General features: G+C 72.7%; 178 protein-coding genes and 15 pseudogenes (2 of these 193 only partly in view). 105 read left to right on the top strand and 88 right to left on the bottom strand.

All coding sequences use genetic code 11. From position 1 onward, the window contains the following. From OG702_RS08980 to OG702_RS08950, 7 genes are all read left to right on the top strand, one after another. Positions 1-435, top strand: the 3' portion of a protein-coding gene (locus OG702_RS08980; RefSeq protein WP_327288314.1) for an IclR family transcriptional regulator. 348 nt of this gene lie to the left of the window's left edge; only the last 435 of its 783 coding nucleotides appear in the window; its start codon lies beyond the left edge, outside the window; the stop codon is at positions 433-435. Positions 436-554: 119 nt separating this feature from the next. Further along, positions 555-1,841 (top strand): enolase C-terminal domain-like protein, encoded by a 1,287-nt coding sequence (locus OG702_RS08975; protein ID WP_327288313.1) that lies wholly within the window; start codon positions 555-557, stop codon positions 1,839-1,841. Further along, positions 1,838-2,491, top strand: a complete 654-nt coding sequence (locus OG702_RS08970; protein WP_327288312.1) for a ThuA domain-containing protein — start codon at positions 1,838-1,840, stop codon at positions 2,489-2,491. Before OG702_RS08975 ends, OG702_RS08970 begins: the two co-directional genes overlap by 4 nt. Next, positions 2,476-3,555, top strand: coding sequence for a Gfo/Idh/MocA family protein (locus OG702_RS08965; RefSeq protein ID WP_327288311.1), 1,080 nt, complete (start codon positions 2,476-2,478; stop codon positions 3,553-3,555). Before OG702_RS08970 ends, OG702_RS08965 begins: the two co-directional genes overlap by 16 nt. A gap of 281 nt (positions 3,556-3,836) precedes the next feature. After that, entirely contained in the window at positions 3,837-6,965 is a 3,129-nt protein-coding gene (locus OG702_RS08960) for an alpha-mannosidase (protein WP_327288310.1), read from the top strand. Next, complete coding sequence (locus OG702_RS08955) at positions 6,958-9,168, top strand: ROK family protein (RefSeq protein ID WP_327288309.1); 2,211 nt, start codon at positions 6,958-6,960, stop codon at positions 9,166-9,168. The genes OG702_RS08960 and OG702_RS08955 overlap by 8 nt, the downstream gene beginning before the upstream one ends. Positions 9,169-9,406: 238 nt before the next feature. Beyond that, positions 9,407-12,985, top strand: a complete 3,579-nt coding sequence (locus OG702_RS08950; RefSeq protein ID WP_327288308.1) for a glycoside hydrolase family 3 C-terminal domain-containing protein — start codon at positions 9,407-9,409, stop codon at positions 12,983-12,985. A gap of 62 nt (positions 12,986-13,047) precedes the next feature. Here the strand turns inward: OG702_RS08950 and OG702_RS08945 are convergent, their stop codons facing one another. Together OG702_RS08945 and OG702_RS08940 are read right to left on the bottom strand one after the other, a co-directional pair. Continuing rightward, entirely contained in the window at positions 13,048-14,055 is a 1,008-nt protein-coding gene (locus tag OG702_RS08945; RefSeq protein WP_327288307.1) for a sugar phosphate isomerase/epimerase family protein, read from the bottom strand. A gap of 58 nt (positions 14,056-14,113) precedes the next feature. Then, a complete protein-coding gene (locus OG702_RS08940; RefSeq protein WP_327293154.1) occupies positions 14,114-15,274 on the bottom strand; it encodes a Gfo/Idh/MocA family protein in 1,161 nt (386 codons plus the stop codon). Between the two features lie 239 nt (positions 15,275-15,513). Here OG702_RS08940 and OG702_RS35445 point away from each other — a divergent pair. Together OG702_RS35445 and OG702_RS08935 are read left to right on the top strand one after the other, a co-directional pair. Continuing rightward, a pseudogene (locus OG702_RS35445) lies at positions 15,514-15,687 on the top strand (MarR family transcriptional regulator); the annotation flags it as partial. Positions 15,688-15,747: 60 nt separating this feature from the next. After that, a complete protein-coding gene (locus OG702_RS08935) occupies positions 15,748-16,710 on the top strand; it encodes an ROK family protein (protein WP_327288306.1) in 963 nt (320 codons plus the stop codon). A 59-nt stretch (positions 16,711-16,769) separates the two neighbouring features. Here OG702_RS08935 and OG702_RS08930 read toward each other — a convergent pair whose 3' ends face one another. Next, positions 16,770-17,549 (bottom strand): VOC family protein, encoded by a 780-nt coding sequence (locus OG702_RS08930; protein WP_327288305.1) that lies wholly within the window; start codon positions 17,547-17,549, stop codon positions 16,770-16,772. 135 nt (positions 17,550-17,684) lie between these two features. Between OG702_RS08930 and OG702_RS08925 the strand changes: the two genes are divergently transcribed. Beyond that, positions 17,685-18,512 carry a sulfurtransferase gene (locus tag OG702_RS08925; protein ID WP_327288304.1) on the top strand — a complete coding sequence of 276 codons (828 nt, stop codon included), beginning with the start codon at positions 17,685-17,687 and terminating at the stop codon, positions 18,510-18,512. Positions 18,513-19,037: 525 nt separating this feature from the next. Here OG702_RS08925 and sepH read toward each other — a convergent pair. The 3 genes from sepH to OG702_RS08910 form a co-directional block, all read right to left on the bottom strand. Further along, positions 19,038-20,132, bottom strand: coding sequence for a septation protein SepH (gene sepH, locus OG702_RS08920; RefSeq protein ID WP_327288303.1), 1,095 nt, complete (start codon positions 20,130-20,132; stop codon positions 19,038-19,040). Positions 20,133-20,516: 384 nt separating this feature from the next. Next, the gene (locus OG702_RS08915) at positions 20,517-21,857 is read right to left on the bottom strand and encodes a D-arabinono-1,4-lactone oxidase (protein WP_327288302.1); all 1,341 of its coding nucleotides are present in this window, start codon (positions 21,855-21,857) and stop codon (positions 20,517-20,519) included. Then, positions 21,796-23,058, bottom strand: a complete 1,263-nt coding sequence (locus tag OG702_RS08910; protein WP_327288301.1) for an MFS transporter — start codon at positions 23,056-23,058, stop codon at positions 21,796-21,798. Before OG702_RS08910 ends, OG702_RS08915 begins: the two co-directional genes overlap by 62 nt. A 161-nt stretch (positions 23,059-23,219) precedes the next feature. On the opposite strand from OG702_RS08910, the gene OG702_RS08905 reads away from it, so the two are divergent. Both OG702_RS08905 and OG702_RS08900 read left to right on the top strand, forming a co-directional pair. Then, entirely contained in the window at positions 23,220-24,347 is a 1,128-nt protein-coding gene (locus OG702_RS08905; protein ID WP_327293153.1) for a ferrochelatase, read from the top strand. An 8-nt stretch (positions 24,348-24,355) separates the two neighbouring features. Further along, positions 24,356-25,180, top strand: coding sequence for an inositol monophosphatase family protein (locus OG702_RS08900; protein WP_327288300.1), 825 nt, complete (start codon positions 24,356-24,358; stop codon positions 25,178-25,180). A gap of 81 nt (positions 25,181-25,261) precedes the next feature. Here the strand turns inward: OG702_RS08900 and OG702_RS08895 are convergent, their stop codons facing one another. Beyond that, a complete protein-coding gene (locus OG702_RS08895; protein ID WP_327288299.1) occupies positions 25,262-25,435 on the bottom strand; it encodes a hypothetical protein in 174 nt (57 codons plus the stop codon). 232 nt (positions 25,436-25,667) lie between these two features. Here OG702_RS08895 and OG702_RS08890 point away from each other — a divergent pair, with 232 nt between their 5' ends. The 4 genes from OG702_RS08890 (at position 25,668) to OG702_RS08875 (ending at position 29,173) form a co-directional block, all read left to right on the top strand. Then, a complete protein-coding gene (locus OG702_RS08890) occupies positions 25,668-26,321 on the top strand; it encodes a response regulator transcription factor (protein ID WP_327293152.1) in 654 nt (217 codons plus the stop codon). A 4-nt stretch (positions 26,322-26,325) separates the two neighbouring features. Next, positions 26,326-27,582 (top strand): sensor histidine kinase, encoded by a 1,257-nt coding sequence (locus OG702_RS08885; RefSeq protein ID WP_327288298.1) that lies wholly within the window; start codon positions 26,326-26,328, stop codon positions 27,580-27,582. Positions 27,583-28,043: 461 nt separating this feature from the next. Next, complete coding sequence (locus tag OG702_RS08880; RefSeq protein WP_033173914.1) at positions 28,044-28,343, top strand: DUF4193 domain-containing protein; 300 nt, start codon at positions 28,044-28,046, stop codon at positions 28,341-28,343. 68 nt (positions 28,344-28,411) lie between these two features. Beyond that, positions 28,412-29,173: a hypothetical protein gene (locus tag OG702_RS08875; RefSeq protein ID WP_327293151.1), complete on the top strand. Its 762-nt coding sequence runs from the start codon at positions 28,412-28,414 to the stop codon at positions 29,171-29,173. A gap of 7 nt (positions 29,174-29,180) precedes the next feature. Here the strand turns inward: OG702_RS08875 and OG702_RS08870 are convergent, their stop codons facing one another. Then, complete coding sequence (locus OG702_RS08870; RefSeq protein WP_327288297.1) at positions 29,181-29,636, bottom strand: DUF3093 domain-containing protein; 456 nt, start codon at positions 29,634-29,636, stop codon at positions 29,181-29,183. Between the two features lie 79 nt (positions 29,637-29,715). Between OG702_RS08870 and OG702_RS08865 the strand changes: the two genes are divergently transcribed. The 11 genes from OG702_RS08865 (at position 29,716) to OG702_RS08815 (ending at position 44,575) form a co-directional block, all read left to right on the top strand. Next, positions 29,716-30,321: a PaaI family thioesterase gene (locus OG702_RS08865; RefSeq protein ID WP_327288296.1), complete on the top strand. Its 606-nt coding sequence runs from the start codon at positions 29,716-29,718 to the stop codon at positions 30,319-30,321. Beyond that, positions 30,318-30,842, top strand: a complete 525-nt coding sequence (gene dut / locus OG702_RS08860; protein WP_327288295.1) for a dUTP diphosphatase — start codon at positions 30,318-30,320, stop codon at positions 30,840-30,842. Before OG702_RS08865 ends, dut begins: the two co-directional genes overlap by 4 nt. Before the next feature lie 2 nt (positions 30,843-30,844). Then, on the top strand, positions 30,845-31,618 hold the full coding sequence (locus OG702_RS08855) for a DUF3710 domain-containing protein (protein WP_327288294.1): 774 nt from the start codon (positions 30,845-30,847) through the stop codon (positions 31,616-31,618). A 245-nt stretch (positions 31,619-31,863) separates the two neighbouring features. Then, positions 31,864-35,196, top strand: a complete 3,333-nt coding sequence (locus tag OG702_RS08850; protein ID WP_327288293.1) for an ABC transporter permease — start codon at positions 31,864-31,866, stop codon at positions 35,194-35,196. Further along, positions 35,193-38,078 carry an FtsX-like permease family protein gene (locus OG702_RS08845; protein WP_327288292.1) on the top strand — a complete coding sequence of 962 codons (2,886 nt, stop codon included), beginning with the start codon at positions 35,193-35,195 and terminating at the stop codon, positions 38,076-38,078. The genes OG702_RS08850 and OG702_RS08845 overlap by 4 nt, the downstream gene beginning before the upstream one ends. Positions 38,079-38,166: 88 nt before the next feature. Beyond that, complete coding sequence (locus OG702_RS08840) at positions 38,167-39,177, top strand: ABC transporter ATP-binding protein (protein ID WP_327288291.1); 1,011 nt, start codon at positions 38,167-38,169, stop codon at positions 39,175-39,177. 23 nt (positions 39,178-39,200) lie between these two features. Continuing rightward, on the top strand, positions 39,201-39,923 hold the full coding sequence (locus OG702_RS08835) for an ABC transporter ATP-binding protein (RefSeq protein ID WP_442814347.1): 723 nt from the start codon (positions 39,201-39,203) through the stop codon (positions 39,921-39,923). A gap of 168 nt (positions 39,924-40,091) precedes the next feature. Beyond that, entirely contained in the window at positions 40,092-42,632 is a 2,541-nt protein-coding gene (locus OG702_RS08830; protein WP_327288290.1) for a sensor histidine kinase KdpD, read from the top strand. A 59-nt stretch (positions 42,633-42,691) separates the two neighbouring features. Then, a complete protein-coding gene (locus tag OG702_RS08825) occupies positions 42,692-43,375 on the top strand; it encodes a response regulator (RefSeq protein WP_327293149.1) in 684 nt (227 codons plus the stop codon). 24 nt (positions 43,376-43,399) lie between these two features. Further along, positions 43,400-43,798 carry an OB-fold nucleic acid binding domain-containing protein gene (locus OG702_RS08820; RefSeq protein ID WP_327288289.1) on the top strand — a complete coding sequence of 133 codons (399 nt, stop codon included), beginning with the start codon at positions 43,400-43,402 and terminating at the stop codon, positions 43,796-43,798. 3 nt (positions 43,799-43,801) lie between these two features. After that, positions 43,802-44,575 (top strand): DUF3159 domain-containing protein, encoded by a 774-nt coding sequence (locus tag OG702_RS08815; protein ID WP_442814346.1) that lies wholly within the window; start codon positions 43,802-43,804, stop codon positions 44,573-44,575. Between the two features lie 30 nt (positions 44,576-44,605). Here OG702_RS08815 and OG702_RS08810 read toward each other — a convergent pair whose 3' ends face one another. Next, complete coding sequence (locus OG702_RS08810) at positions 44,606-45,292, bottom strand: potassium channel family protein (protein WP_327288288.1); 687 nt, start codon at positions 45,290-45,292, stop codon at positions 44,606-44,608. After that, the gene (locus OG702_RS08805) at positions 45,289-45,957 is read right to left on the bottom strand and encodes a potassium channel family protein (RefSeq protein ID WP_327288287.1); all 669 of its coding nucleotides are present in this window, start codon (positions 45,955-45,957) and stop codon (positions 45,289-45,291) included. The genes OG702_RS08810 and OG702_RS08805 overlap by 4 nt, the downstream gene beginning before the upstream one ends. 200 nt (positions 45,958-46,157) lie before the next feature. Here OG702_RS08805 and OG702_RS08800 point away from each other — a divergent pair, with 200 nt between their 5' ends. From OG702_RS08800 to OG702_RS08790, 3 genes are all read left to right on the top strand, one after another. Further along, entirely contained in the window at positions 46,158-48,257 is a 2,100-nt protein-coding gene (locus tag OG702_RS08800) for an APC family permease (RefSeq protein WP_327288286.1), read from the top strand. A 78-nt stretch (positions 48,258-48,335) separates the two neighbouring features. After that, a complete protein-coding gene (locus OG702_RS08795; protein WP_327288285.1) occupies positions 48,336-49,655 on the top strand; it encodes a class I SAM-dependent RNA methyltransferase in 1,320 nt (439 codons plus the stop codon). Between the two features lie 444 nt (positions 49,656-50,099). Beyond that, complete coding sequence (locus tag OG702_RS08790; protein ID WP_327288284.1) at positions 50,100-50,747, top strand: class I SAM-dependent methyltransferase; 648 nt, start codon at positions 50,100-50,102, stop codon at positions 50,745-50,747. A gap of 48 nt (positions 50,748-50,795) precedes the next feature. Here OG702_RS08790 and OG702_RS08785 read toward each other — a convergent pair whose 3' ends face one another. Further along, complete coding sequence (locus OG702_RS08785) at positions 50,796-51,347, bottom strand: DUF1697 domain-containing protein (protein WP_327288283.1); 552 nt, start codon at positions 51,345-51,347, stop codon at positions 50,796-50,798. Positions 51,348-51,524: 177 nt separating this feature from the next. On the opposite strand from OG702_RS08785, the pseudogene OG702_RS08780 reads away from it, so the two are divergent. The 9 genes and pseudogenes from OG702_RS08780 to argF form a co-directional block, all read left to right on the top strand. Beyond that, positions 51,525-52,700, top strand: a pseudogene (locus OG702_RS08780) (AAA family ATPase); the annotation flags it as partial. Between the two features lie 311 nt (positions 52,701-53,011). Next, complete coding sequence (locus tag OG702_RS08775; protein WP_327288282.1) at positions 53,012-53,383, top strand: nucleotide pyrophosphohydrolase; 372 nt, start codon at positions 53,012-53,014, stop codon at positions 53,381-53,383. Between the two features lie 136 nt (positions 53,384-53,519). Next, positions 53,520-53,978, top strand: coding sequence for a DUF6099 family protein (locus OG702_RS08770; RefSeq protein WP_327288281.1), 459 nt, complete (start codon positions 53,520-53,522; stop codon positions 53,976-53,978). Positions 53,979-54,023: 45 nt separating this feature from the next. Next, positions 54,024-54,944 (top strand): LLM class F420-dependent oxidoreductase, encoded by a 921-nt coding sequence (locus OG702_RS08765; RefSeq protein WP_327288280.1) that lies wholly within the window; start codon positions 54,024-54,026, stop codon positions 54,942-54,944. A gap of 9 nt (positions 54,945-54,953) precedes the next feature. After that, positions 54,954-55,913 (top strand): homocysteine S-methyltransferase, encoded by a 960-nt coding sequence (mmuM, locus tag OG702_RS08760; protein ID WP_442814345.1) that lies wholly within the window; start codon positions 54,954-54,956, stop codon positions 55,911-55,913. A gap of 140 nt (positions 55,914-56,053) precedes the next feature. After that, positions 56,054-57,547, top strand: coding sequence for a 3' terminal RNA ribose 2'-O-methyltransferase Hen1 (locus OG702_RS08755; protein ID WP_327288279.1), 1,494 nt, complete (start codon positions 56,054-56,056; stop codon positions 57,545-57,547). Further along, positions 57,544-60,117 (top strand): polynucleotide kinase-phosphatase, encoded by a 2,574-nt coding sequence (locus OG702_RS08750; protein WP_327288278.1) that lies wholly within the window; start codon positions 57,544-57,546, stop codon positions 60,115-60,117. The genes OG702_RS08755 and OG702_RS08750 overlap by 4 nt, the downstream gene beginning before the upstream one ends. Before the next feature lie 88 nt (positions 60,118-60,205). Then, on the top strand, positions 60,206-61,429 hold the full coding sequence (locus OG702_RS08745; RefSeq protein WP_327288277.1) for an arginine deiminase: 1,224 nt from the start codon (positions 60,206-60,208) through the stop codon (positions 61,427-61,429). 151 nt (positions 61,430-61,580) lie between these two features. Continuing rightward, entirely contained in the window at positions 61,581-62,594 is a 1,014-nt protein-coding gene (gene argF, locus OG702_RS08740; protein ID WP_327288276.1) for an ornithine carbamoyltransferase, read from the top strand. Positions 62,595-62,679: 85 nt separating this feature from the next. Here the strand turns inward: argF and OG702_RS08735 are convergent, their stop codons facing one another. Continuing rightward, complete coding sequence (locus OG702_RS08735; protein WP_327288275.1) at positions 62,680-63,552, bottom strand: geranyl diphosphate 2-C-methyltransferase; 873 nt, start codon at positions 63,550-63,552, stop codon at positions 62,680-62,682. 82 nt (positions 63,553-63,634) lie between these two features. Then, positions 63,635-64,681, bottom strand: coding sequence for a family 2 encapsulin nanocompartment cargo protein terpene cyclase (locus tag OG702_RS08730; protein WP_327288274.1), 1,047 nt, complete (start codon positions 64,679-64,681; stop codon positions 63,635-63,637). A gap of 288 nt (positions 64,682-64,969) precedes the next feature. Between OG702_RS08730 and OG702_RS08725 the strand changes: the two genes are divergently transcribed. Together OG702_RS08725 and OG702_RS08720 are read left to right on the top strand one after the other, a co-directional pair. After that, a complete protein-coding gene (locus OG702_RS08725; RefSeq protein ID WP_327288273.1) occupies positions 64,970-65,848 on the top strand; it encodes an ATP-grasp domain-containing protein in 879 nt (292 codons plus the stop codon). A gap of 465 nt (positions 65,849-66,313) precedes the next feature. Then, positions 66,314-67,074 (top strand): annotated as a pseudogene (locus OG702_RS08720) (transposase family protein). A gap of 58 nt (positions 67,075-67,132) precedes the next feature. On the opposite strand, the gene OG702_RS08715 reads toward OG702_RS08720, so the two are convergent. From OG702_RS08715 to OG702_RS08695, 6 genes and pseudogenes are all read right to left on the bottom strand, one after another. Further along, positions 67,133-68,545 carry a hypothetical protein gene (locus OG702_RS08715; protein WP_327288272.1) on the bottom strand — a complete coding sequence of 471 codons (1,413 nt, stop codon included), beginning with the start codon at positions 68,543-68,545 and terminating at the stop codon, positions 67,133-67,135. Between the two features lie 155 nt (positions 68,546-68,700). Then, positions 68,701-68,952 (bottom strand): annotated as a pseudogene (locus OG702_RS08710) (transposase); the annotation flags it as partial. A gap of 41 nt (positions 68,953-68,993) precedes the next feature. Beyond that, positions 68,994-69,404: pseudogene (locus OG702_RS08705) on the bottom strand (IS30 family transposase); the annotation flags it as partial. Between the two features lie 58 nt (positions 69,405-69,462). Then, complete coding sequence (ltrA, locus tag OG702_RS08700; RefSeq protein WP_442814700.1) at positions 69,463-71,271, bottom strand: group II intron reverse transcriptase/maturase; 1,809 nt, start codon at positions 71,269-71,271, stop codon at positions 69,463-69,465. Between the two features lie 688 nt (positions 71,272-71,959). Further along, positions 71,960-72,148 (bottom strand): annotated as a pseudogene (locus OG702_RS35440) (IS30 family transposase); the annotation flags it as partial. Then, a pseudogene (locus tag OG702_RS08695) lies at positions 72,138-72,696 on the bottom strand (transposase); the annotation flags it as partial. The pseudogenes OG702_RS08695 and OG702_RS35440, both read right to left, overlap by 11 nt. Between OG702_RS08695 and OG702_RS08690 the strand changes: the two are divergent. The 3 genes and pseudogenes from OG702_RS08690 to OG702_RS08680 all read left to right on the top strand — a co-directional run. Then, entirely contained in the window at positions 72,644-72,889 is a 246-nt protein-coding gene (locus OG702_RS08690; RefSeq protein WP_327293488.1) for a hypothetical protein, read from the top strand. The pseudogene OG702_RS08695 and the gene OG702_RS08690 overlap by 53 nt on opposite strands. Positions 72,890-73,426: 537 nt before the next feature. Then, positions 73,427-74,191 carry an SDR family NAD(P)-dependent oxidoreductase gene (locus tag OG702_RS08685; RefSeq protein WP_327288270.1) on the top strand — a complete coding sequence of 255 codons (765 nt, stop codon included), beginning with the start codon at positions 73,427-73,429 and terminating at the stop codon, positions 74,189-74,191. An 83-nt stretch (positions 74,192-74,274) separates the two neighbouring features. Beyond that, a pseudogene (locus tag OG702_RS08680) lies at positions 74,275-74,553 on the top strand (transposase); the annotation flags it as partial. Here the strand turns inward: OG702_RS08680 and OG702_RS08675 are convergent. From OG702_RS08675 to OG702_RS08660, 4 genes and pseudogenes are all read right to left on the bottom strand, one after another. Next, positions 74,542-75,122: pseudogene (locus tag OG702_RS08675) on the bottom strand (NAD(P)/FAD-dependent oxidoreductase); the annotation flags it as partial. The pseudogenes OG702_RS08680 and OG702_RS08675 overlap by 12 nt on opposite strands. After that, a complete protein-coding gene (locus tag OG702_RS08670; protein WP_327288269.1) occupies positions 75,119-75,532 on the bottom strand; it encodes an arsenate reductase ArsC in 414 nt (137 codons plus the stop codon). The gene OG702_RS08670 and the pseudogene OG702_RS08675, both read right to left, overlap by 4 nt. A gap of 48 nt (positions 75,533-75,580) precedes the next feature. Further along, a complete protein-coding gene (locus OG702_RS08665; RefSeq protein ID WP_327288268.1) occupies positions 75,581-75,772 on the bottom strand; it encodes a hypothetical protein in 192 nt (63 codons plus the stop codon). A 122-nt stretch (positions 75,773-75,894) separates the two neighbouring features. Beyond that, the gene (locus tag OG702_RS08660; protein ID WP_327288267.1) at positions 75,895-76,089 is read right to left on the bottom strand and encodes a hypothetical protein; all 195 of its coding nucleotides are present in this window, start codon (positions 76,087-76,089) and stop codon (positions 75,895-75,897) included. Positions 76,090-76,163: 74 nt separating this feature from the next. Between OG702_RS08660 and OG702_RS08655 the strand changes: the two genes are divergently transcribed. The 3 genes and pseudogenes from OG702_RS08655 to OG702_RS08645 all read left to right on the top strand — a co-directional run. After that, entirely contained in the window at positions 76,164-76,472 is a 309-nt protein-coding gene (locus OG702_RS08655) for an ArsR/SmtB family transcription factor (protein ID WP_327288266.1), read from the top strand. Beyond that, positions 76,469-77,590, top strand: a complete 1,122-nt coding sequence (arsB, locus tag OG702_RS08650) for an ACR3 family arsenite efflux transporter (RefSeq protein ID WP_327288265.1) — start codon at positions 76,469-76,471, stop codon at positions 77,588-77,590. Before OG702_RS08655 ends, arsB begins: the two co-directional genes overlap by 4 nt. Continuing rightward, a pseudogene (locus OG702_RS08645) lies at positions 77,587-78,035 on the top strand (pyridine nucleotide-disulfide oxidoreductase); the annotation flags it as partial. The gene arsB and the pseudogene OG702_RS08645, both read left to right, overlap by 4 nt. Positions 78,036-78,058: 23 nt before the next feature. Here OG702_RS08645 and OG702_RS08640 read toward each other — a convergent pair. Then, entirely contained in the window at positions 78,059-78,484 is a 426-nt protein-coding gene (locus OG702_RS08640) for a GNAT family N-acetyltransferase (RefSeq protein ID WP_327293146.1), read from the bottom strand. A gap of 328 nt (positions 78,485-78,812) precedes the next feature. Between OG702_RS08640 and OG702_RS08635 the strand changes: the two are divergent. The 3 genes and pseudogenes from OG702_RS08635 to OG702_RS08625 form a co-directional block, all read left to right on the top strand. Continuing rightward, positions 78,813-79,205, top strand: a pseudogene (locus OG702_RS08635) (flavoprotein); the annotation flags it as partial. Beyond that, positions 79,202-80,455: an MFS transporter gene (locus OG702_RS08630; protein ID WP_327288264.1), complete on the top strand. Its 1,254-nt coding sequence runs from the start codon at positions 79,202-79,204 to the stop codon at positions 80,453-80,455. The pseudogene OG702_RS08635 and the gene OG702_RS08630, both read left to right, overlap by 4 nt. 905 nt (positions 80,456-81,360) lie before the next feature. Then, positions 81,361-81,498 (top strand): hypothetical protein, encoded by a 138-nt coding sequence (locus OG702_RS08625; protein WP_327288263.1) that lies wholly within the window; start codon positions 81,361-81,363, stop codon positions 81,496-81,498. A gap of 472 nt (positions 81,499-81,970) precedes the next feature. Here OG702_RS08625 and OG702_RS08620 read toward each other — a convergent pair whose 3' ends face one another. Beyond that, positions 81,971-82,276: a hypothetical protein gene (locus tag OG702_RS08620; RefSeq protein WP_327288262.1), complete on the bottom strand. Its 306-nt coding sequence runs from the start codon at positions 82,274-82,276 to the stop codon at positions 81,971-81,973. A 159-nt stretch (positions 82,277-82,435) separates the two neighbouring features. Between OG702_RS08620 and OG702_RS08615 the strand changes: the two genes are divergently transcribed. Then, the gene (locus OG702_RS08615; protein ID WP_327288261.1) at positions 82,436-83,734 is read left to right on the top strand and encodes a COG4705 family protein; all 1,299 of its coding nucleotides are present in this window, start codon (positions 82,436-82,438) and stop codon (positions 83,732-83,734) included. 259 nt (positions 83,735-83,993) lie between these two features. Here OG702_RS08615 and OG702_RS08610 read toward each other — a convergent pair whose 3' ends face one another. Continuing rightward, a complete protein-coding gene (locus OG702_RS08610) occupies positions 83,994-85,523 on the bottom strand; it encodes a helix-turn-helix domain-containing protein (protein ID WP_327288260.1) in 1,530 nt (509 codons plus the stop codon). A 424-nt stretch (positions 85,524-85,947) separates the two neighbouring features. Between OG702_RS08610 and acnA the strand changes: the two genes are divergently transcribed. The 12 genes from acnA (at position 85,948) to OG702_RS08550 (ending at position 103,144) form a co-directional block, all read left to right on the top strand. Then, positions 85,948-88,662: an aconitate hydratase AcnA gene (gene acnA, locus OG702_RS08605; protein ID WP_327293145.1), complete on the top strand. Its 2,715-nt coding sequence runs from the start codon at positions 85,948-85,950 to the stop codon at positions 88,660-88,662. 414 nt (positions 88,663-89,076) lie between these two features. After that, positions 89,077-90,501, top strand: coding sequence for an N-acetylglucosamine/diacetylchitobiose ABC transporter substrate-binding protein (ngcE, locus tag OG702_RS08600; RefSeq protein ID WP_327288259.1), 1,425 nt, complete (start codon positions 89,077-89,079; stop codon positions 90,499-90,501). A gap of 42 nt (positions 90,502-90,543) precedes the next feature. Further along, positions 90,544-91,470 (top strand): carbohydrate ABC transporter permease, encoded by a 927-nt coding sequence (locus OG702_RS08595; RefSeq protein ID WP_327288258.1) that lies wholly within the window; start codon positions 90,544-90,546, stop codon positions 91,468-91,470. A 10-nt stretch (positions 91,471-91,480) separates the two neighbouring features. Then, a complete protein-coding gene (locus OG702_RS08590) occupies positions 91,481-92,404 on the top strand; it encodes a carbohydrate ABC transporter permease (protein ID WP_327288257.1) in 924 nt (307 codons plus the stop codon). Between the two features lie 281 nt (positions 92,405-92,685). Continuing rightward, a complete protein-coding gene (locus OG702_RS08585; protein WP_327288256.1) occupies positions 92,686-93,888 on the top strand; it encodes an ROK family transcriptional regulator in 1,203 nt (400 codons plus the stop codon). Between the two features lie 139 nt (positions 93,889-94,027). Next, on the top strand, positions 94,028-95,122 hold the full coding sequence (locus OG702_RS08580; RefSeq protein WP_327288255.1) for a sugar ABC transporter substrate-binding protein: 1,095 nt from the start codon (positions 94,028-94,030) through the stop codon (positions 95,120-95,122). A gap of 244 nt (positions 95,123-95,366) precedes the next feature. Next, on the top strand, positions 95,367-96,155 hold the full coding sequence (locus OG702_RS08575) for an ATP-binding cassette domain-containing protein (protein ID WP_327288254.1): 789 nt from the start codon (positions 95,367-95,369) through the stop codon (positions 96,153-96,155). Between the two features lie 14 nt (positions 96,156-96,169). Next, positions 96,170-97,435: a sugar ABC transporter permease gene (locus tag OG702_RS08570; protein WP_327293144.1), complete on the top strand. Its 1,266-nt coding sequence runs from the start codon at positions 96,170-96,172 to the stop codon at positions 97,433-97,435. 247 nt (positions 97,436-97,682) lie between these two features. Beyond that, positions 97,683-99,635, top strand: coding sequence for a 1-deoxy-D-xylulose-5-phosphate synthase (dxs, locus tag OG702_RS08565; RefSeq protein WP_327288253.1), 1,953 nt, complete (start codon positions 97,683-97,685; stop codon positions 99,633-99,635). A 110-nt stretch (positions 99,636-99,745) separates the two neighbouring features. After that, the gene (locus tag OG702_RS08560; RefSeq protein ID WP_327288252.1) at positions 99,746-100,609 is read left to right on the top strand and encodes a DsbA family protein; all 864 of its coding nucleotides are present in this window, start codon (positions 99,746-99,748) and stop codon (positions 100,607-100,609) included. 136 nt (positions 100,610-100,745) lie between these two features. Further along, complete coding sequence (locus OG702_RS08555; protein WP_327288251.1) at positions 100,746-101,987, top strand: peptidoglycan-binding protein; 1,242 nt, start codon at positions 100,746-100,748, stop codon at positions 101,985-101,987. After that, positions 101,984-103,144: an SPFH domain-containing protein gene (locus OG702_RS08550; RefSeq protein ID WP_327288250.1), complete on the top strand. Its 1,161-nt coding sequence runs from the start codon at positions 101,984-101,986 to the stop codon at positions 103,142-103,144. Before OG702_RS08555 ends, OG702_RS08550 begins: the two co-directional genes overlap by 4 nt. Before the next feature lie 58 nt (positions 103,145-103,202). Here the strand turns inward: OG702_RS08550 and OG702_RS08545 are convergent, their stop codons facing one another. The 5 genes from OG702_RS08545 to OG702_RS08525 form a co-directional block, all read right to left on the bottom strand. Beyond that, positions 103,203-105,329, bottom strand: a complete 2,127-nt coding sequence (locus OG702_RS08545) for a 3-hydroxyacyl-CoA dehydrogenase NAD-binding domain-containing protein (RefSeq protein WP_327288249.1) — start codon at positions 105,327-105,329, stop codon at positions 103,203-103,205. Further along, positions 105,326-106,570: a thiolase family protein gene (locus tag OG702_RS08540; protein ID WP_327288248.1), complete on the bottom strand. Its 1,245-nt coding sequence runs from the start codon at positions 106,568-106,570 to the stop codon at positions 105,326-105,328. Before OG702_RS08540 ends, OG702_RS08545 begins: the two co-directional genes overlap by 4 nt. Positions 106,571-106,782: 212 nt before the next feature. After that, on the bottom strand, positions 106,783-108,033 hold the full coding sequence (locus OG702_RS08535) for a ribonuclease D (protein ID WP_327288247.1): 1,251 nt from the start codon (positions 108,031-108,033) through the stop codon (positions 106,783-106,785). Positions 108,034-108,464: 431 nt separating this feature from the next. Next, positions 108,465-109,133, bottom strand: a complete 669-nt coding sequence (locus OG702_RS08530; protein WP_033177087.1) for a response regulator transcription factor — start codon at positions 109,131-109,133, stop codon at positions 108,465-108,467. A gap of 190 nt (positions 109,134-109,323) precedes the next feature. Beyond that, the gene (locus tag OG702_RS08525) at positions 109,324-109,953 is read right to left on the bottom strand and encodes a DUF3000 domain-containing protein (RefSeq protein ID WP_327288246.1); all 630 of its coding nucleotides are present in this window, start codon (positions 109,951-109,953) and stop codon (positions 109,324-109,326) included. 86 nt (positions 109,954-110,039) lie between these two features. On the opposite strand from OG702_RS08525, the gene hemE reads away from it, so the two are divergent. Then, complete coding sequence (gene hemE / locus OG702_RS08520) at positions 110,040-111,098, top strand: uroporphyrinogen decarboxylase (protein ID WP_442814343.1); 1,059 nt, start codon at positions 110,040-110,042, stop codon at positions 111,096-111,098. A gap of 18 nt (positions 111,099-111,116) precedes the next feature. On the opposite strand, the gene OG702_RS08515 is transcribed toward hemE, so the two are convergent. Further along, complete coding sequence (locus OG702_RS08515; protein ID WP_327288244.1) at positions 111,117-112,268, bottom strand: DUF4349 domain-containing protein; 1,152 nt, start codon at positions 112,266-112,268, stop codon at positions 111,117-111,119. Positions 112,269-112,402: 134 nt separating this feature from the next. On the opposite strand from OG702_RS08515, the gene hemG reads away from it, so the two are divergent. Both hemG and hemQ read left to right on the top strand, forming a co-directional pair. Beyond that, a complete protein-coding gene (gene hemG, locus OG702_RS08510) occupies positions 112,403-113,893 on the top strand; it encodes a protoporphyrinogen oxidase (RefSeq protein ID WP_327288243.1) in 1,491 nt (496 codons plus the stop codon). A 4-nt stretch (positions 113,894-113,897) separates the two neighbouring features. Further along, positions 113,898-114,659 carry a hydrogen peroxide-dependent heme synthase gene (hemQ, locus tag OG702_RS08505; protein WP_327288242.1) on the top strand — a complete coding sequence of 254 codons (762 nt, stop codon included), beginning with the start codon at positions 113,898-113,900 and terminating at the stop codon, positions 114,657-114,659. A 22-nt stretch (positions 114,660-114,681) separates the two neighbouring features. On the opposite strand, the gene OG702_RS08500 is transcribed toward hemQ, so the two are convergent. Next, entirely contained in the window at positions 114,682-115,386 is a 705-nt protein-coding gene (locus tag OG702_RS08500) for a peptidyl-tRNA hydrolase (RefSeq protein ID WP_327288241.1), read from the bottom strand. Positions 115,387-115,445: 59 nt separating this feature from the next. Between OG702_RS08500 and OG702_RS08495 the strand changes: the two genes are divergently transcribed. Both OG702_RS08495 and OG702_RS08490 read left to right on the top strand, forming a co-directional pair. Continuing rightward, on the top strand, positions 115,446-117,017 hold the full coding sequence (locus tag OG702_RS08495) for an ATP-binding cassette domain-containing protein (RefSeq protein ID WP_327288240.1): 1,572 nt from the start codon (positions 115,446-115,448) through the stop codon (positions 117,015-117,017). Between the two features lie 116 nt (positions 117,018-117,133). Continuing rightward, the gene (locus OG702_RS08490; protein WP_327288239.1) at positions 117,134-117,430 is read left to right on the top strand and encodes a YkvA family protein; all 297 of its coding nucleotides are present in this window, start codon (positions 117,134-117,136) and stop codon (positions 117,428-117,430) included. A 115-nt stretch (positions 117,431-117,545) separates the two neighbouring features. On the opposite strand, the gene msrB is transcribed toward OG702_RS08490, so the two are convergent. The 4 genes from msrB to OG702_RS08470 all read right to left on the bottom strand — a co-directional run bounded on the left by msrB (position 117,546) and on the right by OG702_RS08470 (position 121,138). Continuing rightward, positions 117,546-117,950, bottom strand: a complete 405-nt coding sequence (gene msrB, locus OG702_RS08485) for a peptide-methionine (R)-S-oxide reductase MsrB (RefSeq protein ID WP_327288238.1) — start codon at positions 117,948-117,950, stop codon at positions 117,546-117,548. Positions 117,951-117,960: 10 nt separating this feature from the next. Continuing rightward, complete coding sequence (murC, locus tag OG702_RS08480; RefSeq protein WP_327288236.1) at positions 117,961-119,355, bottom strand: UDP-N-acetylmuramate--L-alanine ligase; 1,395 nt, start codon at positions 119,353-119,355, stop codon at positions 117,961-117,963. An 84-nt stretch (positions 119,356-119,439) separates the two neighbouring features. Next, positions 119,440-119,931: an indole-3-glycerol phosphate synthase gene (locus OG702_RS08475; RefSeq protein WP_327288235.1), complete on the bottom strand. Its 492-nt coding sequence runs from the start codon at positions 119,929-119,931 to the stop codon at positions 119,440-119,442. 364 nt (positions 119,932-120,295) lie between these two features. Next, a complete protein-coding gene (locus OG702_RS08470) occupies positions 120,296-121,138 on the bottom strand; it encodes a pyrimidine reductase family protein (protein WP_327288234.1) in 843 nt (280 codons plus the stop codon). A gap of 614 nt (positions 121,139-121,752) precedes the next feature. Between OG702_RS08470 and zapE the strand changes: the two genes are divergently transcribed. Together zapE and OG702_RS08460 are read left to right on the top strand one after the other, a co-directional pair. Beyond that, positions 121,753-122,781 (top strand): cell division protein ZapE, encoded by a 1,029-nt coding sequence (zapE, locus tag OG702_RS08465; RefSeq protein ID WP_327293143.1) that lies wholly within the window; start codon positions 121,753-121,755, stop codon positions 122,779-122,781. Between the two features lie 19 nt (positions 122,782-122,800). Then, entirely contained in the window at positions 122,801-123,664 is an 864-nt protein-coding gene (locus tag OG702_RS08460; protein ID WP_327288233.1) for a PPK2 family polyphosphate kinase, read from the top strand. On the opposite strand, the gene OG702_RS08455 is transcribed toward OG702_RS08460, so the two are convergent. The 4 genes from OG702_RS08455 to glgX form a co-directional block, all read right to left on the bottom strand. Next, entirely contained in the window at positions 123,661-123,813 is a 153-nt protein-coding gene (locus OG702_RS08455; protein WP_327288232.1) for a hypothetical protein, read from the bottom strand. The genes OG702_RS08460 and OG702_RS08455 overlap by 4 nt on opposite strands. Continuing rightward, entirely contained in the window at positions 123,810-125,549 is a 1,740-nt protein-coding gene (treZ, locus tag OG702_RS08450) for a malto-oligosyltrehalose trehalohydrolase (protein WP_327288231.1), read from the bottom strand. Before treZ ends, OG702_RS08455 begins: the two co-directional genes overlap by 4 nt. Before the next feature lie 279 nt (positions 125,550-125,828). Then, entirely contained in the window at positions 125,829-128,273 is a 2,445-nt protein-coding gene (gene treY, locus OG702_RS08445) for a malto-oligosyltrehalose synthase (RefSeq protein WP_327288230.1), read from the bottom strand. Between the two features lie 106 nt (positions 128,274-128,379). After that, the gene (gene glgX, locus OG702_RS08440; RefSeq protein WP_327288229.1) at positions 128,380-130,518 is read right to left on the bottom strand and encodes a glycogen debranching protein GlgX; all 2,139 of its coding nucleotides are present in this window, start codon (positions 130,516-130,518) and stop codon (positions 128,380-128,382) included. A 259-nt stretch (positions 130,519-130,777) separates the two neighbouring features. On the opposite strand from glgX, the gene OG702_RS08435 reads away from it, so the two are divergent. Both OG702_RS08435 and OG702_RS08430 read left to right on the top strand, forming a co-directional pair. Next, on the top strand, positions 130,778-132,016 hold the full coding sequence (locus tag OG702_RS08435) for an SAV2148 family HEPN domain-containing protein (protein WP_327288228.1): 1,239 nt from the start codon (positions 130,778-130,780) through the stop codon (positions 132,014-132,016). A gap of 130 nt (positions 132,017-132,146) precedes the next feature. Further along, positions 132,147-132,851, top strand: a complete 705-nt coding sequence (locus OG702_RS08430; protein ID WP_327288227.1) for an exonuclease domain-containing protein — start codon at positions 132,147-132,149, stop codon at positions 132,849-132,851. A gap of 34 nt (positions 132,852-132,885) precedes the next feature. Here the strand turns inward: OG702_RS08430 and OG702_RS08425 are convergent, their stop codons facing one another. The 3 genes from OG702_RS08425 to OG702_RS08415 all read right to left on the bottom strand — a co-directional run bounded on the left by OG702_RS08425 (position 132,886) and on the right by OG702_RS08415 (position 136,803). After that, on the bottom strand, positions 132,886-134,058 hold the full coding sequence (locus tag OG702_RS08425) for an FAD-dependent oxidoreductase (RefSeq protein ID WP_327288226.1): 1,173 nt from the start codon (positions 134,056-134,058) through the stop codon (positions 132,886-132,888). Between the two features lie 181 nt (positions 134,059-134,239). Beyond that, positions 134,240-135,715, bottom strand: a complete 1,476-nt coding sequence (locus tag OG702_RS08420; protein WP_327288225.1) for an MFS transporter — start codon at positions 135,713-135,715, stop codon at positions 134,240-134,242. 224 nt (positions 135,716-135,939) lie between these two features. Next, positions 135,940-136,803, bottom strand: a complete 864-nt coding sequence (locus OG702_RS08415) for an aminoglycoside phosphotransferase family protein (RefSeq protein ID WP_327288224.1) — start codon at positions 136,801-136,803, stop codon at positions 135,940-135,942. A 244-nt stretch (positions 136,804-137,047) separates the two neighbouring features. On the opposite strand from OG702_RS08415, the gene OG702_RS08410 reads away from it, so the two are divergent. Next, the gene (locus tag OG702_RS08410) at positions 137,048-137,314 is read left to right on the top strand and encodes a hypothetical protein (protein ID WP_327288223.1); all 267 of its coding nucleotides are present in this window, start codon (positions 137,048-137,050) and stop codon (positions 137,312-137,314) included. Here OG702_RS08410 and OG702_RS08405 read toward each other — a convergent pair. The 16 genes from OG702_RS08405 to OG702_RS08335 all read right to left on the bottom strand — a co-directional run bounded on the left by OG702_RS08405 (position 137,216) and on the right by OG702_RS08335 (position 154,612). Next, positions 137,216-138,262, bottom strand: a complete 1,047-nt coding sequence (locus tag OG702_RS08405; protein WP_327288222.1) for a sigma-70 family RNA polymerase sigma factor — start codon at positions 138,260-138,262, stop codon at positions 137,216-137,218. The two genes, OG702_RS08410 and OG702_RS08405, sit on opposite strands and share 99 nt — an antisense overlap. 80 nt (positions 138,263-138,342) lie before the next feature. After that, a complete protein-coding gene (locus OG702_RS08400) occupies positions 138,343-140,586 on the bottom strand; it encodes an MMPL family transporter (RefSeq protein ID WP_327293142.1) in 2,244 nt (747 codons plus the stop codon). A 278-nt stretch (positions 140,587-140,864) separates the two neighbouring features. After that, positions 140,865-141,617 carry a sirohydrochlorin chelatase gene (locus OG702_RS08395; protein ID WP_327293141.1) on the bottom strand — a complete coding sequence of 251 codons (753 nt, stop codon included), beginning with the start codon at positions 141,615-141,617 and terminating at the stop codon, positions 140,865-140,867. A 14-nt stretch (positions 141,618-141,631) separates the two neighbouring features. Next, positions 141,632-142,594, bottom strand: coding sequence for an ABC transporter permease (locus OG702_RS08390; protein WP_327288221.1), 963 nt, complete (start codon positions 142,592-142,594; stop codon positions 141,632-141,634). Then, positions 142,581-143,375, bottom strand: coding sequence for an ABC transporter ATP-binding protein (locus OG702_RS08385; RefSeq protein ID WP_327288220.1), 795 nt, complete (start codon positions 143,373-143,375; stop codon positions 142,581-142,583). Before OG702_RS08385 ends, OG702_RS08390 begins: the two co-directional genes overlap by 14 nt. An 86-nt stretch (positions 143,376-143,461) precedes the next feature. Continuing rightward, the gene (locus OG702_RS08380) at positions 143,462-144,556 is read right to left on the bottom strand and encodes an aliphatic sulfonate ABC transporter substrate-binding protein (protein WP_442814699.1); all 1,095 of its coding nucleotides are present in this window, start codon (positions 144,554-144,556) and stop codon (positions 143,462-143,464) included. A gap of 310 nt (positions 144,557-144,866) precedes the next feature. Continuing rightward, on the bottom strand, positions 144,867-146,216 hold the full coding sequence (locus OG702_RS08375; protein WP_327288218.1) for a sulfate adenylyltransferase subunit 1: 1,350 nt from the start codon (positions 146,214-146,216) through the stop codon (positions 144,867-144,869). Between the two features lie 2 nt (positions 146,217-146,218). After that, positions 146,219-147,154, bottom strand: coding sequence for a sulfate adenylyltransferase subunit CysD (cysD, locus tag OG702_RS08370; protein WP_327288217.1), 936 nt, complete (start codon positions 147,152-147,154; stop codon positions 146,219-146,221). Continuing rightward, positions 147,151-147,690 (bottom strand): adenylyl-sulfate kinase, encoded by a 540-nt coding sequence (cysC, locus tag OG702_RS08365; RefSeq protein WP_327288216.1) that lies wholly within the window; start codon positions 147,688-147,690, stop codon positions 147,151-147,153. Before cysC ends, cysD begins: the two co-directional genes overlap by 4 nt. A 26-nt stretch (positions 147,691-147,716) precedes the next feature. After that, the gene (locus OG702_RS08360) at positions 147,717-148,421 is read right to left on the bottom strand and encodes a phosphoadenylyl-sulfate reductase (RefSeq protein WP_327288215.1); all 705 of its coding nucleotides are present in this window, start codon (positions 148,419-148,421) and stop codon (positions 147,717-147,719) included. Continuing rightward, positions 148,418-148,597 carry a hypothetical protein gene (locus tag OG702_RS08355; protein WP_327288214.1) on the bottom strand — a complete coding sequence of 60 codons (180 nt, stop codon included), beginning with the start codon at positions 148,595-148,597 and terminating at the stop codon, positions 148,418-148,420. Before OG702_RS08355 ends, OG702_RS08360 begins: the two co-directional genes overlap by 4 nt. Continuing rightward, positions 148,594-150,318 (bottom strand): nitrite/sulfite reductase, encoded by a 1,725-nt coding sequence (locus tag OG702_RS08350; protein WP_327288213.1) that lies wholly within the window; start codon positions 150,316-150,318, stop codon positions 148,594-148,596. The genes OG702_RS08355 and OG702_RS08350 overlap by 4 nt, the downstream gene beginning before the upstream one ends. A 163-nt stretch (positions 150,319-150,481) precedes the next feature. Further along, positions 150,482-150,565 carry a putative leader peptide gene (locus OG702_RS35435; protein ID WP_442814698.1) on the bottom strand — a complete coding sequence of 28 codons (84 nt, stop codon included), beginning with the start codon at positions 150,563-150,565 and terminating at the stop codon, positions 150,482-150,484. 85 nt (positions 150,566-150,650) lie between these two features. After that, positions 150,651-151,223 carry a GNAT family N-acetyltransferase gene (locus tag OG702_RS08345; RefSeq protein WP_327288212.1) on the bottom strand — a complete coding sequence of 191 codons (573 nt, stop codon included), beginning with the start codon at positions 151,221-151,223 and terminating at the stop codon, positions 150,651-150,653. Between the two features lie 98 nt (positions 151,224-151,321). Continuing rightward, positions 151,322-152,551 (bottom strand): GAF domain-containing protein, encoded by a 1,230-nt coding sequence (locus tag OG702_RS08340; protein ID WP_327293140.1) that lies wholly within the window; start codon positions 152,549-152,551, stop codon positions 151,322-151,324. Between the two features lie 423 nt (positions 152,552-152,974). Beyond that, on the bottom strand, positions 152,975-154,612 hold the full coding sequence (locus tag OG702_RS08335; RefSeq protein ID WP_327288211.1) for an acyl-CoA dehydrogenase family protein: 1,638 nt from the start codon (positions 154,610-154,612) through the stop codon (positions 152,975-152,977). A gap of 18 nt (positions 154,613-154,630) precedes the next feature. Between OG702_RS08335 and OG702_RS08330 the strand changes: the two genes are divergently transcribed. Beyond that, the gene (locus tag OG702_RS08330; RefSeq protein WP_442814342.1) at positions 154,631-155,851 is read left to right on the top strand and encodes a YihY/virulence factor BrkB family protein; all 1,221 of its coding nucleotides are present in this window, start codon (positions 154,631-154,633) and stop codon (positions 155,849-155,851) included. Continuing rightward, positions 155,848-156,528 (top strand): helix-turn-helix domain-containing protein, encoded by a 681-nt coding sequence (locus OG702_RS08325; RefSeq protein ID WP_327288210.1) that lies wholly within the window; start codon positions 155,848-155,850, stop codon positions 156,526-156,528. Before OG702_RS08330 ends, OG702_RS08325 begins: the two co-directional genes overlap by 4 nt. 96 nt (positions 156,529-156,624) lie before the next feature. Here the strand turns inward: OG702_RS08325 and OG702_RS08320 are convergent, their stop codons facing one another. Together OG702_RS08320 and OG702_RS08315 are read right to left on the bottom strand one after the other, a co-directional pair. Then, entirely contained in the window at positions 156,625-157,059 is a 435-nt protein-coding gene (locus OG702_RS08320; RefSeq protein ID WP_327293138.1) for a ricin-type beta-trefoil lectin domain protein, read from the bottom strand. Next, positions 157,060-158,271: pseudogene (locus tag OG702_RS08315) on the bottom strand (alginate lyase family protein); the annotation flags it as partial. Positions 158,272-158,477: 206 nt separating this feature from the next. Between OG702_RS08315 and OG702_RS08310 the strand changes: the two are divergent. Beyond that, on the top strand, positions 158,478-159,728 hold the full coding sequence (locus tag OG702_RS08310) for a ThuA domain-containing protein (protein WP_327288209.1): 1,251 nt from the start codon (positions 158,478-158,480) through the stop codon (positions 159,726-159,728). 181 nt (positions 159,729-159,909) lie between these two features. Here OG702_RS08310 and OG702_RS08305 read toward each other — a convergent pair whose 3' ends face one another. The 6 genes from OG702_RS08305 to OG702_RS08280 form a co-directional block, all read right to left on the bottom strand. Continuing rightward, a complete protein-coding gene (locus OG702_RS08305) occupies positions 159,910-161,013 on the bottom strand; it encodes an ABC transporter ATP-binding protein (protein ID WP_327288208.1) in 1,104 nt (367 codons plus the stop codon). Beyond that, on the bottom strand, positions 161,010-161,873 hold the full coding sequence (locus OG702_RS08300) for an ABC transporter permease (protein WP_442814340.1): 864 nt from the start codon (positions 161,871-161,873) through the stop codon (positions 161,010-161,012). The genes OG702_RS08305 and OG702_RS08300 overlap by 4 nt, the downstream gene beginning before the upstream one ends. After that, on the bottom strand, positions 161,870-162,655 hold the full coding sequence (gene modA / locus OG702_RS08295) for a molybdate ABC transporter substrate-binding protein (RefSeq protein WP_327293136.1): 786 nt from the start codon (positions 162,653-162,655) through the stop codon (positions 161,870-161,872). Before modA ends, OG702_RS08300 begins: the two co-directional genes overlap by 4 nt. A gap of 289 nt (positions 162,656-162,944) precedes the next feature. Then, a complete protein-coding gene (locus tag OG702_RS08290; RefSeq protein WP_327288207.1) occupies positions 162,945-166,496 on the bottom strand; it encodes a discoidin domain-containing protein in 3,552 nt (1,183 codons plus the stop codon). A 168-nt stretch (positions 166,497-166,664) separates the two neighbouring features. Next, the gene (locus OG702_RS08285) at positions 166,665-166,805 is read right to left on the bottom strand and encodes a hypothetical protein (RefSeq protein WP_327288206.1); all 141 of its coding nucleotides are present in this window, start codon (positions 166,803-166,805) and stop codon (positions 166,665-166,667) included. Positions 166,806-166,878: 73 nt separating this feature from the next. After that, positions 166,879-167,184, bottom strand: coding sequence for a ricin-type beta-trefoil lectin domain protein (locus tag OG702_RS08280; RefSeq protein WP_327293135.1), 306 nt, complete (start codon positions 167,182-167,184; stop codon positions 166,879-166,881). A 589-nt stretch (positions 167,185-167,773) separates the two neighbouring features. Here OG702_RS08280 and rsgA point away from each other — a divergent pair. Then, entirely contained in the window at positions 167,774-168,844 is a 1,071-nt protein-coding gene (gene rsgA, locus OG702_RS08275) for a ribosome small subunit-dependent GTPase A (protein WP_327288205.1), read from the top strand. Positions 168,845-168,854: 10 nt separating this feature from the next. Here rsgA and OG702_RS08270 read toward each other — a convergent pair whose 3' ends face one another. From OG702_RS08270 to OG702_RS08250, 5 genes are all read right to left on the bottom strand, one after another. Next, positions 168,855-168,986: a hypothetical protein gene (locus OG702_RS08270; protein ID WP_327288204.1), complete on the bottom strand. Its 132-nt coding sequence runs from the start codon at positions 168,984-168,986 to the stop codon at positions 168,855-168,857. A 173-nt stretch (positions 168,987-169,159) separates the two neighbouring features. Next, entirely contained in the window at positions 169,160-170,206 is a 1,047-nt protein-coding gene (locus OG702_RS08265) for a LacI family DNA-binding transcriptional regulator (RefSeq protein WP_327288203.1), read from the bottom strand. Positions 170,207-170,359: 153 nt separating this feature from the next. Beyond that, positions 170,360-170,746, bottom strand: coding sequence for a PPOX class F420-dependent oxidoreductase (locus OG702_RS08260; protein ID WP_327288202.1), 387 nt, complete (start codon positions 170,744-170,746; stop codon positions 170,360-170,362). A gap of 87 nt (positions 170,747-170,833) precedes the next feature. Next, on the bottom strand, positions 170,834-171,676 hold the full coding sequence (locus tag OG702_RS08255; protein ID WP_327293134.1) for a GH25 family lysozyme: 843 nt from the start codon (positions 171,674-171,676) through the stop codon (positions 170,834-170,836). Between the two features lie 582 nt (positions 171,677-172,258). Continuing rightward, positions 172,259-172,744 carry a DUF456 domain-containing protein gene (locus OG702_RS08250; RefSeq protein WP_327288201.1) on the bottom strand — a complete coding sequence of 162 codons (486 nt, stop codon included), beginning with the start codon at positions 172,742-172,744 and terminating at the stop codon, positions 172,259-172,261. Positions 172,745-174,463: 1,719 nt separating this feature from the next. Between OG702_RS08250 and OG702_RS08245 the strand changes: the two genes are divergently transcribed. Continuing rightward, positions 174,464-175,363, top strand: coding sequence for a protein phosphatase 2C domain-containing protein (locus OG702_RS08245; RefSeq protein WP_327288200.1), 900 nt, complete (start codon positions 174,464-174,466; stop codon positions 175,361-175,363). 58 nt (positions 175,364-175,421) lie between these two features. Then, positions 175,422-177,164, top strand: coding sequence for a pyruvate dehydrogenase (locus tag OG702_RS08240; RefSeq protein ID WP_327288199.1), 1,743 nt, complete (start codon positions 175,422-175,424; stop codon positions 177,162-177,164). Positions 177,165-177,229: 65 nt separating this feature from the next. Here OG702_RS08240 and OG702_RS08235 read toward each other — a convergent pair whose 3' ends face one another. After that, a complete protein-coding gene (locus tag OG702_RS08235) occupies positions 177,230-180,058 on the bottom strand; it encodes a hypothetical protein (protein ID WP_327288198.1) in 2,829 nt (942 codons plus the stop codon). Positions 180,059-180,407: 349 nt separating this feature from the next. Between OG702_RS08235 and OG702_RS08230 the strand changes: the two genes are divergently transcribed. Next, positions 180,408-180,791, top strand: coding sequence for an ATP-binding protein (locus tag OG702_RS08230; protein WP_327288197.1), 384 nt, complete (start codon positions 180,408-180,410; stop codon positions 180,789-180,791). A gap of 125 nt (positions 180,792-180,916) precedes the next feature. Here the strand turns inward: OG702_RS08230 and OG702_RS08225 are convergent, their stop codons facing one another. Then, positions 180,917-181,993 carry a DUF2637 domain-containing protein gene (locus OG702_RS08225; protein ID WP_327288196.1) on the bottom strand — a complete coding sequence of 359 codons (1,077 nt, stop codon included), beginning with the start codon at positions 181,991-181,993 and terminating at the stop codon, positions 180,917-180,919. Positions 181,994-182,170: 177 nt separating this feature from the next. Then, complete coding sequence (locus tag OG702_RS08220) at positions 182,171-182,989, bottom strand: (2Fe-2S)-binding protein (RefSeq protein ID WP_327288195.1); 819 nt, start codon at positions 182,987-182,989, stop codon at positions 182,171-182,173. Between the two features lie 156 nt (positions 182,990-183,145). Here OG702_RS08220 and OG702_RS08215 point away from each other — a divergent pair, with 156 nt between their 5' ends. Beyond that, a complete protein-coding gene (locus tag OG702_RS08215; RefSeq protein WP_327288194.1) occupies positions 183,146-183,817 on the top strand; it encodes a GntR family transcriptional regulator in 672 nt (223 codons plus the stop codon). 221 nt (positions 183,818-184,038) lie between these two features. On the opposite strand, the gene OG702_RS08210 is transcribed toward OG702_RS08215, so the two are convergent. Further along, complete coding sequence (locus OG702_RS08210) at positions 184,039-184,791, bottom strand: hypothetical protein (protein WP_442814339.1); 753 nt, start codon at positions 184,789-184,791, stop codon at positions 184,039-184,041. A gap of 237 nt (positions 184,792-185,028) precedes the next feature. Then, positions 185,029-186,690 (bottom strand): PucR family transcriptional regulator, encoded by a 1,662-nt coding sequence (locus OG702_RS08205; RefSeq protein ID WP_327293132.1) that lies wholly within the window; start codon positions 186,688-186,690, stop codon positions 185,029-185,031. A 263-nt stretch (positions 186,691-186,953) separates the two neighbouring features. On the opposite strand from OG702_RS08205, the gene OG702_RS08200 reads away from it, so the two are divergent. The 5 genes from OG702_RS08200 (at position 186,954) to OG702_RS08180 (ending at position 193,137) form a co-directional block, all read left to right on the top strand. Next, positions 186,954-187,841: an FAD binding domain-containing protein gene (locus OG702_RS08200; RefSeq protein WP_327288193.1), complete on the top strand. Its 888-nt coding sequence runs from the start codon at positions 186,954-186,956 to the stop codon at positions 187,839-187,841. Beyond that, on the top strand, positions 187,832-188,308 hold the full coding sequence (locus tag OG702_RS08195; RefSeq protein WP_327288192.1) for a (2Fe-2S)-binding protein: 477 nt from the start codon (positions 187,832-187,834) through the stop codon (positions 188,306-188,308). The genes OG702_RS08200 and OG702_RS08195 overlap by 10 nt, the downstream gene beginning before the upstream one ends. A gap of 1 nt (position 188,309) precedes the next feature. Further along, positions 188,310-190,691 carry a xanthine dehydrogenase subunit D gene (gene pucD, locus OG702_RS08190; protein ID WP_327288191.1) on the top strand — a complete coding sequence of 794 codons (2,382 nt, stop codon included), beginning with the start codon at positions 188,310-188,312 and terminating at the stop codon, positions 190,689-190,691. A gap of 113 nt (positions 190,692-190,804) precedes the next feature. Next, the gene (locus OG702_RS08185) at positions 190,805-191,965 is read left to right on the top strand and encodes an XdhC/CoxI family protein (RefSeq protein WP_327288190.1); all 1,161 of its coding nucleotides are present in this window, start codon (positions 190,805-190,807) and stop codon (positions 191,963-191,965) included. Between the two features lie 77 nt (positions 191,966-192,042). Continuing rightward, entirely contained in the window at positions 192,043-193,137 is a 1,095-nt protein-coding gene (locus OG702_RS08180; RefSeq protein WP_327288189.1) for a winged helix DNA-binding domain-containing protein, read from the top strand. A 39-nt stretch (positions 193,138-193,176) separates the two neighbouring features. Here the strand turns inward: OG702_RS08180 and OG702_RS08175 are convergent, their stop codons facing one another. The 4 genes and pseudogenes from OG702_RS08175 to OG702_RS08160 all read right to left on the bottom strand — a co-directional run bounded on the left by OG702_RS08175 (position 193,177) and on the right by OG702_RS08160 (position 198,463). After that, the gene (locus OG702_RS08175; protein ID WP_327288188.1) at positions 193,177-195,135 is read right to left on the bottom strand and encodes a sigma-70 family RNA polymerase sigma factor; all 1,959 of its coding nucleotides are present in this window, start codon (positions 195,133-195,135) and stop codon (positions 193,177-193,179) included. Positions 195,136-195,243: 108 nt separating this feature from the next. Beyond that, positions 195,244-196,266: pseudogene (locus OG702_RS08170) on the bottom strand (glycoside hydrolase family 16 protein); the annotation flags it as partial. Continuing rightward, positions 196,262-197,006 (bottom strand): annotated as a pseudogene (locus OG702_RS08165) (carbohydrate ABC transporter permease); the annotation flags it as partial. The pseudogenes OG702_RS08165 and OG702_RS08170, both read right to left, overlap by 5 nt. Positions 197,007-197,176: 170 nt before the next feature. Beyond that, positions 197,177-198,463: a sugar ABC transporter substrate-binding protein gene (locus tag OG702_RS08160; protein ID WP_327288187.1), complete on the bottom strand. Its 1,287-nt coding sequence runs from the start codon at positions 198,461-198,463 to the stop codon at positions 197,177-197,179. A 23-nt stretch (positions 198,464-198,486) separates the two neighbouring features. On the opposite strand from OG702_RS08160, the pseudogene OG702_RS08155 reads away from it, so the two are divergent. After that, a pseudogene (locus OG702_RS08155) lies at positions 198,487-199,242 on the top strand (GntR family transcriptional regulator); the annotation flags it as partial. A gap of 615 nt (positions 199,243-199,857) precedes the next feature. Here OG702_RS08155 and OG702_RS08150 read toward each other — a convergent pair. The 4 genes from OG702_RS08150 to OG702_RS08135 all read right to left on the bottom strand — a co-directional run bounded on the left by OG702_RS08150 (position 199,858) and on the right by OG702_RS08135 (position 203,809). After that, the gene (locus OG702_RS08150) at positions 199,858-200,121 is read right to left on the bottom strand and encodes an SAV_915 family protein (protein WP_327288186.1); all 264 of its coding nucleotides are present in this window, start codon (positions 200,119-200,121) and stop codon (positions 199,858-199,860) included. 349 nt (positions 200,122-200,470) lie between these two features. After that, positions 200,471-201,997: an MFS transporter gene (locus OG702_RS08145; protein ID WP_327288185.1), complete on the bottom strand. Its 1,527-nt coding sequence runs from the start codon at positions 201,995-201,997 to the stop codon at positions 200,471-200,473. 157 nt (positions 201,998-202,154) lie between these two features. Continuing rightward, the gene (locus OG702_RS08140; RefSeq protein WP_327293131.1) at positions 202,155-202,772 is read right to left on the bottom strand and encodes a LysE family translocator; all 618 of its coding nucleotides are present in this window, start codon (positions 202,770-202,772) and stop codon (positions 202,155-202,157) included. 212 nt (positions 202,773-202,984) lie between these two features. Then, complete coding sequence (locus OG702_RS08135) at positions 202,985-203,809, bottom strand: helix-turn-helix transcriptional regulator (RefSeq protein WP_327293130.1); 825 nt, start codon at positions 203,807-203,809, stop codon at positions 202,985-202,987. Between the two features lie 113 nt (positions 203,810-203,922). Here OG702_RS08135 and OG702_RS08130 point away from each other — a divergent pair, with 113 nt between their 5' ends. Both OG702_RS08130 and OG702_RS08125 read left to right on the top strand, forming a co-directional pair. After that, on the top strand, positions 203,923-205,599 hold the full coding sequence (locus OG702_RS08130; RefSeq protein WP_327288184.1) for an AMP-binding protein: 1,677 nt from the start codon (positions 203,923-203,925) through the stop codon (positions 205,597-205,599). Further along, entirely contained in the window at positions 205,596-207,242 is a 1,647-nt protein-coding gene (locus tag OG702_RS08125) for an AMP-binding protein (protein WP_327288183.1), read from the top strand. Before OG702_RS08130 ends, OG702_RS08125 begins: the two co-directional genes overlap by 4 nt. A 41-nt stretch (positions 207,243-207,283) precedes the next feature. On the opposite strand, the gene OG702_RS08120 is transcribed toward OG702_RS08125, so the two are convergent. Next, on the bottom strand, positions 207,284-208,027 hold the full coding sequence (locus tag OG702_RS08120; RefSeq protein ID WP_327288182.1) for a hypothetical protein: 744 nt from the start codon (positions 208,025-208,027) through the stop codon (positions 207,284-207,286). Between the two features lie 708 nt (positions 208,028-208,735). Here OG702_RS08120 and OG702_RS08115 point away from each other — a divergent pair. From OG702_RS08115 to OG702_RS08075, 9 genes are all read left to right on the top strand, one after another. Then, positions 208,736-209,785 (top strand): AfsR/SARP family transcriptional regulator, encoded by a 1,050-nt coding sequence (locus OG702_RS08115; protein WP_442814338.1) that lies wholly within the window; start codon positions 208,736-208,738, stop codon positions 209,783-209,785. A 5-nt stretch (positions 209,786-209,790) separates the two neighbouring features. Beyond that, positions 209,791-212,238, top strand: coding sequence for a TOMM precursor leader peptide-binding protein (locus OG702_RS08110; protein WP_327293129.1), 2,448 nt, complete (start codon positions 209,791-209,793; stop codon positions 212,236-212,238). Then, positions 212,235-214,202: a TOMM precursor leader peptide-binding protein gene (locus OG702_RS08105; protein ID WP_442814336.1), complete on the top strand. Its 1,968-nt coding sequence runs from the start codon at positions 212,235-212,237 to the stop codon at positions 214,200-214,202. Before OG702_RS08110 ends, OG702_RS08105 begins: the two co-directional genes overlap by 4 nt. A gap of 105 nt (positions 214,203-214,307) precedes the next feature. Then, positions 214,308-215,894, top strand: coding sequence for a nitroreductase family protein (locus tag OG702_RS08100; RefSeq protein WP_327288181.1), 1,587 nt, complete (start codon positions 214,308-214,310; stop codon positions 215,892-215,894). 68 nt (positions 215,895-215,962) lie between these two features. Further along, entirely contained in the window at positions 215,963-218,740 is a 2,778-nt protein-coding gene (locus tag OG702_RS08095; RefSeq protein WP_327288180.1) for a lantibiotic dehydratase, read from the top strand. Beyond that, positions 218,737-219,846 (top strand): lantibiotic dehydratase C-terminal domain-containing protein, encoded by a 1,110-nt coding sequence (locus tag OG702_RS08090; protein WP_327288179.1) that lies wholly within the window; start codon positions 218,737-218,739, stop codon positions 219,844-219,846. Before OG702_RS08095 ends, OG702_RS08090 begins: the two co-directional genes overlap by 4 nt. 1,352 nt (positions 219,847-221,198) lie before the next feature. Then, positions 221,199-222,170, top strand: a complete 972-nt coding sequence (locus tag OG702_RS08085) for an ABC transporter ATP-binding protein (protein ID WP_327293127.1) — start codon at positions 221,199-221,201, stop codon at positions 222,168-222,170. Then, positions 222,167-222,940, top strand: coding sequence for an ABC transporter permease (locus tag OG702_RS08080; protein WP_327288178.1), 774 nt, complete (start codon positions 222,167-222,169; stop codon positions 222,938-222,940). Before OG702_RS08085 ends, OG702_RS08080 begins: the two co-directional genes overlap by 4 nt. After that, the gene (locus OG702_RS08075) at positions 222,937-224,997 is read left to right on the top strand and encodes a TOMM precursor leader peptide-binding protein (RefSeq protein WP_327288177.1); all 2,061 of its coding nucleotides are present in this window, start codon (positions 222,937-222,939) and stop codon (positions 224,995-224,997) included. Before OG702_RS08080 ends, OG702_RS08075 begins: the two co-directional genes overlap by 4 nt. A 92-nt stretch (positions 224,998-225,089) precedes the next feature. Here OG702_RS08075 and OG702_RS08070 read toward each other — a convergent pair whose 3' ends face one another. Then, positions 225,090-225,275, bottom strand: a complete 186-nt coding sequence (locus OG702_RS08070) for a thiazolylpeptide-type bacteriocin (protein WP_327288176.1) — start codon at positions 225,273-225,275, stop codon at positions 225,090-225,092. A gap of 128 nt (positions 225,276-225,403) precedes the next feature. Between OG702_RS08070 and OG702_RS08065 the strand changes: the two genes are divergently transcribed. The 7 genes from OG702_RS08065 to OG702_RS08035 form a co-directional block, all read left to right on the top strand. After that, complete coding sequence (locus OG702_RS08065; protein ID WP_327288175.1) at positions 225,404-226,726, top strand: amidohydrolase; 1,323 nt, start codon at positions 225,404-225,406, stop codon at positions 226,724-226,726. Positions 226,727-226,800: 74 nt separating this feature from the next. Continuing rightward, a complete protein-coding gene (locus OG702_RS08060) occupies positions 226,801-227,052 on the top strand; it encodes a hypothetical protein (protein ID WP_327288174.1) in 252 nt (83 codons plus the stop codon). Continuing rightward, on the top strand, positions 227,049-227,462 hold the full coding sequence (locus OG702_RS08055) for a helix-turn-helix domain-containing protein (RefSeq protein WP_327288173.1): 414 nt from the start codon (positions 227,049-227,051) through the stop codon (positions 227,460-227,462). Before OG702_RS08060 ends, OG702_RS08055 begins: the two co-directional genes overlap by 4 nt. 82 nt (positions 227,463-227,544) lie before the next feature. Next, positions 227,545-228,057 (top strand): 2-oxo-4-hydroxy-4-carboxy-5-ureidoimidazoline decarboxylase, encoded by a 513-nt coding sequence (gene uraD, locus OG702_RS08050; protein WP_327288172.1) that lies wholly within the window; start codon positions 227,545-227,547, stop codon positions 228,055-228,057. Further along, positions 228,054-228,413 carry a hydroxyisourate hydrolase gene (gene uraH / locus OG702_RS08045; protein ID WP_327288171.1) on the top strand — a complete coding sequence of 120 codons (360 nt, stop codon included), beginning with the start codon at positions 228,054-228,056 and terminating at the stop codon, positions 228,411-228,413. Before uraD ends, uraH begins: the two co-directional genes overlap by 4 nt. 4 nt (positions 228,414-228,417) lie before the next feature. Beyond that, a complete protein-coding gene (gene pucL, locus OG702_RS08040; RefSeq protein WP_327288170.1) occupies positions 228,418-229,323 on the top strand; it encodes a factor-independent urate hydroxylase in 906 nt (301 codons plus the stop codon). A 13-nt stretch (positions 229,324-229,336) separates the two neighbouring features. Further along, on the top strand, positions 229,337-230,686 hold the 5' portion of the coding sequence (locus tag OG702_RS08035) for an 8-oxoguanine deaminase (protein ID WP_327288169.1). The gene runs 21 nt beyond the window's last position; only the first 1,350 of its 1,371 coding nucleotides appear in the window; it begins with the start codon at positions 229,337-229,339; its stop codon lies beyond the right edge, outside the window.

Here is a 230,686-nt window from a genome sequence, read left to right as displayed (position 1 = left end):
ACCCACGTCGTCTACCTGGCCAAACGCGAGTCGCGGCACGCCCTGCGGATGTATTCGGCGGTGGGCCGCAGGCTGCCGGCGCACGCCACGGGACTGGGCAAGGCGGTGCTCTCGCAGTTCGACCACGCGGAGGTCCAGCGCCGGCTGGACTGGCCGCTGGAGCGGCTGACCCCGAGCACCGTCACCGACCCGGACGCCTTCCTCGCCCAGCTGGCCGAGACCCGGCTGCGCGGCTGGGCGGTGGACGACGGTGAGAACTCGGTGGACATCCGCTGCGTGGCGGTGGCGCTCGGCGGCGGGCAGGGCATGGACGCGATCAGCTGCTCGGCGCCCGCGAGCCGGATGGACGACGCCCGGCTCGAAGAGGTCGCGCAGGCCGTCACCGAGGCCGCCCACAGCCTCAGCACCCTGCTCAAACGCCTCGGACAGCACTGACCTTGACGCCCCGTGCGCCGGCCGGTCCCGGTTTGTCATAGGCGTTGACAAACTCGGACCGGCCTCCTTACGTTCAGGAGTCAGTACGCCATTCTGCTATCTGTACGTGGGAGTCACGCATGGCTTTGCCTGATGCCGGCCTCGCGCCGCTCGCGCCCGCACCCTGGGTCGAGGAGCGTGGTGCCACCCTCCGCATCACGGCCGTCCGCACGTTCCTGACAGCCCCGCACGGCTGTCCCCACCTCATCGTCCGCGTCGAGACCAATGACCCAGGACTCTACGGCCTCGGCTGCGCGAGCGACCCCCAGCGTACGCTCGCCGTCCGCTCGGTCCTCGACGACTACGTCGCCCCGCTGCTGGCGGGACGGGACCCCGACGACATCGAGGACATCCACCGGCTGCTGCTCAACAGCGGCTACTGGCGCGGCGGATCGGTCACCGGCAACGCGCTCGGCGGCGTCGACGTCGCGCTGTGGGACCTCAAGGCCAAGCGCCTCGGGGTGCCGCTGCACTCGCTGTTCGGCGGCCAGGTGCGCGCCTTCGCCGAGGCCTACACCCACGTCGACGGGCGGGACGCCGCCGAGATCGCCGACAAGGTGCTTGCCGCTCGCCAACGCGGCTACCGGCACGTGCGGATCCAGGCCGCGGTCCCCGGCGCCGACACCTACGGCGCCGCGGGCGGCGGCACCGCCGACCCCGAGGCGGTACGCACCCGGCGCGCGCCCTGGGACAGCGCCGGCTACCTGCGGCACGTGCCCGCGGTGCTCACCCGGGTGCGGGAGATCGTCGGCGACGAGGTCGAGCTGCTGCACGACGTGCACGAACGGCTCGACCCACGGCAGGCAAGGGACTTCCTGCGGCGGATCGAGGACGCCGGGCTGTACTTCGTCGAGGACCTGCTCGCCCCCGAGGACGCCGGGCACTTCAAGCGGCTGCACGACGCCTCGCCCGTACCGCTGGCGGTCGGCGAACTCTTCCACGACCCGGCGCAGTTCACCGCCCTGCTGGCCGGGCCGGACATCGACTTCGCCCGGATCAGGGTGCCCACCCTGGGCGGGCTGACCCCGGCGCGGAAGATCGCGGCGCTGTGCGAGCTGCGCGGCGTGCGGCTGGCGCCGCACGGACCGGCCGACGTCAGCCCGGTCGCGCAGGCCGCGACACTGGCGATGGACATCTCCAGCCACGCCTTCGGGGTGCAGGAGGCCGCGGTCTTCAAGTCCCCGGTGCACGAGGTCTTCCCCGGCACGATCGTCGCCAGGGACGGTGGACTGCGTCCCCACAACACCCCCGGCCACGGTGTCGACTTCGACGAGGCCGCGGCGCGCAGACACCCCGTACCCGAACCGCTGGCCCACGACCGGTGGGCCCTGCTGCGCAACACCGATGGGAGCGTGCAACGCCCGTGACCGATCCGATTCGGAAGGCCCTCGTCGTCCGCGGCGGCTGGCCGGGACATGCGCCGGTGGAGATCACCGACCTGTTCCTGCCCTTCCTGAAGGACCAGGGTTTCACCGTCGAGGTCTCCGACACGCTCGACGTCTACGCCGACGCCGAGCGGCTGGCCGCGACCGATCTGATCGTCCAGTGCTGGACGATGGGCGAGATCACCGGGGAGCAGAGCCGCGGGCTGGCCGACGCGGTCCGGGCCGGCACCGGCTTCGCCGGCTGGCACGGCGGGATCATCGACTCCTTCCGCGGCGACGTGGACTACGTACGGCTGACCGGCGGCCAGTTCCTGATGCACCCGCCGGGATTCGTCGACTACACCGTCGGCCTCGGGCCCGTCGAGCACCCGATCACCGCGGGCCTGGCGGACTTCGCGGTGCACACCGAGCACTACTGGGTGGCCACCGACCCGGCGAACGAGGTGCTGGCCGCCTCGGTCTTCCCGGCCGGCGGCGATCGCCCGCAGGATGTGGTGATGCCGCAGGTGTGGACCAGGGCCTACGGGGCGGGGCGGGTCTTCGTCTCCGCGATCGGACACAAGGCCGACGACTTCGACGTGCCCGAGGTGCGGGCGATCACCGAGAGGGGACTGCTGTGGGCCAGCCGTTGAGGATCGGCATGGTGGGCGCGGGCAAGATCAGCGGCCAGTATCTGGACACCCTCGCCCGGCTCGACGGGGTGCGGCTGACCGCGGTCACCGACCTGGACCCGGCGCGCGCCAAGGAGGCGGCGCAGAGCTCAGGTGCCGAGGTGGTGGGCGGCGTCGAGGCACTGGTGGCCAGGGACGACGTGGACGCGGTGCTCAACCTGACGATCCCGGCCGTGCACGCCGAGGTCGCGCTGGCCGCGATCGGCGCGGGCAAGCACGTCTACGGCGAGAAGCCGCTCGCCACCACCCGCGCCGAGGCCGCCGCCGTCCTGGCCGCCGCGCGCACCGCGGGCGTACGCGTCGGCAGCGCGCCCGACACGGTGCTCGGCACCGGCACCCAGACCGCGCGCAAGGCGGTGGACGACGGGCTGATCGGCATCCCGGTGGCGGCGACCGCCTTCATGACCACCGCGGGGCACGAGGCCTGGCATCCGGACCCGGAGTTCTACTACCGGCCGGGCGGCGGTCCGTTGCTCGACATGGGGCCCTACTACCTGTCCGCGCTGGTGCAGTTGCTGGGCCCGGTCGTCCGGGTCACCGGCGCCGCCGCCACGCCGCGATCCGAGCGGGAGATCGGCAGCGGCCCGCGGGCCGGGCAGCGGTTCGCCGTGGAGGTCGACACCCATGTCACCGGCGTGCTCGAGCACGCGGGCGGCGCGCTGTCCACGCTGGTCATGAGCTTCGACATCCACGCCGCCCACCTGCCGCGGATCGAGGTGCACGGCACCTCCGGATCGCTGGGCGTGCCGGACCCGAACGGCTTCGAGGGGCCGGTCGAGCTGTTCACGGCCGGCTCGTGGCAGCCGCTGCCGGTCTCGGCCGGCTACCGGGGAGCCGGGCGCGGCACCGGACTTGCCGACCTGGCCGCGGCGGTGGCCGAGGACCGCCCGCACCTGGCGTCGGCCGAGGTGGCCGAGCACGTCCTCGACGTGATGCTCACGCTGCTCGACGCGGCACACGAGGGCAGGTCGCTGCCGGTGGCGAGCACCTGCGAGCGGCCCGCAGCGGTGCCGCTGCGCGGGTGACCGCGCGCTGCCGGGAGCGCTGACCCGGGCGCTCGCAGCCAGAGCGCACGCAGGCGGCAGAAAGGGCCGGTCATGGGGGCCGGACCTTTCTGCCGCCTTTTTCCGCCACTGATGTCACGTTAATTAACGGACGAAGAATGCCCGTTGCGGCGGGAAATTCGCCTGACAACAGCATTCTCGCAGGTCACGACCAGCGGGAAAGCGGGATCCGACGCAGGCGTTGACTTGATAACACACATGGTTTTACATGGCGGTTACTGGCTGGACAGGAAGGGCTGCCCATGCATGACCGGATCACGTCCGGGGAAGAGCGGACTGCCGCCTTCCTCGCCGAGCGGCTGCGCCCCGCGCTCTATCCGCAGCGGCTGCCCATGGACGTCGGCGCCTGGCACATCGCGGGCGAACCGGTGCCCGCCGAGGTGGCCCTGCGCGCCGACTACGCCCCCTTCACCGTGGGCGAGGCCTGGGGCCGTCCCTGGGCGACCAGCTGGTTCGACGTCCGCGCGACCGTGCCGGAACGGTGGGCGGGACGCCGGGTCGAGGCACTGATCGACCTCGGCTCGAAGGAGGGCCCCGGCGCGCTCGACGGCCGGGCCGAGGGGCTGGTCCACGACGAGCACGGCATCCCGCTGCAGGGCCTGCACCCGCGACTCGGCGCCGTCCTGCTGCACCGCTCCGCGGCCGGCGGCGAGAGCGTCAGGCTGCTGGTCGAGGCCGCGGCCAACCCCCGTATCGAGGGCGCCACCGGCGCCGGCACCCGCTACGGCGACCCCGCCACCGCCGGCGACACCCCGCTGTACCGGCTGCGCCGCGCGGACCTCGCGGTACGCGACGACACCGTCTGGCAGCTGATCCACGACTTCGAGACGCTCGGCGGCCTGATGCGGGCGCTGCCCGCCGACACGCCCCGCCGGCACGAGATACGCGTCGCGCTGGAGCGGGCCGTCGCCGCCGTCGACCCGCGGGCGGTCGCCAGGACCGCGGCCCGGGCCCGTACGGTGCTCGCGCCGCTGCTGGCCCGCCGCGCCCACGAATCCGCCCACCGCCTCGACGCGGTGGGGCACGCCCACATCGACTCGGCCTGGCTGTGGCCGGTCCGCGAGACGGTCCGCAAGTGCGCCCGCACCTTCAGTACCATGGCCGCGCTCGCCGAGGAGTACCCCGAACTGATCGTCGCCGCCTCCGCCGCGCAGCACTACGCCTGGATGAAGGACCACCAGCCGCATGTCTTCGAGCGGATCCGCAAGGCCGTCGCCCACGGCAACTGGGCGCCGGTCGGCGGCATGTGGGTCGAGGCGGACGCGGAGATGCCCGGCGGCGAGGCCCTGGTGCGGCAGTTCGTCTACGGACGGCGCTTCTTCCGCGACGAGCTGGGCGTGGACAGCGACGGCGTGTGGCTGCCCGACGCGTCCGGCGCGTCGGCGGCCTTCCCGCAACTGGCCGCCCTCGCCGGCGCCAAGTGGTTCCTCAGCCGGCGCCCCGACCCCGGCAGCGGTCCCGCGCACCACACCTTCCGCTGGGAGGGCATCGACGGCACCCGGCTGTTCACCCACCTCGCGCCCGGCGGCCCCGAGGGCAGCGGGCTGACCGGCGGCGATGTCACCGGCGCCGTCGCGGACTTCGCCGAGATGGGCGCCGCCACCCGCTCCCTGCTGCCCTTCGGCCGCAGCGACGGCGGCCCCGACCGGGACATGATGGAACGCGCCCGCCGGCTCGCCGACCTCGAAGGCGCCCCCCGGGTCGCGCTGCGGTCCCCCGCGCACTTCTTCCGCGACGCCGAGGCCGAATACGCCGCCGCCCCGGTCTGGCGCGGCGAGATCGACCTGACCCCGCACGGCGGCTCCTACACCAGCCAGGCCCGCACCAAACGCGGCAACCGGCGCAGCGAGGCGCTGCTGCACGAGGCGGAGCTGTGGTCGGCGACCGCCGCGGTCCGCCACGGCATCCCCTACCCCTACGAGGAGTTGGAGCGGCTGTGGAAGAAGGTGCTGCTCCAGCAGTGCCACGACATCCTGCCCGGCACCTCGATAGCCTGGGTGCACGGCGAGGCCGAGCTGACCCACCGCGACGTGCGGCGCCGCCTGGAGCGGCTGATCCAGCGGGCCGCCGGTGACCCGGAGGGCGCGAGCGTGCTCAACTCCGGCCCCCACGAGCGCCGCGAGGTCGTCGTGCTGGCCGCGCCCGAGGCCGGCGCCGGATCGCCCCCCGGCAACGGGCAGCCGCTGCCCGACGGCCGCTTCGCCGTCATGGCGCAGGCGCCCGCGCTCGGCCGCGGCCCCGCGGGACTGCCGCTCGACGGCACCGCGCCGGTCACCGTCACCGACACCGGCGACGGCGGGCACCTGCTGGACAACGGCCTGCTGCGGATTCGTATCGACGCCCAGGGTCTGGTGCGCGCCGCCGTCGACCTGGCCACCGGACGCGACGCGGTGGCCCCGGGCGAGGCGGGCAACCTGCTGCAGCTGCACCGCGACGAGCCCGCGGGCTGGAGCGCCCTGCACCTCGACCCCGGCTACCGCAGCACCTGCCGCGACCTGGACACCGCCGAGCGCGTCGAGGTGCGTGCCGCGGGCCCGCTGCTCGCCTCGGTCCGGGTCACCCGCGGCACCGGCCGTTCCACCGTCGTCCAGGATCTGACGGTGTGCGCCGGCGGCCGGGTGCTGACGGTGGACACCGAGGTCGACTGGCGCGAGCAGGACACCGTGCTCAAGGCGGCGTGGCCGCTGGACGTGCACGCCGAGAACAGCCGCGCCGAGGTGCAGTTCGGGCACATCGCCCGCCCCACCCACGAGAACACCGCGGCGGACGCCGCGCACCAGGAAGCCGTCGCCCACCGCTGGATCCACGTCGGCGAGCACGGCTTCGGCGTGGCGCTGGCCTGCGAGGCGACCTACGGCTACGACGTCACCCGGCACACCCGCGCCGACGGCGGCACCACCACCGTGGTCCGCAGCACCCTGCTGCGCGCCCCGCACAGCCCCGACCCGCACGCCGACCGCGGCGTCCAGCGCTTCCGGCACACCCTGCGGCCCGGCGCGGACGTCGGCGACGCCATCGCCGAGGGATACGCGCTCGGCCTGCCGCTGCGGCCCGGCCCCGGCGCCCCGGCGCAGCCGCCGCTGGTCACCGTCGACCACCAGGGCGTGCTGGTCGAGACGGTCAAGCTCGCCGACGACCGCAGCGGCGACGTCGTCGTCAGGCTCTACGAATCGCGCGGCGGCCGCGCCCGTACCACCCTGGCGGCCGGCTTCCCCGTCGCCGCCGTCCACGAGACCGACCTGCTGGAGTCCCCGCTGACCACCCATCCGCACGACGCCGGCCGGATACCGCTGACGCTGCGCCCCTTCCAGATCCTCACCCTGCGCCTGACCCCGGCCGCGGCCCAGGCCGGCGGGGTGAGCCGTGGCTGACCCGCGGCTCACGCCGGGCGCCGAGCCCGCGGCCGGCGGTGACGTGCTGCGCGGCTGGGCCACCGGCGGCGGGCCGATGGCCGTACGCGCCCAGGTCGTGCTGCTCGCGGAAGAGGGCGTGCGGGACGCCGAGATCGCCCGGCGGCTCGGCATCTCCCGGCAGACCGTGGGCACCTGGCGGCACCGCTGGCAGAGCGCCGGCCTGCCCGGGCTCGAACAGCGCCCGCGCACCGGCCGGCCCGCCACCGTGGACGAGGCCGAGGTCGTCACCCGCGCCCTGCTCGCCCCGGGCGGCAGCGGCGCGGGGCGCGCCATCGCCCGCGAACTGGGCCTGTCGCACGCCACGGTGGCCGGCATCCGGCGCCGCTGGCGTCTCACCGCCGACGCGGGACCCGGCCCCTTCGTGCCCACCGTGCCGCCGCTGCCGGGCACCGACGTGTGGGTGCTCGGCCTCTACGCCGACGCCCGGCGGGCGGTGCTGCTGGCCGGCACCCGGCAGAGCGCGGCCGCCGCGGCGGGACCGGCGGCGACGGTGATCGGCGAGGACGTCCTCGCGGGGCTCGGCCGCGCGCTCGACGCGCTGCGCCCGGCGGCAGGCAGGCCCGCCGCGCGGGACCCCGCGCCCGACGGCCTGGCCGGCTTCCTGTCGGCCGCCGCCGAGCACCACCCGGACATCGCGCTGCACGCGGTCACCCTGTGGAACGACAGCGGGCGGTCGCCGGCCCCGGGCCCGGCCGGCGGTCCCAGCGTCCATCTGCTGCCGGCCAAGTCGTCCTGGCGCGGCTTCCTGCGGGCGATGGTCGCGCTGGACAGCACCAGCCACCCGGAGTCGTCCCGCCGGGTCTATCTCGACCTGATCGCCGCGCTCCAGCAGGCGGACGGGGCGGTCGGCTGGCTGCGCGAGAGCGTCGCGGGCCATCTGTGGTCGGCGCGCCGCGCGGTGCCGGAGGGGGGCACCGCGGGCGCGGCACCGCGTCCGCCGTCGTCGAGCGGGGTGAACCAGATCGACCTGGGCTCGTTCAACGAGTGCGTGGTCATCGAGTCGGTGCGGCTGTCCGGCACCATCACCCGCGGCGAGATCGCCCACCGCACCGGCCTGACCCAGCAGTCGGTGTCCAGGATCGCCCGCTCGCTGCTCGACCGGGGCATCCTGGTGGAGGACGCCCAGCGCCGGGCGACGTCCGGCAAACCGCGTACGCCGGTCCGGTTGTGCGGCACCGCGGCCCACGCGCTGGGGCTGCACATCGACCCCGAGGTGCTCACCGCGGTCGTCATCGACCTGGACGGCGCGATCGTGTGCACCTGCACCCGCCCGGTCAGCGCCGACATCGACCCGGGCGAATTCGTCGCGCAGGTGGTCGCACTGGGCTGCGAGGCGTTGGAGAAGGCGCGCGGCGCGGTGCGCGAGGACGGCTTCCTCGGCATCGGCGTCGCGGTGCCGGGACCGGTGGACATCGCCTCGGGAACGGTGCTCGACCCGCCGCTGATGTCGGCGTGGAACGACCTGCCGCTGCTCTACCTGCTTCAGGACCACTTCCCCTGCCCGGTGATCATCGAGAAGGACTCGCTGGCCGCGGCGGCGGGGGAGCGGTGGATCGGCCGCGACCGCAGGGCACGCGACTTCGCCTACCTCTACCTCGGTACGGGAGTAGGCTCCGGCCTCTACCTCAACGGCGACCTCTACCGCGGAGTGAGCGCCAACGCCGGGGAGTTCGGGCAGCTCTGCGCCATCGCGCTGGGCCGGGTCGACGCGGACGGCAGGCCGGAACTGCTGCCCGAGTGCAACCCGCCGGTCTCCGTACCGGACTTCGCGGCCCGCCGCGGCCTGCGCACCCCGGGCGTGGCCGGCGGCAGCACCGCCGCCTACCGTGCGGTGGGCCGGGCGGCGGCGGCCGGCGACCCGGCGGCCGCCGGGGCGCTGCGGGAGGTGGCCGGCGCCATCGGGCGGGGCGCGCTCGGCCTGGTCGACCTGCTGGACATCGACCTGATCGTGCTGGGCGGCCCGTTCTTCACCGACGACGCGGCGCCCTTCTACCTGGAGGAGATCGGCCGGGTGGTGAACGACTTCCCGCTGGCCCGCCGGCTGCGCCAGGTCGAGGTGGAGCGCTCCGTGCTCAGCGCGGAGGCGGCGGCGGTCGGCGCCGCCTCGACGATCTTCCACGCCACCTTCACCCCGCGGCTGCGCGGCAGGGACCGGCCCTGAGTTGTGCCGTCATTGAGCCGAATCGTCCTGTGAGTCGGGACCGCACTCTTGACCTTCCGTCAAAGGTGGCCACACACTGCCCAGTTGTTACCGCAATCCCCGGATCTTTCTTCGGACTTGCACGGAAGTCCGCCGATCGTCCGGGTCCCTGCTCGATGACGACGGAGGCAGGATGGACCAGCGAAGGCGCCGACGAGCGGGACTGGCGGCAGCGTGCGCCTTGGCGTGCGCTGCCGCGATGACCGCGGGCTACGGGAGTACGGCCGCGGCCGACACCCCGCGCGCGACGGCCGCGGCCACCCCGATCTACCTGGACACCCACTACTCCTTCCAGGAGCGCGCCGCGGACCTGGTGTCCCGGATGACCCTGCAGGAGAAGGTCCAGCAGCTCAGTACGAACAGCGGCCCGGCCATCCCGCGGCTCGGCGTCCAGCAGTACACCTACTGGAGCGAGGGCCAGCACGGCGTCAACCAACTCGGCGCCGACCAGCACAACGGCGGCGTCCAGGGCGGCGTCCACGCCACCAGCTTTCCCACCAACTTCGCCTCGTCGATGTCCTGGGACCGCGACCTGCTCTACCAGGAGAGCACCGCGATCTCCGACGAGGTACGCGGCTTCCTCGACAAGTCGCTCTTCGACAAGGGGCAGAACAACCTCGGCCCGTCCGCCGACGACTACGGCTCGCTCACCTACTGGGCGCCGACCGTCAACCTCGACCGCGACCCGCGCTGGGGCCGCACCGACGAGGCCTTCGGCGAGGACCCGTACTTCGTCGGGCAGATGGCCGGGCAGTTCATCGACGGCTACCAGGGCAACAACCAGGACGGCAGCTCGAAGAACGGCTACCTCAAGGTCGCCGCGACCGCCAAGCACTACGCCCTGAACAACGTCGAGGACAACCGCACCGGCATCAGCTCGGACGTCAACGACACCGACCTGCGCGACTACTACACCGCGCAGTTCCGCGACCTGATCGAGCAGGCGCACGTCGCCGGCCTGATGACGTCGTACAACGCCATCAACGGCACCCCGTCGGTGTCCGACACCTACACCACCAACGAACTCGCCCAGCGCACCTACGGCTTCGACGGCTACATCACCTCGGACTGCGGTGCGGTGGGCACCAACTGGCGGCTCTTCCCCGGCGGGCACGACTGGGCTCCGCCCGGCTGGACCACCGACCACAAGGACAACCCGACCTGGACCGAGACGTCCACCGGCAAGACGATGTCCGGGCAGGCCGGCGGCCAGGCGTACGCGCTGCGGGCCGGCACCGACCTGAACTGCACCGGTGACGAGGCGACGACCGCGAACATCACCGAGGCCATCTCGGCCGGTGCCCTGAGCGAGGGGGTCATCGACACCGCGCTGGTCAAGGTCTTCACGGTGCGGATGGCCACCGGCGAGTTCGACCCGGCAGGCTCCGTGCCGTACACCTCCATCACCAAGGACCAGGTCGAGAGCCCGGCCCACCAGGCGCTGGCCGCAAAGGTCGCCGACAGCTCCCTGGTGCTGCTGAAGAACGCCAAGCCGGCCGCCGGCAAGGCGCCGCTGCTGCCGGTCGACCCGGCCAAGGCGAAGAAGATCGTGGTGCTCGGCGACCTCGCCGACACCACGTCGCTCGGCCTCTACTCGGGCGAGCCGACCCACACCACCAGCCCGCTGCAGGGCGTGCTCAACGAGGTGCACGCGGCTAACCCGACCGCCTCGGTCGTCTACGACGCGGCAGGCACGTCGTCCACCGCCACCGGCGCGGCGACCCTCGGCGACCGCACCAAGGCCGACATCCAGGCCGCGGACCTCGTGGTGGTCTTCGTCGGCACGACCAAGGCCAACGGCGACGAGGGCAACGACCGCGACAACCTCGCGATGCCCGGCAACTACGACTCGCTGATCGACCAGACCGCGGCGCTCGGCAACGACAAGCTGGCGCTGGTCATCCAGTCCGACGGCCCGGTGAAGATCGACGACGAGCAGGACAAGGTGTCCTCGATCGTCTTCAGCGGCTACAACGGCCAGGCCCAGGGCACCGCGCTGGCCGACGTGCTCTTCGGCGAGCAGAACCCGTCCGGCCACCTCAACTTCACCTGGTACAAGGACGACTCGCAGCTGCCCGACAAGCAGAACTACGGGCTGACCCCCGGGGAGACGGGCGGACTGGGCCGCACCTACCAGTACTTCACCGGCGCCCCGACCTACCCCTTCGGCTACGGCCTGAGCTACACGAACTTCTCCTTCACCGGCGTCAGCGCGAACAAGCAGCAGATCACCGCGGACGGCACCGTGAAGATCGGCGTCGACGTGACCAACACCGGCAAGGTCGCGGGCGCCACCGTCGCCCAGCTGTACGCGGCCACGCCCTTCACCGTGCCGGGCGTGGAACTGCCCAAGGAGCGGCTGGCGGGCTTCGCCAAGACCAAGGTGCTCAAGCCGGGCAAGAGCCAGCACCTCACCCTCACGGTGAAGGCCGCCGACCTGTCCTCGTGGGACGCCTCCGCGTCCCGGCAGACCGTGCCGGACGGCGGCTACCGCTTCCAGGTCGGCCCGGACTCCGCCCACACCGCGGGCAGCGTCACGGTGAAGATCACCGGCACCCTGACGCCCAAGGTGCAGACCGTCACCGTGCAGCCGCAGGACGTGGTCCACAACGCGGGCGACACCTTCAGCCTCGCCGCGAAGAACAAGTGGATCAAGGACGACACCGACCACGCCAAGGAGCAGCGCGACACCTCGATCACCGCGGACGGCGTCGTGGAGGCGGTCAACAACGACCAGTCCTTCGTGGACTTGAGCACTGCCAAGGTCACCTACCGCAGCAGCGACCCGGCCGTGGCCAGCGTCGACAAGGACGGCACCGTCCACGCGGTGGCCGACGGCGTCGCGACCGTCTCGGCGACCGTCGGCGGGGTCACCGGCTCCGCGCCCGTCGTGGTCCGCAACACCCTGACCCTCAAGGCGCTGCCCATCGCCAAGGCCGGCAGCACCCTGACCGCGACCACCACCTACACCAACGGCAGCGCCTCCGCCGTCCAGGGGATCACGGTCACGCTCGCCGCCCCCGACGGCTGGACCGCGACCGCGACCACCCCGGCGACCTTCGACCAGGTCGGGCCGGGCCAGTCGGTCAGCACCACCTGGTCGGTCACCGTGCCGGCCGGCGCCGACCCGGACAACTACACGCTGGACGCCACCGTCGCCACCCCGGCAGGCACCCACAGCGCCGAGGCACCGGTGAGCGTGCCGTACGCCTCGGTGAGCGCCGCCTACAACAACTCCGGCATCAGCGACGACGCCCACACCACCACCGGCAGCATCGACGCGGAGGGCGCCAGCTTCTCGCTGCAGGCGCTGGCCGCGCAGGGCTGGCACGCCGGGGAGAGCACCGACCACGACGGGGTGTCCTTCCCCTGGCCCGCCACCGCGGGCACCGGGCAGCCCGACAACATCGTGGCCGGCGGCCAGGCCGTCGAGATCACCGGCACCGGCGGCAAGCTGGGCTTCGTCGGCACCAGCACCTTCGGCAGCACCTCGGGCACCGGCACCATCGTCTACACCGACGGCACCGTGCAGACCTACGCGCTGGCGCTGTCGGACTGGTGGGCCGGATCACCCACCCAGGGCAGCGACTTCGCCGCCACCACGCCGTATCTGAACAACGGCGGCGGACAGCAGACCCAGGCCGTGCACATCTCGGCGGCGACCGTGGACCTGCTGCCCGGCAAGACCGTCCAGGCGATCACGCTGCCGGACGTCAGCAAGACCCAGGTCGACCACCAGGTGGGCATGCACCTGTTCTCGGTCGCGATCGGCGGCTGACCCGTACGGCACGACGGCCGCCCGCCCCGGAACCCCGGGGCGGGCGGCCGTCGCCGGCGCGGTCACGAGGAGGAGCTGAAGGCCGAGTCGAAGGACGCGGCGGGCGGCTCGATCGCGGCCAGTTCGCGGACGTGCGCGAGGGCGGCGGGCGCGCCCAGCAGCCGGTCCATGCCGGCGTCCTCCCACTCCACCGAGATCGGCCCCGCGTAGCCGATGCTGTTGAGCATCCGGAAGACCGGCTCCCACGGGACGTCGCCGTGCCCGGTCGAGACGAAGTCCCAGCCGCGCCGCGGGTCGCCCCACGGCAGATGCGAACCGAGCCGGCCGTTCCGCCCATTCAGCTGCTTGACCGACTCCTTGCAGTCGACGTGGTAGATGCGGTCCTTGAAGTCGTAGAGGAAACCGACCGGGTCCAGGTCCTGCCACACGAAGTGGCTGGGGTCGAAGTTCAGCCCGAAGGCCGGGCGGTGGCCGATCGCCTCCAGGGTGCGCACGGTCGTCCAGTAGTCGTACGCGATCTCGCTGGGGTGCACCTCGTGCGCGAAGCGCACCCCCACCTCGTCGAAGACGTCCAGGATCGGATTCCAGCGGTCGGCGAAGTCCTGGTAGCCGCGGTCGATCATCTCCGGCGGCACCGGCGGGAACATCGCCACCGTGTGCCAGATCGACGACCCGGTGAAGCCCACCACGGTGTCCACGCCGAAGGCGGCGGCCGCCCGTGCGGTGTTCTTGATCTCCTCCGCGGCCCGGGTGCGCACCCCCTCGGGCTCGCCGTCGCCCCAGATCCTGGACGGCAGGATGCCCTTGTGCCGCTCGTCGATCGGGTGGTCGCAGACCGCCTGCCCGGTCAGGTGGCAGGAGATCGTCCAGCAGCGCAGCCCGTGCTTGTCCAGGGTGTCGCGCAGCCGCGGCAGGTAGCCGTCGTCGCTCAGTGCCGCCTCGACGTCGAAGTGGTCGCCCCAGCAGGCGATCTCCAGGCCGTCGTAGCCCCACTGCGAGGCCAGCCGGCACACCTCGGTGAAGGGCAGATCGGCGAACTGGCCGGTGAAGAGGGTGACGGGTCGTGCCATGTGCGTCCTCCGGTGGCAGGGGGTGGGTGGCTGGTCGGTCGTACGGGGGAGGGGCGGCTCAGGAGAGCGGGGCGGCGCCCTGCACCGGGATGTGGACGCCGAGCGCCGCCGCGCTGGACTCGACGGCCGCGAGCACCTTCTGCACCTGCAGCCCGTCGCCGAACGACGGCCGCGGGTCCGTACCCTCCGCGACGGCCGTGACGAAGTCGCGCACCTGGTGGGTGAAGGTGTGCTCGTAGCCGATCAGGTGGCCCGGCGGCCACCAGGCGTCCAGATACGGGTGGGTCGGCTCGGTCACCAGGACGCGGCGGAAGCCGGCCGTCGAGGCGTCCTCGGAGCGGTCGTGGAAGGACAGTTCGTTCATCGACTCCGCGTCGAAGGCCAGGCTGCCTGCCGAGCCGCTGATCTCGATCCGCATCGCGTTCTTGTGCCCGGTGGCGAAGCGCGTCGCCTCGAACACGCCGATCGCGCCGCCGTCGAAGCGGGCGGTGAACAGCGCCGCGTCGTCCACCGTCACCGCGCCGCGCTCGCTGCTCGCCGTCCCCGACAGGCCGCTGGAGCTGGCCGGCAGCGGGCGCTCGGTCACGAACGTCTCCAGCACCGCGCCCACCGAGGAGATCCGCTGCCCGGTCAGATACTGGGCCACGTCGATGCTGTGCGCGCCGAGGTCGCCGAGCGCGCCCGAGCCCGCCCGGTCCTTGCGCAGCCGCCAGGCCAGCGGGAACTCCGGGTCCACCAGCCAGTCCTGCAGATACTGCGCCCGTACCTGGTGGATGGTGCCCAGCCTGCCCTGCTCGACCAGCTGCCTGGCCAGCGCGAGCGCGGGCACCCTGCGGTAGTTGAAGGCCACCATGGAACGGACGCCGTCCGCCGCGGCCTTCTGCGCCGCCGCGGCCATCTCCTCGGCCTCGCGCACCGAGTTGGCCAGCGGCTTCTCGCACAGCACGTGCTTGCCCGCGGCCAGCGCCGCCAGCGCGATCTCGGCGTGGCTGTCACCGGGCGTGCAGATGTCCACCACGTCGATGTCGGGGCGGGCGATCAGCTCCCGCCAGTCGGTCTCGGCGGACTGCCAGCCGTACTGCTCGGCCGCCTGCCGCACGCGCTCGGCCGACCGGCCGCAGACCGCGGTCATCTCGACCCGCAGCGGCAGCTCGAAGAAGCGCCCCGCGGTGCGCCACGCGTGCGAGTGCGCCGCCCCCATGAAGGCATGACCTACCATGCCGATCCGTAGGGCCTGCGGTGCTGTCGTCGTCACGTGCGTCCTCCTCGGGCGGCGCTGGGCCGTGAATCGTTATTCATCCGGCATCGACTGAAACTCTTGGAGTTGGATAGAACAGTTCGCGAGTTTCTGCCTGAACTTCGTCATAAGTCAAGGCTCTTGACCGGGCCGGACGCAAGAGGGCGCGGTACGCGGACCCGACAGCCGCACACCGGCATGCACACACCCCGGGGGTCACGATCGACACACCAGTCAACCTGCGCGAGGTCGGAAGGCTCCGGGTCCTCGAAGCCCTGCACACCACACAGCGCAGCAGCCGTCCCGAACTGGTACGGGTCACCGGCCTGTCCCGGGCCACCGTCTCCTCGCTGGTCGCCGACCTCATCGCGGTCGGCCTGGTCACCGAGGAGGAGCCGGACACCGACGACCCCGAACCGCGCCGCACCGGGCGCCCCGCGCAGTCGCTGTCCCTGGTGCCGACCGCGGGCTACGCCATCGGCGCGGACATCGGCCACCAGCACGTACGGGTGAACCTCTGCGACCTGTTCGGCACGGTGCTGTGGGAGCACTGGGTCGCCAAGGACGTCGACCGCGCCCCCGGGGAGACCCTCGACCTGGTCGCCGTCCTCGTCGGCCGCGCGCTCCAGGAGACCGGCGTCGCCCGCAGCCGGGTGCTCGGCATCGGCGCGGGCATCGCCTCCCCGGTCGAGAAGGGCAGCGGCGAACTCGGCGCCGAGGGCATCATGCCGGGCTGGGTCGGCCTGCACCTGACGGAGGAGCTGCGGCACCGCACCGCCCTCCCGGTCCGCGTCACCAACGACGCGAACGCCGGGGCGCTGGCCGAGCTGATGTACGGCGCCGGGCGGCAGGTCGAGGACATGGTCTACGTACGGCTGTCGGCCGGTATCGGCGCCGGCATCGTCAGCAACGGGCAGTTGCTGCTGGGGGCGCGCGGACTGGCCGGCGAGATCGGTCACCTGCCGCTCATCACCGACGGCCTCATCTGCCGCTGCGGCAACCGCGGCTGCCTGGAGACGGTGGCGAGCCCGGTGGCCATCGCCCGGCTGCTGACCCAGAGCTGGGGCCGGCAGATCGCCGCGCGCGACCTGCCCGCGCTGATCAAGCAGCGCAACACCGGGGCGCTGCGGGCCGTCCGCGACGCCGGCGACGCGGTGGGGCGGGCGCTGTCCACGCTGGTCACGCTGCTCAACCCGCGGCTCATCGTGGTCGGCGGCGACCTCGCGGGGGCCGGCGAGGACCTGCTCGAACCGCTGCGTGCCGGAGTCCGGCGGCACACCCTGCCCTCGGCCGCGCGCGGCGTCGAGATCGTCACCGGCGGGCTCGGCGACGGCGCCGAGGTCCGCGGCGCGGCGGGCCTGGTCCTCGCCGGCGCCCCCCACCTGCTCTCCGGCACCCCGCCGGTCGAGGTGGCGTAGGGCGGGCCGGACACCGCGGGCCAGGCGGGATCTGTCAGACACGGCCTGGGGCGGGCCCGTCAGGGCAGGGCGAGGACGGAGAAGGCGGCGCCCTCCGGATCGGCCAGCACGGCCGTCAGCCCCCGCGGTCCCGGGTGCGGTGCGGTGAGCACCCGGCCGCCGAGCCGGGCGGCCAGCGCGGCGGCGGCCTCGACGTCCTCGACGGCGAAGGCCGTCGTCCAATGCGCGCCGCGGTCCTGCGACAGGGCCTGGCCGACACCGTGGACGCCGGCCACCGCCTGGCCGTCCACGGTGAGGACGGCCAGGTCCTCGTCGTCCCCGGCCGCCCCCTGCCGCTCGAACGCGAGGCCGAAGACGGCCTCGTAGAACTTGCCGACCAGCGTCGAGTCGTTCGTGACCAGTTCGCTCCATGCCACCGACCCGGGCACGCCGGCAGCGTCCGGGCCGCCGAACGGGGCGCCCTGCCAGATGCCGAAGACGGCGCCCGACGGGTCGACGGCGAAGGCCAGCCGGCCGTCATCGCCGACGTTGAGCGGGCCGATGCCCACCGTGCCGCCGCACTCCCGCACCGACTCCGCGGCGCGGTCGGCGTCGTCGACGGCCAGCATCGTGGTCCACGACACCGGCTGCTGCGACTCCGGCTCGCCCGCGCCGATGCCGGCCACCCGCAGCCTGCCGGCCCCGGCGAGCGCGTACCAGCCGAGCTGCTCGGGGCCCGGGGTGAACTCCCAGCCGAGCAGCGCCCCGTAGAAGTCCCGGGCCGGGCCGGCCCGGTGCGCCATCAGACTGCCCCAGCAGGGTGTACCGGGCAGACGCCGGGACGGTACCTCGGTGGTCATGCGAACGCTCTCCTCATGGGCAGCCCGCTGCCTGCCCGGCTTCCCGCGGGAGTCGGCACGGCCGACGGCGGCACCGACGGAGGCGGTACGCGGCCGGCACACCCGGTACAACGCCCGGGCCTCCACAATAGGTGCATGGAATTTCTCATCAGCGCGGCCGAGTTGGCCGCCGCACCCGTACAGCCGGTCCTGATGGACGTGCGCTACCGGATGGGCGGTCCGTCCGGGCAGGGCGAATACGCCAAGGGCCACATCGCCGGGGCGCGTTACGTCGACCTGGACGCCGACCTGGCGGCGCCGCCGGGAGCGGCGGGACGGCATCCGCTGCCGGACGCCGAGGAGTTCGGCGCGGCCATGCGGCGCGCCGGGGTCGGCGCGGACACCGACGTGGTCGTCTACGACGACTGGAACGGCTGGGGCCCGGCCCGCGCCTGGTGGCTGCTGCGCTGGGCCGGCCACCGCCGGGTCCGGGTGCTGGACGGCGGGCTGGCCGCGTGGCGCGCGGCGGGCCAGGAGCTGAGCACGCAGGAGCCGCCGCCGGGCGAGGGGGACTTCGTGCCGCGGCCCGGCGGGATGCCGGTGGTGGACGCGGAGGGCGCCGCCGCGCTGGCCCGCCGCGGACTGCTGCTCGACGCCCGCGCGGGCGAGCGCTACCGCGGCGAGACCGAGCCCATCGACCCGGTGGCCGGCCACATCCCCGGCGCGGTCAACGCCCCCACCACGGACAACGCCGCCCCCGACGGTACGTTCCTGCCCGCCGCGCAGCTCGCCGCCCGCTTCACCGCGCTGGGCGCGACGCCCGGCACGGAGGTCGGCGTCTACTGCGGCTCCGGCGTCTCCGCCGCCCACCAGATCCTCGCCCTGGCCGAGGCGGGCATCCCGGCCACCCTCTACCCGGGCTCCTGGAGCGAATGGGTCTCCGACCCGAACCGCCCCGTTGCCACTGGCCCTTCCCCCTCCTGACCTCCCCCCTCCGGGACGAGCGGGCCTCTCAAGGGCGCGGCCCTTGAGGAGCCCGCCGCCAACGGCAGGGGCGCCCCTCAGGGGCGCGGGGAACGGCGCGAGCAACCGGCGGCCGCCGCGCGGGTCGCCACCGGCGCGAGGGGGCACCCCGGTGCGTACCGGACCACCGGCGGGTGGCTGGTCGCACGCGCAGCCCCTCGGGCCCCCCGCGAGGTGGTGTCGCCTTGAAGAGCCCGCCGCCAACGGCAGGGGGTACCCCTGAGGGGCGCGGGGAACGGCGCGAGCAAGCGGCGGCCGCCGCGCGGGTCGCCACCGGCGCGAGGGGGCACCCCGGTGCGTACCGGACCACCGGCGGGTGGCTGGTCGCACGCGCCCCTGAGGGCGCATCCCTACCGGCAAGTGCAGGCCGGAACCACCGCACCGGAGAGGCACCCCCCGCCCAGGGGTGCAGGCCCGAACCACCGCGCCCGCGGAGGGGCAGCCCCCGGCGAAGGGGGAGGTCGGAACCAGCGCGGCCGGCGGAGGCTACTCCTGCTTCTTGCGGCGGCTGCCGAAGACGATCTCGTCCCAGCTGGGGACCGTCGCCCGGCGGCCGGGGCGGACGCCGTCCGCCTCGGCCTGGCGGTCGGTGGTGCCGACCAGCCGGTCGCGGTGGCCCGCGACGGCCCGCGGCATCAGGACGTCGGCGTACGCCGACCCCGCGCTGGCGGCCGGCGCGGCCGTCTCCTGCTCGACCTCGGCCGCAGGCTCCTGCACCGCGGGCACCGGGTCCGGCGGGACCGTCGGCGGCGCGGGCACGACCATGTCGCCGCGGAAACTCGGCACCGCCTCCAGCAGGCTGGTCAGCGAGTCGCGCTCCTCCGGCTCGGCCGTGGCGGCGACGGCCCGCTCGTCGGCCCGCGCCTCCCTGGCCTCGCGCGGCTCCCGCGGATCGCGGTCCTGGCGGTCCAACTGCCGGTCGAGCGCCCGGTCCAGCGGGCGGTCCCTGGGCAGCCTGGCGATCCGCGGCACGAACGGGAAGCTCGGCTCCTGTGCCTGCGACTGCGCCTGGGTGGTCTCGCCGATCAGCGACCTGGCCTCGTCGTCGACGGCCTGCACCAGTCGGCGCGGCGGGTCGTAGGTCCAGCTCGCCGAGTGCGGCTCACCGGCGACCCGGTAGACCAGCAGCACCTCCCAGGTGCCGTCGTCGCGCCGCCAGGAGTCCCACAGCACGGTCTCCTTCTCCGCGCCGCGCAGCAGCAGGCGTTCGGCCACCGCCTCGCCCAGTTGCGGGCCTGTGCTCTCGCCCTGCCGCCTGACCGGGGTCTTCCTGGCCCGCTCGGCCATGAAGGCGCGCTCGGCCAGTACGGGACCCTCGAACCGGCGCACCCGTTCCACCGGGATGCCGGCCATCTGCGCGACCTCCTCCGCGGAGGCACCCGAGCGTATACGCGCCTGGATGTCGCGGGGCCGCAGATGGCTCTCGACCTCGATCTCGATCTGGCCCAGCCTGGCCCGGTCGTTGCGGACGGCGGCACGCAGCCGCTCGTCGATCGGGAGTGTGTATTCCGTGCTGTCGGCAGCCTTGAGCACCAGTCGTGTGCCGTCGTTGCTGACGGCCACGACGCGCAGTTCGGGCACGGTTACCTCCCGGGTGGTGCCTGCCGACGTCGGTTGCGTCGCTGCTCCCGTTGGACGAGTGTGGCCTGCCCGGGTGCAGCGTGCCACAACCTTGCAGAGTTACCCGGCGTGTCGGCACTGGCTGGTGACACGCCGTTATGGGACGGTGGTCGATTGGCCACTCAGTGTGACCGATCTCCGCACACCGGGACGAGCGCCGTGGAGGCTTCCTCCCGTTCGTCCGGGCGACCGGACGGGCAACCGGGAGCACGGATTCGTCACGGTACTCCATTTGGGCCAGCGGGGGGCGGCTGCCGCGCCGCCGAATGTGGTGCGCGGAGCGGGAGTTGGGTGACGCGGGTCACTCGTCCGTGGCGCGCGCCGGGCCTAAATGGGGACGAAGGGCTACGAACCAAGTACCCGCCGGAGGTAGTCGTTGCCGAACAGCCGTTCCGGGTCCAGCCGGTCGCGCAGCGCGGTGAACTCGCCGAACCGCGGATAGGCGGTGCGGAAGTATTCCGCGTCCCTGGTGTGCATCTTGCCCCAGTGCGGCCGCCCGCCCCGCTCGGTCATGATCTTCTCCACCGCGGTGAAGTACTCCTGGTATCTGCTGCCGCGGTACATATGCACCGCGATGTACGCGCTGTCCCGGCCGGAAGCGGTCGACAGCGCGATGTCGTCGGCCGGCGCGACCCGTACCTCCACCGGGAAGCTGATCCGCAGCGAGGACCGCTCGACCATCGCCTTGAGCTCCCGGATCGCCTCGACCGCCGCCTCCCTGGGCACCGCGTACTCCATCTCCACGAAGCGCACCCGGCGCGGGCTGGTGAAGACCTTGTAGGGGAGGTCGGTGTAGGTGCGGGCCGACAGCGCCCGGCTGGAGATCCTGGCGATGCCGGGGATGGCGGCGGGGGCGGCCCTGCCCAGCGCGCAGGCGGCCTTGAAGACGCCGTTGGAGAGCAGTTCGTCGTCGATCCAGCCGCGGACCGCGGGAAGCGGCGCCGCGGGCCCCTGGCTGCGGTTGTTGCGCTTGGTGTTGCAGCTGTCGGTGTGCGGGAACCAGTAGAACTCGAAGTGCTCGTTCTCCGTGGTCAGCGCGTCGAATTCGGACATCACCCGGTCGAAGGCCATCGGCTCCTCGCGGGCGGTCAGCAGGAAGACCGGCTCGACGGCGAAGGTGACCGCGCTGATCACGCCGAGCGCGCCCAGGCCGACCCGGGCCGCGGCGAAGACCTCGGGCCGCTCGTCGGCCGAACAGGTGAGCACCGAGCCGTCCGCGGTGACGATCTCCAGCGCGGTGATCTGCGCGGCGATCGCGCCCGAGTCGCGGCCGGTGCCGTGGGTGCCGGTGCTGGTGGCGCCGGCCACCGTCTGCTCCATGATGTCGCCCATGTTGGTCAGCGACAGGCCCTCGGCGGCCAGCGCCGCGTTGAGCTGCCTGAGCTGCACCCCGGCCTCGGCGGTCACGGTGCCCGCCGCCCGGTCGATGGAGCGGATCGCGGTCAGCCGCTCGGGACGGATCAGCACCCCGCCGGTCGCGGCGGCGGCGGTGAAGGAGTGGCCGGAGCCGACCGCTTTGGCCGTCAGGCCGTCCGCGGCGGCCACCCGCAGCACCGCGGCGAGCTCGTCGGCCGAGGCCGGTGCCACCGTGCGCGCCGGGCGCGCGGTGACGTTGCCCGCCCAGTTACGCCACACCTTCGTGTCCGTCGACCGCGTCGACCGTGCCGTGCCTGTCGTCGTACCCACCGCGCGGCTCCTCCCGCTCCGCCGCCGGCCGCAGCCGGCGGTACCCGAGTCCTGCCACCACCGCGGCGAGCAGCGCCGCGCCGGCGGGCACCGCGAAGGCCGCCGAGGCACCGTACGCGTCGGTCGCCCGGCCGGCGAGCCCGGCGCCCAGGGCCACCCCGACCGCGAGACCCGTGGAGGTCCACGTGATGCCCTCGGTCAGCTGCGCCCGCGGTACCAGCCGTTCGACCAGGTTGATCGACGTCACCATGGTCGGTGCGATCGTCAGACCGGAGAAGAACAGCGCCATGGCCAGGAACACCAGGTTTCCGACCAGTAGTGGCGGGATCATACTCACCGCCATCAGGCAGACGCCCAGCAGGAACCTCCCCTGCGCGGTGCCACGCGGTGTGATCAGGCCGAACGCCAGTCCGGCCAGGCAGGAGCCGAGGGCGTAGGTCGCCAGCACCAGGCTGGCCGCCGGCTTGTGGCCGCGCTCGTCGGCGAACGCCAGGGTGATCACGTCGACGGCGCCGAAGATCATCCCGGTGCCGACGAAGACCCCGAAGAGCACCGGCATGCCGGGCGCGCGCAGCGCCGAGCCTCCCGCCCGCAGGGCGCGCGGATGCGGCTGCGGCTCGGTGCGGCGCTGCGCGGTCAGCAGCAGCACGCCGAGGCCCAGGAAGACGGCGGCGAGCAGCGGCCCCGCCTCGGCGAACCAGACCGTGCACAGCCCGATCGACAGGATCGGGCCGAGGATGAAGACGATCTCGTCCACCACCGACTCGAACGAATAAGCGGTGTGCAGGAGTTCCGGCGCCCCCCGGTGGATGGCCGACCAGCGGGCCCGCACCATCGCGCCCAGGCTCGGGGTGGCGCCGACGCCCACCGCGCACACGAAGAACAGCCAGTGCGGCGCCCCGGCCTTCACCGCGGACAGCAGCGTCAGCACCGAGACCACCGTGATCGCCGCGGCCGGCCGCAGCACCCGCGCCTGGCCGTACCTGTCCACCAGCCGGGAGACCTGGGGTCCGACCGCCGCGCCGGACAGCGCGGCGGTCGCCGACAGCGCGCCGGCGAGCCCGTACTGCCCGGAGACCTGCGAGATCATCGTCACGATGCCGATCCCGAGCATCGACAGCGGCATCCGCCCGACCAGTCCCGCGGCGGAGAAGGCACGAGTGCCGGGCGCCGCGAATATCGCGCGGTAGGGACTGGTCACAAGGCGCGCTCCCGGTAAGGACTGTGCTGGGTCCGAACAGCTTACGAACCCTGGCAACCGGATAAACCCCTCCCCGCGCCGCCGGGGGCGGTCGGGGGCATCCGCCGCCTGGTGGCAGGATCGGAGGTATGCCAGAGCAGTCACCCAAGACCGACGCCCGTATGCCGGGAAACACGGCGCCGGGCACCGACCCCGCCCCCTACGACGCGCTGCTGCTGCTGTCCTTCGGCGGCCCCGAGGGCCCCGACGACGTGCTGCCCTTCCTGGAGAACGTGACCCGTGGCCGCGGCATCCCGCGCGAGCGGCTCAAGGAGGTCGGCCGGCACTACTTCCTCTTCGGCGGCGTCAGCCCGATCAACGCGCAGAACCGCGACCTGCTGGACGCGCTGCGCAAGGACTTCGCGGAGCACGGCCTCGACCTGCCGGTCTTCTGGGGCAACCGCAACTGGGCGCCCTACCTGACCGACACCCTGCGCGAGATGTCCGACGCGGGCCACCGCCGCGTCCTGGTGCTGGCCACCAGCGCCTACGCCTCCTACTCCGGCTGCCGGCAGTACCGGGAGAATCTGGCCGCGTCGCTGGCCGAGCTGGCCGCAGAGGGACGCATGGTGCCGCAGGTCGACAAGCTCCGGCACTACTTCAACCACCCCGGCTTCGTCGAGCCCATGGCCGAGGCGACGCTGGCCGCGCTGGCGGCCCTGCCGCCCGCGGTCAGGGACGGCGCCCGGCTGGCCTTCACCACCCACTCGATCCCGACCGCCGCGGCCGACACCTCCGGCCCGGTCGAGGGCCACGGCGACGGCGGCGCCTACGTCGCGCAGCACCTGGACACCGCCCGGCTGGTCGCCGGCGCGGTGCGGGCGGCCGACGGCGTCGAGCGCCCCTGGCAGCTGGTCTACCAGTCCCGCAGCGGCGCCCCGCAGATCCCGTGGCTCGAACCGGACATCTGCGACCACCTGGAGGAGGTGCGGGCCGAGGGCGCGGCCGCCGTGGTCATGGTGCCGATCGGCTTCGTCTCCGACCACATGGAGGTGAAGTACGACCTGGACACCGAGGCCGCCGCCAAGGCGCAGGAGCTGGACCTGCCGGTGAGCAGGGCCGCCACCGTCGGGGCCGACCCGCGGTTCGCCGCCGCCGTGCGCGACCTGGTGCTCGAACGGGCCGCCACCGAGCGCGGCGCGGCCCCGGTGCGCTGCGCGCTCGGCGCGCTCGGCCCGAGCCACGACATCTGCCCGGCGGGCTGCTGTCCCGCCAGGAACCCGCTGCCCGCAGCCGCGGGCATGGACTGAGGAGCCACGTGACCAGCCAAGCGTCACCGTCCGACCACGCCGCGCAGTACGCCGGGTTGCTGGAGGTCGCCCTCGACGCGGCCCGCAGGGCCGGCGCCCTGCTCAGGGACGGCCGCCCGGCCGACCTCGGTGTCGCCGCCACCAAGAGCAGCCAGGTCGACGTCGTCACCGAGATGGACATCGCCGCGGAGCAGCTGATCACCACCTGCATCGGCCGGGCGCGCCCGGACGACGGTTTCCTCGGCGAGGAGGGCGCGAGCCGGGAGGGCACCAGCGGGGTGCGCTGGGTCATCGACCCGCTGGACGGCACCGTGAACTACCTCTACGGCCTGCCTTCGTGGGCGGTCAGCATCGCCGCAGAGAAGGACGGCGAGGTGGTCGTGGGCGTGGTGGAGGCGCCGATGCGCGGCGAGACCTACCAGGCGGTGCTCGGCGGCGGCGCGCTGGTCAACGGCGTCGCAGCCCGGCGCCGGCCCGCGCCCGAGCTGTCGCACGCGCTGGTCGGCACCGGTTTCGGCTACCTCAGCGAGCGGCGCGCCGCGCAGGCCGAGGTGGTCCGTACGCTGCTGCCGCAGGTCCGGGACATCCGGCGCGGCGGGTCGGCCGCGATCGACCTGGTCGACGTGGGCTGCGGCCGGCTCGACGCCTACTACGAGCGCGGGCTCAACCCCTGGGATCTCGCCGCAGGCGACCTCTTCGCCCGCGAGGCCGGCGCGCTCACCGGCGGCCGGCCGGGCGAACGCGCCTCCGGCGACCTGACCCTGGCCGCTCCCACCGGCCTCTTCGAGCCGCTCCAGCAGCAACTGGAGGCGCTGGGCGCCTGGCACGACTGACGGTCCCGGCCGCTGAGGCACGGCCTGGAGAGCATGCGAACGCCCCGGCACCCTCGTGGGGCCGGGGCGTGCGGCTGGGGGTCAGGCGACCTTGGGCCGTACGTCCACGCCGTGCTCCGCTGCGAGCCTGCGCAGGTCGTCCAGCTCGCCCTGCTCGACCTCGGCGAGGAATTCGTCGCCCGTCTCCCGCGCTTTCCGCAGGTCGGACTCCGTGCTGTGTATGCGCTGCAGGATTCCGGTGGTGAACGCGTCCATATGGCGCCCCCTCGTCGTCTCCGTTGACACGGGGAAGTGTCAAGCCAGATGCCACGCGCGGAAACGCGCGACAGGCGTGGTGGGTGGGTGTGCAGTCGTCCTCCCCGCCATACCGGCGGGGGAAACCTCCGCGACCCGGAGGAAATTCCGCCGGTGACACACTTACCGCCGATTTACCGGTACCCGGTGCAGGATGGAGGAGCATTCCCACAGCTCACGGAAGGACAGCGCCTTGCGCGTACTGGTCGTCGAGGACGAGCAACTGCTCGCTGACGCCGTTGCCACCGGCCTTCGTCGCGAGGCGATGGCCGTCGATGTGGTCTACGACGGCGGCGCCGCCCTGGAGCGGGTCGGTGTCAACGACTACGACGTGGTCGTACTCGATCGTGACCTCCCGGTCGTGCACGGTGACGACGTCTGCCGGCAGATCGTCGAGCTGGGACTGCCCACCCGGGTGCTGATGCTCACCGCCGCCGGCGACGTCAGCGACCGGGTCGAGGGCCTGGAGCTCGGCGCCGACGACTATCTGCCCAAGCCCTTCGCCTTCACCGAGCTGACCGCCAGGGTCCGCGCGCTGGGCCGCCGCACGACCGCGGCCCTGCCGCCGGTGCTCGAGCGCTCCGGTATCCGCCTGGACCCGAACCGCCGCGAGGTCTCGAGGGACGGCGCCGAGGTGCATCTGGCGCCGAAGGAGTTCGCCGTGCTGGAGGTGCTGATGCGCAGCGAGGGCTCGGTGGTCTCGGCGGAGCAGCTGCTGGAGAAGGCCTGGGACGAGAACACCGACCCGTTCACCAACGTGGTGCGGGTCACGGTGATGACGCTGCGCCGCAAGCTCGGCGAGCCGCCGGTGATCGTCACCGTGCCCGGCTCGGGCTACCGGATCTGATCGCGTGGCCACCGCGTTCCCCTCCTCCCCGCCACCCGCCCCGCACGCCCCGCCGCGCCCGCCGTGGGACCCGCATCCCGCCGAGGGCCAGCCGCCCTGGCTGCGGCCGACCATCCGGATACGGCTGACGGTCCTCTACGGCGGCATGTTCCTGATCGCCGGGGTGCTGCTGCTGTGGATCATCTACCTGCTGGCCGCCCAGGCCATCCGGCAGGGCAGCGAGCTGCCGCTGACCTTCGTCGAGGCGAAGATCCAGTCCACCAACTGCTCCGCGCTTCCTGCCAACAGCAACATCACCACCGAGCAGTTCAACCAGGCACTGGGCGTCTGCATGCAGCACCAGCGCGACATGGCGCTCAACACCCTGCTCAAGCGCTCTTTGCTGGCGCTCATCGGCCTGGCGGTCGTCGCCTTCGCCTTCGGCTACGTGATGGCAGGGCGGGTGCTGGCTCCGCTCGGCCGCATCACCCGTACCGCCCGCAGCGTGGTCGGCTCCGACCTCAAGCGCCGGATCGAGCTGGACGGCCCCGACGACGAGCTGAAGGAGCTGGCCGACACCTTCGACGAGATGCTGGACCGGCTGGAGCGGTCCTTCGACGCCCAGCGCCGCTTCGTGGCGAACGCCTCGCACGAGCTGCGCACCCCGCTGGCGATCAACCGCACGCTGCTGGAGGTCCAGCTGTCCGATCCGGAGGCGTCGCAGGATCTGCAGCAGCTCGGCAAGACCTTGCTGGCCACCAACGAGCGCAGCGAGCAGCTGGTGGAGGGACTGCTGCTGCTGGCCCGCAGCGACAACGAGATCATCGACCGCAGGTCGGTGGATCTGGCCGAGGCCGCCTCCCAGGCACTGGAGCAGACCCGCGGCGAGGCCCAGGCCAAGGGCGTGGAGCTGCGCGCCGCCCTGGAGCCTGCGGTGGTGCAGGGCAACGGCGTGCTGCTGGAGCGCATCGCGCTGAATCTCGTGCAGAACGCGGTGCGGTACAACGTGCCGGACGACGGCTGGGTCGAGGTCGGCACCGAGGTGCGCAGCGGCCACGCGCTGATCGTGGTGGCCAACACCGGACCGGTCGTCCCGGCATATGAGATCGAGAATCTTTTCGAGCCATTCCGGCGGCTGCGCACCGACCGCACCGGGAGCGACAAGGGCGTCGGGCTCGGCCTGTCCATCGTCCGCTCGGTGGCCAGGGCGCACGGCGGCGTGATCACCGCGGAGCCCCGAGAGGGCGGTGGCCTGGTCATGAGGGTCGCCATCCCCGTCTGACCCGGTCCGCGCGCCGCTGCCAAGGGCGCCCTGGAGCGGTGTGAACCGCGTCACGTGGAAGATCGCCAAGGGGTCCGGCCCGCCCGGCCGGTGTTCGCTTTGCGAGTAATTTTGTGGTCTGTGCCGCGTCCGCTCGGGTTGTGATCGATCGCACACACGATTTCCCCATCGCCTACACTGAGTGATCAAGACATTGGGGAAAAGACCGGAAAATCCATGTTTCCGCAGGTCATGATCACGGGAAGTACACGTACCAGCGGCTGTGGCGGATCCGTTCCCGGCCATCGCAGACCATGATCGGCCACCCGTGCGATCACCCCTTCGGGGGCGACGCTGGGTGTCGATTGAGTAACAGGCCTTGATGTGAGGCAAAATCTCCGCCTCAGGTCGGGCACAAGTCCGGCCTCCCGCGCGTTACGTGCGCTGGAGACACCGCAGACACCCACAGGGGGAGAGCGAAAATGGCTACGGATTACGACACCCCACGCAAGACCGATGATGATGTCAACGAGGACAGCATCGAAGAACTGAAGGCCCGCAGGAACGAGAAGTCGACCTCAGCGGTCGACGTCGACGAGTTCGACCAGGCCGAGTCCCTTGAGCTGCCCGGCGCCGACCTCTCCAACGAGGAGCTGTCGGTCCGCGTGCTGCCCCGGCAGGCGGACGAGTTCACCTGCATGAGCTGCTTCCTGGTGCACCACAGGAGCCAGCTCGCCTCGGAGAAGAACGGCAATCCGATCTGCCGCGACTGCGCGGCCTGATCGAGGTGACCGGCACGCCGGAAGGCCGTGAGGACGCCGAGCGGGGCCGCGCGGCCTCGCTCGCGGCCATGACCGCCCGCGGCCTCGGCCGTGGCGTCAGACACGGAGTGAACGGGGTGAGCGGCGGCGCCCGCAAGGGCGGCAGCGCCGCACGGGCCGGGCTCCGCTCGGTCGCCGAGCGGCTGATCGAGGTGGCCCCCCGCATCCCGGTGCGGGATCTGGCCACCTTGCGCCGGCAGTTCCCCGGGCTCGGCCCGGAGGAGATCGCGGACCGGCTCGTCGCCACCGCGGCCAAGGGCACGATGACGGTCGGCGCCGGTATCGGCGCCGCCGCGATGCTGCCCACCCCGCCGGCCATGCCGGCCGAACTGGCGACCGAGACGCTCGGCGTCGCGGCCATCGAGTACAAGCTCATCGCCGAGCTGCACGAGGTCTACGGACTACGCGTCCCTGGCGGCGCCCGCGAGCGGGCGACCGCCTATCTGTGGTCGTGGACCGAGCAGCGCGGCATCGATGTGCTGAAGCTGTCCACCCTCAACGTCGCGCTGGGCAGCAGCATGAAGCGGGAGATGCGGCAGCGGCTGCTCCGCAAGACCCTGCGCAACGCACCGGTGCTGACCCCGTTCATGGTGGGCGCGGCGGTCGGTGCGGTGATGAACCGCCGGGACACCCGCAAGCTCGCCGGGCGGGTGCGCCACGACCTGCGGGCCGCGCAGTTCCCCTGGCCGGAACTGCCGGTGGACGAGACCGGCCCCGGACCGTATCCGGAAATCGAGGCGGACCGGCACGGCCGACGCCCTGACGCCGACGCCGCCGGAGCGGAGGGCTGACCGGCGCCTAGCCGGCGTCCACGGTCCTGACCGCGTCCAGTGCCGCCGCCAGGCGCTGCGGCGAGCGCGTCGACAGGTACACGTAGGGCGTGGGGTCCGCCGGGTCGGTCACCTCGACCTTGAGCGCCGTCGGCACGTACGAGCGCAGCAGCATGAAGGCCCGCGGGTCCGCCTTGTGCGACCGCCAGGCCACCGTCTCCGCCGGGTCGAGCACCGTCGCCGCCCCCAGCGCGGTCACCGGGATCCTCGCCTTGCCCGCGACCAGCGAGCCGGCCACCACCCTGATCCGGGCGGACCCGTAGGAGCTGACCGCCATCATGGACAGCGCGCCCCCGCCGACCAGCCCGGCCAGCAGCGGCAGCGGGCCGAAGGGGAGCAGGATCAGCGCCACCGCCACCCCCACGGCGATGGCGAGGAACCACCAGGAACGCGGGACGGTGAGCCGTTCGTCGTAAGGCTGCATGGCACCAGACTGCCATGTGCCGCCGGGAGAGCCGCGGGCACGGCGGGAAGGGACAGCGTTGGAGGGTAGGGTCTCGGGCGTGAGTGCAGCCACGACACCCCCGGGCGCAGGACGGCCGGGCCTGAAACCGCCGTCCGACGCGACCGCCCCGGTACGGCACCCCGACGCCCCGGCGCCCGGTGAACTGCTGGGCGCGCACTACGACCAGTGCTTCGGCTGCGGCGAGAGCCAGCCGCACGGACTGCATCTGGCGGCCAGGGCGGGCGAAGGCGTCAGCGTCACCGCCGAGTTCACCGTGCAGCCGGCCCACCAGGGCGCGCCCGGGCTCGCGCACGGCGGGGTGCTGGTCTCCGCGCTCGACGAGACACTCGGCTCGCTGAGCTGGCTGCTGCGGGTCATCGCGGTCACCGGCCGGCTGGAGTCGGACTTCGTCCGCCCGGTGCCGGTCGGCGCCACCCTGCACCTGTCCGCCCGCTGCACCGCGGTGGCCGGCCGGAAGATCTACAGCAGCGCCGAGGGCCGGATCGGCGGCCCCGACGGCCCGGTCGCGGTCCGCGCGGACGCCCTCTTCGTCGAGGTCAAGCTCGACCACTTCACGGCCAACGGCCGGCCCGCGGAGATCAGGGCCGCGATGGACGACCCGGACCAGGTCAAGGTCGCCCGCGCCTTCGAGGTGAACCCGTGACCCGGCCCCCGGTGGACGTGCTGCTGCGCCGGCTCGACGACTCCGTCCCGGTGCCCTCCTACGGGCACCCCGGGGACGCCGGCGCCGACCTGATCACCACCGAGGCCGCCGAGTTGGCACCCGGCGAGCGGGCCGTGCTGCCCACCGGGATCTCCATCGCGCTGCCCGACGGCTACGCGGCCTTCGTGCACCCGCGCTCGGGCCTTGCCGCGCGCTGCGGTGTGGCTCTGGTGAATGCCCCGGGAACGGTGGATGCCGGGTACCGTGGAGAGATCAAGGTGATCGTCGTCAATCTGGACCCGCGCGAGACCGTGCGGTTCGGCAAGGGCGACCGGATCGCCCAACTGGTCGTCCAGCAGGTCGAGCGGGTCCGCTTCCACGAGGTGGCGGAGCTGCCAGGCTCTGCCAGGGCCGCGGGGGGCTTCGGTTCCACGGGGGGGCATGCCGCGGCGGAGACGCCGTCGGCTGACACGTCCAGATACGGATACGCATCGGTCGTAGCAGACCGGGAAGGACAGTGACCGTGTTCCGTCGTCGCAAGGAGCGCGAAGACGCCCTCGACGAGCTCGATGAGGCCGTCGAGGCCGAAGAAGAGCTGGCCGAAGACGCCGAGGAGTCGGACGACTCCGGTGACTCCAACCGGTACAACCTTCCGCCCGCCCCGCGGCCCGACGGCCCCTGGGACGTGAGTGAGATCAGGGAGCCCGGCGACGGCCGGGTGGACCTCGGCGGACTGTTCGTGCCCGGAGTCGAGGGCATGGAGCTGCGGGTGGAGGTCGCGGGCGAGTCGATCGTCGCGGCCACCGTGGTGCTGCGGGACAGCGCCGTCCAGCTCCAGGCGTTCGCCGCCCCCAAGTCCGAGGGGATCTGGGGCGAGGTGCGCGAGGAGATCGCCTCCGGCATCACCCAGCAGGGCGGTGTCGTCGACGAGGTCGAGGGGCCGCTGGGCTGGGAGTTGCGTGCGCAGGTGCCCGTGCAACTGCCCGACGGCACCAACGGGGTGCAGTTGGTGCGCTTCGTCGGCTGCGACGGGCCGCGCTGGTTCCTGCGCGGGGTCATCTCCGGGCAGGGCGCGGTGCAGCCGGCCGCCGCGGGAGTGCTGGAGTCGGTCTTCCGCGACACCGTGGTGCTGCGCGGCGACTCCCCGATGGCGCCGCGCGACCCGATCGTGCTCAAGCTGCCCAACGACGCGCAGATGGTGCCGGACGGCGCCGCCGCCGAGCAGCCGGAGCCGTCGAAGTTCGGCGACGGCATCGACCCGATGCGCCGCGGCCCGGAGATCACCGAGCTGCACTGACCGCGGCGGTCACGCCACCGCCTCACCCGGCCCGGACCTGCTCGACAGGTCCGGGCCGCGCTGCGTCCCGCCGCCGGGTGGCCCGTGACCGACGCCACCGCGCAAGAATCCTTGCAAGAAATCTGCGACAAGCGGAAAACGGTCCACCGTTTCGTAGCAACTCTTGCACAGGTGTAGGCGCGCCACTACCGTCGGCGGCCGGGCGGTCGCACGGCCTCCGCGGGCTCACGGGGGTGGCACAGGGCATGGCGACGGACGTGACGCCGCGGTGGCGGGCGGACGGCGGTCCCACGGTGCCGGCGGCGGTCCGCAGCGGCACCCACCACCTGGTGGTGCTGATCGCGGCGGCGCTGGCGATCCTGCTGTCCGCGACGGTGCTCTCCGCCCTCGCCGCGCTCGCCGACCACTCCGTCGAGAGCGCCATCCAGCAGCGGCTCGCCGCCGACCCGGACATCGCGGTCGACGTGCTCGGCCACTACCGGCCGCAGGACATGGCGGGCGGCGACAAGGCCGTACGCGCCTCGCTGGACCGGGTGTTCGGCGGGGTGCCGCACCGGACCTTCACCGCGCTGCGGGCGCCGGCCTCGCTGTCCTCGGAATACTCCGTCGTCCGCGCCGACGGCGGCGTCACCGGCGCCTCCGCCGTGGTGGTCGCGCTGCCCGACCCGGCCAGGCACGCCCGGCTGGTGACCGGCGGCTGGCCGAAGGCCACCGGCGGCGGGCCCGTGCAGGTCGCCCTCACCCAGGTCGCCGCCGCCCGCCTCGGCCTCGGCGCCGGCGACACCTTCGGGCTCCAGGTCGGCCTGCGGCGGGTGACGATGCAGCTGTCCGGCAGCTACCGGCCGGCCGCCGCCGACCCCGGCGTGCTGGCCGGGCTGTCCAGCTCGTTCGGCACCGCGGACAGCCTGGCGTTGGTCGCCCCTGACGCCTTCACCGCGATGCCCGGCGTCACCGCCGACGCGCTCGCCGCCTGGTTCGGCGCCCCCGACACCACCCGGCTGCACCTGGACCAGATCGGCCCGCTGCGCGACCGGGTCGCCCGCTTCGCCAGCAGCGACACCGACGTCTCGGTCTTCCAGAACCGGCCGCCCGCCATGAGCAGGGTCTTCACCACCTCGGGCCTGCCCGACGTCCTCGACGCGCTGGCCGCGCCGATGGCCGTCGCCCGGGCCGGGATGTACATCCCCGCGGCCCTGCTCGCCGCCCTGGCCACCGCGGCCCTGGTGCTGACCGCCCGCCAGCTCGCGCAGGCCCGGGCGACCGAGACCGCCCTGATGGGCGCGCGCGGCGCCGGCACCGCGCGGCTGGTCGGCGCCGCGGCCGCGCAGTGGGCGCTGGTCGCCGTGCCCGCGGCGGTGGCCGCGCCCTTCCTCGCCGGGCCGCTGCTGCGCGGGCTGCATCGTGCCGGGCTGCTGGACGGCGACCTGCCGTCCTCCGGCGCCACCGCGATCGGCTGGACGGCGGCGCTGCTGGCCCTGGTGGTGCACGGATTGGCGGTGTTCGTCCCCACCGCCCGGCAGGCCGCCGACCGGCGGGCCGGCATGCGCCTGCGGCTGCGCGGCGCCAGGGCCGCCGCCTTCCAGCGGGCCGGCACCGATCTCGCGCTGGCCGTGGTCGCCGCGGCCGGCTGGCTCGAACTGCGCCACTACCGCACCCCGGTGGCCGGCGGGGGAGTCGGCGGCACCTCCGTGGACCCGGTGCTGATCCTCACCCCGGTCCTGATGACCGCCGCGGCGACGCTGCTCTCGCTGCGGCTGCTGCCGCTGGCCGCACCGCTGATCGACCGGGCGGCCAGGCGCGCCGCCGGCTTCGTCCTGCCGCTCGGCGGCTGGCAGATCGGCCGCAGGGCCGCCCGGCACACCGGCCCCGCGCTGCTGATGACGCTGGCCCTCGCGGTCGGCGCGCTCGGCGTGACCGCGCTGGCCGTCCTCGACCGCGGGGCGGCGGACCAGGCCGCCTTCGACGTCGGCGGCGACCTGCGGGTCGCCGCGCCCTTCCAGACCGTCGGCGCGGTACCGCCCGCGCCGCAGCGGTACGACGTCTACGCGGCGCTGCCCGGTGTCTCCGCGGTCACCCCCGTCACCGACCTGCCGCTCAACCGCGGCCAGCAGGCGCTGTCCGCCGAGGGCGTCAACACCTCCGCGATCGCCGGCACCCAGCGCCAGGACGGCAGCGGGCCCGTTCCGGCGATCCGCTCCGACCTGACCGGCGAACCGGCCGGCGACCTGCTGGCCGGCCTCGGCGCCGCGATCCCGGACCACGGTTACACCATTCCCGGCGAGCCCACCGAACTGCCGCTGACCGTACGGCTGTCCGCGAGCGGCAAGGCGCCGTTCGTCCCGGTGGTCCTCGCGGTGACCGTCGAGGACGCCGACGGCCTGCCCGACCGGCGCAGCGTGCGGCTGCCGGTCACCGACGGCACGCCGTACACCGTGCGGGTGCCGCTGACCTTCGGCGGGCACCCCGGCGCCGGCCGGCACTACCCGCTGCGCGTCGTCGGCCTGTCGCTGAGCATCCGCTTCCCGCAGGTCCGCCGCGACTACCGGCTGCAGATCGGCTCTGCGGCCGCGCCGGCGGGCGCGCTGTGGCGCGACCTGAGCAACCCCGTCTACTCGCGGGACGGCTGCGCGGGCTACCAGGTGGACCGGGAGGTCGCGCCCGGGCCGCACCTGTGCACGAACGAGAAGATGCCGGGGCAGCTGTTCTCCGGCACCCTGCGCGGCCCCAACTCCGCGCTGTGGCCGCCGCGCTGGGACATGGATCTCGGCCCGGTGCCCGCACCGCACCAGCCGCCGGTGCCGGCCCTGGCCGACGCCGCCCTCCAGGCCACCGGCGAGTTCGCCACCGGGGCGGTGGTCGCGCTCGACGGCGGTCCCGGCGTGGACATCGAGGTCAAGGTGATCGGCCGGATCACCGCGGTGCCCGGCTTCGACCACGCACACGGCCGGCTGCTCGTCGACTCGCGCGCCCTGGCCGCGGCGATGGTCGCGACCGGCAACGACCCGCCACCGGACGCCTTCTGGCTGCTGTCCGCCCGGCACGGCGACGCCACCGCGGCCGCCGCCGCCCTGCGCCGCGACCCGGCGGCGGGCGTCGGCACCACCGTGCCGCAGGCGGCCAGGCAGCTCGCCGACGACCCGCTGCAACGCGGCACCCGTGCGGCGCTGGTGCTCGCCCTGGTGCTGGCCCCGGCGTTCGCGGTGATCGGCTTCACCCTGCACACCGCGATGTCGGCCCGGCTGCGACGCGGCGAATTCGCGCTGCTGCGGGCCATCGGGGTGCGGCGGCGCCAGCTCGCCGCGCTGCTGTGGACCGAGCAACTGGGCCTGGCGCTGCTGGCCGTGCTGGTCGGCACCGTGCTCGGCGCCGGCCTCGCGGTCGTGGTGACCCCGCTGGTCAGCGTGGACGGCAGCGGGGCGCCGGTCGTCCCCGGCCTGACGGTGACCGTGCCGTGGCTGAAGGTGGCGCTGGTCGCCGTCGGCACCGCGCTGCTCATCGTCGCCGCGGTCACCGCGCTGGCGCGGACCTTCGCCCGGGTGGACCTGGTACGCGTGCTCAGAGCGGGAGACGAGGGATGACCGGCGACGAGCAGGACCGCAGGCGTCGGCTGCCGCGGCCCGGCTCCGGGGTGCGCGACCCGGGGCTGCGCCGCGAGGCCCGCGGTGAGCTGCCGCTGCTGGCCTGCCTGACGGTGGTGGTCGCGCTGCTCGCGCTGATCACCGCTGCGGGACCGCCGCTGCTCGACCGGTGGGCGGGCGACGCGCTGCGCAGCAGGTTCGACACCGCCCGGCAGACCGACGCCGAGATCCGGCACAGCGTCAGCCTGCACCGCGACGACACGGAACCGCCGCCCGACCCGGCCACCGCGACCGTCGGCCGCGACCTCGCCAAGGTCACCGCCGGCCTGCTGGCGTCGGCCGGGCCGCCGCTGTCCTCGGTCCTGGTGCACGACTCCACCCGGGTCGAGGTCCCGGTGCTCGGTGCCGCCCTTCCCGCCGGCCGGCTGGAGCTGGGGCTGCTCTACGCCGACGACGCGCCGGCCGCCGCCAGTTACCCGCAGGGCGGCCCGCCGGGCCCGCCGGGCCGGACCTCGCCGATCCCGGTCGCCTTCTCCACCCTCGCCCGCGACACCCTGCACCTCGGCCTCGGGCAGCGCTTCCACCTCTCCCCGGCGGTCGGCACCTTCGACACCGACGCCGTGGTGAGCGGCTTCTTCACCCCGCCCGCCGACGCCACCGCCCCGCTGTGGCACGAGGAGTCCCTGCTGGAACGGCCCGCGCGCACCGACGGCCTGTGGCACGCGCAGGCCGTGATCGACGCGGCGTCCATCGACGGGCTCCAGCAGGTGACCCGCGGTCAGGGCCACGACCTGGTGGTGCAGTGGCGCAGCTCGATCCGGATGACACCGGATCAGGCGACGCGCTTCGCCACCGGCGGCGGCCTGCGGCGGCTGCAGGACGCCGCCGACAGCTACGCGGCCGCCGCGGACCAGGACTTCTGCCCCGAGCCGGACGGCTACATGGCGACGGGCTGCCGGATCGGCCGGCACGGCACCACCGAGCTGACCACCGTGGACGACATCCCCGACCTGATCGAACCCTTCGCCCGCGCCCGCGGGCAGGCCCGCACCCTGGAGTCCTTCGCGCTCGCCGGGCTGATCGCGGTGGGGCTGGCCACCGTCGTCGTCACGGCCCGCCTCGCGGTCCACCGCAGGGCCGCCGCCCAGGCGCTGCAACAGGCCCGCGGCGCCTCCGCCACCGACCTGGCGCTCGTCCGGCTGGTGCAGACCGCTCCGGCCGCGCTGCTCGGGCTGGCGCTCGGAGCCGGTGCGGCCCGGCTGGCGGCGCCGCCGGGCGACGGCCCCGGCGGCCTGGTGCCCGCGCTCGTGGTCGCCGCGGTGGCATGGCTCACCCTGCCGGCGCTCACCCTCGTCGCGACCAGGGACCGCGCCGGCCGCGCCGGGCGGCCGCCCGCCGTGCGCCGGGTCGGCGTCGAGGCGGCGGTCCTGCTGCTGGCCGCCGCGGGCGTGCTGCTGCTGCGCGCGCACGGCGCCGGCGCCGGCGGGCTCGACGTCGGGCTCGCGGTGGTGCCCGCGCTGCTCGGCACCGCCACCGTGGTGCTGCTGATCCGCGTCTACCCGCTGCCGCTGCGGCTGCTGTCCCGCGCGGCGCGCGCCCGCCGCGGCACCGTGCCGCTCGTCGCGCTGTCCCGCGCCGCCCGGGAGGCGCCTGGCCACGCGCTGGCCCTGCTGGTGCTGGTGACGACGCTGTCCACCGCCGTCTTCGGCGGCCTGGTGGCCCGTACGGTCGCCGACGGCAGCAGGACCGCGGCCGTGTGGAGTTCTGGCGCCGACGCGGTGGTCATCGGCGCGGGCCGTGACGGTACCCCGGAGCGGACGCTGGCCGATGTGACGGGCGTCCGGCGCGCCACCGTCGTGCGCAGCCTGGTCAACCAGCTCACCAGCGACCGCGACGGCGCCCGCTACGGCGCCACCCGGGTGGTCGCCGTCGACGCGGGTGCGCTCGGCACCGCGGCCCACGGGTCCGCCGCCGCCCGCGCGCTGGCCGCGGCGGGCCTGGCCGGCCGGCCCGCGCCGGCGGCAGCAGGCGGCCACTACGTGCTGCCGGCGCTCGCCACCGCCGACTTCGCCGGCGGCAGGCCCGGCGACACCTACACCACGACCCTGCGCAGCGGCACGGTCTCCTTCCGGGTCGTGGGCGTGCTGCCGGCCGCCGTCCGGCGCGACCCGGCGCTGGGGCCGCTGCTCAGCGTCCAGCAGCGTGACGCCGGGCGCGGCGAGAGCGCCGACAGCGCGACCGCGGTCGCCGCGGGCAGCCCGCTGCTGCTGGTGGACTCCGCCGAGCTGACGATGCTCGAAGCCGACGAGTTCCACGACTCGGCCGTCCTGTTCTACGGCCCGCGGCTGGACACCGCCTCGCTGCGGGCCGCCGGGCCGCGCGTCACCGGACCCTCGGGTGAGGTCAGGGTCAAGGCCACCGCGATGGCGCTGGCCGCCGACGACGGGCTGCTGCGCAGCGTCCGGCGCACCTACGCCACCACCACGGCGCTCTCCGTGCTGCTCGCCCTGGTCGCGCTGGTGCTCGAACTGCTGCTGTCGTCGCGGGACCGCGGGCGCACCGCCTCCCGGCTGCGCACCCTGGGCCTGCCGACCCGCGGCATCGCGGCGATGAACGTCCTGGAACTGCTGCCGATGGTGCTGGCCGCGGTCGCGGGCGGCGTCGCGCTCGGCCTGGTGCTGCCCGGCATCCTCGGCCCCACCCTGACGCTGCGGGAGTTCACCGGCGGCCCCGGCGCGCCCGCACTGCACGACGACCACGCGCTGACCGCGGGCCTCGGCCTGGGCCTCGCCGCGCTGGTCGCCGCGGCCGTCGCCGCCGAGACCTGGGCGGGCCGCCGCCGCGGTCTTGGCGCCGTACTGCGGCTGGGGGACGCGGTATGAGCGCCCCGCACGAGCGGCGGCCGGGGGACGCCGTATGAGCGCACCGCACGACCGGACGACCGGCACCGGACCACCACGGGGAGACCGTATGACCGACCTCGCCGCCCTGCAGGCCCGCGCCCTGGCCAGGTCCGCGCCCGAGCCGGACGAGGGCCTGATCGTCTGCGACAACCTGGTGCGGGTCTTCCGCACCGAGGGCGTCGAGGTGCAGGCGCTGCAAGGCCTCGACCTGACCGTGGAGTCCGGCGAGCTGCTGGCCGTGGTCGGCGCCTCCGGCTCGGGCAAGTCCACCCTGCTGGGCATCCTGTCCGGCCTCGACCTGCCCACCGCCGGGCGGGCCAGGGTCGCCCGGCACGACCTGCTCGCCATGAAGCGCCGCGAACGCCTGGACTACCGGCGCACCACTGTCGGCTTCGTCTGGCAGCAGACCGGGCGCAATCTGCTGCCCTACCTGACCGCGCTGGAGAACGTCACGCTGCCTATGGGCTACGCGCGGATCCCGCGGGCCGGCCGCGCCGGGCGGGCCATGGAGCTGCTCGACCTGCTCGGCGTCGCCGACTGCCGCCACCGCCGCCCCGGCGAGCTGTCCGGCGGGCAGCAGCAGCGGGTCGCCATCGCGGTTGCGGGCGCGAACACCCCCCGGGTGCTCTTCGCCGACGAGCCCACCGGCGAACTCGACAGCGCAAGCGGCGAGGAAGTCTTCGCCGCGCTGCGCAGGACCAACGCGGAACTCGGCGTCACGGTCCTGATCGTTACCCACGATCCCGCGGTCTCCGAGCAGGTCAGGCGTACGGTACGGATACGCGACGGCCGCACCGCGACCGAAGTGCTGCGCCCGTCCGCGGGCACGGCGGGTTCGGACGCGGGCGGCGCGGAGGAATACGCCGTCCTCGACCGGGTCGGGCGGCTGCAGCTGCCCCGCGAGTACACCGAGCGGTACGGCCTGCACCGCCGCGTCCGGCTGAGCGCGGAGCCCGACCACATCGGGGTGTGGCCCGACCGCGGCGCCGAGCCGGGACGACCGGCGGACGCCGGGCAGGGCCCCGGTCACGCCGCGGGCGGGCCGGACCCCGGCGAGCAGCAGGGGGAAGAGCGATGAAGGACCGGGAAGGGAGAGCGGGGATGGCCGAGCAGTCCGCCACAGCGGTGGCGACGTCGCCGAAGACCGGCGAGATGGTGGTGGTCGAGGACCTGCGGCGCACCTATGGCAGCGGGGAGACCGCCGTGCACGCGCTGCGCGGGGTGTCCTTCACGGTGCCGCGCGGCGAGCTGGTGGCGCTCAAGGGCCGCTCCGGCTCGGGCAAGACCACCGTGCTGAATCTGGTCGGCGGCCTCGACAGCCCCGACGCCGGCCGCATAGCGCTGGACGGCACCGACCTGGCCGGGCTCGGCGACGACGACCTGCTGGCGCTGCGCAGGGACCGGATCGGCTTCGTCTTCCAGTCCTTCGGCCTGATTCCCATCCTCACCGCGGCCGAGAACGTCGGAGTGCCGATGCGGCTGCGCAAGACGCCGCCGCGGGAGCGCGAGGAGCGCGTCGAGCTGCTGCTCGCCCTGGTCGGCCTCGCCGAGCACGCCGCCCAGCGCCCCGGCGAGCTGTCCGGCGGCCAGCAGCAGCGGGTGGCCATCGCCCGCGCGCTCGCCAACCGGCCCGACCTGATCATCGCCGACGAGCCCACAGGCCAGCTCGACGCCGACACCGGGCTGGCCGTGATGGAACTGCTGCGGGCGGTGGTGCGCAGCGAGGGCGTCACCGCGCTGGTCGCCACCCACGACAACCAGCTGCTGGCGCTCGCCGACCGCGTACTCGAACTGCGCGACGGACGGATCGTCTCCGGCAGCTGACCGGGAGGGCGTCCCGTCACCGGGGGTCCGCCCGCGGTGACGGTACGGCGTCCTGCCCGGTCGGCGGGGGCGCCGAGCGACCTTGACGCCGTCAAGACGGCGTCAAGGTGTCCCCGAACGGACTGCCGGGTCCGCTGTGTCCGCTTCGGTCGTTCTAAGGTCATAGACATGGCACGCGGCACATTGCGGATCTACCTGGGGGCCGCCCCCGGCGTCGGCAAGACCTACGCCATGCTCTCCGAGGCGCACCGGCGCGTCGAGCGCGGTACCGACCTGGTCGTCGGCTATGTCGAGCACCACCACAGGCCGCGTACCGAAGTGATGATGCACGGCCTGGAGGAGATGCCCCGGCGCACGCACGACTACCGCGGCACCGCCTTCACCGAGATGGACGTCGACGCACTGCTGCGCCGGGCCCCCGAGGTGGCGCTGGTCGACGAGCTGGCCCACACCAACGTGCCGGGCTCGCGCAACGCCAAGCGCTGGCAGGACATCGAGGAACTGCTGCAGGCCGGCATCGACGTGGTGTCCAACGTCAACATCCAGCACCTGGAGTCGCTGGGCGACGTCGTGGAGTCCATCACCGGGGTGCGGCAGCGCGAGACCGTCCCCGACGAGGTGGTCAGGCGCGCCGACCAGATCGAACTGGTCGACATGTCCCCCCAGTCGCTGCGCCGCCGCATGGCGCACGGCAACATCTACGCCCCCGACAAGGTCGACGCGGCCCTGTCCAACTACTTCCGGCCCGGCAACCTGACCGCGCTGCGCGAGCTCGCGCTGCTGTGGACCGCCGACCGGGTCGACGAGTACCTGCGGGAGTACCGCGCCGAGCACCGCATATCCGCCGCCTGGAAGGCCCGCGAGCGGATCGTCGTCGGCCTGACCGGCGGTCCCGAGGGGCGCACCCTGATCCGGCGGGCCGCCCGGATGGCGGCCAAGGGCTCGGGCAGCGAGATCCTGGCCGTGCACATCGTGCGCAGCGACGGACCGGTCTCCGGCTCGGCCAAGGAACTCGCCGTCCAGCGCACCCTGGTCGAGGACCTGGGCGGCTCCTTCCACCACGTCATCGGCGACGAGGTGCCCGACGCGCTGCTGGACTTCGCCCGCGGCGCCGACGCCACGCAGATCGTGCTCGGCAGCAGCCGCCGCAAGACCTGGCAGTACGCTTTCGGCCCCGGTGTCGGCACCACGGTCGCTCGCGAGGCCGGCGACGTCGACGTGCACATCGTCAGCCACGAGCACGTCGCCAAGGGCCGCGGCCTGCCCGCCGCCCGCGGTGCCACGCTGGGCCGCTCCCGGGTCGTGGCGGGCTGGCTGACCGGCGTGGCCGGCCCGGTGCTGCTCACGGTGGTGCTCACCCAGTGGCACCCCGGCCCCGGCCAGGCCACCGACATGCTGCTCTTCCTGACCCTCACGGTGGCCGCGGCGCTGGTCGGCGGCCTGCTGCCCGCGCTGGCGTCCGCGCTGCTCGGCTCGCTGCTGCTGAACTACTACTTCACCCGGCCCACCCACTCCTTCACCATCGCCCAGCCGGAGAACATCGTCGCGATCGTGATCTTCGTGCTGGTCGGCGCGGCCGTCGCCTCCGTGGTCGACCTGGCCGCCCGGCGCACCCAGCAGGCCGCACGGCTGCGGGCCGAGGCGGAGATCCTCTCGCACCTGGCCGGCAGCGTGCTGCGCGGCGAGAGCTCGCTGGACGCGCTGCTCGACCGGGTCAGGGAGACCTTCGGGATGGAGTCGGTGGTGCTGCTGGAGCGGGAGGGCGAGCACGCCCCCTGGGAGTGCGCCGCGTCCGTCGGCAGCAGGCCGTGCGTACGCCCCGAGGACGCCGACGTGGAGGTGGCCGTCAACGACCGGCTCTCGCTGGCGCTGCTCGGCCGGGTGCTGCCCGCCTCCGACCGCCGGGTGCTGTCCGCCTTCGCCGCGCAGGCGGCGGTGGTCCTGGACCGCAGGCGGCTGGCCGACGAGGCCGCCAGGGCGCGGGAGCTGGCCGAGGGCAACCGGATACGCACCGCGCTGCTCGCCGCCGTCTCGCACGACCTGCGCACCCCGCTGTCCGGCATAAAGGCGTCGGTGAGCTCGCTGCGGTCCGCCGACGTCGCGTGGTCCGCGCAGGACGAGGCGGAGCTGCTGGCCGGCATCGAGGACGGCGCCGACCGGCTGGACCACCTGGTGGGGAATCTGCTGGACATGTCCCGGCTGCAGACCGGCACCGTCAACCCGCTGATCCGCGAACTCGACCTCGACGAGGTGGTACCGATGGCGCTGGGCGGCGTCCCCGAGCGAAGCGTCACCCTGGACATCCCCGAGACGCTGCCGATGGTCGCGGTGGACCCCGGCCTGCTGGAGCGCAGCGTCGCCAACGTGGTGGAGAACGCCGTGAAGTACAGCCCGCAGGGGGAACCGGTCCTGGTGGCCGCCAGCGCCCTCGGCGACCGGGTCGAGCTCCGGGTGGCCGACCGCGGGCCCGGCGTGCCGGAGAGCGCCAAGGAACAGATCTTCGAGCCCTTCCAGCGCTACGGCGACGCGCCCCGCGGCAACGGCGTGGGCCTCGGCCTCGCGGTCGCCCGCGGCTTCGCCGAGGCCATGGGCGGCACCCTGGTCGCCGAGGACACCCCGGGCGGCGGCCTGACGATGGTGCTCACCCTGCGGGCCGCGGCGGGCGGCCGGCCGGCCCGCCCCGGCCTTCCTGCGACGGCGACCACATGACCCGGCCGGCGGGGCCCGAGGGGGGCGGCGGCGAGCACGGGGACGCGAAGGGGCGACGGATGTACCGGGTGCTGGTGGTGGACGACGAGCCGCAGATCGTCAAGGCACTGGTGATCAACCTGCGGGCTCGGGCCTACGAGGTGGACGCCGCGCACGACGGCGCCGCCGCGCTGCGGGTGGCCGCGGCCCGTCACCCCGACGTGGTGGTGCTCGACCTCGGCCTGCCCGACATGGACGGCGTCGAGGTGATCCGCGGGCTGCGCGGCTGGACCCGGGTGCCGATCATCGTGCTGTCCGCCCGGCACGCCTCCGACGAGAAGGTCGAGGCGCTGGACGCGGGCGCCGACGACTACGTGACCAAGCCGTTCGGCATGGACGAGCTGCTGGCCCGGCTGCGGGCCGCGGTCCGCCGCGCCACGCCGACCGGACCCGAGGACGACCCCTCCGCGGTGGAGACCGAGACCTTCACCGTGGACCTGGCGGCCCGCAAGGTCCACCGCGGCGGCACGGACGTACGCCTCACGCCCACCGAGTGGCACCTGCTCGAGGTGCTGGTGCGCAACCCCGGCCGGCTCATCTCGCAGAAGCAGCTGCTGCAGGAGGTCTGGGGCCCCGCCTACGGCACGGAGAGCAACTACCTGCGGGTGTACATGGCGCAGCTGCGGCGGAAGCTGGAGGCCGACCCGGCCCGCCCCCGGCACTTCATCACCGAACCCGGCATGGGCTACCGCTTCGAGGCGTGAGGTCCGGCCGGTACGCTGGATGCCATGAGTGGTGCCATCCGTTCAGAGCGGCCCGCGGGCCGCTTCCGCCGCATGCTCGACCGCCTGTCCTCCTCGCAGGAGGAGCTGCACTCCGAGGAGCTGCAGCAGGAGACCAGGGCCGTCGGCTGCACGCGGATCAAGGACTGCTCCGACCGGCAGATCGTGTCGGTCACCGGTACGCTGCGTACGGTCACGCTGCGTCCCCGGGCGGGCGTGCCCGCACTGGAGGCGGAGCTCTTCGACGGGTCGGCCGCGCTGGACGTGGTCTGGCTCGGCCGCCGCAGCATCACCGGTATAGAACCCGGCCGCCGGATCATCGCCTCCGGCCGGATCTCCATGAACCGTGGCCGTCCGGTGCTCTTCAACCCCAAGTACGAACTGCGTCCGGTCGGACAGGAGTAGCTGGTGGCGTCGATCGACAACTCGGACCACGACAAGACGGACGGCGCGCAGGGGCGCGCCGAGGAGGAGGCGGAGGTCAGAGCGGCCACCGAGGCCGCGCTGCTGGACGCCTTCGGCGGCGTCCTCGGCATGGTGGAGACCACCGTGCCCGGCCTGGTCTTCGTGGTGATCTACACGATCAACCACGACATCAAGTCCTCCGCGCTGGCCGCGCTGGCGCTGTCCGTGGTGCTTGGCGTGGCCCGGCTGGCCCGCAAGGACACCCTCAAGCACGCCTTCAGCGGCGTCTTCGGCATCGCCTTCGGCGCGCTGTTCGCGATGATGTCGGGCAATGCCAAGAACTTCTACCTGCCCGGCATGCTCTACACCCTGGGCCTGGGCGTGGCCTACGTGGTCTCCTCGCTGGCCGGCTTCCCGCTGCTCGGGCTGATCCTCGGGCCGGTGTTCAAGGAGAACCTTTCCTGGCGCACCCGCAACCCGGGTCGGCTGCGCGCCTACACCAAGGCCAGCTGGGCCTGGGGCCTGATCCTGCTGGCCAAGTCGGCGATCCTCTTCCCGCTCTACTGGTGGGGCAACGCCACCCAGCTGGGCTGGGTCAAGGTCGCACTGGGCATCCCGCCCTTCCTGCTGTCGGTCTACCTCACCTGGATCTTCCTGGTGAAGGCGCCGGCCCCGATCGACGTGATCGCGGAGATGGAAGCGGCCGAGCAGGAGCGGAAGGCCGAGAAGGAACGGGACAAGGCCGCCAAGGCGGCCGCCGAGCAGGCGTACAAGTAACGGACGACCTGCCCGGCGTGTTCGCGCCGGTCAGCCGCCGCCGCCGTTTCCGTTGCCGTCCTGGAGGGACAGCAGGTCCTCCAGCTGCTCCTCCCGGTGCGGCGCCGCCACGAACAGCAGCTCGTCGCCGGCCTCCAGCGCGTCGTCCTTCGACGGGGTGAGCACCCGGTTGCCGCGGATGATGGTGACCAGCGAGGTGTCCTGCGGCCACTCCACGTCACCGACCCGGGTGCCGACCAGTGCGGCCTCCTCGGGCAGCGTCAGCTCGACGAGGTTCGCGTCACCCTGGCTGAAGCGCAGCAGCCGGACCAGGTCGCCGACGCTCACCGCCTCCTCGACCAGGGCCGACATCAGCCGCGGCGTCGACACCGCGACGTCCACGCCCCAGGACTCGTTGAACAGCCACTCGTTCTTCGGGTTGTTCACCCGGGCGACGACCCGGGGGACGCCGTACTCCGTCTTGGCGAGCAGCGACACCACCAGGTTGACCTTGTCGTCACCGGTCGCGGCGATCACCACGTTGCAGCGCTGCAGGGCGGCCTCGTCGAGCGAGGTGATCTCGCACGCGTCGGCCAGCAGCCACTCGGCCTGCGGCACCCGCTCCACCGAGATGGAGGTGGGGTTCTTGTCGACGAGCAGCACCTCGTGCCCGTTCTCCAGCAGCTCGGCCGCGATGGACCGGCCGACCGCGCCGGCCCCGGCGATGGCCACCCTCATGAGTGGGCCTCCTCGGGTCCCTTGGCGAAGGCCGCCTCGACCGCGGCGACCTCGTCGGAGCGCAGCATCACATGCACCAGGTCGCCTTCCTGCAGCACCGTCTGTGAAGTGGGCAGCATCGCCTCGCCGAGCCGGGTGACGAACGCCACCCTGGTGCCGGTCTCCTCCTGCAAGGTGCTGATCTTGTGGCCGATCCAGCTGGGCGAGGTGTGCACCTCGGCGAGCTGCACCCCGCCGCTGGGGTCGCGCCACAGCGGCTCCGCGCCGGACGGCAGCAGCCTGCGCAGCATCTGGTCGGCGGTCCACCGCACGGTCGCCACGGTGGGGATGCCGAGCCGCTGGTAGACCTCGGCCCGGCGCGGGTCGTAGATCCTCGCCGCCACGTTCTCGATGCCGAACATCTCCCGGGCCACCCGGGCCGCGATGATGTTGGAGTTGTCGCCGCTGCTGACGGCCGCGAAAGCGCCCGCCTCCTCGATGCCGGCCTCACGCAGCGTGTCCTGGTCGAACCCGACTCCGGTCACCCGGCGCCCACCGAACCCGGAGCCCAGCCGGCGGAACGCCTTCGGGTCCTGATCGATCACCGCGACCGTATGACCTTGCTGTTCGAGGGAGTGCGCGAGAGTGGAGCCCACCCGCCCGCATCCCATAATCACGACGTGCACGACCGTCCTTCCGGCTGTCAACGAATTCGACTGAGACTGTGTGCTGAGTCGTAAGGTCGTTCCAAGCGTCTCAGACCGCGGCCAAAGCTACACACGCGCGTGGCGGCGCAGAAGGTTGCGGAGTGGCGGCCTCACAAGTTCGTCATACTCATCCGGGACTGGGGCACCCGCACGAATGGCCGATCCCTTAACATCGCGAGGTGTCCAAACTGACCGACCTGCCGAAACGGATCCTCATCGGCCGGGCGCTGCGCAGCGACAGGCTGGGCGAGACGCTGCTCCCCAAGCGGCTCGCGCTCCCCGTCTTCGCGTCCGACCCGCTGTCGTCCGTGGCGTACGCGCCGGGCGAGGTGCTCCTCGTCCTGTCCATCGCGGGAGTGTCGGCCTACCACTTCAGCCCATGGATCGCCGTGGCCGTCGTGGTGCTGATGTTCACCGTTGTCGCCTCCTACCGGCAGAACGTGCACGCCTACCCGTCGGGCGGCGGCGACTACGAGGTCGCCACCACCAACCTGGGGCCGAAGGCGGGGCTCACCGTCGCCAGCGCGCTGCTGGTGGACTACGTGCTCACGGTGGCGGTGTCGGTCGCCTCCGGCATCGAGAACCTGGGCTCGGCGGTGCCGTTCTTCGTCACGCACAAGGTGCTCGGCGCGGTGGGCATGATCGTGATCCTGATGCTGATGAACCTGCGCGGGGTGCGCGAGTCCGGCACGATCTTCGCGATCCCGACCTACGCCTTCGTCTTCGGCGTCTTCTGCATGATCGCCTGGGGTATCTTCAAGATCGCCACCGGGCATGACATGAACGCGCCTACCTCGGGCTATACCGTGCATGCCGAGACCTCGGGCATCGGCGGCTTCGCGCTGCTCTTCCTCCTGTTGCGGGCCTTCTCCTCAGGATGCGCGGCCCTCACCGGCGTCGAGGCGATCAGCAACGGCGTACCGGCGTTCAAGAAGCCCAAGTCCAAGAACGCCGCCACCACGCTGGCCGCGATGGGCCTGCTCGCCGTCACCATGTTCTGCGGCATCATCGCGCTGGCGATCAACACCCACGTGCGGATGGCCGAGAACCCGGCCCGCGACCTGCTCAACCACGGCTCACCGGTCGGCTCCGGCTTCACCCAGGACCCGGTGATCGCCCAGGTCGCCGAGGCGGTCTTCGGCCACAACTCGATCCCGTTCGTCTTCCTGGCCGCCGTCACCGCCCTGGTGCTCTTCCTGGCCGCCAACACCGCCTACAACGGCTTCCCGGTGCTCGGCTCGATCCTCGCCCAGGACCGCTACCTGCCGCGCCAGCTGCACACCCGCGGCGACCGGCTGGCCTTCTCCAACGGCATCGTGGTGCTGGCCGGCTTCGCCTGCGTCCTGGTCTACATCTACGGCGCCGACTCCACGCGGCTGATCCAGCTGTACATCGTGGGCGTCTTCGTCTCCTTCACCCTCAGCCAGACCGGCATGGTCAGGCACTGGAACCGGCACTTGCGCACCGAGACCGACCAGGCCAAGCGCCGCCACATGCTGCGCTCCCGGGCCATCAACACCTTCGGCGCCTTCCTCACCGGCCTGGTGCTGGTCATCGTGCTGCTCACCAAGTTCACCCACGGCGCCTGGGTCGCGGTGCTCGGCATGGTCGTCTTCTACGCCACCATGACCGCGATCCGCCGCCACTACACCCGGGTCTCCGACGAGATCGCCGCCGAGGACGAGCCGGGCGACGACTACGTACGCCCCTCCCGGGTGCACTCCATCGTGCTGGTCTCCAAGGTGCACAAGCCCACCCTGCGGGCGCTGTCCTACGCCAAGCTGATGCGCTCCGACACCCTCGAAGCCCTCAGCATCAACGTCGACCCGCAGGACACCAAGGCCCTGCAGGCCGACTGGCAGCGGCGCGGCATCGACGTACCGCTGAAGGTCCTGGACTCGCCCTACCGCGAGATCACCCGGCCGATCATCGACTACGTCAAGGGGCTGCGCCGCAACAGCCCGCGGGACGTGGTCAGCGTCTACATCCCCGAATACGTCGTCGGGCACTGGTACGAGCACCTGCTGCACAACCAGAGCGCCCTGCGGCTCAAGGGCCGGCTGCTGTTCACCCCCGGGGTGATGGTCACCTCCGTGCCCTACCAGCTGGAGTCCTCCGAGGTCGCCAGGGTCCGCGCCCGCCGCCGCGCCGACTGGTCCGCACCCGGCTCCATCCGCCGCGGCCCGGTCGGGCCGCGCCAGCGCGAGCGCGAGCCGGAACCGGCCCCGGCCCCGGCACCGGTCCAGGTGCCCGAGCCGGAGCGCGAGCCCGAGCACTGACGGCGTGACCGGGCCCGGCTGCGGACCCGTAGAGTGGGCTGTCGCGCACCCCCGGAAGAGCCCAGGAGCACCACCGTCATGCAGACCGAGCCCGCCCCGTCACTGGTCGGCCAGGAGTACGAGGTAGAGATCGGCCCGGTGGCGCACGGCGGCCACTGCCTGGCGCGGACCGCCGAGGGCCAGGTCCTGTTCGTCCGGCACACCCTGCCGGGCGAGCGGGTCGTCGCCCGGGTCACCCACGGCGAGGTCGGCGCGGCCTTCCTGCGGGCGGACGCCGTCCGCGTGCTCATCGCGTCCAAGGACCGCGTCGAGGCGCCCTGCCCCTACTCCGGACCCGGCCGCTGCGGCGGCTGCGACTGGCAGCACGCCGCCCCCGGCGCCCAGCGCCGCCTCAAGGCCGCGGTGATCACCGAGCAGCTGGCCAGGCTCGCCGGGCTCACCCCGGAGGAGGCCGGCTGGGACGGCACCGTGGAGCCCGCCCCGGGCGACAAGGTCGCCAAGGGCGAGGTGCCCGCCTGGCGCACCCGGCTGCAGTACGCGGTGGACGACGAGGGGCGCGCGGGGCTGCGCAGGCACCGCTCGCACGACGTCGAGGTCGTGGGCCACTGCCTGATCGCCGCCCCCGAGGTCTCCGAGCTGGGCGTCGAGGCCCGCCGCTGGCCGCAGATCGCCGCGGTCGAGGCGATCGCCGCCACCGGGTCGAGCGACCGGCAGGTCATCCTCACCCCGCAGCCTGGCGGCCGGCTGCCCATCGTGGAACTCGACCGCCCCGTCTCCGTCCTGCGGATCGGCGAGCGCGACCACGCCGTCCACCGGGTCCACGGCCGCGACTTCGTCCGCGAGCGCGCCGCCGGCCGCACCTGGCGGGTCGGCGACGGCGGCTTCTGGCAGGTCCACCCGAAGGCCGCCGACCTGCTGGTCGAAGCCGTCATGCAGGGCCTGATGCCGCGCAAGGGCGACATGGCACTCGACCTCTACTGCGGTGTCGGCCTCTTCGCCGGCGCCCTGGCGGAACGCGTCGGCGAACGCGGCGCCGTCCTCGGCATCGAGTCCGGCAAGCGCGCCGCGCAGGACGCCCGGCACAACCTCCAGGACCTCGACCGGGTCCGTATCGAGCACGGCAAGGTCGACCACGTGCTGCCCCGCACCGGCATCACCGAGGTCGACCTGATCGTCCTCGACCCGCCCCGCACCGGCGCCCGCCGCCCCAGCGTCCGCCACCTGGCCTCCCTCGGCGCCCGCCGCATCGCCTACGTCGCCTGCGACCCCGCGGCCCTCGCCCGCGACCTCGGCTACTTCGCCGAGGAGGGCTACCGCCCGGTCAGCCTGCGGGCCTTCGACCTCTTCCCGATGACCCACCACATGGAGTGCGTCGCGATCCTCACCCCGGCGATATAGCGACCCGCTCGCCGGCGGGAGCCCGGCCGCAGCACCGCCGGCCGGCGCGGCGTTCCCCCGGGGGCGCCGTCGCACCGGCCTGACGGGCGCGCGGTCACCGCGCCGCGGGGCGGTCCCGGGGCGCGGTCGCGGCGGGCTCGGCAGCGTCAGGGTCCTGATGCTGGTCCGGCTGTCCCGTCGCGAACGGATCGCGGGCAGGATCTGGGGCCGCGCCCGGTCGAACGGGCACGGCAGGGGCGGGATCGGAGAAAAGTCCCATCGGCGATCGCCTTCACAAGAGGTGGCTGAGAGGGCTGCCCGCAAAGGCGTACCGGACATCGATACGGGGCAGCTCCTGACAGCGACAGTACGCGGCCCAGGGCGGCAGGCGTGCGAAGGACGGGGAAAGCCCCTCGTGGGGCCCATCGCCGACCCCGCCTGTCGACGGCCGCTAGGGTCGCGGCCATGGTCGAGAACGATGCCCTCCGGGCCGCCCGCGAGGGCTATGACGCTGCCGCCGCCACCTATGCGGAGCTGTTCCGCGAGTCGCTGCGTGACAGTCCGCTGGATCGCGCCGTCCTGGGCGTCTTCTCCGAGGTCGTGCGGGCGGGCGGGGACGGGCAGGTCGCGGATCTGGGGTGCGGGCCCGGGTACGTCACCGCGTATCTCGCGGAGACGGGGCTGGCGGTCTTCGGGGTCGACGCCTCGCTGGAAATGATCACGCTGGCACGGGAGGCTTATCCGGGCCTGCGGTTCGACGTGGGGTCGATGGCGGCGTTGGCGATAGCTGACGGCGTGCTGGGCGGGATCCTCGCACGCTGGTCCGTCATCCACACACCGCCCGGTGAACTCCCGGCCATCCTTGCGGAGTTCCGCCGCGTACTGGCTCCTGGCGGCCACCTTCTGCTCGGCTTCTCGGCGAGCGAGGGCCCGTCCCACCCGACGCAGGAGTTCGACCACACCGTCGCGCTCGCCTACCGGTGGTGGCCCGACCACCTCGCCGCGCTGCTGGCGGAGACCGGGCTGGCCGAGGTGGCCAGGACGGTCCGCGAGCCGCAGCCCACCGACCGGCGGCAGTTCCGGGAGATCCACCTGCTGGCCCGCAAGTCCTGACCGCCCTGCTGCCGAACCGTGGCCCGCCCGCCCCGGTGTGGGGAACCGTCAGCTGTCGCTGAGCTCCAGCAGCTTGGTGACCGTGTTCCAGTTGCGGTTGGTGGCCGGCACGCCCAGGCCGCGGTCGGTGAGGCGCGCGGCGAGCTTCGAATTGCGGATGGAGTCGGGGAGATGGGCGTAGAGCTCGCGCTCGCCCGGCCGGACCTCGTCCGGCGCGTAGGCCGCGGGGTCGATCGTCGCTAGCCGGTCGAGCGGGACGGGACCGGCGAGGAAGATCACCAGGAAGCGCGAACCGTCGATCCCGGTCATGTCGAACGGATTCGCCGCCACGACCCGCCGCAGATCCTCGGCGGTGCGCACCATGCAGGTGATGGTCAGGCCCAACTCGTCGGCCAGCGCCTGCTGCAGCGCGCCGGCCAGCTGCTGCGGATCGCGGTCCTGGTGGGTGAAGACGGCGTTCCCGCTCTGCAGGTGCGTACGGATCGCGCTGCCGCCGATCGAGGCGAGCAGGTCGCGCAGCGTCTGCATCGGGACTCTCGCCTTGCCCCCGACGTTGATCCCGCGCAGCAGCGCGACATATCTGGTGCTGGTCGTGGTCACGCCTGCCACCGTAACCGGGGGCACCGACAGGCACATGCACCGACGTGAAACGGCAGGTCCGGTGGGCAGGGGATGTGATTTCCGGATATCCGCAGATCATGCACGATGTCCCTCGTTCGAGTTACCCGAGGCCGCTGGAACGGTTCGGCAGGCCGGACGCTGGTTACGTTCGCGGCCATGAGCACCAGTGCGCCCAAGGACGCCGGTCACGACCGCCCCGTCGTCACCGAACTGCGGCTGTCCGCCTTCAAGTCACACCGCGGGGCGACCTTCGCGCTCGGCCCGCTCACCCTGCTCACCGGCGGCAGCGGCACCGGCAAGTCCAGCGTGCTCGAAGGGCTCGCCGCGCTCGGCCGGCTGGCCTGCGGCGCCGAACTCGCCGAGGTCTTCGGCTCCGTGGTGCACGGCGGTGCGGCGGCGTGCGTGCCGCAGGGGGCGCAGCCGGACGCGCAGGGACGGCGCGGCTTCCGGATCGGCTGCACGGTGACCGGCCCGGTCGGCCCGGTGCGGCTGGACGTGGCGGTGCAGGCGGAACCGACGCTGCGGATCGTCGGCGAGCGGCTGACCGGCGCCGGCGAGACCCTGCTGACCACGGCGTTGCGCGACCCGGCCCGGCGCACCGTGCAGGCCGCCTGGCACACCGCGGGCGAGGTCTCGGTGACCCGGGCGCCGCTGCCGGACAACGTCCTGGCCAGCGCGCTGCTGCCGCTGCGGGTCTCCGGGCGCACGGACGGCCAGCGGCTGGTGCTCGCCGCGGCCGAGCAGCTGGTGGTGGCGCTGCGCGGGATCTTCCCGGTGGCGCCGCGGCCCGAGCTGATGCGCTCGCCCGTGCCGCGGGGCGACGGGCGGCTGCGGGCGGCCTGCGACAACCTCTCCGCCGTCCTGGCCAGGACCGAGGGGGAGTGCGGTACGCGGCACGCGGCGCTGGTCAACGCGGTGCGTGCGGTGTGCAGCCCGCCGGTCGAGGGCCTGACCGTGCTGCGGACGCTGCTGCCGCCGTGCGACGGGCGCACGCCGCTGGACGCGGTGATCGCCGCTGTGGACCGCGGTCCGCTCGGCGTGGTGCCGGTCGACCGGCTGGGCGACGGTGAACTGCGTTTCGTGGCCCTGGCGTTGGTGCTGCTGACCGGCCCCGGTGTGCTGGACGTCGACACCAGTACGGAGCTGCTGCCGGCCGGCCAGGTGCTCACCGTGCTGGGCGACGGCCTCGATCTGGGCCTGGACCGGCGGCAGTTGCGCGAACTGCTGCGGCTCGCCGGGGTGGCCGCCGCCCGCGGCCACATCCGGCTGCTCGGCACGGTCCAGGACCCGGACTGCGCGCAGGGCCTCGGCGGTGTGACGGTCGCCCGGCTCGGCGAGGGCCGCCGGGTGCCCGCGCAGGACCAGGGCGAGGCGGACGGCGGGGCGGGACGTCCGGGCCCGGGCGGGCAGCGGGACGCAGGTCAGGGCGGCGCACGCGGGGGCGGCGCCCGGGGCGGGGACGTGCCCGGCGGGCGGGCCCCCGGCCGGCGCGTCGAGCCGGGCGGTGACCCGGTGGGGGCCGCGGGCGCGGGCCCGGATCCGGCCACGCCGGACGGCAGCGGAGGTGTGGCGGCGGCCGGCAGGGCGGCCGAGGGGGTGGGGCGGGAGGAGGAGGGCTGCGGCGATGCGGTAGACCAGTCGGGGTGACCGGACAACCATCGGACCTAGCCGCCTTGCAGCGCCGCCTGGTCGAATTCGCCGCAGCCCGTGACTGGCAGCCCTTCCACCTACCGAAGAATCTGGCCGCCGCGCTGAGCGTCGAGGCGGGGGAGCTGCTGGAGATCTTCCAATGGCTCACGCCCGAGCAGGCGTCAGCGGTGATGGCGGACCCCGAGTCGGCGCACCGGGTGCGCGACGAGGTCGCGGACGTGCTGGCCTACCTGCTGCAGTTCTGTGCCGTGCTGGAGATCGACCTGGCGGCCGCGCTCGCCGCCAAGATCGACAGGAACGAGAAGCGCTTCCCCCCCACCGTCCGGCCCCCCACCGTCCGGCCGCCCGGCCCGCGGGCCGGATGACGCGGTTGTCCACAGGTGCGGGGTTATCCACAGATGTCGGGAACGACCTTTTGGTTCCGGGTGAGACTGTGTCACGCTGAGTGATGTCGGCAGGTGGTGAAGGGGTCACCACCGCCGGGGTCGAGGGGGTGCGCAGATGGACGCGGCACGACTGGTGGCGGAGTCGGAGCGGGTGATGCGGGGGGAGCCGCAGCCCGAGGACGTCATCGAGGAGGCCTGGCAGGCGGGCGAGCTGGTCGAGGCGGTGGACCGGCTGCTGGCCGCCGGGGAGCAGCGGTCGGCGGCGCCGGCGGGTGCGCCGGGCCCGGCCGGCTGGGCAGCACGGGCGGGCCGGGCGGGACCGGTGCTCGCTGCGGGGACGGGGCCGCCACGGGCGGCCCGGCTGACCGCGGTCCGCGACCCGGCGGGGACGTTGCGGGCGCTTCGCGTGCTGCTCGGGGAGATCACCCATGCCCTGGTGGGGCTCACCAGCGCGGTGCAGGACGAGGGGGCCTACTGGCGGTGCATCGAGGCGCTGGACGCGGTGGACGAGGCCAAGGACCGGGTGCGGACCCTGGCCGGCGGCGAGCGGACACCGGGGGAGGGGGGAGGGTGATGCGTCGATTGACGGGCGGGCGCGCGATGAGTGCAGGATGGGGGAATGGATCTGCGAATCTTCACCGAGCCCCAGCAGGGGGCCGACTACGACACGCTGCTCGCGGTGGCCAAGGCGACGGAAGACCTCGGCTTCGACGCCTTCTTCCGGTCGGACCACTATCTGACGATGGGCGGCGACGGGCTGCCGGGACCCACGGACGCGTGGATCACGCTGGCCGGCCTCGCCCGGGAGACCAGCCGGATCAAGCTCGGCACCCTGATGACGGCCGGCACCTTCCGGCTGCCCGGTGTGCTGGCCATCCAGGTGGCGCAGGTGGACGCGATGTCGGGCGGCAGGGTCGAGTTCGGACTCGGTGCCGGCTGGTTCGAGGCGGAGCACACCGCCTACGGCATTCCGTTCCCGAAGGAGAAGATCAGCCGGCTCGCCGAGCAGCTGGCGGTGATCACCGGGCTGTGGGCCACCCCGGTCGGCAAGACCTTCGACTTCGAGGGGGAGTTCTACCAGCTCAAGGACTCTCCCGCGCTGCCGAAGCCCGCGCAGGCCAAGGTGCCGGTGCTGATCGGCGGCATGGGTGCCAGGCGCACCCCGGAGCTGGCGGCCCGTTACGCCGACGAGTTCAACGTGCCGTTCGCCTCGATCGAGGACTCCGGCCGGCAGATCGGGCGGGTCCGCGAGGCGGTGCGGGCGGCCGGGCGCCCGGCCGACAGCATGGTGTATTCGAACGCGCTGGTGGTCTGCGTCGGCAAGGACGACGCGGAGGTGGCGCGGCGGGCCGCGGCGATCGGCCGCGAGGTCGAGGAGCTGAAGGAGAACGGGCTGGCGGGCTCGCCGGCGGAGGTCGTGGAGAAGATCGGGCGTTACGCCGAGCAGGGCGCCAGCCGGATCTACCTCCAGACCATGGACCTCAGCGACCTGGACCACCTGGAGCTGGTCGCCACCCAGGTCAAGCCGCAGCTGGGCTGAGGCGCCGTCATGCCCCCGCCGCCCGCGGACCCGCCGGCCGTACCGCCGGGTGCCCCGCCTGCCGTGCCGCCCGCTCCCGCGGGGGAGTTGGCGGCGCTGCTGGCGGCGGGCGGCACCCTGGTGCTGGACGGGGGTCTGTCCAACCAGCTCGCCGACCAGGGCTGCGACCTGTCCGACCCGCTGTGGACAGCCCGGCTGCTCGCCGACGACCCAGGACAGATCGAGGCGGCCCACCGCGCGTATGTCAGGGCGGGCGCGGATGTGCTGATCACCTCGGGCTACCAGGCCGGCTACGAGGGCTTCGCCCGCCGCGGCATCGGGCGGGCCGAGGCGTCGGCGCTGCTGCGCCGCAGTGTGGACCTGGCCCGCCGGGCGGCGGCGGGCCGGCCGGGAGTGCGGGTGGCGGCATCGGTCGGGCCGTACGGAGCGGTGCTCGCCGACGGCAGCGAGTACCGCGGGCGCTACGGCCTGACGGTCCGCGATCTGGCGGACTTCCACCGGCGGAGGATCGAGGCGGCGGCAGCCGCCGCACCCGACCTGCTCGCCCTGGAGACGGTGCCGGACATCGACGAGGCCGAGGCGATGCTGCGTGCTGCGGCGCCCACGGGTCTGCCGGTGTGGCTGTCCTACACCGCCGACGGCGACCGCACCAGGGCCGGCCAGCCGCTGGCCGAGGCCTTCGCGGTGGCCGCGGGCCGCGACGAGGTGGTCGCGGTGGGCGTCAACTGCTGCGCACCGCGGGACGTGCTGCCCGCGGTGGAGCTGGCGACAGCGGTCACCGGGAAGCCGGCGGTGGCCTACCCGAACAGCGGGGAGCGGTGGAATGCCGTGGCCCGCGGCTGGGAGGGCGCCCCCACGCTCGACCCGGGCCTCGCGACCGCCTGGCACGCCTCCGGCGCCCGGCTGATCGGCGGCTGCTGCCGGGTCGGGCCGTCCACCGTCAGCGCCCTGCGCGCCGCCCTGCCCTGACGCGCCCTCACCGGCGCCGGGCGCGCGGGCGCCCGCGGTGCGCCGCGGTGCGGGACCTGGCGGGGCGTCACGTGCCCGGGTGCGGTCACCGGGGAGAAAACGCCTGGGCGGCGACCTCGGCGGTGGGGATAATCGGGCAGGTGTTCCTGACGATCTCCACCACAGGCAGCGCCGCGGCTCCGGCGACGGACCTCGGGTATCTGCTGCACAAGCACCCGGGCAGGGCCCAGGTCTTCGCCACCTCCTACGGTGACGCGCACGTCTTCTACCCCGAGGCGACCGCGGAGCGGTGCACGGCCGCGCTGCTGCTCGAAGTCGATCCGCCGGCCCTCGTGCGCCGCGGACGCGGCAAGGGCAGGGGCGGGGCGCCGGACGCGGCACTGGCGCAGTATGTGAACGACCGGCCGTACGCGGCCTCGTCGCTGCTGGCGGTGGCGCTGCGGACGGTGTTCGCCAGCGCCCTGCGCGGCGAGTGCCGCACGCTGCCCGAGCGGGCCGCTGCAACACTGCCGCTGCGGGTCGAGGTGCCCGCGGTGCCCGCCCGCGGCGGACCGGCGCTGGTGGCCCGGCTGTTCGAGCCGCTGGGGTGGCAGGTGACGGCGCAGCCGGTGCGGCTGGACGACCACTTCCCCGAGTGGGGCGACTCGCGCTACGTGGGGCTGGTGCTGGAGGGCGAGCTGCGGCTGTCCGACGCGCTGCGGCACCTCTACGTCCTGCTGCCGGTGCTGGACGACGCCAAGCACTACTGGGTGTCCGCCGACGAGGTGGACAAGCTGCTGCGGTTCGGCGAGGGCTGGCTGGCCGGCCACCCCGAGCAGCGGCTGATCACCCGGCGCTATCTGGCCCGGCGCTGGTCGCTCACCCGGGAGGCCGACGAGCGCCTTGAGCTGGTGCGGCTGGCCGACGCCGACGACGTGGCGGTCGAGCAGATCGACAACGCCGTCGAGGCCGAGCAGCCGGACGGCACCGAGGAGCGGCCGGCGCCGCTCGCGGTGCAGCGCCGCGAGGCGATCCTGGCCGGGCTGCGGTCGGCCGGCGCCGCCCGGGTGCTCGACCTGGGCTGCGGCCAGGGCCAGTTGGTGGCCGCGCTGCTCAAGGAGCCGCGCTTCACCGAGATCGTCGGAGTCGACGTCTCGGTGCGGGCCCTGGAGATGGCCGCCCGCCGGCTGCACCTGGACCGGATGGGCGAGCGGCAGTCCTCCCGCCTCACGCTGCTCCAGGGCTCGCTGGCGTACACCGACAAGCGGCTCAAGGGTTATGACGCGGCGGTGCTCAGCGAGGTCGTCGAGCACCTGGACCTGCCGCGGCTGCCCGCGCTCGAATACGCCGTCTTCGGCGCCGCCCGCCCCCGGACGGTGATCGTGACGACGCCGAACGTCGAGTACAACGTGCGCTGGGAGACGCTGCCGGCCGGCCGGCGCCGGCACGCCGACCACCGCTTCGAGTGGACACGGCGGGAATTCCGCGACTGGGCGGCGGCCGTGGCCGGCCGCTACGGCTACACCGTGGAGTTCCGCCCGGTAGGCCCGGACGACCCCGAGGCCGGCCCGCCCACCCAGCTCGCGCACTTCACCGGCGGCGACGGCAGCGACCGTACCGACACCCACGAGAAGAAGAAGGAGGACGCGGCATGACCGACGACGCCCGGGACGGCGCCACCGCCGCTCTCCGCACCCTCGCTGTCACCGACCTGTCCCTGGTGGTGCTGATCGGCGCCACCGGCTCCGGCAAGTCCACCTTCGCCGCCCGGCACTTCGCACCCACCGAGGTGATCTCCTCCGACTTCTGCCGCGCGCTGGTCAGCGACGACGCGAACGACCAGAGCGCCACCCGCGACGCCTTCGACGTGCTGCACTACATCGCGGGCAAGCGGCTGGCGGCCGGCCGCCGCACCGTCGTGGACGCCACCAGCGTGCAGCAGGAGAGCCGCAGGCAGCTGGTGGCGCTGGCCAGGGAGCACGACGTGCTGCCGATCGCCATCGTGCTCGACGTCCCCGAGCAGGTGTGCGCCGAGCGCAACGCGGCACGCCCCGACCGGGCGGGCATGGCCCGGCACGTCATCCAGCGGCACCAGCGCGAGCTGCGCCGCTCGCTGCGGGGCCTGGAGCGCGAGGGCTTCCGCAAGATCCACATCCTGCGCGGCACCGCCGAGATCGACGCGGCCAGGATCGCCATCGAGCCGGCCTACAACGACCTGCGCCACCTCACCGGCCCCTTCGACGTGATCGGCGACGTCCACGGCTGCAGCTCCGAGCTGGAGACGCTGCTCGCCAAGCTCGGCTACGACGACGGCCGGCACCCGGCGGGCCGTACCGCGGTCTTCGTCGGCGACCTGGTCGACCGCGGCCCGGACAGTCCCGGCGTGCTGCGCCGGGTGATGGGCATGGTCGAGGCGGGCACCGCGCTGTGCGTGTCGGGCAACCACGAGAACAAGCTGAGCCGGCACCTCAAGGGCCGCCGCGTGCAGCTCACCCACGGCCTGGCCGAGACCGTCGAGCAGTTCGCCCGCGAGGACGAGCGCGACCCCGAGTTCCGCCGCCGTGCCGCCGACTTCATCGGCGGCCTGATCAGCCACTTCGTGCTGGACGGCGGCCGGCTGGTGGTCTGCCACGCGGGCCTGCCGGAGAAGTACCACGGCCGCACCTCGGGCCGGGTCCGCTCGCACGCGCTCTACGGCGACACCACCGGCGAGACCGACGAGTTCGGCCTGCCGGTCCGCTACCCCTGGGCCGAGGACTACCGCGGCCGCGCCGCCGTCGTCTACGGCCACACCCCCGTCCCCACCACCTCCTGGATCAACAACACCCTCTGCCTCGACACCGGCGCCGTCTTCGGCGGCCGGCTCACCGCCCTGCGCTGGCCCGAGCGGGAGATCGTGGACGTACCGGCCGAGCAGGTCTGGTACGAGCCGGTCAGGCCGCTGCTGTCCGACGCGCCCGGCGGCCGTGAGGGCCGGCCGCTGGACCTGGACGACGTCGCGGGCCGCAGGATCGTGGAGACGACCCTGCTGGGACGGCTCGCGGTGCGCGAGCAGAACGCGGCGGCGGCGCTGGAAGTGATGAGCCGCTTCGCCGTCGACCCGCGGCTGCTGTGCTACCTGCCGCCGACCATGGCGCCGTGCGCCACCTCCACGCGGGACGGCTACCTCGAACACCCCGCGGAGGCCTTCGCCTCCTACCGCGCCGACGGGGTGCGGCAGGTGGTGTGCGAGGAGAAGCACATGGGCTCCCGCGCGGTCGCCCTGGTCTGCCGCGACGAGGCGGTCGCCGCCGAGCGGTTCGGCGCCGCCGCCGGGGTGACCGGCGCGCTGCACACCCGCACCGGCCGGCCGTTCTTCGACGATCCGGCCGTCACGGAGGCGGTGCTCGACCGGGTGCGCGCCGCGGTCGGCGCGGCCGGGCTCTGGGACGAGCTGGACACCGACTGGCTGCTGCTCGACGCCGAGCTGCTGCCCTGGTCGCTGAAGGCCTCCGGGCTGCTGCGCAAGCAGTACGCGGCGGTCGGCGCGGCCGCGGGCGCCGCCTTCCCGCCGGCTCTCGCCGCGCTGGAGGCGGCGGCCGGCCGGGGCGCCGAGGTCGCCGAGCTGCTGGCCCGCCAGCAGGAGCGGGCCGTCGACGCGCAGGCCTTCACCGAGGCCTACCGGCGCTACTGCTGGACCACCGACGGGCTGGACGGCGTCCACCTCGCACCGTTCCAGCTGCTCGCCGCCCGCGGCCGCAACCTGGCGGGCGAGCTGCCGCAGGACCGGCAGCTGGCCCTCATTGACCGGCTGGTCGACGCCGACCCGACCGGGTTGCTGCGCAGCACCCGGCGGCTGGTCGTCGACACCGGCGACGAGGCGTCGGTGGCGGCCGGTACGGACTGGTGGCTCGCCCTGACCGCGGATGGCGGCGAGGGCATGGTCGTCAAGCCGCTCACCGCGCTGGCCCGCGACGCCAAGGGCGGCCTCGTGCAGCCGGGCGTCAAGTGCCGGGGGCGCGAGTATCTGCGCATCATCTACGGCGCGGAGTACACCCGCCCGGTCCACCTGGCCCGGCTCCGGCAGCGTGCCCTCGGCCACAAGCGCTCGCTCGCCCTGCGCGAGTACGCCCTCGGCCTTGAAGCCCTCGACCGGCTCGCCGCCGCCGAGCCCCTGTGGCGCGTCCACGAACCCGTCTTCGCGGTCCTGGCCCTGGAATCCGAGCCGGTGGACCCCCGCCTGTGAGTTCCCACCCCCGGGGCGCGCCCCGCCCCGGGGGTGGGAGGGGTCACAGACGGGATATAAGGCACCGCAGGTGGGAAGCTCTGCTTTCATGGGATTTCACGTGGACTCCGAGACCGGGCGGCTGCGCCGCGTCATCTTGCACCGGCCCGATCTGGAGCTGAAGCGGCTCACCCCCACGAACAAGGACGCCCTCCTCTTCGACGACGTCCTGTGGGTGCGCAGGGCGCGCGCGGAGCACGACGGCTTCGCGGACGTCCTGCGCGACCGCGGGGTCGAGGTGCACCTGTTCGGCGACCTGCTGACCGAGTCGCTGGAGTCGCCCGCGGCCAAGGCGCTGGTGCTGGACCGGGTCTTCGACGAGAAGGAGTACGGCCCGCTGGCCACCGGCCCGCTGCGGGAGGCCTTCGACCGGCTGGCACCGGCGGAGCTGACCGAGGCGCTGGTCGGCGGGATGACCAAGCGCGAGTTCCTCGACCGCTTCGCCGAGCCGGTCTCCGTCCGCTTCCACGCGATGGACCTGGACGACTTCCTGCTGGCACCGCTGCCGAACCACATCTTCACCCGGGACACCTCCGCCTGGGTCTACGACGGGGTCAGCATCAACGCGATGCGCTGGCCGGCCCGGCAGCGCGAGACCGTCCACTTCGAGGCGATCTACCGGCACCACCCGCTTTTCGCCGGCGGCGGCTTCCACGTCTGGTCGGAGGGGCAGAACGCGTATCCCTCGACCATCGAGGGCGGGGACGTGCTGGTGATCGGGGCGGGCGCGGTGCTGATCGGGATGAGCGAGCGGACCACCCCGCAGGCGGTGGAGATGCTGGCCCGCGGGATGTTCGCGGCGGGGTCGGCGCGCACCATCGTGGCGCTCGACATGCCCAAGCGCCGCGCCTTCATGCACCTGGACACGGTGATGACGATGGTCGACGGCGACACCTTCACGCAGTACGCCGGCCTGGGGATGCTGCCGTCGTACACGATCGAACCCGGCAGCGAGGACGGCGAGCTGAAGGTCACCGACCATCCGCCGGAGCACATGCACCGGGCGATCGCGGCGGCGCTCGGCCTGGACTCGATCAAGGTGCTCACCGCGACCCAGGACGTGCACGCGGCCGAGCGGGAGCAGTGGGACGACGGCTGCAACGTGCTGGCGGTGGAGCCGGGCGTGGTGGTGGCCTACGAGCGCAACGCGACCACCAACACCTTCCTGCGCAAGCGCGGCCTCGAAGTGATCGAGATCCCGGGCAGCGAGCTGGGCCGGGGGCGCGGCGGGCCGCGCTGTATGAGTTGTCCGATCGAGCGGGATGCGGTGTGAGCTGGGCCGCTACCGGGAATCCCGGTGACAGGGGCCGTGTGCGAGCGGAGAGGGAGCAAGGGCGGGCCCGGCGAAGAGGGCTGTATAAGAATGCCAATCCTCGTATAGACTTCCATGGTTCCCGATGAACCACCGACCGAGGAGTCCCCGCATGGCCGTCGATCTCAAGGGCCGCCCCTTCGTCAAGGAGCTGGACTTCACGCCCGAGGAGTTCCTGGGTCTGGTGGAGCTGGCGGCCGACCTCAAGGCGGCCAAGCGGGCCGGTGCGGAGGAGCCGCGGCTGCGCGGCCGGAACATCGCGTTGATCTTCGAGAAGACCTCCACCAGGACCCGCTGCTCCTTCGAGGTCGCCGCGGCCGACCAGGGCGCCGCCACCACGTATCTGGACCCCGCGGGTTCGCAGATCGGGCACAAGGAGTCCGTCAAGGACACCGCCCGGGTGCTCGGGCGGATGTACGACGCCATCGAGTACCGCGGCGCCAGCCAGGCCGCGGTCGAGGAGCTGGCGCTGCACGCCGGTGTGCCGGTCTACAACGGCCTCACCGACGACTGGCACCCCACCCAGATGCTCGCCGACGTGCTCACCATGGTCGAGCACAGCGGCGGCGCCGTCGCGGACCTCGCCGCCCGCGGGGTGGCCTTCGCCTACCTCGGCGACGCCCGGTTCAACATGGGCAACTCCTACCTGGTCACCGGCGCCCTGCTCGGCCTCGACGTGCGCATCGTCGCACCGCGGGCGTACTGGCCGGACGAGGACGTCGTCGCCCGCGCCCGCAAGCTCGCCGAGACCACCGGCGCCACCGTCCTGCTCACCGAGGACATCGCCGAAGGCGTCCTGGACTGCGACTTCGTGGTGACCGACGTGTGGGTCTCGATGGGTGAGCCCAAGGAGGTCTGGGCCGAGCGGATCGCCGCGCTCGCGCCGTACGCGGTGACGATGGACGTGCTGCGGGCCACCGGCAAGCCGGACGTGAAGTTCCTGCACTGCCTGCCCGCCTACCACGACCTCGGCACCGAGATCGGCCGGCTCATCCACGACCAGTACGGGCTGAGCGAGCTGGAGGTCACCGACGAGGTCTTCGAGTCGGCGCACTCCGTGGTCTTCGACCAGGCCGAGAACCGCATGCACACCATCAAGGCCGTCCTGGTCGCGACCCTCGCCTGACACCGGGCCCGCGGGGGCCCCGGGAACGCGACGAGGGGCCCGGCGCCGGACCGCCCGCCCGGCCCCGGGCCCCGCCGTCTCCGGGTCAGACCCGGTCCGCCGCGATCATCAGGTATTGGAAGCTGCCGTTCTTGTACGCCGTCAGGAACGTGTCTTCGATGCCGGTGACCAGGTGCTCGGCGGTCTTGCGTAGCTCCCAGTACGGGATGGTGGCCTGCGTGAGGTCCTCGACATGGACGGGCACCAGGCGGTGGCGGGCCATCGCGCGGAAGTACGCAGAGCGCGGGTGGATGTCGCAGATGTAGTGGGCGTTGATCAGCGACACCTCCCGGGAGGCCTGCCCGTACGTGTCGTTGTAGCAGCCGGTGATCACCACGTAGCGTCCGCCGCGGCGCAACAGCCGGGCGTGCTCGGCGAACAGCAGGTCCAGCTCGACGTACATGCTCGACTCGTTGTTCCAGGACGCCCCGTACGCACCGGTGGTGAAGCCCGTGTCGAGCATGTTGCGGTGGTGGTAGCGCACCTTGCCGTCGATGCCCCGGGCGCGGGCCTGACCGTTGGCGAAGTCGGCCTGCGTGGTGGAGAGCGTCACGCCGTCGGCGTGGCAGCCGTAGCGCTGGTGCGCCACCACGCTGCCGCCGCCGCGCCCGCAGCCGGCGTCGAAGACCCGGTCGGCGGGGGAGAGCGGTCCGAGGTGGGAGGCGAGCAGCTCGGCCTGCGCCTGCTCCAGCCGGTGCAGCTCCGCGGTGACCCGCTCGCCCCGCCGGACGGGATCGGCCTCGTCGAGTACGGACCACTTGACGTCGCCTACGCCGTAGTGATGGTGGTAGAGGTCGTCGATCCCGCCGAGTTCGAGGTTGACCGGGTTCTTCTCGGCGTTCCAGTAGTCCGCGACGCGGCTCTGGTACGTGGACTGGGCGGGCAGCGATGCGGTGGCGCCGGACTTGGAGATGGCCAACGGTGGCTCCTCATGGTGCTGGTGCTGTGCTGGTGTGCGTACGTGCGTCGCGAGGACGCGGGTGCCCGCGGAGGTCCCCGGGTCACCAGTAGTTGGGCAGGTGGTAGCGGTGGCTGTTGGTTGCGTGCCACTCGTGGTTGCCGGCCACCCAGTCGGACAGGCTCAGCGCGTAGCGCTCGACCAGCGGCGAGGTCGCCGACAGCGCGGCGGCCTCCTCCTCGAAGGCGGCCATGACGTCGTTGTGGATCTCGACGCTCCTGAGGTAGGCCGCCTTCAGGCCGTGCCCCTCGTTGGCGGCCACCACCTGCGGCAGGTTGAGGTGATCGGGGTCGCTCGCCAGCTCCCTGGTGAAGGAGTAGAGGTCGTTGACGATCGTGGTGGCGTTGCAGGCCAGCGCGGTGATCCGCTGGATCTCCGGGCGGGCGTAGACCACCTCGGGCAGCTCGTAGCCGTCGACGGCGTCGACGATGGACAGGCAGGGCCGGAAGTTGTTGAACTGCCGCATGACCAGGTACTCCCACACCGCGGGCGCGTACCGGGTCTCGGCCCACGCGGCCTCGGCGAGGTAGCCCAGGTGGAGGCGGGCGATGTCGTGCACGAAGCGGTTTGCCTGGCTGGGGGTGGCGAAGGCGGTGTAGTCCTTCATCGCCCAGTGGTAGGAGCGCAGCGGACCGTCGGTCCGCACGCCCCGCTGCCACTCGGCCTCCAGCTGCGGGGTGGCGTGGAAGGGGTCGATGGCCGACTGGGCCAGGATCAGCGGCCCGCCGAGCCCGCGGTGCGACCCGCCCCGCCCCTCGTCCTCCTCGCAGTAGCAGCTGTCGACCAGGTTCTCGGCGAGCAGCAGTTCACCGGCCACGGTCAGCCGGTCCAGGTCGACGGCGCGCGGGTGCTGGAGCACCACCGCCCGGCCGAACTGGAAGCCGGCGAAGTCGCCCTTCCAGGCCGGCGGGAAGAGGTCGAGCTCCCGCGCCCAGGCCTCCAGCCTGCGGTCGACCTCGGCGACCTTGACCGGGTCCGCGGGGACGGCGGGTCGGTATCTGAGCCCGGGGATGGCCCCGCGGCGGCGGGGACGGGTGAGAGTCGGCGGCCCGGGCAGCCGGCGCGGTGCGGCGTTCACGGGAGCGCTCATGGCGTACTCCACTCGGTCACACGGCCGCCCGGCCTCTCGGCCGATCCGGACGTCTCGACACTGGTACGCGGCCCGGCCGCCCGTGAGCAGGCGTCCCGGCCGCGGCACCAAGCCAACCAGCCGGGAGCTCCCGCCCGGTATGGCGCGAAAGGGGGCGCTTCGCGCACGGGCGGAGCCAAACATCGACCTGAGGCACGGGGCGGGCGTACGGAACCCCGCACGCCCGCCCCCGCCGGCGTCAAGCTAACCCATTGGCCCGAGAGCTGGAGGTTCCGTAGCGTGTCGGTCATGTCGACGCCCGTCCTGTACTGCCGTGATTCGTTGAACCCTCGACGCGTAGACGAACACTTCACGCTGGAGGCCCGGGAGGTCCGCGCCTGTGGCGGGACAGTAGCGCTGATCGACCACGACGCCCTGTTGCATGGCGACGCACAACAGGCGGTTGCGCAAGTTCCGGCTGGGCTGGGAAGTGCCTGGTACCGAGGATGGATGATTCCCAGTGATCGATACGCCGCGTTGGCCGAGGCCCTGAGCCGACACGGCACCGAACTGCTCGTGACACCGGAGCAATACCGCACTGCTCACGAACTGCCAGGCTGGTACGCGCCGTTCGTCGACGTCACGCCCGCGAGCGTGTGGCATCCCACGAAGCCCGGTGAGATGCTGATCGCCGACGACCTGACCGCTCTCGCCGAGCTCCTGCCGCCAGGCCCGGGAATCGTTAAGGACTACGTCAAATCCCGCAAGCACGAGTGGGAGCAGGCGTGCTTCATTCCCGATCTCGCCAACGCCGTGGAGCTGACTCGGGTCGTCCAGCACTTTGTAGAGTTGCAAGAGGAGTTCTTGGCCGGTGGGATCGTTCTCCGCGCCTTCGAGGCCTTCTCGCGGCTTGAGTCCGTCGCGGCTGAAGTGCGCGTCTGGTGGCTGGATGGTGAACCCAGGCTGCTGACGCCCCATCCGGATAGCCTGTTTGGGCGCGGGCTGGTGCCCGACCTTGACCACATCGAGCCTGCAGTGCGGCGCCTAGGATGCCGGTTCGTCACAACCGACGTGGCCCTTCGCTCGGACGGGGTGTGGCGGGTCATCGAAGTCGGTGACGGCCAGGTCAGTGATCTGCACCAGTCGGCCAGCCGAGGCGAATTGGCCGCACTGCTGGTCGGTCCGTAGCCCTTGGAGTCTGCGTTGTTCGCGCCGGAGCCTGACTCCAGTCAACCGGTGCTCGGCTCCGACATCGAGGCGGGCGGGGTAGTGCTCCTGGCTGACCCGCACTCCACCTGACCGCCTCGGCTCCTGTCGCGTGCACCTCTCGTTGTCTGCCGGCTGGGAGCAGGTAGGGCGGGGAACTGCGTAGTCTGCATTAGTGATCGTCCGATGCATCAAATCATCAGGCCCGCAGCCTCGACGGTAGTGAACGAGCTTCCAGGCGTGGGGGTCGGCGGGGAATACCCTGTCCTCGAAGTGCTCACCGCCAGCATCGGATCCAGTTCCGCCTTCCTGACCGCAGTGCGAGGCGATACGAGTCGGCGTTCAGCAGCCCGTTCGAGCGTGCCGCGCCGTCACGGGAGAACGCGGCCAGGGCGACGATGCAGGACGACGACATCGGCTTCCGCTGCGTCGCGTCCGCGTAACAACGTGCCGGCGCGCAGTCGCCACACCAGTAAGAGCGTGTGGGTGGAGGTGTTCACCGGGTTGCGGGTGGAGGCGTTCGGCCGGTTGCTGCGGTGGTGCGGGAGCGGGGTGGTGAGGGGCCGCGGCTGGGCCGGCCGTGGTGTCTGCCGCTGGCCGACCGGGGGCTGCTGGTGGCGGTCCATTACCGGACGACGCTCACGATGCGGCAGTTGGCGCCGTTGTTCGGGGTCTTGCCGGTGGTGCAGAAGCCGGGTCCGCTGCTCGCGCTGGAGCCGGTGCCCCGCCGTGAGGAGGGTGTGGAGCGGTTGTGGATCGCGGACGGGACGCTGGTCCCGGTGCGCGACCGGAGTATCGCGGCCTCGTCGAGGAACTGCCGGTTCTCGGCGAACGTGCAGGTCATCGTCGATGCAGACACACGCCTGGTGGTGGCCGCCGCCCGGCCTGCTCCGGGCAACCGGGCCGACGCGCACGTCTGGCGGGCTTCCGGGCTGCCCGAACAGTGCGAAGGCGCGGTGGTGCTGGGCGACGGCGCGTACACCAACACTGGACTGGTCGTCCCGCACCGCAAACGCCCCGGCCGGGCACTGCTGCCCGGTGAGGAAGCCGACAACGCCGAGCACCGACGGGTCAGAGTTCGCGTCGAGCACACCTTCGCCCGCATGAAGACCTACAAGATCCTCCGCGACTGCCGCCAGAAAGGAACCGGCCTCCACCACGCCGTCCAGGCCGTCGCCACCATGCACAACCTCGCCCTGAGCACGTGATCAACACCAGCGCGATGCACACACCACCACGCCCGCCAGCACAGATCTGCAACACCCTCTAGGCCGCGCCTGAGACCACCAAGTCCGCGGTGTTGTCCGCTGGGTGGTGGTCGAAAGGCATCGGGACGCGGTCAGGTCCCGTCGTCAGCAGGGCGATCCGCCCCGCGGTGCGGGCGAAGGACGTGGTGGCCCGGAGCGTGAAGGTGAAGTCCTGGTGGGTGTTGGCGTCGAAGGCCGCGTTGGTCCTGGGGTATTCGATGTCCTCGCCGGTTCGGGCGGAACAGCGGTAGATGCGCCGGGTGCCGTCGCGCGGCAGGCAGCCAGGCGGAGCCGGTTCCACCACGGCGGTGCCCGCTGGGACGGCGACGTCGACCACGGCCGGGCTGTCCTCGAAGTATGGGGCCTCGACAGAGGCGGGTCCGTGGTTGACGATCGACACGGTGGCCTGCACTGTCCCGCCCTTGCGGACACTGACTGGCGGCGCCGACACCGCGAAGTCCGCGGCGGAGTCGAACAGCAGCGACGCGTCCCACAGCCCGTCGTCACCGTTCCCGCCGCCCGCCGGAGGCCGTTGCCCCGTCGGGATCTTCTCCAGCCGCAACTCCGGCCCGTGGCCGGGGTCGCCCGGCCGCTGCGTGACGTTCGCGTCGCCCGGGGCGATCCTCAGTGCGAGCTGCTCGGCGTAGGCGTCCGGCGCGGACCTGAGGGAGAGGCTGCTGGTGAAGCGGTAGGCGGCGCCGGGCTCGAGGGTCTGGGCGAGCCGGCAGTCGGCCACGCCAGGCGAGTACTGGCAGTTGGAGTATTTGCGCGCCACTGAGAGCCGGGCGCTGGTCGTCACCGTGAAGATGACGCCGGACGCGGCCCGGCGGCCCCGGTTGACCACGATTGGCGCGAGGTCTGGCAGTCCGTTTCCCGGCGCCGGAGCGATCGGCGGCGGTGCGGCCACGACCAGTGCGAGCGCGGCGATGTCGGCCAACCGCACTGGCGTTGTCACGGTCTGAGTCCTGCCGTCCGGCCCGGTGAGACCGAGGACGATCTGGCCCGTGGTGCCGCTGGGCACCCCGGGCAGCGGGCGGACCCCGATGTCGATCTCGGCGAACCGCCGCACCCCTTCGTGCGAGCGCGGGGTGGTGCAGACCGCCTTGGCCCCGGTGATCCTGCACGAGCGGGGCCAGCGCATGTCGGCCACCCCAGCGAGTCCCGAGGAATCGGCCGTGACCTCGACCGGGGCCGCACCGAACCCCGTTCTGCTGTGGACGAGCTGGACCCGTACATAGCGGGTCTGCGGCTCGTCGCCGGCTGGGGTGGGGGCGACGGTGACGCCGTCCAGGAAGGCACCGTCGAAGGCGAGGGAGTCCGCGCGGACCCCCTCCCTGCCCGTACCGGTCCCCCCGCACCCGGCCACGAGCACCAAGCTCGCCGCAGCCGCCCCCAGCGCGACCCGCCACCGCGTACCGCCTCGACCGTCCACCCGGTGCTCCTCCTTTGCCGTCAGTGATCAGACGGCCGGGGTCGCCAGGGGGTTGTACGAGCCCTCGCGCCGCCCGGCGGCCGGGACGGAGCGGAAGCATCCGGGCTCGGTGCCAGGGCCCCGGGGGGAGCCCGGTGCCCATGGGGTGTGTCCAGTTAACGGCTGATCTTGGTTGTTGGGGTTCGGTTGTTGACCGGGGTGAGCCGGCCCTCGAAGGCGACCTGGAAGGCGTTCAGGGGTGCCTCCCAGCGCAGGGTCCAGCGCTTGCGGCCCTTGCCGGTCGGGTCCAGGCTCATCAGTGCCATGTAGACGCACTTCAGGGCGGCGGCTTCGGTGGGGAAGTGCCCGCGTGCACGGACGGCCTTGCGTATCCGGGCGCTGACGGACTCGATGGCGTTCGTCGAGCAGTTCTGGTCGGTGGGCGTGTGAGCCATCCTTTCATGGCCGCGGCAGGTGTGCTGTCGCCGAGGATGAGTCGGGGCCGCCGGTTCAGTTGCCGGGCGACGTCGCCGAGGTCGCGGGCGGTGTGGGCGGACAGGTCGCTGCCTTTGGGGAAGTACTGCCGAAGCAGGCCGTTCGTGTTCTCGTTGGTGCCACGCTGCCAGGGTGAGTGGGGGTCGCAGAAGTAGATCCGGAAGCCGCTGAGGGCCTCAATCTCCTCGTGCAGGGTCAGCTCGCGGCCCTGGTCCCGGGTGAGGGTTTTCCGCAACGGGGGTGGGATGTGGGCGGTCTGTGCGACGAGCGCGTTGCGGACCTGTGGTGCCTTCCAGCCGCTGGGAGGATGGATGAGTTGGACATAGCGGGTGGTGCGCTCGACCAGGGTGCCGATTGCCGAGCCCTGGCCGTGGCCGAAGATGAGTCGGGTAGCGGGGACGCATTACTGCGTCCCCGCCCCCTCAGAACCGTGCAAGCAGCTTTCACCGCACACGGCTCAAGCAAGCCCCCAAAGGCTCGTCGGCAGACAAAGGTGCTGGACTTCTCATCGCGGCGGCTCCATTCCGCCGTTGACAATGGGTGTGGAGGAGACGGATTCGTTGACCGTCCTGCGCGCTCTCGTCCGGGAACGCGATGTATTTCTTGGAGATCGCTTTCCGGATGACGGCCCGCCACGTTTCCCATTCTTGTGGGCTTTGCGGCGGGTGATCGGCGTGCAGTAGGAGTCCTCCGCAGATCGAGCAACGGCCGCGCTGTGCCTGTAGCAGACGCACGGTCATAGCATCGACCGGTAGAGGGTTTCCCTTGCGGCGCCGCTGAGCCCAATATGACTCCAGGGCAGGGTCGTCCGGGGACGCCTTCCCCTTGACCAACTGGTGCCGGACTATCTTCGTCCAGGAGAACTTGAGCAGGTAGGCGCCGCTGTCGCGGTCACCGAACACCCACCGGTCGTTCCTGGTCCTGTTGAACCGGCCGAAGTACTCGTCGGAAATCCAGTGCTTCGGCTTGTTCGGGTGACTGTGTTTGGCCCACTTGTAAGCGAGCTTCCACATGTGATTGTCCAGCGCCGTGAAGATCTCGCTGGACACCACCGTCCGGTAGTAGGCCGACCAACCCCGCACGATCGGGTTGATCTTCTTGAGTACCGCACCGGCGTTGGCCCCTCGCAGGGCCACCATTTCGGTGCTGAGCCGTTCCCGGATCCGTCTCTGAGCCGCTTTGCTCGGCTTGATTAGCAATTTGCCGTGATAGCGGCGGACGTTGAACCCCAGGAAGTCGAACCCGGTCTCCGCGTGGACGATGCGTGTCTTGTCCTCGTGGAAGGCGAGTCCCCTGGGCGTCAGCCATGCAGCCAGCCGTTCCTTGACCTGTTCGGCCTGTTCACGGCTGATGCACATCGCGACAAAATCATCTGCGTACCGCACCAGCACGGGGCTGCCGCTTTGCGCACTCCCGGCATCTCTGCCGGCGGTGTAATAGCGGACCCCTGCGGCTTCCTCCATTCCGTGCAAGGCCACGTTGAAGAGCAATGGGCTGATCACCCCACCCTGCGGAGTTCCCTCCTCGGCCGGGGCAAACCGACCGCGATCCACGACCCCGGCCTTCAGCCACTGACGGACCAGTCCCCGGGCGGGGAAGGTGCCGAGTGCGGCCATGAGCCGGGCGTGGTCGATACGGTCGAACGCCGCCGTCAGGTCCGCGTCGAGTACCCACACACGCTGCGGGTTCTTCCCGTTGAGCGTGGAGTAGATGGCCCCGATCGCGTCGTGACAGCCGCGGCCGGGCCGAAAGCCATAGGACTTCGGCTCGAACCGCGCTTCCCACTCGGGCTCCAATGCTCCCAGCGCCACAGCTTGCAGACACCGGTCGACAATCACGGGAATCCCGAGTCCGCGCTTCTTCATGGTCCCCGGTTTGGGGATGAACACCCGCCTGACGGGCTTGGGAATCCACGGCCGGGCACGGTGCTGAACCCACTGGGCCAATGCGGCCTTGCTCTGGGAAAGCAGCACCACCTTTCCATCGACTCCCGCCGTCGCACGTCCAGCATTGATCTCCGTAACCCGCCGCACGCTCACGAGCGTGTTCGAGCGGGACCGGAGCATCAACTTCTGCAAATTGCGGACCTTCTTCAGATCCCCTGCCTGCGATGCCGTGAAGATTCTCTGCCGCAGACGCCGTACGTCTTCCTCGGCCCGCCGCCAGTGAACCGACGCCCAGTCCAAGTCTTCGCCCTCGGGTCCGTTCACCGGAACAGAAGCAGCAGGAAGGGCCGAGGCCGATCCGTCCACGATCTGCAAGGTGCCCAACTTGCCCCTCGGTTCCGTCGTCTTTGCTCAGTGATTCCGCACAGGCTCACCCGGCCCACGTCAGCACCCTTTCGGGTCGGGCAGCACCCGTATCCGGACGGTTATGCGAGGCGACCGGCGGAGAGGCCGGTCGTCGTGCTGCCCCGGGTTCCCGCTTCCTTTCGGCTTCCGGCACTAGCTTGTTGGGCCGTCCTGTTCCCGCTGGGGAGTTGAGCCTTCCTTGTGGTCGGCCGACCGAGCCAAAGCGGCCCGGACCCCAACGGGGTTTCCACGTTCCACACGAATGAGATACGACCGGGGTGGGTGCTCCCTTTACCCCGAGGCGACGGTGTCCACCTGGCCGGAGTGACCTCTACCGGCCAGCGCCTGCCGCTTCTCAACGGCTAGCCATGCACCCCACTCACGCATTCCATCGGCGGGACTTGGGATCGCGAGGCATCGTCGGGAGTTCATGTACTTCACCCGTCCGGTCTTCCCCTTGCCGGTAACTCCCGGATGGAACGGAAGTCCTTGGGCTTTCCCCTGAGCTTCGCACCACGCCGTTACCGGCATCGCACGTCAAGGGCGGGGACGGGTCATACGGACAGGACCCGTGACTGCACCTACGGCTTCATCAACCGCCTCTCCAATCGGTCAGTCCACTCAAATTCGTGCAACTTCGTGTCGCACGATCGCCTTCCCAATGACCCGGTTGTGTACGGTCGTTGACCTGCAGCGGACGCTCGTGGATCAGAGTCATGTTCTTGATCTTGTTCGGCGACGGGACGCCGCGGCGCTGCCTCTTGCGGCGGGTGCGGCCGGTGCGGAGATTGCAGTCCCTGCGGCCGAGCAGGCCGGCGAAGAGGGCTCGCGAGGTTGTGCATCCGGGCGACGCCGAGCATCGCGTGGTGGATACCGTCTGCCTTGAGGCGGCAATCGCGGAGGATCTTTCATGTCTTCGTACGGGCGAAGACGTGCTCCACCCGGGCCCGGACCTGCTTGTCGGATCGGTTGTGCTCTTCTTTCCAGTCGGGCAGTTCGGTCTGGCCGCGCCCGCGACGGTGTGGGATGACGAGTCCGGTGCCGGGGGAACCGCCGTCGGCGATCACGAGGGTCTTGCCGATGGCGGCCTTGGCGCCGAATTCCTCCCACGCCTTGCAGTCGCTTCGGTCCCCGGCGAGCGGTCGGCCGACCACGACGACGCGCCGGGTGTCGGCGTCGATGACGACCCGATGGTTGGTGGAGTACCGGTAGTTCCTCGACCGCTCGGCGATGGTGTGATCCCGGGTGGGGACCAAGGTTCCGTCCGCGGAGCACGGTGTCCTTGGCGAAACGCTGACGGGGCTGGAGCGCGAGCATCGGCCCGAGGTGGTCGATGATCCGGTCCGCCGCCGACTTGGATACCCCGAACAGCAGTGCGAGCTCCCGCTCATTGATGGTTCTCGTATTGGCGGAGGCCTTCGGCATCACGACATTCCTTGCAGCGGGCCGCAAAGCGCAAGGCGCCCTTGCCCGCGCCGGGATCGCCGCGACGCCCGTCCGCCACCCGGCCCAGGGCGGCGCCCGCGCCTTCACCGAGCAGCTTGCCGTATTCAACGCCTCGTCATGCGACGGCCGCTGAACCTCGCAGCCGAAGACCACACGAGCACCGGAACGGGGCTGCGACCGGACCCGCGGGATGCGGTGAACGTAGCCCACGCGAACCTATCCGAGGCCTTGCCGCAGGTAGCCAGGGGCCGGTCCGCCCGGGGGCTGGCGGCTGCTCGTGCCGGGTGATAGCAGCGCTGCGAGTTGTCTCCAGGCGGACAGAGGGACCAGTTGTCGGCTGGCGGGGTTGTCGCATACCGCCGGCGGTGGTGCCGTACTTTTCCTGACGAGTTCGTGTATGGCTGCACGCGTGAGACAAGTCCCATCGTTGCAGGTCAGCTCACCCGGAGGGGGTCCGCGTCTGCGGGAATGGTGCCTAATTCCCGGAATCGGCCCGTCTGCCGGAAATATATTTGACGAGTCAAGCATTTTCGCAGGTGCGCCGGGCCGGAGGGTCGTCTTTGTCCCGCGCGCTGCGCGCGCCCACGTATCCGGTGGCACACACGCCGCCGGCGCTTCACGCCGGTACCGCAGCGGAGGAGTCACCGAGAGTCATCGGCAGGAGAAAGCCATGGGAACGCTCGACGGGAAAGCAGTGCTCATCACGGGAACCGGCGGGGGTCAGGGCCGAGTCGCCTCGCTGGTCTTCGCGCGGGAGGGCGCACGGATCATCGGCGCCGACATCCAGGAGGCCGGCAACGCGGAGACGGTCGAGCTCGTGCGGAGGGCGGGCGGGGAGATGACGGGGATCGCCCCGGTCGACCTCACCGACGAGGACCAGGTGCGTCGCTTCGTCGAGCGGGCCGCGTCCGCCTACGGCGGGCTCGACGTCGTCTACAACAACGCGGCCATGCAGCGCTTCGGCCCCATACCGGACTTCTCCTTCGAGGACTGGCGCGCGACACTGGCCGGTGAACTCGACATCCCCTTCCTCGTGTCGAAGTACGCCTGGCCCCATCTCGTCCGGCGCGGCGGCGGCGTGATCATCAACGTCGCTTCGGAGGCGGGCCTCATCGCCGGCCACAATCCGCCGATGATCGCCCACACCGCCGCCAACGCCGGCGTCATCGGCATGACCCGCCAGCTGGCGCTGGAGGGCGCGCCCCAGGGGATCCGTGCGGTGGCGATCAGCCCGGGTCCGGTCCTGACCCCGGCCAGTGACCGCGACCTCGGCGACAACCAGGCGGCCCGAGACGCGATCACCAGGAAGACGCTGCTCAAGCGGTTCGCCCGCCCCGAGGAGATCGTCGAACTGGCGGCCTTCCTCGCCTCGGATCGGGCCTCCTACATCACCGGCGCGAACTACGCCGTCGACGGCGGAGCAACCGCCTGGTAGACGCGGGCGGGAAGCCGAGGCGGGCACCTCCCCGGATCGCGAGATGCCCGCCCCCTAGTAGTGCTTCGTTACGTCGGGTGGTCATGCCTGGTAGTGGGCATTTCCTTCGTATCGAGCTTGTCGAGGTTGAGCGTCTGCGTGGTGAGTTGGCGGAGTTCGTGGGTGATGTGTTCGCGTCGGTGCCGCGGCGGGATCAGCGGCGCTGGGGTGAGTGCTACCCGCGGGGGCTGATAGTGGACGGGCGGCGCAAGTCGATCCAGCCGATGGCCGAGCGGCTGCCGGATGGGAACATGCAGGCGCTGCAGCAGTTCGTCAGCCGGTCGACGTGGGATGAGACGCCGGTGCGGCGGCGGATCGCCGAAGAAGGCCCGGTCCTGCATGACCTTCGAGGCGCGCAGGGTCGAGCGGCGGTGCACGACGGTGACCGACTTGGTGAAGGGGGTGAGAAGGTGGCTTCCTCTTGGCGGCGTCGCGCCGCCGACCACGACGATGTGCCTTTGAAGAAGAACCCGTCGCAGGTCGCGCACCAGGACACCCCGCGCCCGGACAGCTCGTCCTCCTTCGGCAGGCCGAGTTTGCGGTAGCCGGAGCCGGTCGCGACGATCACCGTCTTCGCGCGGTGCACGGTGCCCGCGGAGTCGGTGAGCAGCTTGACGTCGCCGGTGAGGTCGGCGGAGACGATGTCGTCGTCGATCATCTCGGCGCCGAAGGGCGTCGCTTGGGCCCGCATGTTCTCCATGGGGACCGGGCCGTCGACGCCTTCGGGGAAGCCGGGGAAGTTCTCCACCTCGGTGGTGGTGGTCAGCGAGCCGCCCACGAAGATGCTGCTGCCGAACAGCAGGGGCTTGAGCTGGGCGCGGGCGGTGTAGAAGGCGGCGGTGTATCCGGCGGGGCCGGAGCCGACGATGACGACATCCCGTGTCTCGCTCACGCTGCGGGCTCCGGGGCGATCTCCTTGATCAGGCCCTCGACGAGGGTCTTGATGTCGTCGCGGATCGGGCGGACGGCCTCGACGCCCTGCCCGGCGGGGTCTTCGAGGTCCCAGTCGAGGTAGCGCTTGCCAGGGAAGACGGGGCAGGTGTCGCCGCAGCCCATGGTGATGCAGACGTCGGACTCCTGCACCGCGTCGATGGTGAGGATCTTGGGGGTCTCGGTCGAGATGTCGATGCCGACCTCGGCCATGGCCGCGACGGCGGCGGGGTTCACCGCGTCGCCCGGGTTGGAGCCGGCGGAGCGGACTTCGACGCGGTCTCCGGCCAGATGGGCCAGCCAGGCGGCGGCCATCTGCGAGCGGCCGGCGTTGTGAACGCAGACGAACAGGACGGAAGGCTTGTCGGACATCGTTCTTCCCTTGATGAAGTGGATCAGCAGAGGGTGAAAGCAGGGCGGTCAGGCGCCGGGGAGGGCGGCCGGCAGGTCGGTGACGCGGGCGTCGATGGCGTCGCGGATTTCGCGTACGGTGCCGAGGGTTGCACCGTCGGGGTCGGCGACGTCCCAGTCCAGGTAGTGCCGGCCCGGGACCACGGGGCAGGCGTCGCCGCAGCCCATGGTGATCACGTAGTCGGCGGCCTCGATGACCACGCCGGTGGGCGGGCAGGGCGGCGGCCAGCTGGGAGCGGCCGGCGCCCTGCCCGCACAGGAACAGCACCCGCACGGCCCCGCCGATGTCCGGCGTCCGGGTGTGGGCCAGGGCGTTGAGCCGCTCACCGGTGAGGCGCTCGGCCGGTACCACCAGGTGGGTGCGGACCCCGGGCACTGTCGGCGAGGAGCCGGTAGGAGTCGGGGAGCAGTTGCTGCACGGTCTCCGCCGAGAAGTGGCCCTGGTGGCGGGCGGCGAGGCGGGCGGCTCCGGTGTGGAGCCGCTCGTCGGGCCAGGCGGGCGGTGGTGAGACGGACATGGGTACCCTCTCGACGGGCCCAACAGTTCAGCTCGCACTGGTGTCAGTGCCGAGTGATGTGACAGTATCAGCCCATGATGACATCAGTCGACACTGATCTGATCCGGGTTCTGGCCGATCCGCTCAGGCTGAGAATCGTGACCCTGCTCGCCCGCGAGACCCTGTGCACCACGCACCTGGTCGAGGAGACGGGCGCCAAGCAGACCAACCTGTCCAACCACATGAAGGTCCTGCGCGAGGCCGGGGTGGTGGACACCGAGCCCTGCGGCCGGTTCGTCTACTACAAGCTGCGTCCCGAGGTCCTGGCCGGGCTGTCCGAGCAGTTCGCTGCGCTCGCCGAGTCCGCCCGTACCGCTGCCGAGAACAAGAGGGCCTGCCCGTGACCTCCACCGAGTCCACCACCGCCCCCGCCCAAGGCGCCGCCCCGGTTGCCGGGGAGGACTCGATCGTCAGAAAGCTCTCCACCCTGGACCGCTTCCTCGCGGTGTGGGTCCTGATCGCCATGGGCGTCGGGATCGGTCTGGGCCGGGCGATCCCCGGGCTGAACAGCGCCCTGGCCAAGGTGGAGATCGGCGGTGTCTCCCTGCCCATCGCGGTCGGCCTGCTGATCATGATGTATCCGGTGCTGGCCAAGGTCCGCTACGACCGCCTCGACCGCGTCACCGGCGACAAGAAGCTGATGGTCTCCTCGCTGGTCATCAACTGGATCGTTGGGCCGGCGGTGATGTTCGCCCTGGCATGGATCTTCCTGTCGGACCTGCCCGCCTACCGCACCGGCCTGATCATCGTCGGCCTGGCCCGCTGCATCGCCATGGTCATCATCTGGAACGACCTCGCCTGCGGCGACCGGGAGGCAGCAGCCGTCCTGGTCGCGCTGAACTCCGTCTTCCAGGTCCTCGCGTTCAGCCTGCTGGGCTGGCTCTACCTCGACGGCCTGCCGAGGTGGCTCGGGCTCGGCGACGGCCAGGGCCTGAACGTGCCGGTGTGGAAGATCGCGGTCAACGTCGTGGTGTTCCTCGGCATCCCGCTGCTGGCCGGGTTCCTGACCCGCCGGATCGGCGAGCAGAAGATGGGCCGCGAGAGCTACGAGACCAAGTTCCTGCCGCGGATCGGGCCGTGGGCGCTGTACGGGTTGCTGTTCACGATCGTCATCCTCTTCGCCCTCCAGGGAAAGACGATCACCCACCAGCCCGGCGACGTCGCCCGCATCGCCCTGCCGCTGCTCGTCTACTTCGCGATCATGTTCTTCGGCGCGTTCCTCCTCGGCAAGGGCCTGGGACTGGTCTACGACCGGACCGCGACACTGGCGTTCACCGCGGCGGGCAACAACTTCGAGCTGGCCATCGCGGTCGCCATCGCCACCTTCGGCGTCACCTCCGGCCAGGCCCTGTCCGGCGTCGTCGGCCCGCTGATCGAAGTACCGGTCCTGATCGGCCTGGTCTACGTCGCACTCGCCTGGCGCAAGAGGTTCGCTGCGGACGCGGTGACGACGGCACCGTGACCCGCACCGTGGGTGTGGTGGTGATCGGCGGCGGCCAGTCCGGGATTGCCGCCGGCTACCACCATCGCCGCCTGGGCATCGTGTTCGTCATCCTCGTCGCCCAGGCGGCACCGGGCGGGGCCTGGCAGCACACCTGGGACTCCCTGCGCCTGTTCTCCCCGGCACAGTTCTCCTCCCTGCCCGGCCGCTTGATGCCTCCCAGACCGGCATCCCCCCGGTCCGCGCCGCCCGCGACGCCGGACTCCTGTACGCCAAGCCGATGTTCACCCGCCTCACCAGGAGCGGCGTGCAATGGGCCGACGGCACCGTCGCGGAGGCGGACGCGGTCATCTGGTGCACGGGCTTCCGCCCCGCACTGGCCCCCCTTGCCTCCCTGGCCCTGCGCGGCGCCCGCGAGCACATCGTCACCGCCGGCACCCGCGCGGTGGACCAGCCGCGCCTGAACCGTCGTCGGCCCGGGACGTCGTCTCAGGTGATCCGCGGGCTGCGGCGCTCCACCAGCACGACGTTGCGCCACACGTCGTGGTGGCGGCCGACGCGCTCGCGGGTGCCGATGACCCGGAAGCCGGCCCGCGTGTGGACGGCGAGGCTGGCGGCGTTCTCGGGGAAGATCCCGGACTGGATCGTCCAGATCCCCGCCGCCTCCGTCGAGTGGATCAGCGCGGCCAGGAGCTGCCCGGCGACACCGCGGCCGCAGGCGGCGGGGTGGACGTAGACGGAGTGCTCGACGACGCCTGCGTACGCGCGGCGCTCCGAGACGCGGGCGGCGGCGTCCCAGCCGAGCAGCCTGCCGTCGGTGTCGAGCGCGGCGAAGCGGTGCCCGAGCAGCTTCGCGGCGTCGCACTGCGCCCACGTCGGCGCGGTGGTCTCGAAAGTGGCGTTGCCCTCGTCGATGCCTTGAACATGACCGCGGTCCGCTCGGCCTCCTGCGCCGTCAGCGGGCGCTCGGACAGAGGCGGGCAGCACAGGGCCACGGCCTCCGGCTCCAGCAGCGGCGGCATCTTCGTGGGCATGGCCCCATCCCTCTCGCTTCGACAGATGTCTATGTTGACGTTCGTCGATTCAGGGTGTCATCGTGGCGGCACCAGGCATCGATAACTGTCGAGACAATGGGGAGCCTGTCGTGAACGCATCCACCCAAGCCCTGCCCGTCGTCGTGATCGGCGCTGACCCGATCGGCCTGGCGGCAGCCGCCCAGCTCATCGAGCGGGACATCACCCCGCTGGCCCCGCTGATCGACCCCAACCAGCACTCCTGCGGCACCGTCTACCCCCACGGCCACCGCGAGCTGTCCCACCCCGAAAGCGGCCTGTACCTGGCCGGCATGAAGTCCTACGGCCGCGCCCCGACCTTCCTGGCCATGACCGGCTACGAGCAGGTCCGCTCCATCGCCGCCGCCATCGCCGGCGACCTCGAATCCGCCGACCGCGTCGAACTCACCCTCCCCGAGACTGGAGTCTGCGGCGGCGCCGGCCTCTTCGACACCCCGGCCGCCGAAGGAGCCGACGGCGCAGGGTGCTGCGCCCCGGCGCCCGCCCTCGTCCAGCTCGGCGTCGGCGCACCCACCGCAGCGGCCGCCGAAGAGGCGCGGGCGGGCGGCTGCTGCAGCTCGTGACCCACATCAACACCCCCCAGCGCGGGGCCGCGACCGGAACGGGGGACCGGTCGCGGCCCCGCGCCGCGCTGCCGGCGCTGTGCGCCACCCAGATCACCAGCTGGGGCATCGTCTACTACGCCTTCCCCGTGCTGAACCCGCAGATCACCCACGCCACCGGCTGGCCGGCCGGCGCGACCACCGCGGCGTTCTCCGCCGCCCTGCTCGTCTCCGCGATCGCCGGAATACGGGTCGGCCGGATCATCGACCAGCACGGCCCCCGCACCGTGATGACCGCCGGCTCGGGCCTGGGCGTGCTCAGCATCCTCATCGTGGCCACCGCACCCAACCTCCCCGTCTTCATCGCCGGTTGGCTGCTGGCCGGACTCGCGATGGCCGCCACCTTCTACCAGCCCGCCTTCGCCGCCCTCACCCGCTGGTGGAGACCCGACCACATCCGCGCCCTGACCACCGTCACCCTCGCTGGCGGCCTCGCCTCCACCGTCTTCGCACCCCTCACGGCCGCCCTCGCCGACCACCTGTCCTGGCGCAACACCTACCTCGTGCTCGCCGGCACCCTCGCCGCCATCACCATCCCCGCCCACGCCCTGGCCCTGCGCGCACCCTGGCCCGACGCCCCAACCAGCCCTGCACAAACGGCCGCAGGTGCTGCCGAGATCGGGCGCAGCCGGCCGTTCCTGCTGCTCGCCGCCGCCTTCACCCTGTCGGGCTTCGCGATGTACGCCGTCGTCATCGCCCTCGTCCCCCTCCTCCTGGAACGCGGATACACCACCACCCAGGCTGCCTGGGCACTGGGCATCGGCGGCGCAGGACAAACTGCCGGCCGCACCCTGTACGCCGCGATCGCCCGGCGCACCACCGCCACGGCCCGCGCAACGATCCTGGTCGCCCTCGGCGCACTGACCACCGCCGCCTTCGCCGCCGTCCCCGGCCCGTACGCCCTGATCCTCGCCGTGTCGGTCGCGGCCGGCATGGTCCGCGGCAACCTCACCCTCCTCCAGGCCACCGCTGTCACCGACCGCTGGGGCACCACCCACTACGGGCGCCTGTCCGGACTCCTCGCGGCACCCGCAACCACCGCCGCAGCCCTCGCACCGTTCGCCGGCGCCGCCCTGGTCGCGCCCCTCAGCGGATACGGACCACTCTTCTTCCTCCTGGCCTCCGTCTCCATGGCCGCCGCGCTCATCGCACCGTGGACAGCCACCGGAGCCGCACGCCGCCGACCGGGACGACGGCCCCGCAGCCGTTGACCACAGCTGATCACTCCGCCAACTACCCACAGCGCAGCATCAGCGGCGATGGCGACCAAGGTGGTGACCTGCCAACTGTGCTGCTTGCCCCAGGGTCCGCAGTGCTTCGTCATGGACCTGGAACGGGTAGCTCCGCCGAGCGGCAGCCTTCGATCACGGATCCGCGTGGCTGAGGACTGTGCTGGCGTAGTCCGGCAGGAGGTAGTGGAGGTAGGTGTAGAGGGGTTGATGCGCTGGATTGCGGCCTTGGAGTGGGTGGATGACCGCGGAATCGACCACGTCGACTCCCCGGATGGGGAGCGGTTGCAGGTCCGGCGCCCGGCACCATTTGCTGCCGGTGAGCCGGCACCAGATCAGGGCGGCGAAGCCGGTGCGGATCCGCGCCCCCTCTGTGAGCCGCCGACGATGAATCGGCGTCTGCCGGGATAGTTCTCGACGATCTTCTGCATGTCCGGCTCGGAGAGCGTCCAGTTCGCGAAGCGCTTGCGTCGGGCGGGGCAGTCCACGGGCGGCTGGCCGGCAACGTGGTCGGTGAGACGTTGGAACAGCAGGGGTGGATCGGCTCGGCGACCGTGCAGGCGCTCCTCCAGGGGCGGATTCTTCCCCGGGCGGCCACGACCCCGCTGGTTCGGCGCATCAGGTACTCGGGCATGGTCCCTTCGGTGAGCATCCCGGCGCGTGCGTCCAGCAGCCGCAGGTGTTCCTCGACGCCCTGGAGCTGGTCCACGAACGCCTGGATCCCGGACGCTGCGGTGGAGCGGAACCGGTCGAGTTCCCCGAGCTCGAAACGCCGCTGGGTCTGGATGACCTCCAGACCGTGAACGCGGGCGGACTCCAGCGGCGGCATCACCCAGGAGCGCTGCTTGGAGTGCCAGCGTGCTTCGCGGAGCAGTCCGGTGCCCGGGATGTTCACCCCGGTGAGGATCAAGGTGACGTCCAGGCCCATGAGGGCCCGGCTCAGGCTCCGGGCGGGTGCCTTGAAGAAGCTCAAGATGGTGACGCAGGTGCTCTTCGGTGTCGCGGTGACCGGGGCCTGGACGTAGGCGACCGGCGAGTGGAGGTTCACCGTGCCCGCGACGGACGCCGGGTTGACCGGGTTGTGCGGCCGCAGCCACCGGTCCTCGAACGCGGCGACGACCCTGCAGACGGTGGCGGTCTTCCCGTGCCGGCCCCAGCCGCTGACCGTGATGCCGGCCCGTGTCGGGTCCCCCTTCTTGCGGGTGTTCGCGCTGAGCCGGCGGTCGATGAGCCGGGACACCTTCTGTGCCATGGGGGTCTGCGGCAGCGGCAGGTTGACGTTGGTCATCTGCTGGTAGCTGTCGTAGTCGTCGCGCCGCAGCAGCGACAGGGTCTATGCCGACGGTCTGAACAAGGTCGAGACCTACACCCACCGTGCGGCCCTGCGCGGGATGCGCCCCGACACCTCCTACGTCTACGAGGCCGCGCACGGTGGCGCCGCCCCGGTGCGCGGCACCTTCCGCACCCGCCCAGGACGGGAGCGGGCCGCCTTCCGCTTCACCACCTTCGGGGATCTACGCGCGGGCAGCAACGACTGGGTTCGGCGGCGAGCGGGGCGACGATGCCGAAGCCTTCGGTGGCGTTGTGCAGGCCGAATCCGATGATCAGCAGCACGGCCAGCGAGATCTCACCGGTGGCCGCGGAGTTGCCGATGGCCAGACCTTCGGCAGAATTGTGCAGCCCGATACCGGTGGCGATCATCAGCGCGAGGCTGCCGGCTTTGGCACGCGTCGGCTGGGCCAGCTCGCTGACCGCGGCTGCGCCGGGGCCCTTGGAGAGACCGCGGCTCTTGCGGCGGCCCATGAAACGGTCCCAGTAGACGAGTCCGGCCAGACCGAGTGCCAGTCCGGCAGCCAGGATTGTGCCGCCGCTGATCGCAGTGGAGGGTCCAAACGGGTCCACGCGGGTGCGGTCTCGCTGCGACGGTAGCGACTACAAGCTTGTAGACGCTAGTGTCGCGGCATGACAATTCCGACGACCACCGTGACCCCGCAAGGTGCCAGGGGAAGCCGCCTGCTGAACAAGGTGCCCGAGGTCACGGTCTGGTTCTGGATCATCAAGATCCTCTGCACGACCGTGGGCGAGAGTTTCGCCGACTACATCAACACCACGCTGGGCTTCGGTCTGACCAGCACGATGCTGTTGTTCACCGTGGTGTTCGTGGTCGCGCTGACGATCCAGTTCCGCACCAGGCGCTACAGTCCGTTCCCGTACTGGCTCACCGTCGTCGTGGTCAGCGTCACCGGCACCCTGTATACCGACATGCTCACCGACCAACTGCACGTCCCGCTGTGGCTGAGCTCGACGGTCTTCTCGATTCTGCTGGCGATCGTCTTCGGGGTGTGGTGGCTGCGCGAGCGGACCCTGTCCATCCACAGCATCACGACCTTCCCGCGAGAAGCCTTCTACTGGCTGACCGTCCTGGTGACGTTCGCGCTGGGCACGGCCACCGGGGACTGGACACTGGAGCTGACCAACTGGACGCCCGCGAAGTCGGTGTTCCTGCCCTTGGCCCTCATCGCGTCGATCGCCGGGCTGTGGCGGTTCGGCGCCAACCCGGTCCTGTCGTTCTGGCTGGCCTACATCCTCACCCGCCCGCTCGGTGCCAACATCGGTGACTGGCTTGCCTCACCGAAGACCCCGGCCAGCGCCGGCGAGCCCGTCGGACTGGGTCTGGGCACCTTCGCCACGAGCCTGATCTTCCTCAGCGCCATCCTGGCAACCGTCATCTACCTGGCGATCAGCCGCAGCGACGTCGCAGAGACCCACGAGATCACCCACGAACCGTCAGTGATCACCAACCCGCGCAAGGAACGCATCGGGCTGGGAGCCTTCGGCGTACTCGCCGCCGCCACCGTCGCGCTGATGATCTGGGCGCACAATCAGCCCCACGTCACCTGCGACCCGACCGGTCAGAGCGAGACGCTGCCGGCCTGCCCGAAGGCGGCCTTGACCAGCAGCCAGGCGGCCGCGGCGGTGACGAAGTACGAGAACCTCGCTCAGAAGGCGATCGCTCAGGACCGCGCCGGGACGGCCGCGGCCTCGCATGCCACCGTGCAGACGATGCGCGACGACTGGGACGCAGACGCCACCTCCCTGCAGGCGGTGAACAACACCACCTGGACCCTGCTCGACAAACAGATGGATGCCGTCCTCGAGACCTACGCCATCGACCACGGCAAGATCAAGCCGGCTGCGCCGGCCGAACAGGAAAAGCAACTCGACGTCCTGCTGGGCGGCCTCCGGAGCCACCACTTCTGAGCGCCTGACGCTGCCGGGGCGCCCGGGAACGGAGCGTCTCAGGCTACGGAAGTACTCCCACTTTCTGCCCCGGGCCGGTGCACGGGGCAGCGCCGCGATCGACGCGATCTTTGCGTGGCGCGGACGGTGAGTTGGGCCTGACGAGCGTGGCCTGACGGCTGCTGTGGGCGCAAAGTCCCTGAGAAGTCCCTGAGGTGCCGCCGCACCCTTCCCGACCTGCTTCCTTGCAGGTCAGACGGGGTGCGGCGGCATCCGCGTATCAGATGTCCCGGAAGATCTCGATCTGCGCGCCGATCGTGTTCAGCCGCTCCGCCAGGTCCTCGTAACCGCGGTTGATGACGTAGACGTTGCGCAGCACCGAGGTGCCCTCGGCCGCCATCATGGCCAGCAGCACGACCACCGCGGGGCGCAGCGCCGGCGGGCACATCATCTCCGAGGCGCGCCAGCGGGTCGGGCCGTCGACCATGATCCGGTGCGGGTCGAGGAGCTTGACGGACGCGCCGAGGCGGGTCAGCTCGGTGAGGTAGATCGCCCGGTTGTCGTAGACCCAGTCGTGGATGAGGGTCGAGCCCTGCGCGGTCGCGGCGATGGCCGCGAAGAAGGGCACGTTGTCGATGTTCAGGCCGGGGAAGGGCATCGGGTGGATCTTGTCGATCGGCGAACGCAGCTTGGACGGGCGGACGGTGAGGTCCACCAGCCGGGTGCGCCCGTTGTCCGCCCGGTACTCCGGGGTGATCTCGAAGTCCAGGCCCATCTCCTCAAGCACCGCGAGCTCGATCTCCAGGAACTCGATCGGCGCCCGGCGGATGGTCAGCTCGGACTCGGTGACGACGGCCGCGGCCAGCAGGCTCATCGCCTCGACCGGGTCCTCGGACGGTGCGTAGTCGACGTCGCGGTCGATGTCCGCCACGCCGTGCACGGTCAGCGTCGTGGTGCCGATGCCCTCGACCCGCACGCCCAGCTCCTCCAGGAAGAAGCACAGGTCCTGGACCATGTAGTTGGAGCTGGCGTTGCGGATGACGGTGACGCCCTCGTAGCGGGCGGCGGCCAGCAGCGCGTTCTCGGTCACGGTGTCGCCGCGCTCGGTCAGCACGATCGGGCGGTGCGGGGCGATCCCGCCGGTCACCTCGGCGTGGTAGGAGCCGTCGGTGGCGGTGACGTCAAGACCGAAGTGCCGCAGCGCGTTCATGTGCGGCTGGACCGTACGGGTGCCGAGGTCGCAGCCGCCGGCGTAGGGGATCCTGAAGCGGTCGGTGCGGTGCAGCAGCGGGCCGAGGAACATGATCACGCTGCGGGTGCGGCGGGCGGCCTCGGTGTCCATCGCGTCCAGGTCGAGCGTGGCGGGCGGCACGATCTCCAGGTCGTTGCCGTCGTTGATCCACCGGGTGCGGACGCCGATGCTGCCGAGGACTTCGAGGATGCGGTAGACCTCCTCGATCCTGGCGACCCGGCGCAGGGTGGTGCGGCCGGCGTTCAGCAGGGTCGCGCACAGCAGCGCCACGCAGGCGTTCTTGCTGGTCTTGACGTCTATGGCGCCCGACAGCCGGCGGCCGCCGACCACCCGCAGGTGCATGGGTCCGGAGTAGCCGAGCGAGACGATCTCGCTGTCCAGGGCCTCGCCGATCCTGGCGATCATCTCAAGGCTGATGTTCTGATTGCCCCGCTCGATGCGGTTCACCGCGCTCTGGCTGGTGCCGAGCGCGTCCGCGAGATGCGTCTGTGTCCAGCCCCGATGCTGTCGGGCGTCCCTGATGAGCCTGCCGATACGTGCGAGGTAGTCGTCGGTCATATCGGTGACCCTATCTCATATATGAGATGGGGCAACGCGGGTACCGCCATTCGTGGCGCGTCCCGCCGTGACCCCGACGGCCCCACCGGTGACCCGGACGGCCCCGCCCGCGACCCGCCGAGCGGACGGCATCCGACAGACCTCACGCTACCGACTGAGGCCCGTGGCGCAACCCCCGCCACACAGGTCACAGGCCCGGCGGCCGGCACCGGCGCCGGGAGGTGCCGGAAGCGCGGCGGACCGGCGGGACGATCGCCGCCCGGCGGCAGAAGACCGCCATCCGGCCGCACATGAACCTGCCGCCGTCATGTACTAGAGTTATCTCGACATCGAGATATCTGCCGAGGCGTACCACGACAGCGCGGGCAGCGCGGCCGCGGGACACGCGCGCAAGGACGCAGGACGACGCATGAAGGAGACTGCCGTGTCGGCGAACAGCTTCGACGCCCGCAGCACACTGCAGGTGGGCGACGAGTCGTACGAGATCTTCCGGCTGGACAAGGTGGAGGGCTCCGCCCGGCTGCCGTACAGCCTGAAGGTGCTGCTGGAGAATCTGCTCCGCACCGAGGACGGCGCGAACATCACCGCCGCGCACATCCGGGCCGTCGGCGGCTGGGACTCGCAGGCGCAGCCGAGCCAGGAGATCCAGTTCACGCCGGCCCGGGTGATCATGCAGGACTTCACCGGTGTGCCGTGCGTGGTGGACCTGGCCACCATGCGCGAGGCGGTGAAGGAGCTGGGCGGCGACCCGGCCCGGATCAACCCGCTGGCACCGGCCGAGCTGGTCATCGACCACTCGGTGATCGCCGACCGCTTCGGCACCCCCGAGTCCTTCGCGCAGAACGTCGAGCTGGAGTACGGCCGCAACAAGGAGCGGTACCAGTTCCTGCGCTGGGGCCAGACCGCCTTCGACGAGTTCAAGGTCGTCCCGCCCGGCACCGGCATCGTTCACCAGGTGAACATCGAGCACCTCGCCCGTACCGTCATGGTCAGGAACGGCCAGGCCTACCCGGACACCCTGGTGGGCACCGACTCGCACACCACCATGGTCAACGGCCTCGGCGTGCTCGGCTGGGGCGTCGGCGGCATCGAGGCGGAGGCCGCGATGCTCGGCCAGCCGGTGTCGATGCTCATCCCGCGGGTGGTCGGCTTCAAGCTGACCGGCGAGCTGCCGGCCGGCACCACCGCCACCGACCTGGTGCTCACCATCACCGAGATGCTGCGCGGGCACGGGGTGGTCGGCAAGTTCGTGGAGTTCTACGGCGAGGGCGTCGGCGCCACCTCGCTGGCCAACCGGGCCACCATCGGCAACATGTCGCCGGAGTTCGGCTCCACCGCGGCGATCTTCCCGATCGATGCCGAGACCATCAAGTACCTGAAGCTGACCGGCCGCTCCGAGCAGCAGGTGGCGCTCGTCGAGGCGTACGCCAGGGAGCAGGGCCTGTGGCTGGACCCGGCCGCCGAGCCGGACTACTCCGAGAAGCTGGAGCTCGACCTGTCGACGGTCGTGCCCTCCATCGCCGGGCCCAAGCGCCCGCAGGACCGGATCGTGCTGGCCCGGGCCGCCGAGCAGTTCGCCGTCGACGTGCGCAACTACGTGACCGACGACGAGGAGGCGGGCAAGGAGTCCTTCCCGGCCTCGGACTCCCCGGCCACCCACAACGGCGTGCCGAGCAAGCCGACCCCGGTCACCGCCGAGGACGGCAGCAGCTACGAGCTCGACCACGGCGCGGTCACCGTCGCCGCCATCACCTCCTGCACCAACACCTCGAACCCGTACGTGATGGTGGCCGCCGCGCTGGTGGCCAAGAAGGCGGTCGAGAAGGGCCTGACCCGCAAGCCCTGGGTCAAGACCACGCTGGCCCCCGGCTCCAAGGTCGTCACCGACTACTTCGACAAGGCCGGCCTGACCCCGTATCTGGACAAGCTGGGCTTCAACCTGGTCGGTTACGGCTGCACCACCTGCATCGGCAACTCGGGCCCGCTGCCCGAGGAGGTCTCCAAGGCGGTCAACGAGGCCGACCTGGCGGTCGCCGCCGTGCTGTCCGGCAACCGGAACTTCGAGGGCCGGATCAACCCGGACGTCAAGATGAACTACCTGGCCTCCCCGCCGCTGGTCGTCGCGTACGCCATCGCGGGCTCGATGCGGATGGACATCACCCGGGAGGCGCTGGGCACCGACCAGGACGGCAAGCCGGTCCACCTGGAGGACATCTGGCCGACCGAGGCCGAGGTCAACGACGTGGTCGCCTCGGCGATCGGCGAGGACATGTTCCGCAGCTCCTACAGCGACGTCTTCGCCGGCGACGCCCAGTGGCAGGCGCTGCCGATCCCGACCGGCAACACCTTCGAGTGGGACCCGCAGTCCACCTACGTCCGCAAGCCCCCGTACTTCGAGGGCATGGGCATGGACCCCGAGCCGGTCACCGACATCAGCGGCGCCCGGGTGCTGGCCAAGCTCGGCGACTCGGTCACCACCGACCACATCTCGCCGGCCGGCGCGATCAAGGCCGACACCCCGGCCGGGCAGTACCTGACGGAGCACGGCGTGCAGCGCCGCGACTTCAACAGCTACGGCTCGCGCCGCGGCAACCACGAGGTCATGATCCGCGGCACCTTCGCCAACATCCGGCTGCGCAACCAGATCGCCCCGGGCACCGAGGGCGGCTTCACGCGCGACTTCACCCGGCCCGAGGCGCCGGTGGCCTTCATCTACGACGCCTCGCGCAACTACATCGAGCAGGGCACCCCGCTGGTCGTCCTGGCGGGCAAGGAGTACGGCTCGGGCTCGTCCCGCGACTGGGCCGCCAAGGGCACCGCGCTGCTCGGCGTCAAGGCGGTCATCGCCGAGTCCTACGAGCGCATCCACCGCTCCAACCTGATCGGCATGGGGGTGCTGCCGCTGCAGTTCCCCGAGGGCGCCACGGCGGTCACGCTGGGCCTGACGGGTGAGGAGACGTACTCCTTCACGGGCGTCACCGCGCTCAACGACGGCAGCACCCCGCGCACCGTCAAGGTCAGCACCGACACCGGTGTGGAGTTCGACGCGGTGGTCCGCATCGACACTCCGGGTGAAGCGGACTATTACCGCAACGGCGGCATCATGCAGTACGTCCTGCGTTCGCTCATCCGGCAGTAGCCGGCCCGAGGTGACTCACGAGTAGCACGGACCGCGTCTCCCCGTCAGGGGGGCGCGGTCCGTCCTTTTTGCGCAAGCCAATCCGCCGATCGTCCGCCATCCGTGGATGGGCATCGCTCTGACCTGCGGTTTCGTCGTCCCGCATTTCGGACAGGTCTCAACTCGGGAAAGCTTGCCGACCAAACGCGCTCTTGATCTTGCCCTGTCGGAGAGAAGTGGACTATACCTGTCGGCGTCCAGGGAACCTGCTGGAGCGCGGGGTCAGGCGGGTCAATCGGCAGGGTGGCACCGCCGGTCGTCGGATATCGTTCCCTGCCTCACTGGATGCACGGCATCACTCAAGCTTCAACTGTTCGCGGTCGTCGGCGGATTCCGCTGCACCGCATGAGTCCTGATGAAGGCGAGGACTTGAGCATGGGATCCGAGTTCAACCGGCGCGATGCAATCAAGCGGGCAATGGCGATCGGCGTGGTGGCGATTCCGTCTGCTTCGCTGCTGTCGGCATGTGCCACATCCAGTGGCGGGGACAAGAACAAGCCGGTCGCGACCGGCACCAAGTCGGCGGCCAATCCGCTCGGTGTCAAGAAGGGCGCGCCGCTGGAGGCCTTCGTCTTCAAGGGCGGATTCGGCGACGACTACATCAAGTCCGCCGAGACGGTCTACAACACGACCTACGGCGTCACGGTCAAGCACACCGGTACGCAGGCCATCGGCCCGAAGCTGCAGCCGCGCTTCGCCAACAACACGCCGCCGGACTTCATGGACAACTCCGGCGCCGACAACCTCGACACCGCCGCCCTCGCCAAGGAGGGCAAGCTGCTGGACCTCACCCCGCTGCTGGACGCCGCCACGATCGACGACCCGTCCAAGAAGGTCCGCGACGTCCTGGTCGCCGGCACGGTCGAGCAGGGCCAGTTCGGCTCCGACAAGATGTACGCGCTGAACTACGCCTTCACCGTCTACGGCAGCTGGTACTCCAACAAGCTCTTCCAGGAGAAGGGCTGGACGTACCCCAAGACCTTCGACGAGATGATCGCGCTCGGCGCCAAGACGAAGGCCGCCGGCGTCGCGCTGTTCACCTACCCGGGCAAGTACCCGTACTACGTGCACTTCGACCTGCTCGCCCAGATCGGCAAGGTGGGCGGCAAAGAGGTGCTGAACGCGATCGACGACCTGGAGGACGGCGCCTTCCAGGTCGACGCGGTCAAGCAGGTCCTCGGCTACTACGAGGAGCTGGCGGCGAAGAAGTACTTCCTGGCCGGGTCCGAGGGCAAGACGCACATCCAGATGCAGACCGACTGGACCAAGGGCAAGGCCGCCCTGGTGGCGGACGGCTCGTGGGTGGAGAACGAGGCCGCCCCGACCATGCCCAAGGACTTCGACCTGGCGGTCGGCCCGCTGATCGGCGGCGGCGACAGCGACAAGCTGCCGTTCGGCACCCTCTACGCGGCAGCCGGCGAGCCCTTCATCGTGGCCGCCAACGGCAAGAACCCGTCCGGCGGTATGGAACTGCTGCGGATCATGCTCGCCAAGAAGCAGACCGACAACTTCACCAACACCATCAAGTCGCTGACCTGCGTGGCGAACTCCGCCGAGGGCCTGACCCTGACTCCCGGCCTGGCCTCGGCGAACACCGCCCTCAAGGCGGCCGGCACGAACGTGCTCAACGCGCGTATCCAGGACTGGTACGTCAAGCTCAACCAGGAGACCATCGGCAACCTGACCGCGCAGCTCCTCACCGGGCAGATCAACGCCGCCAAGTGGATCGAGGGTGCGCAGAAGGCCTCGGACGCCACCAAGAAGGACTCGTCCGTGCCGAAGTTCAAGCACACCGTCTGATCCGCATTCCCCCTAACGGCTGAGACGAGAGCGACCGGCGACATGCGACACGGCAAGTACCGGTTCATCATCGGTTTTCTGGCGATTCCCCTGGCGCTGTACGGGGTCCTTGTGATCTCGCCCTTCGTGCAGGACTTCCAGATCTCCATGACGGACTGGACAGGACTCACCCCCGACAAGCACTACATCGGGTTCGACAACTACCGGAAGATCATTCACAACCATCTCTTCTGGCAGTCGCTGTGGCACAACGTCCTGCTGCTGCTGATTGTGCCGGTCGTGACGCTGGCGCTCGGTCTGTTCTTCGCTTTCATGCTCAACGTCGGCGGCCGGCGCAAAGGCAGCGCGTCGGTCGCCGGCGTCCGGGGATCGGGCGCCTATAAGATCATCTTCTTTTTCCCGCAGGTGCTGTCGGTGGCGGTGATCGCCATCCTCTGGCAGCAGATCTACAACCCGGACCCCGACGAGGGCGTGCTCAACGTCGTCCTGCACAGCATCGGGCTCGGCTCGCAGACCCAGTCCTGGCTGGGCGACCCGAAACTGGCGCTGGCCTGCATCATGGCGGTGATGGTCTGGGCGAACGTCGGCTTCTACGTGGTGCTCTTCTCGGCCGGCATGTCGTCCATCCCCACCGAGATCTACGAGGCCTCGCTGCTGGACGGCGCCACCCGGTCCACCACCTTCTTCCGGGTGACCCTGCCGCTGCTGTCCGACACGGTCGCCACCGGCTGGGTCTACATGGGCATCATCGCCATGGACGCCTTCGCCTACGTCCAGCTGATGTCGGTCAACAACGGCGGTCCCAACGAGAAGACCGACGTCGTCCCGCTGCTGCTGTTCAAGACGGCCTTCCGGGACAACAGCCAGTACGGCCTGGCGGCGGCCATGGGTGTCGCCATGCTGCTGGTGACGCTGGTGTTCGCCGTACTGACGCTGCGGCTGTCGCGCCGCGAGCGTATCGAGTTCTAGGGGTGCCCCGATGACAACCGAGACGATCGACGGGGCCCCAGGCTCCGCGCCCCACAAGTCCGGCTCGCCCGCCTCGGACGCGGCCCGCTGGAAGTGGCGCCGCAGCGAGGGCGGCGTGCTGAACGCCTTCAGCCACGTCTTCCTGGCCGTGTGGGCGCTGATGGTGGGCCTGCCGCTGCTGTGGGCGCTGTGGAGCTCGTTCAAGAGCTCCGGGGACATCCTCAGCCACCCGCTGTCGCTGCCGACCCACCTGCACTTCGAGAACTGGTCCCACGCCTGGACGAAGGCGAACATGGGCCAGTACTTCATCAACACCATCATCGTGGTCGGCTTCTCGACCGTCGGCACGATGCTGTTCGGCTCGATGGCGGCCTACGTGCTGGCCCGCTTCGAATTCCCCGGCAACCGGCTGATCTACTTCATCTTCGTGGCGGGCATGGCCTTCCCGGTCGTGATGGTGCTGGTGCCGCTGTTCTTCGTCACCACCAACCTCGGCATCATCAACACCCTGCCAGGACTGATCCTGGTCTACATCGCCTACTCGCTGCCCTTCACCGTCTTCTTCATGACGTCGTTCTTCCGCACCCTGCCGACCTCGGTGGCGGAGGCGGCACTGGTGGACGGAGCATCCCATACCAGGACGTTCTTCCAGATCATGGTGCCGATGGCCAAGCCGGGCATCATCAGCATCGGGATCTTCAACGTGCTCGGGCAGTGGAACCAGTACCTGCTCCCCCTGGTGCTGAACCAGGGCGACACCGACAAATGGGTGCTCACCCAGGGCCTGGCCGACCTCGCGGTGCAGCAGGGCTACCAGGGGGACTGGGGCGGCCTGTTCGCCGGACTCTCCATCGCCATGCTCCCGGTGCTGGCCGTCTACATCGTCTTCCAGCGCCAGGTGCAGGCCGGACTCACCGCGGGGGCGCTCAAGTAGACCCCGGACACCTCCCAGGCCTCCTGTGAACACCTGTACGCACGGTCGGCCGGCGCCCGGCGGCTCCGCAGCTCGCGGGGCCGCTGTTCGGCGTTCCCGCGGCCGTTTCGGATAACGGTGTGGTTCTCCCCCTTGACGGGACATCACCCCAAACACTCAACTTAGAGTTCACATGTTGTAGACGACGGGGTCTCGCTGGTGTGCTCCATCCGGCATCAGGGTCGGCCCCGTCCCGTGCGGGCAAGCGGACACGGGCCGCCTGCCGGGCAGGAGTGGATGTCGTGGAGACTCCGGGATCGCAGTCGTCGCTGCACCGGGCCAATCTGGAACGCGTGGTGCGTGCCGTGCGGCTGGCCGGATCGCTCACCCAGGCGGAGATCGCACGCAGTACGGGTCTGTCGGCCGCGACCGTGTCGAACATCGTACGTGAGCTGCGGGACAACGGAACGGTGCAGGTCACGCCGACCTCCTCGGGGGGTCGGCGGGCGCGCAGCGTGGCGCTGTCCGGGGACGCGGGCATCGTGGTCGGCGTCGACTTCGGCCACTCCCACCTGCGGGTCGCGGTCGGCAACCTGGCCCACCAGGTGCTGGCCGAGCAGTCCGAGCCGATCGACGTGGACGCCTCGGCCTCGCAGGGCTTCGACCGGGCCGAGCAACTGGTGGGCCGCCTGGTGGAGTCCACCGGTATCAGCGCCGACAAGGTGCTCGGCGTCGGCCTCGGGGTGCCGGGGCCGATCGACGTGGAGTCCGGGGCGCTCGGGTCCACCGCGATCCTGCCGGGCTGGAGCGGGATCAACCCGCGCCAGGAGATGTCCGACCGGCTCGGCGTCCCGGTCCAGGTGGACAACGACGCCAACCTCGGCGCGCTCGGCGAGCTGGTGTGGGGCGGCGGCCGCGGGGTCAAGGACCTGGCCTACATCAAGGTGGCCAGCGGGGTCGGTGCCGGGCTGGTGATAGACGGCCGGATCTATCGCGGCCCGGGCGGCACGGCCGGTGAGATCGGCCACATCACGCTCGACGAGTCGGGCCCGGTGTGCCGCTGCGGCAACCGCGGCTGCCTGGAGACCTTCACCGCCGCCCGCTACGTGCTCGAACTGCTCCGCGGCAGCCACGGCGACGGTCTGACCGTGCCGCGCATGGTGCAGCTGGCCCGCGAGGGCGACCCGGGCTGCCGCCGGGTGACCGGCGACGTGGGCCGGCACATCGGGATGGGCGTGGCCAGCCTGTGCAACCTGCTCAACCCCAGCCGTATCGTGCTGGGTGGCGACCTGGCGGAGGCGGGGGAGCTGGTGCTCGGCCCGATAAGGGAGTCGGTGTCGCGTTACGCGATCCCCAGCGCCGCCCAGCGGCTGTCCGTGGTCCCCGGGGCACTGGGGGCACGGGCCGAGGTTCTGGGGGCACTTGCCCTGGTTCTGAGTGAAATGGGCGATTCGACCCTTCTGGACGGGAATCAGCCGGTTGACACACCGGCCTTTTCGGCATAACTGAGCGTTCACACAGCTAACGAAACGCGCCGTTGCCATCTCGTTAAGTGTTTACTTCTTGACGACAGGGTGTCAGCCGGAGTTGACTCACCAGCACCTCGGCCGCGGTGTTGCGGCCCTGTCAGGGAGGCAACCTCACATGAACGCAATGACGCGTCGAATCGTCGTCGGGACGGCTGCGGTTTCGATCGCGCTCACCATGGCCGCCTGTGGTAAGGCCGGTGGTGACGACAAGGGGTCCAGCGGTGGCAGCAAGGACAACAAGTCCATCGGCCTGCTGCTGCCGGAGAACGCGACCACCCGGTACGAGAAGTTCGACAAGCCGCTGATCGAGGCCAAGATCAAGGAGCTGTGCGCGGACTGCAACGTGCAGTACGACAACGCCGCCGGTGACCCGGCCAAGCAGGCGCAGCAGGTCAGCAGCATGATCGCCCGGGGCGTGAAGGTCCTCATCCTGGACGCCCAGGACTCGACCGGCATCAAGTCCTCCGTCCAGGCCGCTGTCGACAAGGGCATCAAGGTCGTCGCCTACGACCGCCTCGCCGAGGGTCCGATCTCCGCGTACGTCAGCTACGACAACGAGAAGATCGGCGAGCTCCAGGGCCAGGCCCTGCTCGACGCCATGGGCCCGAAGGCCACGCCGCAGGCTAACGTTGTCATGATCAACGGTGACCCGGCCGACCCGAACGCCGCGATGTTCAAGGCCGGCGCCCACAAGGTGCTGGACGGCAAGGTGAAGATCGCCTACGAGCAGTCCGGTCTGTGGAAGGACACCGTCGCCGCGCAGAAGATGTCCGCCGCGATCACCCAGCTCGGCAAGAACAACATCGCCGGCGTCTACTCGGCCAACGACGGTATGGCCGGTGGTATCGCGACCTCCCTCAAGGGCCAGAACATCAACCCGCCGCTGACCGGTCAGGACGCGGAGCTCGCGGGTGTGCAGCGGCTGCTGGCCGGCACCCAGACCAGCACGATCTACAAGCCCTACAAGCCCGAGGCTGACGCCACCGCGGAGATCGCGGTCGACCTGCTCAACGGCAAGGACTTCAAGAGCGTGGCCGACACCACCGCCAAGCAGCTCGGCGGCGGCGTGATCCCGTCCAAGCTGCTGCCCGCCTTCTCGGTGACCAAGGCGAACATCAAGGACACGGTCGTCAAGGACGGTCTGTACACCAAGGACCAGATCTGCACCGCGGACTTCGCCTCGGCCTGCGCCGCCGCCGGCATCTCCTAGTCCGGCACCCGCGGTCCCGACCGGCCTCCGGGAGGAACCGCGAACCGCAAGCCTGTCCGGCGCCCCGTCCCGACAAAACACCCCGCTAGGGGCGGGGCGCCGGACGGAAACGCTTGCGGACGCATAATTCGGGGCGGGGGTACTACCCCTTCCCCGTTCACTTTGTAATCCTGTGCTTCGTGCACTCCCTCCGCGGCTGTTCAGTTCAGCACGCGGCATCCCCGCCGGTCAGGCGGCGAAGGAGATGGTTCACGTGTCCGCTACGCCCGTGCTGGCGTTGCGCGGAGTCTCCAAGCGATTCGGTGCGGTCCAGGCCCTCACCGATGTCGAGCTGGAGGTCCACGCCGGAGAGGTTGTCGCCCTTGTGGGTGACAACGGAGCCGGTAAGTCGACTCTGGTCAAGACGATCGCGGGCGTTCACCCCGTCGACGAGGGCATTATCGAGTGGGAAGGGCGGCCGGTGCACATCAACCGGCCGCAGGACGCCCAGGGTCTCGGTATCGCCACGGTCTACCAGGACCTCGCGCTGTGCGACAACCTCGATGTTGTCGGTAATCTCTACCTCGGCCGGGAGCTGCTGCGTTACGGCAGTCTCGACGAGGTCTCGATGGAAAAGCGCTCCCGCGAACTTCTGAACACGCTGTCGATCCGCATTCCCAGCGTCAGAATACCGATCGCCAGCCTCTCCGGCGGTCAGCGACAGGTGGTGGCCATCGCCCGCGCACTGATCGGTGACCCCAAGGTCGTCATCCTCGACGAGCCGACCGCCGCCCTCGGCGTCGAGCAGACCGCCCAGGTGCTCGACCTGGTCGAGCGGCTGCGCGAGCGCCGGCTCGGCGTGATCCTGATCAGCCACAACATGGCCGACGTCACGGCCGTCGCGGACACCGTCCACGTGCTGCGCCTCGGCAAGAACAACGGTGCGTTCCCGGTCCAGGGCACCACCAACGAACAGATCATCGCTGCGATCACCGGTGCCACGGACAACGCCGTGACCCGCCGGCTGGCGCGCAACGCGGAGGCGACCCAGTGAGCGACAAGACCACGATGCACCAGCGGCGTGACGAGGTGCCGCCGCCGGCCGTTGCCACGGTCGACCCACGGCTGCTGGTCCGTGAGGAGGGCTTCAAGGGCTACCTCACCGAGTTCAAGCGCAAGCTCAAGGGCGGCGAGCTCGGCTCGCTGCCGGTCATCATCGCGCTGATCATCATCTGGACCATCTTCCAGCTCAAGGACAGCCTGTTCCTGAGCTCGGCGAACATGGTCAACATCAGCTACTTCATGGCCGGGACCGGCATGCTCGCCGTCGGCCTGGTCTTCGTGCTGCTGCTCGGCGAGATCGACCTGTCGGTCGCCTCGGTCAGCGGCCTGGCCTCCGCGGTGTTCGCCAGCCTCAGCGTCACGCACGGGCTGAACGCCTGGGTCGCGGTCGTGCTGACCGTGCTCACCGGTATAGCCATCGGCGCGATCCACGGCTTCTTCTTCGCCAAGATCGGCGTCCCCGCGTTCGTCGTCACCCTGGCGGGCTTCCTGGGCTGGACCGGTCTGATGCAGTGGCTGCTGCGCGGCACCGGCAGCCTCACGATCCAGGACAAGGGCCTGCTGCACATCCTGGGCCAGCGCTCCTTCTTCATGAACCAGAGCATCGCCGGCGCGTACATCCTGGCCACCTTGGGTGTCGCCGCGCTGCTGATCGGCTCGCTGGTCGACCAGGGCCGCCGCCGGTCCGCCGGTGTGCCCTACCGGCCCACCAGCGAGATCCTGGTGCGCACCATCGCGCTGGCCGTGGTGGCCTACGTGGCCGCGTACGTGCTCAACAAGTCCGCCGGTGTGCCCAACGCGCTGGTGATCTTCCTGGCCACCCTGGTGATCTGCGACTTCGTGCTGCGCCGTACCACCTTCGGCCGCAAGGTCTTCGCGGTCGGCGGCAGCATCGAGGCCGCCCGCCGTGCCGGTATCAACGTCGCCATGATCCGTATCGTGGTCTTCGCGATCTCCGGCGGCTTCGCGGCCATCGGCGGCCTGTTCCTGGCCGGCCAGACCTACACCGCGACCCTGCAGGCCGGTACCGGCAACCTGCTGATGCTCGCCATCGCCGCCGCCGTCATCGGCGGTACGAGCCTGTTCGGCGGTCGCGGCAACGTCTGGTCTGCCCTGCTCGGCATGCTGGTCATCCAGTCCATCCAGACCGGTCTCGACCTGCTCAACATGGACCAGTCGATCCAGTACATGATCACCGGTGCGGTTCTGCTCGCTGCCGTCGTCGTCGACTCCGTGTCGCGCCGCACGCAGCGCTCCTCCGGCCGGGCGTAACACCCCGCCGGCGCGCGGCGGGTGACCGCCGCGCACCGCCGCACGCAGCACCGCACGCACATCCCGCACCGCCGGACGGACCTGGCCCCCAGGACCGCCCGGCGGTTTGGCGTGTGCGGGCGCACGGAAAGGAGGGCAGACAACGCCGTGACGGACATCGCCAGGGGCCGCCCGTCGCGTCGTGAACCGGAACATTAGACTCGTCCAAGGCCAGATCGGCCGGGAGCGACAGGCAGAGGAGGAACGGGTGGCTGTGCTGACCCGTATCAACGGACCCCGCGACCTCGATCGGCTCGACCCGCAGCAGCTCGTGGAGCTGGCCGGCGAGATCCGCACCTTCCTGGTGGAAGCGGTCGCCAAGACCGGCGGTCATCTCGGCCCGAACCTGGGCGTGGTGGAGCTGACCATCGCACTGCACCGGGTCTTCCACTCGCCCGCCGACCGCATCCTGTTCGACACCGGCCACCAGGCCTACGTGCACAAGCTGCTGACCGGCCGCCAGGACTTCTCCCGGCTCAAGGCCACGGGGGGCCTGTCCGGTTACCCCTCGCGCGCCGAGTCCGAGCACGACGTCATCGAGAACAGCCACGCCTCGACCGTGCTGGGCTGGGCCGACGGCCTGGCCAAGGCCAACGAGCTGCGCGGCCGCGACGACCACGTCGTCGCCGTCATCGGCGACGGAGCCCTCACCGGCGGCATGGCCTGGGAGGCGCTGAACAACATCGCCGCCGCCAAGGACCGCCCGCTGGTGATCGTGGTCAACGACAACGAGTGGTCGTACTCGCCGACCATCGGCGGCCTCGCCAACCACCTGGCGACCCTGCGCACCACCGACGGCTACGAGCAGTTCCTGGCCCGCACCAAGGAGGTGCTGGAGCGCACCCCGCTCATCGGCCGCCCGCTCTACGAGACGCTGCACGGCGCCAAGAAGGGCCTCAAGGACTTCATCACCCCGCAGGGGATGTTCGAGGACCTGGGCCTGAAGTACGTCGGCCCGATCGACGGCCACGACATCGAGGCCGTGGAGTCCGCGCTGCAGCGCGCCCGGCGCTTCGGCGGGCCGGTCATCGTGCACTGCATCACCGAGAAGGGCCGCGGCTACACCCCGGCCCTGCGCGACGAGACCGACCGCTTCCACGGCATCGGCCCGATCCACCCCGACACCGGGCTGCCGATCGCGGCGGCCGGCGCCGACTGGACCTCGGTCTTCGGCGACGAGATGCTGGAGCTGGGCAGGGAGCGGTCCGACATCGTGGCCATCACCGCCGCGATGCTGCACCCGGTGGGCCTGACCAAATTCGCCGCCGCCTTCCCCGACCGGGTCTACGACGTCGGCATCGCCGAGCAGCACGGCGCCGTCTCGGCGGCGGGCCTGGCCACCGGCGGCCTGCACCCGGTCTTCGCGGTCTACGCCACCTTCCTCAACCGGGCCTTCGACCAGGTGCTGATGGACGTGGCCCTGCACAAGTGCGGTGTCACCTTCGTCCTGGACCGGGCGGGTATCACCGGCAGTGACGGGCCGAGCCACAACGGCATGTGGGACATGTCGATCCTGCAGGTCGTCCCGGGCCTGCGGATGGCCGCCCCGCGCGACGCCGACCAGGTCAGGGCCCAGCTTCGGGAGGCCGTCGAGGTCGAGGACGCCCCCACCGTGGTGCGCTACTCCAAGGGCGCGGTCGGCCCCGCGGTCGCCGCGGTCGGCCGGATCGGCGGCATGGACGTGCTGCGCGAGCCGGCCGGCGACGGGCAGCCGGACGTGCTGCTGGTGTCGGTGGGCGCGCTGGCCCCGATGTGCCTGGAGATCGCCGCGCTGCTCGACGCCCAGGGCATCACCAGCACCGTGGTCGACCCGCGCTGGGTCAAGCCGGTGGACGAGGCGTTGCCGGGGCTGGCCGCCAAGCACCGCCTGGTGGTCACCGTCGAGGACAACCTCAGGGTCGGCGGTGTCGGCTCGACCATCGCCCAGGCGCTGCGCGACGCCGAGGTGGACGTTCCGCTGCGCGACTTCGGCATCCCCTCGCAGTTCCTCGCGCAGGGCTCCCGCAAGGACGTGATGGCCGCGATCGGCCTGACGGCGCCGGACATCGCCCGCCAGGTCACCGGCGTGGTCGCCACCATCGACGGCCGGTTCGCCGACGAGGCGGCCGATGTGGCGGCCGGCGGCGGCGCCGGCGCCACCGCCGGGCTCGCCCAGGACTGACCGCGCCGCGGGCGCCCTGCCGTCCCCGCCCGGGAGCCCCGTTAACGGGGCTCCCGGGACCGATGGTAGAAATGCGCGAGAGCAGTGCGGATGATCGAGGTGGCGTAGCAATGACGGAGTCCAAGGGACCCGACACTCCGGGCGGTTCGGCGGCCCCGAAGAAGAAGCGCAAGACCCTTTTCGACCGGCTGCGCCCGTACGCGATCGGCGTGACGGCGATGGCGGTGGTCTTCGGCGTGTCCGCGGTGATCGGCGCGCATGTGCGCGGCAACAAGGACACCAAGGTCTCCGAGCCCAGTGGCGCGGTGGTCGCGGCCCAGCCGCCGACGTCCCCGCCGCCGGACGGCGCGTCGCCCAGCCCCACCCCCTCCGCGGGCCCCAAGCTCGGCATCCCGGTGCACCCGACGGTCCCGGTGACCGTCACGGTCTACGAGGACCTGCGCAGCCCGGACTCCAAGGCGTTCCACGAGGAGTACGAGGCGACCTTCCAGCAGCTGCTGACCACCGGCCAGGTGCAGTTCCAGTACCGCCTGGTGACCGCGTCGGACCAGCAGTACGGCGGCACCGGCGCCCTGGTGGCGGCGAACGCCGCGGCCTGCGCGCAGGACCAGAGCCGCTTCACCGCCTTCGTCGGCGAGCTGTGGAAGCACCAGCCCACCGACCCCAGGAACGACGCGCTGGCCAGCGAGAAGCTGATGAAGAAGCTGGCCGCCAAGGCCGGCAAGATCAAGACCGCCAGCTTCGACCCGTGCATCGAGCAGCTCGACCACGAGGGCTGGGTGGACGAGTCGCAGCGCGACTTCGCCTCCTCGGCCAACGGCTCGGTGCCCGTCGTGGAGATCAACGGGGCCGTCGTGAAGAACGTGCACTCCTCGCTGACCCCGGCGAAGCTGCGCGACCAGGTGCTCAAGGAGGCCAAGCGGGTCATCGCGCTGCAGGCCACCCCGACCGAGACGCCCGCGCTGGCCGGCTGACGCCCCTTCGGGTCCGCACCGCCCCCGCGGTCGGGCGATTCACCCTCTCCTGTGTTGATATCACCGGTTTCGTCAAGTTTCCGGGGAAATCGGGTACCAAGGGGAAGTGACGCCCGATCACGGAGGAGTGGTGCGCATGTCGATGCCGCTGTTCGACGACGTCGACCCGCCGCCCGCGTGCGGCTGCGAGGGCTGCGCCCGGCAGCGCCTCGCCGACTCCATGGCCCGCGAGACCTGCGCCACCACCAGCACCGGCGCCACCAGGATGCTGGTGGTGGCCGCCGCCGCGGGCACCGCGCTCGGCGGCACCGCCGCCACCGTCACGGCGGCGCCCCGCCCCGCCGCGGTCACCGGCTACGCCACCGGCCGCGGCACCCTGGCCGCGCCGGGCACCGCCACCGCGGCCACCCCGCTGCGGCTGACCCGCGCCCAGATCCTGCAACGGGCCAGGGCCTGGGTGGCGGCCGCGGTGCCGTACAGCATGACCGCGCACTGGAAGGACGGTTACCGGCAGGACTGCTCCGGCTTCGTCTCCATGGCCTGGGGGCTCGGCGTCAGCGCCTGGACCGGCAACCTCGACGACTACGCGGTACGCATCACCCGCGCCCAGCTGCGGCCCGGTGACATGCTGCTCTTCCACAACACGGCCGACCCGCAGAAGGGTTCGCACGCCGTGATCTTCGCGGGCTGGACGGACGACGCCCGCACCCGCTACACCGCCTACGAGCAGACCGCCCCGCGGGCCAGGGTCAGGACGACGCCGTACGCCTACTGGGCCCACTCCGCCGGATACGTCCCCTACCGCTACCGGCACCTGACGTCCGGCGCCGGCGGCGCCAAGACGGGCGACGCCACCGGCTACCCCGGCCGGGCCGCCTTCGGGCCGGGCCGCTCGGGCGGCGCCGTCACCCGTCTGGGCACGCTGCTGGTCGGCCGCGGCGCCGGCGCCCACTACCGGATCGGCCCGGGCCCGGTGTGGAGCGGGTCAGACCGCAGGGCCACCGCCGCCTTCCAGCGCGCCCAGGGCTGGACCGGCGCCGACGCCGACGGCCTGCCGGGTCCCACCACGTGGGCGTACCTGGTCAGGCACCAGGGCCACGACGTGCCCGGCAGCGCCCCGCGCACCGGTGAGGCCGCGGCCGGCGTCCCGGTCTACCCCGGGGCCGGCGCGTTCCGGCCCGGGCGCAGCAACGACAGCGTCCTGGCGCTCGGCCGCCGGCTGGTCGCCAAGGGCTTCGGCGCGGGCTACCGCCCCAGCCGCAACTGGCACGAGGCCGACCGGCGCAAGGTCGAGGCCTTCCAGCGGGCCCAAGGCTGGTCGGGCCGCCGCGCCGACGGATATCCCGGACCCGAGATGTGGAGGCGACTGTTCTCGTGAGCTCACCCGGCACCGCCGCACCGACCGAGCCCCCCGACCACCCCGCCGGCGCCGAGCACGCCGACCACGGTGACGGCCAGGACCGTTCCGCCGACGCGGCACGCCCCGAGCCCGCCGATCGCGCCGCGCAGCCCGACGTCCCCGCGCAGCCCGACGTCCCCGCGCAGCCCGACGTCCCCGGGCAGCCGGGGTCCGGCACCGACCAGACCGTACCGATGCCCCGCGTCCAGCCGCCGGCGGGCGTGTCCGCCGACGCGCTCACCGAGCGGTCCGGGCCGTGCCTGCCGGGCTGGACGGCGGCGGGCGTGCTGCTCGCCGCGGTCGGTGCGGCGGGCTGGCTGCTGTGGCGGGCCGGGCTGCTGCCGCTGCCGCCGACCGGTGGCCTGGTCCCGGACCCGCCGGGCGACGCGACCCGGGGGAGCGGGCTGTGGAGCGGCCTGGTGCTGATCGGCGCGGTCGCCGCCCTCGCGGCCTGCGGGCTGGTACGCGGCCGGCCCGGCAGCGTCTGGGTGCTCACCCGGCACGGCGGCTACCGTGGCACCGTCCGCCGCACCGGGCTGCTGTGGATCAGCCCGCTGCTCAGGCGGCGCCGGATGGACGTCTCGCTGCGGCACTGGCGCAGCCGCCCGATCGACGCGGTGGACGCGTACGGTACCCCGGTCCAGCTCACCGTGCTGCTGGTGTGGCGGATCAGGGAGACCGCGCGGGCCGCCTTCGCGGTGGACGACTGCACCCGGCTGCTGCGCGAGGAGGTCGAGGCGGCGGTCGCCCGCGCGGTGTCCCGGCACCCGGCCGACGACTTCCGCGGTGACGCGGTCACGCTGCGGGACTGCGACCGGCTCGGCGACGAGCTGGGCCGGCTGGTGGCCGCCGCGATGCGCGAAGTGGGCGTGGAGGTCTTCTCGGTGACCCCGGTCCGGCTGGAGTACGCCCCGGAGGTGGCGGGGGCGATGCGGCGGGCCAGGATCGCCTCGCTGGAGGCCAGGCAGCGCAGGGTGGTGCTCGACGACGTCCTGACCGCGGTGGCCGACACCCTGCGCGGGATCGCCGAACGGGGCCTGGTGGAGCTGGACGACTACGAACGCAAGTCGCTGGTCCGCGATCTGACGGTGGCCCTGCTCGCCACCCCGGCCCCCGCGGGCCAGGCGCGCGGCTGACCCGGGCCGAAAAGGGGGCGGGGCCGCCGTGGCCCCGCCCCCTTCGCCTGCCGCCGCGTCAGGCCGGGACGCTCGCGACGCCCGGGGCCAGGAAGGTCCTGCCGTTCACCCGCTGCGAGACGCCCTCACGGTCCAGGTAGGGGGTGACACCGCCCAGGTGGAAGGGCCAGCCCGCACCGGTGATCAGGCACAGGTCGATGTCCTGCGCCTCGGCGACCACGCCCTCGTCGAGCATCAGGCCGATCTCCTGCGCCACCGCGTCGAGTACCCGGTCGCGCACCTGCGCTTCCGTCAGCACGCTGTCGCCCTGCTTGAGCAGCGCGGCGACCTCCGGGTCCAGCTCGGGGCGGCCCGAGTCGTAGACGTAGAAGCCGCGCTTGCCGGCCTTGACGACCGCCGCCAGGTTCTCCGACACCGTGAAGCGGTCGGGGAAGACGCCGTGCAGGGTCTCCGAGACGTGCAGGCCGATGGCGGGGCCGACCAGTTCGAGCAGCACCAGCGGGGACATCGGCAGGCCGAGCGGCTCGATGGCCTTCTCCGCGACCGCCACCGGGGTGCCCTCGTCGATCACGTTCTGGATCTCGCCCATGAAGCGGGTCAGGATGCGGTTGACCACGAAGGCCGGCGCGTCCTTGACCAGCACCGCGGTCTTGCGCAGCTTCTTGGCCACCGCGAAGGCGGTGGCCAGCGACGGGTCGTCGGTGCCCTCGCCGCGGACGATCTCCAGCAGCGGCAGGATCGCCACCGGGTTGAAGAAGTGGAAGCCCACCACCCGCTCCGGGTGGTCGAGCTTCGCGGCCATCTCGGTCACCGACAGCGAGGAGGTGTTGGTGGCCAGGATGGTGTCCGGGCGCACCACCGCTTCCAGTTCGGCGAAGACCTGCTGCTTGACGCCCATCTCCTCGAAGACCGCCTCGATGACGAAGTCCGCGTCACCGAAGGCCGCGGCCTTGTCGAGGTGCCCGGTCACCAGCGCCTTGTAGCGGTTCGCCGCGTCCTGCCCGAGCCTGCCCTTGGCCAGCAGCTTGTCGATCTCGCCGTGGACGTAGCCCACGCCCTTGTCGATCCGCTGCTGGTCGATGTCGGTCAGCACCACCGGCACTTCCAGCCGGCGCACGAACAGCAGCGCCAGCTGCGAGGCCATCAGGCCCGCGCCGACCACGCCGACCTTGGACACCGGACGGGCCAGCGCCTTGTCGGGCGCGCCGACCGGCCGCTTGCCGCGCCGCTGGACCAGGTTGAAGGCGTAGATCCCGCTGCGCAGCTCGCCGCCCATGATCAGGTCGGCCAGCGCGGTGTCCTCGGCGTCGAAGGCGCGCTGCAGGTCGCCGTCCTTGGCCGCCGCGATGATCTCCAGCGCCCGGTAGGCGGCGGGGGCCGCGCCGTGCACCTTGCCGTCGGCGATGAGGCGCCCGCGCTCCACCGCCCGGTCCCACGCCTCGCCGCGGTCCACCTCGGCGCGTACGACCGCGATCTCGCCCTTGAGTACGGCCGCGGTCCACAGCAGCGACTGCTCCAGGAAGTCGGCGGCCTCGAAGAGCGCGTCGGCGATGCCCAGTTCGGCCACCTGGGCGCCCTTGAGCTGGCGGTTCTGGTTGAGCGAGTTCTCGATGATCACGCTGACCGCGCGGTCCGCGCCGATCAGGTTGGGCAGCAGCCCGCAGCCGCCCCAGCCGGGCACCAGCCCGAGGAAGACCTCGGGGAGCGAGAAGGCCGGCACCGAGGCGGAGACCGTCCGGTAGGTGCAGTGCAGGCCGACCTCGACGCCGCCGCCCATGGCGGCCCCGTTGTAGTAGGCGAAGGTCGGCACCGCGAGCGAGGACAGCCGCTTGAAGACCTCGTGGCCGCCCTTGCCGATGGCGAGCGCGTCCTGGTGGCTCCCCAGCAGCTCCACGCCCTTGAGGTCGGCGCCGACCGCGAAGATGAACGGCTTGCCGGTGATGCCGACCCCGGTGATCGCGCCGTCCGCGGCCTCCTTCTCGACCCGGTCGATCGCCGCGTCGAGATTGGCCAGCGACTGCGGGCCGAAGGTGGTCGGCTTGGTGTGGTCCAGGCCGTTGTCCAGGGTGATCAGTGCGAAGCGGCCCGCGCCGGGCAGGTCGATGTGCCGCACCTGCGCGCTGGTGACGACCTCGCCGGGGAACAGCTCGGCCGCGCCCTTGAGAAGTTCGGTGGTGGTGCTCACTTGCCGCTCCCGTCGCCGCGCTCGGTGGTCGCTCCGCTCCAGTGGGGGTTCTCCCAGACGACCGTGCCGCCCATGCCGAAGCCGACGCACATCGTGGTGATGCCGTAGCGCACCTGCGGCTGCTCCTCGAACTGCCGGGCCAGCTGCGTCATCAGCCGCACCCCGGAGGAGGCCAGCGGGTGGCCGAAGGCGATGGCGCCGCCGTACTGGTTGACCCGCGGGTCGTCGTCGGCGATGCCGTAGTGGTCGAGCAGCGAGAGCACCTGGACGGCGAAGGCCTCGTTGACCTCGAACAGCCCGATGTCGTCGATGCCCAGGCCCGCATTGGCCAGGGCCTTCTCGGTGGCCGGGATCGGGCCGATGCCCATCACCTCCGGCTCGACGCCCGCGAAGGCGTACGACACCAGGCGCATCCGCACCGGCAGGTCCAGCTCGCGGGCCACGTCCTCGGCGGCCAGGAGCGAGGCGGTGGCGCCGTCGTTGAGGCCCGCCGCGTTGCCCGCTGTGACCCGGCCGTGCGCCCGGAAGGGCGTCTTGAGCCCGGCCAGCTGCTCCAGCGTGGTGCCCGGGCGCATCGGCTCGTCGGCGGTCGCCAGGCCCCAGCCGGTCTCCCCGGCCTCCGGGCTGGTGCGGCGGATCGCGATCGGCACCAGGTCCTGCTGGATCCGGCCGTTGGCGTACGCCTTCGCCGCCTTCTCCTGGCTGCGGACCGCGAACTCGTCGGCGCGCGCCCTGGTCAGCCGCGGGAAGCGGTCGTGCAGATTCTCCGCGGTCATGCCCATGAACATCGCGGACTCGTCGACCAGCTTCTCCGAGACGAACCGCGGATTCGGGTCCACGCCCTCGCCCATCGGGTGCCGACCCATGTGCTCGACACCGCCGGCGACCACCACGTCGTAGGCGCCGAACGCGATGCCGCCGGCCGTCGTCGTCACCGCGGTCATCGCACCGGCGCACATCCGGTCGACGGAGAAGCCGGGCACGGTCGTCGGCAGCCCGGCCAGGATGGCCGCGGTGCGCCCCAGGGTGAGCCCCTGGTCGCCGATCTGCGTCGTCGCGGCGACCGCGACCTCGTCGACACGGGCCGGGTCCAGCTGCGGATTGCGCCGCAGCAGCTCCCGGATGCACTTGATCACCAGGTCGTCGGCGCGGGTCTCGTGGTAGATGCCCTTCGGGCCCGCTTTGCCGAACGGGGTGCGGACGCCGTCGACGAAGACGACATCCCTCGCAGTACGGGGCACGAGGTTCCCTCTTTCTGTGTTCGCTCGCCGCCGGCCGCCCTTTCGACGCCGGCGCGGCCGTCGGCTCGCTCACCGGGGTGACCGGGGGACGGTGGACGGGCCGGGCACCGCACCGCCCAGGGGCGGGCGCGGCACCGACCCTCATGCTACTCGCGGGTAACCGGTCGGGACAGTGCAACGCGGGGAAGCGGCGTAGGTCACACGGGAACGGGTTATTCGTCCGCGGCGGGGCGGGCGGTGAGCGACTTGGCCAGCAGCGGGGTGGTCAGCTCGATCTGCCACGGGCGGGCGCCCAGCGCCGCCAGAGCGGCGGCGACCGCGTCGGGGGAGCGGTCGCCGGGGGGCGACCAGCAGACCCGGCGGACCGAGTCCGGGGTGATCAGATTCTCCTGCGGCAGGTTCAGCTCCTCCGCCAGACCGGTGACCGCCGCGCGGGCGGCGGACAGGCGGGCGGCGGCCGCCGGGTCCTTGTCGGCCCAGGCGCGCGGCGGGGGCGGCCCGTTGTACGCGGCCGTCGGCTGCGGCAGCTCGCGCTCGGGCAGCCCGCGGGCCCGGTCGACGGCCGCCTGCCACTGGTCCAGCTGGCGGCGGCCCATCCGGTGCCCGAAACCGGGCAGCGCGGCCAGCGCGTGCACGTTCGGCGGGCTCTCCAGGGCGGCGGCCACGATCGCCGCGTCGCTCAGCACCCGGCCCGGCGAGACGTCCCGCTCCCGGGCGGTGCGGTCCCGTGCCAGCCACAGTTCGCGCACCACGCCGATCTGGCGGCGCCTGCGCACCTTGTGCATGCCCGACGTGCGGCGCCACGGGTCCACCCGGGGGGCCGGCGGCGGGGCGGCGGCGATGGCGGCGAACTCCTGCAGCGCCCACTCCAGCTTGCCCTGGGTGCGCAGCTCCTCCTCCAGCGCGTCGCGCAGGTCGACCAGCAGCTCGACGTCCAGCGCGGCGTACCGCAGCCAGGGCTCGGGCAGGGGGCGGGTGGACCAGTCGACCGCCGAGTGGCCCTTCTCCAGGGCGTAGCCGAGCACCTGCTCGACCATCGCGCCCAGCCCGACCCGCGGGAAGCCGGCCAGCCGCCCGGCCAGCTCGGTGTCGAACAGCGATGTCGGGTGCATGCCGAGCTCGGCGAGGCATGGGAGGTCCTGGGTGGCGGCGTGCAGCACCCACTCGGTGCCGCTCAGGGCGGAGTCCAGGGCGGACAGGTCGGGACACCCGACCGGGTCGATCAGCGCGGTCCCTGCTCCGGCGCGGCGCAGCTGGACCAGATAGGCCCGCTGCCCGTAGCGGTAGCCGGAGGCGCGCTCGGCATCGACGGCTACCGGGCCCGAACCCGCGGCGAACGCCGCGGCGACTGCTGTGAGAGCCTCCGGGTCTGCGGTCACCGGCGGGATGCCCTCGCGCGGGTCCAGCAGCGGAACCGGCGCCGCGTCTTCTTCCGGGGTTGCGGTCTCTCTGGCGTCGGTCACCTGTCAAGGGTAGCCGTGCCGGCCCCTCCGGGGGTTCGCCCATCCCCACGACCTTTCCCCCAGCGGTGGGGCGCCCACGCCCCCGGGCGTGCCCCCGCGGTGGGGGTGCCTCCTTCCCGCCGCGCCGGCTTCTCGCGCAGTTCCTCGCGCCCCTGGGGGGTGCCCCTTGCGGTCGGGGTGCGTTTTTCCTGCCGTCGTGGTTGCGCGCGCAGTTCCTCGCGCCCTGAGGGGTTGCCCTCTTCGGCGGAGGGTGGGGGTTTTCAGGGCGCGGGGAACTGCGCGACCAGCCACCGCGGCGGGAAAGCAAGCGACGCCACCGCAGGGGGCGCTCACCCCAGGGGGCGCGCGGCAGCGCGCGTGGCGGGGGTTCGGGGTGCCCTCGAGGTTGGGCGACGCAGGGGGCGGAACGTTCCGCCCCCTGCTCGCGGCGGTCAGTGAATGATGCCCGTGCGCAGCGCGACCGCCACCATGCCGGCCCGGTCACCCGTACCGAGCTTGCGAGCGATCCGCGCCAGATGGCTTTTCACGGTCAGCGCCGACAACCCCATCGACACGCCGATCGCCTTGTTGGACTGGCCCTCCGCGACCAGCCGCAGCACCTCCACCTCGCGCCCCGACAGCTCGCGGTAGCCGCTCCCGGGGTGGCCGGAGGCGCCCGGCGGGCGGCGCTGCATGCGGGCGGCGGTGGCGCCGAGCGGGGCGAGGCCGGGGCGGCCGGCCATGGAGCCTGGGCTGTTGCGGGTGCCGGTCACCACGTAACCCTTGACGCCGCCCGCCAGGGCGTTGCGCACCGCGCCGATGTCGTCGGCGGCGGACAGCGCGAGCCCGTTGGGCCAGCCTGCGGCGCGGGTCTCGGCCAGCAGGGTGAGCCCCGAACCGTCGGGGAGGTGGACGTCGGCGACGCAGATGTCGCGGGGATTACCGACCCGGGGCCGGGCCTCGGCAATGGACGAGGCCTCGATCACATCGCGAACCCCGAGAGCCCACAGGTGTCGGGTGACAGTGGAGCGGACGCGGGGGTCGGCTACGACGACCATGGCCGTCGGCTTGCTGGGACGGTAGGCGACCAGGCTCGTGGGCTGCTCGAGAAGAACGGACACCGGGCCTCCTGTGGCAAAGGGGACTGAAACGGTCACAGTCTCCTTCGGCAGCAATTGCTCCGGGCTTTAGGGAAAGATCACGATTTATTGAGCATTAATTCCGGCAAATCGGACGGCCGATCGAACGCCAGAGCAGCCCGGGCACAGATGTGCCCCGACACCGCCGAGCGGCGCCGGGGCTGTCGCCGCGTCAGGTGCGCCGTTTGGGCAGCGGCACCACGCCGCCCGCACCGCGTACCGCCGCCTCCGGGCCCTCGCTGGGCGGCAGGCCGGCGCACGCGCACAGCAGGTCGCACCAGGCCGCCAGGTGGGTCGCGCCGTCGATGACCCCGCCGGGCCGCTCCCGCGGCGACCACGAGGCGCGCAGCTCGATCCTGGTCTCGTCGGGCCGGTCGGCGAGGCCGCCGAAGAAGTGCGAGGACGCGCGCGAGACCGTACCGCTCGGCTCGTCGTGGTCGGCGCCGCGGGCGGCGAGCGCGCCGGTCAGCCAGGACCAGCTGACCTCGGGCAGCAGCGGGTCGCCGGCCATCTCCGGCTCCAGCTCCGCCCTGGCCAGCGTCACCAGCCGGAAGGTGCCGTGCCAGGCCTCGTGGCCGGCCGGTTCGTGCAGCAGCACCACCCGCCCGTCGGCCAGCTCCTCGCCGTCGACCGCGACCGTGGCCTCCAGCGCGTAGGCGTACGGGGCCAGCCGGCGTGGCGCGGTCACCTCCTCGATCCGCACCTCGGACCGCACCCGCGCCCCCCGCAGGGCCTCCACCGCATGCCGAAAGGGAAAGGGGACCCCGTCGTCCTCGCCGAGCTGCCCATGCACCGCTGCCATGCCCGGAAGACTAGGCCGCCGACGCCCCTCGCGTGCGCAACAACACCCGAGGCCCCCCAACTGGTGCCCGCTCCCGCCATGGGAGGATGCCCGGTGTGAGTGCGCCTGAGCAGACCGCTGCGTCCCCCTTCATCCGTGCCTGCCGGAACGAACCGGTGCCGCACACCCCCGTGTGGTTCATGCGGCAGGCAGGGCGGTCGCTGCCCGAGTTCCTGAAGGTGCGCGAGGGCATCCCCATGCTGGAGTCGTGCACGCGGCCCGAGCTGGTCGCCGAGATCACCCTGCAGCCGGTCAGGCGGCACCGGGTGGACGCGGCGGTCTACTACAGCGACATCGTGGTGCCGCTCAAGGCGATCGGCGTCGACCTGGACATCAAGCCGGGTGTCGGCCCGGTCGTCGCCGAGCCGATCCGCACCCGGCAGGACCTGGCCAGGCTGCGCGACCTGGAGCCCACCGACGTCGGCTACGTCACCGAGGCGGTCGGCCTGCTCACCGCCGAGCTGGGCGCCACCCCGCTGATCGGTTTCGCCGGCGCCCCCTTCACCCTGGCCAGCTACCTCGTCGAGGGCGGGCCGTCCCGCAACCACGAGCGCACCAAGGCCCTGATGTACGGCGACCCCGAGCTGTGGCACGAGCTGCTCGACCGGCTCGCCGACATCACCGCCGCCTTCCTGAAGGTGCAGATCGAGGCCGGCGCCAGCGCCGTGCAGCTCTTCGACTCCTGGGTCGGCGCGCTGTCGCCCGCCGACTACCGGCGCCATGTGATGCCGTCCTCGGTGAAGGTCTTCGACGCCGTCGCCGGCTACGGGGTGCCCCGCATCCACTTCGGCGTCGGCACCGGCGAACTGCTCGGCCTGATGGGCGAGGCCGGCGCCGACGTGGTGGGCGTCGACTGGCGGGTGCCGCTCGACGAGGCCGCCCGCCGGGTCGGCCACGGCAAGGCCCTGCAGGGCAACCTCGACCCCGCGGTGCTCTTCGCCCCGACCGCGGCGGTCGAGGCGAAGACCCGCGAGGTGCTGGACGCCGCGGCCGCGGCCGGCACCGGCCACATCTTCAACCTCGGCCACGGCGTCCTGCCGAGCACCGACCCCGACGCCCTCAGCCGCCTGGTGGACTTCGTCCACCGCGCCACGCAGGCGGCCTGACCGCTCAGCGGCCGCCGGTCAGTCCCGCGGCTCCTGCTCCTCCTGCGACCTGGACGCCTCGGGGGACGCTGCCTGCGGCTCCAACGAGGTGTCGGCCTGCTCCTCGTGCTGCCCCGGCACCCGCGGATACCGCGGCAGCCGGTCCGCCGCCCGCAGCGTCGGCCGCGGGGCGGCCGGCCCGGTGCGCGGCCGCCAGCGGCGCACCAGCCGCCAGGCCGCCCAGATCAGCACCCCGAGCGCCAGGAACGGCAGCAGCACCGACAGCACGACGAGCACCGTACGCACCGTCACCGAGAAGGCGTGCCAGCCGCCGCTCAGCGCGTTGCCGACGATGGTCAGGAAGCCGTCCTTCTTCTCCTTCTGCGGCGCCTTGTGCGGCGCGGCCTTCACCGGCGGCTCGCTCAGCCGCAGCGTCACCGTGGCCAGGCCCGCCTGCGCCCTCAGCGACGACTGCTGGGCCTCCAGCGCCTCCAACGCCGCCTCACGGGAGCTCAGTTCGCTCTCCAGCGACACCACATCGCTGAGCCCGGACGCCTGGTCCATGAGCTTGCGCACCCGGTCGACGCTGGCCCGCTGCGACTTCACCCGGCTCTGCACGTCGACCACCTGGCCGGTGACGTCGTCCACGCTGACCTTGCGCCCCAGCAGGGTGCCGAGCTTGCCGAGGTCGTCGAGCAGCCTGTCGTACGCCGCCGGCGGCACCCGCAGCTGGACGGTCGAGGTGGCGTGGCCGCCGGCGTCCACCGCCGTGTCCTCGTCGCCCGCGTAACCGCCGGCGCCCGCGACCAGCGTCCTGGCCTGCTGCAGCGCGTCCTCCACGTGCGGGGTGCGGATGCTCACCTCGGCGGTGCGCACCAGATAGGTCGGGGCGAGCGCCGGGGTCCTGGCGCTCCCCGACCCCGACGAGGGGGCGCCCGCGGCCGTGCCGCCGGTGCCCGCCGCGGCGGCCCCGTCGCCCGAGCCGCTGCTGCCGGAACCGTCCTCCGGCACCCCGGGCCGGCCGTTCGCCGCCGGTGCCGCAGCCTTGTCTGAGCTGGCCGAATCCTTGCCGGACGACGCGCTGCACCCGGCGACGGCGAGGGTGCCCGCCAGCAGCAGTGCCGCGACGGCGGCGGCCCCGCGTCGGCGGCGTCGGGCGCCGGGTGCGTGCTGTCTCGTGCTGGGTCTCATCTCGAATCCCCCCAGGGGCAGGGCCGTTGTGACATGCCACTGATTGGACGGACGGCTTCGCGGTCCCGTTGCCGTCCTGCGGTACCGAAGGGATCACGGTCGGAACTCGATCCGGAGTCTGAGACAGTGGACGCATGAGCGACTCGCACAGCGGCACGGGCGCGGCGGCCGCCCGCGACCGGGCGGAACGGCCCGCGACAGCACCCGCGGGCGGACATGTGGTGGTGGTCGGCGGCGGTATCTCGGGCCTGGCCGCCGCCCACCGGCTGGCCGCCGCGGGCGCCCGGGTGACCCTGCTGGAGGCCTCGTCCCGGCTGGGCGGCAAGCTGCACGCCGACGAGATCGCCGGGGTGCCGGTCGACCTCGGTGCTGAATCGATTCTGGCCCGCCGCCCCGAGGCGGTGGAGCTGGCCCGCGAGGTCGGCCTCGGTGACGATCTGGAGCCGCCCGCCGTGCTCGGCGCCACGCTGTGGACGCGCGGCCGGCTGCGGCCGATGCCCAAGGGCCACGTGATGGGCGTCCCCGGCGACCTCGGCCCGCTCGCCGCCTCCGGGGTGCTCTCGCCCGCCGGTCTCGCCCGGCTCCCGTTCGACCACGTCCTGCCGCGTACCGAGATCGACGGCGACGTGGCCGTCGGGGCCTTCGTCGCCGCCCGGCTCGGCCGCGAGGTCGTCGACCGGCTGGTGGAACCGCTGCTCGGCGGCGTCTACGCGGGCAACGCGTACGAGATCTCGCTGCGTGCCGCCGTCCCGCAGCTCTACACCGCGGCCCGCGACGGCGGGCGTTCGCTGATCGAGGTGGCCCGCGGCATCCAGCGCCGCGCCGCCGCCTCGGCCGGTACGGGGCCGGTCTTCAACGGCATCCGGGGCGGCGTCGGCCGGCTGCCGCTCGCGGTCGCCGACGCCTGCCGGGCGGCCGGCGTCGTCATCGAGACCGGAACGCCGGTGCGCGAGCTGCGCAGGACCGGGCCGCACGGCTGGCAGGTCCGCCTCGGCGACCGCGTCATCGACGCCGACGCCGTGGTGCTCGCCGTCCCCGCGACCGCCGCCGCCCGGCTGCTCGGCGCCGAGTCGCCGGCCGCTGCCGCCGACCTGGACAGCGTCGACTACGCGGGCATGGCGCTGGTCACCATGGCCTTCCGCCGCTCCGACGTGCACCGGCTGCCGCAGTCCAGCGGCTTCCTCGTGCCGCCGGTCGACGGCCGGACGATCAAGGCCTCGACGTTCTCCAGCCGCAAGTGGGGCTGGCAGGACGCGGCCGGCGGCGACACCGTGGTGCTGCGCACCTCGGTCGGTCGCCACGGCGACGAGGCCGACCTCGCCTGGGACGACACCGACCTGGTCCGGCTGTCCAGGGACGACCTGGCGGAGGCGGTCGGCCTGCGGGCCGCACCGGTCGCCGCCCGGGTCACCCGCTGGGCCGCGGGCCTGCCGCAGTATCCGGTCGGCCACCTGGACCGCGTCGCCCGGATCCGCGAACAGGTCGCCAAGCTGCCCGGCCTGGCCGTCTGCGGTGCCCTCTACGACGGTGTGGGCATCCCGGCATGCGTCGGCAGCGGCAACCGCGCGGCGTCCGAGGTACTGGCCACCCTGGTGCCGGACGGGACGGGCGGCGCGGGAGAATAGCCGCATGACCGACTCGACTGCCGACCACGCCCTCGACTCCGCCGCCGCGGACGCCGTGGCGCACGCCAAGACCGCCAACGCGGGCAAGAAGGCCAAGGACCTCAACGAGGTCATCCGCTACACGCTGTGGTCGGTCTTCCGGCTGCGCACCCCGCTGCCCGAGGACCGCACCGGATACGCCGACGAGGTCGACGAGCTGTTCGCGCAGCTCGGCGCCAAGGACGTCACCATCCGCGGCACCTACGACGTCTCGGGGCTGCGGGCGGACGCCGACGTGATGATCTGGTGGCACGCGGAGACCGCCGAGGCGCTGCAGGAGGCGTACAACCTCTTCCGCCGCACCAGGCTGGGCCGCGCGCTGGAGCCGGTGTGGTCCAACATGGCACTGCACCGCCCCGCCGAGTTCAACAAGTCGCACGTCCCGGCCTTCCTCGCCGACGAGACCCCGCGCGACTACGTCAGCGTCTACCCCTTCGTGCGCTCGTACGACTGGTACCTGCTGCCCGACGAGGACCGCCGCCGGATGCTCGCCGACCACGGCAAGCTGGCCCGCGGCTACCCCGACGTCCGCGCCAACACCGTCGCGTCCTTCTCGCTCGGCGACTACGAGTGGATCCTCGCCTTCGAGGCCGACGAGCTCTACCGCATCGTCGACCTCATGCGGCTGCTGCGCGCCTCCGAGGCGCGGATGCACGTCCGCGAGGAGGTGCCGTTCTTCACCGGCCGCCGCCGCCCGCTCGGCGAACTGGTCGCGGGCCTGGCCTGACGCCCACGGGCGAGGGCGCCGGTCAGCGGCTCGCGCGGAGCGCGGGGTGGTCGGCCACCACTGTCGGGGAGCCCGCGGGGATCTCGGTGAAGCCGGCATCGCGGACGACCGGGAGGTCGCAGCCGCCCAGGCGGGCCCAGGTGCCGGCGCCGGGCGTGCGGACGGACAGGGCGAAGCCCGCCGCCCGCCACGCGGCGCGGCTCGCGGTGTCCAGCTCCCACCAGGCGAGTTGCGCCCCGTGCCCGGCCTGGGCCATCGCCTTGCCGGCGGACATGGTGATGCCGGGGTTGAGCCAGAGCACCGGTCCCGCCGGATCCGGCGCGGGCACCGGCTCGGGGTCGTCCAGTTCGGTCCCGGACACCTGGAGCCTGGCCAGGTCCTTGGGCCAGCCGTCCAGCGGCACCGGCGGGAAGACGCGGACCTCCGCCGCCCGCCCGGTGACGGTGATGCCGGGCAGCGCCTCCGCCCGCCGCCACTCCGCGCCCCGCGCGCGCCGCACGACCTTCCTGATCCTGGCGTCCTGCCAGTCCCGTACCGCCTGCGTCCACTCGCCGTCCTCGGCGGTGGCGCGCTCGGCGGACAGCAGGGTCAGGACCGCGCGGGCCGCGGTCTCCAGGGCGTCGGTGCGCGGCGGCGGGGCGTCCCGCTCGATCCGCACCACGAGTGGCAGGACGTACTGCGGTGCCGCGTCGCGCTCGGCGGCACTGTGCTGGAAGGGGCTGGTCACGCGGCAAGTCTGCCATCGCGGCTTGGCACCGCGCGGCGGGGTGGTCCAGGATGATGCCCGTGCACGACAAGGGACTGCTGCGGCTCGACGGAGTCGGACGGCGTTACGGACTGCGCGGCCCGTGGGTGCTGCGGGACGTCACAATCGACCTACCGGCCGGGGCCCTGGTCAGGGTCGAAGGGGTGAACGGCAGCGGCAAGTCGACGCTGCTGCGGATCCTGGCCGGCGTGGACGCGCCCGATGCGGGCCGGATCACCGGGCGGCCGGCCGCGTCCACCGCCTACGTGCCCGAGCGCTTCCCCGCGGCGCTGCCCTTCCCGGTGCTGCGTTACCTGACCCACCTCGGGTCGGTCCGCGGCCTGCCCGCGGCCACCGCGCGGGTACGGGCCGAGGCCTGGCTGGACCGTTTCGGCATCGCCGGCTACGCCGGCACCCCGCTCGACCAGCTCTCCAAGGGCAGCTGCCAGAAGGTCGCGGTAGTGCAGGCGCTGCTCGCGGACCCCGAGCTGCTCGTGCTGGACGAGGCGTGGACCGGTCTCGACGCCGTGGCCCGCGACACCCTGGACGCGGCCGTCCGCGCCCGGGTGGCCGCCGGCGGCACCGTCGTCTTCGTCGACCACGACCCGCGCCGGCTGGCCGGCGAGGCCACCCTCACGGTGACCGTCCCCGCCGGGTCGGGGCCGGTCAGCGCGGTCCGCACGGCGGCCGTGGCACCCCGGGGCGCTCCGGACGCCGTCGTCATCGAGGCGGCAGGGACCGGCGCCGTCCCCGAGGCTGCGCGGCCCTTCGCGGAGCCGGACGGAGCCGGCATACGGCTGGTGGTCCCGGCCGACGCCTCCGACGCGGTGCTGCGGGCGCTGCTGCTCGCGGAACCGGCCTGGCACGTCACCGGTCTGCACACCCGGGCCCGGGTCGCCGACGCGCCGGTGGACGACGCCCCCGCCGTGGTCCCCGGGCCGCACCGGACCGCCGCACTCCTGCGCTACCAGGCCGAACTGCTGGCCCGCTCGCACCGCTGGCTGCCCCCGCTGCTCCTCTACGGCGCCATCATGGCCATCGGCGTCTCCAGCGGCCAGCCGGTGCTCGGCTCGCTCGGTTACGCGGCCGCGCTGCTGCTGCCGGTCGCCGCGTGGATGGTGCGGGTCTGCGTCGGCAACGAGCCGCCGGCCGCGCGGGCCTGCGTGGCCTCCGCGGTCGGCGCCGAGCGCGCGCAGGCCGGCGCGCTGGTGACGGCGCTGCTGGCGTCCTCGCTGGTCGCGGTGGCCGGCACGGGCGTCGTCGCGGCGATCAGCAACGCCTACGCCGACGACATGCGCACGGCGGTGCCGGTGGGCCCGGCGGCCGTGGCGGGACTGCTGGCCGCCGCCGTCTCGGTGCTGCTCGGCACCGCGGTCGGGGCGGTCACCAATCCGCCGCTGCTGCGCAGCCCGGGGTGGTCGCTGCTGGTCACCGGGATCTCCGCGGGCGGCGTCCTGGTCGTGTCGGGCTCCCCGGCCCAGGCGGCGGTGACCGACCTGGTCACCGGCTCCCGCACCGGCACCGTCTCCTACCCCTTCCTGGCCGCCGCGCTGTCCGCGGTCGTGGCCTGCGGGGCGCTGCTGGTCTCCGCGCGGGCCGCCGCACGGCGCTGAGACCGGCCGACCGGCCGCGCGCGGACGCGCTCTGACGGTTGCTCATGCCCTGGCCTGTGCCGAGCCGATATCCGGGGGCAGACGGTCTGTGAACCCGGACGATCGGAGGTGGTGCGGTGAACCGCACGACGTTGGTGTTGCTCGTGGCCGCGGGCGTCGTCCTGGCGGTCGTCACGGCGGTCTACGCGGTCCGGCTGCTGCTGCGGCTGGTCCGCGCCCGGAAAGTGCTGAAGTCCACGGGGATGCCGCTGTCGACCAAGGCGATGTTCTGGGGATCGGTGGCCTATCTGATCTGCCCCATCGATCTGCTGCCCGACCCGATCTACCTGGACGACGTCGGGGTGCTGCTGCTGGCACTGCGCTCGGTGCACGCGGCCGCGCTGAAGGCCGGGGCGGCGCGGCGGCGCAGCTGAGCGGCGCGGTGTCGAAGCCGCGGGCCGCCCCTCCTTCAGGGCGGCCGCGGGACGGCCCGCGGCAGGGGAAGGCCCCCGTACGCGATGGGCGGATTCTTGGGGGCCTTCGGTGTGCCTACTCCTTGGGGCTGAGCCGCAGGGAGATCGAGTTGATGCAGTAGCGCTGGTCGGTCGGCGTGCCGTACCCCTCGCCCTCGAAGACATGGCCGAGGTGCGAGCCGCAGCGCGCGCAGCGCACCTCCACCCGCACCATGCCCATCGCGCGGTCCTCGATCAGCTCGACGGCGTCGCTGTCGGCCGGGTCGTAGAACGACGGCCAGCCGCAGTGCGACTCGAACTTCGTGTCGGAACGGAAGAGCTCGGCGCCGCACGCCCGGCACGCGTAGACGCCCTCGGTCTTGACGTCGGTGTACTCACCGGTGAAGGGACGCTCGGTGCCGGCCTTGCGCAGGACCGCGTACTCCTGCGGTGACAGCTCCTCGCGCCACTGCTCGTCGGTCTTGTTCACTTCATACGACATGGAGGTCCTCTCAGCTGCCGAGACGGGCGAGAATCCGTGGTCCGAGGTCGGTCACGTCGCCAGCCCCCATGGTGAGAACGAGATCCCCCTGCTTCGCCATTCCTGCCACCACCCCGGGAACCGCGTCCCGGTCGGACTCCGCGGTCACGTCGGCGCCCGCGGCCCTTGCCGCATCGATGATCAGGGCGCTGGTCACCCCCGGAACCGGGTCCTCCCGGGCGGGATAGATGTCAAGCACCACCGAGGCGTCCGCCAGGGCCAGGGCGCCGCCCATCTCCGCCCCCAGCTCCCGGGTGCGGCTGAACAGGTGCGGCTGGAAGACCACCAGCACCCGGCCGCCCTCCGCGGCCGCCCGGATCGCCTCCAGATCGGCGGCCATCTCCGTCGGGTGGTGCGCGTAGGAGTCGATCACCTGCACACCGGCCGCCTCGCCCTTGAGCTGGAGCCGCCGCTGCACACCCGTGTACTTGGCCAGCGCCGACGCCAGATTGCGGGCCGGCGCGCCGACCGCGATGCCCGCGGCCAGCGCGGCGACCGCGTTCAGCGCGTAGTGCCGACCGGGCACCGACACGGTGAAGGTCAGCATCCGGCCGTCGAGCAGCACGGTGACCTCGCTGGTCAGGCCGCGCGGGGTGATCTTCATCACCCGCAGGTCGGCGCCCTGCGCCTCGCCCACCGTCACGATCCGCAGCCCGCCGATGTCCCGCACCCGGGACGTCAGCTCCACCGCGCCCGGCTGGTCGGCCGAGACGACCAGCGTGCCGCCCGGCCGCACCTTGCCGACGAAGGTCTCGAAGGAGTCGTAGATCTCCTCCATCGAGGCGTAGTTGGCGTGGTGGTCCAGCTCCACGTTCAGCACGATCGCCACCTCGGGGGCGTACCTGTGGAAGCTGCGGTCGCTCTCGTCCGCCTCGGCGACGAAGACCTCGCCGCCGCCGTGACGGGCGTTGGACCCGGGCGCGTCCAGGTCGCCGCCGATCACGTACGACGGCTCCATGCCGAGCGCGGACAGCGCGACCGCCAGCATCGAGGTGGTGGTCGTCTTGCCGTGCGTGCCGGCCACCGCGATCGGGCGGGTGCCCTCCATCAGCGCGGCCAGCGCCTCACTGCGGTGCAGCACGGGCACCCCGCGCTCGCGCGCCGCCGCGAGCTCCGGATTCTCCGGCCGGATCGCGCTGGAGACGACCACGGCGGTGGCGTCCTGCGCCAGCTGCGCGGCATCGTGCCCGATGTGCACGGTCACGCCCAGGGCGCGCAGCGCCGCGGCCGTCTCCGACTCGCGTGAGTCACTGCCCGCCACCAGCGCCCCGCGCTGCGCGAGGAGCTTCGCGACCCCCGACATCCCGGCGCCGCCGATACCGATGAAGTGCGGTCGTTCCATGGTGGGCGGAACGGACGGGCTCATACGCGGATCTCCAAAAGGTCAGCCGTTGACAGGTCGGCCGTTGACAGGTCAGCCGATTCTCGCACTGCCCGCGGCCGCCGGCCCTCACCCCTCGGCGGGCTGCTCACCGGCGTCCTGCTGCGCGAACAGCTTGAGCACCGGCACCCCCACCTTGTGCCGGGCGCGCGAGGTCCAGTCGCGGTGGAAGAACTCCTCCACGAAGTGCGGCGCCGTCAGCACGATGACCTCGTCGGCGTGGGTCCGCTCCACGACCGTCCGCAGCAGGTCCAGCGGGTGCCGCTCGACGATCTCGCCGACCGCCTCGGCGCCGGCCCGGCGCAGCGCCTCGATGGAGTGCGCGAGGGCGACCTCCGCGGGCTTGAACGCCGCCGCGCCCTCCGGCACGTCGTTCTCCCGGGCCGCGTCCTCCAGATAGCCCAGCGCCACGTCGTCCACCGCCCTCAGCAGCCGGTCCTGGTCGCCGCGGGGCTGCATCAGCACCACGAAGGAGACCTGCTCCTCGCCGTGCAGATTCGTGATCAGCTCCACGTCCTCGGAGGAGAGCGGCTTCTCGATCATGAGTACGGTCGTGAACACGGACGCGTCCTTCTTTCTCGCGGGCCACTCGGCCGCCACGGAAACCATCCTGCCCCGAACTTCGCAGGACATCGCGGTAACTGTTCCCGGGTGGCGCCAAGCGGAACGGTGGGATCCGGTTTCTTGCGGGCCATCCTTGCCCCGGGTTGCTGCCCTCTGGGAAGGGGATGCATGTGTGGTGGGGGCGGGGGGTGTAGGGCGTACGTGCGGATTTCTTTCCGTGCGCTGTGCTTTTCGCGTGGGTTTGGGGTGGGTTCCGTGCGGTTCTTGTCTCCGTGCGGTTGTTGTCTCCGTGCGCTCCGTGATTCGTGCGGAGTGGGCTGCTCTGGGTGGGGGCTGTTTTGCGTGTGGGCTGCTCTACGCTCTACGCGCGGGTGTAGCGGGTGAACAGGTAGCCGTCCTCTTCCAGGACGGACAGCGGGACGAAGCGGGCCGGGCCCGCGGGGACGGCGGGGCCGTTCATCACGCGGGGCGCGTCACCGCCCACCAGCAGCGGCGCCACGGTCAGGCACAGCTCGTCCAGCACGCCGGCCGCCGCGAACTGGGCCAGCAGGCGGGGGCCGCCCTCGTGGAGCAGCCGGGTGTGGCCCAGCGCGGCCAGTTCCGCGACCGCGCGGGCCGGGTCGACGCCGCCGTCGTCTTCGCCTTGGGCCCCGCCTTGGGCTTCGCCTGAGCGGGTGCCGGCCAGGACCACCTGGGCGCCCGCCGCCCGCGCCGCGGCCAGTCGCTCCTCGGGCGCCGCCGTGCCCGTCAGCACGATGGTCGGCGTCGCCGCCTCCCGGAACAGCGGGGTGTCGAAGTCCAGGTCCAGCCGGCGGCTCACCACCGCGATCACCGGGGCGGGCGACTGGCCGTCGGCGGCGCGCTGCTCGGCGAAGTCCTTACGCGCCTTGGCCGGGCGGTAGCCCTCCTGCCGGACGGTCTCCGCACCGACGAGGATCGCGTCCGCGAGTGCGCGCAGCGTGCCGAAGACGCGCATGTCGGCGGGGGAGGAGAGGGGGGCGGATTTGCCGTTGGCGTGGGCGGCGCCGTCGAGGGCGGCGACCATGTTCGCCCGTACGTACGGGCGGTCCTTCCGGGGCGTGGGCCCGGGCCCGGGCGCGGGCGCGCGGGTCGCCGCTGCCGGGTATGCGTAGGCGGCTGCCAGGCCGTGGGGGGTGGCGAGGTCTTCGTCCGCCGGGCCGGCGGGGGGGTGCAGGCGGCGCATGCCGTGCAGTTTGGCATGGGGGGTGTTGTGTTGCCCGCCCGCCCGTGCGGGTGTTTGGTCGGGTGCGGGTGCCGCTGGTGGGTGGGTCGGTGCCGCCCCGGGGGTATCTCCTCGGCCTGCGCACCATAGCCCTTACGGTGCCTTCCAGCGGGAGTTGTGCGCAGTCCTGCGGGGACACCCCCGGACCGTCCCCTCCCCGCCGCCGGCGGCCCCCTGCCGACACTGGCTGAGGAGGGAGCGTTCGGACGTGGGCACCCCCTCCCGTACCCGCCCCCCGGGGAAGGTGGATGGCTCCCCGGCGGCGCCATCTGTGCCCACGGCACACCGTCACGCACGGGCGGAACAGCCGCCGATGGTGGTCACCCCCACAAGAAGGCCGTTCGCCGAACTACCACCGTCACGGGTCTGGGGGCACCCCCACGCGGAGCCATGGGGGAGGGTGGGAAACACCCCGCGCCGCCAGGCGCGGGCAACCCCCACGGACGTGCACCCGCCGACGGGGGCGCCCCCCGGGCCGGAGGCACGGGCACCCCCCACGGACGTGCACGTGGTGGCGGCCCGGGACCAGCCGCCACGTCAGGCGTGGGGAGGACGCATTAGGCTATGCAGCCGTGATCACGCTCAGCGGGCGCAGCCCGCAGCTCGAGGTGGGGCGGCTCGTCCAGGACATGGTGCCGCCGCCCCGGTTCGACGCGGTGCGGTTCGAGACGTACGTCGCGGACCCGGCGCAGCCGAGTCAGGCCGCCGCGGTGGCGCGGCTCAGGGAGTTCGCGGAGCGGAAGGTGCCGGAGGGGCGGCGCGGATGGTTCCGGCGGGAGACGGTGGCGCCGGGCGGCGGGGTGTATCTGGACGGTGGCTACGGCGTCGGCAAGACGCACCTGCTGGCCTCGTTGTGGCATGCCACGCCGGCGCCCAGGGAGCGCAAGGCGTTCGGCACGTTCGTGGAGCTGACGAATCTGGTCGGGGCGCTGGGGTTCCAGCAGGCGGTGCAGGCGCTGAAGGAGCACCGCCTGGTGTGCATCGACGAGTTCGAGCTGGACGACCCGGGCGACACGGTGCTGGTCTCCACGCTGCTGGGGAAGCTCGCCGACGCGGGGGTGCGGCTGGCGGCGACGTCGAACACGCTGCCGGGGAAGCTGGGGGAGGGGCGCTTCGCGGCGGCGGACTTCATGCGGGAGATCCAGGGCCTGTCGGCCCGGTTCACCAGCGTGCGGATCGACGGTGAGGACTACCGGCACCGCGGGCTGCCGCAGGCGCCGGAGCCGTACACGGACGACGAGGTGACGCGGGCGGCGCGGCGGACGCCGGGAGCGGCGCTGGACGACTTCGGGGCGCTGACCGGGCATCTGGCGACGGTCCATCCGAGCAGGTACGGGGCGCTGTGCGACGGGGTCGAGGCGGTCTTCCTGCGCGGAGTGGGCGAGGTCACCGACCAGGCGGCGGCGCTGCGGCTGGTGGTGCTCGCGGACCGCTTCTACGACCGGGAGATACCCGTGATGGCCTCCGGCGTGCCGTTCGACCGGCTCTTCGGGGCGGAGCTGCTGGCCGGCGGGTACCGGAAGAAGTATTTCCGTGCGGTGTCCCGGCTGACCGCGCTGGCCAGGGACGCCGGGCGGCCGAACGGCGCTGGCGAGGCCGCCTGAACGGGCGCACGATCGGTGCATGGCCAAGGACAAGCACAAGAAGGCGGACGGCGGCCTGCGGTCGCTGCTGCGGGTGCCGCAGGGCGGGGTGAGCCTGGCGGACTACGACAGCCGGGCGACCCCCGGCAGCCCCGGCGGCAAGTCGAAGGCGCGGGCCGAGACCGCGCAGGTGCGTGAGCGGCTGGCGGAGCTGCAGAGGCGGCTGTTCGCGCAGAGCACCTCGGGTGATCCGCGGTGCCTGCTGCTGGTGCTCCAGGGCATGGACACCTCGGGCAAGGGCGGCACGGTCAAGCATGTGGCGACTGGGCTGAACCCGACCGGCGTGCGGGTGACGGCGTTCAAGACCCCCACCGAGGAGGAGTCGGCCCACCCGTTCCTGTGGCGGATCCGCAAGGCGCTGCCCGCGCCGGGGGAGATCGGCGTCTTCGACCGTTCGCACTACGAGGACGTGCTGATCACCCGGGTGCGCGAGCTGGTGCCGCGGGCCACCTGGAGCCGGCGGTACAGCGTGATCAACCGCTTCGAGCAGTCGCTGGCCGACGACGGCGTCACCGTACTGAAGATCTTCCTGCACATCGGCTACGAGGAGCAGCGCAAGCGGCTGCTGGCTCGGCTGGACAACCCGGATAAGCACTGGAAGTTCACCGAGAGCGACATCGCGGAGCGCGGGCTGTGGCCGGCCTACCAGGAGGCCTACGAAGCCGCCCTGGACCGCTGCTCGACCGACAGCGCGCCCTGGTATCTCGTGCCGGCCGACCGCAAGTGGTACCGGAACTGGGCGGTGGCCAAGCTGCTGCTCGACCATATGGAGCTGATCGGCCCCGAGTACCCGAAGGCCGACTTCGACGTGGCCGCCAGCCGTGCGGCGCTGCTCAAGACCTAGCCGGAGCAGGCGGTGCGCTGGGCTTCCTGCCACTCGCAGACCGGGCAGTAGGTGGCGCCCCGGGTGGTGGCCGGGTGCTCGGTCGGCTTGCCGCACAGCACGCAGTCGGCGAGCGGCTCGGTGGCGGGGGAGGTCGGTGTCTGCGTCACCCGTCCACCGTAACGCCGGCGGTCCGCAGGACGGCAGCCCCGCGGGCGGGGAGCTGGACGGCGGGGCCGGGCAGCACCTTGCAGGCGGGGCGGGCGAGGACCAGGTCGCAGCGGGCGTCCAGCGGCACCCGGGCCGGGGTGTCGGAGAAGTTGACGACGATGCGGAAGGGGCCGCGGGCCACCCGCAGCGTACGGCCGCCCGCGGTGGCGGTGACCGCGTCGAGCTGCGGGTCGGTCAGGGCGGGCTCGGCTCGGCGCAGGGCGATCAGGGCGCGGTACCAGTCGAGGAGCTCGCGGTGTTCCGGCTTGTCCGGCTCGGCCCAGTCCAGGCAGGAGCGGTCCCGGGTGGCCGGGTCCTGCGGGTCGGGCACGTCCAGCTCCGCCCAGCCGTGGGCGGCGAATTCGCGCCGCCGGCCGCGGGTGATGGCCTCGCCCAGCTCCGCGTCGTGATGGTCGGTGAAGAACTGCCAGGGCGTCGACGCGCCCCACTCCTCGCCCATGAACAGCATGGGTGTGAAGGGCGAGGTCAGCACGAGGGCCGCAGCGGCGGTGAGCTGCTGCGGGGTGAGCCGGTCGCCGGTGGCCCGGTTGCCGATCTGGTCGTGGGTCTGGGCGTAGCCGAGCAGCCGGTGCCCGGAGGTGGTGGCGGGGTCCAGGGGGCGGCCGTGGTGGCGGGCACGGAAGGAGGAGTAGCTGCCGTCGTGGAAGAAGCCGTGGCCGAGGATCTTGGCCAGCGCGGCGGGCCCGGCCGCGGCGAAGTCGGCGTAGTAGCCCTGGGCCTCGCCGGTCACCGCGGTGTGCAGGGCGTGGTGGAAGTCGTCGTTCCACTGGGCGTGCAGGCCGAGGCCGCCGGCCTCGCGCGGGGCGGTGGTACGCGGGTCGTTGAGGTCGGACTCGGCGATCAGGAACAGCGGGCGGCCGACCGCCGCGGCCAGCCCGTCGACGGCGACGGACAGCTCCTCCAGGAAGTGCAGCGCGCGGGTGTCGACCAGCGCGTGGACCGCGTCGAGCCGCAGCCCGTCGAGTCGGTAGTCCCGCAGCCAGGCCAGCGCGCTGCCGGTCAGGAACGAGCGGACCTCGTCGGAGCCGGGCGCGTCCAGATTCACCGCGTCGCCCCAGGGCGTGTGGTGGCGGTCGGTGAAGTACGGGCCGAACGGCGGGAGATGGTTGCCGGACGGACCCAGGTGGTTGTGTACGACGTCGAGGACCACGCCGAGGCCGTGGCGGTGTGCCGCGTCGACAAAGCGCTTCATCGCCTCGGGGCCGCCGTAGGGTTCGTGCACCGCCCACAGCGACACCCCTTCGTAGCCCCACCCGTTGGTGCCGGGGAAGGGGCAGACCGGCATCAGCTGGACGTGGGTGATGCCCAGCCTGGCCAGGTGCGGCAGCCGCTCCGCGGCCGCGTCGAAGGTCCCCTCGGTGGTGAAGGTGCCGACGTGCAGCTCGTAGAGGACCGCCCCCGGCAGCCCGCGGCCCGGCCAGGGCGCCGACCAGGCGAAGGCGTCGTGGTCGACGACCGCGCTGGGCCCGTCGGGTCCCTCCGGCTGCCGGCGCGACCGCGGGTCCGGCAGCGGCGGACCGCCGTCCAGTACGTACGCGTAGCGGGTGCCCGCCGGCGCGGGCAGCTCGGCCTGCCACCAGCCCTCGCGGGACGGGTCCGGCCCGAGCCGGTGGGCGCGCTCGTCGATCAGGATCTCCACCTGCTGGGCGTGGGGCGCCCACACTTCGAACAGCACGCACATCTCCCGTCCGGTCCACGACACTCGTGCCCCGCCAGATGCATGCCCGCGATCCGGACCCCTCAGACGAGTTTCACTCGCCGTGATCGCTTTCCCCGTTCCCCGTCCCCGCGGCCGAGGGGCTGCCACTGCGGTGGCGTTGGCGTTGGCGCTTGCGGTGCGTGGGCGCTGGTCGCGCCGTTCCCCGCGTCCCCGGGGCGATTGCCACGCGCGGCGGCCGGTCGCCTGCCTGCGGCAGGTGATCGTCCTGCCGACCCAGCAGGCGTGACGGGCGGATCAGCAGGTCAGCAGCGCCACGGGTGAGTCGGCGAACAGCTCCGCCAGCCGCACCCGGCCCTGGTAGGTGCCGGTGCCGAGGCGGTTGCGCCAGCTGCCGGGCGGCAGCGGCAAGGCGGTGTCCCGCCAGCCGCCGGCCTGCTCCAGGCGGCGGGAGAGCCGGGTCACCGCGGTCAGCGCGCCACCGCCGCGGACGAAGGCCACGCAGTGGTCGGCGGCCGGGCCGTCGGCGGCCAGCGGCTCGTACCCGCCGCCGGGGCCGTACCACAGGGGGTGGTCTCTGCGCAGCCGCAGCGCCACCGCGGTCAGCCGCAGCTTCCGCCGGCCCGCGTCGTGCGGCTGCTGCCCGGACAGCAGGCCGTCCAGCGTCTCGTCGACGCCGAAGCGCAGGGTGCCGTCGACCGGGCGGGTCATCGGCGCCCGGTTGTCCGGGTCGACCAGCGTGTGCACCGGGAATTCGGTGCCCTGGTAGACGTCGGGCACGCCCGGCATCGTCAGGTGCAGCAGGGCCGCGCCGAGCGAGTTCGCGGTGGCGTAGGGGTCCAGCCGCGCGGCGAACTCGCCGACGTCGTAGACCTGCACCCCGCAGGGGCCGTTCTCGACGAAGTCGGTGACGGCCTTCTCGTACGCCTCGTCCTGCTCGGTCCAGGTGGTGTGCAGCCCCGCCTCGCGTGCGGCCTTCAGCACCGCGGGCACCATCCGGTCCGGGTGGCAGAAGCCGAGGCCCACGCCGGTCTGGTAGGCGGTGTAGCGCAGCTGTCGGTCCGGTGCGGGCGGGCAGTCGAGCTCGGCCTCGCGTGCCTCGCGCTGCTCCATCCACTCCTGCCACACCTCCGGCAGCTCCGTCAGCACCGCGAGGCGCAGCCGCAGGTCGGCGCTGCGCTTGGTGTCGTGGGTGGAGAGCACGGTGCCGGTGGCGGGCCAGTCGCGCTGGAGCCGGGCACAGAAGGCGTGGAAGTCCGCCGGCGCCGTGGCCGGCCGGCCCGGGTCGCGGCCGACCTCGCACAGCGGGAGCAGCGGGGTGTAGCGGTAGAAGGCGGTGTCCTCGACGGACTTCGCGTGCAGCGCGGAGGCGACCTGCGCGAAGCGCACCGTGAAGTCGCCGGCGTCCGTGCCGGTACCCGCGGCGGGACGGGCCAGCGCCAGGTCCCGCACGACGTCCACGGCGCCGCCCAGCTCCGGCGGGAGCACCGCGCTGGCCTCCCGCGCCGCCCGCTCCAGCATCGCCTCGTCCACCGGGCCGGCCGGGCCGCCCGCCGGGACGTACGGGCGGTAGACCGGCACCCGCACCAGGAGCTCGCGGATCGCGTCGTCGAGCACCTCGGGGGCGTACGGCTCGGCGCCGGGCACACCGGCCAGGGCACGCTGCGCCGCGCGGCGCAGCCGGGCGACCTCGGCGGCCAGGTCGCGGGTGACCACCCGGTAGGCGGCCCTGCGCACGGTCGGTGTCCAACGGCCGCCGCGGTCGTCGTCGGCGCCGGTGTAGTCGCGGTGGAAGGCGTCGAGGGCGGCGGCGCCCGCCGGGTCGGTGAACAGCCCGTCGATCCGGTCCAGCGCGTCGTAGCCGGTGGTGCCCGCGCACTCCCAGTCCGCGGGCAGCGGCTCGTCGGGCTGCAGGATCTTCTCCACCACCGTCCAGCGCCCCCCGCTGGCCCTGGCCAGCTGCCGCAGGTAGCCCGCGGGGTCCGCGAGGCCGTCCGGGTGATCCACCCGCAGTCCGTCGGCCACGCCCTCCTCCAGCAGCCGCAGCACGGTGGCGTGGGTGGCGGCGAAGACCTCGGGGCGCTCGACGCGGATCGCGATCAGGTCGGAGATGGTGAAGAAGCGGCGGTAGTTCAGGTCGGTGCGTGCCGCGCGCCAGTACGCCAGGCGGTAGAACTGCGCTTCCAGCAGCTCGGGCAGCGGCAGGTCCTCGGTGCCCGGGCGCAGCGGGAAACGGTGGTCGTAGTAGCCGAGCACCCTGCCGCCCGCGGCCTTGTCCCGTACGACCGAGAGCTCGCCCATCGCGTCGGGCAGCGGCTCACCCAGGACCGGCAGCAGCACCTTGCCGCCCAAGGCGGCCCAGTCGATGTCGAACCAGTCCGCGTGGGCGGAGTCCGGGCCGTCGCGCAGGACCGCCCACAATGGGCCGTTCAGGTGTTCAGGGGCCGGGACGGCCATGTGGTTCGGCACGATGTCCAAAATGAGCCCGAGGCCGTGCTCGCGGGCGGTGCGGGACAGGTCACGCAGGCCCTGCTCGCCGCCCAGCTCCGCGCGGATCCTCGTGTGGTCCACCACGTCGTAGCCGTGCCCGGAGCCCGGCACCGCCTCCAGCACCGGCGACAGGTGCAGATGGCTGGCGCCGAGCCGCGCGATGTACGGGGCCACCGCTGCGGCCTGGGCGAACGTGAAGCCGGGCTGCACCTGTATTCGGTAGGTGGCGCTCGGCGCCGGCGTATCGCTCATGTCACCCTCTCTACCCGCGTTCCGCCCGTCCTGCTCCTCGAATCTGTCCCCTGGCCTCACCCGTGCGGGTGAAAAGCCCTGGACGAACGGCTGAGGGCGCGCGGGGTCAGTCGGCCGGGCGCTGCAGGACGACCATGCTGCGGTCGGCCAGCAGGATGCGGTCCCCGGCCGCGACCCGCTCGCCGGTGCCCGGCGGCACGCCCTCCGGGCGCTCCGTGTCGACGATCAGCTGCCACTCCTTGCCGTGGTTGACCGGGACCAGGAATTCCTGGGCCCGGGGCGCGGCGTTGAACATCAGCAGGAAGGAGTCGTCGGTGACCGGCTCGCCGCGCGGCCCCGGCTCGGAGATCGCGTTGCCGTTGAGGAAGACGACCAGCGAGCGGGCGTGCGCGGCCTGCCACTCGCGCTGCGTCATCTCACCGCCCTGCGCGGTGAACCACGCGATGTCGGACAGCTCGTCGTGGGTGCCCTGCACGGGCCGCCCGTGGAAGAACCGGCGCCGCCGGAAGACCGCGTGGTCGCGCCGCAGCCACACCATCGTCCGCACGAACTCGTGCATCCGGTGCGCCTCGTCGGCGTCCTCGTCCGTTCCCGGCTTGTCCGGCCAGGCGATCCACGCCAGCTCGTTGTCCTGGCAGTAGACGTTGTTGTTGCCGCCCTGCGTGCGGCCGAACTCGTCGCCGTGGGAGAGCATCGGCACGCCCTGCGAGAGCATCAGCGTCGCGACGAAGTTCCGCATCTGCCGCTGCCGCAGCGCCTTGACCTGCCGGTCGTCGGTGGGGCCCTCGGCCCCGCAGTTCCAGGAGCGGTTGAAGCTCTCGCCGTCCCTGTTGTTCTCGCCGTTGGCCTCGTTGTGCTTGTCGTTGTACGACACCAGGTCGCGCAGCGTGAAGCCGTCGTGGCAGGTCACGAAGTTGATGGAGGCCAGCGGGCGGCGGCCGTCGTCCTGGTAGAGGTCGGAGGAGCCGGTGAGCCGGGAGCCGAACTCCGCCAGCGTGGCGCTCTCGCCGCGCCACAGGTCGCGCACGGTGTCGCGGAACTTGCCGTTCCACTCGGTCCACAGCGGCGGGAAGTTGCCGACCTGGTAGCCGCCCTCGCCGACGTCCCAGGGCTCGGCGATCAGCTTGACCTGCGAGACCACCGGGTCCTGCTGGACCAGGTCGAAGAACGACGAGAGCCGGTCGACCTCGTGGAACTGCCGGGCCAGGGTGGCGGCGAGGTCGAAGCGGAAGCCGTCGATGTGCATCTCGGTGACCCAGTAGCGCAGCGAGTCCATGATCAGCTGGAGCACGTGCGGGCTGCGCATGAGCAGCGAGTTGCCGGTGCCGGTGGTGTCGGTGTAGTACCGCTTGTCGCCGCCGAGCCGGTAGTACGAGGCGTTGTCCAGGCCGCGCAGCGACAGTGTCGGGCCGAGGTGGCTGCCCTCCGCGGTGTGGTTGTAGACCACGTCGAGGATCACTTCGATACCGGCCCGGTGCAGGGCCCTGACCGCCGTCTTGAACTCCAGCACCTGCTGCCCGCGGTCGCCCAGCGAGGCGTAGGCGTGGTGCGGCGCGAAGAATCCGATGGTGTTGTAACCCCAGTAGTTGGCCAGGCCCGCGTCCATCAGCCGGTGGTCCTGGATGAACTGGTGGACCGGCATCAGTTCCAGCGTCGTGACGCCGAGTTCCACCAGATGGCCGATCACGGACGGGTGCGCGAGGGCCGCGTAGGTGCCGCGGATCTCCTCCGGCAGGCCGGGGTGGGTCATCGTCAGGCCCTTGACGTGAGCCTCGTAGATGACGGTGCGGTGGTAGTCGATGCGCGGCGCCCGGTCGTCGGCCCAGTCGAAGTACGGGTTGACCACGACCGAGGTCATCGTGTGCGGGGCGGAGTCCAGGTCGTTGCGCGAGTCGGGCTGGCCGAACCGGTAGCCGTAGACCGACTCGTCCCAGTCGATGTCGCCGCTCATCGCCTTGGCGTAGGGGTCGAGCAGCAGTTTCGCCGAGTTGCAGCGATGCCCGCGGGCCGGCTCGTACGGGCCGTGCACCCGGAATCCGTACCGCTGACCCGGCATCACCCCCGGCAGGTACGCGTGCCGGACGAAGGCGTCGGCCTCGCGCAGCTCCACCGCCGTCTCGGAACCGTCGTCGTGCAGCAGACACAGTTCGATCCGCGAGGCCACCTCGGAGAAGACAGCGAAGTTGGTGCCCGCGCCGTCGAAGGTGGCGCCGAGGGGGTAGGACTGACCCGGCCAGACTTGCATGTCGAGACTCTTCCACTCCTGACCGGGCCGCGCGGCCCGGTCACCTGGTCCTCGCACCCGGCGGTTACGTTGCCGATGGTTGCCGAACAGTCATCCTCCCATCGACTCCCACCCGAGGGTGACACTGCCACAACAGGCAGCGACCGTACGAGTGATGGGGTTGTCCGGTAGTAGTCAAGTAGGGTCGATACTGCTGCGACACCCCCCGCACCGCAGTACCCTTCCTTGATCGTGGACGGGGGTGGGAGGCGGTGGAGTGGTGACGTCCGGAGGTCTGATGCTCCCGGGGGGCGGTGAGCAGGGTGACCAGCAGGACACCACTGTGGAAGCGGCGCAGGGCGCAGTCACCCTCGCCCAGCCCATGGAGATCGGAGCGGAGCTCGACTGGGGCGCCGACGCGTGGGCCGAGGTACGCACCCGGGCCCGCAGGGCCGGTCGCGCGTACGTCTGGCTGAACCTGGTCGAACAGCGGCTGCGTGCCGTCGTCAACGCGGTGCTGCGGCCCATCTACGAACCCGTGCACGGCGAGGAGTGGGTGGTCGCCGCGGCCGGGCCGGCCGGCCACGAGTGGGTCCAGCGGGCCGTCGCCGTACGGGAGGTGAGCCGCCGCAAGGGCTTCCTGCTCGACCCCGCCGACGACAACGTGCTGAGCTTTCTGACCCTGCCGCAGCTGCGGGAGCTGGTCGTCCAGCACTGGCCGTGCTTCGAGCCGTACTTCGACGACCGCCGCGACCTCGAACTCGCCCTGGACGAGCTGGAGGTGGCCCGGCATGTGGTCTCCCGCAACCGCGCCCTGTCCCGTACGGTCCTCGACCAGGCCGAGCGGGCCTGCGCGCGGCTGCTGGAGATGCTGGGCGCAGGACAGGCCCGTACGGCCGCGCAGCGGCTGCCGGTCGACGCGATCGAGGAACTCGTCGCCGACCGCTTCTCCGACGTCATCGGCGTCTACGCCGACCGGGTGCGGCTGCAGCGCCAACTGCCCGTCGAGGACCTCTTCGCCGGGGCCCGGCGGCTGGACGCGGTGGGCATCGGGCTGAACCTGCTGGTGCAGAACTACTCCGGGCGGCGGCTGATCCGGCTGGCCGAGGCGGGCTGCCGGGTGCGGCTGCTGTTCCTCAACCCGGCAAGCAGCGCCGTCCGCCGCCGTGAGCGCGAACTGGGGCTTGGCCGCGGCGAGATGAGCCGCTCGGTGGAGATGAACATCATGCACATGCGGCGGGTGCGGGCCCGGCTGCGCGACCCCGGCGCGTTCGAGATCCAGGTCTTCGACGAGACCCCGCGCTTCACCGCCTACCTGGTCGACGGCGACAGCGGCGAGGGGCTCGCCGTCGTCCAGTCGTATCTGCGCAGGGCCCGCGGCATGGAGACGCCGGTGATGGTGCTGCGCGGCGGGTCCCGCCGGGTGGTCGCCGACGACCGGCCGGCCGAGGGCGGCCTCTTCGAGGTCTACCGCGAGGAGTTCGAGAGCATCTGGACCGACGCCCGGCCGGTGTCCTGAACCCGCGGCACACCGCGGCGCCGACGCGCCGGCACCGCCCGCCGGCCCGGCGGGCGGTGCCGGGAGTGTCAGTGGTGCACGCGATGATGGCAGGGCAGACGGGGAACACGGGGTGGGAAGGGGACTCGCCATGGCATGGCATGAGGATCTGCTGGTCGGCTTCGACCTGGAGACCACGGGGACGGATCCGCGGCAGGCGCGGATCGTGACGGCGGCGGTCACCGAGGTGAAGGACGGTCAGCCGGTGCGGCACCGGGCCTGGCTGGCCGATCCGGGAGTGCCGATACCGGCCGAGACCACCGCCATCCACGGCGTCAGCACCGCCCGCGCCGCCGCCGAGGGCCGCCCGGCGCCCGAGGTGGTGGCCGAGGTCGCCGACGCGGTGCGCGGCTACTGGGCCGCGCGGGTCCCGGTCGTGGTCTACAACGCGCCCTTCGACCTGACCCTGCTGGACGCCGAGTTGCGCAGGTACGCGCTGCCGGCGCTGGTCGCCCCGGGCGGCCGGCCAGGGCCGGTGGTCGACCCGCTCGTGATCGACCGGGCGCTGGACAAGTACCGCCGCGGCAAGCGCACCCTGGAGGCGGCCTGCGCGGTCTACGGCGTGGTGCTGGACGGCGCACATGACGCGGGCGCCGACGCCCTGGCCGCGGTCCGGGTGGCCCGGGCGCTGGCCGCCCGCTTCCCCGAGGCGGGCGAGGCCGACCTGTGGGACCTCCACACGGCCCAGGGCGGCTGGTATGCCGCGTGGGCCGAGGACTTCTCCGCGTGGCTGCGCCGCCGGGACAAGGCCGCGGCACCGATCACCCCCGACTGGCCGCTGCGGCGGGCCGCCTGACGTAGACCGGGACGGCCCGCCGGGCCCGCGCACGTCAGGGACGGTAGCTGTAGAGCTCCTTGTCGCGGTAGGTCTCGTCGCGGCGCCGCATCGTGATCACGGCGTCGCGGACGCGGACGGCGACGGGGTTGGTCGTGTGGCCGAGCAGGGCGACCACCCGGGTGTGCCGGATGATCCGGTTCGCGCGGCGGGAGCGGGCGCGTTCGTAGCGGCGCAGCGCCGCGGGCACGTCGCGCTCCGTCAGGGCCTGCGACAGGAAGGCCGCATCCTCCAGGGCCATGTTGGCGCCCTGGCCGAGGACCGGTCCGATCGGGTGGGCCGCATCGCCGAGCAGCGCCACCCGGCCGGAGTGCCAGCGGGGCAGCGGCGAGCAGTCGTGGACGTCGGTGACGACGATGTCGGACAGCTCTGTCGCTGCGACCATGGCGGGCATCGGGTGCGCCCAGTCGCCCCACAGGGCCAGCAGATCCTTCTTCGCGGCCGCCGCGGACCGCGCCGGCCAACTGCCCTCCGGGGCCTTGACGGTCGCGGTCCAGAAGGCCCGGTCCATGTCGACCGCCTCGGCGAAGAAGTGCCCGGCCGGGCCGACCACGACGAAGCCGTCGGTGTGTTCGGCGGTCCGCGGGGCGATGCCGCGTACCGAGGTGAACAGGTAGCGGGTGCCGGAGCCGGGCACGACGATGCCGCGGACGGTCGAACGGACTCCGTCGGCGCCGATGACCGCGTCACCCTCGGCGGTACGCCCGTCGGCGAGTTCCAGGTTCGCCAGCCGAGACGTCGAGGCCACGGAGGTGACGTCGGCGCCGCGGTGCACGGTGAGCTTGCCGGCGCCCGGGCAGTCCACTGCCTCGGTGAGCAGCCGGTGCAGCTCGGAGCGGAGTATTCCGACCAGCGGGGCGCCCCACTTCTCCGGGAAGCCGGCCAGGTCCCTGCTGCGCAGCAGCTTACCGTCCGCTCGCAGCACGGGTATCCGTCCGACATGGCGGGTGCTCGGCCAGCCGCTGCGCACCGCCGACCTGCCTAACTCCGCGCGGATACAGGTCAGCGACTTCACTCCGTTCGGCGTCAGTTCGACGCCGGAGCCGGTGTTGCCGAAGGTCTTGGCGCGTTCGAAGACCTCGACCTCGGCGCCGCGGTCGCGCAGGCCGACGGCCAGCGCCAGACCTCCGATACCGCCACCCACGACCAGCACACGGACCGACCTCATGGGAACCCCCTCCAGCCGGTCGCCGCTACCGTTCGTGACCGACTGCCCCCAGTGGCCAGTCCCCCTCACCACGGTGTGACCGGACTGCCCCTGATGGTTGTCCCTGTCAACCGCGGACGCCATCCTTCAAATTGCTCGAACGCCGGTCCGAATCGGCCCCGGAGGTGAGCCGTCGGTCCGGTCAGTCGGCGGCGGCCTGGCCGTCCTCGGCTGCGGCGACCGGCTGCTCGTCCCGCTGGGGCCCGTCCTCGGCCGGCTCCGGCGGCTGCTGGACGACCAGGACCGCCACCACCAGGCCGAGCACCGCGAGGGTCGCGGCACCCAGGAAGGCGCTGTGGTAACCGGCGTTGATCGCGTCGGCGGCAGAACCGCCGTGGTGGTCAGCGGTCCGCGAGTTGGCGACGGCCGCCAGGACGGCGACGCCCATGCCGGCGCCGAGCCGCTGGGCGGTGTTCACCACACCCGAGACGATGCCGGTCTCGCTGGGCCGCGCGGCCTTCATCGCCGGCATGGTCGAGCCCACGAAGCAGGCCGGCAGGCCCACCGCGAAGACGGCGGCGGCCGGCAGGAAGCCGGTCACGTAGTCGGCGTGGGTGGGGATCCTGGACAGCAGCAGCAGCCCGACCGTCAGCAGGGCAAGACCGCCGATCAGCACCATCCGCGGTCCGACGGCCTTGAGCGCGCGCGGGATCAGCAGCCGCGCCACCGGGATCCCGGTGACCGCGATCGGCAGCACCGCGAGGCCCGACCTGACGGCGCTGTAGCCGTGCACCTCCTGGAAGTACAGCGACAGGAAGACGAAGACCGGCACGTGGGCCGCGCCGACCAGGAAGCTCACCACGGACGAGCCGGTGATGTTGCGGGTGCGGAACAGCCGGAAGGGCAGCAGCGGGGTCTCGACCCGCCGCTCGATGATCACGAAACTCGCGCCGAGCAGCACCGCGAGCGCGGCCAGCTGCTCGTGCCGCAGGTTCAGCGAGCCCTCGGCGCCCTTGGTGACGACGTAGACCAGCAGCAGCAGGCAACTGGTGCCGGTGACCATGCCGGGCAGGTCGAGCTCCCGGCGCCGCACCGCCCGCAGGTCGATGCCGTCGCGCGGCAGCAGCCGGTTGCTGACCAGCAGTCCCAGCACGCCGATCGGCACGTTGATCAGGAAGACCCACTGCCAGCCGAGGGCGGAGACGATCAGGCCGCCCACCGCGACCCCGCCCGCCGCACCGACCGCGCCCATCGCGCTCCACACGCCGAACGCCCGGCGGTACGCCGCCGGCTCGGTGAACACCGCGGTGATCAGCGCCAGTTCGGCGGGGATGAGGATGGCCGCGCCGACACCCTGCACGGCCCGTGCGGCGATCAGCGCCCAGCCGGTGTGGGTGAGGCCGGCCAGCAGGGACGCGGCGGTGAAGACGGTGAGCCCGGTCTGGAACATCAGCCGTCTGCCGAGCCGGTCGGTGGTGCGGCCGGCGCCTAACTGGAAGCCGCCGAAGGTCACCTGGTAGGCACTGCTGACCCAGACCAGCGTCGCGACGCTCATGGCCAGTGCCTTGCCGATGCTCGGCATCGCCAGGTTGACGACGGACGAGTCGAGGAAGACGACGAGTTCGACGCTCGTGAGCAGCAGAAGCGTCCCGCGCTGCCCCGCGAGTGTGTTGGACATGCCAGATTCCCTTCCCTGCACGGGCGCCGCCCCGGGAGCGGAGGACCGGCTAAGTCTGACACCGGTGCAAGGGTTGGATCAAAGGATGGCATCGCCGCAGTTGCCACAGTTGTCCGCGGTCGCACACCACCGGGACCGGGCAGCACGGGAAGGGGCGCCCGGCGTCCGGCCCGGTGTCAGAACCGGCGTCCGGCGCGGCGTCGGAACCTGTGGCGGAACAGGCGTCAGAAGGAGTACCAGCGCACCGTCGTGTCGCCGGAGCGCAGCGAGGCCACCCGGCGGCGGAACTCGCTGCGCGCGGCGGGGTTCGCCGCCGCGTGCTGGGCGACCCAGGCGCAGCCCGCCGTCTCCCGTGCCCCGCGCAGCACCTCGCAGCCCTCCCACTCCCCGACGTCCCAGCCGTAGGCGTCGGTGAAGGCCCGGTAGGCGGCCGGCGGCACCCCGTAGCGGTCGCGGCTGAGGGTCTGGACGACCAGGTCGTGCTCGCGCAGGTCGGAGGAGAAGGTCTCCAGGTCCACCAGGACCGGCCCGTCGGGGCCGATGTGCACGTTGCGGGGGAGGGCGTCGCCGTGGATCGGGCCGCGCGGCAGGTGCGGCACCAGTTCGGTGACCGCCGCGGCCAGCCGGTCCCTGCGGGCCCGCAGGAAGGACGCGTCGGCCGGGTCGATCGCGTCACCGGCCAGCCGCAGCCAGCGCTCGAGACCGCCCAGCAGATCCCGCGGCGGCAGCCCGAAGTCCGGCTCGGGCAGCGCGTGCACCAGCCGCAGCAGCGGGGCGACGTCGGCGGGCTCCGCGGGCCGCAGCGACTCGGGGAGCCGCTGCCAGTACGTGATCGGGTGGCCGTCCACCAGCCGCACCTCGGACTCGGCCGAGCGCACCGCGGGCACGTCGTGCTTGGCGAGCCAGTCGGCGGTGCGCACCTCGCGGCGGGCGCGGTCCAGCAGGTCGGCGCCGCGGCCCACCTTGATCACCAGCCGGCCGGCCGCGAAGACCGCGTTCTCCCCGAAGGAGAGCAGGTCGGCCGACGGGTGGCCGGCGGTCTCCAGGACCGCCTGCGCCCGCTCCTGCGTGAACACCGCTTCCGCCATGCCCCGACCCCTCCGAAGTCCGCCGGACGCGGCCGGCAGCCGCCGGCCGTCCGCCTGCATATGCCGTTGTCATCGCCCATGTGTACGGACAACGGCCAGTCTCCCACCGGTGCGCCCCCGATTCGCGCCTGGTCTGCCCCCAATCCGCTCCGAAATACGTACCCCGGTGAGCGATGACTTCGCACCGCGCGGCAGGTCGGTATCTGCGGAGCCCGTTTCCCGCGGGCCGGACCGAGGAGGACTCGTGGTGACGCCGGCCCCCGGCCCGCAGAACGGCCCAGGTCAGGGCAGCCCGCTGGCGGTCAGCGTGGACGCGGCCGGGCTGCCCGCCACCACCGCGACGCTCGGCGCGCTCGCCACGCTGCTGCTGGCGGCCCGCCGTACCGGGCGCCGGGTGCGGCTGTGCGGAGCGTCACCCGGACTGCGGACGCTGGTCCGGCTTGCCGGGCTGGGCGGGGAGTTCGAGTGGGAGCCCGAAGAGCGGGAAGAGCCGGACCGCGTCGTGGAATGACGTCATCGTGCTGATCCGCCCGCCGGAGACCTCGATCACCTGGAGCGCGAAGGCCCGGAAGCCGCCCGCCGGGTCCGGGCGGTACTGCGCGAAGCCCGGCAGCCCGCTGGCCGCGACCGGCACCATCAGCGACCCCGCGCACCCGGCGCCGACCGTCGCCATGAAGTCGCGTATGTCGTCGTGGCCGGTCACCCACATCGGATACGGCGGCATGTTGAGCACCGCGTCCTCGTGCAGCAGCGTGGTCAGCGACCGCAGGTCGTACCGCTCGAAAGCGTCCACATAGCGGGCCAGCAGCGCCTCCCGGTCCGCGTCGAGCTCCGCGTCCCGCACCGCCGTGTCCGCCGACGCGCCGGCCTCCGCCAGGGTGGCCCTGGCCCGTTGCAGCGCGCTGTTGACCGACGGCACCGTCGTCTCCAGCAGCTCCGCGGTCTCGCTGGCCTTCCAGGCCAGCACCTCGCGCAGGATCAGCACCGCCCGCTGCCGCGGCGGCAGATGCTGCAGCGCGGCCACGAAGGCGAGCCTGACGGTCTCCCGGGAGACCACCACGTCCGCCGGGTCGCCGCCCTCGGGCACCACCCGGCCGTCCGGCGCGGGCTCCACCCACACCCCCTCCGCCGTCGGTCCCGGCAGCACAGTGTCGGCGGGCGAGGCGGGCGAGAGGTCCATCGGCCGGGCGCGGCGCTTTCCCGCGTTGAGGCTGTCCAGGCACACGTTGGTGGCGATGCGGTACAGCCAGGACCGCAGCGAGGAGCGGCCCTCGAACCGGTCGGCGGCACGCCAGGCCCGCACCAGCGTCTCCTGCACCGCGTCCTCCGCCTCGAAGGCGGAGCCGAGCATCCGGTAGCAGTAGCCGGTCAGCTCCACCCGATACTGCTCGAGACCGCGCTCGACCTCGTCGGCGCCCGTCACCGTCGTCCCGCCTGCGCTGCTCTCCCGTACGGTCATGCGCACCACCGTAGCGGCGACCGCCGACAGTGCCCCCGTACCGGATCGGTACGGGGGCACACGGGTCGTGGAGGGCCTGGTCAGACGCGGTCGGGCAGTGGCTCGGCCGGTTGCGGCGCGGTGGCCGGGGGCCGCGGCAGGGCCGACTCGTCGTGGGTGAGGTCGGGCAGCCGGTGCATCCAGCGCGGCAGGTACCAGTTCCGGTCGCCGAGCAGGGTCATCACCGCGGGCAGCAGCACCCCGCGGATCACGGTGGCGTCGATCAGCACCGCGAAGGCCAGGCCGACGCCCATCTGCTTCATGCTCTGCATCGACAGGGTGCCGAAGATCGCGAAGACGGCGACCATGATCACCGCCGCGCTGGTGACGACGCCCGCGGTGGTGGTGATGCCGTGCTCGATGGCGCCCCTGGTGGCCAGACCGCGCATCCTGGCCTCGCGGATCCGGGAGACCACGAAGACGTGGTAGTCCATGCTCAGCCCGAACAGGATCACGAACAGGAACAGCGGCAGCCAGGCCACCACCGCGCCGGTGCCGTGCGCGCCGACCAGCGAGGCGCCCCAGCCGTGCTGGAAGACCGCGGTCAGGACGCCGTAGGCGGCGCCCACCGACAGCAGGTTCAGCACGATCGAGGTCAGCGCGATGGTCAGCGACCGGAAGGACAGCAGCATCAGCAGGAAGGCGAAGACGGTCACGAAGGCGAAGACCGGCGGCACGCTGCTGGTGATCTTGTGCGTGAAGTCCATGGACCCGGCCGTCTCCCCGGTCACCGGGGCCTGCAGGCCGTCGACCTTGCCGAGGGTGTCGGGGCGTACGTGGTCGCGCAGCAGCGTCACGTCGGCCTCGTCCTTGGCGCGGTCGCTGCCGCCGGCCAGCGGCACGTCGATCCTGGCGACGTTCTGCGGGCTGTGCACGGTGACCGTCACCGGGCCCTTGCTGGCGCCCGAGGAGACCGCCTCGGCGCGGAAGCCGTCGATGGCCGCGCGTACCGCGGGGGCATCGATGTCGGCCGCCTTGACCACCACGTGGGCCGGGTCGGGGCCGCCGGGGAAGGCGCTGTTGATGTGGTCGTAGGTCTGGATGATCGGCAGGCCGTCGCCCAGCTCCTGCTGCATCGACAGGTTGGCGGTCTTCATGCCGAACGCGGGCAGGGCAAGCGCCAGCAGCGCGCCGCCGGCGATCACGGTGGCGGTCCTGGGGTGGCGCAGCACGGGGCCGAGCACGGAGCGCCAGAAGCGGCTGTTGCCGGGCGCCGCGGGACGCCCGCCGGTCTGCTTGCCGCGCCGGTTCAGGAACGGGATGCGGCCCTTCTCGACCCGGTGGCCGAGCAGTGACAGCAGCGCGGGCAGCACGGTGACCGAGCCGAACATCGCGATGGCGACCACGATCATCGTGGCCACGCCCATGGCCTTGAAGTCCCCGATGCCGGTGAAGAGCATGCCCGCCATGGCCACGATCACCGTGATGCCGGAGATCAGGATCGCCCGGCCGGAGGTGGCCGCGGCGATCCGCAGCGCGGTGTCCGCGTCGTGCCCCGCCGCCCGCTCCTCGCGTTCGCGGCGCAGGTAGAACAGGCAGTAGTCGACGCCGACCGCCAGACCCACCAGCAGCATCACGGAGTTGGCGGTGTCGCTCATCGGCACCACGTGGCTGACCACCGCCACCACACCGCCGGCCGCGACGAAGGCGGTCATCGCCAGCGCCACCGGCAGCAGCGCCGCGACCAGCGCGCCGAAGGCGATCAGCAGGATCCCCAGCGCCAGCGGCACCGCGGAGAACTCGGCGGTCTCGAAGTCGCTGCCGAAGGCGTCGTTGAGCACCTTCTCCGAACTGGCGTCGCCGAACTCCTCCACCCGCAGGTCGGGATGCCGCGCCTGGACCTGCGCGACCTTGTCCATCACCGGGTCGATCCGGTCGGCGGCGGTCTTCTCCTCGCCGAGCACGTCGAACCGCACCAGCGCGGAACGCCCGTCCGCCGAGATGGACTTGGTGTCGTACGGCGAGGTGACCGCGGTGACCTTCCCGCTGCTCCTGACCGCGCTGATCACCTCGCCGACCACGGACTTGAAGGCCGGGTCGGTGGCGCTGCCCGCGCCCTTGGCCTGGACGAGCACCATCTCGCTCGCCGGGGGCTTGAGCCCCGCGTCGTCGTTGATCGTGGCGGCCTGGCTGACCTCGCCCGGCATCGAGCGGTCCTGGTCGACGTCGACCCGGCCGGCCGACTGGCCGACGAAGACCGCGAGGATGACGAAGAGCAGCCAGCCGCCCACCGCCGCCCACCGGTGCCGGGCGCTCCAACTGCCCATCGATGCCGCGATGCCCATCCTGGTGCCGTGTGCGCGTCCGCGACTCACGGTGTCCCCCTTGCAAGGATCGTCTCGGGTGGCGGCGCCGGGCCGCTCCTTCCACCGATGACGCTATGGGCGGACGGGGCACCGACCCATCCGGCCTGCTGGTGACTTCACAGCGGGCCATCTCCCCCCCAGGGGTGGGGACAACCCCACCATCACACGGCGGGTGCCCCTTACACGCATGGCGGCGAAGGCGCAGGCCACACCCGTGCGCGGGCGGGCGGGGCGCCCGGTGCGGCCCGGCCGGCCGGTCAGGCGGACAGCAGCCGTCGGGCGGGGCGCAGCGCCTCGTCGTAGCGCCGCAGCAGCAGCCCGGCCACTTCCGGGGCCGCGCCCAGCACCGGCGCCAGCAGGTCGGCGCCGGCCTCGCGGGCACCGCGGGCGATCCGGTCGGGCAGGAAGCCGGGGGCGAGCACGTAGGGCGCCACCGCGATCCGGCGTATCCCCTCGGCGCGCAGCGCCCTGACCGCGTCCTCGGTGCGCGGCAGCGCCGCGGAGGCGAACGCGGGCCGCACCGCGTGCCAGCCGGTGCGCCGCCACTCCCGGGCGACCTCCGCGATCACCGCCCTGGCCTCCGGGTCGGTGGAACCCGCCGACGCCAGCACCACACCGGTCGACGCGCGGTCGCCGGGCCGCAGCCCGGCCTGGGACAGCCTGCGCTCCAGCGCGGCCGTCAGCAGCGGGGAGGGACCCAGGACGTCCGCGGTGCGCAGCCGCAGCGGGGGCAGCGCCGCGGTGGACTCCCGCAGCACCGCGGGGATGTCGGTCTTGGCGTGGAAGGCCCGGGTCAGCAGCAGCGGCAGCGCCACCGCCTCCCGTACGCCGTCGGCCGCGAGCCGGCTGACGGCCTGCGGCACCGAGGGGGCGGTGAAGTCCAGGAACGCGGTGTCCACCCGCAGCCCCGGCCTGGCCGCCGCAACCCGCCGCGTCAGGGCGTGCACGGTCGCCGCGTGCCGCGGGTCGCGTGAGCCGTGCGCGATGACGAGCAGCGGGGGCGTGGACAGGCCGGGGCGCACGGTCACTGGCTCCGCGCGGTCAGTCCGCGGGAGCGCAGCACCCAGCGCTCCAGCGGACTGAAGATCAGCAGGTCGATGGCGATACCGACGAAGAGGATCAGCAGGATGCCCAGGAAGACGCCCGCCATGTCGGAGCCCTCCCGCATGTTCTCCAGGTAGCGGCCGAGCCCGACGCCCAGGTCGGGCGAGGAGGCGATCAGCTCGGCGGCCATCAGCGACCGCCAGGAGAAGGCCCAGCCCTGCTTCAGCCCCGCCACGTAGCCGGGCAGCGCGGCGGGCAGCAGGATGTACCACGCCCCGCGCAGCCCGGTGGCGCCGATGGTGCGGCCTGCCCGCAGATACAGCGGCGGCACCTGGTCGATGCCGGCCACCAGGCCGTTGGCGATGGACGGCACCGCGCCGAGCAGGATCACCGCGTACATCGTGGAGTTGTTCAGGCCGAGCCAGATCACCGCGGCGGGCACCCAGGCGACCGACGGCAGCGACTGGAGGCCGGACAGGATCGGGCCGATCGCCGCCCGGACCAGCGGCACCCGGGCCACCACCAGGCCCAGCGGGGTGCCGATGACCAGCGCGGCGAGGAAGCCGAGCAGGCCGTGCGAGACGCTGGTCCAGATGATGGAGAAGAGGTCGCCGGCCGTCCACCGGTCGACCAGTTCCTGGCCCACCGCCGACGGGCTGGGCAGCTTCGTCTGGTCGGCGAGCTTGGCCCACACCGCGAGCTGCCACACCACCAGCACCAGCAGCACCGCGACGATCGGCGGCAGCACCTTCTTCAGCAGGACCTGCCCGACCGGTGCCCGCTTGACGGTCACCGCGTCCAGGGCGTCCAGGCCGGCCTCCAGGCCCGCCAGGTCCTGGCTGTCGCGGTCCCTGGGCTTGGCGGCCTCGGGGGCCTCCGGGGCGCCGGCGGCGCCCCTGTCGTCCACGGCGTCCTGCGTGCCGGACGTCTCAGTGCTGGCCATGACGGCGGATCTCCCCCCGCAGTTCCTCGGTGATCTCTACGGACAGGTCCGCCACCGCCGCGTCCTCGATCCGGCGCGGCTGCGGTATGTCGATGGCCCACTCGCGGTTGATCCGGCCGGGCCGGGACGACAGCAGCACGACCCGCTGTGCCAGCCGTACCGCCTCCCGCACGTTGTGCGTCACGAACAGCACCGACACGTCGGTCTGCGACCAGATCCGGGTCAGCTCGTCGTGCAGGACGTCCCGGGTGATCGCGTCGAGCGCCGCGAACGGCTCGTCCATCAGCAGCAGTTGGCTGTCCTGGGCGAGCGCCCTGGCCAGCGCGACCCGCTGCCGCATCCCGCCGGACAGCTCGTGCACCCGCTTGCCGTACGCACCGGTCAGCCGCACCAGCGACAGCAGCCGCTCGGCTTCCGGCCTGCGCTGCTCGCGCGGCACGCCGCGCAGCCGCAGGGTCAGTTCGATGTTCTTGCCCGCGGTCAGCCACGGGAAGAGCGCGTGCTCCTGGAACATCAGAGCCGGCCGGCCGCCGGACGTCGCGATGCTCCCGGCGGACGGCTCGTCCAGCCCCGCGACCAGGTTCAGCAGCGTGGACTTGCCGCATCCCGAGGCCCCCAGGAGGCAGACGAACTCACCCGGCCTGACGTCGAGCGTGATGTCGTCCAGCACGAGCTGCTGGGCGCCGGGCCTGCCGAACGCCTTCGACACATGGTCGAGCCTGGCCGCGTACGCGGCGCTTTCCGCGTGCTGCGCGGCGGCACTGGTGAGTGTGTCGGCCATGGGTGTCACCTCCTGGGGTCCTCGGATCGACGAGCTGGTGGTCGGTTGCTGCTGTCGTTGCGGTCGTACCGGGGTGAGCCCCGTGGCTACTGGGCGCCGAGACCGGCCGCGTCCACCGTCGGCTGGCCCTGCGCCTTCAGCACCTTGTTGAGCAGCGTCAGGTCGTAGATGCCGTCCAGCTTGGGCGCCTTGAGCAGGCCCGCGGACACCGCGTGGTCCGCCTCGGACTTGGCTGTCGCCGCGAGCGGGTCGTCGAGCACCTCGATGGACTGCCACGCCGGGTCCAGGATGTTCGCCGGCAGCGCCTTCTGGGTCAGCTTCTCCAGCTGGGAGTTGGCGTCGGCCTTGGCCTTGTCGGAGTTGGCCTTGATCCAGGCGTTGGTCTTCACCGAGCCGCGCAGCACCGCCTCGACCACGTCGGGGTGGGCGGACAGGAACTTCTGCGACACGATCACGTTGGTGATCACGAACTGCTTGTTCGGCCACAGCGTGCTCTCGTCGAGCAGCACCTTGGCGCCCTCGCTGACCAGCTTCGACGCGGTGGGCTCCGGCACCCACGCCCCGTCGATCGAGCCGTTCTTGTACGCGTCCGGGGTGATCTTGTTGTCGGTGCGCACCACCGACACGTCACCCTTGCCGCTCTGCGCGTCGACCTTCCAGCCCTGCGTCCTGATCCAGTTCAGCAGCGCCACGTCCTGGGTGTTGCCGAGCTGCGGGGTGGCGATCTTCTTGCCCTTGAGGTCGGCCAGGGTCTTGATCTTCTTCGGGTTGACCACCAGCTTGACCCCGCCGGAGGCGGAACCCGAGATGATCTTCAGGCTGGTGCCGTTGGACTTGGTGTAGCCGTTGATCGACGGGGAGGGGCCGATCCAGCCGATGTCGATCGACCCGGCGTTCAGCGCCTCGATCTCGGCGGGACCGGCGTTGAAGGTGGCTTCCTTGATCTTGGTGTCGCCCAACTCCTGCTGGAAGAAGCCCTCCTTGAGCCCGACCAGCGCGGTGGCATGGGTCAGGTTGGGGAAGTAGCCGATCTTCACCTCGTCGGTGGAGAGCTTCTTGGCCGCGGTCGAACCGCTGGGCGCGGTACTCGCTTTGGGGTCGTCGTCCGACTTCTTGTCGGAGCCGTAGCTGCAGGCGGCGAGTGCGCCGAAGAGCAGGGGAAGTGCGGCAGCCACGGCGATGAGTCTGTGGCGCGGTGCGAAGGTACGGGACGCGGGTCGGACTTGCGCAGACACGGGTGTGTCCTCTCGTAAGGCCCGGCGTGTCGCGCGCTAGGGCGCGGCCGGAAGTTCGTCAGGTCTTCGAAGGTGGTGCATCAGCGGGCGCGCAGCGCGCCACGGGCGTACGCCGACGGCCACGGTCGAGCCGTGGTCCGCCGTCATCAGGGTCAGCCCGCACATCGTGCGACCCCGCCCGTGCCCGAGCCGAGCGAGCCGCTGCCGACGCGCCCGCCCTCCTTCGCGAATCCTGAGAACGCTTCCTGAGCCATGTTCAGAAGTCCCATCCCTCTTCGTCTGCCGCGTCGCCGGCCGCCGCGGGCTCCGCGAACGCCTCGCCGGCCATACCGGCGGTCAGCGTCGTGCCGTCCGCCGGGTCGATCAGCACGAAGGCACCGGTCAGCCGCGCGTCGGCGTAGGCGTCGATCGGCAGCGGCTCCGCGGTACGCAGCTGCACCGCGCCGATGTCGTTGACCTCCAGCGCCGCCGGCTCGTTCTCGTGCGCCAGGCCGTGCGACAGGTCGATCCGGTACGGCAGCGCCTTGACGATCGCCTTGACCGTACGGGTGGCGTGCTTGAGCAGCACCCGCTCGCCGATCCGCAGCGGCCGCTCGTGCAGATGGCACACCGTGGCCCGGATGTCCTGGGTCAGCGCGGGCAGCGAACCCGAAGGGGCGATCAGGTCGCCGCGCGAGACGTCCAGGTCGTCGGCGAGCAGCAGCGTGACCGACTGCGGCGCCCACGCGGTGTCCACGCTGCGGCCCAGCGCGTCGATGCCGGAGATCGTGGTGGCCCGCCCCGAGGGCAGGACGGTCACCGGGTCGCCGACCCGCAGCAGGCCGGACGCGATCTGTCCGGCGTAACCGCGGTAGTCGTGGTGCTCGGCGGTCTGCGGCCTGATCACGTACTGCACGGGGAAGCGCGCCGGGCAGTCCGTCAGGTCGTGGCTGACCGGCACCGTCTCCAGGTGTTCGAGCACCGTCGGGCCGCCGTACCAGTCCATGTTCGCCGACGGCTCCACCACGTTGTCGCCGGCCAGCGCGGAGATCGGGATCGCGGTGATCTCCGGGACGCCGAGCGAGGCCGCGTAGGAGGTGAACTCCTTGGCGATGGCGGCGAACACCGGCTCCGCGTAGTCGACCAGGTCCATCTTGTTGACCGCCAGCACCACGTGCGGCACCCGCAGCAGCGCGGCGACCGCGGCATGCCTGCGGGTCTGCTCGACCACCCCGTTGCGGGCGTCGACCAGCACCACGGCCAGCTCCGCGGTGGACGCCCCCGTCACCATGTTCCTGGTGTACTGCACGTGGCCGGGGGTGTCGGCCAGGATGAACCGGCGGCGCGCGGTGGCGAAGTAGCGGTACGCCACGTCGATGGTGATGCCCTGCTCCCGCTCGGCCCGCAGGCCGTCGGTGAGCAGCGCGAGGTCGGGCGCCTCCTGGCCGCGGTCGAGCGAGGCGCGCTCGACCGCCTCCAGCTGGTCGCTGAGCACCGACTTGGAGTCGTGCAGCAGCCGGCCCACCAGGGTGGACTTCCCGTCGTCGACCGACCCGGCGGTGGCGAACCTCAACAGGGTGGTCGCCGACAGCTGTTCGGCGGTCAGCGGGCTCGTGGTGCTGCTCATGGCTAGAAGTACCCCTCGCGCTTGCGGTCCTCCATCGCCGCCTCCGACATCTTGTCGTCGGCGCGGGTGGCACCTCGTTCGGTCAGCCGGGACGCGGCGATCTCGGTGATCACCGAATCCAGCGTGGTGGCGGCGGAGTCCACCGCACCGGTGCAGGACATGTCGCCGACCGTGCGGTAGCGCACCCTCCTGGTCTCCACCGGCTCACCGGACTTGGGACCGCCCCACTCGCCCGCGGTCAGCCACATGCCGTTGCGGTTGAAGACCTCCCGCTCGTGCGCGAAGTAGATCTCCGGCAGCTCGATCTCCTCCCGGGCGATGTACTGCCACACGTCCAGTTCGGTCCAGTTGGACAGCGGGAAGACCCGGACGTGCTCGCCGGCCGCGTGCCGGCCGTTGTAGAGCTGCCACAGCTCGGGGCGCTGCCGGCGCGGGTCCCACTGGGAGAACTCGTCACGCAGCGAGAAGACCCGCTCCTTCGCCCTGGCCTTCTCCTCGTCGCGCCGCCCGCCGCCGAAGACCGCGTCGAAGCGGTGCGCCTGGATCGCGTCGGTCAGCGGCACCGTCTGCAGCGGGTTGCGCACCCCGTCGGGCCGCTCTCGCAGCCGCCCGTCGTCGATGTAGTCCTGCACCTTGGCGACGTGCAGCCGCAGGCCGTGCCGGGCGGCCGTACGGTCGCGCAGGTCGAGCACCTCGGGGAAGTTGTGCCCGGTGTCCACGTGCAGCAGCGAGAAGGGCACCGGCGCCGGCGCGAAGGCCTTCAGCGCCAGATGCAGCATGACGATCGAGTCCTTGCCGCCGGAGAAGAGCACCACCGGCCGCTCGAACTCGCCCGCCACCTCGCGGAAGATGTGCACCGCCTCGGACTCCAGCGCGTCCAGATGCGTGAGCGCGTACGGGTTGTCCCGCTGCTCGGCGTGCCTGACGGTCGCGCTCATATGGTGAGGCCCCTCTCGACGAGCAGCGCGTGCACCGCTGCGGCGGACTGTTCCACCGTGCTGCCGTGCGTCTCGATCCGCAGATCCGGCTTGTCCGGAACCTCGTACGGGTCGTCCACCCCGGTCAGGCCGGTCAGCTCGCCCGCGGCCTGCCGGGCGTAGAGGCCCTTCACATCGCGCACCGAGCACACGTCGACCGGAGTGGCCACGTGCACCTCCAGATAGCCGGTGCCCTGGGCCTGGTGGCGCTTGCGCACCGCCTCGCGGCTGTCGGCGTAGGGCGCGATGACCGGCACCAGCACCAATACGCCGTGCGAGGCCAGCAGTTCGGCGACGAAGCCGATCCGCTGCACATTGGTGTGCCGGTCCTCGCGGCTGAACCCCAGCCCAGCGGACAGGAATTCGCGGATCTCGTCGCCGTCCAGCACCTCGACCCTGCGCCCCTGCGCCCGCAGGGTGTCCGCAAGCGCCGTCGCGATGGTGGTCTTGCCCGCGCTCGGCAGCCCGGTGAGCCATACGGTGGCGCCGGTGGTCATCGGGGTCTCCTGCTCCTGGGACGCCGTCACTGGTGGATACCGCACTCGGTCTTGCCGAGCCCCGCCCAGCGTCCGGCGCGGGCGTCCTCGCCCTCAAGTACCCGCCGGGTGCAGGGCGCGCAGCCGACGGAGGCGTAACCGTCCGTCAGCAGCGGGTTAGTGAGCACCCCGTGCTCTTGGACGTACGCCTCCACGTCGGCCTGCGTCCAGCGCGCGATCGGGGCGATCTTGACCTTCTGCCGCTTGGCGTCCCAGCCGACGACCGGGGTGTTCGCGCGGGTCGGCGACTCGTCCCTGCGCAGCCCGGTGGCCCACGCGTCGTAGCCCTTCAGGCCCTCCTCAAGCGGCGCGACCTTGCGCAGCGCGCAGCACAGGTCGGGGTCGCGGTCGTGCAGCCGGGCGCCGTACTGCGCGTCCTGCTCGGCGACGGTCTGCCGCGGGGTGAGCGTGATGACGTTGACGTCCATCACCGCCGCCACCGCGTCCCGGGTGCCGATGGTCTCGGGGAAGTGGTAGCCGGTGTCGAGGAAGACGACGTCGACCCCGGGCAGTGCGCGGGACGCCAGATGCGCCACGACGGCGTCCTCCATCGAGGAGGTCACGCAGAACCGCGGTCCGAAGGTGCCGGCGGCCCAGCGCAGCACGTCGAGCGCGGGCGCCTCCTCCAGGTCGCGGCCGGCCTGCTCGGCGAGTCCCGGCAGATCCCGGGTCGTATACGGTGCGGTGGTCACGAAGCGCCTCCCGGTGGAGAGTCGGCGGCCGGCCTCCTGGACAGCAGCCCGAGGAACGACAGCTTGAATGCCCGGCTGCACGCCCGGCATTCCCAGGCGCCATGGCCCTCCTCGGACGGGCGCAGGTCCTCGTCCCCGCAGTAGGGGCAGTAGAACGGGGCGGCTCGCTCGGTCATGACAGCGCCTCCTCCGAGGCCCGCGCCGCCCACCGGGCGAAGCGCTCCCCCTCGGTGCGCTCGGCCTGGAAGCGGGTGAGCACCCGCTCGACGTAGTCGGGCAGTTCGGCCGCGGTGACCTTCAGACCGCGCACCTTGCGGCCGAAGCCGGGCTCCATGCCGAGGCTGCCGCCCAGGTGCACCTGGTAGCCCTCGGTCTGCTCCCCGTCGGCCCCGGTGACCAGCTGGCCCTTCAGACCGATGTCGGCGGTCTGGATGCGGGCGCACGAATTCGGGCAGCCGTTGATGTTGATGGCGATCGGCTCGTCGAACTCCGGGAGCCTGCGCTCCAGTTCGTCGATCAGCGAGGCGCCGCGCGCCTTGGTCTCGACGATCGCCAGCTTGCAGAACTCGATGCCGGTGCAGGCCATCGTGCCGCGCCGGAAGGGCGACGGGCGGACCTGCAGGTCGAGCGACTCCAGCCCGGCCACCAGCGACTCGACCTCGGACTCCTCGACGTCAAGCACCAGCATCTTCTGGTCGGTGGTGGTCCGCACCCGGTCCGAGCCGTGGCCCGCGGCCAGTTCGGCGATCTTCGTCAGGGTGGTGCCGTCGATCCGGCCGACCCGCGGGGCGAAGCCGACGTAGTACCGGCCGTCCTTCTGCAGGTGGACGCCGACGTGGTCGCGCCACTGCTGGCGCGGCAGTTCGGGACCGGGTCCGTCGATCAGCTCCCGCCCCAGATACTCCTCCTGCAGCACCTGGCGGAACTTCTCCACGCCCCAGTCGGCCAGCAGGAACTTCAGCCGGGCGCGGGAGCGCAGCCGCCGGTAGCCGTAGTCGCGGAAGATGCCGACCACGCCGGCCCACACGTCGGGGACCTCCGCCAACGGCACCCAGGCGCCGAGCCGTTCGCCGAGCCGCGGGTTGGTGGACAGCGCGCCGCCGACCCACACGTCGAAGCCGGGGCCGTGCTCGGGGTGCTCGACGCCCACGAAGGCCACGTCGTTGATCTCGTGCACCACGTCGAGCAGCGGCGAGCCGGAGACCGCGGTCTTGAACTTGCGCGGGAGGTTCGAGAACTCCTTGTTGCCGATGTAGCGGCTCTTGATCTCGTCCACCGCCGGGGTGCCGTCGATGATCTCGTCCGCGGCGATACCGGCCACCGGCGAGCCGAGGATCGTGCGCGGGGTGTCGCCGCACGCCTCGGTGGTGGACAGGCCCACCGCCTCCAGGCGGCGCCAGATCTCCGGCACGTCCTCGATGCGGATCCAGTGGTACTGAACGTTCTGCCGGTCGGTGATGTCGGCCGTGCCGCGGGCGAACTCCTGCGAGATCTCGCCGATCACCCGCAGCTGCGCCACCGTCAGCCGGCCGCCGTCGATCCTGACCCGCATCATGAAGTAGCGGTCGTCCAGCTCCTCGGGCTCCAGGATCGCGGTGCGCCCGCCGTCGATCCCGGGGCGGCGCTGGGTGTAGAGCCCCCACCAGCGCATCCGGCCCCGCAGGTCGGCGCCGTCGATCGAGTCGAAGCCCGCCTTGGCGTAGATCGTCTCGATGCGCGTCCGCACGTTGAGACCGTCATCGTCCTTCTTCGTCTGCTCGTTGGCGTTGAGCGGAGTGAAGTGGCCCTTGGCCCACTGGCCTTCACCGCGGTGCCGGCTCGTCTTGCGACGGGCGGCGGGCGCGGTCCTGGGCGTACCCCCGGCCGGCGGCTGGGGGGCGTCGGGGCTGGATGCCATGGCGATGCGTCCTTCTGACAGGCTCGAATACGGTCGTTTGATGGCGCGGAAGTACCCTGTGGCCTGGGGAAACGCAGGAAGCGGCGATGCAGGCGCGGCGGATGGCGGGAGACTCCCGTGCATCCACGACGACGGGGATGGCGGAGCGGCGCGAGGGTGCTGGCTAGTCCGCCCGACAGATGGCGCTGGACACACGGCAGAAGTCGACGTGCGGCCGACCTACCAAGGTGATTCCAGTGCGTGACATGACGAAAGCGTGGCATGCAGGTCTCGGGCGAGTCCACCACAATCCACCATGTGGACCAGATAATCTCACGATGCGAGAAGCTGTGTCATGCGTCACTCCCGGCGCCGAGCGGCCGCCGCGGACGCACGCTCGGCATCGCGGTCACCGTGTCGAAGACCCGGAAGCCGCGCCGCCGGTAGTTGTCCAGCGCGTACGGCCCGTCCAGCGAGCAGGTGTGCACCCACACCCGCCGGGTCGCGGGCCGCTCCGGCCAGCGTTCGGCCAGGTCCCAGGCCCGCGCGCTGCCGTACGACAGCAGGTGCCCGCCGATACCGCGGCCGCGGAAGTCCGGCAGTAGTCCGAAATACCCGATTTCCACCACTGCGTCGTCCTGCCCGGCCAGCTCCACGTATCCGGCGGGGGTGCCGTGCTCGTACGCCACCCACAGCTCGGTGCCCGGCCGCTCCAGCAGCTCGCGCCACCGCTCGGGCGGCCAGGGCAGCCGGTCCAGCCACGAGCAGTCCGCGCCCACCGCGGTGTAGAGGAAGCGCCCGAAGTCCGGTGAGGGGACTTCGGCCCGCACGATCCGGACACCGGAATCGGCCGCGGGCGCGGCTGCGGGGCGCAGCTCTTCCTGCGCGGTCAGTTCGAGGGACCAGGTGGTCACGGCGGTGCTCATGCCGCCCACCCTAAGCGGAGGCCGGTACGCCGCCGTGGCCGGATACGGTGCGCTCCGCCCGTCGCCGGGCCCGTGCCGGTCGGCGCGGGCCCGGACCGTCAGCGGGGCCCGCGGGTCGCCAGCACCGCGGGCGCCACCGACTGCGGCAGCAGGTCGGGCCGGTGGTCCGGCAGCACCAGCTCCACCTCCACCGCCTCGGCGAAGCGGTAGGGCCGGTGGGCGAGCACCCCGGCCAGATTCCTGCGCAGCCGCGACATCTCCGCCCGCACGGTCACCGTACGGCTCGGGTCGCCGAAGAGGTCGCCCGCCAGCTCCGCCGCCGTGCGGCCCGCCCGGTGCAGCGCCAGCACGTACAGCAGCTCCGCGTGCCGCGGACTGAGCGCCTGCGACCAGCTGCCCGCCGGGCCCGACAGGGTGACCGTCCAGCCCTCGGGGCGGCTCACGTCGACCACCACCCGGCTCGCCGCCGGCGGCCGCTCCGCGCCGCCCACCCGGATCAGCCAGCCGCCCGGCAGCGGCTCGACCCGGCACACCCCCAGCGCCGGCAGCCACATCTGCCCGGCGGCCGTCGCGGTGGGCAGCGCGATCCGCTGGGCCGGCGCCAGGCCGGTCGCCGCGGCCGTCCAGCCGTTCCGGTCCACCACCAGCGCCTGGCCGCCGATGCCGGCCAGCAGCGGCGCCGCGACCGACCGCAGCCGCTCGACCGCCGCCCAGTGCCGCAGGCGCAGCTCGCCCTCGGCGACCCGCGCCACCGCCGACACCAGCGCCAGCGTCGCCGGGTGCACCGTCGCCGCCGGCCCGCTGACGTCCACCACGCCCAGCAGGCGGCCGTCCCGCGGGTCGTGCACCGGCGAGGCGGCACACGTCCAGCCGTGGTGCGTGCGTACGAAGTGCTCGGCCGAGTGCACCTGCAGCGGCGTGCGGGTGATCAGCGCGGTGCCGATGGCGTTGGTGCCGACCACCTCCTCCGACCAGGACGCGCCCTCGGCGAAGCCCAGCCGGTCGGCACTCCTGCGGACGGCGAGGCTGCCGTCCCGCCACAGCAGCCGGCCCTCGGCGTCGGTCACCACCATGATGTGCCAGGCCGCGTCCGCGACCGAGACCAGGCCCTCGCGCAGCACGTGGAGGACGTCCCCCAGCGGGGTGCTGTGCCTGCGGTGCTCGATCTCGTCGGCGCCGAGCAGGCCGTTGTGCCGGCCGACGTCCGGGTCCACGCCGTGCCGCAGCGTCCGCTCCCACGACGCCCCGATCACCGCGCGCGGCGCCTCGGGCGGCACGTCCCCGGCCAGGGTGGCCGCCCGTACGGAGGCGAGCAGATGCGGGGACATGCGGACGTCGGTCCTGTCCAGCCGCCCCAAGCCGATCGGAAGGTGTGGCACGCCGCCTCCGTTCTGCCGTTCCTGCCATGGTGCCCGGGGGGCGGACCCGGGCGCTCGGCTTTCCTGCAACCGGGTGCAACGGTTGCGCCGGTGAGCGCGTTGGGCGGACCCTGACGCCGCGTCACGGACGGGGGGTGGTGCCGAGTCGGCGCGGCACCACCCCCCTCCGGGGCTCACCCTTCCCCACGACCCCTGCCTCTCCGGGCCCGTCCCGCCGCGTTGACTGGGCGCGCAGTTCCCCGCGCCCCGGAAAAACGCTCACCCTCAGCGCAGAGGGCACCACCTCAGGGGCGCGAGGAACTGCGCGACAAGCCACGGCGGCGGGACGCGGGCGACGCCGCCGCAAGTGGCACCCCCTGGGGCGCGAGGGGCCTACCGGCCCGTGGGGCTGGCCCGGTCCAGGAGGGAGGACAGGTCAAGACCTGTCGGCAACGTGCCGAACGTGGAACCCCAGTCCCCCCCGAGGCGCGAAGCACAGAACGCGTCGGCCACCGCCTCCGGTGCGAACCGGACGAGCAGGGAGCCCTGGAGCACCAGCGCCATGCGCTCGACGATGCGGCGGGCCCGCGCCTCGACGCCGTCGAGATCGCCGAGCTCTGCGAGCAGGTCCTTGACGGCCGCGTCGAGGCGGTGGTCGGCGCCCCTGGCCGACCCCACCTCGGAGAGGAACGCGTCGACCGCGAGCGGTTCGCGTTGAAGCACCCGCAGCACGTCGAGCGCCTGCACGTTCCCCGACCCCTCCCACACCGAATTCAGCGGGGACTCCCGGAAGATCCTCGGCATCCCGGACTCCTCGACGTACCCGTTGCCGCCCAGGCACTCCAGCGCCTCCGCCGCGACGGCGGGACACCGCTTGGTGACCCAGAACTTGGTCACCGCCACGGCGAGCCGCCTGAAGTGCCGTTCCCGCTCGGTGTCGGCGTCGCACGCGGCGGCGAGCCGCAGCACCGTCGTGGTGGCGGCCTCGGACTCCAGCGCCAGGTCCGCGAGGACGTTGCGCATCAGCGGCTTGTCGATGAGCGGCCCGCCGAACGCGCTGCGGTACGTGGCGTGGTGCACGGCCTGCGCGACGGCCTGCCGCATGAGCGCCGCGGAGCCGAGCGCGCAGTCCAGCCGGGTGGCGGCCACCATCTCGATGATGGTGGCGACCCCGCGGCCCTCCTCGCCGACCCGCCGCGCCCAGGTGCCGTCGAACTCGACCTCGGACGACGCGTTGGAGCGGTTGCCGAGCTTGTCCTTGAGCCGCTGGATCGCGAAGACGTTGCGGGTGCCGTCGGGCAGTACCCGCGGCAGCAGGAAGCAGGTCAGCCCGGCCGGCGCCTGCGCCAGCACCAGGAAGCCGTCCGACATCGGCGCGGAGCAGAACCACTTGTGCCCGGTGAGCGCGTACGCCCCCTCCTCGGCCAGCGGCTCCGCCCTGGTGGTGTTGGCGCGGACGTCGGAGCCGCCCTGCTTCTCCGTCATGCCCATACCGAACAGCGCGCCGGCCTTCTCGCCGGCCGGCACCAGCCGCGGGTCGTAGGCGTGCGAGCCGAGCCTCGGCTCCCACTCGGCGGCGATCGCCGGGTCGGTGCGCAGCGCGGGCACCGCCGCGTGCGTCATGGACACCGGGCAGCCGTGCCCCGCTTCCACCTGGGACCAGACCAGGAAGCCGGCCGCCCGCCGCAGATGCCCGTCGGGCCGCGACCAGGCGTCGGTCAGGCCCGCCGTGACGGCGTGGCCGAGCAGCCGGTGCCACGACGGGTGGAAGTCGACCTCGTCGACGCGGTTGCCGTAACGGTCGTGGGTGCGCAGCACGGGGGAGTGCTTGTTCGCCTCCTCGCCCCAGGTCTGCGCCTGCGTGGAACCCGCGGCGGTTCCCAGCAGGGACAGCTCCTCGCCGATCTCCGGCAGCAGGGCCGGATCCGCGTGCCGGGCGACGGCCTCGGTGAGGGCGGTGTCGGTGCTGTACACGTCATAGCCGACCAGGGGTGGGGCCTGGTTCGTCACCGTGTGAGTGGGGGCAGTCATGCCAGCTAACGTAAGGGGGTGCGAGCAGCAGAAGAAAGAAGCCACCGGCGTCCGAGCCGCTGGCGGCGGGCCAGGGTGCTGTACCGCAACGTCTCCAAGCGGAAAGTCGGCTGGCTCCTGCTCAAGGACACCATCGACTCGTGCATGGAGTACCGCGTCACCGGACTCGCCGCCGAGGCGGCCTTCTTCGTGCTGCTGTCCCTGCCGCCGCTGCTGCTCGGCCTGGTGGGGGCGCTCGGCTACGTCGACACCGTCATCGGCCTGGACACCATCGACCACATCCGGCACAACATCCTCAGTGCGTCCTCGACCGTCCTGTCCGACAAGGGCGTCAACCAGCTGGTCAAACCCCTGGTGGACGACGTCTTCCACGGGCGCCGCCCGGACCTGATCTCGCTGGGCTTCCTGATCGCCCTGTGGTCCGGCTCCCGCGCGGTGAACGTCTTCGTGGACACCATCACCATCATGTACGGCCTGGAGGGCCGCCGCGGGATCGTCCGCACCCGGCTGATGTCGCTGGGCCTGTTCGTGGTCGCGCTGGTCCTGGGCGCCGCGGTGCTGCCGCTGATCGTGGTCGGCCCGAACGCGGTGAACGAGCTGGTGCCCGGCACCTCAGGCACCGTGCACGTGCTGTACTGGCCGTTCGTCCTGCTGGCCTCGGTCGCCTTCCTCACCACGCTCTACCACGTCTCCGTGCCGGTACGCGCGCCCTGGTACGAGGACGTGCCCGGCGCGCTCGTCGCGCTGCTGATGTGGGTGCTCGGCAGTTTCATCCTGCGGATCTACCTCACGCACGCGGTGGAGGGCCCGACGATCTACGGCTCGCTGGCCGCGCCGGTGGCCGTGCTGCTGTGGATCGGGGTGTCGGCCTTCGCCGTCCTTGTCGGCGCCGCGGTCAACGCCGGCGTCGACCGCATCTGGCCGTCGCTGGCCACCGCCGCCGCCCGCGAGGAGAACGACCGGCTCAAGGAGGCCGCCGCCGCCGAGGTGGTCGCCCGGGCCGCCGCCCGCCGCGCCCGGCAGGCCGCCGCGGCCGAGGAGGACGACGACCCGCCCGCGGAGTACCCCGAGCGCTGGGTCGACGTCCTGCCGCACAGCGACGTCCGCTCCCGGCTGCGGTCCCGCCGCCCCAAGCCGGAGCCGCCAGCCCCGCTGATACCGCCCCGCACGCCGCGGCCCCTGCCGCCGCCGATGCCCCCGCTCCCGCCGCGGCAGCCGCCGCCCTGGGACGAAGGATGAGCGCCTACCGCGAACGGGCCGCGCTCGCCGCGGGGACGACCCTGTGGACGCGGACCGGCGGCAGCGGGCCCTATCGGGTGCTGCCCGACGGGTGCATGGACCTGATCTGGGACGACGGCACCCTGCTGGTGGCCGGGCCCGACACGCTGGCGCACCTCACCACCGACCGGCCCGGCACCACCTATGCGGGCCTGCGGTTCGACCCCGGCGTAGGCCCCGCGCTGCTGGGCGCGCCCGCCCGCGACCTGCGCGATCTGCGGGTGCCGCTCGCCGACCTGTGGCCCGCCGCGCAGGCCAGGCGGCTGGCCGAGCGGGCGGACGCCGGCCCCGCGGGGGCGCTGGACGCCTGGGCCGCGGAACGCGCCCGTACGGCCGGGCCCGCCGACCCGCTGCCCGCCGCGGTCGCCGCCGCCCTGTCGGCGGGCGGAGCGGTCACCGCGGTCGCCGCCGCGTGCGGGCTCGGCGAGCGGCAACTGCGCCGCCGCTGCGAGGCGGCCTTCGGCTACGGCCCCAGGACGCTCACCCGGGTGCTGCGGATGCAGCGCGCGCTGCGGATGGCCAGGGCCGGCACCCCCTTTGCCCGCGTCGCCGCGGACGCGGGCTACGCCGACCAGCCGCACCTGTCCCGCGAGGTACGGACCCTGGCCGGCGTCCCCCTGCGCGAGCTCGTCCCGTAGCCATGGCCTGGCCCTCAGGCCGGGTGGGCGCCGCCGCGAATGCGCACCCATCTTCGCGGCGGCGCCGTCTTTGGGGGGACGGCCTCTGAGGCGCCGTCAGGCGGTGGGCAGCGTCCAGGACTGGTTGGCGGAACCGGTGCAGGACCAGATCTGCAGCTTCGTGCCGTTGGCCGACGTATTGCCGGTGGCATCGAGGCACTTGCCCGACTGCGGGTTCACCAGCGAGCCGCCGGCGCCGGGTTGCCAGACCTGCGACCCGCTGCCGTTGCAGTCGTAGACCTGGACTTTCGTCCCGTTCGCGGTGCCTGCCGAGGCGACGTCCAGGCACTTGCCCAGCGCCTGGAGCACACCTCCCGTCCCGACCCTCCAGGACTGCGCTCCGCTGCCGTTGCAGTCGTACACCTGCACCGCCGTGCCGTTGGCACTGCTCGCACCCGCCACGTCGACACACTTCCCGCCGAGGCCGGTGATCGGCCCCGCCCCGCCGCTCGGCGGCGGTGTCGGCGGCGTCGTGTCGCCGCCCGGCGCCACATCGGGATTGTCCGCGTTGGTGAGCGTCTCCCAGGCGACGAAGAGGTTGTCGGAGCCGGCGGGGCGGCGTGACTCCGTCAACGTCTGCGTGTTGGTCATCGCGATGCCCATCCGGTTGTGCAGCGCGTTGAAGCCGACCTCGGTGACCGGGCCGAGGCCCAGTGTGAGATGGCCGCCGCACAGCCAGGACGGCGGCGCGGCGCCGAGCTCGTACTTCGACTGGAAGCCGAGCGCCTGCTGCAGGCGCGCACCGACCTGCGGGTACAGGTCCTGGCCCTGGATGTACGCGGTCTCGGCGACGTCGGAGATCGACGCGATGCCGTAACCGGTGTGGGTGAAGTCGCGGCAGGTCTCCTGGGTGAGCCCGTCCACGAAGGTGGACTGCCCCTGCCAGTAGCCGATGATCTGCGACGCGTTGGTCAGGCCGCTGCCCGGCACCGTCTTGGGGAGCGAGCCGTCGGAGCTGAGGTAGATGTATGCCGGGACGCGGTTGAGGTAGCGGGCGATCGCCCGGTCGTAGGAGGCGCCGTCGTCCAGGAAGATGGAGATGCCGACGGCGGCCTCCATCATCGTCAGCTCCCAGTTGCCGTTGCTGTTCGAGCCGTTGATGACCTCGGGCAGGTAGACGTTGCGCAACATGGTGGCGAAGCGTCCGGAGTTGGGCCAGCCGCCGCTGTAGGTGTACTTGATGATCTCGGCCGCCCGCGGCCACACCGAGCCGGCCCAGCCGGTCTGCAGCGGCGCGTTGCTGTTGGTGTGCACGGTGATGGTCGCCGACCAGGCGTCCATCAGCTTGATCGACTCCTGCGCGTAGGCCGCGTTGCCGCTGACGTACCAGGCGAGGGCGTCGGTGTACGCCGCGATGGCGTCCTCGCGCTCGTCCGTACAGCCGTTGTCGGGGTCGGAGTAGGGCCCGCACTCGACCGTGGCGCGCGGCTTGGGGGTGCGCGACAGCGAGGCGTAGGAGCTGGACGTCAGCTGCGTGTAGGCGGCGGCCCAGGGCGCCGCCCCGGCCTGTACCTTGCTGCGCACGTAGTCGAGTTGGGACCTGCTGACCAGAACGCCGGGGTGGACGAAGGCGGTCGGCGCGGCGGCGACGGCGGGCGCGGCGGCGGGCGCCGCAGCCGGGTTCGCGGCCGTCGCGGCTCCGGTACCGGTCACAAGTGCGGCGACCGTGGTCAGCACCGCTGCTGCGGCGATCAGACCGGGCATTCTGCGAAACCGGTTACTTCGCGGGGTGTCGGGATTTCTGTGCAGGAATCCTTGCATGGGGGGCTCCTTGACGTCGGGATGGACAAGCGTGGGGGAGCGTCAGGATGGTATGGACCATAGGTCATTGACATGAACAGCGTCTAGACCTTTGAATCCTGCCTACAGGCGCACGTCCCCCCCACCGTCGCGCACGAGGAAGGCCTCCCATGGTCAGAACCCGTACCCCACATCCCCGCGTCCTGATACGCCTGTTCGCCCTGCTTGCGGTGCTGCTGGCCGCGTTGACCGCTCCCGCGCACCGGGCGCACGCGGCGGCTCCGGCGTTCAAGGTGCTCGCCTTCTACGACGGCACCTACGACGCGGCGCACATCAGCTTCGTGCACGAGGCGAACGCCTGGTTCCCGCAGCAGGCCGCGGCCAACGGCTTCTCGTACACCGCGACCAACGACTGGAACCAGCTCAACACCGCCAACCTGGCGAACTACCAGGTCGTGATGTTCCTCGACAACTACCCGCAGACCGCGGCCCAGCGCAGCGCGTTCCAGACGTACATGAACAACGGCGGCGGCTGGATGGGCTTCCACGTCTCGGCGTACAACGACCAGACGCCCAGTGACTGGTCCTGGTACCACGAGACCTTCCTCGGCACCGGGACCTTCAAGTCCAACAGCTGGGGCCCGACCTCGGAGACGCTGCGGATCGAGGACCCGAACCACCCCGCGACGGCTGGCCTGCCGTCCACCATCACCTCGTCGGTCAGCGAGTGGTACAGCTGGCAGCACGACCTGCGGCAGAATCCGGACATCGACATCCTGGCGTCCATGGACCAGTCCACGTTCCCGATCGGCACGGACCCCAACCAGACCTGGTACAGCGGGTATTACCCGATCGTGTGGACCAACCACAACTACAAGATGATCTACAACAACTTCGGGCACAACGCGATGGACTACGCCACGAACACGACGCTGTCCTCGACCTTCGCCAGCGCACAGCAGAACCAGCTCCTGCTGCAGGGGCTGCGCTGGCTCGGCGGCCAGTCAGGGCCCGTCACCCCGCCCCCCGGCAGCGCGACCGGCCCGATCCACGGCTTCGGCGGGAAGTGCGTCGACGTGGCGGGTGCGAGCAGCGCCAACGGCACGGCGGTGCAGCTGTACGACTGCAACGGGACGAACGCGCAAGCCTGGACCGTCGGTTCAGGCGGCACGCTGAAGGCGCTGGGCAAGTGCCTGGACGTGGCGTCGGCCGGGACCGCGAACGGGACGAAGGTGCAGGTCTACGACTGCAACGGCAGCGGGTCGCAGGTCTGGCAACCCGGCGCCGGCGGCTCGCTGGTGAACCCGCAGTCGGGCAAGTGCCTCGATGCCACCGGCAATACGTCGGCCAACGGCACGAAGCTGCAGATCTGGTCCTGCACCGGTTCCGCCAACCAGTCCTGGACGCTGCCCACCGCCTGACGGCGCCTATGGGTGCCTACGGGTGCCTCAGGGGCTGCCCCTTGCCCCTGCCCGGCGGCTGACCCGCCGTCGTGGCTTGTCGCACAGTTCCCCGCGCCCCTACGGGGCACGCCTCCCCTGCCCCAGAGGGCAGGTCTCAGGGGCGCGGGGAACTGCGCGGCCTCGTTCCGAAGCCCGGCCGTCAGGCCGGGTAGGCGTGGGTCTGGGCCGCCTTCACCGACGCCCATGCCGAGCCGCCTGGCTCAAGCGCGAGTTCGGCGACGGCGACCGTCGTCAGGTCGGCGGCCAGCGGGAGTCCGGCCGCCGGGCCCGAGCCGGTGAGGGCGACCCGGATCTGGTCGCCGTGCGACTCCATGCCGACCACCTCCGCCGGCCAGGCGTTGCGCGCGCTGGACTCGGGCCGTTCCCGGTGCAGGGTGACCGCGCTCGGCGGGAAGGCGACGAAAGCCGGCCCGTCCACGGTGTCGGTGCTGGTCAGTTCCAGGCCCGGCGCCAGCCGGACCGTGTGTCCTGTGGCGTCGCCCTGGTAGAGGTTCAGGCCGACCAGCCGGGCGATGTAGTCCGTACGCGGCCGGCGGGCGATCTCCGACGGCGTGCCCTGCTGGACCAGGCGGCCCTGCTCGATCACCATCAGCCGGTCGGCCAGTACCATCGCGTCCAGCGGGTCGTGCGTGACCAGGACCGCCACCGCCTCGAAGTCGGCCAGGTGGCGCCGCAGTTCGGCGCGTACGTCGAGCCTGGCGCGCGCGTCGAGCGCCGCGAGCGGTTCGTCGAGCAGCAGCAGCCGCGGCCCGGTGGCCAGCGCGCGGGCCAGCGCGACGCGCTGGGCCTGGCCGCCGGACAGCCGGCGCGGCTTGGCACCCGCGTGGTCGGCCAGGCCCATCCGGTCCAGCAGGCCGGCGGCCAGCGCGCGCGCCGCGGCCCGCGGCATCCCGTGGCAGCGCGGCCCGAAGGCGACGTTCTCCAGCGCCGTCAGATGCGGGAAGAGCAGGTAGTCCTGGAAGATCACCCCGACCGGGCGGCCCTCCGGCGCGGTCCGCCGGCGCAGCGCGGGCTCCTCCAGCGTCTCGCCGTCCAGCCGCAGATGCCCGCCGGTCAGCGGGGCCAGTCCGGCCAGCGCCCGCAGCGCGGTGGTCTTGCCCGCGCCGTTCGGGCCGAGCAGCGCCAGCACCTCGCCGGGCCGTACGCTCAGCGTGACGTCCAGGGTGAAGGCGCCCCGGTCGAGGACCAGATGGGCGTCGAGCCCGTCGCAGCCCGCGGTGAGGGCCGGCCCCGTGCCGTTCATGCGACTCCCACCCCCGTCCACCGTTCGCGCAGCCCGACGAGCACCGCCAGCGACACCGCGAGCAGCACCAGGCTCAGTGCGATGGCCGCTGCGGGGTCGTCCTGGAGGGCCAGGTAGACCGCGAGCGGCATCGTCTCGGTGCGCCCGGGGAAGCTGCCCGCGAAGGTGATGGTCGCACCGAACTCGCCCAGCGCCCGCGCCCACGCCAGCACCGCCCCCGCCGCCACCCCCGGGGCGATCAGCGGCAGCGTCACCCGGCGGAAGGCGGTGAGCCGGGAGGCGCCCAGGGTGGCGGCGGCCTCCTCGTACCGCGCGTCGGCGGTGCGCAGCGTGCCCTCGACGGTGATCACCAGGAAGGGCATGGCCACGAAGGTCTCGGCGATCACCACGCCCGAGGTGGTGAAGGGCAGCGTGACGCCGAACGCCGAGTCCAGCCAGCGGCCCACCACCCCGTTGCGGCCGAGCGCCAGCAGCAGCGCCACACCGCCGACGACCGGCGGCAGCACCAGCGGCAGCGTGACCAGGGCCCGTACCAGGCGCCGCCCGGGGAAGGTGGTCCGCGCCAGCAGCCAGGCCAGCGGTACGCCGAAGACCAGCGATGCCGCCGTGGCCAGGGTCGCGGTCTGCAGCGACAGCCGCAGCGCCTGCCACACCGCGGCGCCGGCCAGCTGGTGGGGCAGGCCGCGCCAGGGCGCCCTGATCAGCAGGGCGACCAGCGGGAGCAGCAGGAAGACCAGGCCGATCAGCGCGGGCAGTACGAGCGCGACCGGCATCCGGCCGCTGCTGCGCGCACCGGCGCGCGGGCGGCCGCCGGGAGCGTCCCGGCGGCCGCCCGCGGCGGTGGGGGAGTGGTCCGTCACGGATTCAGGAAGCCCGCAGCGGTCAGCACCTTCTGGCCCTCGGCGGACTTCACCAGCGCGATGAAGGCCTGCGCGGCCGCCTTGTTGGGCGCGTCCTTCAGCGCCACGATCGGGTAGGCGTTGATGGCGTTGGCGGACTCGGGGAACTGCACACCGTCCACCTTGCCCGCCGCGGCCTTCACGTCGGTCTGGTAGACGACCGCCGCGTCGACCTCCTTGAGCTCCACCTTGGTCAGCGCCGACTTGACGTCCTGCTCGTAGGACACCGGGGTCAGGCTGAGCCTGCTCGCGGTCAGCGCCTTCTGCGCCGCCGAACCGCACGGGACGGTCTTCGCGCACAGCGCGACCTTCAGGCCGGACTTGGTGAGGTCCTTGAGGGTGGCGATGTGGTCCGGGTTGCCCGGCAGCGTCGCGATCTCCAGCTGGTTGCGGACGAAGGTCGAGGGCGCGCCCTGCCCGTCGCCGGCGTCGGTGACCGTCTTCATGGTCGTCGGGCTCGCGGCGGCGAAGACGTCGGCGGGCGCGCCCGAGGTGATGCTGGCGGCGAGGGCGTCGCTGCCGGCGAAGTTGAAGGTGACCTTCGTGCCGGGGTAGGCGCTCTCGAACTGCTTGCCGAGCGCGGTGAATGACTCCTTGAGCGAGGAGGCCGCGAAGACCGTGACCGAGCCGCTGAGCTGCGGTGACGCGCTCGCCGAGGTCGAGTTCGCGCCCGCGTTGGCGGGGGTGGCGGTGTCGGAGGACTTGTCGTCCGAGGAGGAGCAGGCAGTGAGCGCCAGCAGCATCGCGGCGCCACCCAGGGCCAGCTGCACGGCCTGGCGTCGCGCGGAACGGGTTGTCACAGGAAGTCTTCCTCTCTGCCGCACGCAGACGTGCGGATACCAGGATCATAATTCCGCAGGTGCGAGGAGGAAGTCTGCTGGCACATTGCATAAGCCAAACAGTTCGGCCACCAGGCCTGGCTTGTGCGATCACACAATCGCCGCTGCCGGGCCCGGCGGCCGGTACCGCCCGCGCTCCCGTGCCGGGACAAGCCCGGGAGCGCGGACGGCGTCCGAAGTGCCGGTCAGCCGGTCAGCCGGTCGCCCAGCTGGTCAGCCCGGCCCCGTAGGCGTACAGCGGATTGCCGTACGTGGTCGGCACCGTCTGCCCGGCGTCGATCTTCGCCCGGATGTCGGCCCGCTCCGCGGCGGTCGCACCGAGGTCGTACGGGAGGTCCCACGCCTCGTTCGCGTCGGCCTGGTTGTCACCGCCACCGGGCTTGAGCACCTGGTCCAGGCTGCGCGGCAGCTGCCACGGCAGCTTGCCGTGCGGGGTGAAGTCCCCGAACAGCAGGCTGGCCGTCGCCGGGCCGACCTCCTCGCCGCCGCGGTAGGTCACCACGATGGCGTCGGCCAGGTTGTTCCAGTCGCTCACCACGATCGGTCGGGGCAGTGTCAGCACGACCACCACCGGGATGCCCTGGTTCTTGAAGTCCTGGATCAGGGCCAGTTGGTCGGCCGGCAGGTACGGCTGGGTGTCCGGCCAGGACGTGGCGTGCGTGTACGACGGCTCGCCGACGTTCACGATCGCCAGCTTCGGTGCGGGACCGGTGTCCTGGTAGACGTTGACCCCGGCTGTCGCCGCTCTCGCCTTGATCGCGTCGAGCATGTCCAGCGAGCCGTAGTCCGGGTGGAAGTAGCTCGACCAGATGCAGCAGGCGGCGCCGTCGGTGGCCCGCGGACCCGCGACCACGATGTTGTCGCCCGACTTGAGCTTGACCGGGAGCACGCCGTCGTTCTTCAGCACGGTGTCGGACTCGCGGGCCGCCTGGTTCGCCAGCGCCACGTAGCTGGGCTGGTGGAAGCGGTACGGGCCGTTCACCGGGTCGCCGTAGGGGTGGTCGAAGATGCCCAGCTCGAACTTGAGCTTGAGAATCCGCGTCACCGCGTCGTTGATCCTGGCCAGCGGCACCTGCTGCTCGAAGCCCGCCATGGTGAAGCCGGTGGCGCCCGGGTCGGCGCCGCCCATCACGTCCGAGCCGGCGTTCGCCGCGTTGACCCAGGCACTCGACGGCAGCCAGTCCGTGGTGATCAGACCGGTGTAGCCGAGGTTCTGCCGCAGGTAGGTGAGGATCTTCGCGCTGTCACCGGCGCCGGGACCGCCCGGGTCGAGGTACGAACTCCCCGCGTAGCCCGGCATGATGTTGACCGCACCGGCCTCCATCGCCGCCCGGAACGGGATCATGTGGTACTTGATGGTGACGGCGTCGTAGACGATGCCCGCCTCGCCGCCGGCGCCCTCGCCGGGCCAGTGCTTGACGGTCGCCAGCACCGAACCCGGGTTCAGCTCCGGGCCGCCCTGCAGCCCGGCGACCAGCGCCCGCAGTTGGGCCGCCGCCACGTCGGCGTTCTCGCCGCCGCCCTCCTGGATGCGCGGGTAGAGCACCTTGGTGCCGACCTCGGCGAGCGGTGAGAGGGTGCCGCGCGCACCGACCTCCAGCTCCTCCTTGCGCTGCATGTCGCCGAGCTTGTAGTCGAGCGGGTAGTCCTTGCCCGCCGCCAGCGTGCTCTGCAGCGGATACGTCGTCTGGTAGCCGGCCGTGGTGTCGCCCGCCGAGACCGGCGGGATGCCCAGCCGCGTCGCGGCCGTGGAGACCAGCACGTTGTTCAGGTCGGCCGGTTGCGCCGGGCCGAAGTGCCAGCCGGACATCGGATACGTCTGGACGTTGTAGAACATCTGATAGGCCTTCTCCTCCAGCGTCATCCGGCTGAGAAGGTCGCTGACCCGGGTGTCGACCGGCTGCCGCCAGTCCTCGTACGGCTCGATCTGGCCGTCCTTGTTGAGGTCACGGGCGCCGTTGACCACGTTGACGCCGTCCGCCACCTGCTCGACGTCCGGCAGGTAGACGCTGAACGTGCGGATGGCGGAGGTGGTCTTCGCGCCCGAGCCGGACACCGCGACCACGAACCACTTGTACGTCCACCGGTCGGTGATGTCCCAGGTCGGCGTGTAGCTGGTGCCGGTGGGTTCGGCCACCTTGGTGTAGAGGTCGAGCAGGTTGCCGGACGCGGTGAAGTCGTAGTCGGTGCGGCTGATGTTGATCCACACCTCGTAGTGGGCGGTGCCGCCGACCGCGTTCCAGCTCAGCGGCGGGCGGCGGGTGGTGGTGACCATGGCCTTGTCCGCCGGGGCCGCCAGCTGGAACTGGCCGGTGGTGGCAGGGGCCTTGGTCGGCGCCGAGAGCAGCGGCGGGGTCGCGGTCGAGGTGTCGACCGTGCCGTAGACCTGGAACTCCCACAGCGAGTAGCCGTATCCGGAGCTGCGGGCGGTGCCGGTGAAGCGGACGTAGCGGCCCTTGCCCGTCACGGGCAGCTTCTCGACGCCGCCCTTGCCGGTGGTGGTGGAGTACAGCCGCGTCCACGTCGTGCCGTTGTCCGAGATGTCCAGGTGGTAGCCGGTCGCGTACGCCGACTCCCAGTTGAGCACGATCCCGCTGAGGGTGCCGGTACCGCCGAGGTCGACCTGCAGCCACTGGTCGTCGGTGTACAGGCTGGACCAGCGGGTGGTGGTCCGGCCGTCGAGGGCGGCGGCCGGGGCGTTGGCGCCCTCGTAGGACGACGCCGAGACCTGCTTGTAGGCGGAGATCACCGAGCCGGAGAAGTCACCGCCGCCGGGGTTGCCCGGGTCGGTCGGCGAGGTGGGCGGAGTACCGCCGCCGCCACTGGTGTGGACCTGGAACTCCCAGAGGGAGTAGCCGTATCCGGTGGCGCGGGCGGTGCCGTAGAGCCGGATGTAGCGCCCGGAACCGTTCACCGTGAGCGTCTGGACGCCGCCGGTGCCCGCGGTGGTGGAGTAGGCGTCGGTCCAGGTCTGCGCGTTGTCCGAGACCTGGATCTTGAAGGCGGTGCCGTACGCCGACTCCCAGTTGAGCACCACCTGGCAGACGGTGGCGGTCGCGCCGAGGTCGACCTGCAGCCACTGCGGGTCGGCGGCGGCGCTCGACCACCGGGTGCCGGCGTTGCCGTCGACGGCGGCCGAGGCGGGGGTCCCGGCGTTCTCGGTGGACGACGCGGTGGCGGTCCTGCCCTGCGCGGCGTTGTCGGTGCCGCAGCCGGCGGTGCCTGTGGTGCCGGTGGTGCCGTAGACCTGGAACTCCCAGAGGGAGTAGCCGTATCCGGTGGCGCGGGCGGTGCCGTAGAGGCGGACGTAGCGGCCGGAAGCGTTTACGGGGACCGTCTGGGTGCCCCCGGTCGCGGTGGTGGTGGAGTAGGCGTCGGTCCAGGTCTGGGCGTTGTCGGAGACCTGGATCTTGAAGGCGGTGGCGTAGGCCGACTCCCAGTTGAGGGTGACGGAGCTGAGGGTGGCGCTGCTGCCGAGGTCGACCTGGAGCCATTGGGGGTCGGCGGCGGCGCTGGACCAGCGGGTGCCGGTGTTGCCGTCGACGGCGGCCGAGGCGGGGGTCCCGGCGTTCTCGGTGGACGAGGCGGTGGCGGGCTTGCCCTGCGACAGCAGCGAGGGGGCTGCGTTCGCGGTGCCCGAGGTGGCGGTGATCGCGCCGGCCACCACGACGACGGCCGCCACCACGGCGGCCAGTAAGGGTCTTCTGCGTCGAAGACCGCGCAGGAAGAGGGACAGGAGGCTCATGTGCATCTCCATGGGGGGTGTGTACCTCTTGACGAAGCGGGAGAGCGCTCTCCTGCGGGAGTCTCTTGCAAGGCCTGATCAGTGTCAATGGCTGCGCCCGGCCCTGGCCGCCCGGGCAGGGGAGGCGCCGGCTGCCGGCGCCGGCGCGGCCGGTGGACCCGCGGTAGTTCACGGGTCCACCGGCCGCGGGCTGCCGGCGGCGGGGCTCGGTGCGGCCTGTGCGCTGATGGTGCCCGGGATCAGCAGCAGCAGGGCGAGCAGCGCGACCGCCGCCCGTGCGGCCCATCTTCTGAGCGTGTGTGTGTTCATCGTCGGTGCACTCCTGGTGGGGGGTTGGCAGGTGTGGCTCGGGCAGGGTCCTGGGGGGGGTGTCACCCAGGGGTCACGAGGGGAGGTTCCAGCGCTGCGCGTTGCTGCCGGTGCCGTCGCATCCCCACAGTTGGACGAGGGTCTTGTTGGCGGTGCCGCTGAAGGAGACGTCCACGCACCTGCCGAGGATCTGCAGGCTTCCGTCGGCGCCCACGGTGACCTGCTGCGCGGCGCTGTTGTTGCAGGTCCAGGACTGGTCACCCCCGGCATCGGCGGCGGCACCGGCGGCACCCCCGGCGGCGCCGGGCCGGTCGTGTCGGCCAACGGCGGCAAGTGCCTGGACGACAACGGCTCGACGGCGAACGGCAACAAGATCCAGATCTGGACGTGCAACAACTCCGCCGCCCAGCAGGTCACCGTCGCCGGCGACGGAACCCCTTCAGGTTCTCGGCAAGTGCGTGGAGGCCACCGGGAGCGGCGGCACCGCCAACGGCACCCTGATCGAACTGTGGGACTGCGACACCGGCAACAACCAGCGATGGACGGTGCCCGGTACGTAAGTCCCGCCGACGGGGCTCGCCGGACGTCCGGCGAGCCCCGTCCACGACGAAGGCGGCCAGGGGCCGCGTCTGCGGGGGCGGCGTCCTGGGGGAGGCGTCGTGAGGCGGCGTCTGCGGAGGCGGCGGAAAAACAGGTGGCGGTTACGGACGGGGCGGGCTATCGTCCCAGGTGTTCGCTGCGGAGCCGTCAGGGCTGCCGCGCCGGCCGTTGAGTTGACCAGGGAGGTGTGACCGATGGCTGTCAATGCACTGGGCCGTGCCCGTATCCAGCAGATCGTGCCATGCATTCCCGTGGTCTCCGGCTGACCTCTTCCTTCCTGCCGCGCGCCGGGCGCGCGGTGCCGGGGCCACCCGTTCGAAGGGTTCCCCTTGTCTTTCTCTTTTCGTGACCCGTCCTCGCATGCGCTCGTGCCCCACGGGTGGGACGACGTGTGGGAGACGGAGTTCGCGCCGTACGCCGAGCAGGGTCTGGTGGCCGGGCGGGTGGTGCGGGTGGACCGCGCCATGTGCGACCTGTTCACCGCCGACGGCCCGGTCCGGGCGGACACCTCGCTGGTGACGCCGCACGACCCGATGCGCGTGGTGTGCACCGGGGACTGGGCCGCCGTCGACCCGGGCGGCGACCCCCGCCTGGTCCGTACGCTGCTGCCGCGGCGCACCGCCTTCGTCCGCTCCACCTCCTCCAAGCGCTCCGAGGGCCAGGTGCTGGCCGCCAACGTCGACCACGCGGTGATCTGCGTGTCGCTCGCGGCCGAACTCGACCTCGGGCGGCTCGAACGCTTCCTGTCGCTGGCCTGGGAGAGCGGCGCCATCCCGCTGGTGGTGCTCACCAAGGCCGACACGCTCGACGACAGCACGCATCTGCTGGCCGACGCCGAGGCCGCGGCGCCCGGTGTGCGGGTGCTGGTGGTCAGCGCGGCCACCGGCGCCGGGATCGACACCCTGACCGACGTGCTGACCGGCGGCACCGCGGTGCTGCTCGGCCAGTCGGGCGCCGGCAAGTCCACCTTGACCAACGCCCTGTTGGGCCGCGAGGTCCAGGAGGTGCAGACCATCAGGGACGCCGACGGCAAGGGCCGGCACACCACCACCACCCGCGACCTGCTGGCACTTCCCGGCGGCGGGGTGCTCATCGACACCCCGGGGCTGCGCGGTGTCGGGCTGTGGGACGCCCAGGCCGGGCTCGGCCAGGTCTTCGCCGAGATCGAGCAACTGGCCGCGGACTGCCGCTTCCAGGACTGCTCGCACCAGGCGGAACCCGGATGCGCGGTGCTGGCCGCACTCGCCGACGGCACCCTGCAGCACCGCAGGCTCGACAGCTACCGCAAGCTGCTGCGCGAGAACGCCTGGATCGCCTCGCGCACCGACCAGCGGCTGCGCGCCGACCTGCGGCGCGAGTGGAAGCAGCGGTCGGCGGCAGGCCGCGAGATGTACCAGCGAAAGCGGGGCGGGGGTGGTGGTCACCGCAGGACGGTCTGACCTCCGGCTGTCACCCGGCGCCGCCGCCACGCCCGTGGCGGCGGCGCACCGCGATCGGGCTGCCGGCGCTCCAGAACGACCCGATGACGCCGACCACCACCAGTGCGACGATCACGATCCCGAGGATCACGGAGTAGGCCATTGCGGTCCTCCTCGTTCCCGGTGCGGTCTTCACCGCACTCTCACGTTCGCTGCCTGACCGTGACCTTCCCGTTGCCCGACCTTCCCAACCCACAGGTCGGCGAACCGGCTTCGCCGGCCGGTGGTCGAACGGCCGTACGGCTCAGCGCCGATGGCGCCGGCGTGCGCCCCGGATCACGCCGACGCGCGTACCACCAGTTGGGTGGGGGTCACGATCGGGGCCAGCGCGGGCGCCACGCCGGGGACGGCGGACGGACCGAGGGCGCGCAGCAGCAGCCGCGCCATCATCCGGCCCATCTCCTCGATGTCCTGCCGGATCGTGGTCAGCGGCGGGTCGGTCCACTCGGCGACCGAGACGATGTCGTCGAAGCCGATCACCGCCACGTCCTCAGGCACTCGCCGCCCGCGCTGCCGCAGCACCCGCAGCGCGCCGGACGCCATCACGTCGGAGGCGGCGAAGACCGCGTCGAGGTCGGGAGAGTGCTGCAGCAGCTGCTCCATCGCCCGCGAACCGCCGTCCGGTGTGAAGTCGCCCTCCGCGATCAGCCGCGGGTCGATGTCCGGCAGCACGTCGCGGAAGCCGTCCAGCCGGTCGATGGACGCGGTCTGGTCCAGCGGGCCCGCGATGTGCCCGATGCGCCGGCGGCCCAGCTTCAGCAGATGGTTGACGGCATCCCGCGCGCCGCCGCGGTTGTCGCAGTCCACGTAGAGCGTGGTCGGCCCCGACTCGGCGTCCGACCAGCCGGGCCGGCCCCCTATCACGGTCGCCACCCCCGCCTTGCGGGCCATCAGCGGCAGCGAGTCGTCGTCGTGCAGCGAGAAGATCAGTGCGCCGTCCACGTGGCCGCCGGCCAGATAGCGGCCGACCCGCTCGTAGTCGGCGGCGCCCTCGGTGAGCAGCAGCACCAACTGGTTGTCGTGCGCGGTCAGTTCCTTGCTGATGCCGCGTACCTGCTGGGCGAAGAAGGGGTCGGCGAAGAACCGCGTCTCGGGCTCGGCCACCACGACGGCGACCGCGCCGTTTCGCCGGGTGACCAGCGTGCGGGCCGCCTGGTTGGGTACGTACCCCAGCTCGTCGACGGCCGCGCGCACCCGCTCGACCAGCGGTGCCCGTACGCCTTCGCTCCCGTTGACCACCCGTGACGCCGTCGCCCGTGACACCCCGGCCCGCGCCGCGACTTCCTCGAGAGTGGGGCGGGCCGCGAACGTCGGGTCGGACACGGGGAGGGCTCCTTCGCGCACGGATAACAAAAAGTTCCGGGATCGGCACGCACAGCGTAACGGGTCACCCGGCGTCGCGTGAGAGCGCTCTCTTATTTCATAGCGTGAGCTTTACCCCGCGGGAGGCCGCCCCGCGGGGCACGACGGATCATCTCAGGCGTCCAGGCCCCAGCTGTAGATGGCGTAGGGCGTGATCCTGATCAGTTCGGGGCTGAAGTGCGCGCCGAGGTCGTGCGGGCCGACGATCTGCTCGGCGGTGCCGCGGATCTCCACCCCGCGGACCTTCCACGGCCGCAGGCTCGCGATGTCGTCCACGACCAGCGAGACGTGCGCGTTGGCTGCGATGTTGCGCCACTTCTTGGTGGTGCCCATGGCGTAGCCGGAGATGTCGATCGTGCTGTCGGGGCGCAGGAAGAAACCGACCGGGTTGGCCTGCGGCCGGCCCTTCGCGTCCACCGTCGCCAGCCGGCCCAGGCGCTGGTCGTGGAGGTAGGCCAGCTCGGTGTCGTCCAGTTGCGTCCGTGCGGAAGTTTTCGTCATGGGGTCAAGACTCACACGCCGGGAAGACCGCTTCATCGGACCTGCGGCCCAGGCGGGTCCTAGGTCGCAGGTCCGAGTGGATGCGGGTCAGGGGGTGTTGTTGGCCAGTGCCAGCAGGCGGGTGCTGTCCGCGCTGAACCGGTCGCGGTCCACGGCGCCGGAGACGCCGCTCACCGATCCGGAGTCGCTGTACTGCCAGAAGGTCCAGAACGGGAAGCCGCTCGGGATGGTCGGGCTGGCTGCGCTGGTCCAGTGCGCGACGTTCAGCGGGCTCCTGGCGGACATGCCGCCCCAGCCGCCGGTGCACGAGTTCCACCAGCTCGCGCTGGTGTAGAGGACGACGTCACGGCCGGTCCTTGACTTGTAGGTGTTGTAGAAGTCCAGGATCCACGACTGCATCGAGGCCGCCGACTTGCCGTAGCAGCCGCCTTCCAGGTCCAGCATCCCGGGCAGTGTCAGATTGTCCGCGGACCAGGCGCCGCCGTTGCTCGCGAAGTAGTTGGCCTGCGCCGCGCCGGTCGACAGGTCGGGGCGCGCGAAGTGGTAGGCACCGCGGATCACCCGGGCGTTGTAGGCGTTGAGGTAGTCCGCGTTGAAGGTCGGGTCCTTGTAGTTGGTGCTCTCGGTGGCCTTGATGTACGCGAACTGGATGCCGGCCGACTTCACCGACGTCCAGTTGATCGTGCCCTGGTAGTGCGAGACGTCGATGCCCGCCGGGTAGGAGGCGTTCGGCGCCATGATGCCGGGGGCGTCGAGCCTGAGCTGCCGGCTGTCGGGGGCGGGAGCCTTGCTGTCCTGGGTGTAGCCGACACCCATGTAGCCGCCGCCGAGCGGGATGTGGCTGCCGGACGGCAGCGACTGGGCGCCTGCGGTGCCCGCCGACATCGTCGCGGCGAGCGCCGTGCTCGCGGCGAGGACTCCGGCCACCATCAGTTTCCGCTGCACGGCCCGGGTGTTGCGGATTCGGGAGAACAAGGCTTTCCTCCTGGCGCGTTGGGGGGTGGTGCGGGGGGTGTGCCTGGTGCGGGGTCGTGCTGTGCCCGGCCGGGGGCGGCCGGGGTCCGGTGGTGCCCTGACCCGTCCTGACCCGTCCTGCCGCGTGCGGCCGGCGGGTCTACTCGCGTAGCGCGCGAGCGGTCACCGACTGCCCCGCCGGTGCGGGGTGCCGGGGTGCTCGGGGGTCCGCGCGTCCTCGCGCGGGGGAAGTGCGGGGTGGTGCGACAGCGTCGTGGTGCGGTGCGGTGCGGTGCGGTGCTGCGCACGATGGTGCTGTGTGGTGCGGTGCGCACGATGTGCTTGATGTGAACGCGCCATGAGTGACGCATGAACTTCCCCTTGGCGTAAAGGGGTTGAGGAGAACCACTGTGGTCCAGACCAGTTTGGAAGCCGTGGAGCTGGGGTGACGGCGCCGGGCCGGCGGAATTTTCAGCGGCCTGAAAGTCGCCGGCCCGCGCTCGGGTCCCGGCTGCCGGGCTGCCGTGACGGTCGCGGGTTCCGGTCGCGGCTCCGGACTCAGCTCACGACGGTCGCGACCAGCCAGGTGCCGACGACGAGCAGGCACGCCAGCTGCTCGACGAGGACCGATCCGCCGACCGTACGCATCACCCGCCTGGTCGACGTCCAGGCGGAGCGGTGGCCGCCGCCGAGGCGGACCCGTTCGGTGACGTAGATGCTGCCGACGAAGCCGAGGACGGCGCCGACCACCGGCACCAGGAAGAAGCCCGCGACGGCGACCGCCCCGGCGTCGATCACCGTGCGCCAGCCGACGCCCGAGTCGCGGATACGGCGTGGCGGCAGCCGCCAGACCAGGACCTGGGCGACCGCAAGGAGGCCGGTGGCACCGGCCAGTACGCCCCAGGTGAGGGCGGTGTGCACGGACGTCGCCCACCACAGGACGGCGGCCCAGCACAGCAGGGTTCCCGGTACGCCGGGGACCGGCACGCCGATGAGGCCTAGCAGCATCACCGCGCCGATCAGGATCGACTGTGCGGTCCCCATGGGTCCCACCCTGCCGGATTCCGGTGGCCCTCGCCCGTCCGGGCGGTCCGGACGGCGGGCGGAGGTGCGGGTGTGGCGGGTGCGGTGGCAGGCGGCGCGGCGTTTCCACGTTTCCCGGCGGCCCGGGCGGTGGACAATAAGGGCATGAGCCAGCAGGGGGAGTCGCGCGAGGGCCAAGAGGACGACTGGTGGCGGCAGTTGTACGACGAGGAGGCGGCCGCCGGGCCTGGTCCCGCCGCGCCGGAGTCGGTCGACGCGCACTTCGACTCGGCGCTCACCGCGATGTCGCCGCCGCCTCCGGCGCCCCCGGCCGCGGACACGCTGCGGCTGCGCCGCCCGACCGCCCCGGCCCCGCCCGCCTCCTGGCCCCGCCCGACCCGCACGCCCCCGCCGCCGGCGCCCGGCCCGGATCGGGGGCCGGCCGCGCCGCCTGAGCCGTATTCGCCGGCCGCGCCGCCTGGGGCGCCCGCGTCGCTTGCGCCGCCTGAGCCGTCCGCGCCGTCCGCGCCGTCCGCCCCGTCCGCGCCGGATGTCTCGGCCGAGGATCCGCCGGTGGCCAGTCCGCAGCTGGCCAGTCCGCCGGTGGCCGGGTCGTCGCCGTCCGGCGCCGAGCCGGACGCGCCCACGGCCGTCCCGCAGGACCGCGAGCCGTCCCCCGGACCGGCGCCGGATTCCGCCGCGAGGCCTCAGGACGCGGAGCCGCTGCCGGAGGCGGCGCCGCCCGCGCCCCCCGGGACCCGTGAAGAGAGCCCGGCGGCACCCGCCCCGGACCCCGCCCCCGAGCCCCCGCCGTGGGACGCGTGGTCGGCGCGGCCGATGTTCCCGACCCCGGAGGCCGAGGAGGACGACGCCCCGGAGGCGGGTGCGGCACGCCCGTGGGACGCCTGGTCGGCGCGGCCTGCCCACCCCGAGCAGGCCGAATCCGCCGCCGACCGCGACGCCCCGGCGCCGTCCCGCCCGTGGGGCGACGCACCGCCCGCCCCCGCGGTGCCCTGGGCACCCGCCACGCCACCGCCTGCCGCGGACCGCCGTCCGCCCGGCTGGCCCGCCCCGCGGTTCCCCGCCCAGCCGGACCCCCGCACGACCGCCGAGGACCCGGGCGTGACCCTGCGCCCCGCCGAGCCCTGGACCTCCCCGCCACCCCAGCCCCCGACCCCGCCGAAAGACCCCCAGGCCCCGACCCCGCCGCCGACCCCCGAGGGCTTCCCGCAGGCACCCCCGCACGAGAACGCCCCGGCGGAGCCGCCCGGCGCCCCGCCCGAGCCTTCCGCGAGCGCCCCGGACCTTCCGCCGTTTCCGCGTCCCGCGGTGGGCGAGCCTGACGCCGGAGGCGTTGCGCAGCCCGCGCCCGGCGGCCGCCCATACGACGGCCCGCCTGGGAGTCCCGGGAGCACTCCCGTCCCTCCGCCCTTCCCGCGTCCCGTGCCTAGCGACCCCGGCGCCGGGGTCGCGCAGCCCGCGCCTGGTGCTGACGGGGGTGGGTCCGTCGAGTTGTACGGGCGTGGTTCCGGGTTGCCGCTGGCTCCGCGGGCCGGGGCGGGTGATGGTGCTCAGCCGGCGGCCGGGACGTACGGCGGGCAAGGCGGCGGGAGCGGCTCGGCGGGGGCTCGGCCCGTGCCGCGCCCGCTTCCTCCGATGCCGCCCGCGCGGCTCGACGATGCGGGTGGGGCGCCCCGGGGCGGGGACGTCTGGGGGGAGACCGCGTTCGGGGAAGGCGGGGTGCGGTGGGCGCCTGAGCTGCCGCCCGGGTGGGTCGCCGCGACGGGGGAGCGTGAGCCGGAGGCGGAGGTCGTGGGGGGCGGGCCGCCGACCTACGCGGCGGAGCCGACTGCCTGGCCCGAGGCGGATCCCGACGGTCTTGACGGGCTGATGGCCGACACCGTGCTCGACGGGGCCCAGTACGGCAGCCTGACCCTGCGTACGGTCAGCGTGCGCGGGGATTCCGCGCGCTACCGCGGGCAGCCGCGCAGGGACGCGCTGATCACCGCCCGCTTCGGCACCGGGGACGACGCGCTGCTGCTGGTCGCGATGGCCAGCGGCGCCCGGGCCGCAGACGACGCGCACCGGGCCGCGCAGGACGCGGTGCGGTGGATCGCCGGGGCCGTCGGCCGCAGCAGGGACCGGCTGTCCCAGGACATGCGCGCGGCCCGGCGCGGCTCGCTGAAGTCCGGGCTGCACCGGCTGACGGACCGCTGCTACGGGCGGCTGCGCGCCCGGGGTGAGGACCTGGGTCTGGACGAGGGCACGTACACGGCGTCGCTGCGCTGCCTGCTGCTGCCCGCGGACCCGGCGTGCCCGATCCGGCTGTTCTTCGGGGTCGGCGACGGCGGGCTGTTCCGTATCAGGTCGGGTGCCTGGCAGGACCTCGACCAGGCACTGGACGAGACCGCCGCCCCGTTCCGGTTCCGCGCGACGGTCGCCCAGCCGGGTGACGCGCTGGTGATGTGCAGTGCCGGCCTGGCGGAGCCGCTGCGCGGCGAACCCGCGCTGGGCGCCCATCTGGCCGAACGCTGGGGCGGCGGCCGGGTGCCGGGCCTGGCGGCGTATCTGGCCGACACCCAGACCCGGGTCAAGGGCTACGCCGACGACCGCACGGCGGTGACGGTCTGGGACGCCTGACCGCCGGGCGGCGGTTCGCGCGGATGCGCCCGCACGGTGACCGTGGCGAGATGGGTACATGGCGAAGCAGACCGTGGCCGAGCAGTTCATCGACATCCTGGTGCGCGCGGGCGTGCAGCGGCTCTACGGGGTGGTGGGCGACAGCCTGAACCCGGTGGTGGACGCCGTCCGCCGCAGCCACTCCATCGAGTGGGTGCACGTCAGGCACGAGGAGACGGCGGCCTTCGCCGCGGGCGCCGAGGCGCAGCTGACCGGGCGGCTCGCCGCCTGCGCCGGTTCCTGCGGGCCGGGCAACCTGCACCTGATCAACGGCCTTTTCGACGCGCACCGCTCGATGGCCCCGGTGCTCGCGCTCGCCTCGCACATCCCCAGCAGCGAGATCGGCACCAGCTACTTCCAGGAGACGCACCCTGACCGGCTGTTCGCCGAGTGCAGCCACTACAGCGAGCTGATCTCCAACGCCCAGCAGATGCCGCGGGTGCTGCAGACCGCGATCCAGCACGCGGTGGGCCGCGGCGGGGTGTCGGTGATCAGCCTGCCGGGCGACATCGCCGCGCACCCGGCGCCGCAGCGCAGCATCGAGCACGCGCTGGTCACCCGGCGCCCGACGGTCCGCCCCGGCGACACGGAGATCGACGAGCTGGCCCGGATGGTGGACAGCGCCGACCGGGTCACCCTCTTCTGCGGCAGCGGCACGGCCGGTGCGCACGACGAGGTGATGGCCTTCGCGGAACGGGTCAAGTCCCCGGTGGGGCACGCCCTGCGGGGCAAGGAGTGGATCCAGTTCGACAACCCCTACGACGTCGGCATGAGCGGACTGCTCGGCTACGGGGCCGCGTACGAGGCGATGCACGAGTGCGACCTGCTGCTGCTGCTCGGCACCGACTTCCCCTACAACGCCTTCCTGCCCGACGACGTGACCATCGTCCAGGTCGACGTGCGGCCGGAACACCTGGGCCGGCGCTCGAAGCTGGACCTCGCGGTGTGGGGCGACGTGGGCGAGACGCTGCGCTGCCTGGCCCCGCGGGTGCGGGAGAAGACCGACCGGCGCTTCCTCGACCGGATGCTGAAGAAGCACAGTGACGCGCTGGAGGGCGTGGTCAAGGCCTACACCCGCAACGTCGGCAAGCACCTGCCGATCCACCCGGAGTACGTGGCCTCGGTCCTGGACGAGGAAGCCGCTGACGACGCGGTCTTCACCGTCGACACCGGGATGTGCAACGTGTGGGCGGCCCGCTACCTGACGCCCAACGGCAAGCGCCGGGTGATCGGTTCCTTCTCCCACGGCTCGATGGCCAACGCGCTCCCGCAGGCGATCGGCGCGCAGTTCCTCGACCGGCGCCGGCAGGTGGTGTCGATGTCGGGCGACGGCGGATTCGCCATGCTCATGGGCGACTTCCTCACGCTGGTGCAGTACGACCTGCCAGTGAAGGTGGTGCTGTTCAACAACTCCTCGCTCGGCATGGTCGAGCTGGAGATGATGGTCGAGGGGCTGCCCGCCTACGGCACCACCAACCACAACCCGGACTTCGCGGCGGTGGCCCGCGCCGCGGGCGCCTACGGGGTGCGGGTGGAGAAGCCCAAGGAGCTGCGCTCCGCGCTCAAGGACGCCTTCCGGCACAAGGGCCCCGCGCTGGTGGACGTGGTCACCGACCCGCACGCGCTGTCCCTCCCGCCGAAGATCACCGGCGAGCAGATCGGCGGTTTCGCGCTGTCGGTCGGCAAGGTGGTGCTGGACGGCGGCGTCGGCAAGATGGTGCAGATGGCCCGCGCCAACCTGCGCAACGTGCCGCGCCCGTAGGGTCGTATCCGGGCGCGGCACGTGACGTACGTCTCTTCGGAGGTCTGCTGCCGGTCAGTTGCTGGTCAGCTGCTGATCAGGTCGAACTCCTCCCAGGGTCCGACCGAGGTGCGGTTGGCGATCAGCGCGGAGGCGCCGGCGTTCTCCGCGGTCACGTAGTTGCTGTTGATCCGCGCCCTGAGGCTGACGCTGCCGTCGCCGTTGCGGACCAGCTGGAACTGCTCCCAGGTGCCGACCGCGTCGACCTTGGCCAGCAGTGGCGCGGCACCGGCGTTGTCGGCGGTGACGTACTTGTTGTTGGCGTGCGCGAGCAGCGCGATGTAGCCGCCGCCCTGGTCGATCTCGTCGAACTGCTCCCAGGGCCCGATCGAGGTGCGGTTGGCGATCAGCGGTGCCGCGCCCGCGTTGTCCGCGGTCACGTAGTCGCCGTTGGCGTGCGCCCGCAGCGAGATCACGGTGCCGCTGCCGGGGTTGGTGCTGCCGCCGCCGTCAAGTCCGATCTGGACGTTGCCCAGGTGCCGGGCGGCGGTCGCCGGCGAGCCGCCGACCTGCGCGTAGGGCAGCGAGGTGGTCGGCGAGGCGGTCCGCTGCACCAGGTAGGACTGCCCGGAGGAGACCGGGACGTTGATGGTGCCCGCGGTGGTGGAGGCCACCACGACCGCGCCCGACGAGCCGTTCACGACCTGGATCTGCTGACCGGGCCAGGGGTTGCGCACGCGCATGGTCTGCGACGACCCGGCCTGGATGGCGACCGTGACCGGGGTGCCGCCCTGCACCTGCACATCGACCTTGGTGTTGCCCTGCACCGAGACCGTGCCGCTGACGTCCCAGCCGGACGGCCAGGCCGGCGCGATCCGCAGCAGCCCGTCGTAGTCCTGCACCAGGGCCTCGTTCAGCGCCGTGGCGACGCCGGACATCTGCTCGATGTAGCCCTGGGTGCCGACGCTGTTGCCGAGGTCGGCCAGGCCGTTGATGTAGACCTGGTGGCTCTGGGTGATGGACACCAGCCTGGCCGCGACCTCGCTGGCCAGGCCCAGCCTGGCCGCGTCGATCGCGTCCATGCTCCAGTCGTTGCCGCCGGTCACCGCCCGGTGGTTGTACGAGCGGACGGCCAGGTCCTTGAGCGACCCCGGGTCGTCGGTGATCAGGTTGTACGGCCAGACCGGCTCCAGGTCGATGTTCTCGCTGTTCCTGATCTGCGCGGTCGGCTGGTAGGAGTAGGCGATGATGTCGTTGTTCGACGAGTCCGCCGACGGAGGCAGCACCTGGGTGCGGCCGTAGTCGGTACGCGCCCACGGCGGTATCTGGCCCTGGGCGGTGGTCAGCTGCGAGATCAGCGAGCTGTCACCGGTGTTCAGCAGCTGGGCCGCCTTGATCACCGCGGGGAAGAGCGCCGCGTCGGCCGCGAGGTCCGTGGTCGGGTCCTGCACCGCCCACTGCGTCTCGTGCGCGTTGGCGACCGCGTGCAGCTTCCCGTCGGAGCCGACCTTCTGGTAGGCGAGCAGGAAGACCGCGGACTCCTTCATCAGCGGGTAGTACGTGCGCAGGAAGTTCAGGTCACCGGTGTCCTGGTACTGCTGCCACACGTAGAGGCTGATCTCCGCGCCGGAGGTGATGTCCAGCGCGTTCCAGTTGGGGCTGCCCGGCTGGCTGCAGGCCGCGTTGGCGCCCGGGTTGGGGTCGCCGCCGTTGCCGTTGAAACGCATCACCTCGGGCACGCAGGCGCCCGGCAGGCCGCCCATCTGCTGCTTGGTCCAGGTCTCGATGGCCGCCAGGTTGTTCTGGTAGAGGTTGAAGATCGGGATGTTGAGCGCGAAGTTGCCCGACGACATGTTCGCCGAGATCTGGGTGCGCAGATTCCACAGCCAGGTCGCGGACGGCGTCCAGTTCTGGTGGTCCTGGCCGAAGTTGAACATGTCGGCGACGCCGGCCTGGCTGCCCGGGATGGTGCCGCGCATCGAGGCGGCCTCCATGAACAGGTAGATGGTGCGCAGCGTCTCCATGTACTGCGCCTGGCCGTCGGAGGAGTTGGCCTCCAGGAGGCCGGTGTTCGCCCAGTAGTTGGACCACCAGGACTGCTGGGAGCCCAGCAGCGAGGACTCCGCCACGGTCGCGTCCGAGCCGAGCAGGCTGGACGCGGTGCTGCCGGCGTTGCCGCCGGTCCAGGTCGGTGCGCCGACGATCACCCGGTAGGAGCCGTCGGTGTTCGGGGTGAAGTTGACCTTCACCTGGGTGCTGTTGACCACCTGGGCGGAGACGTTGCGGCCGCCGGCGGACAGCGCCGCGAGCGAGCCGAAGGTGCGGCCCGAGCTGCCGGCCTCCTGGTTGTCCACCCAGGTCTCGGCGAGCGTGCCGATCGAACCCGAGGCGGCGGCCTGCGGGTTGCGGCCCGACCACAGGCTGACCGTCGCGGACTGGGCCGTGTTGGGGTCGGCGCCGGTGACGTCGACGACCAGCTCGTCCTTGGTGGCCGACACCCACGCCTTGGCCGACATGCCGCCGCCGGTCTCGGTGAGCACCCCGGTGTAGAGGTCCAGGGTGCCCTTGAAGTCCGAGGCGCCGGTGAGCCGGGACAGGCCCGGAATCTGCACCTGGCCCGGCGACTTGCGGCCCGGCAGGGTGTCGGACCGGTTGAGCTGTGCGGTGAAGCCGCCGGCGGCCCAGGCGGCCACCCCGAGCGAGCCGTTGCCGAGCGGCAGCGACTGGGCGGCCTGGCTGTTGGGCGACCCGAGCACGATGTCGGAACGGCGGACCACGTTGGGGGTGTCGACGTGGTAACTGCCGTTCTGCCACGCCGTGGTCGGGGTCGCCGCGGTGGCGGTCGGCGCGACGGCGGGTACGAGGAGACCGGCCGCGAGCAGCGCGGTCACTCCCAGGGCGGATGGTCGGATCATTCGGCGTCGGCCGAAAGTGTGGGGCTTTCGGTTCACGGGTGGTTCCTCCCGAGGCAACAGGACTTGTGGCACAGGCGCAACATCCGAGAAACACAGGGGGATGAATGGGCCACACAGTGGCGGCAGGGGAGGGCTCTGTCAAGGCTTCGCGACGTTATACATCGGACCTCTCAACGCCCAACTGTCGAGCGGCAGTTCGCTCCCGTTCGGCGGCGCAGCCTCTCCGCGGCGGCCGGGACCGGGCGAAGGACTGGACCGCGCACCGATGGGCATGCCTTACGACGGGGAATCGGTCCGGACCAGATCGGGGGAGCCCACGGACAGCACGGGGAATCACTTACGGTACGCGGTGCGGCGCGCCGATCTGCGCGCTGTCGCCGACACCCGCAGACGCCTTCGGGACCAGTTGCGGCTCTGGGGTGTGCCGGCGCTCGCCGACACCGCCGAACTGCTCGCCACCGAGATCGTCACCAACGCGCTCCAGCACACCGGCGGCGGCGCCGTCCTCACCGCGACCCTCTCGCCGGGACCCGCGAAGCGGCTGCGGGTCGAGGTGCACGACTCGCTCGGCAGGCGCCCACCGCGGCGCCCGCCCGGCGGGGTACGCCCCGCCGACGACGCCACCTCGGGCCGCGGACTGCTGCTCGTCGAGGCACTCGCCGACACCTGGGGCATCCAGGCGAGCGGTGCGGGCAAGACCGTCTGGTTCGAACTGGGCTCCGCAGCCGCCTGAACCGCACCTGCGCGGCCGCGACCGCGCCACTGCCGGCGGCGGTCGGCACCGCCGAGACGCAGCGAGCCGCGTACGGGCGACCCTGCCCGTACGCGGCTCCGCGCAGCCCTGACCGGAAGCGGTGGTCAGCCGAACTGCCGCTCCATCTCCTCCAGTTTGCGCTCCAGCGAGTCGAGCCTGGGCAGCGTCATGGTGTCGTCCTCGGCCGTCAGGTCGATGGTGAAGGCCGTCGCAGCCGTCGCGGGCTCCGCCGCCTCGTCGCGCGCCGGCTGCAGAGCGGGCCGGGAGCGTACCGGCAGCTCCGCCGACGGGAGGTCCGCGCCGGCACCTATGGCAGGCTCCGATACGGCCTGACCGCCGCCTGCCGCGCCGGACGCGGGCAGCTCCACCTGCCGGCCGCCCTTGGGGCCGCGCGGCCAGGGCCTGTTCTGCCGGTTCAGTGCCTTGATCTTGGCCCGCTCCAGGCGCTCGTGGTCGCGCTGCCGCAGCTCGTTGTGCTCGCGCTGCCGCTTGTCCTCGCGGACCTCCTCGACCGCCTCGTCCAGCGACCGCACGCCTTCGAGCAGCATCAGCGACCAGGCCGCGAAGGTCTCCCGCGGTGCCCGCAGCCAGCGCACCATCCGGATCTGCGGCAGCGGGCGGGGCACCAGGCCCTGCTCGCGCAGCGCCGCCCGGCGGGTCTGCTTCAGCGCCCGGTCGAAGAGCACCGCGGCCGACAGCGACATGCCGGCGAAGAACTGCGGCGCGCCCGCGTGGTCCACCCCGCGCGGCGCGTGCACCCAGTTGAACCACGCCGCCGCACCCGCGAACAGCCACACCAGCATGCGCGAACCGAGCGCCGCGTCACCGTGGCTGGCCTCCCGGACCGCCAGCACCGAGCAGAACATCGCCGCCCCGTCCAGGCCGAACGGCACCAGGTACTCCCAGCCGCCGGTGAGGTTCAGATTCTCCCGGCCGAAGCCGACCAGTCCGTGGAAGGACAGTGCGGCGGCCACCGCGGCACAGCAGAAGAGCAGCACGTACGACGCGCTGCCGTAGATCGCCTCCTTGCGGCGGCGGCGCTCCTCGCTGCGCTCCCACGAGTCGCCCGGCGCGCTCTCGGTGGCGCGCGTACGTCGGCTGCGGAACACGACGGCACAGGCCGCGAGCACGACCAGGCCGACGATGCCCGAGAGCACCCAGTCCAGCGAAATGTCTCTCATGTGCGTTTCCTAGTGTCGCTTCCGTCGCGCTCGGGCCGCGGGACGGCTTACGACCGACATCTTTGCGAAGAGCGCGGGTGAGTGCAGACGTTATGGCACAAGAGTCCCGTCACGGGGGACGTTGGTCGAACTCGCGTGCCAGAACAGCTGAGTTGAGCGAAAGCGTAGCGTGATCGATCAGGCGACCGACGCGCGGTGCCGGATTCGGTCCGATTCGATCCCGCGCGGGCAGGACGCACAGGTCCGGTCGGGGCTGACGGTGTAGAACAGGCAGCACGTCAGCCGGTCGCGCGTGCACCCGCTCTCTGGTGCGTCCCGCGGGTCCCCGGCCCGCTCGGCGCCGCGGAACTGGGCGCCGCCGGCGTACGGCACGGTGCCGCCGGGCAGCAGCGCGCTCAGGTCGGCCACCGCCCGCTCCTCACGGCCCATCAGGCGCCCGACGTACCACAGGCCTTCGGCGATCTCGTCGGTCGCCATGCCCCACAGGGCCCGCGGCCCGCGCCGCAGGAAGGGCCGGAACGCGTCGAGCACCGGCGTCAGATGCTCGGCCAGCGCCGACCGCAGCTCGTCGCGCAGCGCCGCCTCGGTCGGCAGCACCCGGGCGCCGGGCAGCACGGCCGCCGGGTCGTCCGGCAGGCAGCCGAAGGAGCGGGTGCGTACGGTCATCCGGCCGGACGCGCGGTGGAAGGACACGTCCGCCACCGGCAGCCGCGGCACCCGGCGGTGCAGGAACCACGGCACCGTGAAGAGCAGGCAGGCCGGCCAGGCGTAGCGGTGCAGCGCGAGCGCCGCCGCCACGTCGGGCCGCGGCGGGCGGCCGTACTCCCGGGTGATCTGCTCGGCGTCCCGCCCGGCGAAGGCGTCGAGGAACGCCCCGCCCGCCGCGAGCTCCGCGGACGCGGTCCAGCCCGCGTCCGACCGCGGCGCGCCCTCGGTCACCCGCAGGCCGGGGTAGACGGCCGCGAGGCGTGCGTAGGCGGGGCTGGTCACGGGCATGCGGGAACCGTCCAGACGGGGCCGGGGATCACCGGGGGAGGTAAGCCTTACCTTAACGGGTGGCGGCGGGGTCTAAGCTCACCGCAGTACGCCGAGCGGGTGACATCGCCGGCCCGCAATGACCTCCGACCGTGGTGAGAGCAGGTGCAGCAGCCGATGGACCCCGTCGCGTCCGCGCACCCCGGATGGGCGCCGCTGCCCGCGCCGCGCCGGATGCCGGAACGGCTGTCGGTACGCGACCAGGTCCTGGGCGAGCTGCGGGACGCGCTGCTCGCCGGGGAACTGCCCCCGGGCTCCGTCCACTCAGGACCGGCACTCGCCGCGCGCTACGGCGTGTCCGCCACGCCCGTGCGCGAGGCGATGCAGCTGCTGGCCAGGGAGGGCGCGGTGGAGGTGCTGCCGAACCGGGGCTTCCGGGTGGTCTGCCGCACCGACCGCGACCTCGCTCAGATCGCCGAGGTGCGGATGCTGGTGGAGGTGCCGGTGGTGCTCGAACTGGCCCGTACGGTGCCGGCCTCGCGGTGGGAGGAGCTGCGGCCGCTCGCGGACGCCGCGCTTGCCGCTGCCGCGGCGGGGGAGCGGGCCGGATACGCGGAGGCCGACCGGGCCTTCCACCGAGCGCTGCTCGGGCTTGCGGGGAACCCCCACATGGTCGCTGTCGCGGACGACCTGCACCGCCGCGCTCAGTGGCCTTCTGCCGGGCCTGGGCCGGCCCGGCGGCCCGCTCTCCTCGCCCACGCGGCGCAACACGCGGCCCTCCTCGCCGCCCTCGCCGCGGGTGCCTCCCCGGAGGCCGTCCTCCGCGCCCACCTGGCCGCCTGCCCATAGCGGTGACCCGCGGCCCGGGGGTGGGTGCCACTTGTTGTGACGTCGCCGTCTCTCCTGCCGTGGGGGCTCTGGTCGTGCAGCTCCCCGCGCCCCTGAGGGGTTGCCGCTTGCGGTGGCCGCTACCTTTCCCGCCGTCGTGGCTGGTCGCGCAGTTTCTCGCGCCCCCTGAAAAACGGTCACCCTCTCCGCGGAGGTCAACCGCCCAGGGGCGCGGGCCGGGGTCAGGGGGAGGGGAAGGCGGGGGCCAGCCAGGCGGGGATGGCGCCGAGGAGGGTGTAGAGGCGGGCGGCCTCGGTCCGGAGGGCGGCGGCCTCGTCGTCGGGGGAGACGTCCGCCAGCGCGAGGAGGGCGGGGGCCGTGCCGACCAGGTGGCCCAGGGAGACCCGCAGCCGGAGGGACTCCGCAAAACCGTGCCTGGCCTCCGCGAGGTCGCCGTCGGCCGCGGCCAGCCCGGCCAGGTGCCGCCACGTGAACGACGTGAGGAAGGCGTTGCCGTGCGCCACCGCACCCGCGTGGGCGCGCCGGTACGCGGCCCGCGCGGCCGCCGGATTCGCCGCGATGTTCTGGGCGACGAGCCCGCGCCGGAAGTCCAGCAGGGGCCGCCCGGGCGAGCCCGGGGACAGCAGTGCGGCGCTGCGGCCGAAGGCCGACCGCGCCTCGTCGGCCCGGTCACGGACCGAGTGCAGCGTCGCCCCGTAGGCGAGGAAGCCGCGTTCGGAGGCCGCGGCCCCGCGCTCCTCGTCGGTGCCGGCCAGCGCCTCGGCCACCCGCAGCGCGTCCTCGGCCTCGGCCCACCCGTCGAGCTGGTAGAAGGCGCCCTCGATGAGGATCTCCGCCCGCCGCAGCGCGGCTCCCGGGTCGTCGCCGCAGTACGGCGCGAGCATCGCCGCGGCTTCCGCCCAGCAGCCGCGTGCCCGCAGCCGCCAGACGTCCGGTAGTGCGACCACAGATTCCGACAGGGCGGTTTCCGCCACAGCTTCTCCCCCAAGCGCGTCGTCGAGCCAGTGCGAAGTGCGTGCCGTGCAGGTTCGTGCCGTTCAGATGCGTGCCGTTCAGATGCGTGCCGTGCAGGTGCGGACGAGCGGTCCTCACGGGCCGTTATCGGGTGCGGATGTCCGGCAGTTGTCCGCGTGCCTGCCGGTGGCGGAAGTTCAACATGCGCCGGGGCCTCCCGCCAAGAGGCGGGAGATCACATCTTGTGAACGGGATCACTAACTCATCCGCAGTGCCAGGAAGAAGTCCAGCTTGTCCTCGAGCCGGGCCAGGTCACGGCCGGTCAGCTGCTCGATCCTGGTGATCCGGTACCGCAGGGTGTTCACGTGCAGGTGCAGCCGACTCGCGCACCGGGTCCAGGAGCCGTCGCAGTCGAGGAAGGCTTCGAGGGTCGGGATGAGTTCCGAGCGGTGCCTGCGGTCGTAGGCGCGCAGCGGATCGAGCAGCCGGGCGGTGAACGCGCGGCGGACGTCGTCGGGCACGAAGGGCAGCAGCAGGACGTGCGAGGCCAGTTCCTCGTGGCCCGCCACGCACACCCGGCCCGGCCGCGCGGCGGCCACCCGGCGGGCGTGCCTGGCCTCCTCCAGCGCGCCCCGCAGGCCTTCGGGCGAGTGAACGGCGGCGCTGACTCCGACGGTGAGCCGGCCGTCCTCGCCCAGGCCGCCGGCCAGCGGCCCGCGCAGCAGCCCCAGCAGCGCCTCGGCGTGCAGCGGCTCGGGCGCGGCGCCGGTCATACCGCCCCCCGGGCCGCCGCCGGTCAGCGGGACCAGCGCCACCGCCTCGCCCTCGGCCTGGGCGACGGCGATCCGGTCGGCCCCGTCGAACCCCTGGTCGGGCTGGTCGGCAAGCACCTCTTCGAGCAGCGCCCGCGCCGCCGGGTCCGCGGGCAGCTCCGCGCCGGCCCAGTCGACCTTGGCGATCACGACCTGCCAGTGCGGCTCGCCGCCGGCGCCCGGTACGAGCACCGGCGCCGCGGCCCGCAGCCTGGCCCCGATCTCGGCGGCCGCCGCGCCCTCCCTGACCAGGTCGAAGACCTCGCCGGCCAGCCGCCGCCTGACCGCGCGGGCGGCGTCCCGCCGGTCCCGCTCGACGGCGATGAGCTGGGTGACGCCCTGCAGCAGGTCGAGCCGTTCCGCCGGCCATTCCCCGGCGTCGGCCTCGACGGCCAGGAACCAGTCGGACAGCACCCGGGAGCGCACGTCATCGGCGGCGGCGCCCGCGCGTACCGGGAAGAGCGAGTACGTACGCCCCTGCACCGCGACCCGGTACGGGCCGCGGCGGGCGGTGCGGGCCGCGGCCTGCTGCGCCCCGGCCAGTTCGGCGCGGACCGGCACGGGCAGCGGGTGGCCAGCGCCGCCGATCTCCCGGCCGGTGGACGACAGCACCCAGGCCCGCAGGTCCAGGTCGCTGCCGAGCAGGTCGAGCACGGCGTCGGGGCCGCCGCCCGCCGGACCCGACGACATCAGCCGGCGGTGCCGTTCGACGACCGCAGCAAGGTCGCCGGCCCGCTCACCGGAGACCTGCCTGACGACGTATTCGGTGATGGCCGCGAAGGCCACCCGCGCGTCCACCGCGAACAGCGGCAGCCGATGCCGTGCGCAGGCGTCGACCAGGTCGTCGGGGATCGCGCTGAGCTCCGCGTCGCCGGCCGCGAGCGCGGCGACCCCGGCGGCGGCCAGCAGGCGGACGAAGTCGTCGCTGTCGGCGGCGGTGCGCCGCCAGGCCAGGCCGGTCAGCACCAGTTCACCGCCGGACAGGTAGCGGCTGGGGTCGCGCAGGTCGGTGGTCATCACGCCGCGGACCGTGCGGTCGAGTTCCGCTTCGCCGCCGAGCAGCCGCAGGCCGAGAGCTTCGGTGTCGAGGAGCGTGCGCAGCCGCATCGTGGTCGCCTTGTCCTGTCGTGCCATCGCCGGTCGGGCGCCTGCCCGGCGTCCTTCGTGGCCAGTGGGAGACCGTGAGGTGTCCCCGCGGTCTCTTTCAGAGGAATCTACAAGACCTGGCGGTTGGCCAGCCGAGTGCTTCATGTTTTCGGTGACTGCACCCGGACGGCCCACTGGCCGTGTACTGAGGCCACGCAGTGTGTACAGGAGATGAGTGGCCCCGGTCGTACTCCCGCGCCATCGAGATCCCGAGAAGAGACCCCATGGAATTCCTGCGACCCGCCAGCTGGCAGGAGGCGCTCGCCGCGAAGGCGGAGCACCCCTCGGCCGTGCCCATCGCGGGGGGCACCGACGTGATGGTCGAGATCAACTTCGACCACCGCAGGCCCGGACACCTCCTGGACCTCAACCGCGTCGGCGAGCTGGAGGAGTGGGAGACCGGCGCGGACACCGTACGACTGGGCGCCTCGGTCCCCTACTCGCGGATCATGGCCGGGCTGGGCGCGGAACTGCCGGGGCTGGCGCTGGCCAGCCGCACGGTGGCCTCCCCGCAGATCCGCAACCGCGGTGGCGTCGGCGGCAACCTCGGCACCGCCTCGCCGGCCGGCGACGCCCACCCGGCGCTGCTGGCCGGCGGCGGCGCGGTGGAGGCCGAGTCGGTGCGCGGCAGCCGGCTGATCCCGATCGAGGACTTCTACACCGGCGTCAAGCGCAACGCGCTGGCGCCCGACGAGCTGATCAGGGCCGTGCACCTGAAGAAGGCGACGGGGCCGCAGCAGTTCTCCAAGGTCGGTACGCGCAACGCGATGGTGATCGCGGTGTGCGCGTTCGGTCTCGCGCTGCACCCCGACACCCGCACGGTCCGCACCGGTATCGGCTCGGCCGCGCCCACCCCGATCCGGGCCGCCACCGCGGAGGAGTTCCTCACCGCGGCCCTGGACGAGGGCGGCCTGTGGGACAGCGGCAAGCCCGTACCCCCGTCGGTGGCCAAGCAGTTCGCCGACCTGGTGTCCGGGGCCGCCAACCCGATCGACGACGTGCGCGGCACCGCGTCCTACCGGCGGCACGCCCTGGGCGTGCTGGCCCGCAGGACGCTGGGGTGGACGTGGGAGCAGTACCGCAGCGAGAGGGGACACCGGTCATGCGCGTGACCTTCACCGTCAACGGGCGGCAGCAGCAGGCCGATGACGTATGGGAGGGCGAGAGCCTGCTGTACGTGCTGCGGGAGCGGATGGGGCTGCCTGGCTCCAAGAACGCCTGCGAGCAAGGCGAATGCGGGTCGTGCACGGTACGCCTGGACGGGGTGCCGGTGTGCTCGTGCCTGGTCGCCGCCGGGCAGGCGCAGGACCGGCGGGTCGACACCGTCGAGGGACTGGCCGGCGAGGACGGCGAACTGTCGCCGGTCCAGCAGGCGTTCGTGGACGCCGGCGCCGTCCAGTGCGGCTTCTGCACTCCCGGACTGCTGGTCGCGGCCGACGAGTTGCTGGAGAACAACCCGTCGCCCAGCGACGGCGACATCCGCGAGGCGCTGTCCGGCAACCTGTGCCGCTGCACCGGCTACGAGAAGATCCTCGACGCGGTCCGGCTGGCCGCCGCGCGCACCGGACAGGGGGCGTGAGATGGGCATCACCAGGACCCCCACCAGCCTCACCCAGTCCGCCCCCACCCAGGGCGGCATCGGCGAGTCCACGCTGCGGCCGGACGGCATCCTCAAGGTCACCGGCGAGTTCGCCTACTCCTCCGACCTGTGGCACGAGGACATGCTGTGGGGCTACACGCTGCGCAGCACGGTCGCGCACGCCGAAATCGTCTCCGTCGACACCAGCCAGGCGCTGGCCACCCCCGGCGTCCACGCGGTGCTGACCTACGACGACCTGCCGACCGAGGTCAAGCACTACGGCCTGGAGATCCGGGACACCCCGGTGCTCGCGCACGGCAAGGTCCGCCACCACGGCGAGCCGGTCGCACTGGTCGCCGCCGACCACCCGGAGACCGCCCGCAGGGCCGCCGCCAAGATCCGCGTCGAGTACGAGCCGCTGCCCGTCATCACCGACGAGGCGTCGGCGACCGCGCCGGACGCGGTCCTGGTGCACGACGGCCGCGACGACCACCACATCGGCCACGTCCCCCACCCCAACGTCGTGCACCGGCAGCCGATCGTCCGCGGCGACGCGGCCGGGGCGGCCCGGCGCGCGGATGTCGTGGTCAGCGGCGAGTACGTCTTCGGCATGCAGGACCAGGCATTCCTCGGCCCCGAGTCGGGGCTCGCGGTGCCGGCCGAGGACGGCGGCGTCGACCTCTACGTGGCCACCCAGTGGCTGCACTCCGACCTGCGGCAGATCGCCCCGGTGCTCGGGCTGCCGGAGCGGAAGGTCCGGATGACGCTGTCCGGCGTCGGCGGCGCCTTCGGCGGCCGGGAGGACCTGTCGATGCAGATCCACGGCTGCCTGCTGGCGCTGCGCACCGGCAAACCGGTCAAGATCGTCTACAACCGCTTCGAGTCCTTCTTCGGCCACGTCCACCGCCACCCGGCCAGGCTCTGGTACGAGCACGGGGCCACCCGCGACGGCAGGCTGACCCATGTGCGGTGCCGCATCGTGCTGGACGGCGGCGCCTACGCCTCCGCCTCGCCCGCCGTGGTCGGCAACGCCGCCTCGCTGTCGATCGGCCCCTACGTGGTGGACGACGTCGACATCGAGGCGCTGGCCCTCTACACCAACAACCCGCCCTGCGGTGCGATGCGCGGCTTCGGCGCGGTCCAGGCGTGCTTCGCCTACGAGGCGCAGATGGACAAGGTCGCCGCCGAACTGGGCATGGACCCCGTGGAGTTCCGGCAGATCAACGCCATGGAGCAGGGCACGGTCATGCCCACCGGCCAGCCGGTGGACTCGCCCGCCCCGGTCGCGGAGCTGCTGCGCCGGGTCAAGTCCCGCCCGCTGCCGCCGGAACGCCAGTGGGAGACCACCGAGGGCGCCGACGTCCGCGCCCTGCCCGGCGGCCTGTCCAACACCACTCACGGCGAAGGAGTGGTGCGGGGCGTCGGTTACGCGGTCGGCATCAAGAACGTCGGCTTCTCCGAGGGCTTCGACGACTACTCCACCGCCCGGGTGCGGATGCAGGTCATCAACGGCGAGCCGGTCGCGACCGTGCACACCGCGATGGCCGAGGTGGGCCAGGGCGGTGTCACCGTGCACGCGCAGATCGCCCGCAGCGAGCTGGGTGTCACCCAGGTCACCATCCAGCCCGCCGACACCCGGGTCGGGTCCGCCGGTTCCACCTCCGCCTCCCGGCAGACGTACATGACGGGGGGCGCGGTCAAGAACACCTGCGAGGCAGTCCGGGAGAAGGTCTTCGAGCTGGGCCGCAGGAAGTTCGGCACCTACCACCCCGCCTGGGCCACCGCGGAACTGCTGCTGGAGGGCGGCCGGGTGGTCACCGACGGCGGCGAGGCGCTCGCCGACATCGCCGACGTCCTGGAGGACGAGGTGGTCGACCTGGAATTGGAGTTCAGGCACCGGCCCACCCAGGCCTTCGACCTGCGCACCGGCCAGGGCAACGGCCACGTGCAGTACAGCTTCGCCGCCCACCGCGCGGTCGTCGAGGTCGACACGGAGCTGGGCCTGGTCAAGGTGGTCGAACTGGCCTGCGCACAGGACGTCGGCAAGGCCCTCAACCCGCTGTCGGTCGTCGGCCAGATCCAGGGCGGCACCGCGCAGGGCCTCGGAGTGGCGGTGATGGAGGAGATCGTCGTCGACCCGAAGACCGCGCTGGTCCGCAACCCGTCCTTCACCGACTACCTGATCCCCACGATCCTCGACATGCCGACCGTGCCCGTCGACGTGCTCGAACTCGCCGACGTACACGCCCCCTACGGGCTGCGCGGCGTCGGCGAGGCGCCGACCCTGTCGTCCACGCCGGCAGTCCTCGCGGCCATCCGGCAGGCGACCGGCCTGGAGCTGAACAGGACACCGGTCAGGCCCGAGCACCTGACCGGGACGTAGGCCCCTCCGCATCGGGCGACGGTTCGTCCGGCCCGTACCCGCCCGTACCGCCCGTACCCGCCCCGGGCCGCCCGGGGCCGACCGCCGCACCGCGAAGAGAGGGGCTGAGCGCCATGCTGGACATCGCCGACGACCTGCACCGCTGGTGCGCCCAGGGCCGGCCGTTCGCGGTGGCGACCGTGGTCGCGACCAGTGGCAGCGCCCCGCGCCGGCCCGGCGCGGCGCTGGCCGTCGACGCCGAGGGCGCCGCCGTCGGCAGCGTGTCCGGGGGCTGCGTGGAGAGCGCGGTCTACGACCTGTGCCAGGAGGTGCTGGCCGCCGGTGACCAGGCGCGGCCGGTGCTGCGGCACTTCGGCTACTCCGACGAGGACGCCTTCGCGGTCGGCCTGAGCTGCGGCGGCGACATCGACGTCCTCGTCCAGCGGATCGACCCGGCCGCCGCGCCGGAGATCGCCGCCGCCCTGGCCGCCGCCGCGTCGGGGGAGGCGGCGGCGGTCGCCAGGATCACCGGGGGCCCGGCCGAACTCCTCGGCCGGGCCCTGCTGGTACGCCCCGAGGGGGCCGTCCTGGGTACTCTCGGCGACGAGGTGCGGGACGCCACCGCGGCCGCCGAGGCCCGCTCGCTGCTCGCCGCCGGCCGTACGGGCACGGTCGGGATCGGCGCCGACGGCAGCCGCTGCGGCGAGCCGCTGACCCTGCTGGTCGAGACGAGCGTCCCGCCGCCGCGGATGCTGGTCTTCGGCGCCATCGACTTCGCCGCCGCGCTGGTACGCGCCGGCGCCTTCCTCGGCTACCGGGTGACCCTCTGCGACGCCCGCCCGGTCTTCGCCACCCCGCGCCGCTTCCCGGACGCGGACGCGGTCGTGGTGGACTGGCCGCACCGCTACCTCGCCGCCGAGGCGGACGCCGGGCGGCTGGACGCCCGTACGGTGGTCTGCGTCCTCACCCACGACGCCAAGTTCGACATCCCGCTGCTGGAGATCGCGCTGCGGATGCCACTGGCCTACGTCGGCGCCATGGGCTCCCGGCGCACCCATCTGGACCGGCTCGACCGGCTGCGCGAGGCCGGGCTGCGCGACCTCGACCTCGCCAGGCTGCACTCGCCGATCGGCCTCGACCTGGGCGCCCGCACACCCGAGGAGACGGCGCTGTCCATCGCGGCGGAGATCGTCGCCCACCGCCACGGCGGCACCGGCGCCCCGCTGACCGGCGCGCACACCCCGATCCACCACGACCGCGAGCCCGCGCGCCACCGCAACCACCCGGCGGCTTAGACCGGGTCTGGCGCGGCCCGCCTCAGCGCCCGCCGTTGCGGACCGAAACTGTCCGCAAGGAGCAATACCGTGGGACCATGGTCACCCAGCCGCTGGATCTGCGCACCCTCAACCGCACTCTGCTCGACCGCCAACTCCTGTTGGAGCGAGTCACGATGGGAGCCGAGGGCACCATCAGGCACCTGCTCGGGCTGCAGTCGCAGACCCCGACCTCGCCCTACCCGGGGCTGTGGACGCGGCTGGCCGGCTTCGACTTCGCCGAGCTGGGCGAGCTGCTGAGCACGCGGCGGGCGGTCCGGCTGGTGCTGATGCGCAGCACCGTGCACCTGGTGACGGCCGCGGACGCGATCCGGCTGCGGCACTGGATCGGGCCGATGCTGGAACGGTCCTTCCGCGGCTCGCAGTTCGCCAAGGGCGTCGCATGCGTCGACCGGGCGGCCCTGATCGCCTACGGGCGCGCGCTGTTGCGCGAACGGCCGCGTACGCCCGGCGAGTTGCGTACCGAGCTCGCCGCCCGCTTCCCGGACGCCGACCCCGCCTCGCTGGTCAACGCGCTGCGGTCCTGGATGCCGCTGGTGCAGCTGCCGCCGCGCGGGGTGTGGGGGGCCCGCGGGCAGCCCGTCTACGGCCTGCTGGAGGAATGGCTCGGCAAACCGCTCATCGCGCCCGACCCCGCGGACCTGGTCCGCCGCTACCTGGCCGCGTTCGGCCCGGCGAGCCCCGCCGACATGCAGAAGTGGAGCGGCCTGACCGGCCTCAGGCCGGTCTTCGCCGACATGGACCTGCGCAGATACCGGGCCGAGGACGGCCGGCTGCTGCACGACCTGCCCAACGCGGCACTGGCCGACCCGTCCGTGCCCGTGCCGGCCCGCTTCGTCACCGACTTCGACAACCTCCTGCTGTCGCACGCCGACCGCACCCGGATCATGCCCGAGGAGTACCGCTCCCGGGTGATGACGGTCAACGGCATCGTGCGCGGCTCCATCCTGGTCGACGGATTCGTCGCGGGCACCTGGCGCTTCGACCGGGCCAAAGGCAGGGCGGCCGTCTCCGTCACGCACTTCACCCCGCTGAGCGCCGCAGACCGGGCGGCGCTCAGCGCGGAGGGCCTGCGGCTGCTCGCCGCCGGCGACCCCGGCGCCGCGCACGACGTGACGTTCACGGCCGCCTGATCCGGGCCGCCGCGCGGCTGCGGGCCCCCGCCGGCCCGGTCAGCGCGCCGACTCGAAGGCCCGCCCCGCGGGCGTCTCCACCGCGCCGCTGCGGAACAGGCCGCTGCTCGGCTTGCTGTCGTCGGCGCCGAGGCCGAACCAGGCGTAACGCTGCAGATACGGCAGCCCGTCCAGCATCTTGGCGGCCGCCGTGACGAAGGCGGCCTGCTGCTGGTCGGTGGGGAAGCGGGCGCCGTTGGAGAAGTCGATCAGCGCGAACTCCGTCAGCCAGATCGGCTTGTGGTAGCGGTTGTAGACCGCCCGCAGATACGACTTGAGCTGTGCGACCGCGTTCGGCGTGGTGAAGTCGCCGCCGTACCAGTGCAGGGCGATGAAATCGACCCGGTAGCCCTTGGACTTCGCGCCCGACATGAAGCGGTCGAGCCAGCCCCCCGCGGTGTCACCGCCGTAGGCGACCGCCGGGCTGCCGAGCACCTTGCCCGTCGACTCCAGCTTCGGCCACAGCGACAGCGCCTGGTCCACCGTCATGTTCGACTGCGCCGACATGTCGGGCTCGTTGAAGCCCAGCAGATACGGCCCCGCCTTCTTCGCCTGCGCCAGCCCGTTGGCGTCCGCGCTCGCGCTGCCCCAGATCATCGGTACGAAGCCGGGGCCGCTGACCCCGCTGTGGGTGGTCGACCAGGTGTAGTACCAGGCGGCGCCGGACTTGCCGAGCGCCGAGTTCACCCCGTTGAAGGACCACACCCCGACGCCCTTGCGGGCCGAGGAGGCCGGCGGGGCGGGCGGCGGTGCCTTGACCGGGGCGCGGGTGGCGGGCGGCCTGCTGCTCGCCGGCGCCGTCGGCTTGCGGGAGGTCGTGGACGGGCTCGGCGATGCGGTGGTGGCCGGCGGAGTCGTGGTGGCCCCGGCGGTGGTGGTGACGGCGGCCGGCGAGGCCGCCGCGTGCGCGGCCGGCTCGCTGTCCTGGCCGCCGGCGGTCAGATGGACCGCGAGCAGCGCGCCGGCCGCGACCGCGGCGACGGTGCCGACCGCCGCGCCGGTCACCCCCGCGGGGCCGTGCAGCAGCCTCGGCCTTGCCCGCGCTCCGTGCCGCGCACCGCTCCGCCGTGGGGGGTGGGGGCGCGGAGCGGTGCGCGGGTCCTGGGGTACGCCGTGCGCCGGCGGGGCGGGGTGCCAGAAGGGCGCGGCGGCCGGGGCCTGCGCGGCGAACGGGCCGCCGAAACCGACCGGCACCGGCAGCAGCGGCAGCCCGCTGAGCAGCCGGTCCATCGGCAGCAGGGCGCTGCCGCGCCGGGTGCAGTCGGCGCAGTTGCGGATGTGCCGGGCGAAGCGCTTGCGCCACAACGGGCTCGGCACGCCGTCCCAGCCGCTGGTCAGATGGCGCAGCCCGTCGCATTCCGCGCCGCCGCCGAGCGCCCGTACCACCGCCCGGGAGGTCTCCAGCTGCTCCTTCATCCGCTGGACCTTGACCGCCGCGTGCTGCCGGGTCAGGCCCAGGGCCTCGGCCAGTTCCGAGCGGCCGAGGTCACCGGTCTCCTCCAGCCACCACAGCGCGAGCAGCGTACGGTCGTCGCCGTCCAGCCAGCGGGTGGCCTCGGCGATGTCGCGACGCTGGTCGGTCAGGCCGAGCCGCAGGATCGTCACCGCGGCGAAGTCGGAGGCAGGGTCGGGTATCAGCTCGGCCGCGTCCAGCGCGGTCTGGAGGTGCCAGGACGCCTTGCGCGCCTGCTCGCGGTCCCGCACCTGGCGTACCGCGATGGCCACCAGCCAGGACCTGAAGGCCGCCGGGTCCCGCAGGTCGGCCAGGCCCCGCACCACCCGCAGCAGTGTCTCCTGCACCACGTCGTCCACGTCGTCGTGGCCGTCCAGCGCCCGGCCCACGATGTTGTAGACCAGCGGCAGGCACTGCGCGACCAGCTGGTCGAGCGCCCGCTGATCGCCCGCACGTGCGGCGGCCACCAGGGCGGGGTCGGGTCCGACTCGGTCGGCTGCGCGCATGCTGCTCCACTCTCCGTCCGTCACTTTCCCCCCGGACAGGAGACGGTGCCACGCCCGGCGGATAACGGAAACCCGCCGGGCGCGACACCGGACCAGGAAAGCGCGGGACTACGGGTTGGGCACCGTGTCGGTGAAGGCGGCGCCCGCCGCACGGTAGCCCGCGACCCGCGCGCTGACCTGCGCCGGGCTGAGCACCTGCTTGACGAAGACGACGTAGTCCACCTGCTCGTCGTAGGACCGCGGGGTGCTGCCGGTCTGCCCCGCCAGGTCGATCAGCCAGTGGTTGAAGTCGATCCACTGCGGCGTCTCGGGCAGGTACGGCTCACCGTGGGTGGCCACGACCTGGCCGTCGATGGAGTACGTGATGCTGGTGTTGTCCACCGTGAGTTGCAGGTTGTGCCAGCCGTCCAGGCTGGCGTACTGCTGGCCGTGGGTGTTCACCGCGTTCCACGGGTCGGGGTTGTAGGTCTCCCACGACGTCTCGTACATGATGTTCTGCGTCTCGCCCCAGCCGCCGTTGGGCAGGTACTCGAAGTCCTGCTCGCTGTAGTCGGGGTCCATCGGCGCGTTGAGCGGGGTGAAGGTGAAGAACGTCTGGTTCACGTGGTCGCCGTCGGGGCCGCCGGTGGGGGTGTCGTCGAAGCGCACCCGGGCGGCGTAGGTGCCGTTGGTGAACTTGCGCGCGGTGGTCTGGATCTCGGTCTCCCGGGTGCCGGACGCGGTGCCGTCGGTGGTGAGCCGCAGGTTCATCACCTTGTTGGAGCCGTCGGCGACGAAGGTCACGTCCTGCGGCGACCAGGTGGCGCCGGCCACGCCGGGGCCGCCCTGGCCGGACTTGACCGTCCAGCCGTGCTGCTGGACGGCGGCGTCGGAGCTGGTGGTGTAGGAGAAGTCGTCGAAGAGCGCGGGACCGTTCTGGCCGCCGCCGCCCGGCGAGGTCGGCGGGGTGGTGGGGGGCGTCGGGTCGTTGCCGGCGGGCGCGGTGCCGTAGACGACCGCGCCGACGTCCTGGACGGTGAGCTTCGGCCAGTTCGCGTAGGCGGTCTGGGCGCCGTTGAAGGAGTAGTCGTCGGACTGCCTGAGGGTCTGCCAGTCGGAGCGGTAGAAGCGCAGTTGCAGGTCACCGGTGTTTGTGCAGCGACTGGGCGATCTGGAAGGCGTAGACCGGCAGCGTGGTCGTGGCGCCGTTAGGACCGCCCTGGCCGATCACCCAGATCTGGGTGAACGCCTTGAAGCACCAGATGACTTCGAGCGAGGTGATCAGTGCGAAGAGTGGTCGCAGCATCGGGAAGGTGACCAGCCGGAAGGACTGCCAGGCGCTCGCGCCGTCGATCCTGGCCGACTCGTAGAGCTCCACCGGGATCGTGGTGAGGCCGCCGTAGAGCGTCAGCGCGGCGAACGGCACCGACTGCCATACCACGAGCACCACCAGGATGGCGAAGGTGGAACCGCCGTGCGCGAACCAGGAGTAGTCGCGGTAGGAGTCGAAGCCCAGCTTGACCAGTAGCCAGTTGACCACCCCGAAACGGGACTGGAACAGCCACTGGAAGATGGTGGTGGCGGCGATGACCGGGGTCGCCCAGGACAGCACCAGCCCGCTCATCACCGCCAACCGCATACGCCGGCCCAGCCTGTTGACCATCAGCGCGACCAGGGTGCCGAGCACCATGATCAGCGCCACGTTGAGCCCGGTCCACCACATAGTGCGCCGCACCACCGTCCAGAACTCCGGGTCGCCCAGCCGTGCGGTAGTTGGCGAAGCCCACCCAGGTCGCCCCGCCCCGGATCAGCTCACCGAGCCCGAAGTGCTGGAAGGACATCACGGTGTTTCTGACCAGTGGATAGACCAGCAGGAACGCCGCACCGAGCACGGTGGGGGCGACCAGCAAGCACGGCCAGACCGCGCCGAGGCGGCGCCGTCGCGGCCGCGCCAGGGCCGGCGCGGCTCCACGACGGCCGGCCGCGGAGCGGCGGAACGGGCGGTGAGCACGGTTTCCCTCCGGGGGGTGGGGTGGTGGTCGGTGACGGGGCCGGGCGCCGGTCAGGAAGCGGTGTTGAGCGCCTTGGTGATCGCCTCGGAGGCGGTCTTGCCGGCCGCATCCGGGTCGGCCCCGGTGAGCACCTGCGTCATGTACTGCTTGATCGGGTTGTTCGCCTCGACCGCCGCCCAGTTCGGGGAGTTGGGGGTGGCGTGGCCGTTCACCGCGCCGGCCGCCATCACCGACGCCCCCGGGTTGCCGGCCACCACGGAGGCCAGTGAGGTGCGGTTGGGCACGTAGCTCATCTCCTTGGCCATGTCGGTCTGGAAGGCGGTGCCGGCCAGAGCCTTGACCACCTCGTAGGCCAGCGCCTGGTGTCGCGAGGCCTCCGGGATCACCAGGTCGGAGCCGCCGGTGAAGACCGCGCCGGGCTTGTCGGCGGTCTTGCCCGGGACCGGGAAGAAGCCGATCTTGTCCTGCAGCGCGGGGTTGGCCTTGGTGATGAGCGAGGCGGCGCCCGGCGTCGAGATGATCTGCGCGGTCTTGCCCTTGGCGAAGACGTCCGCCTGCAGCGGCTTGGCCTCGTCGGAGTCCTTGGGGTCCTGACCGAGCGCCTGCAGTTGCTGGTAGAAGGCCATGCCCGCCTTGGCCTGCGGGGTGTCCAGCGTGCCCTTCCAGCTGTCGCCGTCCTTGACGGCGAGGTCGCCGCCCTCGTCCCACACGAAGCCGGCCAGTGCGTACCAGATCTGGCCTGGCAGGTAGATCCCGTCGTTGCCACCGGTGTCGAGCTTGGTGGTGTCCTGGATCCACTCGTCGCGCGTCTTCGGCGGGGCGGTGATGCCGGCCTGCTTGAACAGGTCCTTGTTGTAGACCACGACGCGGTTGGCGGCGTACCACGGGACGCCGTACTGCTTGCCGTCGATCTTCCCGGGGTCGGCGAGCCCGGGGATCCAGTCCGAGCCGTGCAGGTCGGCGACCTTGTCGGTGAGGTCCCGCACGCCGCCGCTGGCCGCGTACTGCGCGACCTGGGTGTTGCCGACCTCCATCACGTCGGGCGCGTCCTTGCTGGCCAGCGCGCTGGTGATCTTCTGGCCTATGCCGTCCCACTGCTGGATCTGGATGTCCAGGGTGGTGCCCTTGTGCGCGGTCTCGAAGCCGGTCTTGAACCGGCTCAGCACCCCGTCGGACACGCTGTCCTGCATGATCCACACGGTCAGCCCGGCCGGCGCCGGAATGCCGCCGCCCGCGGAGCCCGAAGCGTCGGACGAGTCGGAGGAGCCGCAGGCGGTGAGGCCGGTGACGGCCGCCAGGGCGAGCGCGGCGGCGGCGGGGAGGAGTCTGGATCTCACGGTGATGTCACCTCGGGAAGCGCGGGCGGACGATCCCCTCCGAACGCACCCTGTGCGAGCAACTCGGCGTCTCCCGCCCGACGCTGCGCTCCGCCGTCGACGAACTGGTCACCTCAGGGCTGCTGGTGCGCGAGCACGGGCGCGGCATGTTCGTCGGCCGCGCCAAGATCACCCAGGAACTCGCCCCGGCCCGCGACGCGTACCGCCTGCCGCAGGCGTCCGGCAGCTGGGCCAGCAGGGTGCTGGAGTTCACCACGGTCCAGGCCGGCGCCCGCGTCGGACGGCGGCTGCACATCTCGCCGGCCGCGGAGATCACCTACATCGCGCGGCTGCGGCTCGTCGACAACGAGCCGATGGCCATCGAGTACCTCCACGTGCCCGCCGCGCTCGTCCCCGGCCTGCGCCCGGACGACATGGAGTCCGGCGACTTCTACGACTTCCTGCGGGAGCGGCACGGGGTGCGGGTGCACGAGGCCGTGCAGTCCATCGAGCCGACCGTCACCAACGAGGAGGAGGCCCGGCTGATCGGGGTGCCCGTGCTGTCGCCCGCGCTGCTCTTCGAACGCCTCACGAAGGACACGGCGGGCCGCCCGGTGGAGTACGTCCACTCCGTCTACCGCGGTGACCGCTACCGCATCGTCTCCCGGCTGGCCCTCGGCGCCACCGCCTCGGCCACCCCCCTGTCCGCCGCCCAGCACCACCCGGGCATCCCCCCGGGCGACCTCGCCTCCCGCGAGGTGCCGGCGATGACCACCGGGGACGTCCAGCCAGGATCTTGACCCGAGCTGGTCCAGACCCGCACCCCCGCGCGCGGTTCCGCGCGCCCCTGACGTGATTGCCACGTGCGGTGGCATCTCGCCTGCGGCCCAGGTGGGGGCTGGTCGCGCAGTTCCCCCGCGCCCCCGAAAAACGCCCACCCTCCACGCAGAGGGCACCCCCCCAGGGGCGCGAGGAACTGCGCGACAGGCCGCGACGGCGGGAAAGTAGCGAGCGCCACCGCAAGTGGCACTCACCTGGGGGCGCGAGGAACTGCGCGACAAGCCGCGACGGCGGGAAAGCAGCGAGCGCTACGGCAAGTGGCACTCACCTGGGGGCGCGAGGAACTGCGCGACAAGCCGCGACGGCGGGAAAGCAGCGAGCGCTACGGCAAGTGGCACTCACCTGGGGGCGCGAGGAACTGCGCGACAAGCCGCGACGGCGGGAAAGCAGCGAGCGCTACGGCAAGTGGCACTCACCTGGGGGCGCGAGGAACTGCGCGACAAGCCGCGACGGCGGGAAAGTAGCGAGCGCCACCGCAAGTGGCAGCCCCCCCAGGGGCGCGGGGAACTGCGCGACAAGCCCCCACCGGCCCGGGGTGACGGGTCACCTCGCCCCCTGCCGCAGCGCCGCGCGCACTACGTGGGGGTTCGCGCGGCCGAGTGGGAGAAGAGGAGCGGGTCCACCGTCAAGGACGTGGCGCCGAGCGGCTCGGCGAGCCGCCGCAGCGCGGATTCGGACAGCCGAATCCACGCCTGGCACGGCCCGAGAGCCGACCGCAGCCGCTGATCGGTGGTGAAGGCCACCGCGGTCCGCGTGCCCGCGGGGGTGCGCCACAGGCGGACGACGAGCCCCGCGGGACCTCGTCGCACCGGTACGTACAGCGGCCGGAAGCCGTCCATGCCCTCACCGTAACCCGGTGCGCGAAGACCCGCCCCAGGGCGTAACGGTCCTGGTCGCCGGTGTTCGTGCCCCGGCCCCGGCGGGCGGGAGCCCGCCCGTGCGCGCTGTGGGGCCATCAGAGTGAACGGACACGGTGCGGGCGGCCGCCCGAAGCCGAGCGGCCCGGGAACGCGAAAGCCGTCCCGCCGGTGTCGCGTACGGGGGACGCGATCCGGCGGGGCGGCGTGTGCGGGGGGCCGGTGGTGCCGGGTGTCCCGTCCCCACGATGACCCGGCGGCCGGCCCCCGGACCCGGCGCCGTCCGCTCAGGCGGCGCCGGGTGCTGAGGGAGCCCTACGAGCCCTGCGGCTCACATGTGGACGGGCGCGGGAGCGGCACTCTCTTCGCTGGGCGCCGGGCGGCCGCCGCGGTACATGAACAGCGCCAGCACACCGCCGAGCGCGAGCAGGCCCGCCGACCACCAGTACGCGGTCGCGTAGCTGTGCAGTGCAGCGTGCGCCACGACGAGCTTGCCGGTGTGGTGGGCCAGATACGTGGCCCCGGCGCTGGCCGCCAGCGTGTTCAGCAGCGCGGTGCCGATCGAACCACCCACCTGCTGCATGGTGTTGACCGCGGCCGAGGTCACGCCCGCGTCCGTCTCGGCGACCCGCTCGGTCGCCACGCTCATCGAGGCGGGCATCACCAGGCCGAGGCCGAAGCCGATCACCAGCAGCGGCGGCAGCACGTTCGCCGCGTAGGTGCTGTTGAGGTCGAGAACGGTCAGCCAGGCCATGCCGGCCGCCGCCATCACCATGCCGGTGGGCACGATCGGGCGCGGGCCGAGCTTCGGCAGCAGCGTGTTGGTGACCAGCTGGGCTGCCACCATCAGGGCGCCGATCATCGGCAGGAAGCCCAGACCGGTCTTCACCGGGTTGTAGTGCAGCGACAGTTGCAGGTAGTAGGTCAGGAAGAGGAAGACGCCGAACATCCCGGCGCCGGAGAGCGCGAGCACCGTGAAGGACGCGCCGCGGTTGCGGTCCAGCAGCACGCGCAGCGGCAGCAGCGGGTGCTTGGCACGGGTCTGCCACCAGCTGAACGCCGCCACCAGCACGACACCGATGACCAGGAAGCCCCACGTCATCGGGGATCCCCAGTGGTGGGTCTCGGCGTTGGAGAAGCCGTAGACGATGCAGAACAGGCCCGCGGTGACCAGCAGGGTGCCCGGCAGGTCCAGCTTCTGCCGGTCGGCGGGGGCGTCCTTGCGCAGCAGCGCCAGACCGCCGAGGAAGGCGAACACCGCGAAGACCAGGTTCACGTACAGCGTCCAGCGCCAGCTCAGGTGCTCGGTGAGCACACCGCCGAGCAGCAGGCCGACACCGCCGCCCGCACCGGCGATGGCGCCGTAGATGCCGAAGGCCTTCGCGCGCTCCTTGGCGTCGGTGAAGGTCGTGTTGAGCAGCGAGAGCGCCGCGGGGGCGAGCAGGGCGCCGAACAGGCCCTGCAGGGCGCGGCCGGTGACCAGCACTTCGAAGTTCTGCGCCGCGCCGGCCAGCGCGGAGGCGCCGGCGAAACCGACGACGCCGATCAGGAAGACGATCCTGCGGCCGACCAGGTCGGCCAGCCGGCCGCCGACCAGCAGCAGGGAGCCGAAGGAGAGGGAGTAGGCGGTGACGATCCACTGCCTGTTGCCGTCGGAGAAGTCCAGCGCCTTCTGGGCGGAGGGCAGGGCGATGGTCACGACGGTGGCGTCCAGCACCACCATCAGCTGCGCCAGCGCGATCACGGCCAGGACCCACCAGCGGTGGTTCGCCCTTTCCGTGCGCGCACCAGGCGTCTTTTCCGGTGCGGGCTTCTTGAGCTGGTCGACGGGGACGTCGGCCGCTGATTGGGAGGACATCAGGCGGAGCTCCTGAGGTGGGACGGGTAGGGCTGTACCGCAGGAAAAACGAAACGGTTTCGTACTCCATGACCGTACGTCGAGGGGTATCGAAACGCAAACGTTTCGCTGATGCCGCTGGTGTGCGCCTGCTCACACCAGCGCGCGCGCCGCGGTCCTACGTGTCCGCGCGGCCGGTGACCGCGACCGTGACGCCCAGGCCGATCATCGCGAGCCCGCCGGTCCCGCCCACCGCCGCCATCCGCCGCGGCGAGCGGGCGAACCAGCCGCGCGCGGCCGAGGCGGTCAGCGCCCAGCCGCTGTCGCACAGCAGCGCGATGACGGTGAACACCAGGCCGAGCAGCAGCATCTGCTCGTGGACGCGGCCGGCGTCGCGGTTCACGAACTGCGGGAGGACGGCGGCGAAGAACACCATCGTCTTGGGGTTGGTCACCCCGACGACGAAGCCCTCCCACAGGGTGCGCAGGTCGCCCCTGCGGGGCCCGGCCGCCCCCGCGTCGTCCCGCAGCGAGGCGGACAGGGCGTCGCGGTGGCGGAACGCCTTCACGCCCAGGAAGACCAGGTAGGCCGCGCCGGCCAGCTTGAGCGTGACGAAGAGGGCGACCGAGCGGGACACGACCTCGCCGAGTCCGACCGCGACCAGCGCGATCAGGGCGTACGCCCCGATCGCGTTGCCCAGGACGCTGCCGAGCGCCGTCCGCCGGCCGTGCGCGAGTGCCCGGCCCAGCACGAACAGCACGCTCGGGCCGGGAATCAGCACGAGCACCAATGACATCGCGGCGAAGCCGCCCACCCGATCGACCGTCACCCCCGGCACGCTACCCCCGCCCCCGCCGCTCCGCGCCCGGTTTTCCCCCCGGGGCTGCCTCCTCCCGCCGTCCCGGGACCGTCCCGCCGTCGCGGCTGGGCGCGCAGTTCCCCGCGTCCCTGAGGGCACCCTCTCCCGCAGAAGGTGAGCGTTTTTCACGGGCGCGGGCCGGAGGCTCGCTAGGGGAGGAACCCGGCGCGGCGGGCGGTGGTGACCGCTTCGAGCCGGGTGTGCGCACCCAACTTGCGCATGGCCGACCGCAGATACGACTTCACCGTCTCCGGCCGCACCCGCAGCCGCGCGGCCGCCGCCGCGTTGGTGGCGCCCGAGGCGACCGTCGCGAGGACGTCCAGCTCGCGCGGGGTGAGCTGGACAAGGGGCGGGCGGGCGGGGGAGGAAGACGGCGCGCCGGCCGAGGCCAGCCGCGCGCACGCCGTCAACAGCTCCTGGCGGAGCCGCACATCGGCGATGCGCACCGCCAGCGCCCGCAACTCGGCGTGCGCTTCGCGCACCTCCTCCCAGGCCCGCGGATCCGCCGCGACCGGCGGCTGGCAGGACGCCAGCAGCCGCCGCGCCTCGTCCCGTACCGCGAGCGCCTGTTCGAGATCGCGCGCCGCGTCGATCGCGGCGGCCAGCGGCCGGTCACCGAGGGCGTACGGCTGGCGCAGCGCCCCGTAGAGGACCCCGCGCACCTGCCGGTGGACCACGACGGGCACGGCGAGCACCGAGCGGAGCCCTTCCCCGGCGACGGCGGCGTCGTATTCGTGGCTGATGGCGCGGGACGAGCCGTAGTCGGTCACCGCGTAGGGGCGCCCGAGGGCCAGGGTCTTGCCGCCGAGGCCGTTCCCGGTGCGTACGGTGAGGCCGCGCAGCGAGTCCGTGTCGGCGCCGGACAGCTCGCTGATCCGGAAGTGCTGCGCCCCGGCCGCCGCGACCAGCCCGCCGAAGGCCACCGGGAGCAGCCCTGATCTGCGCATGCGCAGCAGGGCGGCCCGCACGTCCATGGCCTCGCCACGACTGCCGTCCACCGCGCCACCTCCTCACCCCCGTCCGGGGGTAGTGAGACCCACGTCACTACCGCACGATGCTACCGAGGGGACATCCACGAGGAGGACACATGCCGGCATCGGACGCGACCGGGGCATTCCGGGCCGCCCGGGACTTCCTGCTGCGGCACCGCGAGGACTATACGGCGGCCCGCGACGGCTTCCGCTGGCCGGACCCCGCGCGCTTCAACTGGGCCCTCGACTGGTTCGACGTGATCGCCGCGGGCAACGACCGCCCGGCCCTGTGGATCGTCGAGGAGGACGGCACCGAGTCGCTGATCTCCTTCCGCGAGATGTCCGACCGCTCCGACCGGGTCGCGTCCTGGCTGCGGGCCCGCGGGGTACGGGCCGGGGACCGGGTGCTGCTGATGCTGGGCAACCAGGTCGAGCAGTGGGAGTCCGCGCTGGCGCTGATGAAGCTGCGCGCGGTGGTCATTCCGGCGACCCCGCTGCTGGGGCCGGCCGACCTGCGGGACCGTATCGGCCGCGGCCGGGCACGGCACGCCGTCGTGCGGGCCGCCGACACGGGGAAGTTCGACGAGGTGCCGGGCGACTACACCAGGATCGCGGTCGGCGGCGGTGCCGCGGCCCCCTGGCTGGCCTACGAGGAGGCGTACGCGACGCCGCCGGGCTTCGCCCCCGACGGCCCGACCGCCGGGTCCGACCCGCTGATGCTCTACTTCACCTCCGGCACCACGGCCCAGCCCAAGCTGGTCGAGCACACCCACGTGTCGTATCCGATCGGGCACCTGGCCACCATGTACTGGATCGGGCTGCGCCCGGGCGATGTGCATCTGAACATCTCCTCACCCGGTTGGGCCAAGCACGCCTGGTCGAGCCTGTTCGCGCCGTGGAACGCCGAGGCGACGGTCTTCGTGCACAACTACACCCGGTTCGACCCGGCGCGGCTGATGGCCGAGATGGACCGCTGCGGGGTGACCAGCTTCTGCGCGCCGCCCACGGTGTGGCGGATGCTGATCCAGGCCGACCTGAGCGCGCTCGGCACTCCGCCGCGCGAGGTGGTGGCGGCCGGCGAACCGCTCAACCCCGAGGTGATCGAGCACGTACGGCGGCTGTGGGGCGTGGTGATCAGGGACGGCTTCGGGCAGACCGAGACCGCGGTGCAGGTCGCCAACACCCCGGGCCAGCTGGTCAAGGCGGGCTCGATGGGGCGCCCCACCCCCGGCTACACGGTGACGCTGATCGACCCGCTGACCGGCGTGCCGGCCGACGAGGGGGAGATCTGCCTCGACCTGAGCAGCCGCCCGGTCGGCCTGATGACCGGCTACGCGGGCGACCCGGAGCGGACCGAGGAGGCGATGGGCGGCGGCTACTACCGCACCGGCGACATCGGCAGCCGGGACGCCGACGGCTACATCACCTACGTGGGCCGCGCGGACGACGTCTTCAAGTCCAGCGACTACAAGATCAGCCCCTTCGAGCTGGAGAGCGCGCTGCTGGAGCACGAGGCGGTCGCCGAGGCGGCCGTGGTGCCCGCGCCGGACGAGCTGCGGCTGGCGATCCCGAAGGCGTACGTGGTGCTCGCCGAGGGCTGGGCGCCCGACGGCCAGACCGCCAAGGCGATCTTCGCCCACTCGCGTTCCGTGCTCGCGCCCTACAAGCGCATCAGGCGGCTGGAGTTCGCCCCGCTGCCCAAGACCGTCTCCGGCAAGATCCGCCGGATCGAGTTGCGCGAGGCGACGATGCACGACGGGAGCGCGGAATTCCATGAGGAGGACTACCGGTGAGCGCCGAGCCCTCGTACGCACACGGAACCGGGAGCACCCCCTTGCTGGGCGACACGATCGGCCGCAACCTCGACCGGGCCATCAGCGCACACCCCGACCGCGAGGCACTGGTCGACGTGCCCGCCGGCCGCCGCTGGACCTACGCCGAGTTCGGCCGCGCGGTCGACGAGGTGGCCCGCGGACTGGCCGCCGGCGGGGTCGGAAAGGGCGACCGGGTCGGCATCTGGGCGGTCAACTGCCCCGAGTGGGTGCTGGTGCAGTACGCCACCGCCCGGCTCGGCGCGATCATGGTGAACGTCAACCCGGCCTACCGGCTGCACGAACTGGCCTACGCCCTGCGGCAGTCCGGCGTCTCGGTGCTGATCGCCTCCACCGAGCACCGCGGCACCGACTACCGCCTGATGGCCGCCGAGGTCCGCGTCAACTGCCCCGACCTGCGCGAGATCGTGCACATCGGCGACGCGTCCTGGGACGATCTGACGGCGGCGGGCAAGGACCTCGACCCCGGCTATCTTGCCGCCGTCGAGGCGACCCTGAGCTGCGACGACCCGGTCAACATCCAGTACACCTCGGGCACCACCGGCTTCCCCAAGGGCGCCACCCTCTCGCACCACAACATCCTCAACAACGGCTACTTCGTGGGCGGTACGGTCGGCTACAGCGAGCAGGACCGGATCTGCCTGCCGGTGCCGTTCTACCACTGCTTCGGCATGGTCATGGGCAACCTCGGCGCCACCTCGCACGCCGCCTGCATCGTGATCCCGGCCCCGTCCTTCGACCCTGCCGCCACCCTGCGCGCGGTCGAGCTGGAGCGCTGCACCGCGCTCTACGGCGTCCCCACCATGTTCATCGCCGAACTCGGCCTGGCGGACTTCGCCGACTACGACCTCAGCTCGCTGCGCACCGGCATCATGGCCGGCTCGCCGTGCCCGGTCGAGGTGATGAAGCGGGTGATGGCCGAGATGCACATGGCGGAGGTGTCCATCTGCTACGGGATGACCGAGACCTCCCCGGTGTCCACCCAGACCCGGCGCGACGACCCGGTGGATCACCGCACCGGCACCGTCGGCCGGGCGCTGCCGCACATCGAGGTCAAGGTGGTGGACCCCTCGTCGGGGGTCACGCTGCCGCGCGGCACGGCCGGTGAACTGTGCACGCGCGGCTACTCGGTGATGCTGGGCTACTGGGACGAACCGGACCGTACGGCCGAGGCGGTGGACGCCGGGCGCTGGATGCACACCGGCGACCTCGCGGTGATGCGCGACGACGGCTACGTGGCGATCGTCGGCCGGATCAAGGACATGATCATCAGGGGCGGGGAGAACGTCTACCCGCGGGAGATCGAGGAGTTCCTCTACGCCCATCCCAAGGTCGCCGACGTGCAGGTGGTCGGGGTGCCCGACGACACCTACGGCGAGGAGGTGCTGGCCTGCGTCATCCCCCGCGACCCCGCCGACCCGCCGACCCTCGGCGAGATCGCCGCCTACTGCGAGGGCCGGCTGGCCCACTTCAAGATCCCCCGGCACCTGCACGTCCTGGACGCCTTCCCGATGACGGTCAGCGGCAAGGTCCGCAAGATCGAGCTGCGTTCGGGCTTCGCGCACCGGGACGCCGAACCGCCCGGCGGCACACCGGGGGCGTGACGCCGGAGACGCCCAGGTGGCCCAACCCGGTGCGGGGGCGGTCAGGCCGCGGTGGGCGGGCCGGAGCGGATCAGGGCGTCCGCCGCGTCGTTGACCGGCTGCGGCGTTCCCGTGAGGTCCATGACGAAGAGCGGCACGCCCAGGTGGTCCGCCCGCAGCCGGGCGTCGTGGGCGTAGCCCGCGAGCGAGAAGAACGCCCCGACGGCGTCCTCGTTGGCGCAGTTGAGCCACAGGCACTCGACGTCCCGTACCGGCGTGGGCTGGGTGCTCGGGTCGACCTGGGCGACCAGGCCCTGGCCGCGCAGGTCGATGCCGTTGGCCGTACGGTCGCCGGCCAGCCGCACGTCGGCGAAGCCGAGCCACTTCAGATACTGTGCCGCCGCCGTCAGCGCGTCCCGCCCGGTGCGGATGGTGACCGGGCGGAACGGTGGCCGCGGCGTCGTCGGCGGCGGTACTGCACCGCCCGGTTCGGGCACCGGGCCGCCGGTGTGCGGTACGGGCAGCCGCCCCGGCGCGCCCGTAGCCTCGTCGTCCACCGGCAGCCGGATCAGCGCACCGCAGGCGCAGCCGAACTCCGGCTGCGGCCAGTGGTCGGTGCGCCCGCAGTCGGGGCAGCGCAGCCGTACCCAGGAGTCCTCCCAGGAGCGGTGCCTGACCTCCACCGGCAGCCCGCCGCGCAGCACCGGAAGGCAGAGCGGCGCCCCGCACGCGCACGGATACGTCGGTGCGGTGTACGTGTGGTCGCGGCGGCAGGCCGGACAGCGCACCAGCACGCTCTCTGCCATGGGTCACAGCTCCCGGTCGGTGTGGTGACCCCATAGTGCAGGAAGTTCCCGCCCGCTGTAACCGATGGCGGACAGTCCGTCACCTGTGCCCGCCCGGTGGGGCGTTGGGCACGGGGGGCCGGCCGCGTGCCCCCGGACGGTCACGGTGCGACCCCGGAGCGGAACGCCGGTTCCGCCGCAGCTCAGCGGCGCGAGGTGCACGTCCCGGAATGATCACCCTCTATTTGCTGCCGATCGGCGCGCGGCCTAAAGCCGGGGCGTCGTGCGGATGGCTCGCGTAAAGCCGCCTGGTAATGGGTAGAGTTAACGACCCTTTACATTCCGGTAATTTCTGCGGGATATGTCCGATTGCTCGCATCCGTACCCGCATACACGGTCCGGTGTGTCCCGTTTGCGGGCGTGAATTCGGCTTTGCGGGCGTGCGTACGGTGCCCGCGCCATTGATTGCCGGGTGTCAGCCGGATTCCCTGGACAAGGTAAAGAGGCCTGCCGTACTGTCCTCGTTGACCGCAACCAGCCAGACCGACTGGGATTTCAGCCGGTGACCCGCGCACTCCTGCGGGACGGCGGCAGCGGCCGACACGGGGCTACGGGGATGGTGGGTTGGTGGTGTTGTCCAACGCGCTCGAAAACAGTTCAGGATTATCATCGGGAAATTCGGGACCGTCGTCGGGTGCGGCGGACCACACGCGCTTCACCGTACTCGGAATGCTGGCGGTCACTGACGGCACGGAATCGGTCGTGCTTCAGCCCTCGCGACCTGCGGCGTTGCTCGCGGCATTGCTGCTGAATGCCAACTCGGTCGTTTCCGTGGATTTCCTGCAGCGTGTCATCTGGGGTGAGGAAACCCCCGCTCAGGGCAAGTCCGCGCTGCACAGCTGTGTTCTGCGGCTGCGCCGGCTGTTCGGCAAGTACGGCATCGCGGGCAATATGATCGAGGCGGTGCCGGGCGGATACCGGCTGACCGCGGACGCCGCCACCCTCGACCTGGTCCGCTTCCGCGAACTGCTCGGCGCGGCCTACGCCGTCGGGGATCCCGAGGCCGAACTGCGGCTGCTGCGCGAGGCGCTCGCCCTGTGGCAGCCGCCACTGCTGGTCAACGTGCCCTCCGACCTGCTGCACCGCGACGAGTTGCCGAAGCTCCACGAGGAATGGCTGCGCGCCATCGAGCGGGTCTTCGATCTCGAACTGGAGTGCGGCAGGCACCGCGAGGCGCTGGCCGACATCTGGTCCACCGCGCGTGCCTATCCACTGCACGAGCGCTTCACCGAGCAGTTGATGGAAGCGCTGGACCGGGCCGGCCGCCGGGCCGAGGCACTGGCCGAATACCGGCGGCTGAAGTCGTACCTCGCCCAGGCGCTCGGTGTCGACCCCGGTTCGGCCCTGCAACGGCTGGAACTCGCCATCCTGCGCGGCGAGTCGCCCAGCGGCCGGCAGGCCGGGCTGCCGCGCGGGCAGTCACCGCCGCCCCGCACGCCGCCCGTCCCCGGCGCCGACCCCGTCCCGGGCGAACCCGTGGACGGCGGTCGCGTCCTGGACAGCCTGGTCGGCGCGGGCCTGCTGGAGGAGGGGCCGCGCGGGCTGTACCGCGTGCACGAACTGCTGCGGGTGTTCACCCGCGCAGCGGCGGCCCGCGGCGACGGCGCCCCGCCACCGCCCGGCATCTCCCCGCCCGCGTCCGCGCCGGCCCGTTCCGGACACCCCCGCACAGAACCGCAGCGGCCCGGCGCCGCAGGACTGCATCCCACGGAGGCGTGACTGACATGGTGTCCAGCTACGACGAACTCGCCGACACCCGGCCGCGGATCCGCCGGGACGTGCTCTACACCCAGACGCCCACCGGCGTGCACTTCCACAACGCGCGCGGCGGATTCAGCGTCGTGATGCCTTCCGCCTACCGCTTCGCGACGCTCATGGTCCCGCACCTGACCGGTGACCACACCGTGGCCGCCCTCTGCCAGGGGCTCGGGGACAAGCAGCGCGAGATGGTGGTCCGGCTGGTCGGCACGCTCTACGCGCGTGGCTTCGCCCGGGACGCCGTCCCCGCGGAGGACGGCGCCGAGCCGCTCGACCCCGCCGTCGCCGAGCGTTTCGCCGCGCAGGTCGACTACATCGACCACTACACCGACGGCTCCGTCGCCCGCTTCCTGCGCTTCCGGCGCACCCGGGTCGCCGTCGTCGGCGACGACGCGGTCGCCCGCTGGGCGGCGCTGAGCCTGATACGCAACGGGTGCGCCGCCGTCGCGGTACCGCACTCCATCGACCGCCCGGGCAACGCCTTCGCCGAGGTCACCGCCGAGGCGGCGGGGCTGCGGGACGCCGGCTGCGCCACCGAGGTCGCGGTGCTTGACGCCACGGCGGGCGACGACCCGGCCGCGTACGGCTGGGACGACCTCGACGGCTACGACATGGTCCTGGTCACCGGGACGGACGCGCCCCGGCGGCTCGCCGCGCTGCTCGACGCCGGCATACCGGCCGGCCGGTTGCTGCTGCCGGCCTGGCCCTTCGGCGACTCGGTGGTGATCGGCCCGCTCATGTCCCGTGGCGCCGCCGGCTGTTGGACCTGCGCGGCGCTGCGGCTGGGGACCAACGGCGAGCCGGGCGCCGCCGCGGACCTGTGGAGCGCGACGGCCCCCGGCGGCCCGCGCGAGCCGGCCGGCCCCGCGGTCGGCGGCCCGCTGGCGGCGATGATCGGCAACCTCCTCGGCTACGAGGTCTTCCGCCGCACGACCGGCGTGCTGCCCGCGGAGACCGAGAACCAGCTGATCGTCCAGCACACCGACTCCCTGGACACCACGGCCGAGCCCCTGCTGCCGCACCCGCGCTGCCCGCACTGCGCCACGGCGTCCGAGCCGGTGGACGAGCCCGTCCTGCTGGCCGACCTGGCGCAGGAGGAACGGCCAGGCACGGCGGCGGCGACCACGGATACGCCTGCGGGCGCTGTGCGTGCGGACGGCGCGGCACCCGGCAGCGGGCCGGTCGTGGACGGGACCGCGGACGGGACCGCGGACGGCACCGCGGAAGCGGCCGCACCGGCGACGGAGGCGCCCGCGACGGGTGGCGCGGTCTCGCCGCTCGGCGGGCCGGTCGCGGACGGGGCCGCGGAGGAGGACGCCGCGCAGGCCGCACTCGGGGAGATCTCCGGGCGGGCGGTGCTGGTGCAGTCGCGGACCGGGGTCTTCACCGCCTACGCCGACGAGGACTGGGCGCAGACGCCGTTGAAGGTCAGCACGGTGGTGCTCGGCACCGGGCACCGCGGACGCCGCGAGATCACCGCCTTCGACGTGCACCATGTCGCCGGGGCGCGGCTGCGGGCACTGCACCGTGCCGCCGAGGTCTATGCCGAGCGGGTGGTGCCGGTCCAGCAGGTCCTGGCCGGGGCGGAGTTGGAAGCCGCGCGCGGCAAGTGGCGGGCGCTGGACCCGGCGCGGCTGAGCGTCGCGTCCGGGCTCGGCACACCGGCGGAGCTGATCGCGCGCTGGTGCCCGGCGACCTCGCTGCTCAGCGGCGAGACGCTGCTGGTGCCCGCGGCGGCGCTGCGGCCGTTCGGGCCCGACAACCAGGCGCGCGTCGTCGAGCCGACCTCCGCGGGCACCGGCGCGGGTGCGACCCCGGCCGCCGCGGTGGCCCGCGGCCTGCGGACCGCGCTGGCCCACGACGCGCTGCGTTCCGCGCTCCGCGGCACCTTCGCCGTGGACCGCCTCGACCCGGCCGCGCCGGACAGCGACGACGCCGAGATCACCTTCCTGCTCCGCTCCGCCGCGGGCCTCGGCGCCGAGCTGGAGATCCTCGCCTTGGGCGGCGGGCCGGGGGAGTGCGCCCTTCCGGTGGTGCTGGCCAGGGCGGCCGACCCGGCAACGGGCCTGCCGCGCTGGGCGGTCGCCGCGGCTCCGCGCCGCCGCGACGCCGTGCTCACCGCGGTGCGCGACCTGCTCGGCGCCGTACAGACCGGCGGCACGCCCGACCTCGGCGACCCGCTGCTCGCCGATCTCGACCCGGCCGCCCTCGTGCCGACCGACCTCGACCCGGCCGCCCTCGTCCCGACCGGCGAGTCCGCCGGCGCGCACGCCACCGGCTGGGCCGCGGTCGCCGCCGCCTTGCGCGCCGCCGGCCGCGACGTGCTGACCGCCCCGATCCATGCCCCCGACCTGGCGGCGGGGCGCCTGCACACCACCCGCGTCCTGCTCACCACCCCCGGGGCCCGCCCGTGAGCCCGGCCCCGCCACCCGCCGCCACCGCCCTCGCGGCGGCCCCCAGGGCCGGTCACGCCGGACCGCTGGACGAGTCCTGCGCGCGGCTGGCCGGGCGGCTCGCCGCCGGCCTCGCCCGGCACGCGGGAGGGGACGCGGACGTCGTCGTCGGGGCGCTCGGGGTGCGGGACGAACTGGCCGTGGGCGACGGCGAGGACGGGCCGCCGGGCGCGGTCGGGGTGTACCGCTACGGGCACCTGGTCCTCGTCGGCCCGTTCGCGCCGGACGGCACCGCGGGCTGCCCGCGCTGCCTGGCCCGCCGCTGGCAGGGGGTGCGGTCCCGGGCGCTGCGCGAGGCGCTGGAGACCGGTGCAGGAACGCGGGCCGCAGGAACGGGCGCCGGTGACCCGGCCTTCGGGGTGGACGCCGTCGCCGCGCTGATCGCGGCGCACCGGGAGCGGCCGGGCGGCGCCGGACAACTGCCGTACGCCTTCCTGGTGGACGCCGAGACGCTGCGGGTGACCCGCTTCGCCTTCGTACCGGACGCCGAGTGCCCGCGCTGCGGCGAACGGGCCGCCGACACCGCTGAGGGCGCGCGGATCAGCTTCGCCCCGGCGCCGAAACCGGCCCCCGACGTCTTCCGCGCCCGGCCCGCCGACGACTACGACGTGCCCTTCGAGGCGTTCGTGAACCCGGCCGCGGGCATGCTCGGCCCCTCGGTGGTGCCCGATCTGATCTCGGCGTCCACCTCCTCGACCGTGGGCTCGTTCCTGCTGCGCTCCGGCGACTACCTGCGGGAGTGCTTCTGGGGGGGCCACACCCCGCGCTACCGCTCCAGCGAGCGCGTCGGCCTGCTTGAAGGGCTGGAGCGCTTCGCCGGGATGCGCCCGCGCGGCAAGCGCACCACGGTGGTGGCCGCCTACGACGAACTGGCGACCGTGGAGGCGGTGCTCGACCCGCGCGCCTGCGGGCTGTACTGCGACGACTTCCACCGGTCCGAGCCCGGCGTGCGGCCCTTCGACCCGGCCCGGCCGATCCCCTGGGTGTGGGGCTGGTCGCTGCGCGACCAACGGCCGCTGCTCGTACCGGAGATCCTTGCCTACTACCACGCACCCGGCGGCCTGGAGCACCGGTTCGTGCAGGAGAGTTCCAACGGCTGCGCGTCCGGCGGGAGTCTGGCCGAGGCCGTCTACCACGGCCTGATGGAGGTCGTCGAGCGCGACGCGTTCCTGCTGGCCTGGTACGGACGGGCGCCGCTGCCGGAGATCGACGTTGCCGGCAGCCGCAGCGCGCACACCCATGCGATGATCGACCGGCTCGCGATGTACGGCTACCGGGCCCGCTTCTTCGACACCCGGATCAGCTTCCCGATCCCGGTGGTCACCGCGGTGGCCGAGCGGATCGACGGCGGTCTCGGCCGGTTGTGCTTCGGGGCGGGCGCCGGACTCGACCCGGAGGCGGCGCTGGCGGCCGGGCTGTGCGAGATCGCCACCGACGCGGTCAACCTGCGCCGCAGGACCGCCCGCGACCAGGCCCGACTGCGGTCCCTGGCCGCCGACTTCGACCGGGTGCTGGTGCTGCACGACCACCCGCTGCTCTACGGCCTGCCCGAAATGGCCGTCCACGCCGACTTCCTGCTGCGCGGCGACCGCCCGCGCGTCGCGCCGGCCGACCTCGGCGCGAGCGGACCCGGCGTCCTGCCGCCCGGCGACGACCTCGGCGACGACGTGGCCGCCTGCGTCGAGGCGGTCGCGAAGGCCGGCTTCGACGTGGTCGTGGTCGACCAGACCATGCCCGAGCAGCGCGAACTCGGCTTCCACACCGCCGGGGTGATCGTGCCGGGCCTGCTGCCCATCGACTTCGGCTGGCGACGGCAGCGCGCCCGCCACCTGCCCAGGACGCGCACCGCACTGCGTGCGGCGGGCCTGCACACCCGCGACCTGACCGCCGCCGACCTCAACCAGGCCCCGCACCCGTTCCCTTGAGGCCCGCAACGGCCCCGCACCGCCCGCAGCGGCCCCGCACGGCCCGCCCGGCTCCGCACCCCTACCGACCCCGCAGACGGACACCCGCACAGAGAGGAAACACCCGTGGGATTCGCCCATGAGTACGCGACCGCCATCGTCCGGCGGGGCAGGTATCCCATGGAGCCGGCCGACTTCGTCCCCGACTGGGCCGACCGGCCGCGCAAGGGCAAGCACTTTCCCGGCGCCGAGGCCTTCCCGCTGCCGCAGGCCGCCGACCTGCCGCCCACCGGCGAGGCGACCGTGCAGCGTGGGCTGTTCGGGCCGCGCGGCACCGGGGCCTTCACACTGCCGCTGCTCGCCGGGATGCTCCAGGAGTCCTACGGCCTGGTCGGCCGCCGGCTCGCCGTGCAGGCCAACTCCGACCTCGGCACCCTGCCGATGTACACCCAGGCCAACTGGTCGCGCGGCACCGCCTCCGGCGGCGGCCTCTACCCGGTCGGCGTGCACTGGGTGGCAGGCCCCTCGGGCCCGCTGACCCCCGGCGTCTACTACTACTCCACCCCGCACCACGACCTGCGGCGGCTGCTGGCGGGCGACGTGACGGCCGAAGTGCGCGCGGCGGGCGGCGCGGACCTGGCGGCGTACGACCAGTTCCTGGTCCTCGGCGTGCGGTTCTGGCAGAACGCCTTCAAGTACAACAGCTTCAGCTACCACGTCGTGACGATGGACACCGGCGCCCTGCTGCAGACCTGGCGGATCTGGGCCAGGGCGCGCGGGCTGCACATCGGGCCCGCCCTGTGGTTCGACGAGGCCAGGCTCGGCCGGCTGCTGGGACTCGCACCGGACGAGGAGGGCGTCTTCGCGGTGGTCCCGCTCGCCTGGGAGCGGCCCGCCGTGACCTCGGCTCCCGCGCTCGCAGCCCCCCGCGTGCGATACGCCGACCAGGAGCGGTCCCGGACGACCATGACCTTCGAGATCGTACGCCGCATGCACGAAGCGACGCTCGACGGCGACGCCGACCGGCCCGCCGCAGGAGCGCTGGACGGCGCGCTGGCGCTGCCGGTGCCCCCCGGCGGCGAGCGGACCGCGCTGCCCGCACCGAAGGCGCTGGACACCCCGGTCGGCACCGCGCTGCGTGACCGGCGCAGCAGCTTCGGCCGCTTCCAGGCGACGACGCCGCTGCCGGCCGAAGCGCTCGCCACCGTGCTGGCCGCCGTCGACGCCGCCGGCACCCTGGACAGCGACGCGGAGACCCCGGGCGCCGGCCCGCTGACCCGGGCGTACGTCTTCGTCAACCACGTGGCGGGCGTCGAGCCCGGCAGCTATCTGCACGACCGCGCCGACGGCTCACTGCGGCTGGTCGCGGCGGGCGCGCCGGGCGAGTTCCTGCAGCGGAACTACTTCCTGGCCAACTACAACCTGGAGCAGGCGGCCGCCGTCATCGTGCCCGTCGCCCGCACCACCGCCGTGCTCGACGCGGTCGGCGACCGGGGATACCGCCTGGTCAACGCCGTGATCGGCGGGATCTCCCAGGCCGTCTACACCGCGTCGGCCGCGGCGGGCCTGTCCTGCGGGGTGGCGCTGGGCTTCGACGCGATCTCCTTCACCGAGGAGCTGGCGCTCGACACGACCGGCGAGGTGCCGCTGCTGATCATGATGATCGGCCACGAACGCCCCCGGCCCGCCGACTTCCGCTACGACCTCGCCTGAACGCCGCGGCCGCACGCGGCCCACTCCCACCCGATGCCAGGACGGACCGAAGGACAGGAAGGAGCGGCATGAGCGTCGACGCCGTCGCGCAGGACACGGGGGACAGCTCGCGGAGCTGGCTGCTGCACCGCCGCTTCATGCTGCGGGTGGCGGGTCTGCCGGTGGAGGCCGTGCACCGCCTGCGCAGCCCCGACGCCCGGCGCTGGGCCGCGGAGGTCCTGGCCGCCGAGCAGAAAGTGGCCTCGCTCGGGCAGGAGCTGAACGACCCGCTGACGGTCCTGGTCAAGGCCACCGAGGACGACGCGGACCGCCGGGCGGTGCTCGCGCTGCGCCGCCAGGTCTTCAACGACCGGCTGCCCGGCGACCCCGACGCCGTGCGCCGGCTGGCTGCCGGAGTCGGCGGCGGCACCGGCGACCTGCTCACCTGCTGGCTCGACGCCCGGCTGCGGCTGGCCGAACTGCACACCGCGGGCGGCCCGTTGCTCGACCGCGAACTGGCCGCCGCCAGAACGGCACTGCGCACCCTCGCCGGTGCGGACCGGCTGCGGCTCGCCCTCGCGCTCGCCTCGCCGACCCTCGACGGGCAGCTCGACGCCTTCATCGCCGACCGTGCGCCCGTACCGGACAAGCGGACCAGGAAGAAGGAGCGCTCCCTGCTGGCGTATCTCTACCGGACCGCCTGCAAGACCAGCCCGTTCAGCACCTTCACCGCCGTCGCCGAGGGCACCTTCGGCGACGCGGCACCCGAGGTGCGCACCGGCGAGCGCTGGACCAGCCATCCGCGGCTCAACGTCGTGGTCCTGGCCAGGCTCGCCGAACTGATCGCCGCCGACAGCGCCCGCCGCGACGACCTGCCGGTCACCCTGTCGGCCGGCTGGGAGCTCGACGAGGACCGCATCCGCTACGTCCGCCGCTCGGTCACCGCGGGCGACGACAGCGCCGCCGTCAGCTTCGACGCGGCCCACGACCGGTTGTTCTTCCTGCGCAACAGCGGCACGTTGGAGCGGCTGACCGCCCTCTTCCGCGAGCAACCGCACCTCAGCTACGCCGAGTTGACCGGTTGGCTGACCGCCGAGACCGGCGCGACCGGCGACCAGGCCGACCGCTACGCCGCGACACTGCTCGACCTGGGCATCCTGCAGATGACCGGCCTGGCGACCGACGTGCACACCGCGGACCCGCTGCGGTCCTTCCGCGCCGCCCTGCGCGACCTGGGCCGCGACTGGGCCGACGACATCGCCGACCGCCTGGAGGGCCCCGCTGCCCGCGTGGACCGCTACCGGCACGCCGACGTCCCCGCCCGCCGCGCGCTGCTGGCCGGACTGCGCCACGACCTCGCCGCGTTGCAGGCCGACCTGGGCGCGGCCACGCCGTCGCTGCCGCAGACGCTGCTCTACGAGGACGTGCGCGAGCAGCCGGTCGCGGCCGACCTGGCCGAGTGGACCGAGCTGGCCGCCGCCCCGCTGCACGCCCTCACCGGGATGATGCCCGCCTTCGACGTGGCACTGCCCCAACGGCTCACCCTCAAGGGCTTCTTCGTGGCCCGCCACGGGCGCGGCGGGCGGTGCGAGGACCTGCTGCGGCTCGTGCACGACTTCCACGAGGACATCTTCACGCAGTATCTGCAGTTCACCTCGCTCAAGTCGCCGTGGGCGGCGGACGGTGCCCACGCCCCCGAGGAGAACTGGCTCGGCATGCCGGAGGTCGCCGCCCTGGACAGCGCCCGCGCCGCCTTCACCGGGCGGATGCGCGAGCTGTGGGCCGCGCACCCCGAGGGCGGCGCGGAACTGCGGCTCGGCGAAGACCTGGTGGCCGCCGTCACCGGCGAACTGGCGCCGCTCGGGACGGCGTTCGCCCCGCACAGCCACTTCCTGCAGCTCGCCCGCCGCCCCGGCGACCCGCTGGTGGTGCTCAACAACTCCTACGGCGGCCTGTCCTTCCCCTTCACCCGCTTCACCCACTGCTTCGACGACGACGATGCCCGGGGCGACGGCGGCCTGAGCGGGCGGCTGCGCGAGACGCTGCGGGACTGGCAGCCGCCCGGCGCGGTCTTCGCCGAGATCACCGCGGGCTCCGCGACCACCAACCTCAACCTGCACGGCCGGCTCACCGACTACGAGATCGTCTGCCCCGGCGAGAGCAGCACTGCCCCCGCCGAGGCCAGGATCGACCTGGACGACCTCTACGCCGAGCACGACGAGCAGGCCGACCGGCTGGTGCTGCGCTCCCGGCGGCTCGACCGCGAGGTCGTCCCCCTCTACCTGGGCTACCTGGTGCCGATGGTGCTGCCCGAGGTGCCGCGCACGCTGCTGCTGCTGTCGCCGACCTCCCGCGCCTCCTTCGACGTCTGGCGCGGGGTGCCAGAGGCCGCCGTGCGGGACGGGGTCACCAGCAGGCCGCGGGTCCGCTACCGCAGCGTGGTGCTGCACCGCAGGTCGTGGACGGCCGCGCCGGGCGCCCTGCCGGTACGCGAACCGGGCACGGACGAGGCCGGCTTCTTCCTGCGCTGGCAGCGCTGGCGGCGCGACCACGGCCTGCCGGAGAGGGTGTTCGCCACCCTGCACGAGCAACGTGACGGCGACACGGGCGGGTTCGGCGCTGCCTTCGGCGGCTCCAAGCCGCAGTACGTCGACTTCGACAGCCCCCTGTCGCTGATCGCCCTCGACGCGCTGACCGGCGGCGGCCGGACCAGGACGGTCTTCGAGGAGATGCTGCCGGGCGAGGAGGAGCTGCATGTGCGCTCCCCGGGCGGCCACCACGTCGCGGAACTCGCCGTCGAGATCGTCCCCCGCCCGGCGGCGCCCGCCGCCGCGCCCCGGCCAGGAAGGCAGGACAGCGCCGTATGACCACCCCAGAGGCGGCCACCGCCCCGACCCCGGCGCACCCCCCCGCGCCGGCCGTCCCGCCCGTGCCCCCGGGCCCGGAGACCCGCGGCGACTGGCTGGCCTTCCACGTCTTCTACGCCGCCAGCCCCCGCCCCTTCCTGCTGCGCTGCGTCCGCCCGCTCGTCGCCGAGCTGACCGGCGAGGGCCTGCTGAGCGGCTGGTTCTTCATCAACTACTGGCTGGAGGGCCCGCACATCAGACTGCGGCTGCGCCCGGCCGCACCGGCCGCGGGCCCCGAGGTCGCCGCCCGCGCGAGCCGCGCCATCGAGGCCTTCCTGGCCGAGCGCCCCGCGCTCTACGAGGTCAAGGGCGGTTTCCTCGCGGACCTCTACAACACCCTCTTCGAGTTGGAGTTCCCCGGCGGCGAGCGCAACGGCCTGGTCGACGCGGACGGCCGGATGAGGCTGCGGCCCAACAACACCTTCAGCCCCGAACCTTACGAGCCGGAGTACGGCAAATACGGCGGTCAGGCCGGGATCGAGCTGGCCGAGTGGCACTTCCAGCGCTCCAGCGAGCTGGTCTCCGGCGCGCTCGGCACGATGAACCTGCACCTGCGGACCGTACTGCTGGGCGTGGCCGCGCAGTTGATGATGACCATGTCGGGCTGCCTGCTGCGCGAGGAGACGGCGCTGCTGGAATTCCTCGACCGCTACCACCAGTTCTGGAACTCGGCCTTCTCCACCACCAACTACACCGCCCAGGACGGCTACGACCGGGCCTACGGCACCATGGAGTCACTGCCCGCCCGCTTCCAGCACATCCGTGCCGCCGTCGCCGAGTCGGCCCCGGAACGGCTGCCGAGCTTCCTCGCCGGCTGGGCGGAGCACTGCCTCTCGCTGCGCGACAAGGTGGTGGCGCTGGCCCGCGGCGGCGACCTGGTCTTCCGGTCCTGGGACGGCACGCGCGACCTGCCGGTCACCGACCCCGGACAGGCGCTGCCGATGCTGCTCTCGCCATACATGCACATGACCAACAACCGGCTCTCTGTGACCGTCCGCGACGAGGCCTTCCTGTCGTACGTGCTGGCCCGCGCGCTGCGCGAGCCCCGGCCCACGGCGGCGCCGTGACCACCGGCGGCCTGCTCGACCTGCGGCCCGCGCTGCGGCCCGGCATCCTCGTCGGCCCCGCGCTGACCCGCGGACCGGCCGTCGTCCACCTGCTCAAGGACCCGGCCACCGGGGTGCGGATGGAGGTCGGCGCCAGGGAGCACTTCATCATCGCACGGCTGGACGGCAGCCGCTCGCTCGCCGAGATCGGCACCGAATACGCCGCCCGCTTCGGCGCCCGGCTGGGCGACGCGCAGTGGCAGCAGATGCTGCGGCTGCTCTCCACCCGCCAACTGCTCGACGCCGGGTGCCCGCCCGCCGCTCCGGCCCCCGCCGCACCGACCGCCGCGGACCAACCGCGGCCGCAGTCCCGCCTGTTGAGCGGCACCACCCGGATGGTCGCCGACGCGCCCGCGCTGATGGACCGGCTGCACGACGCCACCGCTGCCGCCCGCCGGCCGGCCGTCGTGGTCCCGCTGCTGGTGCTGGCCGCCGCGGTGCCGGTCGCCGTCGCCGTCAGGCTGGGCGAACTCGCCGACCAGACCGGGCGGTTGTACCACCAGCCGGTCACCCTGGCCGCCGTCGGCTGCGTGCTGTGGGTCAGCCTCGGCCTGCACGAGCTGGCGCACGGCCTGGTCGCCCGGGCGTACGGCCTGCGGGTCGGCGAGATCGGCCTGCGCCGGGTGTGGGGCGTGCTGACGTATCTCTACTGCGAGGTGGAGGACGTGCAGTTCCTCGACCGGCGCGGCAGGCAGGTGGCCGTCGCCGTCGCCGGCGCGGTGACGAACCTGCTGTTCCTGCTGCCGTTCTGGCCGGTGTGGGCGCTTCTGCCGGACTCCGCCCAGGCGCTCCCCGCGCTCGGCGGCCTGCTGCTGCTCGGCACCGCGATGGCGCTGCTCAACCTGGTGCCGCTGCCGCCGCTCGACGGCTACAAGATCCTCGGCTACGCGCTGGGCACCCTGCGGCTGGCCACCGAGAGCCGCACCTTCCTGGTGGTCGCGGCCGGCTCCGTCCGCCGCGGCGGCGAGGCCCGGGTGCGGCTGCGCCGCTACCCCGCCCAGCTCCGCCTGGTGTACGCCGGATTCGCCGCCTGCTGCGCCCTGTCGGCGGCGGCGGTACCGGCCGCCGCCGGTCTGGGGTGCCGGGCCGTCCTCCCGGGCCGCTACGGCTCCTGGACCCTCTACCTCCCCCTTGCCCTGCTCGCGGCGGCCCTGCTGCTGCGGCTGCTCGGCCTGCGCGCCGCAGCCGTGCGGGCACGGGCCGCCGCCCGCAAGGCGCCGCCGCGTACCCCTGCGGCCGATCGGCACCCTCCGCGCACCACCCCGCCCGCACCGCGGCCGGGCACCTCACCACAGCAGCGGGAGAAAGGCGACATGAAACCACAGCCCCGTCCGGCGGGGACCGCCATCGTCCTCGACGGCGTCAGCAAGCGCTACGGCGAGGTGCACGCGCTCGACAACGTCTCGCTGACCGTGGGGCAGGGCGAGTTCTTCGGCGTACTCGGCCCCAACGGGGCGGGGAAGACCACCCTGGTGGAGATCGTCGAGGGCATGCGCAAGGCGGACTCAGGCACCGTCCGGGTATTCGGCCGCAGCCCATGGCCGCGCGACACCGCGCTGCTGCGCAGGATCGGCGTGCAGACCCAGACGTCGGCCTTCTTCACCCGGCTCACAGCGTGGGAGCACCTGGAGACCGTCGCCGCGCTCCAGGGCGCCGACCGCGCCGCCGCACGCCACGCGCTGGACCTGGTCGGCCTGGCCGGCAAGGAGCGCAGCCGGGTGGACGACCTGTCGGGCGGCCAGCGGCAGCGGCTGGCGCTGGCCACCGCGCTGGTGCACCAGCCGGACCTGATCTTCCTGGATGAGCCGACCGCCGCGCTGGACCCGCAGGCCCGCAGGTCGCTGTGGTCGGTGCTGCGGGAGCTGCGCGGCGAGGGCCGCACCATCGTCTACACCACCCACTACCTGGACGAGGCCGAGGCGCTGTGCGACCGGGTCGCCATCGTCGCGGGCGGCCGGGTGGTGGCGCTGGACAGCCCCGGCGCGCTGATCAGGTCGATGGCCGCGCCCGCCAGGCTGCTGGTGCCCGCCGACCGCATCACCGTCGAGCAGGCCCGCGCCGTCCAGGGCGCGGAACGGGTGCTGGTCGAGGGCGGCGAGGTCGTCATCGAGACGCGGCACGCCAACAAGGTGCTGATCGAACTGGGCGCGCTGGTCGACATGGACGCGATCCAGACCAGGACGGCGACGCTGGAGGACGCCTACCTCCGGCTCACCGCCGCGCCACCTCCGCCCCCCGCGGACCGGGCCGGCGCCCCGGCGGTCGGATCGGAGCGCGGCCGATGACCACGACGACCACCGTCCCCGGCGCCTACGCCACCCTCACCAGGGCCACCTTCCTGGCCTCGGTACGCGACCGCACCACCGTCTTCTTCACCTTCGCCTTCCCGCTGGTCTTCCTCGTGGTCTTCGGGCTGCTCTTCCGCGGCCAGTCCGTGGACGGCGGCCTGCCGTACATCAACTACGTGGCGCCCGGCGTGCTGTCGTGGGGCGTCGGCAACGCGGCGCTGTTCGGTCCGGCCTTCGCGCTGATGCACTGGCGGCGCGACGACATCCTGCGGCTCATCTGGCGGACCCCGACTCCGCTGCCCACGGTGCTCGGTTCGCGGTTCGTCGTCGCCGTCGTGGTGGGCCTGTCGCAGGCGGTGCTCTTCACTGCGGTCGCGCTGCTGCCCTTCTTCGGCCTGCACCTGGACGGCAGTTGGCCGCTGGCGCTGCCGCTGCTGGTCTTCGGGGTGGCGGCCTTCCTGGCGATGGGCCTGGTCGTCGGCAGCCTCGCCGACACCCCCGAGGCGGTCGCGGCGATCGCCAACTGCGTGATGGTGCCGATGGCGTTCCTGTCCGGCTCCTTCTACCCGGCCGACCTGCTGCCCGGCTGGATACGGACCGCCTCGTGGGTGCTGCCGCTGCGCTACCTCGACGACGGGCTGACCGATGTGCTGGCCGGGCGCGCCTCCTTCGGGTCGCTGGCCCTCGACTGCGGCGGCCTGGCCGCCTTCACCGTCGTCTTCGGGCTGATCGCCGCCCGCATCTTCCGCTGGAGCAACCGCACATGACGACCGACACCGCCGTACGCCCGGCGCCGGGCCCCGCGGCCGCGCCGGAGCCGCCGCCGCTGGAGTCCGCCGGGCGGGACCTCGAACGACGGCTCGCCGCGCGGGCCGCCGCCGAGGGCGCGCCCGCGCCGCTGGTCGCCGTTATCGGCAGCGCCGACGTGCTGGGCGGGGAGCGCCCCGAGGCCGCCGGCCGGCGGGCCGCAGCAGGCGTCCACCTCACCGCGGACGCCGTGCTGATCGGCCCGTGGGGCGGCCCGGCCGCTACGGCCGCCTGCGGCTGCTGCCTGGCCATCCGCTGGCAGCGCCTGCGTACCCGTACCGAACGCGACGCCCTGGAGACCGGCCTCGCCCGCTCCGCCGCGGGCCGCTGGCCGGTGCTCCCGGACTACACCGCGGACGCGGTGTGGGCCCTGTGCCGCCTGACGGCGGGCGGCACGGGCCGGGCGCCGATCGGGGGCGGCCGACTCGCGCAGGCCCCGACCACTGGCGGCCGACTCCCGCAGGCCACCGGTACGGGCCCGGCCCGGGACGAGGCCTCCGACGCGCGCCCGGACCCGACTACCGGCGTACGGCTCGCGCAGGTCACCCGGCTCGACCTGGAGACCGGCCTGGTCACCACGGTGCCGCTGCTGGCCGACCCGCTCTGCCCGCACGCCCCGCACGGGCGGGCGGCGGAGCCCGAGGCCTTCCCGCTGCCCCGGCGGAAGGCCGCCGCCGACCGCTACCGGCTGCGCCCGCCCGGCGGATACGACCTGCCGGCCGCGGCGCTGGCGAACCCGGTGTGCGGCGTGCTCGGCGCAGGCACCTGGAGCGACGTCACCTCGCCGACCACCGCGCCGGTCGCGGGCAGCGTCTTCATGCGCGGCTACGCGGGCCTGACCGACGTCACCTGGAGCGGCCAGTCCCACTCCTTCGCCGCCAGCCGCGACCTGGCCTTCCTCGAAGGCCTGGAGCGCTACGCGGGCACCCACCGCAGGCAGGCCGGCGGCCTCGTCACCGACTCCTACGACAACCTCGGCGCCGCCGCCCTCGACCCGCGCGACTGCGGGCTCTACGCACCCGAGACCTACCGCGACGACCCGATGATCGCGCCCTTCGACCCGTCCCGGCCCATCCCCTGGGTCCGCGGCTGGTCGCTGCGCGACGACCGGCCGGTGCTGGTGCCCGCCCGGCTGGTCTACTACAGCGCGGGCACCGCCGCCGACCACTTCGTCTTCGAGTGCTCCAACGGCTGCGCCACCGGGAGTTGCCTGGAGGAGGCGGTGCTCTTCGGGCTGCTCGAACTCGTCGAGCGGGACGCCTTCCTGCTGGCCTGGTACGGCGACGCCCGGCTCACCGAGATCGACCTGGCCGCCTGCCGCAGCCCGGTGCTGCGCGCGATGACCGACAGGGCCGCGCTCTGCGGCTACGACGTGCACGCCTTCGACAACCGCATCGACCTGGCCGTACCCGTCGTCACCGGCCTGGCCGTACGCAAGGACGGCGGCCCCGGCACGCTCGCCTTCGCCGCGGGTGCCGCCTTCGACCCGGAGACGGCGGTGGAGGCCGCGGTCTCGGAGATCCTCACCTATCTGCCGCACCTGCCGCGGCAGGTGACCGAGCGGCCCGCAGAACTGGCCGCGATGGCCGAGGACTTCGGCCTGGTGCGCCGGCTGCCCGACCACGCGGCGCTGTTCGGGCTGCCCCGGATGGCCCAGCACGTCGGCAGCTATCTGGAGCCGGCCGCCGTAAGGCCGCCGGCCGAGGTCTACGCCGAGTGGGAGCAGCGCCGTCCGCGCGGCCTCGACCTGCGCGACGACATCCGGTGGCTGACCGGGGAACTGGCCGCGGCGGGCTGCGATGTGATCGTGGTCGACCAGACCGCGCCCGAGCAGCGCGCGATGGGGCTGCGTACGGTGTGCACGATCGCGCCCGGGCTGCTGCCCATCGACTTCGGGTGGGCCCGGCAGCGGGCGCTGACCATGCCGCGGCTGCGCACCGCGCAGCGGCGGGCCGGGCTGCGCCCCGACGACCTGCGCGAGTCCGAGGTGCGCCGGGTGCCGCACCCCTTCCCGTGACGGCCCTGCCGCCGCCCGCGGCCGGGCCGCGACGCGAACGCTCCACGGCCCGCTGTGCGCGGGCCGCGGAGCGGCGGACTGCGGTCGGGGCGTCAGGCGGTGCAGCTGGTGGTGCTGGTCGTGCTGGAGCAGGTGCTGGTGCTGGAGCAGCTGGTCGAGGAACCGAGCATGACCTCGCTGGCGTCGGAGTAGTCGGTGATCTCGAAGGTCTCGGACTCGAGCTCCAGGATCTCCTGGGCCAGCGACACGAGCGGCGTGTCCTGCTTGGTGTTCGCCATGGTGACTCCCTCTTCTCGGCAGGGGACGCGGCCCTGAGCGGACCGGCCGACCCTTTTCTACGCGCGTCCACTGACCGATCGCCCTTCTCCCCGCTGTCACTCCGCTGGCACGCGCACAGGAGCCGCCGATGACCCCGCACGCCCTGCCCGCGGCCCCACCCGTCACGTCCGACGTCCTCGCGCGGGCCGCCGAGCTCTACGTCGCCTTGCACCGTGACCCCGAGCTGTCCGGCGCCGAGGAGCGCACCGCGGCCCGTTTCGCCGCCGCCCTCGGCGCTGCCGGGCTCGACGTCGAGAGCGGCGTCGGCGGCCACGGGGTGGTCGGCGTGCTGCGCAACGGCGCGGGCCCCGTGGTGATGATCCGGGCCGAACTCGACGCGCTCCCGGTCCGCGAGGACACCGGCCTGCCCTACGCCAGCGCCGTCACCGCGCCCGGCCCCGACGGTGCGCCCGTCCCGGTGATGCACGCCTGCGGCCATGACGCGCACCTGGCCGCGCTGGCCGGCGCCGCCGCCGTGCTCGCCGGGTCCGCTGACGGCTGGCGCGGCACCCTGCTGGCCGTCGGGCAGCCCGCGGAGGAGACGCTGAGCGGGGCCGCCGCGATGCTCGCCGACGGCCTCTACACCCGCTTCCCCGTCCCGGCGCACGTGCTGGCCCAGCATGTGGTGCCGCTGCCCGCCGGCATGGTCGCGCACGCCGAGGGGCCGCTGCTCGCGGGGAGCGCGACCCTCGAAGTGGTGCTCCACGGCCGCGGCGGCCACGCGGCGGCCCCGCAGTTGGCGGCCGACCCCGTGATCACCGCCGCCGCCGTCGTGATGCGCTTGCAGACCGTGGTCTCCCGCGAGACCGGCCCCGGCGAGCCGCTGGTGGTCACCGTCGGCTCGGTCAGGGCGGGCACCCCCGGCGGCGGCAACGTCATCGCCGACCGGGCCACGCTCGAAGTGACGGTACGGTCCTTCACCGACGCGGGCCTGGAGCGGGCGGTCGCGGCCGTGCGCCGTATCGTGCGCGCCGAGGCGGCGGCCGCCCCAGAACCCGCGCCGCCGGAGCCCACCGTGCGGGTGCTGTCCCGCTCCCGGCCCACCGTGCCGGACCCCGCGCTGACCGCGGCCGTGCGCCGCGCCCACGAGGCCGCCTTCGGGCGGCACCGGGTTGCCCGCTGGCAGCCGTCGATGGCCACCGAGGACTTCGCGCTGTACGGCGACGCCGGCTTGCACCTGCACGGCGTGCCCGGCATCCGTACCGGCTACTGGATGCTCGGCGGCACCGGCCCCCGGCAGTGGGCCGCCGCCGGCGGCCCGGACGCGGACGCCGCGGGACGGCTGGCGGCGCTGCCCGCGAACCACTCGCCGCACTTCGCCCCGCACCCCCGGCTGACCCTGGAGACCGGCATCGCGGCGATGGCGGCCGCGGTGCGGGCCACCCTGACGACGCCCTCGGAGGTCGCATAGGGTCGGCGAGGACGCCGCCGTCCGGACGGCGGGGCGCAGGCCGGGCAGGGACCGCGGCCGCGAAGGGTGACCTGGTGAGACTGAGGCTGGAATTCACGACCGAGCCGTTCGACCTGGACGTGCCGCCCCGCCACGCGGTGGTGGCCAGGGAGGTCGTGGAGGGCGGCACGCTGGAGGCGGTCGACGTCGGGCCGTTCGGCAACACGGCCGAGGGCGCGGCCGACGACGTCGTGGCCGCCGTCGCCGAACTGCTGCGGCGGACCCTGGCGGCCGGTGCCACCCGGGTCTCGCTCCAGGTCAGCGCGCTGGGGGAGGCCGGCGAATGACCGCGGACGGGGCGCCGCTGACCGCGGACGGGGCGCCGCACGGGGTGTCGCACCCCTTCGCCGACGCCGTCAGGCCGCTGGTGGACGCGCTGGGCGGGGAGATGGTCGCGCCCGGGCAGGCCCGCGGCGACGACGTCGTGCTCAGCTGGGAGGGCGAGCCGGTCGTCGCGGTGCGGCTGCCGCACCTGGCGGACTCGCTCGACCATCTGCTGGCCGACCTGCGACGCAGGCACGGGCCGCTGCCGGCGCTCGGCCGCAAGGAGAAGCAGCAGGTGGTGCGGATCCTGGAGGAGCGCGGCGCCTTCTCGCTGCGGCACGGCGTGGAGACCGTCGCGTCGGCGCTCGGCGTCAGCCGCTTCACCGTGTACAACTACCTGAACAGGGAGAACGCCGCCCGCGAGGGCCGGTGACGGCCCGGCAGGCCCGTCGGCGTAACCAGAAGTTTTCAACAATCTGTTGACGTCCGTTGGTGGCGGCTCCTAGCGTGCGAGGGTGACTTCCAGCGCAACGCCGGGGTTGTCCCGGCTCAACGCGGCCGCCGCCGGCGCCGCCGCCGCCCTGCTGCACGAGGTGTGCGCCAGCGCGGCATGGGGTGCGGCAGTGGCCGCGCGGCGGCCGTACGAACGGCTGGACGACCTGCTCGCGGCGAGCGACACCGCCATGGCCGCACTGACCGCCGCCGACCTGCGCGAGGCGATGGCCGGACACCCGCCGATCGGTCGCCCCACCCCAGGCGACCCGGCCTCGGCCCGCGAGCAGAGCGGCGTCCTGGACGCCGAGCGCGCGGAACTGCTCGCCCTCAACCTCGCCTACCAGGACGCGCACGGCCACGTCTTCCTGATCTGCGCCACCGGCGCCACCGGCGCGCAGATCAAGGCGGCCCTCCAGGCGCGGCTCGGCAACGACGAGGACACCGAACGCGAGATCGTCCGCACCGAACTGGGAAAGATCAACCGGATCAGGCTCAGCAGGCTCGCGGCGACCGCGCAGGAGGACCCGCCATGACATCCGTGTCCACCCACATCCTGGACACCAGCGCCGGCCGCCCCGCCCCCGGAGTGGCCGTCACGCTGGAGGTCCGCACCGGCGCGGAGGGCCCGTGGACCCCGCACGGCGGCTCCGCGACCGACCAGGACGGCCGCTGCAAGGACCTGCCCGCGCTGCCGGACCCCACCACCCACGCACGGCTGCACTTCGACGTGGCGCCCTACCTCGCACGTCACGCCCGGCCGGCCGAGCGCGGTCCACGGGATGCCTTCTTCCCCGAGGTCGCGGTGGTCTTCACGGTCACCCCGGGCGAGCATTTCCACGTACCGCTGCTGCTGAACCCGTTCGGCTACTCCGTATACCGAGGGAGCTAGCGAGATGCCCACACTGCTCGGCCAGAACCAGTACGGCAAGGCGGAGAACCGCGTCGTCCGCATCACCCGCGACGGCGGCACCCACCACATCAAGGACCTGAACGTCTCCGTCGCGCTGTCCGGCGACATGCACGACGTGCACCTGTCCGGGTCGAACGCCAACGTGCTGCCCACCGACACGACCAAGAACACCGTCTTCGCCTTCGCCAAGGAGCACGGCATCGACTCCGCCGAGGCCTTCGGTATCCGGCTGGCCCGGCATTTCGTCACCAGCCAGCAGCCGATCCACCGCGCCCGGATACGGATCGAGGAGCACGCCTGGGAGCGCATCCCGGCCGCCGGCCTGGACCGCGGCGAGCACTCCTTCGTCCGCAAGGGCCAGGAGACCCGCACCACCGAGGTCGCCTACGACGGCGAGCAGTGGCAGGTGATCTCCGGACTGACCGGCCTGGTGGTGCTCAACTCCACCGACTCGGAGTTCTGGGGCTTCGTCAAGGACGGCTACACCACCCTCCAGGAGACCCGCGACCGGATCCTGGCCACCGAGGTCAACGCCCGGTGGCGGTTCGGCTGGACCGGCGCCGCCGGGCAGGACGTACCACCGTGGGAGGAGTCGTACGCGGCGGTGCGCGGCGATCTGCTGGGCGCTTTCGCCGAGACGTACTCGCTCTCGCTCCAGCAGAGCCTGTTCGCGATGGGCTCCCGGGTCATCGACAACAGTGCCGCGGTCGCCGCCGTCGACGAGGTGCGGCTGTCGCTGCCGAACAAGCACCACTTCCTCGCCGACCTGGCGCCCTTCGGCCTCACGAACGACAACGAGGTCTATCTGGCCGCCGACCGGCCCTACGGGCTCATCGAGGGCACGGTGCTGCGCGACGGCGCCGAGGCCCGCATCCCGGTGACGGACTGACAGGGGGACCGCCATGACCGAGCGCATCGTCATCGAGAACTGCGCGGTGGCCACCGTGGACGCGGCAGGCACCGAACACACCTGCGGGCACGTCGTCGTCGCGGGCAACGTCATCGAGTCGGTCGGCCCCGGACCCGCCCCGGCGGGCCTGCCGGACGTCGTCCGGCGCGTCGACGGCACCGGGCACCTGGCCACCCCGGGCCTGGTCAACACCCACCACCACTTCTACCAGTGGCTCACCCGGGGCCTCGCCCAGGACAGCAACCTCTTCGACTGGCTGGTCGAGCTCTACCCGGTGTGGGCGCGGATCGACGAGGACATCGTCCACGCGGGGGCCGCCGGGTCGCTGGCGATGATGGTCCGCGGCGGCGTCACCACCGCCATGGACCACCACTACGTCTTCCCGCGCGGCGCCGGCGACCTGCTCGGCGCCGAGATCAGGGCCGCGGCCGAGACCGGGGTGCGCTTCACCGCCGCCCGCGGCTCGATGGACCGCGGCGCGAGCGACGGGGGGCTGCCGCCGGACTTCGCCGTGGAGACCACCGAGGACGCGCTGCTGGCCACCGAGGCCGCCATCGACACCCACCACGACGCGTCCTTCGGCTCGATGCTGCAGATCGCCGCCGCGCCCTGCTCGCCGTTCTCGGTGTCGACCGAACTGCTACGCGAGGCAGCGGTGCTGGCCCGGCGCAAGGGCGTACGCCTGCACACCCACGGCAGCGAGACGGTGGAGGAGGAGAAGTTCTGCCACGAGCTGTTCGGCATGGGCCCCACCGACTACTTCGAGTCCACCGGCTGGCTCGGCGACGACGTATGGATGGCGCACTGCGTCCACATGAACGACGCCGACATCGCCGCCTTCGCCCGCACCGGCACCGGCGTCGCGCACTGCCCGTCCTCCAACGCCCGGCTCGCCGCCGGGATCGCCCGGGTCCCCGACATGCTCGCCGCGGGCGTGCCGGTCGGCCTCGGCGTGGACGGCACCGCCTCCAACGAATCCGGCGAGCTGCACACCGAGTTGCGCAACGCGTTGCTCATCAACCGCCTCGGCGGCGGCGAGAAGGCGATGAGCGCCCGGCAGGCGCTGCGCCTGGGCACCTACGGCGGCGCCCAAGTCCTCGGCAGGGCCGGCGAGATCGGCTCGCTGGAGCCGGGCAAGCTCGCCGACCTGGTGCTGTGGAAGCTGGACGGCCTCGGCCACGCGTCGATCGCCGACCCGGTCGCCGCCCTGGTGATGGGCGCCGCGGCCCCCGTCACCCTCTCCCTGGTCAACGGCCGCCCGGTCGTCGAGCACGGCCGCCTGACCCGGGTGGACGAGGACGCAATCGCCCGCCTCACCCGCACCCAGTCCCACCGCCTGGCC

Origin of the sequence: Streptomyces sp. NBC_01198, assembly GCF_036010485.1 — a bacterium.
Lineage (GTDB): Bacteria > Actinomycetota > Actinomycetes > Streptomycetales > Streptomycetaceae > Actinacidiphila.
Note: the sequence above shows the minus strand (reverse complement) of the source record. Positions and strands in the feature narration are given on the sequence as shown.

Excerpts from the sequence above, each read along its gene's own strand:
- OG702_RS08340 (WP_327293140.1), bottom strand. The coding sequence starts at position 152,551 with ATGTCCCCGCATCTGCTCGCCTCCGTACGGGCGGCCACCCTGGCCGGG.
- OG702_RS08515 (WP_327288244.1), bottom strand. The coding sequence starts at position 112,268 with ATGAGACCCAGCACGAGACAGCACGCACCCGGCGCCCGACGCCGCCGA.
- OG702_RS08765 (WP_327288280.1), top strand. The coding sequence starts at position 54,024 with ATGGATCTGCGAATCTTCACCGAGCCCCAGCAGGGGGCCGACTACGAC.
- OG702_RS08595 (WP_327288258.1), top strand. The coding sequence starts at position 90,544 with ATGCGACACGGCAAGTACCGGTTCATCATCGGTTTTCTGGCGATTCCC.
- OG702_RS08150 (WP_327288186.1), bottom strand. The coding sequence starts at position 200,121 with ATGGACGGCTTCCGGCCGCTGTACGTACCGGTGCGACGAGGTCCCGCG.
- OG702_RS08430 (WP_327288227.1), top strand. The coding sequence starts at position 132,147 with ATGGCATGGCATGAGGATCTGCTGGTCGGCTTCGACCTGGAGACCACG.
- OG702_RS08870 (WP_327288297.1), bottom strand. The coding sequence starts at position 29,636 with ATGCAGCCTTACGACGAACGGCTCACCGTCCCGCGTTCCTGGTGGTTC.
- OG702_RS35435 (WP_442814698.1), bottom strand. The coding sequence starts at position 150,565 with ATGTCACGCACTGGAATCACCTTGGTAGGTCGGCCGCACGTCGACTTC.
- OG702_RS08960 (WP_327288310.1), top strand. The coding sequence starts at position 3,837 with ATGCATGACCGGATCACGTCCGGGGAAGAGCGGACTGCCGCCTTCCTC.
- OG702_RS08250 (WP_327288201.1), bottom strand. The coding sequence starts at position 172,744 with ATGGGGACCGCACAGTCGATCCTGATCGGCGCGGTGATGCTGCTAGGC.
- OG702_RS08115 (WP_442814338.1), top strand. The coding sequence starts at position 208,736 with ATGCTGGCGGTCACTGACGGCACGGAATCGGTCGTGCTTCAGCCCTCG.
- OG702_RS08095 (WP_327288180.1), top strand. The coding sequence starts at position 215,963 with ATGAGCGTCGACGCCGTCGCGCAGGACACGGGGGACAGCTCGCGGAGC.
- OG702_RS08570 (WP_327293144.1), top strand. The coding sequence starts at position 96,170 with ATGCACCAGCGGCGTGACGAGGTGCCGCCGCCGGCCGTTGCCACGGTC.
- hemE (WP_442814343.1), top strand. The coding sequence starts at position 110,040 with ATGCCCGGTGTGAGTGCGCCTGAGCAGACCGCTGCGTCCCCCTTCATC.
- OG702_RS08195 (WP_327288192.1), top strand. The coding sequence starts at position 187,832 with ATGCGCGTGACCTTCACCGTCAACGGGCGGCAGCAGCAGGCCGATGAC.
- OG702_RS08790 (WP_327288284.1), top strand. The coding sequence starts at position 50,100 with ATGGTCGAGAACGATGCCCTCCGGGCCGCCCGCGAGGGCTATGACGCT.
- OG702_RS08200 (WP_327288193.1), top strand. The coding sequence starts at position 186,954 with ATGGAATTCCTGCGACCCGCCAGCTGGCAGGAGGCGCTCGCCGCGAAG.
- OG702_RS08825 (WP_327293149.1), top strand. The coding sequence starts at position 42,692 with ATGTACCGGGTGCTGGTGGTGGACGACGAGCCGCAGATCGTCAAGGCA.
- OG702_RS08460 (WP_327288233.1), top strand. The coding sequence starts at position 122,801 with ATGGCCAAGGACAAGCACAAGAAGGCGGACGGCGGCCTGCGGTCGCTG.
- OG702_RS08945 (WP_327288307.1), bottom strand. The coding sequence starts at position 14,055 with ATGGCACGACCCGTCACCCTCTTCACCGGCCAGTTCGCCGATCTGCCC.
- OG702_RS08415 (WP_327288224.1), bottom strand. The coding sequence starts at position 136,803 with ATGGCGGAAGCGGTGTTCACGCAGGAGCGGGCGCAGGCGGTCCTGGAG.
- OG702_RS08175 (WP_327288188.1), bottom strand. The coding sequence starts at position 195,135 with ATGCGCGCAGCCGACCGAGTCGGACCCGACCCCGCCCTGGTGGCCGCC.
- OG702_RS08055 (WP_327288173.1), top strand. The coding sequence starts at position 227,049 with ATGACCGCGGACGGGGCGCCGCTGACCGCGGACGGGGCGCCGCACGGG.
- OG702_RS08240 (WP_327288199.1), top strand. The coding sequence starts at position 175,422 with ATGGCGAAGCAGACCGTGGCCGAGCAGTTCATCGACATCCTGGTGCGC.
- OG702_RS08730 (WP_327288274.1), bottom strand. The coding sequence starts at position 64,681 with ATGAGCGCTCCCGTGAACGCCGCACCGCGCCGGCTGCCCGGGCCGCCG.
- OG702_RS08950 (WP_327288308.1), top strand. The coding sequence starts at position 9,407 with ATGACCGCGGGCTACGGGAGTACGGCCGCGGCCGACACCCCGCGCGCG.
- OG702_RS08810 (WP_327288288.1), bottom strand. The coding sequence starts at position 45,292 with ATGAGGGTGGCCATCGCCGGGGCCGGCGCGGTCGGCCGGTCCATCGCG.
- OG702_RS08615 (WP_327288261.1), top strand. The coding sequence starts at position 82,436 with ATGACAATTCCGACGACCACCGTGACCCCGCAAGGTGCCAGGGGAAGC.
- OG702_RS08685 (WP_327288270.1), top strand. The coding sequence starts at position 73,427 with ATGGGAACGCTCGACGGGAAAGCAGTGCTCATCACGGGAACCGGCGGG.
- OG702_RS08090 (WP_327288179.1), top strand. The coding sequence starts at position 218,737 with ATGACCACCCCAGAGGCGGCCACCGCCCCGACCCCGGCGCACCCCCCC.
- OG702_RS08975 (WP_327288313.1), top strand. The coding sequence starts at position 555 with ATGGCTTTGCCTGATGCCGGCCTCGCGCCGCTCGCGCCCGCACCCTGG.
- OG702_RS08145 (WP_327288185.1), bottom strand. The coding sequence starts at position 201,997 with ATGTCCTCCCAATCAGCGGCCGACGTCCCCGTCGACCAGCTCAAGAAG.
- OG702_RS08130 (WP_327288184.1), top strand. The coding sequence starts at position 203,923 with ATGCCGGCATCGGACGCGACCGGGGCATTCCGGGCCGCCCGGGACTTC.
- modA (WP_327293136.1), bottom strand. The coding sequence starts at position 162,655 with ATGCTGCTGGCGCTCACTGCCTGCTCCTCCTCGGACGACAAGTCCTCC.
- OG702_RS08930 (WP_327288305.1), bottom strand. The coding sequence starts at position 17,549 with ATGACCACCGAGGTACCGTCCCGGCGTCTGCCCGGTACACCCTGCTGG.
- OG702_RS08690 (WP_327293488.1), top strand. The coding sequence starts at position 72,644 with ATGATCCGGTCCGCCGCCGACTTGGATACCCCGAACAGCAGTGCGAGC.
- uraH (WP_327288171.1), top strand. The coding sequence starts at position 228,054 with ATGACATCCGTGTCCACCCACATCCTGGACACCAGCGCCGGCCGCCCC.
- OG702_RS08405 (WP_327288222.1), bottom strand. The coding sequence starts at position 138,262 with ATGACCGTACGGGAGAGCAGCGCAGGCGGGACGACGGTGACGGGCGCC.
- OG702_RS08225 (WP_327288196.1), bottom strand. The coding sequence starts at position 181,993 with ATGAGAGACATTTCGCTGGACTGGGTGCTCTCGGGCATCGTCGGCCTG.
- OG702_RS08075 (WP_327288177.1), top strand. The coding sequence starts at position 222,937 with ATGACGACCGACACCGCCGTACGCCCGGCGCCGGGCCCCGCGGCCGCG.
- OG702_RS08180 (WP_327288189.1), top strand. The coding sequence starts at position 192,043 with ATGGTCACCCAGCCGCTGGATCTGCGCACCCTCAACCGCACTCTGCTC.
- OG702_RS08310 (WP_327288209.1), top strand. The coding sequence starts at position 158,478 with ATGGTCAGAACCCGTACCCCACATCCCCGCGTCCTGATACGCCTGTTC.
- treY (WP_327288230.1), bottom strand. The coding sequence starts at position 128,273 with ATGAGCGATACGCCGGCGCCGAGCGCCACCTACCGAATACAGGTGCAG.
- OG702_RS08560 (WP_327288252.1), top strand. The coding sequence starts at position 99,746 with ATGACGGAGTCCAAGGGACCCGACACTCCGGGCGGTTCGGCGGCCCCG.
- OG702_RS08580 (WP_327288255.1), top strand. The coding sequence starts at position 94,028 with ATGAACGCAATGACGCGTCGAATCGTCGTCGGGACGGCTGCGGTTTCG.
- pucL (WP_327288170.1), top strand. The coding sequence starts at position 228,418 with ATGCCCACACTGCTCGGCCAGAACCAGTACGGCAAGGCGGAGAACCGC.
- OG702_RS08655 (WP_327288266.1), top strand. The coding sequence starts at position 76,164 with ATGATGACATCAGTCGACACTGATCTGATCCGGGTTCTGGCCGATCCG.
- OG702_RS08255 (WP_327293134.1), bottom strand. The coding sequence starts at position 171,676 with ATGGTGGCCGGAGTCCTCGCCGCGAGCACGGCGCTCGCCGCGACGATG.
- OG702_RS08940 (WP_327293154.1), bottom strand. The coding sequence starts at position 15,274 with ATGGTAGGTCATGCCTTCATGGGGGCGGCGCACTCGCACGCGTGGCGC.
- OG702_RS08905 (WP_327293153.1), top strand. The coding sequence starts at position 23,220 with ATGCCGGGAAACACGGCGCCGGGCACCGACCCCGCCCCCTACGACGCG.
- OG702_RS08085 (WP_327293127.1), top strand. The coding sequence starts at position 221,199 with ATGAAACCACAGCCCCGTCCGGCGGGGACCGCCATCGTCCTCGACGGC.
- OG702_RS08290 (WP_327288207.1), bottom strand. The coding sequence starts at position 166,496 with ATGAGCCTCCTGTCCCTCTTCCTGCGCGGTCTTCGACGCAGAAGACCC.
- mmuM (WP_442814345.1), top strand. The coding sequence starts at position 54,954 with ATGCCCCCGCCGCCCGCGGACCCGCCGGCCGTACCGCCGGGTGCCCCG.
- OG702_RS08590 (WP_327288257.1), top strand. The coding sequence starts at position 91,481 with ATGACAACCGAGACGATCGACGGGGCCCCAGGCTCCGCGCCCCACAAG.
- OG702_RS08555 (WP_327288251.1), top strand. The coding sequence starts at position 100,746 with ATGTCGATGCCGCTGTTCGACGACGTCGACCCGCCGCCCGCGTGCGGC.
- OG702_RS08795 (WP_327288285.1), top strand. The coding sequence starts at position 48,336 with ATGCAGACCGAGCCCGCCCCGTCACTGGTCGGCCAGGAGTACGAGGTA.
- OG702_RS08140 (WP_327293131.1), bottom strand. The coding sequence starts at position 202,772 with ATGTCATTGGTGCTCGTGCTGATTCCCGGCCCGAGCGTGCTGTTCGTG.
- OG702_RS08620 (WP_327288262.1), bottom strand. The coding sequence starts at position 82,276 with ATGGGCCGCCGCAAGAGCCGCGGTCTCTCCAAGGGCCCCGGCGCAGCC.
- OG702_RS08820 (WP_327288289.1), top strand. The coding sequence starts at position 43,400 with ATGAGTGGTGCCATCCGTTCAGAGCGGCCCGCGGGCCGCTTCCGCCGC.
- OG702_RS08875 (WP_327293151.1), top strand. The coding sequence starts at position 28,412 with ATGACCGCCCGCGGCCTCGGCCGTGGCGTCAGACACGGAGTGAACGGG.
- glgX (WP_327288229.1), bottom strand. The coding sequence starts at position 130,518 with ATGCAAGTCTGGCCGGGTCAGTCCTACCCCCTCGGCGCCACCTTCGAC.
- OG702_RS08220 (WP_327288195.1), bottom strand. The coding sequence starts at position 182,989 with ATGCCCGTGACCAGCCCCGCCTACGCACGCCTCGCGGCCGTCTACCCC.
- OG702_RS08925 (WP_327288304.1), top strand. The coding sequence starts at position 17,685 with ATGGAATTTCTCATCAGCGCGGCCGAGTTGGCCGCCGCACCCGTACAG.
- OG702_RS08400 (WP_327293142.1), bottom strand. The coding sequence starts at position 140,586 with ATGGGCATCGCGGCATCGATGGGCAGTTGGAGCGCCCGGCACCGGTGG.
- cysC (WP_327288216.1), bottom strand. The coding sequence starts at position 147,690 with ATGACCACCGGCGCCACCGTATGGCTCACCGGGCTGCCGAGCGCGGGC.
- OG702_RS08835 (WP_442814347.1), top strand. The coding sequence starts at position 39,201 with ATGGCCGAGCAGTCCGCCACAGCGGTGGCGACGTCGCCGAAGACCGGC.
- OG702_RS08120 (WP_327288182.1), bottom strand. The coding sequence starts at position 208,027 with ATGGCAGAGAGCGTGCTGGTGCGCTGTCCGGCCTGCCGCCGCGACCAC.
- OG702_RS08215 (WP_327288194.1), top strand. The coding sequence starts at position 183,146 with ATGGACCCCGTCGCGTCCGCGCACCCCGGATGGGCGCCGCTGCCCGCG.
- argF (WP_327288276.1), top strand. The coding sequence starts at position 61,581 with ATGGCCGTCGATCTCAAGGGCCGCCCCTTCGTCAAGGAGCTGGACTTC.
- OG702_RS08725 (WP_327288273.1), top strand. The coding sequence starts at position 64,970 with ATGTCGACGCCCGTCCTGTACTGCCGTGATTCGTTGAACCCTCGACGC.
- murC (WP_327288236.1), bottom strand. The coding sequence starts at position 119,355 with ATGAGCCCGTCCGTTCCGCCCACCATGGAACGACCGCACTTCATCGGT.
- OG702_RS08770 (WP_327288281.1), top strand. The coding sequence starts at position 53,520 with ATGGACGCGGCACGACTGGTGGCGGAGTCGGAGCGGGTGATGCGGGGG.
- OG702_RS08850 (WP_327288293.1), top strand. The coding sequence starts at position 31,864 with ATGGCGACGGACGTGACGCCGCGGTGGCGGGCGGACGGCGGTCCCACG.
- hemQ (WP_327288242.1), top strand. The coding sequence starts at position 113,898 with ATGACCGACTCGACTGCCGACCACGCCCTCGACTCCGCCGCCGCGGAC.
- OG702_RS08185 (WP_327288190.1), top strand. The coding sequence starts at position 190,805 with ATGCTGGACATCGCCGACGACCTGCACCGCTGGTGCGCCCAGGGCCGG.
- OG702_RS08355 (WP_327288214.1), bottom strand. The coding sequence starts at position 148,597 with ATGACCGAGCGAGCCGCCCCGTTCTACTGCCCCTACTGCGGGGACGAG.
- OG702_RS08110 (WP_327293129.1), top strand. The coding sequence starts at position 209,791 with ATGGTGTCCAGCTACGACGAACTCGCCGACACCCGGCCGCGGATCCGC.
- OG702_RS08135 (WP_327293130.1), bottom strand. The coding sequence starts at position 203,809 with ATGGACGTGCGGGCCGCCCTGCTGCGCATGCGCAGATCAGGGCTGCTC.
- OG702_RS08625 (WP_327288263.1), top strand. The coding sequence starts at position 81,361 with ATGTTCACCCCGGTGAGGATCAAGGTGACGTCCAGGCCCATGAGGGCC.
- OG702_RS08610 (WP_327288260.1), bottom strand. The coding sequence starts at position 85,523 with ATGACCGACGACTACCTCGCACGTATCGGCAGGCTCATCAGGGACGCC.
- OG702_RS08895 (WP_327288299.1), bottom strand. The coding sequence starts at position 25,435 with ATGGACGCGTTCACCACCGGAATCCTGCAGCGCATACACAGCACGGAG.
- OG702_RS08750 (WP_327288278.1), top strand. The coding sequence starts at position 57,544 with ATGACCGACGACGCCCGGGACGGCGCCACCGCCGCTCTCCGCACCCTC.
- OG702_RS08840 (WP_327288291.1), top strand. The coding sequence starts at position 38,167 with ATGACCGACCTCGCCGCCCTGCAGGCCCGCGCCCTGGCCAGGTCCGCG.
- OG702_RS08080 (WP_327288178.1), top strand. The coding sequence starts at position 222,167 with ATGACCACGACGACCACCGTCCCCGGCGCCTACGCCACCCTCACCAGG.
- OG702_RS08390 (WP_327288221.1), bottom strand. The coding sequence starts at position 142,594 with ATGGCCAGCACTGAGACGTCCGGCACGCAGGACGCCGTGGACGACAGG.
- OG702_RS08345 (WP_327288212.1), bottom strand. The coding sequence starts at position 151,223 with ATGAGCACCGCCGTGACCACCTGGTCCCTCGAACTGACCGCGCAGGAA.
- OG702_RS08575 (WP_327288254.1), top strand. The coding sequence starts at position 95,367 with ATGGTTCACGTGTCCGCTACGCCCGTGCTGGCGTTGCGCGGAGTCTCC.
- hemG (WP_327288243.1), top strand. The coding sequence starts at position 112,403 with ATGAGCGACTCGCACAGCGGCACGGGCGCGGCGGCCGCCCGCGACCGG.
- pucD (WP_327288191.1), top strand. The coding sequence starts at position 188,310 with ATGGGCATCACCAGGACCCCCACCAGCCTCACCCAGTCCGCCCCCACC.
- OG702_RS08235 (WP_327288198.1), bottom strand. The coding sequence starts at position 180,058 with ATGATCCGACCATCCGCCCTGGGAGTGACCGCGCTGCTCGCGGCCGGT.
- OG702_RS08425 (WP_327288226.1), bottom strand. The coding sequence starts at position 134,058 with ATGAGGTCGGTCCGTGTGCTGGTCGTGGGTGGCGGTATCGGAGGTCTG.
- OG702_RS08670 (WP_327288269.1), bottom strand. The coding sequence starts at position 75,532 with ATGTCCGACAAGCCTTCCGTCCTGTTCGTCTGCGTTCACAACGCCGGC.
- OG702_RS08880 (WP_033173914.1), top strand. The coding sequence starts at position 28,044 with ATGGCTACGGATTACGACACCCCACGCAAGACCGATGATGATGTCAAC.
- OG702_RS08745 (WP_327288277.1), top strand. The coding sequence starts at position 60,206 with ATGGGATTTCACGTGGACTCCGAGACCGGGCGGCTGCGCCGCGTCATC.
- OG702_RS08335 (WP_327288211.1), bottom strand. The coding sequence starts at position 154,612 with ATGACTGCCCCCACTCACACGGTGACGAACCAGGCCCCACCCCTGGTC.
- OG702_RS08270 (WP_327288204.1), bottom strand. The coding sequence starts at position 168,986 with ATGGCCTACTCCGTGATCCTCGGGATCGTGATCGTCGCACTGGTGGTG.
- OG702_RS08065 (WP_327288175.1), top strand. The coding sequence starts at position 225,404 with ATGACCCCGCACGCCCTGCCCGCGGCCCCACCCGTCACGTCCGACGTC.
- OG702_RS08420 (WP_327288225.1), bottom strand. The coding sequence starts at position 135,715 with ATGTCCAACACACTCGCGGGGCAGCGCGGGACGCTTCTGCTGCTCACG.
- OG702_RS08470 (WP_327288234.1), bottom strand. The coding sequence starts at position 121,138 with ATGCGCCGCCTGCACCCCCCCGCCGGCCCGGCGGACGAAGACCTCGCC.
- OG702_RS08350 (WP_327288213.1), bottom strand. The coding sequence starts at position 150,318 with ATGGCATCCAGCCCCGACGCCCCCCAGCCGCCGGCCGGGGGTACGCCC.
- cysD (WP_327288217.1), bottom strand. The coding sequence starts at position 147,154 with ATGAGCGCGACCGTCAGGCACGCCGAGCAGCGGGACAACCCGTACGCG.
- ngcE (WP_327288259.1), top strand. The coding sequence starts at position 89,077 with ATGGGATCCGAGTTCAACCGGCGCGATGCAATCAAGCGGGCAATGGCG.
- msrB (WP_327288238.1), bottom strand. The coding sequence starts at position 117,950 with ATGTCGTATGAAGTGAACAAGACCGACGAGCAGTGGCGCGAGGAGCTG.
- OG702_RS08285 (WP_327288206.1), bottom strand. The coding sequence starts at position 166,805 with ATGAACACACACACGCTCAGAAGATGGGCCGCACGGGCGGCGGTCGCG.
- OG702_RS08375 (WP_327288218.1), bottom strand. The coding sequence starts at position 146,216 with ATGAGCAGCACCACGAGCCCGCTGACCGCCGAACAGCTGTCGGCGACC.
- OG702_RS08325 (WP_327288210.1), top strand. The coding sequence starts at position 155,848 with ATGAGCGCCTACCGCGAACGGGCCGCGCTCGCCGCGGGGACGACCCTG.
- OG702_RS08205 (WP_327293132.1), bottom strand. The coding sequence starts at position 186,690 with ATGCGGCTGCGCACGCTCCTCGACACCGAAGCTCTCGGCCTGCGGCTG.
- OG702_RS08305 (WP_327288208.1), bottom strand. The coding sequence starts at position 161,013 with ATGAACGGCACGGGGCCGGCCCTCACCGCGGGCTGCGACGGGCTCGAC.
- OG702_RS08660 (WP_327288267.1), bottom strand. The coding sequence starts at position 76,089 with ATGTCCGTCTCACCACCGCCCGCCTGGCCCGACGAGCGGCTCCACACC.
- OG702_RS08525 (WP_327288246.1), bottom strand. The coding sequence starts at position 109,953 with ATGGCAGCGGTGCATGGGCAGCTCGGCGAGGACGACGGGGTCCCCTTT.
- OG702_RS08385 (WP_327288220.1), bottom strand. The coding sequence starts at position 143,375 with ATGGCCGACACACTCACCAGTGCCGCCGCGCAGCACGCGGAAAGCGCC.
- OG702_RS08260 (WP_327288202.1), bottom strand. The coding sequence starts at position 170,746 with ATGACGAAAACTTCCGCACGGACGCAACTGGACGACACCGAGCTGGCC.
- OG702_RS08830 (WP_327288290.1), top strand. The coding sequence starts at position 40,092 with ATGGCACGCGGCACATTGCGGATCTACCTGGGGGCCGCCCCCGGCGTC.
- OG702_RS08070 (WP_327288176.1), bottom strand. The coding sequence starts at position 225,275 with ATGGCGAACACCAAGCAGGACACGCCGCTCGTGTCGCTGGCCCAGGAG.
- OG702_RS08845 (WP_327288292.1), top strand. The coding sequence starts at position 35,193 with ATGACCGGCGACGAGCAGGACCGCAGGCGTCGGCTGCCGCGGCCCGGC.